This window comes from Mycobacterium sp. RTGN5 (genome assembly GCF_033804465.1).
Lineage (GTDB): Bacteria > Actinomycetota > Actinomycetes > Mycobacteriales > Mycobacteriaceae > Mycobacterium.
On record NZ_JAPZLA010000003.1, the window covers coordinates 505,746 to 677,587 of the forward strand.

The 171,842-nt window shown below is 65.2% G+C and carries 164 protein-coding genes (1 of these 164 only partly in view); 87 read left to right on the forward strand and 77 right to left on the reverse strand.

What is annotated here, in order from left to right; genetic code table 11:
* The 6 genes from SLQ31_RS19440 to SLQ31_RS19465 all read right to left on the reverse strand — a co-directional run.
* Positions 1 to 880 carry the 5' portion of a helix-turn-helix transcriptional regulator gene (locus SLQ31_RS19440; protein ID WP_319435631.1) on the reverse strand. 11 nt of this gene lie to the left of the window's left edge, so only the first 880 of its 891 coding nucleotides appear in the window; the start codon lies at positions 878 to 880; the stop codon falls past the left edge of the window.
* A gap of 264 nt (positions 881 to 1,144) precedes the next feature.
* On the reverse strand, positions 1,145 to 2,038 hold the full coding sequence (locus tag SLQ31_RS19445) for a helix-turn-helix transcriptional regulator (protein ID WP_319435632.1): 894 nt from the start codon (positions 2,036 to 2,038) through the stop codon (positions 1,145 to 1,147).
* Between the two features lie 637 nt (positions 2,039 to 2,675).
* Positions 2,676 to 3,116: a nuclear transport factor 2 family protein gene (locus SLQ31_RS19450; RefSeq protein ID WP_319435633.1), complete on the reverse strand. Its 441-nt coding sequence runs from the start codon at positions 3,114 to 3,116 to the stop codon at positions 2,676 to 2,678.
* 66 nt (positions 3,117 to 3,182) lie between these two features.
* Entirely contained in the window at positions 3,183 to 4,001 is an 819-nt protein-coding gene (locus SLQ31_RS19455; RefSeq protein WP_319435634.1) for an SDR family NAD(P)-dependent oxidoreductase, read from the reverse strand.
* Positions 4,002 to 4,125: 124 nt separating this feature from the next.
* The gene (locus tag SLQ31_RS19460; RefSeq protein ID WP_319435635.1) at positions 4,126 to 4,959 is read right to left on the reverse strand and encodes a mycofactocin-coupled SDR family oxidoreductase; all 834 of its coding nucleotides are present in this window, start codon (positions 4,957 to 4,959) and stop codon (positions 4,126 to 4,128) included.
* A gap of 81 nt (positions 4,960 to 5,040) precedes the next feature.
* Entirely contained in the window at positions 5,041 to 5,820 is a 780-nt protein-coding gene (locus SLQ31_RS19465; protein WP_413642508.1) for a carboxymuconolactone decarboxylase family protein, read from the reverse strand.
* A gap of 76 nt (positions 5,821 to 5,896) precedes the next feature.
* On the opposite strand from SLQ31_RS19465, the gene SLQ31_RS19470 reads away from it, so the two are divergent.
* Positions 5,897 to 6,583, forward strand: a complete 687-nt coding sequence (locus tag SLQ31_RS19470) for a TetR/AcrR family transcriptional regulator (protein ID WP_319435636.1) — start codon at positions 5,897 to 5,899, stop codon at positions 6,581 to 6,583.
* Between the two features lie 88 nt (positions 6,584 to 6,671).
* Here the strand turns inward: SLQ31_RS19470 and SLQ31_RS19475 are convergent, their stop codons facing one another.
* From SLQ31_RS19475 to SLQ31_RS19490, 4 genes are all read right to left on the reverse strand, one after another.
* On the reverse strand, positions 6,672 to 7,154 hold the full coding sequence (locus tag SLQ31_RS19475; protein ID WP_319435637.1) for a nuclear transport factor 2 family protein: 483 nt from the start codon (positions 7,152 to 7,154) through the stop codon (positions 6,672 to 6,674).
* Positions 7,155 to 7,248: 94 nt separating this feature from the next.
* The gene (locus tag SLQ31_RS19480; protein WP_319435638.1) at positions 7,249 to 8,106 is read right to left on the reverse strand and encodes an SDR family oxidoreductase; all 858 of its coding nucleotides are present in this window, start codon (positions 8,104 to 8,106) and stop codon (positions 7,249 to 7,251) included.
* Positions 8,107 to 8,146: 40 nt separating this feature from the next.
* Positions 8,147 to 9,454 carry an amidohydrolase family protein gene (locus SLQ31_RS19485; protein ID WP_319435639.1) on the reverse strand — a complete coding sequence of 436 codons (1,308 nt, stop codon included), beginning with the start codon at positions 9,452 to 9,454 and terminating at the stop codon, positions 8,147 to 8,149.
* 182 nt (positions 9,455 to 9,636) lie between these two features.
* A complete protein-coding gene (locus SLQ31_RS19490; protein WP_319435640.1) occupies positions 9,637 to 10,404 on the reverse strand; it encodes a crotonase/enoyl-CoA hydratase family protein in 768 nt (255 codons plus the stop codon).
* A 328-nt stretch (positions 10,405 to 10,732) separates the two neighbouring features.
* Here SLQ31_RS19490 and SLQ31_RS19495 point away from each other — a divergent pair, with 328 nt between their 5' ends.
* The 5 genes from SLQ31_RS19495 to SLQ31_RS19515 all read left to right on the forward strand — a co-directional run bounded on the left by SLQ31_RS19495 (position 10,733) and on the right by SLQ31_RS19515 (position 16,703).
* Entirely contained in the window at positions 10,733 to 12,181 is a 1,449-nt protein-coding gene (locus SLQ31_RS19495) for an aldehyde dehydrogenase family protein (RefSeq protein WP_319435641.1), read from the forward strand.
* A gap of 57 nt (positions 12,182 to 12,238) precedes the next feature.
* Positions 12,239 to 13,096, forward strand: a complete 858-nt coding sequence (locus tag SLQ31_RS19500; protein ID WP_319435642.1) for a mycofactocin-coupled SDR family oxidoreductase — start codon at positions 12,239 to 12,241, stop codon at positions 13,094 to 13,096.
* A 336-nt stretch (positions 13,097 to 13,432) separates the two neighbouring features.
* Entirely contained in the window at positions 13,433 to 14,269 is an 837-nt protein-coding gene (locus tag SLQ31_RS19505; RefSeq protein WP_319435643.1) for an SDR family oxidoreductase, read from the forward strand.
* Between the two features lie 14 nt (positions 14,270 to 14,283).
* A complete protein-coding gene (locus tag SLQ31_RS19510) occupies positions 14,284 to 15,483 on the forward strand; it encodes a CoA transferase (RefSeq protein WP_319435830.1) in 1,200 nt (399 codons plus the stop codon).
* Positions 15,480 to 16,703 carry a cytochrome P450 gene (locus tag SLQ31_RS19515; protein WP_319435644.1) on the forward strand — a complete coding sequence of 408 codons (1,224 nt, stop codon included), beginning with the start codon at positions 15,480 to 15,482 and terminating at the stop codon, positions 16,701 to 16,703. Before SLQ31_RS19510 ends, SLQ31_RS19515 begins: the two co-directional genes overlap by 4 nt.
* 114 nt (positions 16,704 to 16,817) lie before the next feature.
* Here SLQ31_RS19515 and SLQ31_RS19520 read toward each other — a convergent pair whose 3' ends face one another.
* Positions 16,818 to 17,417 carry a hypothetical protein gene (locus SLQ31_RS19520; RefSeq protein ID WP_319435645.1) on the reverse strand — a complete coding sequence of 200 codons (600 nt, stop codon included), beginning with the start codon at positions 17,415 to 17,417 and terminating at the stop codon, positions 16,818 to 16,820.
* Positions 17,418 to 17,590: 173 nt separating this feature from the next.
* Between SLQ31_RS19520 and SLQ31_RS19525 the strand changes: the two genes are divergently transcribed.
* Entirely contained in the window at positions 17,591 to 18,541 is a 951-nt protein-coding gene (locus tag SLQ31_RS19525; RefSeq protein ID WP_413642513.1) for a TIGR03619 family F420-dependent LLM class oxidoreductase, read from the forward strand.
* Positions 18,542 to 18,595: 54 nt separating this feature from the next.
* Here the strand turns inward: SLQ31_RS19525 and SLQ31_RS19530 are convergent, their stop codons facing one another.
* Positions 18,596 to 20,980, reverse strand: coding sequence for a CoA transferase (locus SLQ31_RS19530; protein WP_319435647.1), 2,385 nt, complete (start codon positions 20,978 to 20,980; stop codon positions 18,596 to 18,598).
* A complete protein-coding gene (locus tag SLQ31_RS19535) occupies positions 20,977 to 22,440 on the reverse strand; it encodes an aldehyde dehydrogenase family protein (RefSeq protein WP_319435648.1) in 1,464 nt (487 codons plus the stop codon). Before SLQ31_RS19535 ends, SLQ31_RS19530 begins: the two co-directional genes overlap by 4 nt.
* Positions 22,441 to 22,679: 239 nt before the next feature.
* Between SLQ31_RS19535 and SLQ31_RS19540 the strand changes: the two genes are divergently transcribed.
* The 10 genes from SLQ31_RS19540 (at position 22,680) to SLQ31_RS19585 (ending at position 31,771) form a co-directional block, all read left to right on the forward strand.
* On the forward strand, positions 22,680 to 23,843 hold the full coding sequence (locus SLQ31_RS19540; RefSeq protein WP_319435831.1) for a cytochrome P450: 1,164 nt from the start codon (positions 22,680 to 22,682) through the stop codon (positions 23,841 to 23,843).
* Between the two features lie 3 nt (positions 23,844 to 23,846).
* Positions 23,847 to 25,058: an acyl-CoA dehydrogenase family protein gene (locus SLQ31_RS19545; RefSeq protein ID WP_319435649.1), complete on the forward strand. Its 1,212-nt coding sequence runs from the start codon at positions 23,847 to 23,849 to the stop codon at positions 25,056 to 25,058.
* Positions 25,055 to 25,603: a MaoC family dehydratase N-terminal domain-containing protein gene (locus tag SLQ31_RS19550; protein ID WP_319435650.1), complete on the forward strand. Its 549-nt coding sequence runs from the start codon at positions 25,055 to 25,057 to the stop codon at positions 25,601 to 25,603. Before SLQ31_RS19545 ends, SLQ31_RS19550 begins: the two co-directional genes overlap by 4 nt.
* Entirely contained in the window at positions 25,603 to 26,001 is a 399-nt protein-coding gene (locus SLQ31_RS19555) for a Zn-ribbon domain-containing OB-fold protein (RefSeq protein ID WP_319435651.1), read from the forward strand. The genes SLQ31_RS19550 and SLQ31_RS19555 overlap by 1 nt, the downstream gene beginning before the upstream one ends.
* 25 nt (positions 26,002 to 26,026) lie before the next feature.
* Entirely contained in the window at positions 26,027 to 27,151 is a 1,125-nt protein-coding gene (locus tag SLQ31_RS19560; RefSeq protein WP_319435652.1) for an acyl-CoA dehydrogenase family protein, read from the forward strand.
* Entirely contained in the window at positions 27,148 to 27,594 is a 447-nt protein-coding gene (locus SLQ31_RS19565; protein ID WP_319435653.1) for a MaoC family dehydratase, read from the forward strand. The genes SLQ31_RS19560 and SLQ31_RS19565 overlap by 4 nt, the downstream gene beginning before the upstream one ends.
* The gene (locus tag SLQ31_RS19570; protein WP_319435654.1) at positions 27,591 to 28,763 is read left to right on the forward strand and encodes a lipid-transfer protein; all 1,173 of its coding nucleotides are present in this window, start codon (positions 27,591 to 27,593) and stop codon (positions 28,761 to 28,763) included. The genes SLQ31_RS19565 and SLQ31_RS19570 overlap by 4 nt, the downstream gene beginning before the upstream one ends.
* A gap of 402 nt (positions 28,764 to 29,165) precedes the next feature.
* Entirely contained in the window at positions 29,166 to 29,801 is a 636-nt protein-coding gene (locus SLQ31_RS19575) for a TetR/AcrR family transcriptional regulator (RefSeq protein WP_319435832.1), read from the forward strand.
* A 278-nt stretch (positions 29,802 to 30,079) separates the two neighbouring features.
* A complete protein-coding gene (locus SLQ31_RS19580) occupies positions 30,080 to 30,898 on the forward strand; it encodes a mycofactocin-coupled SDR family oxidoreductase (RefSeq protein ID WP_319435655.1) in 819 nt (272 codons plus the stop codon).
* Positions 30,899 to 30,991: 93 nt separating this feature from the next.
* Entirely contained in the window at positions 30,992 to 31,771 is a 780-nt protein-coding gene (locus SLQ31_RS19585; protein ID WP_319435656.1) for an SDR family oxidoreductase, read from the forward strand.
* Positions 31,772 to 32,032: 261 nt separating this feature from the next.
* Here SLQ31_RS19585 and SLQ31_RS19590 read toward each other — a convergent pair whose 3' ends face one another.
* Together SLQ31_RS19590 and SLQ31_RS19595 are read right to left on the reverse strand one after the other, a co-directional pair.
* Positions 32,033 to 32,527 (reverse strand): MaoC family dehydratase, encoded by a 495-nt coding sequence (locus SLQ31_RS19590; protein ID WP_319435657.1) that lies wholly within the window; start codon positions 32,525 to 32,527, stop codon positions 32,033 to 32,035.
* A gap of 140 nt (positions 32,528 to 32,667) precedes the next feature.
* Entirely contained in the window at positions 32,668 to 33,864 is a 1,197-nt protein-coding gene (locus SLQ31_RS19595; RefSeq protein WP_319435658.1) for an amidohydrolase family protein, read from the reverse strand.
* A 111-nt stretch (positions 33,865 to 33,975) separates the two neighbouring features.
* Between SLQ31_RS19595 and SLQ31_RS19600 the strand changes: the two genes are divergently transcribed.
* Positions 33,976 to 34,542 carry a nuclear transport factor 2 family protein gene (locus tag SLQ31_RS19600; RefSeq protein WP_319435659.1) on the forward strand — a complete coding sequence of 189 codons (567 nt, stop codon included), beginning with the start codon at positions 33,976 to 33,978 and terminating at the stop codon, positions 34,540 to 34,542.
* Here the strand turns inward: SLQ31_RS19600 and SLQ31_RS19605 are convergent.
* The 6 genes from SLQ31_RS19605 to SLQ31_RS19630 all read right to left on the reverse strand — a co-directional run bounded on the left by SLQ31_RS19605 (position 34,539) and on the right by SLQ31_RS19630 (position 39,705).
* Complete coding sequence (locus tag SLQ31_RS19605; protein ID WP_319435660.1) at positions 34,539 to 35,426, reverse strand: LLM class F420-dependent oxidoreductase; 888 nt, start codon at positions 35,424 to 35,426, stop codon at positions 34,539 to 34,541. The genes SLQ31_RS19600 and SLQ31_RS19605 overlap by 4 nt on opposite strands.
* A 9-nt stretch (positions 35,427 to 35,435) precedes the next feature.
* Positions 35,436 to 36,194: an SDR family NAD(P)-dependent oxidoreductase gene (locus tag SLQ31_RS19610; RefSeq protein WP_319435661.1), complete on the reverse strand. Its 759-nt coding sequence runs from the start codon at positions 36,192 to 36,194 to the stop codon at positions 35,436 to 35,438.
* Positions 36,191 to 36,775 carry an SDR family oxidoreductase gene (locus tag SLQ31_RS19615; protein WP_319435662.1) on the reverse strand — a complete coding sequence of 195 codons (585 nt, stop codon included), beginning with the start codon at positions 36,773 to 36,775 and terminating at the stop codon, positions 36,191 to 36,193. The genes SLQ31_RS19610 and SLQ31_RS19615 overlap by 4 nt, the downstream gene beginning before the upstream one ends.
* Positions 36,776 to 36,857: 82 nt before the next feature.
* The gene (locus SLQ31_RS19620; protein ID WP_319435663.1) at positions 36,858 to 37,877 is read right to left on the reverse strand and encodes a dihydrodipicolinate reductase; all 1,020 of its coding nucleotides are present in this window, start codon (positions 37,875 to 37,877) and stop codon (positions 36,858 to 36,860) included.
* Positions 37,878 to 37,966: 89 nt separating this feature from the next.
* Positions 37,967 to 39,085: a diacylglycerol kinase gene (locus SLQ31_RS19625; RefSeq protein WP_319435833.1), complete on the reverse strand. Its 1,119-nt coding sequence runs from the start codon at positions 39,083 to 39,085 to the stop codon at positions 37,967 to 37,969.
* Positions 39,079 to 39,705: a cysteine hydrolase gene (locus SLQ31_RS19630; RefSeq protein ID WP_319435664.1), complete on the reverse strand. Its 627-nt coding sequence runs from the start codon at positions 39,703 to 39,705 to the stop codon at positions 39,079 to 39,081. Before SLQ31_RS19630 ends, SLQ31_RS19625 begins: the two co-directional genes overlap by 7 nt.
* Positions 39,706 to 39,756: 51 nt before the next feature.
* On the opposite strand from SLQ31_RS19630, the gene SLQ31_RS19635 reads away from it, so the two are divergent.
* Positions 39,757 to 40,200, forward strand: coding sequence for a nuclear transport factor 2 family protein (locus tag SLQ31_RS19635; protein ID WP_319435665.1), 444 nt, complete (start codon positions 39,757 to 39,759; stop codon positions 40,198 to 40,200).
* Here SLQ31_RS19635 and SLQ31_RS19640 read toward each other — a convergent pair.
* From SLQ31_RS19640 to SLQ31_RS19650, 3 genes are all read right to left on the reverse strand, one after another.
* Entirely contained in the window at positions 40,187 to 41,095 is a 909-nt protein-coding gene (locus tag SLQ31_RS19640; protein ID WP_319435666.1) for an LLM class F420-dependent oxidoreductase, read from the reverse strand. The genes SLQ31_RS19635 and SLQ31_RS19640 overlap by 14 nt on opposite strands.
* A 31-nt stretch (positions 41,096 to 41,126) precedes the next feature.
* Positions 41,127 to 42,263, reverse strand: coding sequence for an acyl-CoA dehydrogenase family protein (locus tag SLQ31_RS19645; protein ID WP_319435667.1), 1,137 nt, complete (start codon positions 42,261 to 42,263; stop codon positions 41,127 to 41,129).
* Positions 42,264 to 42,376: 113 nt separating this feature from the next.
* The gene (locus tag SLQ31_RS19650) at positions 42,377 to 44,011 is read right to left on the reverse strand and encodes a class I adenylate-forming enzyme family protein (RefSeq protein WP_319435668.1); all 1,635 of its coding nucleotides are present in this window, start codon (positions 44,009 to 44,011) and stop codon (positions 42,377 to 42,379) included.
* Positions 44,012 to 44,143: 132 nt separating this feature from the next.
* On the opposite strand from SLQ31_RS19650, the gene SLQ31_RS19655 reads away from it, so the two are divergent.
* Genes SLQ31_RS19655 through SLQ31_RS19670 form a run of 4 tightly spaced genes read left to right on the forward strand, consistent with a single transcriptional unit; the run spans position 44,144 to position 49,138 of the window.
* Positions 44,144 to 45,337: an amidohydrolase family protein gene (locus SLQ31_RS19655; RefSeq protein WP_319435669.1), complete on the forward strand. Its 1,194-nt coding sequence runs from the start codon at positions 44,144 to 44,146 to the stop codon at positions 45,335 to 45,337.
* A 7-nt stretch (positions 45,338 to 45,344) separates the two neighbouring features.
* Positions 45,345 to 46,301: an acyl-CoA dehydrogenase family protein gene (locus tag SLQ31_RS19660; RefSeq protein ID WP_319435670.1), complete on the forward strand. Its 957-nt coding sequence runs from the start codon at positions 45,345 to 45,347 to the stop codon at positions 46,299 to 46,301.
* On the forward strand, positions 46,295 to 47,500 hold the full coding sequence (locus SLQ31_RS19665) for an acyl-CoA dehydrogenase family protein (RefSeq protein ID WP_413642524.1): 1,206 nt from the start codon (positions 46,295 to 46,297) through the stop codon (positions 47,498 to 47,500). The genes SLQ31_RS19660 and SLQ31_RS19665 overlap by 7 nt, the downstream gene beginning before the upstream one ends.
* Before the next feature lie 45 nt (positions 47,501 to 47,545).
* Positions 47,546 to 49,138 (forward strand): class I adenylate-forming enzyme family protein, encoded by a 1,593-nt coding sequence (locus SLQ31_RS19670; protein WP_319435671.1) that lies wholly within the window; start codon positions 47,546 to 47,548, stop codon positions 49,136 to 49,138.
* On the opposite strand, the gene SLQ31_RS19675 is transcribed toward SLQ31_RS19670, so the two are convergent.
* Genes SLQ31_RS19675 through SLQ31_RS19700 form a run of 6 tightly spaced genes read right to left on the reverse strand, consistent with a single transcriptional unit; the run spans position 49,135 to position 55,578 of the window.
* Positions 49,135 to 50,637 carry a class I adenylate-forming enzyme family protein gene (locus tag SLQ31_RS19675; protein WP_319435672.1) on the reverse strand — a complete coding sequence of 501 codons (1,503 nt, stop codon included), beginning with the start codon at positions 50,635 to 50,637 and terminating at the stop codon, positions 49,135 to 49,137. The two genes, SLQ31_RS19670 and SLQ31_RS19675, sit on opposite strands and share 4 nt — an antisense overlap.
* Positions 50,634 to 51,452: an enoyl-CoA hydratase/isomerase family protein gene (locus SLQ31_RS19680; protein ID WP_319435673.1), complete on the reverse strand. Its 819-nt coding sequence runs from the start codon at positions 51,450 to 51,452 to the stop codon at positions 50,634 to 50,636. The genes SLQ31_RS19675 and SLQ31_RS19680 overlap by 4 nt, the downstream gene beginning before the upstream one ends.
* Positions 51,449 to 52,270, reverse strand: coding sequence for an enoyl-CoA hydratase/isomerase family protein (locus SLQ31_RS19685; RefSeq protein WP_319435674.1), 822 nt, complete (start codon positions 52,268 to 52,270; stop codon positions 51,449 to 51,451). The genes SLQ31_RS19680 and SLQ31_RS19685 overlap by 4 nt, the downstream gene beginning before the upstream one ends.
* A complete protein-coding gene (locus SLQ31_RS19690) occupies positions 52,267 to 53,514 on the reverse strand; it encodes an acyl-CoA dehydrogenase family protein (RefSeq protein ID WP_319435675.1) in 1,248 nt (415 codons plus the stop codon). Before SLQ31_RS19690 ends, SLQ31_RS19685 begins: the two co-directional genes overlap by 4 nt.
* Positions 53,511 to 54,317, reverse strand: a complete 807-nt coding sequence (locus SLQ31_RS19695) for an enoyl-CoA hydratase/isomerase family protein (RefSeq protein WP_319435835.1) — start codon at positions 54,315 to 54,317, stop codon at positions 53,511 to 53,513. The genes SLQ31_RS19690 and SLQ31_RS19695 overlap by 4 nt, the downstream gene beginning before the upstream one ends.
* Before the next feature lie 10 nt (positions 54,318 to 54,327).
* On the reverse strand, positions 54,328 to 55,578 hold the full coding sequence (locus tag SLQ31_RS19700) for a hypothetical protein (RefSeq protein WP_319435676.1): 1,251 nt from the start codon (positions 55,576 to 55,578) through the stop codon (positions 54,328 to 54,330).
* An 89-nt stretch (positions 55,579 to 55,667) separates the two neighbouring features.
* Between SLQ31_RS19700 and SLQ31_RS19705 the strand changes: the two genes are divergently transcribed.
* Complete coding sequence (locus SLQ31_RS19705; protein ID WP_319435677.1) at positions 55,668 to 56,486, forward strand: enoyl-CoA hydratase/isomerase family protein; 819 nt, start codon at positions 55,668 to 55,670, stop codon at positions 56,484 to 56,486.
* Positions 56,487 to 56,488: 2 nt separating this feature from the next.
* Here the strand turns inward: SLQ31_RS19705 and SLQ31_RS19710 are convergent, their stop codons facing one another.
* The gene (locus tag SLQ31_RS19710; RefSeq protein WP_413642582.1) at positions 56,489 to 57,343 is read right to left on the reverse strand and encodes an SDR family NAD(P)-dependent oxidoreductase; all 855 of its coding nucleotides are present in this window, start codon (positions 57,341 to 57,343) and stop codon (positions 56,489 to 56,491) included.
* 63 nt (positions 57,344 to 57,406) lie between these two features.
* On the opposite strand from SLQ31_RS19710, the gene SLQ31_RS19715 reads away from it, so the two are divergent.
* The gene (locus tag SLQ31_RS19715; RefSeq protein ID WP_319435836.1) at positions 57,407 to 58,975 is read left to right on the forward strand and encodes a class I adenylate-forming enzyme family protein; all 1,569 of its coding nucleotides are present in this window, start codon (positions 57,407 to 57,409) and stop codon (positions 58,973 to 58,975) included.
* A gap of 77 nt (positions 58,976 to 59,052) precedes the next feature.
* Here the strand turns inward: SLQ31_RS19715 and SLQ31_RS19720 are convergent, their stop codons facing one another.
* Positions 59,053 to 59,484, reverse strand: a complete 432-nt coding sequence (locus SLQ31_RS19720) for a Zn-ribbon domain-containing OB-fold protein (RefSeq protein ID WP_319435679.1) — start codon at positions 59,482 to 59,484, stop codon at positions 59,053 to 59,055.
* Entirely contained in the window at positions 59,484 to 60,629 is a 1,146-nt protein-coding gene (locus tag SLQ31_RS19725) for an acetyl-CoA acetyltransferase (RefSeq protein WP_319435680.1), read from the reverse strand. Before SLQ31_RS19725 ends, SLQ31_RS19720 begins: the two co-directional genes overlap by 1 nt.
* A gap of 80 nt (positions 60,630 to 60,709) precedes the next feature.
* Here SLQ31_RS19725 and SLQ31_RS19730 point away from each other — a divergent pair, with 80 nt between their 5' ends.
* From SLQ31_RS19730 to SLQ31_RS19765, 8 genes are all read left to right on the forward strand, one after another.
* Complete coding sequence (locus tag SLQ31_RS19730) at positions 60,710 to 61,501, forward strand: HpcH/HpaI aldolase family protein (RefSeq protein WP_319435681.1); 792 nt, start codon at positions 60,710 to 60,712, stop codon at positions 61,499 to 61,501.
* A 37-nt stretch (positions 61,502 to 61,538) separates the two neighbouring features.
* Positions 61,539 to 62,657 carry a TauD/TfdA family dioxygenase gene (locus tag SLQ31_RS19735; RefSeq protein ID WP_319435682.1) on the forward strand — a complete coding sequence of 373 codons (1,119 nt, stop codon included), beginning with the start codon at positions 61,539 to 61,541 and terminating at the stop codon, positions 62,655 to 62,657.
* Entirely contained in the window at positions 62,654 to 63,721 is a 1,068-nt protein-coding gene (locus tag SLQ31_RS19740; RefSeq protein ID WP_319435683.1) for a hydroxyacid dehydrogenase, read from the forward strand. The genes SLQ31_RS19735 and SLQ31_RS19740 overlap by 4 nt, the downstream gene beginning before the upstream one ends.
* A gap of 131 nt (positions 63,722 to 63,852) precedes the next feature.
* The gene (locus tag SLQ31_RS19745) at positions 63,853 to 64,683 is read left to right on the forward strand and encodes an enoyl-CoA hydratase/isomerase family protein (protein WP_319435684.1); all 831 of its coding nucleotides are present in this window, start codon (positions 63,853 to 63,855) and stop codon (positions 64,681 to 64,683) included.
* A 421-nt stretch (positions 64,684 to 65,104) separates the two neighbouring features.
* Positions 65,105 to 65,776, forward strand: coding sequence for a TetR/AcrR family transcriptional regulator (locus SLQ31_RS19750; RefSeq protein WP_319435685.1), 672 nt, complete (start codon positions 65,105 to 65,107; stop codon positions 65,774 to 65,776).
* A gap of 41 nt (positions 65,777 to 65,817) precedes the next feature.
* Positions 65,818 to 66,573, forward strand: coding sequence for an SDR family oxidoreductase (locus tag SLQ31_RS19755; RefSeq protein ID WP_319435686.1), 756 nt, complete (start codon positions 65,818 to 65,820; stop codon positions 66,571 to 66,573).
* A 259-nt stretch (positions 66,574 to 66,832) separates the two neighbouring features.
* On the forward strand, positions 66,833 to 67,273 hold the full coding sequence (locus SLQ31_RS19760) for a nuclear transport factor 2 family protein (protein WP_319435837.1): 441 nt from the start codon (positions 66,833 to 66,835) through the stop codon (positions 67,271 to 67,273).
* A gap of 37 nt (positions 67,274 to 67,310) precedes the next feature.
* Complete coding sequence (locus SLQ31_RS19765; RefSeq protein ID WP_319435687.1) at positions 67,311 to 68,147, forward strand: SDR family oxidoreductase; 837 nt, start codon at positions 67,311 to 67,313, stop codon at positions 68,145 to 68,147.
* Positions 68,148 to 68,690: 543 nt separating this feature from the next.
* Here the strand turns inward: SLQ31_RS19765 and SLQ31_RS19770 are convergent.
* Positions 68,691 to 69,878: an amidohydrolase family protein gene (locus tag SLQ31_RS19770; protein WP_319435688.1), complete on the reverse strand. Its 1,188-nt coding sequence runs from the start codon at positions 69,876 to 69,878 to the stop codon at positions 68,691 to 68,693.
* A 593-nt stretch (positions 69,879 to 70,471) separates the two neighbouring features.
* Here SLQ31_RS19770 and SLQ31_RS19775 point away from each other — a divergent pair.
* On the forward strand, positions 70,472 to 71,182 hold the full coding sequence (locus SLQ31_RS19775) for a TetR/AcrR family transcriptional regulator (RefSeq protein WP_319435689.1): 711 nt from the start codon (positions 70,472 to 70,474) through the stop codon (positions 71,180 to 71,182).
* On the opposite strand, the gene SLQ31_RS19780 is transcribed toward SLQ31_RS19775, so the two are convergent.
* Positions 71,171 to 72,331, reverse strand: a complete 1,161-nt coding sequence (locus SLQ31_RS19780) for an acyl-CoA dehydrogenase family protein (protein ID WP_319435690.1) — start codon at positions 72,329 to 72,331, stop codon at positions 71,171 to 71,173. The genes SLQ31_RS19775 and SLQ31_RS19780 overlap by 12 nt on opposite strands.
* A 325-nt stretch (positions 72,332 to 72,656) precedes the next feature.
* Between SLQ31_RS19780 and SLQ31_RS19785 the strand changes: the two genes are divergently transcribed.
* A complete protein-coding gene (locus SLQ31_RS19785) occupies positions 72,657 to 73,688 on the forward strand; it encodes an acyl-CoA dehydrogenase (RefSeq protein ID WP_319435691.1) in 1,032 nt (343 codons plus the stop codon).
* A 40-nt stretch (positions 73,689 to 73,728) separates the two neighbouring features.
* On the opposite strand, the gene SLQ31_RS19790 is transcribed toward SLQ31_RS19785, so the two are convergent.
* Entirely contained in the window at positions 73,729 to 74,160 is a 432-nt protein-coding gene (locus tag SLQ31_RS19790; protein WP_319435692.1) for a PaaI family thioesterase, read from the reverse strand.
* Positions 74,161 to 74,238: 78 nt separating this feature from the next.
* Positions 74,239 to 75,147 (reverse strand): enoyl-CoA hydratase, encoded by a 909-nt coding sequence (locus SLQ31_RS19795; protein ID WP_319435693.1) that lies wholly within the window; start codon positions 75,145 to 75,147, stop codon positions 74,239 to 74,241.
* Between the two features lie 255 nt (positions 75,148 to 75,402).
* Here SLQ31_RS19795 and SLQ31_RS19800 point away from each other — a divergent pair, with 255 nt between their 5' ends.
* Both SLQ31_RS19800 and SLQ31_RS19805 read left to right on the forward strand, forming a co-directional pair.
* Positions 75,403 to 76,506 (forward strand): dihydrodipicolinate reductase, encoded by a 1,104-nt coding sequence (locus tag SLQ31_RS19800; protein ID WP_319435694.1) that lies wholly within the window; start codon positions 75,403 to 75,405, stop codon positions 76,504 to 76,506.
* Between the two features lie 46 nt (positions 76,507 to 76,552).
* On the forward strand, positions 76,553 to 77,356 hold the full coding sequence (locus SLQ31_RS19805) for an SDR family NAD(P)-dependent oxidoreductase (RefSeq protein WP_319435838.1): 804 nt from the start codon (positions 76,553 to 76,555) through the stop codon (positions 77,354 to 77,356).
* Positions 77,357 to 77,486: 130 nt separating this feature from the next.
* Here SLQ31_RS19805 and SLQ31_RS19810 read toward each other — a convergent pair whose 3' ends face one another.
* A complete protein-coding gene (locus SLQ31_RS19810; RefSeq protein WP_319435695.1) occupies positions 77,487 to 79,145 on the reverse strand; it encodes a thiolase C-terminal domain-containing protein in 1,659 nt (552 codons plus the stop codon).
* Positions 79,146 to 79,182: 37 nt separating this feature from the next.
* On the reverse strand, positions 79,183 to 79,935 hold the full coding sequence (locus SLQ31_RS19815) for an SDR family oxidoreductase (RefSeq protein ID WP_319435696.1): 753 nt from the start codon (positions 79,933 to 79,935) through the stop codon (positions 79,183 to 79,185).
* A 444-nt stretch (positions 79,936 to 80,379) separates the two neighbouring features.
* On the opposite strand from SLQ31_RS19815, the gene SLQ31_RS19820 reads away from it, so the two are divergent.
* The 10 genes from SLQ31_RS19820 to SLQ31_RS19865 all read left to right on the forward strand — a co-directional run bounded on the left by SLQ31_RS19820 (position 80,380) and on the right by SLQ31_RS19865 (position 92,964).
* The gene (locus tag SLQ31_RS19820; protein WP_319435697.1) at positions 80,380 to 81,375 is read left to right on the forward strand and encodes an NAD-dependent epimerase/dehydratase family protein; all 996 of its coding nucleotides are present in this window, start codon (positions 80,380 to 80,382) and stop codon (positions 81,373 to 81,375) included.
* 527 nt (positions 81,376 to 81,902) lie between these two features.
* Positions 81,903 to 82,646, forward strand: coding sequence for an ABC transporter permease (locus SLQ31_RS19825; RefSeq protein ID WP_319435839.1), 744 nt, complete (start codon positions 81,903 to 81,905; stop codon positions 82,644 to 82,646).
* 19 nt (positions 82,647 to 82,665) lie between these two features.
* A complete protein-coding gene (locus tag SLQ31_RS19830; RefSeq protein ID WP_413642586.1) occupies positions 82,666 to 83,505 on the forward strand; it encodes an MlaE family ABC transporter permease in 840 nt (279 codons plus the stop codon).
* 12 nt (positions 83,506 to 83,517) lie between these two features.
* Positions 83,518 to 84,714, forward strand: coding sequence for an MCE family protein (locus SLQ31_RS19835; RefSeq protein ID WP_319435699.1), 1,197 nt, complete (start codon positions 83,518 to 83,520; stop codon positions 84,712 to 84,714).
* Positions 84,711 to 85,745, forward strand: a complete 1,035-nt coding sequence (locus tag SLQ31_RS19840) for an MCE family protein (RefSeq protein ID WP_319435700.1) — start codon at positions 84,711 to 84,713, stop codon at positions 85,743 to 85,745. The genes SLQ31_RS19835 and SLQ31_RS19840 overlap by 4 nt, the downstream gene beginning before the upstream one ends.
* Positions 85,738 to 86,820, forward strand: a complete 1,083-nt coding sequence (locus SLQ31_RS19845; RefSeq protein ID WP_319435701.1) for an MCE family protein — start codon at positions 85,738 to 85,740, stop codon at positions 86,818 to 86,820. The genes SLQ31_RS19840 and SLQ31_RS19845 overlap by 8 nt, the downstream gene beginning before the upstream one ends.
* The gene (locus SLQ31_RS19850) at positions 86,820 to 88,286 is read left to right on the forward strand and encodes an MCE family protein (RefSeq protein ID WP_319435702.1); all 1,467 of its coding nucleotides are present in this window, start codon (positions 86,820 to 86,822) and stop codon (positions 88,284 to 88,286) included. Before SLQ31_RS19845 ends, SLQ31_RS19850 begins: the two co-directional genes overlap by 1 nt.
* A complete protein-coding gene (locus tag SLQ31_RS19855) occupies positions 88,283 to 89,572 on the forward strand; it encodes an MCE family protein (protein WP_413642535.1) in 1,290 nt (429 codons plus the stop codon). The genes SLQ31_RS19850 and SLQ31_RS19855 overlap by 4 nt, the downstream gene beginning before the upstream one ends.
* Entirely contained in the window at positions 89,573 to 91,153 is a 1,581-nt protein-coding gene (locus tag SLQ31_RS19860; protein WP_319435703.1) for an MlaD family protein, read from the forward strand.
* 911 nt (positions 91,154 to 92,064) lie between these two features.
* Positions 92,065 to 92,964, forward strand: a complete 900-nt coding sequence (locus SLQ31_RS19865; RefSeq protein WP_319435704.1) for an alpha/beta hydrolase — start codon at positions 92,065 to 92,067, stop codon at positions 92,962 to 92,964.
* A gap of 94 nt (positions 92,965 to 93,058) precedes the next feature.
* Here the strand turns inward: SLQ31_RS19865 and SLQ31_RS19870 are convergent, their stop codons facing one another.
* Complete coding sequence (locus SLQ31_RS19870) at positions 93,059 to 93,916, reverse strand: hypothetical protein (protein WP_319435705.1); 858 nt, start codon at positions 93,914 to 93,916, stop codon at positions 93,059 to 93,061.
* Positions 93,917 to 94,657: 741 nt separating this feature from the next.
* Between SLQ31_RS19870 and SLQ31_RS19875 the strand changes: the two genes are divergently transcribed.
* Positions 94,658 to 96,160: a fatty acid--CoA ligase family protein gene (locus SLQ31_RS19875; RefSeq protein ID WP_319435706.1), complete on the forward strand. Its 1,503-nt coding sequence runs from the start codon at positions 94,658 to 94,660 to the stop codon at positions 96,158 to 96,160.
* 10 nt (positions 96,161 to 96,170) lie between these two features.
* Positions 96,171 to 96,470 carry a hypothetical protein gene (locus tag SLQ31_RS19880; protein ID WP_319435841.1) on the forward strand — a complete coding sequence of 100 codons (300 nt, stop codon included), beginning with the start codon at positions 96,171 to 96,173 and terminating at the stop codon, positions 96,468 to 96,470.
* A 215-nt stretch (positions 96,471 to 96,685) separates the two neighbouring features.
* Here the strand turns inward: SLQ31_RS19880 and SLQ31_RS19885 are convergent, their stop codons facing one another.
* From SLQ31_RS19885 to SLQ31_RS19900, 4 genes are all read right to left on the reverse strand, one after another.
* Positions 96,686 to 97,867 carry an MFS transporter gene (locus SLQ31_RS19885; protein ID WP_319435707.1) on the reverse strand — a complete coding sequence of 394 codons (1,182 nt, stop codon included), beginning with the start codon at positions 97,865 to 97,867 and terminating at the stop codon, positions 96,686 to 96,688.
* A gap of 75 nt (positions 97,868 to 97,942) precedes the next feature.
* On the reverse strand, positions 97,943 to 99,571 hold the full coding sequence (locus tag SLQ31_RS19890; protein ID WP_319435708.1) for a cation acetate symporter: 1,629 nt from the start codon (positions 99,569 to 99,571) through the stop codon (positions 97,943 to 97,945).
* The gene (locus tag SLQ31_RS19895; RefSeq protein WP_319435709.1) at positions 99,568 to 99,918 is read right to left on the reverse strand and encodes a DUF485 domain-containing protein; all 351 of its coding nucleotides are present in this window, start codon (positions 99,916 to 99,918) and stop codon (positions 99,568 to 99,570) included. The genes SLQ31_RS19890 and SLQ31_RS19895 overlap by 4 nt, the downstream gene beginning before the upstream one ends.
* A 98-nt stretch (positions 99,919 to 100,016) precedes the next feature.
* Positions 100,017 to 100,313, reverse strand: coding sequence for a DUF732 domain-containing protein (locus tag SLQ31_RS19900; RefSeq protein ID WP_319435710.1), 297 nt, complete (start codon positions 100,311 to 100,313; stop codon positions 100,017 to 100,019).
* 103 nt (positions 100,314 to 100,416) lie between these two features.
* Between SLQ31_RS19900 and SLQ31_RS19905 the strand changes: the two genes are divergently transcribed.
* Positions 100,417 to 100,995, forward strand: coding sequence for an HhH-GPD-type base excision DNA repair protein (locus SLQ31_RS19905; protein ID WP_319435711.1), 579 nt, complete (start codon positions 100,417 to 100,419; stop codon positions 100,993 to 100,995).
* Positions 100,996 to 101,006: 11 nt separating this feature from the next.
* The gene (locus tag SLQ31_RS19910; RefSeq protein WP_319435712.1) at positions 101,007 to 101,153 is read left to right on the forward strand and encodes a DUF1059 domain-containing protein; all 147 of its coding nucleotides are present in this window, start codon (positions 101,007 to 101,009) and stop codon (positions 101,151 to 101,153) included.
* Between the two features lie 86 nt (positions 101,154 to 101,239).
* On the opposite strand, the gene SLQ31_RS19915 is transcribed toward SLQ31_RS19910, so the two are convergent.
* Complete coding sequence (locus SLQ31_RS19915; RefSeq protein WP_319435713.1) at positions 101,240 to 102,316, reverse strand: hypothetical protein; 1,077 nt, start codon at positions 102,314 to 102,316, stop codon at positions 101,240 to 101,242.
* Between the two features lie 14 nt (positions 102,317 to 102,330).
* Entirely contained in the window at positions 102,331 to 102,981 is a 651-nt protein-coding gene (locus SLQ31_RS19920; RefSeq protein WP_319435714.1) for a hypothetical protein, read from the reverse strand.
* A 177-nt stretch (positions 102,982 to 103,158) separates the two neighbouring features.
* Here SLQ31_RS19920 and SLQ31_RS19925 point away from each other — a divergent pair, with 177 nt between their 5' ends.
* Positions 103,159 to 104,358, forward strand: coding sequence for a mannosyltransferase (locus tag SLQ31_RS19925; RefSeq protein WP_319435715.1), 1,200 nt, complete (start codon positions 103,159 to 103,161; stop codon positions 104,356 to 104,358).
* Here SLQ31_RS19925 and SLQ31_RS19930 read toward each other — a convergent pair.
* Entirely contained in the window at positions 104,333 to 104,620 is a 288-nt protein-coding gene (locus SLQ31_RS19930) for a 4a-hydroxytetrahydrobiopterin dehydratase (RefSeq protein WP_319435716.1), read from the reverse strand. The two genes, SLQ31_RS19925 and SLQ31_RS19930, sit on opposite strands and share 26 nt — an antisense overlap.
* Before the next feature lie 27 nt (positions 104,621 to 104,647).
* Between SLQ31_RS19930 and SLQ31_RS19935 the strand changes: the two genes are divergently transcribed.
* Complete coding sequence (locus SLQ31_RS19935; protein WP_319435717.1) at positions 104,648 to 105,037, forward strand: (deoxy)nucleoside triphosphate pyrophosphohydrolase; 390 nt, start codon at positions 104,648 to 104,650, stop codon at positions 105,035 to 105,037.
* A 12-nt stretch (positions 105,038 to 105,049) separates the two neighbouring features.
* Entirely contained in the window at positions 105,050 to 106,276 is a 1,227-nt protein-coding gene (locus SLQ31_RS19940; protein WP_319435718.1) for a cytochrome P450, read from the forward strand.
* Here the strand turns inward: SLQ31_RS19940 and SLQ31_RS19945 are convergent.
* Positions 106,273 to 106,545: a hypothetical protein gene (locus SLQ31_RS19945; protein ID WP_319435719.1), complete on the reverse strand. Its 273-nt coding sequence runs from the start codon at positions 106,543 to 106,545 to the stop codon at positions 106,273 to 106,275. The two genes, SLQ31_RS19940 and SLQ31_RS19945, sit on opposite strands and share 4 nt — an antisense overlap.
* A 125-nt stretch (positions 106,546 to 106,670) precedes the next feature.
* Here SLQ31_RS19945 and SLQ31_RS19950 point away from each other — a divergent pair, with 125 nt between their 5' ends.
* From SLQ31_RS19950 to SLQ31_RS19960, 3 genes are read left to right on the forward strand one after another with little or no spacing between them, the layout of a single operon-like run.
* Positions 106,671 to 107,279, forward strand: coding sequence for a hypothetical protein (locus tag SLQ31_RS19950; protein ID WP_319435842.1), 609 nt, complete (start codon positions 106,671 to 106,673; stop codon positions 107,277 to 107,279).
* Positions 107,276 to 109,174, forward strand: coding sequence for a translational GTPase TypA (gene typA / locus SLQ31_RS19955; RefSeq protein ID WP_319435720.1), 1,899 nt, complete (start codon positions 107,276 to 107,278; stop codon positions 109,172 to 109,174). Before SLQ31_RS19950 ends, typA begins: the two co-directional genes overlap by 4 nt.
* A 47-nt stretch (positions 109,175 to 109,221) precedes the next feature.
* Entirely contained in the window at positions 109,222 to 111,120 is a 1,899-nt protein-coding gene (locus SLQ31_RS19960) for an ABC transporter family substrate-binding protein (protein WP_319435721.1), read from the forward strand.
* An 11-nt stretch (positions 111,121 to 111,131) separates the two neighbouring features.
* Here the strand turns inward: SLQ31_RS19960 and SLQ31_RS19965 are convergent, their stop codons facing one another.
* The 4 genes from SLQ31_RS19965 to SLQ31_RS19980 form a co-directional block, all read right to left on the reverse strand.
* Positions 111,132 to 112,064: a hypothetical protein gene (locus SLQ31_RS19965; RefSeq protein WP_319435722.1), complete on the reverse strand. Its 933-nt coding sequence runs from the start codon at positions 112,062 to 112,064 to the stop codon at positions 111,132 to 111,134.
* Between the two features lie 140 nt (positions 112,065 to 112,204).
* Positions 112,205 to 113,218: a hypothetical protein gene (locus SLQ31_RS19970; protein WP_319435723.1), complete on the reverse strand. Its 1,014-nt coding sequence runs from the start codon at positions 113,216 to 113,218 to the stop codon at positions 112,205 to 112,207.
* A 306-nt stretch (positions 113,219 to 113,524) separates the two neighbouring features.
* Positions 113,525 to 114,568: a class I SAM-dependent methyltransferase gene (locus SLQ31_RS19975; RefSeq protein ID WP_413642543.1), complete on the reverse strand. Its 1,044-nt coding sequence runs from the start codon at positions 114,566 to 114,568 to the stop codon at positions 113,525 to 113,527.
* A gap of 10 nt (positions 114,569 to 114,578) precedes the next feature.
* Positions 114,579 to 115,844 carry a chloride channel protein gene (locus SLQ31_RS19980; RefSeq protein WP_319435725.1) on the reverse strand — a complete coding sequence of 422 codons (1,266 nt, stop codon included), beginning with the start codon at positions 115,842 to 115,844 and terminating at the stop codon, positions 114,579 to 114,581.
* A 40-nt stretch (positions 115,845 to 115,884) separates the two neighbouring features.
* Here SLQ31_RS19980 and mshB point away from each other — a divergent pair, with 40 nt between their 5' ends.
* Positions 115,885 to 116,751, forward strand: a complete 867-nt coding sequence (gene mshB / locus SLQ31_RS19985; protein ID WP_319435726.1) for an N-acetyl-1-D-myo-inositol-2-amino-2-deoxy-alpha-D-glucopyranoside deacetylase — start codon at positions 115,885 to 115,887, stop codon at positions 116,749 to 116,751.
* Positions 116,709 to 117,119: a hypothetical protein gene (locus SLQ31_RS19990; protein ID WP_319435727.1), complete on the forward strand. Its 411-nt coding sequence runs from the start codon at positions 116,709 to 116,711 to the stop codon at positions 117,117 to 117,119. The genes mshB and SLQ31_RS19990 overlap by 43 nt, the downstream gene beginning before the upstream one ends.
* 3 nt (positions 117,120 to 117,122) lie before the next feature.
* Here the strand turns inward: SLQ31_RS19990 and SLQ31_RS19995 are convergent, their stop codons facing one another.
* Positions 117,123 to 118,061, reverse strand: coding sequence for a hypothetical protein (locus SLQ31_RS19995; RefSeq protein ID WP_319435728.1), 939 nt, complete (start codon positions 118,059 to 118,061; stop codon positions 117,123 to 117,125).
* A gap of 218 nt (positions 118,062 to 118,279) precedes the next feature.
* On the opposite strand from SLQ31_RS19995, the gene SLQ31_RS20000 reads away from it, so the two are divergent.
* The 3 genes from SLQ31_RS20000 to dapC all read left to right on the forward strand — a co-directional run bounded on the left by SLQ31_RS20000 (position 118,280) and on the right by dapC (position 122,617).
* Positions 118,280 to 120,859, forward strand: coding sequence for a bifunctional FO biosynthesis protein CofGH (locus SLQ31_RS20000; protein WP_319435843.1), 2,580 nt, complete (start codon positions 118,280 to 118,282; stop codon positions 120,857 to 120,859).
* Between the two features lie 313 nt (positions 120,860 to 121,172).
* Positions 121,173 to 121,496, forward strand: a complete 324-nt coding sequence (gene fdxA / locus SLQ31_RS20005) for a ferredoxin (RefSeq protein WP_108053541.1) — start codon at positions 121,173 to 121,175, stop codon at positions 121,494 to 121,496.
* A 35-nt stretch (positions 121,497 to 121,531) separates the two neighbouring features.
* Positions 121,532 to 122,617, forward strand: a complete 1,086-nt coding sequence (gene dapC, locus SLQ31_RS20010) for a succinyldiaminopimelate transaminase (protein WP_319435844.1) — start codon at positions 121,532 to 121,534, stop codon at positions 122,615 to 122,617.
* 44 nt (positions 122,618 to 122,661) lie between these two features.
* Here dapC and SLQ31_RS20015 read toward each other — a convergent pair whose 3' ends face one another.
* Entirely contained in the window at positions 122,662 to 123,300 is a 639-nt protein-coding gene (locus SLQ31_RS20015; protein WP_319435729.1) for an MspA family porin, read from the reverse strand.
* Between the two features lie 220 nt (positions 123,301 to 123,520).
* Positions 123,521 to 125,083 carry a PucR family transcriptional regulator gene (locus SLQ31_RS20020; protein ID WP_319435730.1) on the reverse strand — a complete coding sequence of 521 codons (1,563 nt, stop codon included), beginning with the start codon at positions 125,081 to 125,083 and terminating at the stop codon, positions 123,521 to 123,523.
* Positions 125,084 to 125,167: 84 nt separating this feature from the next.
* On the opposite strand from SLQ31_RS20020, the gene pruA reads away from it, so the two are divergent.
* Both pruA and SLQ31_RS20030 read left to right on the forward strand, forming a co-directional pair.
* Positions 125,168 to 126,802: an L-glutamate gamma-semialdehyde dehydrogenase gene (gene pruA, locus SLQ31_RS20025; protein WP_319435731.1), complete on the forward strand. Its 1,635-nt coding sequence runs from the start codon at positions 125,168 to 125,170 to the stop codon at positions 126,800 to 126,802.
* Positions 126,799 to 127,761 (forward strand): proline dehydrogenase family protein, encoded by a 963-nt coding sequence (locus SLQ31_RS20030; protein WP_319435732.1) that lies wholly within the window; start codon positions 126,799 to 126,801, stop codon positions 127,759 to 127,761. Before pruA ends, SLQ31_RS20030 begins: the two co-directional genes overlap by 4 nt.
* On the opposite strand, the gene SLQ31_RS20035 is transcribed toward SLQ31_RS20030, so the two are convergent.
* Positions 127,749 to 128,981 (reverse strand): threonine/serine exporter family protein, encoded by a 1,233-nt coding sequence (locus SLQ31_RS20035; protein WP_319435733.1) that lies wholly within the window; start codon positions 128,979 to 128,981, stop codon positions 127,749 to 127,751. The genes SLQ31_RS20030 and SLQ31_RS20035 overlap by 13 nt on opposite strands.
* A gap of 75 nt (positions 128,982 to 129,056) precedes the next feature.
* Here SLQ31_RS20035 and SLQ31_RS20040 point away from each other — a divergent pair, with 75 nt between their 5' ends.
* A complete protein-coding gene (locus SLQ31_RS20040) occupies positions 129,057 to 129,806 on the forward strand; it encodes a sulfite exporter TauE/SafE family protein (RefSeq protein WP_413642590.1) in 750 nt (249 codons plus the stop codon).
* Here the strand turns inward: SLQ31_RS20040 and SLQ31_RS20045 are convergent.
* The 3 genes from SLQ31_RS20045 to SLQ31_RS20055 all read right to left on the reverse strand — a co-directional run bounded on the left by SLQ31_RS20045 (position 129,748) and on the right by SLQ31_RS20055 (position 132,221).
* Complete coding sequence (locus tag SLQ31_RS20045; RefSeq protein WP_319435735.1) at positions 129,748 to 131,076, reverse strand: acyltransferase; 1,329 nt, start codon at positions 131,074 to 131,076, stop codon at positions 129,748 to 129,750. The two genes, SLQ31_RS20040 and SLQ31_RS20045, sit on opposite strands and share 59 nt — an antisense overlap.
* 48 nt (positions 131,077 to 131,124) lie before the next feature.
* A complete protein-coding gene (locus tag SLQ31_RS20050; protein ID WP_319435736.1) occupies positions 131,125 to 131,628 on the reverse strand; it encodes a hypothetical protein in 504 nt (167 codons plus the stop codon).
* A gap of 98 nt (positions 131,629 to 131,726) precedes the next feature.
* Complete coding sequence (locus SLQ31_RS20055; RefSeq protein WP_413642592.1) at positions 131,727 to 132,221, reverse strand: NUDIX domain-containing protein; 495 nt, start codon at positions 132,219 to 132,221, stop codon at positions 131,727 to 131,729.
* An 80-nt stretch (positions 132,222 to 132,301) separates the two neighbouring features.
* Here SLQ31_RS20055 and SLQ31_RS20060 point away from each other — a divergent pair, with 80 nt between their 5' ends.
* Both SLQ31_RS20060 and SLQ31_RS20065 read left to right on the forward strand, forming a co-directional pair.
* Positions 132,302 to 133,702 (forward strand): acyl-CoA synthetase, encoded by a 1,401-nt coding sequence (locus SLQ31_RS20060; RefSeq protein ID WP_319435738.1) that lies wholly within the window; start codon positions 132,302 to 132,304, stop codon positions 133,700 to 133,702.
* Positions 133,699 to 134,046 carry a VOC family protein gene (locus tag SLQ31_RS20065; RefSeq protein ID WP_319435739.1) on the forward strand — a complete coding sequence of 116 codons (348 nt, stop codon included), beginning with the start codon at positions 133,699 to 133,701 and terminating at the stop codon, positions 134,044 to 134,046. The genes SLQ31_RS20060 and SLQ31_RS20065 overlap by 4 nt, the downstream gene beginning before the upstream one ends.
* On the opposite strand, the gene dapD is transcribed toward SLQ31_RS20065, so the two are convergent.
* Entirely contained in the window at positions 134,043 to 135,032 is a 990-nt protein-coding gene (gene dapD / locus SLQ31_RS20070) for a 2,3,4,5-tetrahydropyridine-2,6-dicarboxylate N-succinyltransferase (protein WP_319435845.1), read from the reverse strand. The genes SLQ31_RS20065 and dapD overlap by 4 nt on opposite strands.
* Before the next feature lie 2 nt (positions 135,033 to 135,034).
* On the opposite strand from dapD, the gene dapE reads away from it, so the two are divergent.
* Positions 135,035 to 136,099, forward strand: coding sequence for a succinyl-diaminopimelate desuccinylase (dapE, locus tag SLQ31_RS20075; protein ID WP_319435740.1), 1,065 nt, complete (start codon positions 135,035 to 135,037; stop codon positions 136,097 to 136,099).
* Here the strand turns inward: dapE and SLQ31_RS20080 are convergent.
* Positions 136,084 to 138,147, reverse strand: coding sequence for an ATP-binding protein (locus SLQ31_RS20080; protein WP_319435741.1), 2,064 nt, complete (start codon positions 138,145 to 138,147; stop codon positions 136,084 to 136,086). The genes dapE and SLQ31_RS20080 overlap by 16 nt on opposite strands.
* Before the next feature lie 71 nt (positions 138,148 to 138,218).
* On the opposite strand from SLQ31_RS20080, the gene SLQ31_RS20085 reads away from it, so the two are divergent.
* The 7 genes from SLQ31_RS20085 (at position 138,219) to SLQ31_RS20115 (ending at position 143,851) form a co-directional block, all read left to right on the forward strand.
* Positions 138,219 to 138,788: a TIGR00730 family Rossman fold protein gene (locus SLQ31_RS20085; RefSeq protein WP_319435742.1), complete on the forward strand. Its 570-nt coding sequence runs from the start codon at positions 138,219 to 138,221 to the stop codon at positions 138,786 to 138,788.
* Positions 138,789 to 138,842: 54 nt separating this feature from the next.
* Positions 138,843 to 140,633 (forward strand): long-chain-acyl-CoA synthetase FadD6, encoded by a 1,791-nt coding sequence (fadD6, locus tag SLQ31_RS20090; RefSeq protein ID WP_319435743.1) that lies wholly within the window; start codon positions 138,843 to 138,845, stop codon positions 140,631 to 140,633.
* Positions 140,634 to 140,724: 91 nt separating this feature from the next.
* Positions 140,725 to 141,600 (forward strand): dihydropteroate synthase, encoded by an 876-nt coding sequence (gene folP / locus SLQ31_RS20095; protein WP_413642551.1) that lies wholly within the window; start codon positions 140,725 to 140,727, stop codon positions 141,598 to 141,600.
* Complete coding sequence (locus SLQ31_RS20100; RefSeq protein WP_319435744.1) at positions 141,597 to 142,535, forward strand: glucosyl-3-phosphoglycerate synthase; 939 nt, start codon at positions 141,597 to 141,599, stop codon at positions 142,533 to 142,535. The genes folP and SLQ31_RS20100 overlap by 4 nt, the downstream gene beginning before the upstream one ends.
* Positions 142,536 to 142,590: 55 nt before the next feature.
* Complete coding sequence (locus SLQ31_RS20105; RefSeq protein ID WP_319435745.1) at positions 142,591 to 142,941, forward strand: DivIVA domain-containing protein; 351 nt, start codon at positions 142,591 to 142,593, stop codon at positions 142,939 to 142,941.
* Positions 142,938 to 143,516: a DNA-3-methyladenine glycosylase I gene (locus tag SLQ31_RS20110; RefSeq protein ID WP_319435746.1), complete on the forward strand. Its 579-nt coding sequence runs from the start codon at positions 142,938 to 142,940 to the stop codon at positions 143,514 to 143,516. Before SLQ31_RS20105 ends, SLQ31_RS20110 begins: the two co-directional genes overlap by 4 nt.
* Before the next feature lie 167 nt (positions 143,517 to 143,683).
* On the forward strand, positions 143,684 to 143,851 hold the full coding sequence (locus SLQ31_RS20115; protein ID WP_005059648.1) for a DUF3117 domain-containing protein: 168 nt from the start codon (positions 143,684 to 143,686) through the stop codon (positions 143,849 to 143,851).
* Between the two features lie 68 nt (positions 143,852 to 143,919).
* Here SLQ31_RS20115 and glgA read toward each other — a convergent pair whose 3' ends face one another.
* The gene (glgA, locus tag SLQ31_RS20120) at positions 143,920 to 145,083 is read right to left on the reverse strand and encodes a glycogen synthase (protein WP_319435777.1); all 1,164 of its coding nucleotides are present in this window, start codon (positions 145,081 to 145,083) and stop codon (positions 143,920 to 143,922) included.
* A gap of 268 nt (positions 145,084 to 145,351) precedes the next feature.
* On the opposite strand from glgA, the gene glgC reads away from it, so the two are divergent.
* Positions 145,352 to 146,566 carry a glucose-1-phosphate adenylyltransferase gene (gene glgC, locus SLQ31_RS20125; protein ID WP_319435778.1) on the forward strand — a complete coding sequence of 405 codons (1,215 nt, stop codon included), beginning with the start codon at positions 145,352 to 145,354 and terminating at the stop codon, positions 146,564 to 146,566.
* On the opposite strand, the gene SLQ31_RS20130 is transcribed toward glgC, so the two are convergent.
* From SLQ31_RS20130 to SLQ31_RS20160, 7 genes are all read right to left on the reverse strand, one after another.
* Positions 146,563 to 147,153 (reverse strand): DUF4126 domain-containing protein, encoded by a 591-nt coding sequence (locus tag SLQ31_RS20130; protein ID WP_319435779.1) that lies wholly within the window; start codon positions 147,151 to 147,153, stop codon positions 146,563 to 146,565. The two genes, glgC and SLQ31_RS20130, sit on opposite strands and share 4 nt — an antisense overlap.
* 10 nt (positions 147,154 to 147,163) lie before the next feature.
* Positions 147,164 to 147,838, reverse strand: coding sequence for an isoprenylcysteine carboxylmethyltransferase family protein (locus SLQ31_RS20135; RefSeq protein ID WP_319435780.1), 675 nt, complete (start codon positions 147,836 to 147,838; stop codon positions 147,164 to 147,166).
* A gap of 22 nt (positions 147,839 to 147,860) precedes the next feature.
* Positions 147,861 to 149,456 carry an ABC transporter gene (locus SLQ31_RS20140; protein ID WP_319435781.1) on the reverse strand — a complete coding sequence of 532 codons (1,596 nt, stop codon included), beginning with the start codon at positions 149,454 to 149,456 and terminating at the stop codon, positions 147,861 to 147,863.
* The gene (locus SLQ31_RS20145) at positions 149,453 to 150,376 is read right to left on the reverse strand and encodes an ABC transporter ATP-binding protein (protein ID WP_319435782.1); all 924 of its coding nucleotides are present in this window, start codon (positions 150,374 to 150,376) and stop codon (positions 149,453 to 149,455) included. The genes SLQ31_RS20140 and SLQ31_RS20145 overlap by 4 nt, the downstream gene beginning before the upstream one ends.
* Complete coding sequence (locus SLQ31_RS20150; protein WP_319435783.1) at positions 150,342 to 151,019, reverse strand: TetR/AcrR family transcriptional regulator; 678 nt, start codon at positions 151,017 to 151,019, stop codon at positions 150,342 to 150,344. Before SLQ31_RS20150 ends, SLQ31_RS20145 begins: the two co-directional genes overlap by 35 nt.
* 73 nt (positions 151,020 to 151,092) lie before the next feature.
* Positions 151,093 to 151,524: a hypothetical protein gene (locus tag SLQ31_RS20155; RefSeq protein ID WP_319435784.1), complete on the reverse strand. Its 432-nt coding sequence runs from the start codon at positions 151,522 to 151,524 to the stop codon at positions 151,093 to 151,095.
* Positions 151,525 to 151,963: 439 nt separating this feature from the next.
* Positions 151,964 to 152,632, reverse strand: a complete 669-nt coding sequence (locus SLQ31_RS20160; RefSeq protein ID WP_319435785.1) for an O-methyltransferase — start codon at positions 152,630 to 152,632, stop codon at positions 151,964 to 151,966.
* Between the two features lie 326 nt (positions 152,633 to 152,958).
* Between SLQ31_RS20160 and sigE the strand changes: the two genes are divergently transcribed.
* The 4 genes from sigE (at position 152,959) to tatB (ending at position 156,126) form a co-directional block, all read left to right on the forward strand.
* Complete coding sequence (gene sigE / locus SLQ31_RS20165; protein ID WP_319435786.1) at positions 152,959 to 153,606, forward strand: RNA polymerase sigma factor SigE; 648 nt, start codon at positions 152,959 to 152,961, stop codon at positions 153,604 to 153,606.
* A 121-nt stretch (positions 153,607 to 153,727) separates the two neighbouring features.
* Positions 153,728 to 154,129 (forward strand): anti-sigma E factor RseA, encoded by a 402-nt coding sequence (gene rseA, locus SLQ31_RS20170; RefSeq protein WP_319435787.1) that lies wholly within the window; start codon positions 153,728 to 153,730, stop codon positions 154,127 to 154,129.
* Between the two features lie 79 nt (positions 154,130 to 154,208).
* Positions 154,209 to 155,705 carry a S1C family serine protease gene (locus tag SLQ31_RS20175; RefSeq protein ID WP_319435788.1) on the forward strand — a complete coding sequence of 499 codons (1,497 nt, stop codon included), beginning with the start codon at positions 154,209 to 154,211 and terminating at the stop codon, positions 155,703 to 155,705.
* Between the two features lie 4 nt (positions 155,706 to 155,709).
* Entirely contained in the window at positions 155,710 to 156,126 is a 417-nt protein-coding gene (tatB, locus tag SLQ31_RS20180) for a Sec-independent protein translocase protein TatB (protein ID WP_319435789.1), read from the forward strand.
* 51 nt (positions 156,127 to 156,177) lie between these two features.
* Here tatB and SLQ31_RS20185 read toward each other — a convergent pair whose 3' ends face one another.
* From SLQ31_RS20185 to SLQ31_RS20205, 5 genes are all read right to left on the reverse strand, one after another.
* A complete protein-coding gene (locus tag SLQ31_RS20185) occupies positions 156,178 to 157,323 on the reverse strand; it encodes an Mrp/NBP35 family ATP-binding protein (RefSeq protein ID WP_319435790.1) in 1,146 nt (381 codons plus the stop codon).
* A gap of 11 nt (positions 157,324 to 157,334) precedes the next feature.
* Positions 157,335 to 157,925 (reverse strand): VC0807 family protein, encoded by a 591-nt coding sequence (locus SLQ31_RS20190; protein ID WP_319435791.1) that lies wholly within the window; start codon positions 157,923 to 157,925, stop codon positions 157,335 to 157,337.
* A gap of 94 nt (positions 157,926 to 158,019) precedes the next feature.
* Positions 158,020 to 159,198: a lytic transglycosylase domain-containing protein gene (locus SLQ31_RS20195; protein ID WP_319435847.1), complete on the reverse strand. Its 1,179-nt coding sequence runs from the start codon at positions 159,196 to 159,198 to the stop codon at positions 158,020 to 158,022.
* 122 nt (positions 159,199 to 159,320) lie between these two features.
* Complete coding sequence (locus SLQ31_RS20200) at positions 159,321 to 159,866, reverse strand: DUF1003 domain-containing protein (RefSeq protein ID WP_319435792.1); 546 nt, start codon at positions 159,864 to 159,866, stop codon at positions 159,321 to 159,323.
* A complete protein-coding gene (locus tag SLQ31_RS20205) occupies positions 159,863 to 161,170 on the reverse strand; it encodes a magnesium transporter MgtE N-terminal domain-containing protein (RefSeq protein ID WP_319435793.1) in 1,308 nt (435 codons plus the stop codon). Before SLQ31_RS20205 ends, SLQ31_RS20200 begins: the two co-directional genes overlap by 4 nt.
* Positions 161,171 to 161,194: 24 nt before the next feature.
* On the opposite strand from SLQ31_RS20205, the gene SLQ31_RS20210 reads away from it, so the two are divergent.
* Positions 161,195 to 162,163, forward strand: coding sequence for a CoA ester lyase (locus tag SLQ31_RS20210; RefSeq protein WP_319435794.1), 969 nt, complete (start codon positions 161,195 to 161,197; stop codon positions 162,161 to 162,163).
* Between the two features lie 37 nt (positions 162,164 to 162,200).
* On the opposite strand, the gene SLQ31_RS20215 is transcribed toward SLQ31_RS20210, so the two are convergent.
* Positions 162,201 to 162,662, reverse strand: coding sequence for a DUF4190 domain-containing protein (locus SLQ31_RS20215; RefSeq protein ID WP_319435795.1), 462 nt, complete (start codon positions 162,660 to 162,662; stop codon positions 162,201 to 162,203).
* Between the two features lie 4 nt (positions 162,663 to 162,666).
* The gene (locus SLQ31_RS20220; protein WP_413642561.1) at positions 162,667 to 163,275 is read right to left on the reverse strand and encodes a DUF4190 domain-containing protein; all 609 of its coding nucleotides are present in this window, start codon (positions 163,273 to 163,275) and stop codon (positions 162,667 to 162,669) included.
* A 151-nt stretch (positions 163,276 to 163,426) separates the two neighbouring features.
* On the opposite strand from SLQ31_RS20220, the gene SLQ31_RS20225 reads away from it, so the two are divergent.
* From SLQ31_RS20225 to SLQ31_RS20250, 6 genes are all read left to right on the forward strand, one after another.
* The gene (locus SLQ31_RS20225; protein ID WP_319435797.1) at positions 163,427 to 163,945 is read left to right on the forward strand and encodes a general stress protein; all 519 of its coding nucleotides are present in this window, start codon (positions 163,427 to 163,429) and stop codon (positions 163,943 to 163,945) included.
* A 185-nt stretch (positions 163,946 to 164,130) separates the two neighbouring features.
* Complete coding sequence (locus SLQ31_RS20230; protein WP_319435798.1) at positions 164,131 to 165,543, forward strand: ABC transporter substrate-binding protein; 1,413 nt, start codon at positions 164,131 to 164,133, stop codon at positions 165,541 to 165,543.
* The gene (locus SLQ31_RS20235; RefSeq protein ID WP_319435799.1) at positions 165,540 to 166,445 is read left to right on the forward strand and encodes a sugar ABC transporter permease; all 906 of its coding nucleotides are present in this window, start codon (positions 165,540 to 165,542) and stop codon (positions 166,443 to 166,445) included. The genes SLQ31_RS20230 and SLQ31_RS20235 overlap by 4 nt, the downstream gene beginning before the upstream one ends.
* 2 nt (positions 166,446 to 166,447) lie before the next feature.
* Entirely contained in the window at positions 166,448 to 167,284 is an 837-nt protein-coding gene (locus SLQ31_RS20240; protein WP_319435800.1) for a carbohydrate ABC transporter permease, read from the forward strand.
* Positions 167,285 to 167,295: 11 nt separating this feature from the next.
* Positions 167,296 to 168,468, forward strand: a complete 1,173-nt coding sequence (locus tag SLQ31_RS20245; protein ID WP_319435801.1) for a sn-glycerol-3-phosphate ABC transporter ATP-binding protein UgpC — start codon at positions 167,296 to 167,298, stop codon at positions 168,466 to 168,468.
* Positions 168,469 to 169,065 (forward strand): suppressor of fused domain protein, encoded by a 597-nt coding sequence (locus tag SLQ31_RS20250; protein ID WP_319435802.1) that lies wholly within the window; start codon positions 168,469 to 168,471, stop codon positions 169,063 to 169,065.
* Between the two features lie 17 nt (positions 169,066 to 169,082).
* On the opposite strand, the gene SLQ31_RS20255 is transcribed toward SLQ31_RS20250, so the two are convergent.
* Positions 169,083 to 171,842, reverse strand: a 2,760-nt coding sequence (locus SLQ31_RS20255) for a beta strand repeat-containing protein (RefSeq protein WP_319435803.1), incomplete at its 5' end; no start/stop codon positions are given.

Genomic DNA, 171,842 nt, shown 5'->3' on the forward strand with positions numbered 1-171,842 from the left:
CCGACGCCTGCTCGGTGAGCTGGGTTTCCTGGCTGGCAACCCACGAGGCGAGAAGCTTCAACGCGTCCGCGGTGGGCGAACCTGCCGGTGCGGTATAGACGTTCAGTCGTAGACCAGGCTCCGAGGGTAAATCCATCGCCTCGAAGTCGAGGTCGAGATGACCGACGACCGGGTGGTTGAGACGCTTGCGGCCCGAGCGGTGAAAGCGTACGTCTTGGGAGGCCCAGCGCTGCCGAAAGAGCTCACTGCGGGTCGACAGCTCACCGATCAACTCGATCAGCCCTTCGTCATGCGGGTTTCGGCCCGCCTCGAGGCGAAGCATCGCGGCGGAATCCCGGGCGACCTGGTCATAATCGATGAAGAACTCTTCTGCCGCTTCGGGATTGAGATACACGAAACGGGCGGAGTTCGCGGGTCGTCGAGCGTCAGCGAGCATCGGCGCATAGAGAGCGCGGGCAAGTTGATTCATCGCCAGGACGTCGTGACGGCCATTGCGTATCCACGCAGGGGCGTCGGTGATCGCATCGAGAACCTGCTGCAGCACCGGCCGAACTGTCACAGGCGTCTTACGCTTGCGACGACCGCTGGCACCGGATTTCCTCGCCAGCGCGAACAGATGGTCACTCTCGGCCTCGTCGAGGTGTAGAGCCGTGACAAGCCCGTCGAGTACGCTCTCCGACGCTCCCGCCAGGTTGCCGCGCTCCATCTGCACGTAGTAGTCGACGGACACGCCAGCGAGCATCGCCACTTCTTCGCGGCGCAGTCCCTTCACCCGGCGGTTTCCGCCATATGCCGGCAGGCCGGCCTGCTCGGGCTTGATTCGCGCCCGCCGTGAACTCAGGAACTCACGGATCTCGCTGGTCAGGTCTAACGCGGTCATAGCTCCACGGTAGGCTCGGCGGGCGAACTTTGGGAGATACTGCCGTTACCCTGCACGGCAGCGCGCCACCTTGCTCTCACTAGTGTGTGACGAGCCAGGTATTGACAGAACACCTTTCAGCGCATCTGCCCAACATAACCTCAGCGCATGCGCAACAGGGATAACGTTCGCGAATTCCTTGCGACCCGCCGGTGACCAGACGACCTGAGAATGCCGTGCCGACCTAGTGTCTGGTTCAGACGCGGGGTGAAGACTTCTGAACGGTCATGAAGTTGGCATATCGGTGCCACACAGGTCGGATTTAGGGTGGACGTCATCTTGTGTTGCGGCCCAACTGGCGAGCAGGCGCAGCGCATCCTCGGACGGAGTACGCGGCTCGGCGCTGTAGGCGGTGAGGGTCAATCCGGTCTCAGCCGTTAGTTCCATGACCTCAAAGCTCAGGCTCAGGTCGCCGACCGCCGGGTGGTGAAAGTGCTTGACGCCGGTCCGGTGCAGTAATACATCGTGGACGGCCCAATGCGAGCGGAAAGCGTCACTGCGGGTTGAGAGTTCGCCGACGAGATCAGTCAGGTCACGGTCGAAGGGGTTGCGGCCGGCTTCGGTGCGGAGCAACGCAGCAGTGGCACTGGCCGCGGCGTCCCAATCGGGATAGAACGCGTGCGCCTGGGGATCCAGGATGTTGAAACGGGCCAAGCTCAAGTGCCGGGCCGCGGTGGCGTACACGGGCGCGTAAAGCGCGCGCCCGAGTCGGCTCGTGCCGACGATGTCCAGCCGGCCGTTGAGGACGATCGCCGGCACCTCGGTCATTCCGTCAAGAACGCGTTGCACGCTAGGCCGGAGCTGCTGCGCGGATAGCCGGCGCCGAGCACGCGGGCGGGTGTTGGCTGCCTGAGCCAGGGCGTAAAGGTGCGCGCGTTCGGCTTCGTCGAGGCGCAGCGCACGCCCCAGGGCATCGAGCACGCTGTCGGATACTCCGGTGAGGTTGCCGCGTTCCAGGCGCGCGTAGTAGTCAGTGCTCACGCCAGCCAGCATGGCGACCTCTTCACGGCGCAGGCCGGGGACGCGCCGTCTTCCGTAGGTGGCCAGGCCTGCCTGCTGAGGCGTGACCTTGGCTCGCCGGCTAGCGAGGAACTCGCGGATGTCGTTCCTGTTGTCCATAATGACCAGATTACGTCCGCGTGGTCGGGCGAAAGGCGTTCTGCCATTCCATGGTTAAACAATCCCTGGTACGGGCGGGATATCTCGACTTAGCTGGCAGCACGGATGTAGCGTCGGCCCCCGCAGGGGGTCGCATCGCAGAAATGCAGCTCGCGCGGCTGCCACGCCTAACCGGTCGCGGCGCTCAATCCGATCGTTCCGTGGGGCATGGCTTGGCGGTCATGTCCGACCATATTCACCTCTCGGACAGCGCTGCAGAAGTCGTCGCCGAACTCATCGAAGACTTCGCTAATTCAGCACCTCAGTAGGCACGACGTGACCGCAACGACACGGCGGAATGACGGGCCGACCATGCTCGTTTACCACCCCTACTTTTCGACCTGAAGTATCTGGCGCCAATCGGCCATCGACCGCGATATCCTGCGGGGTGAATGATCGCCCGCAACGAACCGAACTGACGGGTGCTTTCGGTAACCCGTTGCAGCCCTGCGTCATCGATGATGTCGAGCGGGAGCGGTTCTACTGTTGCCCGGTGACCCCGATTGCTGGGCTCCGCGGCGACCGCCGTTTCTTCCCGGTCGACGAGCAGTATGACTCGAAGGACGTCGCCAATCGTTCCGCACCGGCGGGTGGGGTACTAATTTTGGAAGCCATTGAGGTGACAGCTGATATCGCCGACGAGATCGTTGTGGATGATCCGATTTACGAATCGCCAACGGCCCTGGTTGAATTCGAATGTGTCGTGCCATCGGCCTGCCAGGATCGGTTGCAGCACTAGGTTTGGGAGGGCCTGCAGTGCCACGTAATACGACCGGGCAGTGGCCGATCGTTCGCCGTCATCGACCTCGATGATGAGGTTGGTGATCAGGTGTTTGGTGCGCGGGATTCCGTCGTACATCCGGACGGTGTGCTCGATCAGTGACCGCATGGCTTCGGCGCCGTACATCTCGTGATCGGAGCCGGCCGCACGTACGACGGCCCCGTCGAAGAGCGACCCCAACGCAGCAAGATCGCCGGTGTCGAGCAACTCAGCGTACGAGTACACCAGATTCGCGATGGCCTGTGTGTGATCTGTCATCGACGACAGGCCCTCCCCGTGATGTCGGTGTCGATGGCGGTGGGATTGGCGTTCACCGCGGTCACGTCATATCCCCGTCGTGGGGCGGCTGAAACCGTCGGACTGCCGTGCGATGAAGGCGTTCCAGTCGGACGCCCGTTCGACGAGAACATCGCGGACTTGGTCATCGGTGTAGACCATGAACGTGTCGTCGAGAATTGCCGTGGCGACTTGTTCACCGACCACCTGCGGATCGAGGACGGCGAACTGTGCTCCTGGCGGCCGGGTTTCGACGCTGGGCCCGAAGGTGGGTGGCATCGTCGCCATGATGTTGGTCATGACGGGGCCGGGGCACAGCACCGTGACGCCGATCCCCTGGGGGTGCAGGTAGAGGCGCAACCCTTCGGAGATCTGGATGATCGCAGCTTTGGCGGCTGCGTAGGGCAGTCGGTCGTAAGAGTAAGTGAACAATCCGGCGAACGATGCGGTGTTGACGATGTGGCCGTGGCGCTGCGCTATGAGCAACGGCAAGAAGGTCGCATTGCTGCGCACGACGGACATCAGATTGATGTTGATGATCCGTTCCCATTCGTTGATCGGCAGGTGGTCCGGCCGGCCACTGGTGAGGACCCCGACGTTGTTCATGATGACGTCGACCCCGCCGAAGCGGTCGATCGCGAATGTCTTGAGATCGTCGAACGCGGAGTCGGCGCCGACGTCGCAGACCACCGCGGCTGCATGGCCGCCTGCCTGGTTGATCTCTGCGGCGACACCCTCCGATCGGGATGCGTCGATGTCTGCGACGACTACGTTCGCTTCGCGTCGGGCCAGGGAGTGCGCGGTGGCACGGCCGATTCCGCTAGCGCCGCCGGTGACGATGGCGGTGGCTCCTTGCAGAGACTGCATGTTGGCTCCTTGGTTTCGGCTCTGTGAGGTGTAGGGGATTCGATTCACCGCGCACCGCTGCCGCGGTCGTTGTCGTCGCTGGGAGTTCCTCATGTACTGGAGCTGCACTGAATGGTTCTGCGGTTCAGCGCACGGTGAACCCGGCGTCTAGCGGCCACGCAGTGCCGGTGATGAACTTGGCCTCGTCCGAGACCAGGAACGCCACCGCATTGGCGACGTCCTCGGGTTGCAGGATCGGCAACGGTAGGGCGTTCTCCATACCGGAGATCGCGTTTGCGCCGCCGGCTGCTGCCTGTTCCATCAGCGCGCTCATGGCATCGTTCTGGGTCATGCCGCTAGCCACCCCGGTGGGGTGAATGGTGTTCACTCGGATCCATTCGGGTGCAAGATAATTCGCCAAGTTCTGCATGAGCGCGACGAGGCCGCGCTTCGCCGCGGCGTAGGCGTTGCCACTGGCGTTCAACGACGCGGTTCCCTTGAGGCCTGCCGTCGAACTGGTCAGCACGATCGATCCACCCCGCCCGCCCTCGCGCATGACCGGCAGGGCGGCCCGCACCGTCTGATACGCACCCGTCAGGTTGGTGTCGATGACGTCGTGCCAGTCGGCCATGAAGTCCTCGGATTCTCCGGCGAGCCGTACGATTCCAGCGTTGGCGATGATGATGTCGATGCGGCCGAACTGTTCGACGCCTTCGTCGACCGCCCCGACCAGGTCGCGATATCGCCTTACGTCGGCCTTGCGCGCCACCATGCGCCGGCCTTCTTTCTCGACCAGGCGCACCGTCTCGTCGAGGTCTGCCTCGGTCGCGTTCGGGTAGCCCATCGACGCGATGTCCTCGCAGATGTCAACACCGATCACGTCGACGCCCTCGCTCGAAAGCCGGACCGCATGCGCGCGGCCCTGGCCGCGTGCGGCGCCGGTGATGAACGCGACGCGTCCCTCGAGACCTGCTGGCATTTCCGTCACTCCCGTCCTCGACGTCGTACGTTCGAACGTGTTGGTGCATCCGTCCCATTCGGCTCGACCCCGAAGCTGCTGTCAGTGGCTCATGTTGCGCCCAGCCGTGATTCGGTTCCACGACTCCGTGGCGACCTGCTGAAGCACTCGGCCCTTGGCGAACCCGCTGTAGGCGGAGAACTGCAGCACGACTTCGTTCATCTCCTCGAGAGTCAGGTCGCCCGACTCGAGCGCCGATCCGACGTGGGAGTAAATCGGGCCCAGCGCGTCGGACACGCCGACACATGCCACCGTGATGAGCCGACGCTCGCGGCGGCCGAGGTTGGGACGCTGCCACAGGTGGCCGAAGACAAACCCCAGGATGCCGGCCTGGAAGTAGGGCGAATCGCGTGTCGGAGCAGGGAGAAGGTTCACCTCGACGAAGCATCGTTCCCCTGCGCGGAGGCGTTCTTCGTGGTCGGTGGGGCCAAGGGAACGCAGCGGAAGGTCTGGCCGCGGCGCGACGTCCTGGCCGCGTTCGTCCGCTAGTCGCGCGTACTGGCTGCGTGCGGCGACCTCGGCCTGGGAGCCCTTCGGCCAGCCGCAGTACACCGCGAAGTGCAAGACGAATTCCAGCAGCTCCTCGAACGTGATGTCACCGCTGGCCAGCGCGGCATACACGTGATCATCGATCTCACCCACCACATCGGATGCGCAGACGCACGCCAGCGTGACGAATCGGCGGTCGCGCCGGCTCAGGCCGGGCCGCGACCATACCTGCCCGAACACGAAGTCCGCCGACGCGGCTGCCAAGGGTGACGACGTCGACGACGGGTCGGTTCCCATCACGTCCCGAAAAGCATTCGCTGCGGGGGTGTCCATCGAAGCCTTCTTTCGTTCAATCGACTGAATAGTAAGTCGAAGGACTTAATTCGTCCAGTATGGGATTATGGCGCGCATGTCGAAAGCGGTGCCGGTTGTGTCCTCGGCAAAGCAGCAGCTGGTGCTCACAGCCGAGCGGCTGTTCGCCCAGCACGGCTTGGCCGGTGTTCCGCTACGGCAGATCGGCGCCGAGGCAGGCATGGCGAACAAATCGGTCGTGCAGTATCACTTCGGGTCCAAGGAAGGACTCATCGAGGCAATCCTGGTGAATCGGCTCGAACAGCTGCTTCGTCGGCGGCAGCTGTTGGAAGCCCGCACTCCAGCCGAGGATCTGCGGGCTGTGGTTGAGGCTCACCAATTGCCCTTGATAGAACTGGCTGAGGATCAAAGCTGTTACTACCTACCGTTTTTGGAGCAGTTGCTACGCCATCATGGCGATGCGTCAAACCCGCTGGAGCGGTTGCCAACGGCCCACAATGACTCCCAACAGGCCTATATCGATCGGGTGGGGAGTCTCATCGACCACGTACCACAGCCACTGCGGGATCAGCGCATTCATCAGGTATCGGCAATATGTGTTCATACGTGCGCCGACCGTCACCGCGCTCTGGTGCACGGATCGGCTGTCTCGTCCTACGCCTTGCACGTCAGTGCTTTCCTCGACGGCGTCGTGGCACTACTCACCGCACCTGCCTCCGAGCAGACGTTGGCCGCGCTCCAAGGGACGACGCCCGAACGTCCGGCGCTCCAGTCCTTGCCGTGACGGACGGGACGGGCCCGCGTCGCCGTGATGGACAGTTCTGACCCGATCAGGATGCGCCGCTCGGGTAGCCCGACGACCATCGCAAGGCTCAGCGAGTTGGTGCAGTGCCTGAAGCGGTCGGATCCACGAATCGTGTTTCGGTCCAATCAGTCAGTGCGTCACGGTGTTTGATGCACCATTCGCCATCAACCCGCGTGTACTGGTCGCGATACCTCATGAACCAGACATAGTCGGTCCCGCCGTGGTCGTCCCCGGTCGTTAGATGATGGGCCACGCCGTACGCCTCGCCGGAGGCCGCGTCGCCATCAACAGTGAACCTCGCGTTCGCAACCAAGTGAAAACTCTTGGTGCACATCCGGGGAATGATCTTATCGACGATCATGGCGAGCTCCTGGTGGCCCGTCCTTTGCATTGTCGGATTCTCCGACTGCCCAGGCGGATAAGAGCATACGGTCGCATCGGGGTGGAATACGGCAAGAAACGCATTGCAGTCCCTGCGGTCGATGCTACTGGCGTATGCGTACGAGAGATCCAGCAGTGCGTCGTGATCTGTCTGACCGGTTACGGCCATGGTGCCTCCGTGTTGGTTGACCTTCGCCCGTCCATTGGGCGAGTTCGGAACTTTGGTTGTTGAGGCATACGGATTCTGACCGCCCGAGGCCGGGTCAACCCGGCTGTTGAGGGAGGTCCATAGTTCCGGTGCGGATTGCCGCGACAACGCCACCGTCGACGAGTATGTCTGTGCCGGTGATGAACGACGACAAGGGTCCAAGTAACCACTCCGCGGCGGCGGCGATGTCTTCGGGCGTGCCGATCCGGCGCAAGCCGACGTTGTCGATCATCGTCTGGATCAGGCGCCCAGAGCCTCCGGCCAACTCGAGGCGCCCCATATCGGTTGAGATGATGCCGGGGCTGATGGAGTTGACCCGTGCACCACGCAGTCCCCATGAGGCGGCTGCGGCCGCCACGCGGATTTGATTGGCGCGCTTAGCGAATGGATATGCCTGCGCAGCGGTGGAAATGTGCGCAGGAGAGCAGATCTCGAGGTCGAGCAGTTCGTCGGCAGGTGTGTTCGCGAGCTGGAACTCCACGTCGGGATCGAGGGCGGGGTAGACGTGGCCTGCCATGCTTGCGATCACCACTGCTGCGCCACCCGGCTCGATGACGCGTCCGAATTCATCGATGACGAGCGCGGTGCCGAGGAGGTCGACGGCCAAGATTGCCTCTGTCGACGCCTGTTCGGGTGATAGGCCAGCCGTGTGCGCCACCGCGGTTAGTCGTCCGGTTGAGGTCGCCACTTCCACCACGGACGCAATCGAGCTACGGGAGGTGACGTCGACCTTGCGGCTGACGACGTGATGGCCCTCGCGTGCCAAGTTGGCGGCTGCGTCGTCCAAGAGGCCCTGGTTGATGTCGGCGAGCACGATGACGCGGCCGGCCCCGATGCGTCTGGCAATAGCTATGCCCATGCCTCCGGCTCCGATGACAACCAGAACATCCTTGTCAGTTGTCGGTGTTGCCATGATTCTCCATCTATCGATCGGTCCAGTTCTCGGAAAACAGCTATCGCGTTGCAGGATTCGCGGTGTGGGTGGTCGGGTTGCGAAGTTGTGCCACGAAGTCGGTACCGTCGCTGCCGGACTTGTCGTGCTTGCTTAACGCCTGGATGGAGACGTCGTGGCCCTCGGCTGCCTTGCGCAGGGCGCCGACGGTGGCTTGTTCGCGGGTGATGTGGGTGAATGGGTCGAACGAGTACCAGCGCATCGCGTTCTCGAAGGTCATCTTGTTGACCTCGTCGTCAGGCACGTTGTTTTCGGTCAGCACCTCGTCGAGTTGCTCGGGAGCACCAGGCCACATCGAGTCGCTGTGCGGGTAGTCGGCTTCCCAGCAGATGTTGTCGATGCCGATGTCGTTCCGCAGCTTGATGCCGACCGGATCCGAGATGAAGCAGGTCAAGAAATGCTCGCGGAACACCTCGCTGGGCAGCTTGCCGCCAAAGTCCTGCCCGGTCCATGTCGAGTGCATCTCATAGGTGCGGTCGGCGCGCTCCAGGAAGTAGGGAATCCAGCCGGTCCCGCCCTCGGAAAGTCCGATCTTGAGGTCGGGGTATTTCTTGATCGGCTTGGACCACAACAAGTCGGCGGCGGCCTGCACGATGTTCATCGGCTGCAGGGTGATCGTCACGTCCATCGGCGCATCCGGGGCGGTGATCGCCAGCCGGCCCGATGACCCGATATGCACATTCATCACCGTGTCGGTGTCCACCAATGCTTCCCACAACGGCGTCCAGTAATCGTCGTGGAACGACGGATATCCCATGGCGGCGGGGTTTTCGGTGAACGTGAGTGCGTGCACACCTTTCTTTGACACCCGCCGCACTTCTTGGGCGCACAATTCGGCATCCCAGATCACCGGGAGCGCCATCGGAATGAAACGTGCCGGGTAGGCCCCGCACCATTCGTCGATGTGCCAGTCGTTGTAGGCCTGCACCAGCGCCAGCGAGAATTCTGGGTCGTCGGTTGCGAACAAGCGGCCTGCGAACCCCGGGAATGACGGGAAGCAGATCGAGCCCAGAATCCCGCCGGCGTTCATGTCCTTAACCCGCTCATCGACCTTGAAGCAGCCGGGCCGGATCTCGTCGAGGCCCTGGGGCTCAAGTCCGTACTCGTCCTTGGGCCTGCCTGCCACCGCATTCAGTGCGACGTTAGGGATCACTACGTCGCGGAATCGCCAGGTATCCGACCCGTCTGGGTTGTGCACCAGACGTGGCGCGTCACCCTGGTATTTCGTCGGCAGATGGTTCTTGAACATGTCCGGCGGTTCGATGATGTGGTCATCCACGCTGATCAAAATCATGTCGTCTTTGTTCACGATCGGTCCTTTCGACGGTATTCGGCGATCATCGGTAGCCGTCCCCGTTCGGGGCGGGAGATCCAGGCAGTGTGGTGGACAGGCGGGCTGCCCCAGCACAGGGCAAAGGGAGGCACCCAATTCGAGAATCGTTATTTCTTACCTACCGGCAAGCCAAGATCGGCGCCTATCCACGGTGGGCTTCAGCTGCCCGTCCAGCGCGGTGGGCGTTTCTCGGCGAACGCAATTGCGCCCTCTTGGGCATCGTTCGACTTCAATATCGGCTTGAAGATCCTCCATTGCTCTCGGAACATGGCATCGGGCTGCCAACCGCGGGATTGGGAGATGATTTGCTTGGATGCCATCACGGCGAGCGGACTATTCGCGGTGATTTGCTCAGCCAATTCGAGCGCCGCTTTCACGGTGGTACCCGGCTCGACTAAAGCGTTGACCAGACCCAACTCATAGGCCCTCTTCGCGCTAAGGTTGCCGCCGGTCAGCGCGAGCTCCATAGCGATCGCGTACGGAATGCGTTGCGGCAGCCGCAGCAGCCCGCCTCCGCCGGCTATCAGCCCGCGCTTGACTTCCGGGATGCCAAAGGCGGAGTCAGTCGCTGCCACGATGAGATCGGTGGCCAGCACCATCTCCGCGCCGCCCGCCAGCGCGTAGCCTTCGACCGCGGCGATCACCGGCTTTATCGGCGGCCGTTCGGTAAAACCCATGCCGCGACCTCTGACCACGACATCCTCGCCGCGTGCGAACGCCTTGAGATCCATCCCGGAGCTGAACGTTCCCCCTGCTCCCGTTAACACTGCCACCGACAGGCCCGGATCGTTGTCCAAACGGTCCATTGCATCTGCCAGGCCCTGGCTGATGGCGGCATTGACGGCATTCTTCGCGTACGGCCGGTTGATGGTGACGAGAAGTGTCCGATCATGCTGGACCACAATGAGTTCCGAGTCGTCTGTCATTTCTTCCCATGCTGCTTGACGGGGGCTGGCCCGGGCTGGCCGCGGTTCTGGCCGGCCCGCCCGAGAACGATGATACCGCTTGTGAAAATGGGCGCTCTCTTTTCAGAGAGCAGACTTTCGCATACGATGTTGCGATGCTCTCGCCGGACCTGCGCTGCCCCTCGCCCGCTGCTAACTGTGCGTCCGTCGATGAGAATGCGCGAGCTGCGCGCTCAGCAAGTGGACCTGCGTGACCGCGTCGTCATCAGTCGGCCCATCTTCGAGCGCGGGGTCGCTACCGTCGAGTTCCGCGCTCAACGCCCGGGCCGCAGCGCGAGCGGAGACGAGGATGCTGGTCGATGGCTGGCTATGCGAATCGGCGTCGGGTGCCCGATTCGAGAACACCAGCCCGGCCACAGGTCAGCCGCTGGGATGGACCACGGCTGCATCAGCTGATGACATGGATGCGGCGATAGGGGCCGCGCGCAAGGCTTTTGACACCACGGCGTGGTCGACGGATCGACAATTGCGCAAACGTTGCTTATTGCAACTGCAGTCTGCGCTGGAGGGTGAACGCGAGTATCTGCGCGACGAGATCATCGCCGAGGGCGGTGCCCCTTTGATGACAACCACCATGGCCCAACTGGACTGGCCGCTAGCGGATGCGCTGACCGGCCCGGCCAACCTCATCGACACCTTCGACTGGGAACGTAGGCTCGGCCCGGGTTCCATAGTTGGCGACAGCAACCAGCGCGTTGTCGTCAAGGAGCCAATTGGCGTGGTCGCAGCGATCGCACCGTGGAACTTCCCGTTCGAGATTGTGCTGAACAAGTTGGGGCAGGCCTTGGCAACCGGGAATACGGTGGTCGTCAAACCCGATTTCAACACACCTTGGAGCGCAACAAGAATCGGGCGGCTGATCACCGAACACACCGATATCCCACCGGGTGTCGTCAACGTCGTACCGACGCCGGACAACCTGGTGGCCGAGCGGCTTGTCGCCGATCCACGCGTTGACATGGTTTCCTTCACCGGCTCGCCGGAAGTTGGTCGGCTGATTGGTGAGAAGGGTGCGCGAACCTACAAGCGGGTTTTCCTCGAACTTGGCGGCAAGTCGGCGATGGTCGTGTTAGACGACGCCGATCTCGACTCGGTGGTCCCCAAGGCTGCCCAGGTGTGTATGCATGCAGGCCAGGGGTGCGGGGTGAACACCAGGGCGCTTGTGCCCGCTCGCATGTTCGACGAGTACGTAACCAAGGTGACGGCGCTGTTCAACCACATCGCCGCCGGTGACCCGGCGCGAGCCGCCACCCTGCTGGGCCCGGTCATCAACGCCACCCAGCAATCCCGGATCCTCGGATTCATCAACCGCGCCCGAGCTAACGGCGCGGAGGTAACCGTCGGTGGTGCCGTCCCAGCGGACCTCGAACCCGCGCTCGCAGGCGGAACGTATGTCGCCCCCACGCTCGTGGTGGGTGTGGACAATTCCTTTGAAATTGCCCGACGTGAGGTCTTCGGCCCAGTCCTCGTCGCGATGCCGTACGACGATGATGATGAAGCGCTCGCCCTGGCCAACGACAGCGATTACGGCCTGTCGGGGTCGGTGTACTCGCAGTCATCCGAGCGTGCCCTGGCCTTCGCGAAGCGAATGCGTACCGGCTCGGTGAATATCAATAGCGGCCTCTTCTACGGATCTGACGCGCCCTACGGCGGGTACAAGACGAGTGGAATCGGCCGCCAGAACGGCATCGAGGGATTCAGTCAGCACCTGGAAACCAAAGTCATCGGGTACGCCTGAACCAGGCCCCTTTGGAGCTTGCCTGCATCGTATCGAAACCACGAAAGAGGAACGCACATGGGCAGAATGGCCGGCAAGGTGGCAGTGGTCAGTGGAGCGGCTCGCGGCCAGGGCAGATCGCACGCGCGGATGTTGGCAGCAGAAGGCGCCGATATCGTCGCGATCGATCTGTGCGAGGACATCGCCACCAACGAGTACCCGCTGGCCCGTCCGGAGGATCTTGAGGAGACCGCGAGATTGGTGGAGAAGGAGGGCCAAACCGCCATCACGGCGATCGCCGATGTCCGCGACCGGGTCGCGTTGGCTGAGGTGATCGATCGGGCGGTGGCTGAACTCGGTCATCTCGATGTGGTGGTCGCCAACGCCGGTATCGCCCCGTTGAATTCTCCAGAGGCGCAGGCGTGGGTCGATGCGGTCGATGTCGACTTGATCGGCGTCATGAATCTGATTCACGTCAGTCTCAAGCATCTTCAGTCGGGCTCATCGATCATCGCCACCGGATCCTTGGCGGCGTACCTGGCGATGATGCGCAGCGATGGCGGCGGTCCGTCGGGCGGTGCTGGCTATCAGTTTTCGAAGCAGGTCGTCGCCCACTATGTCAATGACCTGGCACTGACGTTGGCGCCGAAGGGGATTCGGGTCAACGCCCTTCACCCCACCAACGTCAACACGGATATGCTGCAGAGTCCGCCAATGTACCGGGCTTTTCGGCCCGACCTGCCTGAGCCCACCAGGGCCGACGCCGAGCTGGCCTTTCCCGTGATGAACGCGATGCCGATCCCGTATATCGAACCCGAGGATGTCAGCGAGCTGGTGCTGTTCTTGGCCTCGGATGCATCTCGCTACGTCACTGGCCAGCAAATCAAGATCGACGCCGGGGGCTTCCTGAAGAAAGTGCCGTGGTCGGGAACGTAATCACCGCGAGTACGTCTCCGTCGGTGGAAAGTTGCACCGTAGGGCGGGGTAAGCAGCGATCACCCGTACGTGTGCTACACCATGGGTTCCGATCGTCGCGGCGGTTCCCGTCGGCGAGACGGCGCGGATCCCTGCGCGGTGTGGTGAACGGCTGGAAGTGACGAATCCAACAGACAGGCCTGAGATGAGCTTTGCATTACCCGTGGGGAACTGGCATTCTCGTATAGTGCCAACGCCATTTACCCATGGGGCATTCATTGCCCGCTCAGTTAGCCGGAGCGCCGTTGCGGCGGTCCGCCGCCGCACCTCACGGTCGGGCCAGGGAGAGCCGCGAGTGTGCGGGCGCTGCCAGCCGATGTGTGCGCCGTGATCGAGGATCGGACGGTCCGGTCCGGCGGTGATGACGGCGGGCGTGTCGTAGTCGTCACGGGCGCCTCGTCGGGGATCGGGCTTGCCACCGCCGAGCACCTGGCGCTGGCCGGCCACCGCGTGGTGCTCGGCGCCCGTCGCGCCGAGGTGTGTGACGAGGTTGCGGCGAAGCTGCGGGTCCGAGGCGCATCCGCCGTTGCAATCGCACTGGACCTGGCAGACGAGTCATCGATAAGTCGGTTCGTGGCGCGCGTCGAAAACCAGTTTGGCCCAGTCGATGTGTTGGTGTCCAATGCGGGCAACTCCTTTCCTGACCCGTCGACCAATACGGACCAGGCGAGGCTGCGGGAGGCTCTCGCGGTCAATTTCATGGGGCCCCAGCACCTGGTGGCGCACGCGTTGCCGGGAATGATCGAGGCCGGGCGCGGTGACCTGATCTTTGTGAGTTCGCAAGTGGTTGGAGGAGTCCCGCGGCGGTGGATGAGCGCGTACTCGGCGTCCAAACATGCCCTTGAAGCCTGGATTGACGTGCTGCAGTCCGAATTGGAGGGCACCGGGGTGCGGTCCTCCATTGTGCGGCCGGGCCCCACTCGCACAGAGCAGGGGACTAACTGGAGTGCCGCGGAGATGAAGTTGATGATGTCGGGTTGGCATGGCCAGGGCGGCGTTCCGCGTACCGAAGCGCTCCAGCCTGAGGACGTGGCGCAGGTGATCGCGTCAGTCGTCGAGCTGCCCGGGCACGTGCACATGCGAATGGTTGAAGTCGTCCCGTCGATACCACGCAGGGTGGAACACGAAGAGTGAGCGTTGATCAAGTGATGGGCGGGGTGCGGGTCTTGGAGGTGGCGGCGTGGACGTTCGTGCCCGCCGCTGGGGCGGTAATGGCCGAGTGGGGTGCGGAGGTCATCAAGGTCGAGCCCCGAGTCGGGGGCGATCCTCAGCGGGGCCTCGTGACGATGGGCCTGGTGGATCCCGGTGGCGAGGTCAACTACATGATCGAGCTGCCCAATCGTGGAAAGAAATCGATCGCGGTGGACCTGACGACCGAGGGTGGCCGGGAGGTCGTGCTCGAGTTGGCGAAGACTTGCGATGTCTTCCTCACCAGCTATCTGCCGAGTCGGCGCAAGCGCTTCGGCATCGACGTTGACGACATCCGCGCGGTGAATCCCAATATCGTCTATGTGCGGGGATCTGGTCACGGGCCACAAGGCGCCGACTCCGATGCGCCTGGCTACGACGGCGTTTCGTTCTGGGCGCGCGGCGGCATCGGTGGTGCGATCACTCCCGAAGGGAGCGAACCCATTCGGCCGCGGGCGGCGTTCGGCGACCTGCTGGGCGGGATGACGATCGCGGGCGGGATCGCGGCGGCCCTCTACAAGCGCAAAGCGACCGGTCAAGGATCGGTTGTTGATGTGTCATTGCTTGGGCTGGCCGCGTGGGCCATCAGCCCGGACGTGTCCATCAGTCAGCTGTACAGTGGTGCGCCCGCGCCGACGTTCGAGCACGCCGACGCGCCCAACCCGCTGGTCGGCAACTATCTGACGAAGGACGGGCGTTACGTCACGCTGATGATGCTGCAGGGTGACCGCTTCTATGCCGAGTTCATGACGATCATCGGCCGTGCTGATTTGATCGACGACGAACGCTTCGCCGAACCCGGGCCGCGGTTCGATAATCGCGTGGCGCTCATCGCCCTGATCGATGAGGTGTTCGCAGCGCGAACACTCAGTGAGTGGCGCCAGGTTCTTGGCCCGCTTTCGGGCGCGTGGGGCGTAATGCAGATGCCCGGTGAACTGCGCGACGATCCAGCGATCGTCGCCAACGGCTACATCGCGACGACCGCCACCATGGGTGGGGTGCAGTACGAACTGCCGGTAAACCCTGTGCAGTTCAACGAATACCACGTGGTCCCGTCCGGCGCTCCGGAGCACGGTCAGCACACCGAGGAGGTGTTGCTCGAAGCCGGACTGGACTGGGACGCGATCGAGCACTACAAGGAGACAGGAGCTATCGGGTGAGTGCAGCAAGCGGAGTAATTTCGGGCGGCCCTTTGGAATTCGACCCGTTTTCTGACGATTTCTTCGACAGCCCGTATGACATCTACCGCCGTCTGCGCGACGAAGCACCGGTCTATTACAACGCCAAGTATGATTTTTGGGCGTTGTCCCGCTACGACGACGTCGCGCCGGCGCTCAAGGACTTTGCGACGTACTCGTCGGCCAAAGGTGCCACCCTGGACATGATCAAGGATCCGGAGCGGTCCATTCAGCGGTCCAAGGCGATCATCATGCTGGACCCGCCCGAGCACGATCTGATGCGCAAGTTGGTGAACAAGGTCTTCACTCCCCGGGCGATGGCGTCCATGGAATCGATGATCAGCCAAAAGATTCGCGAGATCGCGGAGACGCTGGACCCCGCGTCGTTCGATGTCGTCGCGGATTTCTCGGCGTTGTTTCCGGTCGAAATCATCACCACGATGCTGGGCGTGCCGCCTGAACACCGCCAACAAATCCGGTTGTGGCTCGATAAGATCCTGGAGCGCAAGCGCGGTTCGATCCATACCACCCCCGAAGGGATGGAGGCTTCGTACGCCACGGGAATGTTCTACTACAAGCTCATCCAGCAGCGTCGGCAGCATCCGCAAGACGACATGATCAGCCGCCTGATCGAGGTGGAGATCGAGCGCGACGGCGAGGCAGTGAAGCTCGACGATGCCGAAATCGCCTCGTTCGCGACGTTGCTCGGTGGCGCCGGCGCTGAGACGGTTGCCAAGCTCATCGGCAATGCGGCAGTGATCTTCGCCGACAATCCGAGCGAGTGGCAGAAGTTGCGAGCCGACCGCAGCAAGATTCCGGCGGCCATTGAAGAACTTCTTCGCTACGAGGGACCTTCCCAGTACAACGTGCGATATAGCATGCGCGATGTGACATTGCACGGCACCACAATCCCCGCAGGCAGCGCCGTGATGCTCATCAACGGCTCCGCCAATCGTGACGAGCGGATCTTTCCTGACCCAGATCGCTTTGACATCGACCGAGATCGGAAGTTCGGCCTCAATTTGGCTTTCGGTTACGGAATCCACAGCTGTCTTGGCGCGGCGCTAGCGCGGCTGGAGAGTCGGATCGCCCTTGAGACCCTGCTCGACTTGATTCCGGAGTTTCAGGTAGATCGCTCGGGTCTACGTCGCGTCGAGATGTCCAATGTGTGCGGGTGGTCGAATGTGCCGGTAACGTCCTGATAATCGAAGGACCAACAACCTAGCGGGCGCGAACCTGCAATCCGCTCGATGATAGTCGCTGCAAGACAGCCGGTTTCGCGCATATTCCTTCCGCGCGGGATCCATATCCGGACATCATGGCGTCGGTGTCAAGTCCTGGGTTCCTGCCATCGGAATCAGGTTGTGCTCGCAGACGAGGAACGATTCGGCAAGGCCGGGAGAGTCCGGCGCTTCACCGGCAGCGGCCATGGCTTGTGACTTGAATGCCTGCGCCGCAGCGCTGAGATGGTGCTCCATTGGGCGCAGTCGGTACAACTCCGTAGGCCAGTCGCGTCCCCACATTGCTACCTCGGTTTGGCGCCCGGCAATCTGCCTATCAGCGTAGCGGCGCACACGTGCGTCTCGTTCGTACAGTCCGACCGCTACCGCAACGGCGTGGGGTGAATCGGCTAAGGCACTCTTGCTCAATGCTTGGTTGAAATCGATCAGCCGGGATCCCAGGATGCGAATCGGCCGGTCGTCGGGACATTCCGCTATGGCGACGGCAATGTCCCATCCCATTGTTGCCCGGTCGAACAGCCAACCGCCGGCACACGAAACGACGTCGGCCACGCTCGCGCCGAGAACGGTTAGTCGATACTTCTTCGCCGGCCATCCGGAGCGCGTGGTCGCACGATCCAACGCGTAGACGTTGCGCGCAGCTTTGTCAGCGGGATTGAGGGATCGAGCTGTCACGCTGATTCCGTGTCGTTGAGACCGTCGAGGAATTCCCGCTGGCCACTATGCGTCATAGTGAGAGAATACATGTTCTCTCTCTAGAGAGCTGAAATTTGCATCATGTGCAATGCCGATGCGCTGTGCCCAATCCCTTGCTTGCGAACGCGGATTGCCCGCGCCAATTGCTTAGTATGAACACAGTGACTTCGCTTCTCAATCCACAGCGTTCGTACTGGTTGCCGTCCCGGAGTGCCCACGATCCGGGTGGTTGGCGACATCTATGCGACGCAGCGAAAATCGCCGACGAGACCGAGATCGACCGAATCGTGGTCTCTGATCACGTCGTGTTCGGCGAGAACCTCGAGGCCTACGGTGACCCGAAACTCGGCGGATCCGCCGGAGGCAGGCAGCCGACCGGACCCGACGGGCACTGGCTCGATCCGCTGACTGTGCTGACCTACGTGGCCGGCTTCGCCACGTCAGTTCGGCTGGGCACGGCCATTCTGATTGCTGCCTTACGTCGGCCGGCAGTGCTGGGCGAAAGAACTGGCCACCCCGATGTACTTTCCGGTGGCCGTGTCGATCTAGGTGTTGGGGTCGGTTGGCAACGCGAAGAATACGAGGTGGCCGGACTCGATTTCGAGGGACGGGGCCGCCTACTCGATCACACTCTTGAGGTCTGCCAGACACTCTGGCGCCAGGAGCAGGCCAGCTTTGAAGACGACCTGCTCCAGTTCGATGCGATCCACCAGATGCCCAAACCCCTGCAGTCAGGTGGCGTGCCGATCTGGGTCAGCGGAACGTTGAACCGCAACGTTGTGCGGCGGCTCTCGGCATATGGCTCTGGATGGATCCCGTGGGGTCCGGCCGCCGAGAACCTGAAATCGTCGATCCCGCAAATGAAGCAGGCGATGACTGATGCTGGCCGCCCCGACGCGGATGCATTGCAGGTTGTGGGATTCCTTCCGCTGACGTATGACGGCAGTAGCTTGCACCTAGAGGCCACTATCGAGGCGACCAAACCGCTCATCGATGCCGGTGTCACCGGTTTTCGGGTGAGTGTGCGCTTCACTGGCTCGTATGAAACGGACAAGGCGACGGTGCTGGATATCGTGACTTGGTTTGCCAAAGCCTTTCGCTGACAATCAGATTCGATGTCAGCTCCAAAACATGAGCTGTGAGTGCGCCCCTCGCCCTCAGGTGTTCAGCGCACGTTCGCCAATGATGCGCTGGTCGCGCAACTCGGCAATCTCGGTGTCGGAGACTCCCAGGGCGCGCAGGATTTCGTCATTGTGCTGGCCGAGCGTCGGTGGAGGCAACCGATGATGATGGGTCGGCCCGGGAGTGATCCGGAACGGCCAGCCGGGGTAGCGGCGTCGCCCGGTGACCGGGTGCTCGAATTCCTCGTAGAACCCGCGGGCGTCCAACTGAGGCACGTCGTACATCTGGTTCGGTCGCAGCAGCAGCTCGGCCGGGACGTCGCGGGCCCGAAGGGCCTCGACGATCTCGGCTGCGGTCCGAGTCCGGGTCCATTCGGCGACCACCTCGTCGAACGCGTCGTGCGCGCGCTCGCGCTGGTGTTGCGACGAGAAGCGCGGATCATCGAGCAGATCGGGTCGCCCCATCGCCGCGGCGAGCTGCGACCAGTCGGCGTCGTCGCGCACGGTGAGCGCCAGCCACGTGTTGTCCGTGTCGGGGTAGACGCCCTGGACGTAGCCGCGCTGGCGATTGCCTTGGCGCTGTTGCACGGTGCCGTTCATCGAGTATTCGATCACCGGCTCAGCTGCGACACACGCGCCGGCTTCGATTTGGGCCACCTCTATCAGCTGGCCCTCACCGGTGCGTTGCCGGTGATCGAGGGCGGCGAGGAGGGCGACGGCGGCGTGCAGTCCGGCATTCGGATCGGCTGCCCCACCCAGATTGCGGGGCGGACCGTCCGGGTAGCCGGTAACGGCTGACATGCCTGCGGTCTGCTCGATGTTGAGCGCCCATCCGACGTAGTCGCGCCATGGTCCCTTGAGGCCGAACCCGGGCATCCGGAGCTGGATCACATCTGGTTTGAGCGACACTAGCGACTCGTAATCGAGACCGAACTGTTCGATGACTCGGGGGGAGAAGTTCTCGATGACGACATCGGCCTCGGCCGCAAGCCGGCGCACCAGCTCGAGACCGCGCTCCGACGACAGGTCGAGGGTGAGGTCCCGCTTGTTCAGGTTGGCTGCCTGCCACAAAGCTCCGCTCTCGTACCAGTCGACCCCGTCTTCCGCCGACGTGCCTGAGTATCGGAAGCCGTCGAGTCGCTGAATGGATTCGACCTTGACGATGTCAGCACCCAACGCGCCGAGGTAGCACGTGACGTACGCGCCAGCCCAAAAGGTGCTGAAGTCAAGCACTTTCAATCCCGCAAACGGTGAGCTGACGCTTGCTTCGGCGTCGGCTCCCGTGGTTCTGGGCGGAGCGACCTCCGTTTCGACCGCCGCCTGTCCCGTCCGGGGCGAGGGACCGGGCTGGGGGACAGGCGTCTTCGCGAGGCGAAATGGTGCGCCTGCGCGGCGGAACGGCGAGTCCTCGGCTGCGGACTCGACGAAGAAGCCGCGCTGCTCGTATTGGGGGCACTCGGGGGCAGTGGCGCCGTCGCATACAGGCGCTGCCGGAATCCGAAACGCCTGGCTTAGTTCCACGAGGCCGGCTACGGTCTGTTCGTCGAGCCAGGGTTGGGCCTTGGCGAAGAATTCCGCGCGCCGGGGAGCGCCGCGCATGATCTCGAACTGGTATTCGCCGTACTCGGGCAACCCGATCATGTCGCAGACGTCGAGCCAATGTTGCCCGGTGAGGCAGTTAACACCTATCCAGCCGTCGGAGACGCGTACGACGCCAAGCATGGGGCCCGCTGTCGGGCCCGGGGGTGGTCCGGTGCGCTTTCGGAGCGCGGCGATCATCGGATACGGCAACGTCGACATGTGAGCTTCGAACATCGACATGTCGACCTCGACCAATCGGCCGGGTGCCTGGCGGGCGATCCGCAGCGCAGTCAGTGCGCCGAGCGCGCCGTAGCCACCCGCGACGTATTCGAGAATGCGGGCGCCAGCGCCGACGGGTGGACGATCAGCGCCGTTGATGCAGATCCAGCCCGAGGCCGCCTGCATGGTCAGCGGGGTCATCACCCGATCACGCAGGGGCCCTGATTGGCCGAAGTTCGAAATGCGCACCACTGCCAGTCGCGGATTCAGATTGTAGAGGGTATCTGCGTCGAGTCCGTAGTCGCCTAGAACGCCTGGCGGCAGCGCCTCGACGAGCACGTCGGCCGTCGCGATCAGATCGCGGGCCGTCGCGACGCCAGCGGTGCGAGTCAAGTCGAGCGTGACGCTGCGCTTGCCCGCGTTGAGGTACTCGAACATCCCTGAGCGCTCGGGATCGGTAACGCCGCCGGGGAACGGACCCCAGGTGCGCATCGGGTCGCCTGCGGGAGGCTCGATCTTGGTGACCGTGGCGCCTAGATCGACCAGCAGTTTCGTGCTGTACGCACCGGTGATCTCGCCCGCGATCTCCACCACGCGCAGGCCGGCCAATGCTCCGGTCACGCGGGGACGCCGATCGCTTTCGGCTCCATGTACTGGTGAACCCCGGCCATCCCGCCGCCCTCGCGGCCGAACCCGCTCTGCTTGAAACCGCCGAACGGCGAGTCGCCGGGACCGCAACCGTTGATGGTGATTTGGCCGGTGCGGATCCGCCGCGCGACGTCCACGGCACGGTCCACGTCGGTGGCCCACACGCCACCGGACAGTCCGTATTGCGAGTTGTTGGCGATGCGGACGGCTTCGTCGTCGGAGCGATAGCGCAGCACCGTGAGCACGGGTCCGAACACTTCGTCTTGGGCGATGAAGGCATTGGGGTCGACGTCAGTCAGGATGGTGGGTTCGTAGTAGAACCCGGTGTCCAACCCTTTTGGCCGCCTGCCACCGGCAGCGAGCGTGGCGCCCTCGTCGAGCGCTCGATCGACGCACCCCTGTACTCGGTGCAGCTGGTCGCGACTGATCAGCGGACCCATCTGAACCTCTGGGTCGGTGGGGTCTCCAACGCGCACGGTGGCGGCTAGCTCGACTAGCCGGGCTACCACGTCGTCATGGATCGAGTCGGGCAGCAGCAACCTGCTCTGCAGGATGCAGGCCTGCCCAGCATGATTCGTGCAGCTGTCGTTCAGCACTTGTGCCAGCAGCTCGTCGGTCACCTCCACGTCGTCAAGGAAGATTCCAGCCGACTTCCCGCCACACTCAAGCAGGATCCGTTTCATCGTGCCGCCGGCGGCCGCCATGACCTCGCGTCCCACGACCGAGCTTCCCGTGAAGCTCACCATGTCGACGCGCGGGTCGGCGGTCAGCAGCTTGCTGGCATCCAGGCCGGTCGGCGTGACGACATTGACCACCCCTTGGGGGATGTCGGTGTGTTCTTCGATGAGACGCGCCAGTGCCAAGCCCGACAGTGGGGTCAGCGGCGAAGGCTTGAGCACGACGGTATTTCCGGCGGCGAGCGCGCTGCTGAGCTTTAGCGCGTTGAGCATGTGCGGAAAGTTCCACGGAGTCATGATGGTGACGACGCCAAGAGGTTCATGGCGGAGCAGCACCGTTCCGAAAGCTCCGAAGGCGTCGAACGTTTCCTCGATCGGCTCTGCTGCGAGATCGGCGGCGCGCAGAGCCATGAAGGCAGGCCCGTCGATCTGGTTCAGCCGTTCGTTGGCGGTGCAGCCCCACTCGACCGCTGCCAGCGCAGCGAACTCATCCCCGTGCTCTAGTAGCGCGGTCCCCAGCTGGCGTAGGCAGCGTGCCCGTTCCTCGGGCCCGGAACTGGCCCACGTTCCCGAGTCGAATGCGTTGCGCGCAGCGCCGATTGCTGCGCTGACCTGAGAAATACTCGCATCGGGTGCAGTGGCGAGCACTTCCTCGGTCGAGGGACAGATGTCGTCGTAGCGGCCATTCTCCGGATCAACCCAGCGGCCATCGATGTACAACCCGTAGGTATCGACGAGTGCGGGAACAACGGACATCGAGACTCCTCGATTGAATCGGACATATTAGCTCTGTGTGTACACCGATCCCGCTAGGGTCGTCAACTGCATCGACGCCCAAAAGTATTGATAAACAGCCTGTTGACAGCGATAGCCTAGTCCGAGTAGACACATTGATAATCGTGCGATCCGCGATCGAGAACGTGCATATTCAATGATGTGTCCGATAAATTCCAGCAGTCCGGCATGGAGGCCGTCCAGTGCGCACCAAGTTCCCTCTGCATTCGCCTGACTTCTACTCAGGGGATCCCTATCCGGCCTACAAGGAGCTGCGGGCGACGTCTCCGGTGTGCTGGAACGAGGAAGAGAAGTTCTGGGCTCTGCTGAAGTACGAGGACATTCGCAGCACGTCGACCAACACGGCTGACTTCACCTCGACCAAGGGCGTCATGATCCCGGACCCGGCAATCCCGAACGCGGTCCAGGAGGGGAACTTGGTCTTCATCGATCCGCCGCGGCACCGGCAGCTGCGCAAACTCATCAGTGCCGGGTTCACCCGCAGACACGTGAACCAGCTCGAGCAGAAGATCCGCGACATTGTGCGGGGCATCCTCGACGAGGTCGAATCCGGTTCCACGTACGAGTTCGCCGACGAGATCGCCGCCCCACTGCCCACGCGGTTGATCGCGGAGATGCTGGGCGCTCCGGCAAGCGATTGGGAGCAGTTCCGGATCTGGTCGGACGCGGCGACAGGAGGCGCGGACCCCGACATCGAACTCGACCCGATGGTGGCGTCCCTGCAGCTGTACGAGTACTTCATGAACCTCATCGCGGAGCGACGGGCCAAGCCGAAGGACGACATCCTCTCGGTGCTCGTCCACGCGGAGGTCGACGGCGAGCGACTCACCGACATGGACCTCGTCCATTTCTCGTTTCTGCTGCTCGTCGCAGGCAACGAGACCACCCGCAACCTCGTTGCGTTAGGCACGCTCGCGCTAATGGAGCACCCAGCGCAGTACCGGAAGCTCCTCGAAGATCCCTCGTTGATACCGCTGGGCGTCGAAGAGATGTTGCGGTGGACCAGCCCAGTGACGCACATGGCGCGGACCGCGACTGCCGACATCGAAATCCGTGGCCAGCTGATCCAGGAAGGAGAACTGGTCGTCATGCTCTACGGGTCCGCCAACCGCGACGAGGATGTCTTCGGTCCTACTTCGGAGACCTTCGACGTGACCCGCAGTCCGAACCCCCATATCGCTTTCGGCACCGGGGAGCACTCCTGCCTGGGTGCGCAGCTGGCGCGCATAGAAGCGCGGATCATGTTCGAGGAACTCCTGAGTCGCTATCCGAAGCTGGAGCTAGTCGGCGACGTCACCCGGATGCGGGCCACCATGGTGCCCGGTGTCAAACGAATGCCCGTGCGACTGGGAACCGGAGGCTGACCCATGGATTTCGATTACACACCCGAACAGAACCAACTGCGCGCCGAGCTCCGCGAAACGTTGGAACGGGTGATGACCCCCGAGCGCCGCGCTGCGGTAAGCAACCTCATGGAGGGCGGCCCAGCGATCAAGGAATGCGTACGCGCACTGGGCGCCGAGAACCTGCTCGGCCTTGGGTGGCCGAAAGAGTATGGGGGACGCGGATTCTCGGCGATGGAGCAGTTCATTTTCATCGAAGAGGCTCGGCGGGTGAAGGCGCCGTTCCCGATGATCACCCTCAATACGGTTGGTCCGACGCTGATGCGTTTCGGCACCGACGAGCAGAAGCAGCGGTTCCTCCCCGCGATCCTCGAAGGCACCGTGGAGATCGCCATCGGCTACTCCGAGCCTTCCGCCGGCAGTGATCTTGCGGCCCTGCGCACGACGGCCGTGCGCGACGGGGACGAGTACGTCATCAACGGTCAGAAGATGTTCACCAGCGGCGCGGAATTCGCCGACTATGTTTGGCTCGCGGCGCGCACGGATCCCACCGTTAGCAAGCACAAAGGGATCACCCTGTTCATCGTGCCGACGTCCCTGCCCGGCTTCTCCTGGCAACCGTTGCATACCATGCCTGGTGTCTCTACCTACTACACGTTCTATGACAACGTGCGCGTGCCGGCCAGTGCAGTCGTGCTTGGTGAGAACCAAGGGTGGAATCTCATCACTGCCCAGCTGAACCTCGAACGCGCGACGCTGGGAAACCTCGGGGCGCTCGAGCCGCTGTTCGACAAGACGCTTGAGTGGGCTACCACAACGGATCTCGACGGCGGTAGGGTCATCGACCAACCGTGGGTGCAATTGACGTTGGCCCGGGTCGAGGCTCAGGTGGCCGCTTACAAACTCTTGAACCTTCGTGTCAACGCCGCGATGAGCAACGGCGGTGCGCTCAATATGGCCGAGGCGTCCTCGGCAAAGGTCTTTGGCACCGAGCTGACACAGCAAGTGGCGCGTGAGCTACTCGAGGTGCTGAACCGCAACGGTTCTCGGCGGGGCGAGGAGGCACCGCTTCGGGGTCAACTCGAATCTGCCTACCGGCTGGCGGTGATCAATACCTTCGGCGGCGGTGCCAACGAAGTGCAACGAGACATCATCGCCATGGCCGGGTTGGGCATGCCGCGGGCACCTCGCGACCTTCGGCCTACTACGACAACGGCAGGAGCTGGTGCGAAATGACCGACGATCCGAAGGTTGAGTTCAGCGAGAAGCTGAAATCCGTGATCGGGAAGCCGACTGGTAACGGGAAGCCGTCCGTCGCGTCGGATCCAGTCAATGAGGCCATGATTCGGCATTGGGCGTACGCGTTGGAGGACATGAATCCGGTGTACCTGGACCCCGAGTTCGCGGCCAAGTCGCGCTTCGGCGGCATTGTGTCCCCACCGGTCATGCTGCAGACCTGGACGATGCCGCAGCCAAAAATATCCGGAATTCTAGAGCGGCGCGGGATCCCCATCGAAATTACCGCCAACCCTTTGTCATTCATCGACGAAGCAGGCTTCACAGGATCGGTGGCCACGAACTCAGAGTTCGAGATCGAGCGCTACCCGCGGGTTGGCGACGTCATCACCTCGACGACGGTGATCGAGGACATTTCCGATGAGAAGCGGACGGCACTGGGGACTGGCCACTTCGTTACGTGGGTCAGCACCTACGTCGATCAGCACGGAGAAGTCCTCGGGCGGCAGCGGTTCAGGCTCCTACGATTCAGGCCGAACACCTGATGGCCACCAGACCTGCGCCCCCGACCAGTCGGGATACGGAGTTCTTCTGGGCTGGGCTCCAAGAACACAAGCTGCTGATCCAGCGCTGTGCTGGATGCGGCACGCTGCGTAATCCGCCTCGGCCGATGTGCCATGCTTGCACGTCGCTGGACTGGGACACCATCGAATCATCCGGCCGTGGAACGATTTACAGCTTTGTGATGCCTACATATCCTCAGCTCCCGAATTTGGAGTATCCGTACATCGTCGCGCTGGTGGAACTTGCCGAAGGTGTGCGGTTGGTATCCAACCTGTGCGACGTCGCGCCAGGCGATGTCCGCGTCGGAATGCCGGTGGAGGCCTTCTACACCACCTTCGACGACGGACTCGTCCTTCACCAATTCCGCCCCGCCGGCTAACGCTGGTCCCACGAAACCAGGACGCATGGACTTCAACTTCACCGAAGAACAAGAAACGATCGCCAAGGTAGCGCGCCAGCTCTTCGATCACCGAGCCACACCGGAGCGCCTCACCGAACTCGAAGCGGGCGAACACCGCTACGACGCCGAATTGTGGAAGGAATTGGCCGACGCCGACCTACTCGGGATTGCGTTACCCGAATCAGTGGGCGGGAGCGGCTCAAGCTTCATCGAGCTCTGTGTGCTGTTGGCCGAGGTGGGTCGGAGCGTCGCCCCCGTGCCGGCATATGCCACGCTGCTGCTGGGTGCCGACTCTATCGCTCGCTACGGAACGGACGCTCAGCAGCAGCACTATCTGCCGGGCGTCGTGGCAGGAACCCGGATACTGACCGCGGGTCTATTGGAGCCGGGGCGCAGCGACCCAGCCAGACCGACCACGACAGCGCGACGCGACGGCACCGGCTGGAGACTCGACGGGATCAAGGAGTTGGTTCCGGCGGCGCAGCTCGCCGACACGATTCTGATCCCGGCAGCCACGGAAGACGGTGCAGTGGGGCTGTTCCTGCTCGACGCGAGTGCGAACGGGGTCAAGGCGCAGCCTGTCTCGACGACGAACTTCGAGCCCCATGCCGATGTGACCATCGATGGTGCCGTCGTGTCTGCCGACGGCCGGCTCGCAGAAGGTAACGACGCTGCGGACGCGGTTCGTGCGCTGCAGGCCCGTGCCCTGATCGGGTTGTGTGCGATCCAGCTCGGCGTCACCGAACGTGCGTTGGGCATGGCGGCCGAATACACCACGGTGCGTGAGCAATTCGGCCGGCCGATCGGGACGTTCCAGGCTGTTCAGCAACGCTTGGCGGACGCGTTCATCGACGTCGAGTCGATCCGATGGACCACCTGGCACGCGGCGTGGCTGCACGCACAGGGGCGGCCCTTCGCGCGGGAGGCCCGCATCGCGAAGTTTTGGGCGTCCGAGGCCGGGGCCCGTGTTGTCGCATCGGCACAGCAGGTCCACGGGGGAATGGGCATCGACATCACCTATCCGCTCTCGCGGTACTTCCTGTGGTCCAAGCACAACGAGCTCGCGCTTGGTCCGGCGACGGCGCAACTGGCCGAGCTCGGCAGCGACTATCTGGAAGGCGCACGATGACCACCACCAACCGCACCACCCTGGCGTGGAGCGCAATCGACGTGGGTGACGACCTGACCCCGCTGGAGATCCCCGTGACTGCAACCGTGATCGTCGGCGGCGCCATCGCCTCGCGTGATTACATGCCGGTGCACCACGATCGCGACTTCGCTGTCAAACAAGGCTCGCAAGACATCTTCATGAACATCCTGACCACTAATGGGCTGTGCACGCGTTTCCTCACGGACTGGGCCGGACCCGAGGCGATGATCAAGAACCTGTCGATCCGCCTCGGCGTCCCGTCGCACCCCAACGATCCGATGCGCTTCACCGGAACAGTCACCGGCAAGTCCCACGCGGACGGCGAGGGTTTGGTCGATATCACATTCAAGGGCACCAACAGCCTGGGTGACCACGTCGTCGGCACCGCGGTACTGAGCTTTCTCGACGGAGTCGGCGGATGACCCGCTCGCTTGGTGGTATCGCCGCAATCGCGGGCATCGGCCAGACCGAATTCTCCAAGGAGTCGGGCCGTAGCGAGCTGCAGCTAGCGTGCGAGGCGGTGAAGGCTGCCATCGACGACGCTGGGCTCAAGCCGAGCGATGTAGACGGACTAGTCACATTCACCGTCGATGAGAACGAGGAGATTGCGGTCGCGCGCAACCTCGGAATCCCGAATCTCACATTCTTCACGCGGGTGCCCCACGGCGGCGGGGCGGCGGCAGGCACCATCATGCAGGCCGCCATGGCCGTCGCGACGGGCATGGCCGACGTGGTGGTCTGCTACCGCGCGTTCAACGAGCGCTCCGGCTTCCGGTTCGGCGGCGGCTCGGGGCGCACATCGGCAGGTCTCCCGCTGTGGTTGGCGCCGTACGCGCCGTTCGGGCTGAACACACCCGCGGCGTGGGTGGCGCTTCACGCCCAGCGTTACATGTCGACCTACGGCGTCACCAACGCCGACTTCGGGACGATTTCCGTCGTCGACCGCGCGCACGCGGCCCGAAATCCCAACGCCTGGTTCTACGAGCGTCCGATCACCCTCGAGGATCACCAGAACTCCCGTTGGGTCGTCGAGCCGGTGTTGAGGCTCCTCGATTGCTGCCAGGAAAGCGATGGCGGCGTCGCCCTGGTGGTCACCAGTGCCGAGCGGGCCCGCGACCTCAGGCAGCCGCCGGCGGTGATTACCGCCGCAGCGCAGGGCGCTGCATACGACGGCGAGGCGATGACGAGCTATTACCGAGACGACATCACCGGTCTACCGGAGATGGGGGTGGTCGCCCGAAAGCTATGGCGCGACTCTGGACTCAAGCCCGCCGACATCCAGACCGCGTTCCTTTACGACCACTTCACGCCCTTCGTGTTCGCCCAACTTGAGGAACTAGGCTTCTGTGGTCGCGGCGAAGCCAAGCACTTCGCGACGATCGACAATCTGTCGCTCGGCGGAACGCTGCCAATCAATACCAATGGCGGCCTGCTCGGCGAGGCCTACATCCATGGCATGAACGGCATCATCGAAGGTGTCCGCCAGGTGCGCGGCACCTCGTCTAACCAGGTCAGCGATGTCGAACATGTCCTCGTCACGTCCGGAACTGGAGTGCCTACCAGCGCACTGATTCTCGCGCCGTCGGACTGATGTCGTGCCCCAGTGGGACCGAACTGCCCCACGCGACGTCTGCCTGGGGTGACGCGCTCGTGATCGGAGAGGGGGGACCATGAGCGTGAACGTCGGCGCGGTGGCGCGCACGACGCCGGCGTCCGACGATATCGTTGGGGCCATGTTCGCGAAGCGGTTCGACGCGGTGGCCGAGCACTCAACGCGATCGGGACGCGCCAACGACATCGCCCAGTCGCCTGAGATCGCGGTGCTCCAGATTGCGTCGTCCCGCACACGTTTGCGGCCCGCCGTGAGGATCCGTGAACGGTCTCGCTTTCGGTCCTCACGTCGGGCGCCTAAGCCGCCCCGACTTGCTGATGTCACTGCCTCATTCGGATCGCCGTGCGCCGCTTCGCCGCCCACGGTCACCTTCATTTCGTGATGGCCGACGCGACCGTGACTGATACCCACGACGTTATCGTCGAGGCGGCACTCGCCTGCTTCCGTCACCACGGGATGCGCAAGACGACGATCGTCCACATTGCACGGGCGGCTGGAGTGTCGCGGAGTACGTTCTATGAGTATTTCCGCGACAAGGCCGCGATCGTCGAAGCGACTGCGGAACACACGTCCCAACGCTTTTATTCTGAGCTGGCCAAGTCGATGGCCGGCGGAAGTTCACTCGAAGAGAAGTTAAGCCGGGCAGCAGCAACCGTGACTCACGCCCGACAAATCGTTGAGCCCGAGCGGTACTTCGATGCCGATGAGGTCAGCGTGATGCTGACGCGGGATGCCGCGGTCCTCCTTCTCGAATGCACCCAGTTTCTTGCTCCGTACATCGCGGCCGCCAAGTTGACCGGCGAGGTTCGCAAGGATGTTGACGTTCAAGCCGCCGGAGAATGGTGTGCGCGAATATTGATCTCCCTGTTCAATACGCCGTCGTCGAGTCTGGACATGAGCAACCCCAACGTCGCCTCGGAGTTCGTGCGTGCACACCTGGTTCGCGGGCTCGGTGGTGGACATACGCGGCTTCGGCGGACGTTGGCAGATGGCGAACCAACTAGCGGGTCTGCGTAGTCGACAAAATGATTGAGCCACAACGAGTCCCGGCGGTGAAGTGCGGCACCACGGCCAGTGCCGGGTCGCCAAGGTGAGAGTGAAATCTCCGCTCGCAGGTGTGCGCAACCGGAGTTGCACTGCTATTCGGGTGTGAGTGGTAGGGCAACCAGCCGATAATCCTCGATGTTGACTATCGCGGTGTTACCTTCGTAGTTGAGAATATGGAAATCCATTATTGAGAACTGAAAATCTGACACAGGCCTCATGCCGCGTGACAAGTGAAAGGTAAGACAACGATGAGCCAGCAGCGTTCGATGGAGGGCAAGGTTGCCTTTATCACCGGTGTCGCTCGCGGCCAGGGCCGCAGCCACGCGCTGCGCCTCGCTCGTGAAGGCGTGCGAATTTTCGGCATGGATCGATGCCAGGACTTCGACACGCTCACCTACGGGATGGCCACCACAGAAGAGCTCGAGGAGACCAAAAAGCTTGTCGAGCAGGCGGGCTCAGAGTTGGTGGCCACCGTCGGTGACGTCCGCAGCCTCGCCGATGTGGAAGCGTGCGTTGCGGCCGGCCTCGACGCCTTCGGTCGCATCGACATCGTGCTGGCCAACGCGGGCATCTTGAGTGGGGGGCGGACGTGGGAGCTGTCGCCAGAGCAGTGGAGCGACGTCATTGGCGTCTGTCTGACCGGTGTTTGGCATACGGTGCGAGCGGCGATCCCGACGATGATCGCTCAAGGGGACGGCGGGTCCATCGTCCTGACCAGCTCGGTGGGTGGGCTCAAGGGATTGCCGTTCTCCGGGCATTACGTTGCCGCCAAACACGGAGTCGTTGGTTTGTGTCGTACGTTGGCCAATGAGCTTGGTGAGTACGACATCCGCGTCAACACGATTCATCCTCATGGCGTGAACACACCGATGATGACGGCCACCGACGTGATCGAACGAATCATGGCCGTCCCGGAAACGCTCGGCCCGATCTTCATGAACTCGCTGCCGTACTACTTCGTGGAACCCGAAGCCGTCTCTGAGCTCGTTCACTACCTCGTCTCAGAAGCCGGCCGTTTTACGACTGGCTCCCAGCTGCCGATGGACTTGGGCACCATGAACCGCTGACACCAGGCACTAGCTGGAACGCGCCGAAGCAGGCGAGCGGACGTCAGAACGTAACTTTGAGAATTATTGTTCTCATTAACGAGAGGGAATTGAATGGCATTGGCTGCGGAACGGCTGGCTGGAAAGGTCGCGATCGTGACGGGCGCGGGGCGCGGGATCGGGCGGGAGGTCGCTCGGCGCTTGTATGAGGAGGGTGCCAGGGTGGCGCTGCTCTCGCGCTCGGCTGGTCCTCTCGAGGAGGCCCTGGCGTCGATCGCTCCGGGTAGTCCGGACCTGATCGCCGTTCAATGTGACATGAACGATTACGACGCGATACCCGCCGCCATCGCCAAAGTGATCGACGCGTTCGGCACGATCGACATTCTGGTCAACAACGCCCACAACACATCCAGTGCCTCAACCTGTGCGCCGTTCGACAAAACGAGCCTCACCCAGATTGATGACCAGATGTCATCGGGACCGATCAGTTCCGTCATCGCGATGCAGGTCTGCCTGCCCTACCTGAAACAGGCAGGGGGCCGCATCATCAACATGGGGTCCGGGTCCGGCGTGTCAGGCATGGCGAACTACTTGCCATATGCGATGGCCAAGGAGGCCCTGCGCGCGGCTTCACGCGTCGCCGCACGTGAATGGGGGCAGTTTGGCATCACGGTGAATACCGTCTGCCCCGCGGCCATCACCGAAGGGGTGATGGAACATTACGAGGCCGGGACGGTCGACATTAGCCGCATGGGTCCCGCCCCCATTCCCATGGGTCAGCCCTATGCAGACATCGCCCCTATCGTCGCTTTCCTCGCGAGCGAGGACGGGCGCTACTTCACGGGCTATTCCTATATGGCCGACGGCGGGAGCTTCATCGATGCGGCGCGATAAGCACTAGCCGAGGTCGCCTGCGGCGCAGCGTGATCGAATGACTCGAGCGGCTACGCGTGTACGAATCAGCGACGTGCCGCGACGCCAGTTGGACGAAGGTCTCGGGCTCCGTATGGATAGCCGCCGGTCACCGACCGACCCCGATCAAGAGAAAGCCGACCCGGTCTCGACCGGGGCGGCTTTCTCTTGCTGTTGACGAACATTGGCTACGTATCAGCTGGCGGTTACGCTAGGGCCTGGCCCACTCCCTTGGCCGATGCCTCATTCGGGTGGCGGCGGTTCCTCGCCGACCATGAGCGCCACGCTGTCAAGGACGCAGGCTGGTCGGTCGCCGCCCTCAACCTCAACGGTGAACCTCACCGTGGCACGGCCACGGTTGCCCGACACTTCCACGGCAACAAGCTCCGCACCGGCCCGTATTCGCGAGTCAACCGGAACGGGCGCAGGGAAGCGCAATTTGTCCAGGCCGTAGTTGACTCCCATAGACAGCCCGGACACTTGGTAAATCTGCTTGGCCAGCAATGGGACCAGTGACAGCGTCAGATAGCCGTGTGCGATGGTGCGGCCGTACGGACCGCTGGCAGCCTTCTCGGTATCGACGTGGATCCACTGGCGATCGCCAGTGGCCTCGGCGAATTCGTTGATCTGTTGCTGAGTGACTGTGTGCCAGTCGCTGTAGCCGAGGTGATTTCCAAGTGCGGCAGCGAACCCGCCGATGCCGGCGTAAATGGTGGGAGACGCGGTGCTATTGGACATGACTCCCTTTGGGTCGGGGAACTTGGTCTGAAGGACCGCGTGCCTTTTCGCATCCGATCGGCGATCGCATGCGAAAACGGCTTCCATCGAAATGCCGTGGAATCTGCGGCCGGCCTGAGCCGAGAGTCGAGAACACGCCATCAGGCGTTGACATCGACCCCCAGCAAGCCGGCGAGGTTGCCGCCCATGACTTTTGCCTTGTCCTCTTCGGACAGACGGTCCAGGCGGTCGACGTAGCTGATCGGGTCGCCGACGCCTTCCGGATGAGGAAAGTCCGACCCGAACAGCACATGGTCGGGGCCCATGATGTCGATAATTCCGTAAGCGTCGTCCTCCAGGAACGGGTGGACCCAGATATTGCGCTTGAAGACGGCCACTGGATCCTCGTCGAACACTTGCGGCATGACTCCGTAGGCCTTGCCCAGGGTTTCAAGGAGGGGCGCCACCCAGGAGCTGCCATTCTCGACTGTCGCTACCTTCAGGTCGGGGAACCGAGACAGTGCGCCGTGACAGATCATGGCTGCCAGGGTGTCCTCGATCGCACGGTGGCCCATGACCACTTCACGCAACGAGCTCGGCTTGCCGAACGACAGATATTCGTCGCCGCCTTCCCAGGCTTCCAGGTGGGCCTGATACCCGCTGTCGGAGGCGTGAATCGTTACCGGCACTCCCGCGTCGACAACGGCCTGCCAGAACGGGTCGAACTCGGGCAGGCCCATCGATCGCGATCCACCAGCAATGCTGGGGACGGGCGCGGGCCGGATCAGGAAGGTCTTCATGCCCCGCTCAAGGCACCAATGCAGTTCCTGGATGGCATCCTCGACGACGGCCAAGGTGATCACCGGGGTCGCGAAGATGCGGCCCTCATAGTCGAAGGTCCAGTGTTCGTACATCCACTCGTTGAGAGCGTGTATCACCGCGTGGGTCAGATGAACGTCGTCGGTGGTGCGTTCCTCGAGCAAGCTGGCGAGTGTCGGATACATCACGGCGCGGTCGATGCCCTGCTCGTTCATCAAGGCAAGTCGCGGCGCCGGCGACTGATATGCGGGGTCGACATCCATTGCTGGGCCGATGAATTCGCGAAAAGACTTGCCTTCAGGGTTCTTACCCAGAAAGTAGTCTTCGGCACTGCCGGGTCGTGCAACCCGCTCGAAGGTCGGGTTGGGAATCATGTGGCTGATGCGGTCCTTGATGACGAGCTTCGGCCGGCCACCAACTTCCACGTAACCAACTTTGCCTCGGTGTTCCGGTGGCAGGTACTTCGTGAGGGCGTCGCGGGTCTCGTACATGTGGTTGTCGGCATCGAAGACGGGGAAGCCCAGGGAACGCGGCGACATGTCGGTAGGTCCTCTCTCACTTTCTGACTGCGTTGGGGATAGCGAGATCGACTATTCCCCGTTATGAGAATGACGTTATCACTCCGGCTGGCCGGAGGCTAGACTGCGGGTATGGGCAGTCCTGAAACCGCGGCCTTGTCGGCCCGTCTTGAGCGGATCGAATCCCTGCAGGCGATTGGCCAGCTACCGAGCAGATACGCAATGGCACTGGATATCCGGGACGTCGACGCACTGGTCGGACTCTTCGTCGACGACGTCAAAGCGGGCCGCCACGGCCAGGGGCGCGCTGCGCTGCGCGATTGGTATGACCTCGCACTGAGGCGCTTTTACCGGAGCATCCATCTGGTATGTGGGCACCAGATCGACTTCCTCGACGCTGACCACGCCACCGGTTCGGTGTACTGCCGTGCCGAGCACGAGGACGGCCATGGTTGGTACGTCATCACCATGCGCTATGACGATGTCTACGAGCGCCGTGACGGCGCCTGGTATTTCGTGCAGCGGCGCGAACATCCCTGGTATTCGGTCGATATCACCGAGCGGCCTGGGCCCGAGTTTGTGCGCTGGCCGTCGAATGTCGTTCTGCGCGAACTTATGCCGCACCGGATGCCGAGTTGGCAGGCATTCTGGGATAACGGGGACGCAGGACAGCCCGGTCAGCTGTCAGCCAATCCTTAACCGTCGCGGGCCTCGGCGACACGACCGATGTCGGTCAGGGCCTGCGTGGGGTCCGTCGTTGGTAGCAGCACCTGCAGGTGGTCGACACCCGCCTGGCGATAGGTGTCCATGAGGTCGGCCAGCGAGGATCCCGGCTGTGGACGTACGGATGCCACGATGCGTAAGTCGTCGGTGCTGCGGCCTCGGTCCTCGGCGTAGGCGTAGAGCAGCCTGCGCCGCTCAGCGAGGCGCTCGGGCGACATCGGGGCCGCGATCCACCCGTCGCCGATTCGGGCGGCCCGTTTCAGGGCGGCATCGGAGTGGCCACCAATCAGGATCGGTATCGGTCGTTGAACCGGCTGCGGTTGCGGGTCCATCGGCGGAAGGTCGTGATAGCGGCCGCGGAACTCGACAAGAGGCCCCGGCGCGCACCACAGCGTCCGCATCAACGCGATGTGTTCCTCACTGCGCTGGGCACGCTGGTCCCAGGGCATCCCCATCGCCTCGGCTTCCTCGCGCAACCATCCGATACCGATGCCGTAGGTCAGCCGCCCGCCGCAGAGTAGGTCGAGGGTGGCGAGCTGACGCGCATTGGCCACTGCGTTGCGGATAGGGAGCACGGCCACGGAGGTCCCCAAACCAATTGTGTTGGTGTGAGCCGCTATCCAGGCAAGCGTCGTGATCATCTCGTAGTTTGGCGACAAGGTTTCAGACAGCGAACCGTCGCGAACGGGCCCCGGTTTGCGGCCCAGGACGTAGAGCGACTCGGCATGGTGGGGCAGCACTAGATGGTCGACCGCCCACAGCCCGTCGATGCCTGCTGCTTCGGCAGTTTGGGCAAAGTCCCGCACGAAGGACGGCGTTGCTGACGACCCTGTGTGGGGCAGGACCAGGCCGATCTGCATCTCTCCTCCTCAGACGCTCGTGAAATGGCCCCCATCGATCCCGATCGTTTGCCCGGTGATGAAGCGGGCCGCGGGGTCGATGAGCAGTGCCACAGCGGCCCCGACGTCGGTCTCGGGGTCCCCGACCCGACCCATCGGAACCCGCTTGGCCAGGCGGTCTTCCATCGCCGGGTCGGCTTTGATGCCGTTGGTCATCGCCGGTGAGTAGGCCAGCGGGGACACAGCGTTGACCGTGATGCCTGCGGGTGCCCACTCGCGGGCCAGGCTCTTCGCGAACCCGCGCAGCGCGCCCTTCACGGTCGCGTACAGCGGCAACGTCGCACTGCCCTCGATGCCCGCTGGTGAGGTCATGACAACCAGCGTGCCGCCGCCGTCGCTCAGGGCGTCAAACGCCGCATGCGCGCAGTGGTACGCGCCGCGCAGCGAGACCGATACATGGTCCTCCCAGAGCGCCTCGTCGACATCGCAGAGTTGGTGGGGGCTGCTGGACCGGTTGCTCGTGGCGTTGTGAATCACCGCGTCCAACCTCCCTGTGGCGTTGAGCGCCAGGGCGATCGCCTGGGTCACGGAGTCGAGGTCGGTGACATCGCAGCGCGCCCACCAGGCGCGGGCGCCGCGGGCGCGGATCTCGTCGACCACTTGCTGGCCGCTGTCGCCGCGGGCGGCGACGATGACGTCGGCGCCGGCGGTCGCCACCGCCAGGGCAATACCACGCCCCACACCGGCACCGGCGCCGGTGATCAGGACTGTCTGCGCATCGAGGGTCACGGCGCCATCACCGCGCCGCCATCGGCGATTATCGTGATGCCGGTCAGGGTGTCGGCGGCGGAACCGAGTAAGAACTCCGCGGACCGCAACACTGTGTCCAGCAGTGCCGGCCGCTCACCTATCGCTGCCGGGGTGAGATGCGAGTCGAGTCCGGCAAGACCTGGTGCAACGAGCTCGAGCGGCACGGCGAGCAGGTTCACGCTGATGGCCTCCCGCGCCCACTGGCGGGCCGCGGACTTCGCAAGCGCTCGAACTCCTTCGCATGCGGTGGTGTAGGCGACCAGCGTGCTCGCGCCTGTAAGCCCCACGGTGGGGGTTACCACGACGATGCGGCCGCCGTCGGGCAACAACGCCGCGCGGGATCGCTGCAGCGCGATCACTGACTGCCAGATGACATTCGGCGCTGACTCGTTCCAGGCGGCGCCGGTCATCGCAGACAACGGCTCCGGTGCCGGTGCGGGGTCGGAGCCGACCACCAGGACAGCGCCGTGCAGTCCTTGCGGCAATGCAGCGCCGAAACCAAGCGGCTCGGCCCCGAGGCCAGCAGCCAGGAACCCGCCCAGACCGGTGGGCGCTCCCACCACTGCGATCGTCACTGCGGGCGCGGGTTCAGTGCGACGACGCTACCGATGACCGCGTTCCGGCGTGTTCGCGCGGGTTCCATCACCGGTTACTCGACCCGCGTGCATTGCGAGCCCAGTACCGTGGCACGTCGAGAGGCCCCAGAAGGCCAGGCCGCGCGGCGCACACCGCTGGAACGGCGTTGAGCACCGGCATGACGCCTGCCCCGCTGCCCCCCACGTAGCCGACCTCGACGGTGAAACTCGGATCGCCTTCGATTTCGATGCGGTGGCACAGGTCATATGGGCCGAAAGGCGCTTTCCATTGTGTCCCCGCGCCCCGTCCTACCGCGTCGACATGTTCGACGACAGCGATCGGACGTCCATCTGCCATGGCGCGCAGTTCGAACCGAACGACCGCGGCGGTACCGGCATCAACTGTCCCGAAACCGGTTTCGATGTCGTGATCCAGGCAGTCCGTCTCATAGGACGTCTCCCAGCTCTCGATGTCAACGCCGAGTACTTCGGCGATCTGATTCAGCGTTGGCTCCCACATGCTCTGGAGAAAGCCTGCGGTCATCAGGATCGGCTGGAAGCCGGGCGGCTTACCGAATCCGAAGTATTCGCGGCAGACGAACTCCGCGGTGTAATCCCCCCACCACCCGAGTTCGAGCACTCGGACGCAATCCACACGATCGGCGGGGGCCAGCGCGGCGATCGCCAAGTCGGTTGTGGCCCAACCAGGATCGATGCCGGTGAAGTACATCGATGACTGGCCGGCGCGACAGGCTGCTTCGATCGGGTTGCGCAGATTGGGCGGTGCCGTGGCGGGGTGCGCTAACGCGAAGGCGGAGAAGGAGATGACATTCGTGCCGCGCTGCAGGAACGGAATCGCTTCGCGGACTGACTGGTCCTCGCGGCCGATCGAGTCGCCGAAATACAGCAGGCAGTCGGCGTTCAGGTCGAGCAGGTCGTCCCAGTCGTTGGTGGTGATGATCCCGGTGGTCGCCTCGCCACACAGAGTTCCGGAGTCGACACCGACCTTCTCAGGCGACCAGACGTAGTGACCGACGAGCTCGAGGTCTGGATGGCCGATCAACCGACTGAGAGCAATCTTGCCCATATTGCCAGTGCCGCAATGTACAACGCTCAATGTCATTGAGTTGATCTACTCTGTGTTTGCGTCAATTTCCATGCCGTTATCGCACGCCATCAGGCGACCAGCCCGCGACCGACGACCAGCGGCAGATCGATAGCGGTAATAAGGCCGGGCCGAGCGGCACATACCGCAGGCACTGCGTTGACCAATCGCATTGCGGTGAGTGAGAATCCGGCCGTGACTGGGTTGCCGTCCGGGCCGCTCAGTCGCAGATCGAGGTCCAGATCCGGATCGCCGCGCACCTCGACTCGGTAGGACCCTTTCCCAGCCGGCTTGGGCCACTCCGGCGCGAGATCGGGATGCAGGCGGGTGACGTGCTCGAGGCTGAACACCGCCCGACCCTGGATGCGGCCGTCCACGCCGAAACGCATTGCGCCGGTTGTTCCCGCTTCGATGGTGCCCGCCGCTACGTGCAGTTCTTCGGTGGCGATCCGGCGATCGTAGTGTTCGGTCACCTCATCGAGCTCGCTTCCGAGTGCGGCGGCCAACTGTCGGACGGTGACAGCCAGTGCCGTGCTCAGCATTCCCGGCATCGAGATCATCGGGACGTAATCGAGGGGTCGGCCGAAGCCCATCATGTTGAACATCATGTCGTGGTTGGCGTAGGTGGAGTAGTCGAGTAGCTCCAGACAGCGCACGGAGTCGATGCGAGTGCACACCCCGGTTAGCAGCAGCGGCAGAACATCATTGGCGAATCCCGGATCGATCCCGTTAACCCACAGTGAAGCGTTCCCAGCGAGCGCGGCATCCTGCACCTGGGCGATAGCTTCCGCGGGAACAGCACCGTAGGGGTACTGAAGCAGCGTCGGGCCGCTGGCGAGCACGTTGATACCGGCGGCCAGGATGCGACAGAGGTCAGCGAGAGCTTCCATGGGGCGCTCGTCGGCCTGGGCGTTGTACAGGATCGCATCGGGTGCGAGCGCGAACAGCTGGTCGGCATCCTGTGTCGCGGTCACGCCGAGCGCAACGTCCAAGCCGGCGAGGTCACCGGCATCCCGGCCCGCCTTGGCCGGGCTGGACACCCAGACCCCGACGAGATCTAGATCGGGTCGGGCGGCGATGCCCCGCAGCGACGCCGCGCCGACCGGCCCTGTGCCCCATTGCACGACACGCAATCGGCGGTCGGCGGTGTCTGCGCCCACGGGGCGGGCCGCGACGCCGGTGCTCACGATGGGTTCCAAGCGGCGATGATGTCGGCACTGGTGGTGACGGTGGCCAGGAGGGACAAGGTGTTGTCGATCACGGATTCGGCGTAGGCCCGGGGGTAGCCGGCGACGGCGTCGCGGGGCAGCACGAATTGGAAGGAGCGGTTGACTGCATCCATGACGAAGTTCTGGATGGCGACGTTGACTGAGACCCCGACCCCGACGATCGTGGTGATGCCCAGGTTGCGGAGCACGGAGTCGAGGTCGGTGCCGGTCATCGGGCCCAGACCGTGAGTACGGGTCAGCACCAGGTCGCTGGGCTCAGGACCGAACTCGGGGAGCACCGAACCGCCCTCGCTGCCTGGTGAGAGATCGACGCTGAACGACTTGCCGGAGGCGAAAAGCCTAGCGTTGGTATTGGATCCGCGACCATCTGGGCGGCGCTGGATTAAGCAGTGCACCACCGTGACTTCGGCGGCGCGGGCAGCCTGCAGCAGCTTGCCGATATTGGGAATCGCCTCACGGCGGGCCTCGTCAGCCAGCAGTGCCAGGCCGGCGTGAGGGCCGACTACGCCCCCCTGGCATTCCTGGGTGACCAGAGCGGTGGTGGCGGGATTGAGAAGCTCGGCGAGTTTCGGTGCGGGCATGAGAATAGAGGTTATCGTTTTTGGGAACACTTGTGTCAAGGAACGAGGACAATGGATACGTGGGAGATCGCCGTCCGCGAGTCGGTGCGGCAGACGCTGGCCGATTACACAGCAGGAACCGACAGGTTCCGACTTGACGATCTCGCGCAATGTTTCGCGCCGCACGGAGTTCTCGACTTCACCGGTGGTGAGCCGATGGTGGGACCGGCGGCAATCGCCGCCGGCCTCGGCGCGCAGATGGGCGGCTCACCGGCACGCCCAACGCCGCTTACGCATGTGCGGCACCATGTTTCGAGCGTGCTGTTCAGCGCCGTGACCAGCGAACGCGTCGAGGTGAGTAGCTACTTCGTGGTATTCACCGATGTCGGCGTGGATCATTGGGGCCGCTACCGCGACGTACTAGTACCAGTGGAAGGGCGGTGGCTGTTTTCTTCGCGCAGGATCAGTGTGGACGGCTATTCCGCGCTGAGTTTGATGCGGGCTACCCCTGAATGAATTCCTTCGAAAAGGAGCGAATGCCCTCGATCAACGCGGCGCGATCATCGCCGGATCCCACTACGGTGAGCCAGGTTACGCCTGCGTCGACGAGGCGGCGCAGCGTAGCGTGACGCTCGTCGAGGGACTTGTTCTGGTCGAGCAGGGTACCGGCGGAGAAACAGATGTCCAGGGGTGCGGTGCGGCCGATCTCGCTGGCGTACTGGCGCGCCCAGCCGATCGCGGCTTCGAGGTCGTTGACGTCGGAGATCTCGGCGGTACGGGAACTCTTGGCGTAGCCGACCGTGGCGAACGGGGCCCACCCCTGGTATTTCGACACAGCACGACGGACGGCGGCTTTGCTGTTTCCGCCGATCCAGATGGGAGGGTGCGGCCGCGAGACCGGAAGGGGGCGAAGTCGGACACCCCGGGCCGAGAAGTTTGGTCCGTCATATGCCGTGTCTTCGCCGGTCAGCGTCTGGACCAAGACGTCGAGAGCTTGGTCGAGCAGAGCGCCTCGGGTCTCGAAATCGATTCCGAGCGCTGCGAATTCGGGCTTGAGATAGCCCGCTGCGGTGCCCAGGATGAGTCGTCCGCCGGAGAGGATGTCCAGGCTCTGCACCGACTTTGCGCCCAAGAACGGATTGCGGTACGCGGCGACGTAGATGTTGGTGAGCAACTTGAGTGTTGAGGTGGCGGCGGCCGCGAACGAGAGGGCGACAAACGGGTCGAGGGCGTGATGACCGCCGTGGTCAAGCCATTTCGCATCGGGCGCAGGATGGTCGGTGACGTGCACAGCGGCAAACCCGGCCGCCTGCGCCTCTCGGGCGACGTCCGCGACTGCCGCGCCAGTAACGAATTCGTTCGGCTGGTCTACCCGGTGGGTGGGCAATTCGAACGAGAACAGTGGACTCATGGGGTAGCTCCTTCGGTTTGGGACATTGTTTTCAAACGGGGCTGAACGGCCGGCTCCGGCCGTCATCAACGAGTTGCGCGAGGCGCTGTGCGTGCAGATCAGGGCTTCCGAACATAAGCTGACTCGCCTTTGCCCGGCGGACATAGAGGTGGGCGTCGTGCTCCCAGGTGAAACCGATGCCACCATGGATGCGCATGCTGTCAGTAGCGGCGCTCAGAAACGTCTCGGAGCAGTACAGCTTGGCCACGGAGGCCGCAATTGCCAGATCTTCGGTGGTACCGGCGGTGGCCACCTGCGCGGCGTGTAGCGCTGCGGATCGCGCCGACTCAACCCGGACCAACATGTCGGCGCAACGGTGTTTGACGGCCTGAAAACTGCCGATCGGCCGACCGAATTGCACGCGTTGCTTGGCGTAGTCGACTGCCATGTCCAGGCACCGCTGGGCACCCCCGACCTGCTCGGCGCTGAGCGCGAGGATTGCCAAATCTGAGGTCCTTTGTAGCCCTGGTTCGGCACCGCCTTCGGTGCCGATGAGGTCGGCTCTGACACCGTCGAAATGCAGCTCGGCGACCTTGCGAGTGCGGTCGAGGGTGCACTTGCGTCGGCGGTGCAGTCCGGCCGCTGTGCTTCGCACCGCGAACAGCGATATTCCGGCCTGGGTGCGGGCGGCAAGCAGGATTACGTCAGCGGTATAGCCGTCGAGCACCATCGCCGCGCTGCCGTCAATCTCGTAGACCGACCCGCGGCACCTGGCAGTCATGGTGACCCGCGATGCACACCAGGGGGCCAGTTCTCCGTTGAAGATAAGCGTTGCGGTTGTCGATCCGTCGGTGAAAGTCGGCAGCAACTGCGTCATCGCCGCGTCGTCACCGCTGTTCAGCACCGCCTGGATGGCCATAGCCACGGTGGAAAAAAACGGTGCGCACAGCAGTGCTCGTCCCATTTCCTCGTAGACGACGGCGAGTTCGGTCATGCCGGCACCGGCGCCGCCGAACTCCTCGGGCACGGCGATACCGTGCAGTCCCAGCTCACTGGCCAGTTGCTGCCAGACGTCGCGACTGTAGCCGCGGTCCGTCTCCATCGCGGCGCGCACGGCGCTGCTCGGCGACCGCGCCTCCAAGAACGCGCGCACGTTCTCGCGTAGCTCGTGATGCTCCTCACCGGGCATGTGTGACAACAACTGCCCCAGCCAGCAGTCGGCCGTCGGTGCCGAGCTGCAGCTCGGCCAATGCCGGAATCTGCATGCCGGAATCTGCAATGCGCAGGGCCAAGGGGTTCCTTTCAGTGCGTGATCAGTCGGGTCAATTGGTCAGCGAGCGCGGTCTTGTGAATTTTTCCGCTATCGGTGAACGGCAGGTCCTGTTTGTCGGCGACCCAGATGTACTTGGGCACCTTGTAGGCCGCCAGATCCCCGCGTAGCCGTGTCCGCAGGCCCTCGCCGTCCAACACGCTGTCGCGACGGGCCACTACCGCGGCAGCGACGACCGCTCCGTGTTCCCCGTCGGTGGCCCCGACGACGTAGGCCTCAAGGACTCCTTCGTAGGCGGTCAGCGCGGCCTCGACCTCGGTGGGGGTGACGTTGGTGCCGCCGCCGGTCTTGATCATGTCGCCCAGCCGGCCGGTGTAAGTGACCCAGCCGTCGGCGTCGACGACGCCGACATCGCCGGTCCGGTAGTACCCGTCCGGGGTGAAGACGTCTTCGCGCTCCCGCTTGTAAAACCCTTGCATCAGCGAGTAGCCGCGGACCCAGATTTCACCGGCCATACCCGTGGGTTGCTCCAGTCCAGTCTCAGGATCGACGATGCGGTGGGTGAGTCCGTCCAGCGATGGGCCGAACGTGCCGCGACGATGCTCGGGCTGCGCGATGTAGGGGTCGAAACCCAGGTGGTTACCGCAAAGTTCAGTCATACCAAGTGAATCCGACCCTGTTGGTGGGGGTCGTCGGTCAGGGGAGACCATCGCCGGCATACTGGTTCGGCGCACCGAGGACAGATCGCGTTGCCCGAAATCTGGGTGCTCTGACAAGGTTCGGCCCTGCTGCGCCCAACCCAGCGTGATGGTCGCTCCGTAACGCTCGATCAGCTCGAGCGCCTCAGCGGCGTCGAACGCCGGCTGGGTCAGCATGGTGGCGCCGTGGTGGATCACCGCATTCAGCCCGGTGATCAGGCCGCCTACCCAGAAGAACGGCATGGACGTAAAGAGCACGTCTTGCTCGGTCACGACGTAGAGGTAGGTCAGGCTGTAGGTGTGACGGACCAGTGCACCGTGGGTGTGCACGCAGGCCTTCGGGTCGCCGGTGCTGCCTGAAGTGTAGATGATCACGACATCGTCAGCGGGGGTCACGTTTGCTTCCACAGCCTCCAAAAAATCTGCAGCTGAAGCAGATTCACTGTTGTTGGCCGCAGCCGACTGGTCGTCGATGATTGTGGTCGCCCACGCGCGATCGTTGGGTCCCCACACTGCGATGGTCCGGAGATAGGGCGTTTCGGTGAGTCTGAGCGTACCCGGTTGCTCCTGCTCGGCGAGGCCTGGAAGGGCTTCCTCCAGTCTGGCCAGGTAGTCATTCGTACGGAAGTTCGGCCATATCAGCAGGGCCCGAAGGTCGGCGTGCCGCGCGGTCCACGCGAGTTCTTTGGCTTTGTAGAACGTATTCATCGGCACGGCGACGGCACCGATACGGGTGACAGCGAACCACGCGATGGCCCAATCAGCGCTGTTGGGCATCAGGATGCCGACGTGATCGCGCTTTCCGATGCCCTCGGCCAGGAGCGTTGTCGCCAGTCGAGCGGAACGGCGGTCAAGCTCTTGGTAGGTCAGCGTCTGGCCATCCGCGACCAGAAATGCCTTCTCTCCGTGACGCATTGAACTTGAACGCAGCAAAGCCGGGATCGTCGGAATGATCTCAGGGAACGGCATAGCGCTTGCGAACCTCGCGTCCTTCATGGCCATCGTGATGGGTCCGGGATGGTGATTTCCAGCTAAAGGATAGTATCCTTCTTGAAACCGAATATGGTGATTCTCATTCCAGCGAGGGAGCTGCTGAAGCCGATGACGACTCTTGAGTACGGAATATTTGATTGTGATACTCACTGCTACGAGACACGCGACTCCTTCACCCGCTATCTGCCCAAGGAGTTCCTGGACCGGACGATCCTGCCGATCCGCGGAGCCGACGGCCAAGAGGTAATCCTTGCTGGCCACCGCATCGCAACTTTCCAGAGCGAGGGGGGGCTGGGCTTCGACCTCGCCTATCGGCCCGGCTCGCTAAAAGAGATGCTCAAGCAGATGGGATCGGGCAACCCCGACGAAACCTACGAGCCTCAGCCCATGCGCCCCGAGTTCGTCGAGCGCGCCCCGCGCCTCGAACTCATGGCTCAGCAGAACGTGGAACGTGTCGTGCTCTTCCCGTCCATCCTGGCGTTGGCGGCCGAGCACTGGGTCGACGACACCGAGGCGCTGTACGCCAACATCCGGTCGTTCAACCGCTGGTTCGACGAGACGTGGGGCTTCAACTATCAGGACAAACTGTTCGCCACGGCTCTGCTCTCGTTGCGCGACATCGACTCCGCCGTCGCGGAGACCGAGGCGATCATCGAGCAGGGCGCCCGTGTGGTGTTGTTGCCGACCGGCCCTGCTTATGGACGGTCGCCCGGCGACCCCTACTTCGACCCGATATATGCACGATTGCAGGAAGCTGGCTGCGTCCTGGCCTTCCACATCCAGCCGTTTTGGTATTTCGACGCGATCTCACCCGCGTGGGGCCACAACCCGAATCCCGCGTCGTGGCACATGTCGGCGTGGCAGTGGATGAACATCTACGGCCAGCGCCCCATCGAGGACACGTTGTCCGCGCTCATCTTCGACAACCTGTTCGGCCGCTTTCCGGGGTTGAACGTCCTCGTTGCCGAGCACGGCGCGGAATGGATTCCACAATTCGTCCGTCACATGGACAAGAGCCGCGGCATGGGCCGTAACGGACCGTGGATCGGCGGCAAGCTAACCGAACGGCCGTCCGACATTTTCCGCCGCCATGTCCGGGTCGTCCCCTATCCCGAGGATGACATCCCGGCCATCGTCACCAGCCTGGGCTACGACGAGTGCCTGGTCATGGGGTCGGATTTCCCGCACGCCGAGGGTATGGCCGAACCCGCCGACTTCGTCAAGTTGCTGGACCCCCTCGATGAGGCGAGCAAGCGACGGATCATGCGTGGGAACGCTGACCAACTGCTCGTGAGGGGTTAGCCGGCGGATGGGTGCGGACGACGTCGATCTGGACTTTCTGCGGCTCTCGGCGCGGGAGTTCTTGGCCGAGCGTGGCGAGAAGGTCGCTATCGAGGACCTCGCGGCCATGGACTGGATGGGGCTGCTCGTCGGTGAAGAGTTCTCCGGGGCGGGGTGGCGGCCGGTCGAAAGTTGTTTGATCGCAGAGGAACTCGGTAGGGCGCGTGATTGCACGCCGTGGCTGGCCTCGGCTGTCGCTGCCGGCGCACTGGCCAGCGCACCCGATGAGTTGCGCAGCCGCTGGCTTCCAGATCTATTGAAGGGCACCAAGATCGGTGGATTCGCACGAGCAGATCGCACGGTGCGTGTCGTCGGCGGCGACAAGTTGGACATCCTCGTGACAGCGGGTCGTGACGGCCTGCATTTGATCGAGACGCCCCAGGACCTGCCCCGCCGGGTCGACGGCGAGTCACTGGATGTCGAGCGAACGAGCTGGTGCATTGATGTCTCCACAACGACCGGCATCCGGATCGGAGACGCCGCGCGCGCCAACGAGTTGCGGATCGTAGCTCAGCTGTTGGTCAGCGCCGACGCACTTGGGGCGCTGTCGCAGGCCGTGGAGCGGCTGACGGAATACTTGCGGTCGCGGACGGCCTTTGGTGCGCCAATCGCCAGTTTCCAGGCGATCCAGCATCGGTTGGTCGACCTGGTGGTTTTGGAGGCGAAGGCGCGCGCGATCGTCATGAAGGCGGCTCGCAAGTCAGCCGAAGGGCATTGCGCCGACGAGCTCGCCGCGGCCGCCCACGCCTTCGTCGCGGCGAAGGTCACCGACGCCGTCGACGAGTGCATGCAATTGTCTGGGGGTATCGGCTTCACCTGGGAGTACCCGCTGCATCACGAGCTTCGTCGGGCGTCCGTCGACGCCTGGATGTTCGGCACCGCGCGCGCTAGCCGGGCGCTGCTCGCCGAGGTGTCCGGATGGTGAACAGTCAGCGCCCCCGGCCCACCAACCGGGAACTGGAGGCATTCCGAGATCAGGTGTGCACCTTCATCGCGGAAAACGCTCCGCCGATCGTGGCTCGCGAGGGATGTCGTGCCCCGGACGACGCGCATGAAGAGACGCTGCTGCGAACGTGGTTGGGGTCGTTGTACGCCGAAGGTTTCGTCGGTGGCGACTGGCCGGTGGAGCACGGCGGGCGGGCAGACCATCATCCGCTGCATGATCGCATCGTGAGCGAGGAGATCCTGCGTGCCCGCGCGCCCAGGCCGATCGACCAGAGCAACCTGGCAGCGCACGTGCTGCTTCACTTCGGCTCAGAGGCCCAGAAGATCACCTACCTACCGCGCGTCCGGCTCGGAGAGCACGTCTGGTGTCAGTTGCTCAGCGAACCCGATGCCGGCAGCGACATCGCCGGGGTGCGCACTCGCGGCACCGCACACGCCGATGGGACCTGGACTCTGGACGGGCAGAAGATCTGGATCACCGACGGTCACTGGGCCGATATGGGTTTGGCCTTGGTCAGGACCGATCCCGCGTCGGTGCGCCATCACGGTTTGACGATGTTTTTGGTGCCGATGTCGGCTGACGGCGTCGAAGTACGGCCGATCCGGACGTTGGGTGAGTCCATCGAGGTCAACGAAGTCTTTCTCAATGACGTGCAGCTGACTGCTGAGTTGGTGGTCGGCGAGGTTGGACAGGGCTGGTCGATCATCATGGCCGGCTTGGAGTTTGAGCGGTTCAGCATCGGCGGCAATGTCGCGCTGCTGGATCTGCTGGTGGAAGATCTGGTGCTAGTCGCTCGACACCTGAAGATCGACGGGCGTCCCGCGCTCGAACTCGACGACGTGCGCCAACAAATCGCCGAACTGGCCGTCGAGGTGGAGGTGGCAAAGGCGTTCATCGATGATCACGTCGAGCGGATGATCGTCGGCGGCGAGGCCCCGGGAGACGCGGCGATCGCGAAGATCAGTTTCGCCGAGACGTACCACACGGTGGCGGCGTTCGGTGCCGCGCTGGCATCATCGGCGGTCCCGGCGTTGCCCGAGGACGCGGAGGTTGGGAAGGCTCGAGATCGGTTGCGGGAATGTTGGCTATGGTCACGGGCATACACAGTCTCGGGAGGAAGCTCGGAAGTGATGCACAACATCCTGGCTAAGCGTCGGCTGCTGCTGCCGAGCTCATGACGCCCCGGCCGGCCGGCACTCCCGGCGCGTGCGAGAACTGATGGCATGCCGATCGCGCGGTACTCGGCTGCGAGTCCCGAGGTGACGTTCGACCGCTACGGCACGTATTGGCAGCTGGTCGCCGCCGCCGCCGAGCTGCATCCGAGCCGGGTCATCCTGCTAGACCAGCACGGGCGCAGTCTGACGAACCGAGAGCTGCGCGACGCCGCTTGTGCGACCGCCGCGGCGTTCGCAGAAGCCGGCATTGGCCAGGGAAGCGTGGTGTCGTGGCAGCTGCCGACCACCCTGGAAACGATGGTTGTCATGGTGGCGCTCACGCGGTTGGGAGCCGTGCAGAACCCGATCGTGCCGATGCTGCGGGAGAACGAGGTCGATTTCATCACCGGTCAGGTCGCCGCCGAGTTCGTGCTGGTGCCGCAGATCTGGCGCGGATTCGACCATGGTGCCCTCGCTCGTGCTCTCGCGGTGCGCCACGGGTTCGGCGTTATCGTCCTCGACCACGAGACGCCCCCGTCCGTGGGTACGTTGCGGCTGCCCAGCGGTGACCTCAGTGCGTTACCCGATCCGCCCGCGCCGAGCGCCCAGACACGATGGATCTACTACTCATCGGGAACCACGGCCGCCCCCAAGGGAATTCGGCACTCTGACCGGTCGGTGCTGGCAAGCACTGCCGGTGTGGTGGGCATGGTTGGGGCCAACAGCGATGACGTCAACCCGCTAGCCTTCCCGATCTCGCACATCGGTGGCGCGACGATGTTGGCGAGCGGCCTGCTCACCGGTATGCAGTTGGTGCTGTTCGACGCGTTCGATCCGTCGACGACCCCAGCCGCGATCGCTGCACACAACCCGACATTCCTGGGTAGCGCCACTCCGTTCTTCGTGGCGTTCATGGCAGCTCAGGCCGATCATGGCGCGTCCCCGCTGTTCCCGACGCTGCGGGCCTGCCTGGCCGGCGGCGCCCCCATCACACCGGAACTGGGGCGTCAGGTGCGGGAGACGCTCGCAGTGCCCGGCGTCGCCAATGCGTGGGGACTGACCGAATTCCCGGTCGCGACTTCACCGCGACCGGACGCGCGGCCCGAGGTGCTCGACAACACGGTCGGGCCGACGGTTCCAGGGGTGAGCGTGCGCGTTGTCGACGCCAAGGGCGTGGATGTCGCAGTAGGTGAGGAGGGTGAGCTACGACTCAAGGGGCCGCAATGCTTCCTCGGTTACGTCGATGCTGCGCTGGATGCTGATGCGTTCGACCCACAGGGCTGGTTTCGCACAGGTGATGTTGGATTGCTCGACTCCGATGGAAACGTCCGCGTCACCGGTCGTATCAAGGACGCCATCATCCGCAATGCCGAGAACATCTCGGCGTTGGAGGTCGAGGGCCACCTGATCACCCACTCCGGAGTCGCCGACGTCGCCGTGATCGGCGTGCCCGATTTGCTTACGGGAGAGCGGGTTTGCGCGGTCGTGGTGTCGGTGCCGGGCCGCGACGTGTCGTTGGAGTCGCTGGTCGAGCATTGCCGTTCGCGGGGGCTGAGTCGGCACAAATACCCCGAGCGACTGGAACTCGTGGATACGTTGCCGAGAAACCTGGTTGGGAAAGTGCTGAAGAAAGAGCTGCGCAGCACGTTCGCAAGACCCTAGGCTTTTCCCTCGTCCCGTGGCGGTTCCGCCGCCTCCTCTTCTCTGATCTGTTGGGCCAGAGCCACCAAGTCACGCTTGACGACTTTGCCCATCTCGTTGCGCGGAAGTACCTCGATGCCGACGATCCGGGCTGGGATCCGGTATGCGGTCAGCCGCTCCCGGCACCACGCCATCAGGGCCGCGTCATCGCGGCTGGGCCCACTGGAAACGACGAACGCCCATGGCACCTCGCCGAGCCGGTCATCAGGCACCCCGACGACTGCGGCATCGCGGACCGTTGGTGCCGCCAGGAGGACGTCTTCGACCTGCCCAGGGAACACTTTGAGGCCGCCACGGTTGATCATGTCCGAGACCCGCCCGTCGAGCCATAGGAAGCCGTCGTCATCGAACCAGCCGAGGTCACCGGTGTGGAACCAGCCGTCGTCGGTCAGCCGGTCGTGGAACGCCGGATCAACTTTGCGGGCCAGGGTGGTGGGTGTACGAACCATGATCTCGTCGGCCTGCACCTCAACGTCAATGCCCCCCAAGGGCCGGCCAACCGAGCCCAGTTTGCTTTCGCCGAACGCCCGGGCGTCGGCGGTGGTCCACCCGACGACCTCGCCGCCCAACTCGGTCTGGCCGTAGGAGTTGAGGACGATGACCCCGAAGCGGTCCTTGAAGCGGCGTCCCTGGACCGGCGACAGGGGCGCGGTAATGCTCCGCACGATCCGCAGCGGAACCAGATCAGATACGTCGTCGTCTTGCAGAATCATGGTCAAGGCGGCGGGCGGCAGCACCGTTGACTTGATCTGGTATCGAGCCACGAGTGCGGCGAAGGTTTGCGGTGAGAAGCGGTCCATCAGCACCACGCCGGCGCCCGCGCGGAACGCAAACAGAATCTGGTAGATGCCAGCCCACAGTGACAACGAGACCGGTACGACGTTCGGCATCGGGGCCTTGGTGGATGTTCGCGTAGTAGTTCCCCGCAGGGTGGCCAGGAGTCGGTCGATCAGGTCCAGGACAGTCGCGTGCCGCAGCGGCACCGGTTTTGGCCGACCGGTCGTTCCCGAAGTGAATTGCAAGAGGGCGACACCCAGGTCGTAGGACCGGAGTTCGGTGGCTGGCTTCGGCGACGGCCGCACGCTCCAGGCAAGGTCGTCGGCGGTGATGACGTGCAGACCGCACTCGCGGTAAGTGTCGAAGCGGTGCGCGAGCGCCGTCGTGGTGAGCACCACGGCAGGCCGCAATGTCTCAAGCAGGTCTGCCAGCTCGCGATCGACGGTGCGCGGGTTGAGCGGTGTGTAAACGCCTGCGGCGCGCCACGTACCGAACAACGCGGCTACCGTGGTCGGTTCGTTGGGCAGCATGGCGGCGACCACTTGGCCGGGTTGCAGGCCCAACTGCACCAGAGCCTCACACAGCGAGTCCGCGCTGTCGGTCAGCTCACTGCGCCCGACGGTGGCGTCCAGCGTGTGGACGGCTTCGTCGGGTATCGACATCAGCAGGTCGGCGAGTGTCATGACGTGGAGTCCAACGGCAGCCATTGCGGTGCGCGTTTCTCGGCGAACGCGTTGGGTCCCTCGCTTTGATCGGGATGTCCCCACATTGAGGTCAGATGCCCTGCGCCGACTTTGCACGCGTCAGTCAGCCCCCACTCCAGTGCCGCCCACAGCGCGCGTTTGGTCGCCTGCATCGCGGCCGGTGAATTGCGGGCAACCTTTTCGGCGAGTTCCTGGGCAACCTCGCGAAGTTCCGAGGGGTCGACGACCTGGCTGATCATGCCCAGTTCGTAGGCCCGCTGCGCGGTGAGCTTTTCGTGGCTGCCGACCAGCGCCATCCGCAGCACTGCTTCGGCGGGCATCTTGCGCATCAGCGCAATGGTTTCCAGGGCGCTGACATGGCCAATCGAGACGTGCGGGTCGACGAAGGTGGCATCGGAAGCGGCGATGACGATATCGGCGTCGGCGATCCAGTGCAGGCCCCCACCCGCGCAGACACCATTGACAGCGGTGATGACCGGTTTGTCGACCTTCATGTGCCACGCAGTCAGCCCCAGGTCGAGCGTCCGAAGCGTGTCCTCGAATTGCAGAATGGCGTCACCGTCCATATCGGACATATCGGCGCCGGTCTGAAAAGCGCGCCCGTTGCCCGTGTGCACGATGACGATGACCTCTGGGTCCGCGTCGAGTTCGGTCCATGCGCGCCGGAACTCCTGGCGCATCAGATCGTCGTACGCGTTGAGCCGCTCGGGCCGGTTGTTGATGATCCATCCCACCGGCCCGCGCCGCTCGACGATCAACCGCTGGTAGTTGGTATACCGCTCGGGTGTGGTCATAACGCCTCCAATGTCGCGGGGGGAGTGAGCGATTGCCAGCGTGGCTGTCGCTTGTCGATGAAAGCCCGGATGCCCTCGGTCTGGTCGGGATGGCCGGACATGCTTGCGGCGGAGCGCAGACCGGCGCGGCGCGCATCGCTCAGGCCCAACTCCAGGGAAGCCCAGAGCGCTTTTTTAGTGGCCATCATCGCAGTGGGGGAGTTGGTGGCAACTGCGGCGGCCACCTGTTGTGCGGCATTGCGGAGTTGGTCAGGGGCAACCACTTGCCCGACGATGCCCAGCTGGTAGGCGCGTTGCGCGCTGAGTCGTTCCCCCTTGCCGGCCAATGTCATTCGGGTTATCGCCTCCATGGGTGAAGTGCGAATCAGGGTGATCGCCTCGTAGGCGACCGCCTGCCCGACGGAGACGTGCGGATCGAGGAAGGTCGCGGTGTCGGAGGCGAGAACGATGTCGGCGTCAGCCACCAGGTGCAGACCTCCCCCTGCACACACACCGTTGACAGCCGCGATGACGGGCTTCCACACGTCGCACTGCCATGAAGAGATCCGTAATTCGGCGTCACGGGTGCGACGGGAATGGCGTCGCATCGCATCTCGGTCACTCGCGATCTGCCCCAGGTCCATGCCCGTGCAGAAGGCGGACCCTTCGGCGGTGTTGACGATGACCCTGACGGCCGGGTCGGCATCGAGCTCGGCCCAAGCTGCTTCGAGTTCATCGAGCATCAGAGAGTCGAAGGCGTTGCCGGTTTGCGGACGGTTGAGGATCAGCCATCCGATCCCGTCGGCCTTTTCGACGATCAGCCGCTGGTAGTCGGTCATGATCGGGGCACCTCCTTCCATGGTTTCCCTTTCCAGGGATCGGGTTCCTTCGGTAGGCCAAGGACGCGTTCGCCGAGAATGTTCTTGTTGATGTCGGTCGTCCCACCTTCGGTGCCGTTGGCGAGGCTGCGCATCATTCCGCGCACTTCCCCGGGCAGCGCGTCGGCATCGTCGGATGCGTGCCATGCCAGCGCGTCGGTACCAAGAAGATCGACCATCAGATCTTGGATCTGCTGATTCAGCGTCGCCTGGTGGACCTTGCCAATCGACGACGCGGGTCCAGGGGATTGGCCGGCAGCCAGTTCCGAGCGAACGCGTGCGTTGGTCCAGCCGCGAATTTGCTCCTCAGCCCACAGCCTCATGACTTGCTGCCGTACGACGGGGTCGTTCCATCGCCCGTTGTCGCGGGCGACTTCGATGAGTCGGTCAGCGCCTGATCCACCGAGGCGCCCGACGCCACCAGAGCCGGTGCCGGAGACCATCTGGCGCTCACTGGCCAACGTGGAGGCGCTGACGGTCCAGCCGTCGCCGACTTCGCCGATGCGGTGCGCGTCGGGCACGCGCGCCTCAGTGAGAAAGACCTCGTTGAATTCGGACTCGCCCGTGATCTGCCGCAGCGGCCGAACTTCGACGCCAGGTTGACGCATGCTCACGATGAAGTAAGTGATGCCGCGGTGTTTGGGCTGACCGGGGTCGGTGCGAGCCAGCAGGAGGCCGAAATCGGCCACGTCGGCCGCAGTGGTCCAGACCTTCTGCCCGGTCACGACCCAGTCGTTGCCGTCACGCTCCGCGCGAGTCGCCAGCGACGCTAAATCGGAACCGGCGCCGGGCTCGCTGAACAGCTGGCACCAGTGCTCCTCGTTGGTGACAATCGGCGGCAGGAACCGGCGGCGTTGTTCCTCGGTGCCATAGCTGAACAGCGCGGCCGCGGCGTTGTGCAGGCCAAGTTGGTTCATGCGGTAGAGGTTGTAGGGTTCGAGCTCCTTCTCCACGGCACGTGTCGCCGGTTCGCTGAGGCCCAACCCGCCATGCTCAGATGCCCAATTGGGTGCAACGAGACCGGAATAGGCGAAGGTGGGATACCACTGGCGATATTGCCGGGGCGATCGGATGGCGCGAAGTGCGGCCAAGCCCTGGCGGGCGGCCAGCTGCCACGACGTCGGGAGCTCGACCTCGATCCAGGTGCGGACCGCGGCAACGGCTTCGCCGACGCTGCTGTTCTGGTCGATGTGAAGGCGGCTCATCGTCCCTGAAATAACGGCGCACGCTTGTCGCGGAACGCGGATAGACCCTCGCGGAAATCGTCGCTACGGCTCGACAACTCCAGGGCCAGTGCCTCGTTCTGGAGGTGCCGTTCCAGGTCGAGCCCTTGGCCGGTATGCAGAAGCCATTTCGTCAACCCGAGCGCGACCGTCGGTCCGTCGGCCAGCCGGTTGATCAACGAATCGGCTGCAGCACTGAGATCTTCAGTTGGATACGCAGCGTGAATGATTCCCCATTGCGCCGCGTCGGCCCCGCTGAGCTCCTCGCCTAGCATCAGCAGCTGCCGACTTCGGACCAAGCCGATGACTCGTGGCAGTAACCATGCGGCGCCGCTGTCAGGGGTGAAGCCGCGGGCCATGAAGGGCTCCCACAGTCGAGCATCGGTAGCGGCGAGACAGAAGTCCGCAGCCAGCGCAAGATGAAAGCCCAAACCTGCTGTCCATCCCCGGACGACGCAGACGATGGGGGTCTGCACCGAGGCCATCAGCGGAATGAGGCGGTTGGCCTTGCTCGGCAGGCGACGCTGCATGCTGCCCACGCGTGGTTTGCGTTCAGTCTTGACGTTGCGGGCGATGAGATCGGCGCCTGCGCAGAAATCGGGACCGAGGGCGTCGACTCGGATGACGCGAACGTCTTCGTCCTGCCCAGCTGCCTCAACATTTGCGATAAGCGCGTCGAGCATCACGTCGTCGATCGCGTTGCGTTGCGCCGAGCGGTCCAAGGTCAAGTGCAGCACGTTTTCTTCGAGTACTGCGATCAGGCCGGGCACGGTGTTGTAAGTCATGGCGTCGTAACTACTTTTTCGCGAAGTCAGCGGCGACCGCACCGAGAAGTTCTTGGAGATCGCTTGCCGCACCGGGCGGGTCGGGCAGCCTGACCTCTCCGTGCTCGCGGCTCGGCAATAGGATCGTCGCCCGGCCTGGCGCGGTGACCTCATCGCGCTGATTGGTCGCCGACAGCTCGAGGTCCACTGCGGGTCGATCGCCGTCGGCGAGGTACTTACGGACGACGGTGCCGCACACGGTGTGTAGGTCCCCGACGTAGTTGAATAGGCGGAACTCGCAGTCGAGTTTCCACAACCAGGCGTCGTCACCCATCCAGTCGGTGCACAGATGAATCAGCCAGGTTTCGCGCATCCGCCCATAGTCGAAGGTGGTCGGATTACCGGCATTTCGCGCCGCATCTGGATCCCAGTGCACCCTCTGCTGCACATCAGGAACACCCTGTTGGTTGCGACTGTAGAAGCGGGGGATCCGTTGCCGGTTGCGCCAGGCCAACCGAAGTGGCCGGACCCCGTACATGCCCGTACCCATGCCCACGTGCCAACAGACCATGTCGGTCACGGTGAGCGGACCCTTGACCAGGGGGCCGACGGTGTCACCTTCGGAGACGTCCTCCCAGTATCGGGGTCGATCGCCGCGGGGCTCTTCACACGCATACTGCTGATCGACTGCGGCCAGTTCTTCGTCGGTCCACGTCTTCAACTCGACGCCAGAGTTCTTGTCGCGCTCACGCGCCTTCGTTCGCTCTGTGCGAATCATGTTGCGGTACTGGCCTGCCAGGATCGTGCCGTCCTCATCCCGGAAGACTTGCGCGGACCACTCGTGCACGGCTCGTTCCGCGAAACTGCTCTCCTTATCGAGTGCGGCGACCAGTGCGTTGCGACGGAAGACCCGCTTGTCGGGACGTAGCGGCGCCCACCATTCGCGGGAGGACGACGCGTAGAAGGCGTGAACGCCGCGCAGCGGATCACCTTTGGTGATTGCGCGGTCCTCGTCGGAGAGCGAGACCACCTCGTCCTCACCGACCAGGGTATCGCCGCCTATAAGCGCCGGCGGCGCGATGGTGCCCCGCCAGCGAGTCTTGGCGGCGTACTGCGGATCCGACCACAGCGGGTTGGGGTCACCGTAGCTTTCGGCGACATGCCTGAAGGCGTCATCGTTGGGGCGGTAGTAATGCGGTGGCTGGGTATGGGGCACGGCTATACCGATGGTGGCTCGTAACCGGGCGACCGCCTCGTCGGTAATCCGTCCGGTCTCAGCCATCCCAGGTTCTCCTCTTCACATCACAACGTAGCCTAGTGGAAACAACGTACCCGAAAACGAGAATCAACGTTTACAGGAGGCCCGACGTCATGTCCGAAGAGGTGTCCGGAGTCACGGTATCGGTGGACGAGCGTGGCGTCGGGACGGTGCTCATCGACCGCCCGCACGCAGCGAACTCACTGACCCCACAGGCGCGCGATGCCATCACTGCTGCCTTCCGCCAATTCAGTACCTCAGGCGAGGTACGCGCCGTTCTGTTGACATCAACCGGCATGCGGCATTTCTGCACGGGAGCGGCATTGGGCGCGTCATCGGTGCAGCCAGCCGCGGGTGCATCCGAGCGTCGGGTCGGAGATGTCGCGCGGATGCTCCAGCAGGGTTGGCAGGCCCTGGTCGCAGCCATTCTGGACTGCGAGAAGCCGGTGGTAGCGGCGGTGCAAGGTACCGCGGCGGGGGCCGGCGCCAGCCTGGTTCTGGCATGCGACCTGGTCGTGATGTCGGAAACTGCAAGTCTCGTAGAGGTTTTCGTCCGTCGCGGTATCCTTCCCGACGCCGGCGCGGCTCACCTGCTCACCAGGGTGGTCGGTCTTCGACGTGCGACGGAGATTCTGTTGCTTGGCGACGCGATCGATGCCGCAACGTGCGAACGGTTCGGCATTGTTAATCGGGTCGCGGCCCCCGCTGAGGTGACACACGTAGCCGATGACCTCGTCGGTCGGCTCGCGCTGGGGCCAACGGTATCGATGGCCTTAACCAAGCGACTACTGGCCGTGGCCTCCGAGTCGGATCGCAGTCGCGCCTTCGAACAAGAAGCATGGGCACAGGAGATCATCGCGGGCACCGCAGACCACAGGGAAGGCATCGAAGCGTTCATGGAGCGCAGACCGCCACAGTTCCGCGGCCGCTGAGCTCAATTCGCCAGGCCACCCCGGATCGTGAAGGTGTCACTGTTGTCGATCTGATCGATGCTGGCTGCCACCGACTCAGGGGTCAGGCTGGGGTCGTCGATTCCAGCTGTCGTCGCGATGAACACCCGTTTGACCATGCCGCCGCCGACGGAATAGATGTGCGCGGTCCGGTCACAACTTTCGTGCGCGAGGTAAAGCACCACCGGCGTGACGAATTCGGGATCCAGCTTCGCCGCGGCTTCGCCCATGATGGTCTCGGTCATGCGGGTGCGCGCAATGGGCGCGATCGCGTTGATTGCGATCCCACTGCGCGCGCCTTCGATTGCCAGCACGTGCATCATGCCGACAAGACCCATCTTGGCGGCGCCGTAGTTGGCTTGACCGAAGTTGCCGAACAATCCACTGCCAGACGATGTTTGGATGATCCTGCCGTAGTTCTGGTCGCGCATGACCGGCCATACCGCGCGGGTGAGATTGAACGCGCCCTTGAGATGCACCTCCAGCACAGCGTCAACCTGTTCGGCGGTCATGTTCTTGAAGGCGGCGTCACGCAGAATTCCCGCATTGTTGACCAGGATGTCCACTCTGCCAAAGGCGTCCAACGCGGTCTGGATGATCGCCTGCCCGCCTTCGGGGCTGGCTACCGAATCGTGGTTCGCGACGGCGGTGCCGCCGGCCGCGGTGATTTCTTCGACAACCGCGGCGGCGGCCGAGGCCGACCCGCCGGTGCCGTCCACTGAGGCGCCGACATCATTGACTACGACCTGGGCTCCTCGTTTAGCGAGCTCGAGGGCGTGACAACGCCCCAATCCGCCGCCCGCTCCGGTCACGATGGCGACCTTGCCATTGAAAATCATCGTTTCCATGTCCGAGACACTACATTTACAAATGGAAGAATGACACTCACGCAAAGGGGCAGCATGAACGCCGCAGCCAATATCCTGGATCGAGCCGACGAGCGCGCCGACGCGTTGCGAGACGCTTACCGCGCAGGAGGCTTCTGGTCCAGTGACCCACTCGATTTGGTTCGCGCGGCAGCTGCTCGAAACGGTGTTGCGACTGCGGTGATCACTCGCTCAGGCGCGATTAGCTACACCGAACTCGATCAGCTGGTGGACCGAGCGGCATTGGCGTTGAGATCATTTGGGGTCACCCCGGGAACTCCGGTGCTGCTGGCGGTCGGTAATGATCTCGATTCCGTGGTGGCCGTGCACGCGGTGTTACGGGCCGACGCGGTGGCGCTGTTGGTACCACTGAACGCTGGGCGTGCCCACCTGGCCGACATCGTCACCAGCGCTGACGTGCAGCTGGGGATCGGGCCAGCACGGTGGCTCGCCGAGGCCGACCTCGACGACAGGTGCACGTGGATCGACTTGGCGTCGGCCGCCGAGGAGGGTGCTGAGTTTTCGGTGGCGCTGGAACCGCACCGCGCCGCGGATAAGCCGGCGGTGGTGCTCTACACCTCCGGCACCACGTCCAGGCCGAAGGGCGTCATTCACTCGCTGAGCACCCTGGGTAAGGCCGCGGCGAACCATATCGTTGCCGCGGGGCTGGACTCGGATGACAGGTTGTTTGTCGTGAGCCCGTTCGCCTCGGTGACCGGGGCCTTACAGGTGCTGTTTTTGGGTCCGATGCTCACTGCGCCAGTGATCTTGGAAGACAGCTGGAACCCCGCTGCGACGTTCCGGTTGCTCGTTGCGTCCGGGGGCACTTGGTTCGGTGGTCCCGACCGACTGTTGGACCGGCTTTTGGATGAAGCGGTCCGGACCGGCGAGAAGGTTCCGCTGCGCGCGGTCTATCTGGGCGGGACGATGCTCGATCGGCGGGTGGTCGAACGGATCGAACGCGACTTCGGCATCGTGGTGATGCGCGCCTATGGTTCTTCGGAGGTGCCGACCAGCACCTCGGGTCATCGCGGGGATCCCGAGGAGCTTCGCCACGCCTATGACGGTGTGCCTCTTGACGATGTCGAGATCCGGATCGGCTCGGCGCTGGATCCGAACGAGTGCTGTATCCGCGGTCCGCATGCGTTCCTGGGTTACACCGATCCCGAGGACGACAGTCACGCCTTCGACGACGGATGGTTTCGCACCGGCGATGTCGCCGAGGTGAAGGACGATTGGATCCGTATCGTCGGACGCCTTCGGGACATCGTCATTCGCAACGGGCTGAAGATCCCGGTCGCCGAAGTAGAAGAGGCGATCAACCTGTTGGCGGGAGTGCGCCATAGTGCCGGCTACTCGGTGCCCGACCCCACGACTGGGGAACGTCTGGTCGTCGCCGTTGAGGTCGATCCGGAGTCGGACCTCACCCTGGGCGTCGTCATTGAAAGCCTCACACTCGCGGGCCTACCGAAGTACAAGCTGCCCGAGGAGTTGGTGATCTGGGATGAGCCGCTGCCCGTCAACGCCAACGGCAAGGTGGAGCGAACAAAACTCGAGGCCGGATCCCAGGGCCGCCCGCGACAGAGCGCGGCGCGGTTGAGCTGAGTTCCGTCGACTGAAACTTCTTGCCAGCGGCTAAATTCGGGCGTGATTGTCCGATATCGAAATGGGAGAGGGTGCGTTCATCCGCTCAGCGGGGCGTGTAATAGAACCGGACGGAAGTTGGGGAACGTCCATCCGTCTTCGGTGTCGCGGAAGACGACCTGCACGTCCAGGCCATCCCGTAGATCGGCCACGGGGCAGTCTTCAATGGTGGTCATCAGCCTCGGGCCCTCGACGAGGTCGACGATGGCCGCGATGTACGGGACGCGGTCGGCGAAGGGCGGGCCGTTTTGGTGCACGACGCTCCAGGTGTAGAGCCGGGCGCGTCCGCTGGCCTGTTCGAGTTCGATGTCCTCGCTCCAGCAGAATGGGCACACCGAACGCACATAGAGCCAGGGACGTCCGCAGGCCCGGCAGCGCTGGAACGTCAGCTCGTGCTGACGTAGCCGGTCCCACCACGCCACGGTGTCGGTGTCGGGTGTGGGCCGGTCCGGCGCTGCACTCGGTGTCATCATTGTCTGCCTAGGATCATGGTGGCGCTGTGGCTGAAGAAGCCCCCCATGGCGCTCACGCAGGCCAGCTCCGCTCCGGCTACTTGCCTTTCGCCGCATTCGCCGCGAAGTTGACGCACCGCCTCGACCATCAGAAACATCCCACGCATGCCGGGGTGACATGATGCAAGCCCGCCACCATCGGTATTGGTCGGCAGTGAGCCGCCCGGTCTCAGGGCACCCGATGCAATCAGAGGACCACCTTCGCCTTTCGCGCAGAAGCCCAAATCCTCCAGAATCAACAGCACTGTCGCAGTGAACGAGTCATAGAGCTGGCACACGTCGATGTCGGCGGGAGTGACCCCGGCCTTGGCGAATGCTGCAGGACCCGACCGTGCCGCCGCAGACGTCGTGAAGTCACCCCACTGGGACATGCTCACGTGGGACACCGCGCTGTCGGTCCCGAGAATCCAGACGGGCGCTTTGGCGCAGTTCCGCGCGATATCTTCGCTGGCGAGCACCACGGCGCCTCCGCCGTCGGTACGCAGACAGATGTGCTTCGCAGTAAACGGATCAGCGACCATCGGCGCGTTGGCAACGTCATCCGGAGTGAGCCGCTCCCGGTCGAACGCAATGTCGTTCATGGCTCCCCACTCGTGGGCAGCGACTGCGACTTCGGCGAGTTGTTCAGTGGTCGTGCCGAATTCGATCATGTGACGGCGGGCGGCCATCGCATACTTGGCCACTAAGGTGTGACCGTACGGTGCCTCGAACTGCATGGCCCCAGCGGTGGGCATCGCGGCGGTCGAACCTCGGAGTTGACGCTTGACGTCGGAGCGCGCCGTCGAGCCGTAGGTGAGCAGGGCGATGTCGATCTCACCGGTGGCGATGGCCGCTGCCGCATGTTGTGCCATGACCTCCCACGAGGATCCGCCCACGTTCGTCGAGTCGATCCAGCTCGGCCTGAGCCCCAGGTTTTCGGCGACCTCGATCGGCGGTTGCAGCGCACCGTGGGACCCGAATCCCTCAACGGCGTCCTTGGTGAGACCCGCGTCTTCGACGGCGCGGCGGCTGGCCTGCGCCATGAGCCCAACGGCGGTCTTGTCCGGGACCCGGCCGCAATCCGACAGGGCGGCCCCCACGATCGCAACCCTCCTGCTCGTCATGGGTACCATGATTACCACATTTGAGAACGTCTTTTTCGTATCTGTGGAAATGATCGTTCTCGCTCAGCTAGGGTGGGGTCATGGCCGGGTCTTTGAAGGCAGCGCTCACCCAGGACGGGCTCGTTCTGTGCCTGGCGCTGATCAACGCCCGGACTCCGGATGTTCCGGCGATCGCGGCGGCATGCGGCTACGACGCCATCTACGTCGACCTCGAACACACCACCACGTCGGTGGAGACCGCGGGCATGTTGTGCGTCAGCGCCCTGGGTGCGGGCATTTCGGGTTTGGTGCGGGTGCCCTCACAGGAACCGACCTTGATTGCTCGTGTCCTGGACAGCGGTGCCGTCGGAGTTATTGTCCCCCATGTCAACTCGAAGGCCGAAGCGGAGAGCGTGGTGCACGCCGCGCGTTTCCCGCCGCTGGGGCACCGATCGGCCGCCGGACCCAACGCGGTCAGCGGCTACGCGGCATTGTCGCCCACTGATCTGACGGCCGTCCTGGAACGCGAGACGGTGGTCGCTGTGATGATCGAATCGCCGGATGGTGTCGAGGCGTGCGATGCCATCGCCGCCGTCGACGGCGTCGACATGATCATCCTTGGTCCCAGCGACCTCACTTCCGAGATGGGTATTCACGGCGAATACGAACATGAGCGCTTTCTGGAGGCCGTGGGCGCAGTGGCCGCCGCCTGCCGCTCGCGCGGCGTGACCTTCGGCATCGCCGGAATCAAGTCCGTCGCGCAACTTCAGCGCTTTGCCGATCTCGGGCTGAGGTTCGTCAGTGCGGGCACGGATGTCGGAATGTTCACTCAGGCAGCCACGTCCCGTGCTCGCGAACTCCGCGGCCTTACCCCGCACCACGACCCGCATTGAACTGTTGGCAACACCGATCACAGGAGGATCAGCGCAAATGCCCACACCGATCTATCGCGAGACCGTCACCGGACCAATGTCATGGACCGGAGCGGATCTCCCAACCAAGGAGGACGTGGCATTCGATTTGTCGCCACGCAATGTGGCTGCGCTGCAGTCGATTCTGCACGCCACGGCCGGTAAAGACCGTGACGAGATCTCAGCGCAGGACGCTCGGCACCCTGATCTCGACGGCGACCTCGCCCGGCTGTACCAGGAGCTGATGAACGGCCGAGGCGTCTGTGTCGTGCGGGGTTTCCCCGTCGAGCAGCACTCGATCGAAGAGTTGGAGCGCATCTACTGGGCTTTCTGCACGCACTTGGGCTATCTCGTGTCGAATAACTCCCTCGGCGACCGCATGGTGCGGGTCCAGGAAGAGGTGCTCCCGGGTGGCGTTCAGCCGGCGCGGGGCACGAAGTCCAGGGCCGAGCTCGCGATGCACAACGACGCCGCCGACATCTTGTCGTTGCTGTGCGTCTATCCGGCCGCGGAGGGTGGCGCGAGTCAGTTCGCAAGCGGTCCTGCCGCCCATAACACTATTCTCGCTGAGCGTCCGGACCTACTGCCCGTGCTCTACCGGGGCTTCCCCCACCATCGACGCAGCGAGCAGTACGACGATCAACCCGACATCACGCCCTACGAAGTCCCGATCTTCTCTCAGACCGAAGGCCGCGTCTGCATCAACTTCACCTACAGCAGCATTTTGCCGGCGATGCACGAGCTGGGGCGCGAGTTCACTGCGGAGGAGACCGAAGCCGTAGAGCTGCTCAGGGAGGTCCTCATCCGCCAGCAGATCGAGGTCAGGCTGGAGTCCGGCGAGGCTGCGGTCGCGAACAACTTCGCGATGTGCCATTCGCGCTCTGACTTCGTGAGCAGTACCGACCCGAAGCGAACGCGGTGCTTCCTGCGGGCGTGGATGGAAGTACCCCTCGAGGACCGGCGCCTGCCGATCGGTCGTGAGTACTTCCACATGGAGAACAAGGACGCGCGGCTGGGCTACGACACGATCCCTGGCCGCAGTCTGAAGGTCGCCCGCAATGACTACGCCAACGTCGACCCTGCGTTGGCTGAGATGTTCAAGGCTGCCCAAGCGAAGCCCAAAGTCGCCGGAAGATGACCTCGCGCGTGACACCACGGCTGGTTTACGAACGGTGGACTGACCCCGTCGCCGGACAGGCACTGGCTAGCTCTCCGATCGACCTGATCAAGCTGGACTTGGCCGCCGACGCCGCCCAGGGTTGGTTGTCGCTGGAGGCCGCGCACGGATACCAAGTTGCCACCCGCACCGATGTGGCCGGCGTCCCTCAGGGTTCACAGTGGTTGGCCGGAGCTGAGCTGGTCGCCCGCTGCCCGGACTTGCTCGCGGTGTGCTCGGCGGGAGCCGGCTATGACGTGATCGACGTCGACGCGTGCACGCGCGCGGGGATCGCGGTGTGCAACAACTCCGGCCCGGGGGCCGAGGCGGTTGCAGAGCACGCGCTTGGCTTCATGCTCGACCTGGCCAAGAAGATGACCCTGTCCGATCGCGTGCTTCGTCGAGGAGATCTCGGCGATCGGCTAGCGCTGCAGGGCAGTGAGCTGCTGGGTAAGACGGTCGGGATCGTCGGGATGGGCGCAATCGGTCGCCGGCTCGTCGAGCTGTGTGCCCCATTCAAGATGGACGTTCTTGTGTATGACCCGTATCTCGACGATGCGACGGCGACACAATGCGGAGTGGGGCGGGTGGGGCTGACCGAACTGCTTGAGCGCTCCGACTTTGTCCAGCTGAACTGTCCATTGACAGCTGAGACCGAGGGTCTCATCGGCCGAGCCGAGTTCGCCTCGATGAAGCGCACCGCCTTTTTCATAACCACGGCGCGGGGTCGCGTGCATGACGAGGTTGCGCTCTACGACGCGCTTGCGAGCGGTCAGCTCGCAGGCGCGGGAATCGATGTCTTCCATGAGGAGCCACCGAGATCCGACCACCCCCTCCTCACGCTCGACAACGTCGTTGCCAGCCCACACACGGCCGGGATCACCGCCGAGGCGGCTCGCCACATCGCCTTCGCCACCGCCGCGCAATGGCAGGCGATCTTCGAAGGCAAACCGCCACCGCGCCTGATCAACCGGGACGTGTGGCCGCGGTATTGCGACCGCTTCGACGGGTTCTTCGGATTCCGCCCGTCTGCGGATGCGCTGTAGGCATTGGCGCCGATCCGTATGCACTACGCAGAAATGGCACACCCTGAAGGAGATAGCGTGACTGTCGATTGCGCTGAGGGCGCGGTTGTGGAACTGGCCGTTGTGGCTGTACTCGATCCCAGGCGAAGCTGATGCCGCAAACGAGCTATTCCACTATCAAGTTCGAGGTCCGGGGGCACACGGCATGTGTGACCCTGAACCGGCCCGAGGTGCTCAATGCCATCAGCAATGAGATGATCGCCGAGCTCGCCGAGGTCTACGCCACCATCGAGAAGTCAGCTGATATCTGGACAGTGATCATCACGGGTACCGGCCGGGCCCTCTGCGTCGGCGCCGACGTAAACCAAACCGTCGCGCACGACAACGAATTCGCGATGGGCATCGACACCCAAGGTGACCCTCTGCTGAGCTCACTGCGCCAATTCGACGCGCCGCAGGAAGCGACACCGCCGTGGCTGCAGATGACCAAGCCGATCATTTGCGCCGTGAATGGCATTGCCTGTGGCGCAGGTCTTGACCTCGTCACCATTGCCGATATCCCGATTGCCTCGGATCAGGCCACCTTCATGGATCCTCATGTGAGCATCGGCCTCGCATCCGGGCGGGAAGCTGTCCGCCTCGCACGGGTTCTGCCGTTGCCCGTAGCGATGCGGATGGCGTTGATGGGTCGACACGAACGACTGAGTGTGCAGCGCGCGTACGAACTCGGGCTCATCACCGAAGTGGTCCCTCACGAGACGCTCATGGACCGGGCGTGGGAGATAGCTGAAACGCTCAACCGCAATGCCCCCCTTGCTATTCGAGCAACCAGGATGGCCGTTCGCAAGGGTCTTACCCTGCCGATCTATGAGGCCGAGCTACTGTCGGAGAACTACCGAATGAAGGTGGCACTGACCCAAGACGCGGTGGAGGGACCCCGAGCCTTCGTCGAGAAGCGGGAACCGAACTGGAAGTCGGTCTGACTTCATCTTGTTCGGCTCGCCCCCACGTGGTCGGACGATATGCGCGAATGTGAGAACGCGGGCTATACGCGAGATATCGAGCGCACAATGGGTCGACGTGTTGCCGCGGCGCGATAACGCCGTCCAAGAACAGGTCAAGACTGCTGGCGTATCAATCGGCAAGATGACGACCCTGAAGCGGAGAAGCGGCATACCCCAACGAATACCGCAGCAGCCCAGGCTGTTTCACACCTGCCGGGACGGAATTAGTCCCGATCCATCTTGCGGCGAACGCCGAGACGCGTCGACCTGCTATTTGGCTTCGACTTCCGCGATCTTCGCATCCACCGCGCCGGGTTCTACGTCTGCGTTCAATACTTCCTAACAATGTCTGAATAATAAGGCAGTTGACTCTAGGCGTGCATGATGTTGTTATTGGCCTGTGGTCGTCGTTGCCTCGTCGGTGAAGGAGCAGATCATCTGCGCCGCGGAACGGCTCTTCGCCGAGAGGGGTGTCGTTGGGGTGTCGTTGCGGCAGATCGGTGTCGCAGCAGGAAATGGCAATAATTCGGCGGTCCAATATCATTTCGGCTCGAAGGACAAGCTGATCCAGTCGATATTCGAATACCGGCTTGCGCGGTTGCATGCGCGACGTGCAGTGGTGATCGAGGAGCTGCAGCCCACCGATGTCCGCGGTTGGGTCAGCTGCCAGGCCCGGGCGGTGCTCGAGCAGAGCGAACTCGACGGAAGCCACTACATGCGCTTCGTCGCCATGCTCTATCAGTACGGCCACCGGGACGTCTTCGTGCGCATGCCCGCTGAGTTCGTCGACGCCACCAGGGAGTTCCATGCAGCGCTAGCTTCAGTGCTTCCGCATATCGTCGAACCGCTGCGAAGCCATCGGATCGCTCGGGCGATGGCGCTGATCGTCTACGTCGCCGCAGACCGGGAACGTCAACGTGCCAGTGGCTTTCCAGTGCTTCCGTTAGCCCTTGAGTTGGGCGAGCTCGCCGACGGCATGGTCGGGTTTCTCAACGCCGAGGCGTCCCAGGAATCCCTGCGCGCTCTCGTGCGGGCCGAACCGAGCGTTGTCGATCAGCCAATGCTCTTGTAGGACAGGGGGAAAAAACTATGAAATTGACAGACGCAGTAGCCGTGATCACCGGCGCCGGTAGCGGCATCGGGCGAGCAACGGCCCACTCGATGGCCCGCCGAGGGGCCAATGTCGTTGTCACCGACCTCCACCCCGACCGCGCAAAAGCCGTTGCCGATGAGATCGGAAGCCGGGCGGCATACACCGGGTGCGATGTCACCTCCCTCGCTGATCTCGAGCGGGCCCGCCAACTCGCCCTGGACTCCTTCGGGCGGATCGATGTCGTGATGAACAACGTCGGCATCCTCGCGGTCGGCGCGGTCGAGGATATTCCGATTGAAGCGTGGGAGCGTGCCGTCGACGTCAACCTGCTGAGCGTAGTGCGCAGCAATCTGGTCTTCCTACCAGGTCTTCTTGAGCAGGGCTCTGGGCACATCGTCAACACTGCTTCGACCGCGGGCTTGCTGCCATATGGCTTCGACCGCCTGCCTTACACCGCCACCAAACACGCCATCGTGGGACTCTCCGAATCGCTCGCGTTCTACCTGCGGCCCAAGGGCATTGGAGTCTCGTGCCTGTGCCCGGCTGGAGTTGCTACCAATATCATGGAGCAGATCACCTTCTACGGTGAACCTAAGCCGCCTCGCGGCCCGGCGTTCCCAATCCGCGACGCCGACGACGTGGGCGAGCTTGTTGCCGACGCCATCACCGCGGACCGATTTCTCGTCCTGACGGCGCCGGAGGTCGCCGACGAGATGCGCGAGCGTGGAGTCGACGTGGATGGTTACCTGGCGCGAATCATCAAAGAACATCGATGAACGCATTGACCGGCCCGCCGTCGACCGTTCGGTACGTCGCGACCGACAATGGCGGGCGCATCCGTTGCCGTCTCGGCGAGCGCAATTCAACACTCCGTCACAAGGACGAGCCGCGGTCGTTCGATTCCTCCCGGGACATCACTCGCTACGTGTCGGGGAACTCGGCGAACTGCCACAACACCGCGGGTGCCCGGGAGTTGTTGCGGCATCGGCTTGCCGGCCGGGTTCGGTCTCTTGTCGCCGATCGGTGGCACATGTGATGGCCAACGGCAGTCAAGACATTTCGAATCTGGTGTACTCGTACGCCGAGTTGCTCGATATTGGCGATCTCGAAGGGTTAGCAGCGCTTTTCGAACACGCTGTGGTGCGCCCGGCCGGCTCTGATCACGAGTTCCGCGGCGCGGTGGCGGTGCGGTCGCTGATTGAACGCACTGTCCAGTTCTACGACGGCATCCCGCGCACTAAGCACCTGGTCACCAACCTGATCATCGAAATCAGCGACGACGGCAACTCCGCGATCGCCCGCTCGTACTACACAGCGCTGCAAGCCCAACCGCATCTATCGATGCAACCGATTCTGGCTGGCCGGTGGCACGATGCGTTCGAAAAGGTGCAGGGGCGTTGGCGATTTGCCCGCCGGCTAATCTACACCGACCTCATCGGCGACATCAGTTGCCACCTCAAAGGATTCGCGCAGTAGCACATCTGTGTGCGAGAGCGGGCGACAGGAGCGATGAATGGCACTGGTAGGAATCGTCACTGGTGCGGGTCGCGGTATGGGCGCCGCGTGCGCGGCGCGATTGGTCAACTCCGTCGACGTGTTGATGCTCGTCGACCGTGACGAGGCAGCGGTAGTATCGGGCGCGGCAGCGCTGTCGACGGCCGATGGCGCGACGCTCGAGCCGTTCCCGCTTGACGTTGCTGATGAGTCTGGGCTGCAACGGCTTTCGGCACGGGTCGGTGAGCTCGGCCAGCTACGCGCCGTCGCACATGCTGCGGGCATTTCGCCGACGATGGCCGACTGGCGGCGAGTCCTCGAGATCGACCTCGTCGCCACCGCCCGCCTCGTCGAGGCCCTGCTGCCGACGGTGACGGATGGTACGGCTATGGTGTGCTTCTCGTCCATCGCAGCGCTGCTGCTCCCCGGCGATCCGGACCCAGGTGTCGACGCCGCCCTCGACGACCCGCTCGCCCCCGGTCTGCTCGACCGGCTGAGCGCGCTGCTCGGCCCGTCCGTTGAGGACCCGGGAATGGCATATGTCTGGGCCAAGCGCGGAGTTCAGCGGCTCGTTCAAAGGGAAGCGGTTCGCTTTGGCCGCATCGGTGCCCGCATCTGTTCGGTCTCCCCTGGAATCATCAACACCCCGATGGGCCGGCAGGAGGCGGCGGCCCGGCCGGTGAACCAACGTTTGGTGCAGCAGACGCCTCTCGGCCGCGAAGGTCAACCCGATGAAATCGCCTCAGTCGTGGCGTTCCTGCTGTGCGAGGGTGCCAGCTTCGTCAATGGGGTCGACGTTCCGGTCGACGGTGGAGTAACTGCCGCTATCCGCAGTGGGTCGATCCCGGCAGAGTAGAAGGTCCCCACAGCCCGTGTGGTGTCACCGATTCCGGATGATTGCTGTCCGCATGTTCATCTGTTGGCCCGCCTTGGCGAGCCGTTTACGTTCCTGGAGTCACCTTCGTACCTCTGCTGGGCACCCAAAGCGCGGAAGGTTGTCTGTCTCGTTACTGCCGGCCATCGGCAAGGATGCCCAATATGAGATCAGCAGTCAGAGCCGCGATGGCGGCTGTACCGCTGGATTGGGCTCAACCCCGGCCGAGATCGCCTGACAACTCAACCGTGTCGTGCGGGAATGGTTGCAGCACTCCGGAGTGCTTACCGTTCCACGCGGCATCCGTTCCTGTCGCGCATCAACGCCTACGTGGTGCTTTGGATCCGCAATAGGTAGAAAATGCTGCGCCCAAACACGAATGCCATAGCCGGCTGCCAGCGAATCCCTCCGGCTCCCCGACACTTCCGAACGTCCCAACAGGTAGCTGCGGAGTATGACTAGGCAGTCGAGATTCCAGTGGACGCGCTGCGCCATTCGCGACGCAACGCACTGGGGAAACGACTGCTACACGAGACCGAAGAACGTCTTCGCGTTGGTGGACAGCACCTTGCGCTTGGTTTCCTCGTCTAGGCCTTCCGTCGCCTTGTTGGCGACCTCTGTGCTCCTCGGCCAGTTGGTGTCGTTGTGGGGGTAGTCGGTTTCGAACATGAGTTGGTCCGGCCCGACCAGGTCGAGCAACCGGAACCCGACCGGGTCGCCAAAGGTGGAGAACCAGATGCGGCCGGGCACCTGGCTACTCGGCGGTTCAGTGAGCAGAGGATGAATACCGCCCCAAGCCCGACGGTCGAACCAGACTTCGTCGACTCGTTGCAGGTAGTAGGGGATCCAGCCCGCTTGCGCCTCGGCGAACGCGATCTTGAGCTTGGGGAACTGAATCAGCTTGGCGGAGAACAGCCAGTCGACGAGGGCGATGGTGCAATTGACCGCCATCAGCGCGCTGGTCACGACGTGTGGCGAGTCGGGCGAGGACTTGGTGAGGGTGGAACTCGACCCGATGTGCAGCATGATGCCCACCTGGTTGCGTTCGCAGGCGGCGAAGAAAGGGTCCCAATAGCCGCTATGAATGGACGGTAGGTCGAGGCGGGCGGGGAGCTCGGAGAAACATATGGCGCGCATGCCCTTCGCGGCCACCCTGTCAACCTCTTTGGCAGCGAGTTCGACATCCCACAGGGGGATGATGCCGAGTGGGATCAGTCGACCTCCGGAGCTGCCGCCCCACTCGTCGATCTGAAAATCGTTGTACGCCTGAACGCAGAGAAGTGCGAGATCCTTGTCCTTGCCGTGCAGGAAGCGTTGGCCGCAGAAGCGGACGAGGGTATTGGGGAAGCAGGCGGAGGCCTCGATGCCGGCGATGTCCATGTCGGCGAGCCGGTCCGCCGGACGGAAACAACCAGGGCGCATCTCGTCGTAGGTAATTGGGTCGGTGGCCATCTCGTCAATTTCGTAGCCTGCGGCAGCGCTGATGAGAGGGATCGGGATGATGGCATCTTCGTAGTGCCAGATGTCCGCGTCGCGACCTTCGGGGTCCTCGATGAACACGACGTCGCTCGTCACGGTGGGATCCATGCGCCCCCGGGTGCGAATGATCCGCGGCCCGATGTCCCGGTACCGCTCAGGCAGCCGGCTGGTCCACAGATCGGCCGGCTCCACCAAATGGTCGTCCGGCGAGACGATGGGGATGTCTACGCTCAACGCTCTTCTCCTTCAACATGGGCCTGTCGGCGTACGTATGCGACGCAGCCATTTCCGCAAGCGAGAATGATCGTTTCCAGGCTACATCACTAACTAGCCGTCTGTGAGCATCGAGTTCGTTTCGCGTCCGGATGAATTCTCGGAGGGCGGGGGTGCCGGCCTTTAGGCATCACTTGGGCCGATTGAGAACGCGTGCGCTTGACCGGGGGACATTCAGCGCGACTCCCGGTTCGGAGTTTTCCGCGGTTCGTAAGGCCGCGTTGGGCGCGCTCACTGCCAAACCGGATCCGCGTCTCCCGGCCTCCTCGCCGCGGTGACGCCCGTGCTCCATCGGCAATGTGAACTCTGCTGGACGTCGGCAGGGCCCTTAGCGGCGCTCCTGACACAAAGGTAATGACCGCAACCGGCCAAGGCACCGGTATGCTGGAACGGGCAATACCAGATCAGATAATGATGGTACTCAAAATAGGGAGGCGGCGACCCGCGTGTCTGAGAATGCAGTCGAGCAGACAGAAGCCACACCGGAGTCGCCCGACACGACGTGGCAGGAGCGCACCGTCGAACGCAGGCTGAGCACGGCGAGAGCGCGGGCCTTGGCCCATAGTTCCCGATTTCTAGCCGCTGCTCTGGAACTCGTTCAGGAGACCGGTCGTGTCGACTTCACCGTCCAGAATCTCGTTGACCGCTCCAAGCTGAGCCTCCGGTCGTTCTACCAGCATTTCGATGGCAAAGATGAGCTACTGCTTGCGCTTTATGAGAATCTGACGGCGCAGTTCATTGCCGACATTCGCCACGAAGTGGGCGAGGCCGAGGACCCGTTGGGCCAGCTGGAGGCGTTTTGTCGCGGATTCCTCGGGCGTGCCACGGAGTCTAAGTTCGCCGGCGGCCGCGTGGTGACGATTTACCACCTCGGTTTGGAGATCGACCGGCCAGCCGAGTTTGACAAGTTCTGGCAGCCGCAGATGAAGTTGTTGACCCAGATCTTGAACGCCTGCATCAAGGCACGCGTCGTCCGCAACGATCTGACTGCTGCGCAGTTGACGATGCTGCTCAATTCGACGCTCCAGTCGTTGTCGCAGATTGGCGTCGTACATACCAGCATCGATGGTGGCGAACTCAATGAAGACGAGATGTGGTCCTGGTGCCTGCATGCAGTGAGTCGGTACGGGGCAGCCCCCGATCTACCGAGCCGCCGACGGGCACCGGCACGGCGCAGCGTCAAGGCGGTCGCGCCGATCAAAGCGGTCAAGTCCACGCCGCCGCGCGCGAAGGCTGGCGCACCCCGAAAGAAGTCAGCGCGATAACCCGAGCCCGCGCTCGGCGATGATGGATCGTTGAATCTCACTAGTGCCCGCGTAGATGGTTGTCCCCAACGAGAACCGCAGAAGTTGCTCAAACCGTCCGTGCTGGGGAGCTGACGGGTCGAAGTAGCTTCGAAGTGCGTCCGCTCCGACGAGTTCATTGATATCTTGCGCGGCGCGTTCGAGTGCTTCTGTGCTGAAGAGCTTGGACATCGGGCCCTCGGCGGTCGCGCTGATTCCATTCTCTCCCATCCAAACACCGCGCCGCTCGAGTAGAACCGATACCTCGAGATCCATTGCGGCCCTGGCTAACCGCCGGCGCACGTCGGGGTCGTCGATGCGCGGTATTCCGGTCGCGTCGTGCGGCTCGTGGGCCCACTGTTGCGCATGGTCCAGGAGTCGGGCCAGGTGCTGGCCCCAGCCCGACGCGTGCTCGTGCTCGAGCGACAACAGCAACACCTGCCATCCGCCGTCGATGTCGCCAATCCGCCATTCATCGCTGACGCGAACGTCAGAATAGAACGTGATGTTGGTGCGCTCACCGGAAAGCGTCCAAACGCCCTGAGCCTCCACGCCCTCGTGGCTCAGCGGCACTAGAAACATCGTCAAGCCTCGGTGCTTGGCAACGGTGGGATCCGTTCGTGCCAACAAGAACACGTAGTCCGCGACGTGGCCGTTGGTGGTGAACATCTTGGATCCGTTGATGATCCATTCGTGACCGTCTCGCACAGCACGGGTCGACGCGGCGGCGACGTCAGATCCGCACTCGGGCTCGGTGAAGCCCAATGCGATCGTGGTTTCGCCGCGAAAAGCGCTCGCAAGAATTCGCTGCTGCTGCAGCGGAGTACCGACGTCGCGGATGATCGCGGCGACCATCTTCGTCGTCTCCAACAGATAGGTGGGAGCCTCCACCCGCATGAGTTCTTCATGGAGCGCCTGTAGCTCCATCGCGCTGCGCCCCTGGCTACCTAATCCGTTGGAGTACTCGGGCGCAAGCCAGCCCTTGGCGACCAGGCCCTGGGTGAAATCCAGGTCGTGAGATACACCCGTGCGGTAGACCTTCTCCTCCAGCTCTTGAGTCATCACGCTGTCGAGGTGGGCACGCACCTCGGCGCGGAACTCCTCTGCCGCGGTACCGAGTCGGAAATCCATCTCAACACCCCTTCGGAAAGGCCGCCGTCACCGGAAGCCGATATGTACTGGGAGCAATGGGTTCACAGAGCCGGCCTTTCGCGAACCGTTGTCGTGGCTGATGGTGAGAGTATCTATTCTCATCAATGAGAGTGTACTTTCACCAGAGCGAGTCTCGACGAGGAGGGTCATGTCACATTCCCCGGAGCGCGCCCCCGGTTCACGGGCGGCGAACGTTCAACACCTACGGCGGCCAAATTCGGTGCAGCTGGCGCTGGGACACGCGGCTTTGGCTGAAATGAGCTTAGGTACCAGGTACTTGACCGCCCGATTGGCCGGGTAGCGCGTGGATCTTCGGTTGTCCGATGAGCAGCAACAGCTGGTCGAGGCGTTCCGGGCGCTATACGCCCGGGATTCCTCGACCGAACGGGTGCGCGCGGCCGAGCCCGTCGGATTCGATGTGGGCTTGTGGCAAGCACTGCTCGCTACAGGCGTCCTGGAGATGGCCATCGATGAGGCCTGTGGCGGCTGGGCTGCGTCCGACCTCGATCTCGTCCTGGTTGCCGAGCAACACGGCCGAGCGGCTGCTGCGGCACCGTTGATAGAGGCACAGGTCGCGGCCAGGTTGCTAGCGCGGTGCGCCGGCGCCGGAAACCTGCCCGCGATCGAGGCGCTGGCAGCCGCTCTGGCCGGGGAGAAGTTGATCACGTTTGCGCCCAGGGCATCCCAGGGCGGCCGCCTGGAGATGCTGCCCGCCGGGGCGGTAGCCGATGCTGCGGTCGCAATGATGGATGACCGCGTAGTGCTGGTCGAGCTAGCCGAGAATCGGTCGACCGTCGAGAACCTAGGCTCGATGCCTTTGGCCGACATCGACGTGCGCTCCGGCGCTGTCGTAATTGCCGAGGGGGCGAACGCTTCTCAGCTGTTCTGCGAGTCGGTGGATCATTGGCTGCTGCTGACCGGCGCAGCATTGGTAGGCATCGCTGCCCGCGCGCTCGAGATGGGCGTTTCCTATGCCCAGCAACGCCACGCCTTCGGAAAACCCATCGGGTCCTTCCAGGCGGTGTCCCACCGGCTGGCCGACAGCGCAACAGCAATTGACGGTGCTCGGCTGCTGAGTTATCAAGCTGGCTGCGCCGGATCAGATATGCCGCAGCGCGCAAGCGAGCTCGCAGCCATGTCCTTTGTTTTCGCCTACGAGACGGCGCGCGATGCCACGCACCGTAGCCTGCACATTCACGGTGGCTATGGCTTTGTTATGGAGCAGGACATCCAGCTGTACTACCGGCGGGCACGCGGCTGGGCCAACGTATTCGCTGAACCAGGAGCCGTACTCGAGCGAGTAGCAGATCGACGGTACGGCGCCGTCGCGCACTGACCAAATCGCAGCGTGTGGCGCGTGCCGCCGTCCTCTGAAGTCAGCGGGGGTCGAGTACGGCGAAACTCAGTGTCGCGCGTGCGGCGCGTCGTTCACCACCGACATCGGTGACGTCTACGGCTACAACGATCAGGCGCTTACCTTTGCGCACGACGGTCGCACTGGCCCGTGCGGGGCCCTGGCGGATCGGGGCGAGGTAGTGCACCGTCATATCGGAGGTTGCGACTGCCTGTCCGGTTCCGGTGTTGGCCAGGGCCAGGCGGCCGGCCGCAACGTCGATCAACGTGGCCACGAGTCCACCCTGCAACGCCCCGTGGCTGTTGCTCAGCGCCGGTGCGTTGTCCAAGTCGACCACAAACAGGCTGTCGGAGATCGTCACGTCGCGGAACGGGAGACTGTCGAACAGATGGGGTTCGTCGGGACCGAGCCCAGGCGGGCGTTTAGATGTTTCCGAGAACGCCGCCTCGGTCATGTCATCACCGCGGAAGACACGTCAAAATCCAAGAGCCAATGGTGCATTCGCACAGTGGCCCACAGTCGGTGTGCGTATTCACGCGTCCGAACGCACCTTGTCCTTGACTGAGGCGACGATCGGAGGAGCATCACGCCAGTCGGGGACACCGTGTGCCTCATCGCCGCGCGGCTGGCCGTCCTCGCGGACCTCAGCCCAGTGTGAGTGGTTGAGCTGGTGCAGGGAGAAGCACGCCTGAAGAGAGTTGTAGAAGCCCATATTGTCGACTGTTTGATTGACGGACTCCTTAATCAGGAGCGCCGCCATCGTCGGGACCTTCGCGATGCGCCGAGCCATCTCCAGCGTTCGGTCGGCAAGCTCGTCGAGGGCGAAGACCTTGCTCACCATGCCCAGCTGATGAGCCTCGTGGATGTCGATCGAGTCGCTGGTCAACATCAGTTCCTTGGTGCGCCGCGGACCAAACTCCCAGGGGTGCCCGAAATACTCCATTCCGCACATCCCGAGCCGGGTGCCCACCACGTCGGCGAAGCGCACCTCTTCGCTGCCGACGATTAGATCGCAGGCCCACATCAACATGAGGCCCGCCGAGTACACGTCTCCATGCACCTGGGCGATGGTGATCTTGCGGAGGTTGCGCCAACGCATGGTGTTCTGGAAGAAGTAATGCCACTCCTGCAGCATGCGACTCTCGGCGCCCTCGCGTGTGCCGCCGTTGATGAGCCTCGTCGGATGCTGTTGCGGGCCCGGGCCGTACTCGGCCAACGCCTGTTTGGAGCCGATGTCATGTCCCGACGAGAACATCAAGCCTTCGCCGGCGAGAATGACCACCCTGACTTCGTCGTCGGCCTCGGCACGCAGGAATGCATCGTCGAGTTCCACGAGCATTCCACGACTTTGGGCGTTGCGCTGGTCGGGTCGGTTGAGCAGGATCCGAACGATCGCGCCGTCGTCGTGTGACTCGTACTTCACGAATTTGTAGTCGCTCACTGCACTCCTTCAGGCGTGTCTGCCCGCTCGTAGATATGACGTGATCCGCGGCAACAGCGGACTCCGCTGTCCCGGCATCGGTATCCGCAGGTTCAGAACCTCCGTTTGTGCTCACGGGGTCGCGTGTAACACGGAAACTGACGCAATGCGAATATCGAATGCCAGATATGAGAGTAGCCTTTACCAAAGACGGAAACCAATATTTACGGAGGCCTTGATGACGCAACCGTTGCCCGCTGTGACGCGAGGGTGTCCATGACGAGTGAGTCGCGGCCGCGTGTCATTCTTTGGGGTCCGGGCCATGTGGGTGTTACAGCGCTTCGTGCGCTCATTGAGCATCCCGGCCTCGAACTCGTTGGTGTGGTCGTATACAGCGAGGACAAGCGCGGACGTGACGCGGGCGACCTGTGCGGGCTGCCTACTACCGGGGTGATCGCCACCAGTGACGTCGATGCCGCGCTGGCAGTCGATGCCGACGCGGTCGCGTACTTCGCGTCCGGCGACTTCCGCTACCACGACGCAGCCCAGGACATCGCCCGATGCCTGCGCGCGGGCAAGAACGTAGTGACTACCGCACTCGTCCCAATGTGCTACCCGCCTGCCGCGGATGAGGAAACCGTTCTGCTGCTCCAACAGGCTTGCGCCGACGGCGGCACCAGCGTGTACAACAGCGGCATCGACCCCGGGTGGAGCAACGACGTCGTCCCGCTGACCATCGCAGGTCTGAGCAGCCGGGTCGACACGATCACCATGCTGGAAGTCCTTGACTACCAAGAGGTCAACCAGCCTGAGGTCATGTTTGACCTAATGGGCTTTGCCCGCCCGCCCGACAGCAAGCTCCCCATGGATGAGGCCCGACTCGAACGGTCTTGGGGGCCGGTTCTGCGCCTTCTCGCCGCCGGATTGGGTTTGTCGCTGGACAGTATCGAGACGTGTATCGAGCGGTGGGTCACCCCGGAGCGCTACGAGGTCGCGGCGGGATGGATCGAGGCGGGCACGACCGGTGGGATCCGTTTCGAGCTAGCCGGCATGGTCAACGGGGAGAAGCGGATCGTCGTCGAGCACATCACCCGGATGGGCGAGCACTCCGCCCCCGAATGGCCACGACACCCCTCTCCGCGGGGCGGTTACCGCATCATCGTTGAGGGGCTGCCGACGTACACCGTCGACCTCGCGATCGAGGCAGGAGGCGACACCTTGTTCGGTCTGACCTACGGCTCGGTCAGCCGACAACTCAACGCCATTCCCGCGGTGATCGCTGCCCCGACGGGTGTCCTCAGCTCACTCGATCTACCCCTCATCACCGGACCGGTCCGAGGAGGCAGCTGGCATGGTGTCCTCCCGAAGGGCGCCAGCTGATGGGAAGGGTCTATCGCGCGACCACCATCGACGACAGCAGATGTCCGTGGAACTAGGTCTACTGGGGGCGAAAGCCGTTGTTACGGGCGGAAGCAAAGGCATGGGTCTTGCGATCGCCCAATGCTTTGCGGCCGAAGGCGCCTCCGTAGCGATCATGGCGCGGGGTCGGGACGCTTTGGAAGCTGCAGTGGAACAGCTTCGGCAGGCAGGCGCGCCGGACGTGCTGCCCATTGGCGTGGACATGGCCAGCGCCGAATCGATCGAGGCCGGGTTCGCAACCGTCGCCGACCGGTGGGGCGAACTGAACGCGCTTGTCCACACGATCGGACCATCCGCCGCCTACTTCGACGATCTCGACGATGCGGGGTGGCAGAAGGCATTCGAACTCGGGACGATGTCGGCAGTTCGCTCTGTGCGGGAATCGTTGCCATTGCTGCGGCGGGCCCAATGGGCGCGCATCGTGACGCTGTCGGCTCACTCGATCCAGCGACAGAGCCCGCGGCTGGTCGCGTACACCGCGTCGAAGGCCGCGATGAGCAGCCTCACCAAGAACCTGGCCAAAAGCCTTGGTCCCGAAGGCATCCTGGTGAACAGCATCTGCCCCGGGACCATCGTGACCGCAAGCTTCACCGAAACCCTGAAAGACGTCCTGGCTGCCGATGGCTTGGACTCGGACAATCCCCGCGACGTCATGCGGTGGGTCGAGGACACCTTCCACCACGGCTGCGATATGGGCCGAGCAGGCCTGCCGGAGGAGATCGCATCGGTGACTTGCTATCTGGCATCACGGCGCAACGGCTACGTCACCGGCGCCACTGTCAACGTAGACGGCGGATCAGACTTCGTGTGACCCGAGCTCGCGCACGCCTCACATGGTTTGCCGCCGAAGGTCGCACCGCTCGACGCGAATACGGCACCTTGACGGTTATGAAATCTCGATCTGAGCGAAAGTCGGCTTGCAACTAGTTCGCGCAATGTTGTCAAGCGTCGTTTCGAAGGAGTAATACCCCGCTCGGGGTCAGCCCGCCGCTGCTGGCGACGGCGACTCGGGCGCCCCTGATCTGGCGGTCGCCGCCCTCGCCGCGCAATTGGCTGACTGCTTCGTGGATCAGCGCCATACCGTGGGTGCGGCCATGAGAAAGCTGGCCGCCATGGGTGTTGAGTGGAAGGACGCCGTCGCGGGAGATGTTCACCCCACCATCGAGGAACGATTCCGCCTCGCCGATACCGCAGAAGCCCAACGCCTCTATCCATGAGAGGCAGTTGAAGGTAAACCCGTCATAGAGTTCGGCGACGTCGACGTCGGACGGCCGCAGTTCGGTGCGCGACCACATATGGGCTGATTGGCCCAGCACCTGTGGTTCGTGCGTCAGAGTGCTTTGATCCCAATCGATCCGTTCGATGATCTGCGTGCCGACCGCCTCGACTCGGATGGGCGCCTTGGCCAAATCGGGTGCCGTTTCTGCGGCCGAGACGATCACGGCGACTGCACCATCGCAAGGCACATCGCAGTCATAGAGCCCGAAAGGACTGGTGATCGGCCTGGCGTTGAGGTAGTCGTCCATCGTCATGGGGTCCCGATAGATCGCGGAAGGGTTCAACGCGGCGTTGGCCCGCTGATTCAGTGCAATCCAGCCGAGGGTCTCGCGGGTGGTGCCGTACCGGTGGAAATGCCGTTGCGCATTCTGGGCCAGAATGTGGGCCGCAGACGTAGCCCCGAATGGCGCGAGCCAACCACCCAATCCGCCGGCGGGCGGCCGAATCTTGCCACTCTTGACCATCTCGGCGTAGGTCGATTCCCACAAGGTGCGGAAACACAGCACGTGGCGGGCCAGCCCGCTGGCAACCGCCAGCATGGCGGCGATCACCGAACCACCTGGCCCGAAAGTATCCGGGCCGCCGTTGTGCCAAGTCGGCCTGACGCCTAAGGCCGCCTCGAACTGAGTCACCCCGCCCTCGCCGAAACCTCCGAACGAGCCGCCGCCGGGATAGGTTGACAGCCCATCGATGTCGGCTACCGTCAAACCGGCGTCGGCGATCGCGGCGTCGCAGGCCTGTGTGGTCAGCGAAAGCGGATTGATCATCAGACGGCGCCCGATATCAGACATGCCGATGCCGGTGATCGCCACTTTGTCCTCGAACTTGTCCCGGGTGATCATTGGGCGGACATACGCGCCGAATCGCTCGGGAGCGATCTCGTCGACCGGCTGAGGGATGGTTCCGGTCTGATCGGCTGACGGCCGAAACAGTGGCAACCAGACCGCACCCTCGTGGGCGAAGACGACTTCCATCCGCATCCCGAGCTTGAGATCGGCCGGATCGCATTCGACGGCATTAGTGGTTAGCCGGACCCTTGTGTCCTCGGCGATCGCTACTTGGGCCACGACGTAGGGAGCGGGCAAGCCGGGCAAGCTGAATCGCTGATTCAGAGTGAAGCCGATGAGGGTGGCTACGCCAGAAACGGCGCGCACACCGATGTCATAGGAACGGCAGTATCGGCAGACCGGCGCGGGTGGGTGGATGAGCGCGCTGCAGCTCCGGCACTCCTGAATTCGCAATCTGCCGTCGGCACCGGAGGTCCAGAAGAATTCGTTTTCGACGGTGAGGTCTGGGAGGGGACGTCCCGATGGTGGTAGCACCCGACTCCTCGGTGGCTGTGGGGTCCTCGACACCGCGCTACTTTTTGGTCACTCGGGTAGCGAGCCGTACACTCTCCGCGACCACCGTCGGACTGGTGCGTGCCGCCGCGATCAACGACACCATGGTATTGGCTACGTCTGCGGCAGTGGACATTTCGGCCGGAACCTGGCCGCTTCGGTCCCACTCCTCGTAGAGCTCAGCAAGTAGATCCCGGTCCGCACCGCGCAGGATCTCGGTGTCCACGGTAGGTCCGATGCCGACCCGAATGACCGGCAGATCGGGGTGCTCACACCGCCACGAACGCAGGATCTCGTCGAGGGCAGCCTTGCTCGCGCTGTGTGCGGCGACGCCGGCGCGCGGTCGGCCAACGTCATGGCTTGACGCGATCAGAATCACCGCCTCGTCGGACAGGTAGGGCAGTGCCGCAGCCATCACCAGGGCGGGGCCGATCGTGTTCACTGCGAAGGTTTGTGTCCATGTCGCGACGGTGATGTGCTCTACACGGACAAAGGGGACTACGGCGCTGGTGAACACGATGGCGTCGATGCCGCCGAGTTGGCGGGCGGTCTCGCTGACGACTGCTTGTATTGCGTGAGGATCGCTTACATCGAGCTCAACAGCCGATCCTCCTAACTGCGCCGCTAACTCCGTCAGCAGGTCCATTCGTCGCGCCGCAACAGTGACGTGTGCACCATGGGCGGAGGCGGCGATCGCGAACGCATGGCCGATTCCCGACGATGCCCCGACGACCAAGGTGCGCATGCCCGCCAACAATGGCTGATCAGCCATGGTGCGCTCCGTCGACGTCAGTTGCGGCGGCGAAGGAGGCTATGCCGCCGTGCGCCTGCGTTCGCGGTGTCATAGTTCCCCGGCTCAGGGCTGAACGCCGCCCATGAAGATGCTGGGCGACGAGGCGGTTCCGAAGACTGCCGCCGGACGCGGGACGATACCTGATTGTGAGCACCCGATAAGCGTATGCGAATTAGCACTCTCACAACAGAGAGGCCCCATTTTCGACGAGCTGAAGCGTAGATGGCCGAGACCGATTCTAGCCACGGGCCGCAACTCAGGCAGTGGCCGCCGCAGGCGGTGACTTGTGGGGAGGCGCGACACCTCCAGCAGGGAAACTGCCAGGGCACTGATGGTCTCGTTGCAGAGTGGCTTTGACGTGTGAGTCGTCCGGCTCGCGACGGCGATCTTGAATTCGCGGAGGCGCTGATGCAGGCTATGCGGATGGCGGGCCAGAAGAAACTAGTCATCGGCGCGAGTGGGTTTGTCGGGTCGCACGTCACTCGCCAACTCGTCGAACGGGGCGATGACGTCCGGGTGATGATCCGCACGACAAGTTCGACGAAGGCCTTCGATGACCTCGCGGTCGAGCGCGTGTACGGGGAAATCTTCGACGGCGAGGCGCTGCGGGACGCGATGACTGACTGCGACGTCGTCTTCTACTGCGTGGTAGACGCCCGCGCCATGCTGCGCGACCCGGCGCCGTTGTTCCGAACCAACGTTGAGGGTCTGCGCCACGTGCTCGACGCGGCAGTGAACGCGGATCTGAAGCGGTTCGTCTTCACTAGCACGATCGGCACCCTCGCGATGCGCGACGGTCCGCCGGTTACCGAAGACGAGGCCTTCAACTGGCACGACAAGAGCGGCGCATACATTCAATCTCGGGTGCAGGCTGAGGATTTGGTGCTGCAGTATGCCCGTACCAAGGGCCTGCCCGCCGTTGCGCTGTGCATTTCGAATACCTTCGGACCCCGCGACTGGGGGCCTACCCCGCACGGTTCGTTGCTGGCCGCGGTGGCCGCCGGCAAGGTCCCGTTCTATGTCCGAGGTGCGGCGATAGAAGTCGTGGGTATCGAGGACGCCGCGAGGGCCATGTTGCTTGCCGCGGAGAGGGGCGAAGCCGGCGAGCGCTATATCGTCTCTGATTGCTTCGTCAGTGTGCGGGACCTGTTCGGCATCGCGGCAGCTGCGGGCGGAGTCGAGCCGCCCCGCATTGGTATACCGCTGTCAGTGATGTACGCGATGGGCTACGGCGGAGACGTTTTAGGGAAACTTCTTCGCCGGGATATGAACCTGACTAGCCTGTCGGTGCGGCTGATGCACGCGATGTCGCGACTTGACCACAGCAAGGCCGAGCGTGAACTCGGCTGGCGGCCAGCACCGGTGAGGGATTCCATCCGGAAGGCCGTCGCGTTCTATTCTGAGCTGGGCAGTCAGTAGGGGGCTTCGGCGCAGCGTATCGAGCGCCAACGGCTTCACCGGCGACTGCGGTTCGTTCAAACAGTCATCGGATGGGCGGGAGTCATCCTCATCAGAACTTCCGGGTCTGGGGCGCTGGCCGATCGCTCAGCGCCGCGGCGTTATCGGTTTCCCCCATGGCATCTCGGGGCAATTCATGGGTGAGATCAGCGCGTTCCGCATCGGCACCCCGGACACGCCCGACGGCACGAGCGGCGTTCCTGGACTATCTGGATGCGTGGGTTCCGGAATCGGGCATGTCAGATCCGAGAATTGTGATTTGCTCTCCCTGTCCAGAATTAGAGGTATGGTTTCCAGATCCGAGAACTAGGGTTCTCGATCGACAGGAGGGCAAGTGGCGCGAAGGCCAATCTCCTCGGATCAGTGTCTCTGCTCAACCAGGGTGAACAGTGTCGCCTGCGTGAAAGCGACAGCCGAGCATGGGATCTAGGAATGTGATCAGCGGTGGCTCGCATCCGGTGGCGTTCCTGAGCAAGGCCGCTGGGCCGATGGAGGCAGTCGGGGGATTGTTCGCGACCTCAGCTGATGCGGTGAGGTTCGCTTTCCGGAGGCCGTTCCAGGGTGCTGAGTTCCTCGAGCAATCCTGGTTCATCGCCCGCGTCTCGCTGGCTCCCACACTGCTGGTGGCGATTCCCTTCACCGTACTGGTCAGCTTCACCCTCAACATCCTCCTGCGGGACCTAGGTGCCGCCGATCTTTCCGGGGCGGGCGCAGCGTTCGGCGCGGTCACCCAGGTCGGCCCACTGGTGACGGTGTTAATCGTCGCTGGCGCGGGAGCGACAGCGATGTGTGCCGATCTTGGCTCACGCACGATCCGCGAAGAGATCGATGCGATGGAGGTACTCGGCATCAACCCGATCCAGAGATTGGTAACACCGCGCATGCTGGCCTCGGGACTGGTCGCACTGCTGCTCAACAGTCTGGTCTGCATTATCGGCATCCTCGGCGGTTATTTTTTCTCAGTGTTCGTCCAGGATGTCAATCCTGGCGCTTTCGCCGGCGGTATCACGCTACTCACTGGGGTGCCTGAACTCATCATCTCCTCGGTGAAGGCCGCGCTGTTCGGGCTGATCGCCGGTCTGGTCGCCTGCTACCGCGGGCTAAACATCACCGGGGGCGGTGCAAAGGCCGTGGGCAACGCAGTCAACGAGACCGTGGTGTACGCGTTCATGGCGCTGTTCGTCATCAACGTTCTGGTCACCGCGATCGGCATCCGAATGACGGCGAAATGACGAGAGGCGCGCTGTGACAGTGCGATCCGCGTACCCTCGGCTGCTACGCGAATTCGGACGACCCGTGTCGGTTCTGGACCGCATCGGCGACCACACCATGTTCTACGCCAAAGCGCTGGCCGGAGTTCCGTTCTCAATAAGCCGATACGGACGTGAGATCGTTCGGCTGATCGCCGAGATCAGCATGGGTGCCGGCACTTTGGCGATGATCGGCGGGACCGTGGTGATCGTCGGCTTCTTAACTTTGGCCGCGGGCGGCACTTTGGCGGTGCAGGGGTACAGCTCGCTCGGCAACATCGGCATCGAGGCTTTGACGGGCTTCTTAGCCGCGTTTATCAATGTGCGCATCTCGGCACCAGTTGTGGCAGGCATAGGACTGGCAGCCACTTTTGGCGCCGGCGTGACCGCACAACTCGGTGCCATGCGGATCAATGAAGAGATCGATGCTCTGGATTCGATGGGCATCCGGCCGATTTCATACCTCGTCAGCAGCCGCATCGTCGCGGGGATGATCGCGATCGCCCCGCTGTACTCGATCGCGGTGATTCTGTCGTTCGTCGCCAGCCAGTTCACCACGGTCGTCTTGTTCGGGCAGTCAGGCGGCCTGTACGACCACTACTTCGAGACTTTCCTGAACCCGATCGATCTGCTCTGGTCGTTCCTCCAAGCCGTTCTCATGGCGCTGGCCATCCTGCTGATCCACACATACCACGGCTATTTCGCTGCCGGTGGACCGTCCGGTGTCGGGGTCGCGGTGGGCAACGCCGTGCGAACGTCACTCATCGTCGTAGTGTCGGTCACCCTGCTGGTGTCCTTGGCCGTATACGGCTCCAACGGCAACTTCAATCTGTCGGGCTAGGGGAGGAGATCGATGAAGCGAAGCGCCCTACGTCCACTGACTGGCCTGATAACGCTGTTGGTGTTCGTCGCCATCGTCTCCCTAGCGGTGACGCTATTCCGCCGCGGTCTCACGGAAAGCGTTCCTGTGACCGTACTTTCACCCCGTGCCGGTCTGGTGATGAACCCCGACGCCAAGGTTAAACTGCATGGCGTCCAGGTCGGCAGGGTCACCTCGATCGACCTACGTTCGGACGGCCAGGCCGCCATCCATCTGGCGATAGATCCGAAACAGTTACATCTCATCCCTGCCAATGCTCAAGTCGATGTCGCTTCGACGACAGTCTTCGGCGCCAAGTCCGTGGAAATGGTTTCCCCCGCGGACCCGTCAGCTCAGCCCCTCCGCGCCGGACAGATCCTTGAAGCCACACATGTCACGGTCGAAATCAACACGGTGTTCGAGCAACTCACCTCAGTTCTGGGATCGATCCAACCCGAGAAACTCAATGCGACCCTCAGCGCACTCGCACAGGCCTTCAACGGCCGCGGGACGCAACTCGGACAGACGCTGGCAGACTTCGATTCGTTCCTGGTGTCGATCGAACCGAGCCTGCCGAGTCTCAGCCACGACCTCGAGGCCGCCCCAGCGGTGTTGAACGCCTACGCCGATTCGGCGCCCGATCTGATCAAAACTGCGGACAATGCAACGCGGGTGAGCCAGACCATCATCGATGAACAGCACAATCTCGACGCCTTCCTGCTGAGCGCCATCGGTCTGGCCGATATCGGAAACGACGTTATAGGCGGAAACAGGCAGGCAGTGACCGACGTACTACAGCTGCTTGTTCCCACCACCGACGTGCTCAATGAATATCACGACAACCTCAACTGCGGACTGGCCGGCATGGTGCCGTTGTTGCGGACGCCGCCGTTCCCCAACCCCGGCGCGATGGTGTCGATCAGTTTCACGTTGGGCATCGAACGCTACCGCTACCCGAAGAACCTGCCGAAAGTCGCTGCGGCAGGGGGACATCAGCAGTGTGCGTCGCAGAAGCTTCCCAAGGTCCCGATGGGCAGTCCGCCGCCGTACTTGGTCGCCGACGTCGGCACCAATCCCTGGGAATACGGAAATCAGGGCATCTTGCTCAACTCCGATGCGCTCAAACAGTTCTTGTTTGGGCCGATCGACGGCCCACCGCGTAACTCCGCACAGTTCGGACAACCCGGATGAGTAAATCGGTGCGCCCGACCGCCATAAAGTTCACCGCATTCGCGGTGGTGATGGTGGTGTTGACCGGGTTCCTCTATTTGATCTTTGCCCAGTACCGCTCCGGCTCAACGACCGGGTATTCAGCAGTCTTTACCAACGCGTCCCAACTCAAGGCGGGCGACACTGTAAGGGTCGCTGGAGTCCGAGTCGGCACTGTGGACAACGTGTCGTTCCTGCCGGGCCGTAAGGTCCTGGTCAAGTTCGACGCCGACCCAAACGTGGTCTTGACCACCGGAACTCACGCCGCCGTGCGCTATCTCAACCTGGTGGGGGATCGCTATCTGGCGCTCATCGACCGACCCGGCTCGGCCCAGATTCTGCCGGCCGGATCGCGGATTCCCATCGACCGGACGGAGCCGGCGCTGGACCTCGACCTGCTCCTAGGTGGACTGAAACCCGTTGTTCAGGGCCTTAATCCACGAGATGTAAATGCGTTCACGTCGTCGCTGATTCAAGTGCTGCAAGGGCAGGGAGGAACGTTGCAGGACTTGATGTCGAAGACGTCGTCGTTCTCGACGGCGTTGGCAGACAACAACCAAGTGGTCGAGCAACTGATCGACAGTCTCGACACGACCTTGGCCACGATCTCCAAGGACGGAGATAAGTTTTCAGGAACGGTGGATCGGCTTCAGCGTCTGGTGACCGAGTTATCTTCAGACCGCGACCCGATCGGTGCGGCGATCGACTCGCTGAGCAACGGAACTGCCTCTCTTGCCCAACTTTTGGGAGGCATTCGATCTCCGCTCAAAGACACGGTGGACCAGCTCAACCGTCTTGCGCCGCTGCTAGATCAGGACAAGGAGCTCATCGACGTCGCGCTCCAGAAGGCCCCGGCCAACTATCGAAAGGTCGTGCGCCCCGGGGCGTACGGTGCCTTCCTCAACTATTACATCTGCGGAATCCGGATCCGGACTTCTGACCTCCAGGGCAGGACCGCTGTCTTCCCCTGGATCCAGCAAAGCACCGGCAGATGTGCGGAGCCCAATGCTTAAATATCGCGGATCCAAACTCATTCGCCCGGGTCTGATTGGCGTAGTGCTGATCCTTCTGGTTATCGCCGTCGGACTTCAACCCGAGAAACTGTGGTCGTGGGCGACGGCACTGCGATATCAGGCGTTGTTCGCTGACTCGGGCGGGATCGCCGTGGGCAATGACGTGATCATGTCAGGCATCAAGGTCGGCTCGGTATCGAATGTCGGCTTGCGACAGGGTAAAGCGATTGTGTCCTTTACCGTCGCGGGGACAGAGCCGCTGGGCTCGGACAGTACCGCCCACATCCGGACCGGCTCGCTGCTCGGCCAGCGCGTCGTCGAACTGGAATCCCAAGGAGGCGGCGTATTGCGGCCGACCAACGTCATTCCGGTTTCGCGAACATCCTCGCCCTACTCCCTGACCGATGCGGTCAGCGACTTGACCACGAACACGGCTGGCACTGACACCGATCAGCTGAACCACTCTCTGGACACCTTGTCGGAGACCCTTGACCAGATCGCACCGGAATTGGGACCGACTTTTGACAGCATGACCCGGTTATCGCAATCGCTCAACAGTCGGAACGGAACGTTGAGCGATCTGCTGAAGAGCGCCGGCAACGTCACCGGGGTCCTCTCCGAGCGCAGCCAACAGGTCGACACATTGATCCTGAACGCTAACGACTTATTGGGAGTGCTCAACGATCGCCGCCATGAGATCGTCGATCTGCTCGCGTACACCGCTGCGGTGGCCAAGCAGCTGAAAGGCATGGTAGCCGACAACGAGCGGCAACTGGCGCCCGCTTTGGAGAGGCTCAACTCGGTTACAGCGATGCTCGAGAAGAACCGCGACAACATCGCCAAGGCGCTGCCGGGCCTAGTGAAATACCAAGTCACTCAAGGAGAGACGGTGGCCAACGGCTACTACTACAACGCCTTCGCCTCCAACCTCACGCCCGGACAGTTCTTGCAGCCCTTCCTCGACTACGCTGTGGGCTTCCGGAGGGGAACCGACGCCGGGCAACCGCCCGACAATGCCGGGCCGCGGGCCGAGTTACCGTTGCCCTTCAACGGAATTCCGGGGGGCTCGCGGTGATGCGACGACGATCCTCGCGCACCCTTGTCGCGGTACTGGCCATCCTGATCGCGGCTGCCGCGCTGGTATTGGTTCGACAGACTGTCATGGCCCCGACGACCATCACAGCACTGTTCTCTAGCGTCACAGCGCTCTATCCAGGCGACGACGTCCGAGTTGCAGGTGTGCGGGTAGGGACCGTCGACAGCATCGAAGCACAAGGTACGCAAGCGAAGTTGACGATGAAGGTGGATCGGGACGTACCCATCCCAGCCGATGCGAAAGCGGTCATCGTCGCACAGAACTTAATCTCTGCACGTTACGTCCAGCTCACGCCCGCCTACGAATCAACGGGTCCCACAATGGGTGACGGCGGCATCATCCCGCTCGAACGGACCGCGATACCCGTCGAGTGGGACGAGGTCAAGAAACAATTGACCAGGCTGGCCACCGATCTCGGCCCGAAGAACGGCGTCTCGACCACCTCGATGGGACGGTTCATCAACAGCGCAGCCGATGCGATGGGCGACAACGGCGCCAAGCTGCGCCAGACCCTTTCGCAGTTGTCCGGGGTAGGGCGCATCCTCGCCGACGGCAGCGGCAACATCGTTGACATCATCAAGAATCTGCAGACCTTCATCACGGCGCTTCGCGACAGCAACCAACAGATCGTCGCATTTCAGAACCGGCTGGCCAGCTTGACCAGCGTACTTGACGGCAGCAAGTCTGACTTGGATGCGGCGCTGACCAATCTGTCGTCCGCCATCGGTGACGTCCAGCGCTTCGTTGCCGGTAGCCGTAACCAGACCTCAGAGCAGGTTCAGCGGTTGGCGAACGTCACTCAGAACCTCGTCGACCACAAGGTGGATCTGCAAAACATCCTGCACTCCGCACCGAACTCATTCGCCAACGCTTACAACCTCTACGACCCCGATACCTCCGACCTTCGCGGAGCGTTCGTGCTGAACAATCTCTCGAGCCCGGCTGCGCTCGTCTGTGGTGCGATCGGAGCGGTCGAGAACACCACTGCACCCGAAACGGCGAAACTCTGCGGGCAGTATCTCGGCCCGATGTTGCGCCTTCTGAATTTCAACTATCTCCCGATTCCCCTGAATCCGTATCTGGCGAAATCAGCGGATCCGAGCAGCATCCTGTACTCCGACCCCGCACTGGCACCCGGCGGAGCAGGCGTCCCCCCGGGTCCACCCGAGATACCGCCTGCGGTATCCGCCTATACCGGAGCATCGGAAAATCCGTTCCCAGCACCGGCGCAGGTTCCGCCGCCTTTCCCACCCGGCCCGTCCGCACCCGATCATGGCCCCGCCGCTCCATCTCCCGCGTTGTACCCGGGAGCACCGGTGCCCACGGCGCCAGGCCCGGCAGCGCCGACACTGCGCGACATGCTGCTTCCAGCAGAAGCAGCACCACCAGACACCAATCCGCAAACGGGCGTACCGCTTCCATCTGAGGGGAGACCAATATCGTGAGCGGACGGGGAATGGTGTGGCGACTACTCGTTAGTGGCGGCTGCGTGGGCCTGTTCGCGACGGGATGCGCATTCGACGGATTGAACTCGATCGCACTACCGGGTGCGGTCGGTCGCGGACCTGGCGCGAACATCTATCACGTCGAGATCGAGAATGTCGCTGCGCTGGAATCGAACTCGCCGGTCATGATCGATGACGTCGTTGTCGGCAGCGTCGGCAAGATGTCGGTCAACGGGTGGCATGCCGACGTCGAGGTCTCCGTCAAGCCCGACGTCGTCGTTCCGGCGAATGTGGTGGCCAGCATCGGACAAACCAGCCTGCTGGGATCAATGCACCTGCAGCTCAATCCGCCGATCGGCGAACCGCCGCGAGGACGCCTCACTCCGGGTGCCACCGTCGCATTGAACCGTTCGTCGACCTACCCGACGACGGAGCAGACCCTCGCTTCGTTGTCCGTTGTCGCCAACGGCGGTGGCTTGGGTCAAATCGGGGACATCATTCACAACTTCAACGCGGCGCTGTCCGGGCATGAGGACCAAGCCCGTGATCTCATCACCCGCCTCGACACGTTCGTCGGCACCCTTGACGCGCAGCGCGAGAGAATTGTCGGATCCATCCAGGCATTGAACCGGTTTGCCGTTTCGGTGGCTGGACAACACGACGTGATCACGCGGGCCCTCGACAAGTTACCGTCCGCGCTGGATATCGTGATCAAGCAGCGGCCACAAATTACGGCCGCGCTAGAAAAGCTCGGCGATCTAAGTGACACCGCTACGCGGCTAACCAACGACTCCCAGGCCGACCTGGTGAAAAATCTGCAAAACCTGGGACCGACAATCAAGGCGCTTGCTGACCTTGGCCCCGATCTCGACGCCATCCTCGGCTACGCGACGACGTTCCCGTACACCCAGGACTACATCGACCGGGCGATCCGCGGGGACTACGTCAACATGTTTCTCGACCTCGACCTTACTGTCCCCCGACTCAAGCGAACCTTGTTCCTGGGGACGCGATGGGGCCAACTCAACGCAGGGTTGATGCCGGCCCCGGGGGACCCGTTTTACTTGAACCACACCTACGACCCCCTGGGCGCGCCCCTCGCTCCACCGCCAGACGACGTGCCCCCCCTCGCGCCCGCCGAGGGCCAGCCCGCTGAGTCTGGCGCTGTGCCGCCGCGGGCATCAGGTGGACCCTCCGCCTCCGACTCCCAGGGCACGCAGGGTGAGGGTGCTCCGCCGCCGTCAGCTTCCCCGCCTGTGATTCCGCCAACGAGCGGGGGAGGGTAGATGCTCACGCGTTTCGTTCGAATCCAGCTGATCATCTTCACGATTGCGTCGGTCATCGGCGCAGGGGCGATGATTTTCACCTACATGCAGGTGCCCACTCTGCTGGGCATCGGCCGAATCACCGTCACATTGGAGCTGCCGGCGTCTGGCGGCCTGTACCGGTTCGGCAATGTGACCTACCGAGGCATCCAAGTCGGGAGGGTCACCGCCGTGACACCTACTGTCGCGGGTGCGGAGGCGACGCTGTCCCTGGACACGTCACCGAAGATTCCGGCGGACCTGCGGGCAGAGGTGCGCAGTGTCTCGGCAGTCGGTGAACAGTACGTTGACCTGTATCCACGTACCGACTCACCGCCGTACCTTCAGGACGGATCGGTGATCGCCGCACGTGACGCGACGATCCCGCAGCCTGTCGGTCCGATGTTGGACCAACTGAGCGCACTAGTCGGCAGCATTCCCAAGGACAAACTCAGCGGGCTGCTCAACGAGTCGTATAACGGTCTTAACGGCGCTGGCTTCGACCTTGGTTCGTTGTTCGACTCGGCATCCCGGCTCTCCGGTGACCTGAAAGGGGTTGCAGGACAGACGCGCACCCTGATCGAGGACACTCGGCCACTTCTCGATTCGCAGGTCGAGACCACCGATGCGATTCGACAGTGGTCGCGCAGTCTCGCCGGTTTCACCGGACAGATCGTCACAAACGACCCTCAGGTTCGCAATATTCTGCAAACCGCGCCGGGCGCACTCGATGAGGCTTCCCGTCTCCTCGAGCAAGTCAAGCCCACGCTGCCGGTCCTGCTAGCCAACCTCACCAGTATCGGACAGATCGGCGTCACATATCACGACTCGATCCGCCAACTGCTCGTTCTGCTTCCGCCATATGTGGCCAGCCTGCAGGCAGGCGGGCCCATGAACAACGAATTGGGCATGGCGTTAGGCGAATTCGGTCTCAGCATTGGCGACCCTCCAGCGTGCACGACGGGATTTCTACCGCCATCGCAGTGGCGATCCCCGGCCGACCTCAGTGACATTGACACCCCGGACGGCCTCTACTGCAAGCTACCGCAGGACTCGCCGATCGCCGTTCGAGGCGCTCGCAACTTCCCCTGCATGGACCGGCCCGGCAAGCGCGCACCGACTGTTCAAATATGTGACAGCGACCAGCCATTCGAACCGTTAGCCCAGCATCAGCACGTGCTCGGCCCCTATCCACTCGATCCGAATCTGATCTCGCAAGGCATCCCTCCCGATAGCCGGGTTAACCCCGACGCGAACATCTTTGGTCCACTCGAGGGAACACCGCGTCCGCCCGATGCGCCAGCGGTAGCTGGATCTGCCGCGCCGGGAAGTCCCGCGTTGCCGCCGGATGCCCCCATGCCGCCGCCGGCTGCCGCGGGAGAGCCATCCGTTGCTCCGAGCTCGTTTGGCACCAATGGATCTGGTGCTGCGCCCGCGGTATCCGCGGCTACCTACAATCCGAGCACCGGCGAATATGCGCTGCCAAACGGCGAGGTGTTTCGACAGCCAGACCTCGCTGATCCGGGTGCTCACAAGACCTGGAAGGACTTGTTTCGGCAGTAAATCGAATCAGCCTCAGCGCTTAGGTCGCCCCCGCGGTCAAGGCGCAATGACAGGCGGCCACCGGGCCACGGTGTGCGTGCTGACGAGAGATATCTGTCGATAACACCGAGACGCCGACTATCCGATTCCTCGGTCCGCCAGCCGTGGGAAGCAGGTTAGGAGAGCTTCTCCAGCTTGAAAGGCATTCTGATTACAAGCGGTAGATTCCTACCGCAGGCGCCGCTAGGTCCGGTTGTAATGTCTTCGCCCGCATACGTTGTCGAATCGGGTTTCGTCGTACCGTCGCTATCAACCCCATAGAAGCGGAACATCTGGGTAGCATCGGCCGACGTACCGTCCCGGCAAGGCTCCCAGTTGTCAACGGTGCGTTTCAGGTACCAAAGGCCAGTCTTTGTGTAAACGTTTGCGCTCCAACCCAGGTCGCTCGTCACCGTACCGGTGCACTGGACCGGACTGACACACGTCGTGGATATCGTCCAGATACTTCTGATTGTGGCTTCGTCCTGGTATCGCTCGTTGGTCTTCGCCCAGTCTCCGAGCGAGGTGGCGGCATATGAGCCGTTGAGCCCCCAGTTACCTTCTGATGCAAGGGCGGGCGCTGACCCATCGAGGCCTGCCACGAAAGCGATCGCCGTGATCGCCGCGGCCGCTAAGCCTCCATTCACCGGCATACCCTCCTCGCCCCTCGCACGCTGATTGGTTGAGTCCGTTTGCCTGTCAGGCTGTGGGTGCGATTAAACGCCGGACGGACGTGAGAATAGCACTTCATCTATCACGGAATGATAGATTCTCTGAGATGATAACCACCGATCTCACTGGATCACGCATGAGTCGCACCGTTGCGCGCGATGTCCGGGTAGAGGAGCGCTGTGGCGTACGCATTTGATCCTGAGCTCGCCGCCATCGCGGCATTGATTCCGGTCGTCGAGACCAGCGACATCCAAGTGATCCGTGCCCTGGCAGCCGAGATGGTCTCCTCGGCGTCCCGCGTAGATGACCGTGCAGGGGTTGGCGTCCGTGATGTAAGCGTCGCTGGTGCTGCCGGCGAGCCAAACGTACGGTTGCGCATCTACACACCCGACGAGGTGGTAGCGCCGGCCGCGTTATATTACGTTCACGGCGGTGGCTTCATTGTCGGCTCGATCGACATGGTTGACGGCGAGACTGCCAGTTTGGCAAGAGATCTCGGGATCATCGTAGTAAGTGTCGAATACCGACTGGCACCTGAGCATCCTTATCCGGCCGCGATCGAGGACTGTTACGCCGGCCTGGTGTGGCTAGCCGAGAACTGCGACACGCTGGGCATCGACGCCAGCCGGATCGCGATCCACGGATCAAGTGCTGGCGGCGGTCTGTGTGCTGGGTTGGCGCTGCTCGCCCGCGATAGAGGGGGCCCAGCGATCGCGTTTCAATGTTTGGGTGTCCCACAGCTCGATGATCGCCTCGAGACGGCAAGCATGCGGGAATTCGATGACACTCCGATGTGGTCCAGTCCCCAGGCCGTTGCCAGCTGGGATGCCTATCTCGGTCAAGGAATGTGCCCCAGGTCGCCCGTTCCGGTTTACGCGGCACCGGCTCGCGCCACAGACCTAGCAGGCCTTCCCTCCGCTTACGTCTCGGTCATGGAGTTCGACCCGTTACGCGATGAGGGCATCGCCTACGCCCAGGCACTGATGCAGGCCGGCGTATCAGTCGAGCTACACGCATTTCCCGGCACCTTTCACGGGTCGGGAATGGTTCAGCAAGCCAGTGTCAGTCGCCGCGAAGCGGATGAACTTCGTGCCGTCCTTCGGCGCGCTCTGGCGCTCTAGCGGGTAGCGCGCCGCACCGGTAACGGCGGGCGCTGCTGGGGATGACACTGGCTGGCACCGACAGCACATGGCCGCCCAGTATCTGCGACCCCACCTAGTCAGTCGCGACCCTGCGAAACACATAGGAGCCCGCCGTGATCAACTTGTCTTCTGCTCCCTCATCGTGAATGTAGAGACGCGCCGCGACTGTTTCGTCTGCTCCCACGAACGCATGTCCTTCGACACGGAACGGTCCTTCTTTGCCTCGTGCAACGAACATGACGTGAGACGAGACGCCTTGGAGCGCATCGGTACCCGTTGCACGTGACGCGACGTCCAACCCTGCCGTCTCGAGGATCACGAACTGCGGCCCGATGTGCAGCGCCGCGTCCGGCGAGGCGACTTCCATCGATAGTTGAGGCAGCCCCCAGCAGCCGTCGTTCCTGCGGCGGCCGCCGTACGCCTGCCAAAGCGGTGGAAGGGTAGGAGAGTCGGCTACTTCCATGATTTCTACATTCATCTTCTCCAGCCCCTTCGGCGGAACTCCGATGCTGATTCCTTGCCCCTGGGTGAGGGCCAGCACCCGATCGGGTTTATCGGCGTCGACTATCCGCGATCGGCTGTAGGCCATCTGGCGGCCGTGCTTGACTGTCTCGGAGATGATTTCGATCCGAGCTACGTCGCGGCCGGCGTCGAGTACTTGACAGCTGTGAATGACAGGATTAGGAACGGCCTCTAGATCAGTGATGTTGCCGCCTTCGGGTGACGCGATGCTGAGAACGGCCAGCAGAAGTCCGCCTGACGGATTCCGCATGTCTCGGCGGATCGTGACCGTCTCCTCCACGGGGCCATCGTCAATCACTCCGAAGCGACGGCCAATGTAGCGATAGCTCATCAGGCCTCCCCAACGCCGGTTCAACTCGGCGGCGTACGCCTCGGGCTGGCCAACTAGCTCTCGGATATCTCGCATCATGCGGACCCTCCATCCTGGTGTGGACTCGTCGGAGCTACGGGCTTAGTCGAGAAGTGCCGAACGGCTGTCCTCGTCGGTGTCCGCTGGCCACCGAATTGAGCGAATGTGACCGGTGACTATGAGAATGTGTATTCTTAATAACGAGAAGCATACTAACCTCAACGCCGACGAGCCGTGTCATCACATCGCCGGTGGAGGTGCAGGGGTTCCGATGGCTGTCGCGTCCGAACTACCAAGGAGGTGATACATGGCCAACAGCGATGCGGTCGTTTGCCTTGGCGACAGACTTCCAAGTGCCAGCCGCCACGACATCTGGGCGATCATCCCAAAGTGATCAACAAGCTGCTGGCGTCGGCCGGCGATGGAGCTAGGCCCATGAGACGAGATGAGGAATGGTGGACAATTTCACGGTAGCTGCGTTGGTGACTGCTGCAGTGTCACTCGGCATCGGCTCGTCTCTTTGGTATGCGAAACGGCTCTACCGCGGCCGCGCGAAACCCTTGTTCAAATCCGGCTTTGTCGAACGTGAGGGGTCCACCCGTGTCTCCTCTCCAGAGATGACCCGTAATGTGCGCCAGTAGTGGCGATGAATAGACAGGAGCCTGTTTTGCTGCGCCAAATTCGCACGCGGGCGTCCGATGTTGGTCGGGGGTCTTCTCCGGCCGAGCAGACCGGCGGACGAAGAATATTCCCGCAGTTGCCATTCTCGGGATTCGCTGTGTGCGTTCACATGCGGGCGCGATGAGTATCTCGCTGCTGCTGGAGATGGCGCTGTCAGGTGATCCTGACCGGGTTGCTGTCGTCTCCGGTGACCTTCGCCTGACCACACAGGAGCTCAGCGACCTGGCCGACGGCGGCGCAGGCGTCATCGTCGAATCCGGGTGCGAGCACGTCGCGTACGTGGGTGCCGGTGGCGTCATGTTGCCGCTGCTGCTGTTCGCCTCGGCGCGCGCCGGACGCACCTTCACCTCGATCAACTACCGACTGTCGGCCGACGGCGTCCGGGCCCTCATCGAACGCCTGCCCGCCGCACTGGTGGTCGTCGATCCCCGCTACCGCGACATGATCGGCACGGCTGGCAAGCAGGTGACGGACTCGGACGATTTCCTGGCGGCGGCCCGCACTGCCGAACCCGCCGCCGAATTCGCTGACCCTGACGACGTCGGCGTTGTGCTCTTCACCTCGGGCACCACGTCCAAGCCGAAAGCCGTTGAGCTCACTCACAACAATTTGACCACCTACATCACCGGCACGGTTGAGTTTGCGTCGGCGGAGGAATCTGACGCCGCGCTGATCTGCGTACCCCCGTACCACATCGCTGGTGTCAGCGCGGCCCTGTCCAATCTCTATGCGGGCCGAAAGATGGTGTACCTGCCGAACTTCGACGCCGGTGAGTGGATCAGGCTGATTCAGGACGAGGGCGTCACCAATGCCACCGTCGTTCCGACGATGCTCGACCGCATCGTGACGGTGCTGGAGTCCGGTGAGCATGCGCTGCCGACCCTACGCAACCTCGCCTACGGCGGGTCAAAGGTCGGACTTCCATTGGTACGCAAGGCGCTTGAGCTGCTGCCACACGCCGGCTTCGTCAATGCCTACGGGTTGACCGAGACCAGCTCGACCATCGCGGTGCTCACTCCTGATGACCATCGGACCGCCCACGCCGCCGTCAACGGTGGCACCGACCAGGCGGCGGCGAAGCGGCTGGGCTCGGTGGGGCAACCGGTGCCCGGTATCGAACTGCAGATCCGCGGCGAGGACGGCACCGTGCTCGGGCCGGGGGAGACCGGCGAGCTCTACGTCCGGGGTGAGCAGGTTTCGGGCAAGTACACCGGGATTGGCTCGGTGCTCGACGAACACGGCTGGTTCCCCACCAAGGACATCGCCATGCTCGACGACGAGGGCTACCTGTTCATCGGCGGCCGCTCCGACGACACGATCATCCGCGGCGGCGAGAACATCGCACCCGCAGAACTCGAGGATGTACTGGTCGAACACCCGCATGTGCACGAGGTCGCCGTGGTTGGCGCCGATGATCCGCAGTGGGGTCACGCGATCGTCGCGGTGGTGGTTCCCGTTGCCGGAATCATCCCTGACCCAGAGGAACTGCGCGAATATGTGCGCAAGAGTCTTCGCGGTTCACGCACCCCCGACCGGGTGGTGTTCCGCGACGAATTACCGACCAACGCGACCGGCAAGATTCTGCGACGCGAGATCGTCGCGAGCCTGAATGCAGAGAAGTGAGGACGAACGCATGGTGAAGAACGGCACGCGCCTCCGGAGCAGGGTCGACGACACCCAGGTGATCGTGGTCAAGACTGCCGACAGCCTCGATGACCTGCGTTGCGGCGGGACGGTGATGATCCCGATCGGCGGTGCGAAGTCCGCCGCCGAGATCGACCCGAAGTTCGCCGACGGCACCGCGATGGGCAAGCGCTACGTCGATGCGAGTGGCGCCGAGGTACTGGTCACCAAGGCCGGAAGCGGCACGTTGACAGTCGGCGAAGAGCGGCTGACGTTGAAGGAAGCGAAGCCGCTGCCGGCTAGCGATTAGCCGCGGGCAGACCGTTTCGCTGTACGAATTCTTTTGCCTTGGCGAGAAATTCAGCCCTAGATTGCTGCTTTTCAGGGGGTTCGATCCCAGAAGACGGGCCGAAAGGCCTGGCGTAGCGCTTCATCAGCCACCGCCCCCAGCGCGTGTCGGCTCGCTACGACACCCAACTGGCCACGGCGCCGGCGAAGAAGCTCAGCGCTTCGACGTAGGTAGATCTATCTGATTTTCTCCCGGGATTCCTGCCAGAGGATGGCCGCCAGGCAGGCCAGCGCCAGCACCCCGACCGCGGTGGCGAACACGGTGCCACCGGTGCGCAGGCCCCAGGCCTGGGCGGCGAAGCCCTCGCCGATCACCGGGATCGAAATCGCGACGTAGGCCACCACGAAATAGGTGGAGCTGACTTCGGCCCGGCGCTGTGCAGGGGTGCGCTCGGCGACGGCGGCCAGCCCGCGGCTGAAGCTGATGCCCTGGCCGATGCCGGACACCACCGCCGCGGCGATCAAGCCGGCCAGCGACGAATAGTGCAGCGCGACAACCAGAACACCCATGCCGACGGCCAGGATGGCGCAGCCGAGTGCGACGGCGCGCTGCGGTGCGATGCGTGAACCGGCGATCTGGGCGATCGCCGAGGCGCCGAAGATGGATCCGGCCATCAGACCGGCCAGCGCATGATTACCGATCCCGATGATGTTGGTGAGCATCGACGGCGCCACCGAGGTGAACAAGCCGGTGACGGCGAACCCGGCGAACGCGGCGAGTGCGGCGACGATGAACACCGGTCGAACCTCGGGTGGCACCGAAAGCCGCTGCAGCCCCAGCTTTCCGGTCCGGCTGGCGGTTTCGGGAACCAGGAAGACCGCGATCGCGACCAGCGCGACAAGCGCGATGTGCACGATGAAGGTGAGCTGCAGCGGGTCTGGCGCGTACTGGGCCAGGATGCCGGCCAGTACAGGCCCTGCGCCCAGCCCGCCGATATTGGCGATGGTGGCCATCGCTGGTGCGCGGTCCCGCCAGCTCGGCGGCGCGGCTTCGATGACCGCCGCGGTGGCGGTCCCGGTGAACAGGCCCGCTGACAACCCCGACAGCACTCGGCCGACCAGCAGCAGCGGTACCGAATCCGCGATCAGGAACACCACGGCACTGGCCAGTGCGCACACCGCGCCGGCCAGCAGCACGGGACGCCGGCCGATGACGTCCGACCAACTGCCGAACACCAGCAGCGCGAACAACACCCCGCCGGCGTAGGTGGCGTAGATGATCGTCGTCGTCAACACAGCGAAATGCATGCGGTCCGAGTACAGCGCGTACAGCGGGGTGGGCAGCGTTGTGCCGACCATGATCGCGGCGAAGGAATACGCGAGCAGGGCGAAGGCGAAGTTTCGCCGGGTCAGGGCCATAAGGGCATCAACGTGGTCGGCACCCCCACACCATTCCCGGACCCGACGAGATTTTCACCTCATTACGTTGGCGGCTTAGTGCGACACCGCCTTCTCGGCACCCACGCCGGTCAGTGACCGGACTTCCATTTCGGCGTTGATCTCCGGGTCGCCGGTGTCGGATGACGTCAGCGTCCCGACGATGCCGAGCAGAAACGCCAGCGGAATCGACACGATGCCGGGGTTGGCCAGTGGGAACCAGTCGAAGTCGGCACTGGGGATCATCGCGGTCTTGTTGCCCGAGACGGCGGGCGAGAACACGATCAGCAGCAGGCAGCTGATCAGGCCGCCGTACATGCTCCACAGTGCGCCGCGGGTGTTGAATCGCTTCCAGTACAGCGAGTACACGATCGTCGGCAGGTTGGCCGAAGCCGCCACCGCGAACGCCAGCGCCACCAGGAACGCGACATTCTGGCCATTGGCCAGGATGCCCAACCCGATTGCGGCGATACCGAGCACCACCGCGGTGATCCGGGAGACCCGCACCTGCTCCTCTTCAGTCACCTTGTGGCTTTTGAGCACACTGGCGTACACGTCGTGGGCGAAGGACGCCGACGCTGTGATCGTCAGGCCCGCGACCACAGCCAGGATGGTGGCAAACGCCACCGCCGAGATGATGCCGAGCAAGACCACCCCACCGAGCTGGAACGCCAGCAGCGGCGCGGCCGAGTTCTGCCCGCCGGGTGCGGCCAGGATTTTGTCCGGGCCGACGATCGCCGCCGCGCCGTAGCCGAGGGCAAGGGTGAACAGGTAGAACGCGCCGATCAGCCCGATCGCCCAAACCACTGACCGCCGAGCCTCTTTCGCGGTCGGCACCGTGTAGAAGCGCATCAGCACATGCGGCAGGCCCGCGGTTCCCAGCACCAGCGCCAGGCCCAGCGACAGCAGGTTGATCTTCGAGGTGGTGTTGGCGCCGTACTGGGCGCCGGGGGCCAGCACGTCACGGCTGGACACGCCCTTGGTGGTGGCCTCGTGCACCATGTGCTGCGCCGAACCGAGGATGTCGGAGATGTTGAACCCGAACTTCACCAGCACCATAACGGTCATGACCGCCGCACCGACGATCAGCAGCACGGCCTTGATGATCTGCACCCAGGTGGTGCCCTTCATGCCGCCGACCAGGACGTAGACGATCATCAGCACACCGACCACCGCGATCACGATGGACTGGGCGGTGCGGCCCTGGACGTCGAGCAACAGCGCGACCAGGCCACCGGCGCCGGCCATCTGCGCCAGCAGGTAGAACAGCGACACCGTCATCGTCGAGGTGGCCGCGGCCACCCGCACCGGCCGCTGCTTGAGCCGGAAGCTCAGCACGTCGGCCATCGTGAATTTGCCTGTGTTGCGCAGCAATTCGGCTACCAGCAGCAAGGCGACCAGCCACGCCACCAGGAAGCCGATGGAGTAGAGGAAGCCATCGTAGCCATACACCGCGATCGCGCCTGCGATGCCGAGAAAACTTGCCGCGGAAAGGTAGTCACCGGCGATGGCGATTCCGTTCTGCGGTCCGGAGAACGCACGGCCGCCGGTGAAGAACTCGGTGGCGTTGGTGTTAGAGCGGCCGGCGCGGATCACGATGAACAGCGTGATGAGCACGAAGGCCACAAAAATGCTGATGTTGACGGTCGGGTTGCCGATCCGGCTGGCTTCGGCGAGAACGGTCACTTCGCGGTGCCTTCCATCTCGGCGCGGATGGCTTCGGCGCGCGGGTCGAGTTCCCGGTTGGCGAATCGCACATACAGACCGGTGATCAGGAACGTCGTCACGAACTGGCCCAACCCGATGAGCAGGCCGACGTTGATGTTGCCCCACACTTTGATGGCCATGAAGTCGTGGGCGAAGGCGCCAAGCACGACGTAGGTGGCGTACCAGATCAGGAAGAACGCCGTGGTCGGGAAGACGAAGCGGCGCAGGGCGTGCCGCAGCTCCTGGAATTCGGGACTGGCCTGTACGGCCAGGTATTCGGCGCCGCTCGGGTGGGTCTCCCGTGACGGCTGGTCGGTTGTCGGCACCGCGTGCTCCTCAGCTCAGTGGTCGTGAACTCCGAACGTTCACAGCCTATTGAGAGGGGAGCCACAGCTAGGGGGCATCGCCCGAAATGCGTCGTGGCTTACTGAACCGGGCAGGCGTACTTCCGGGCCACGTCGAAAACGCGCTCCTGCGCACCGGGGCCGATGACCCCTTGGGCGGCCAGTTCCAGACCGATATATCCCGGGATGCCGCCGATGCACGCCTGATGAGCAACGCGCCACGCAGTGTCCGGATTGAGGTTGTAGCCATTGCGTTGCAGGCCTTGCATGTACACGTCGAACTCCGGCGTGCCCTGGTCTGGTATCGCGTGAGCCGTGCCGGCCAAGGCGATTGCCGCGACGACCGCCGCAACAGCAGGTGCGATCACCCGTCTCATGTCCGTCTCCTAGGGGTGTATCCACGGCGGAATCGCTCCACGATTGCACACCTGAGCGGCACAGATGCCCGAACCGGCCCGATCGTCGTCCTAGACTGTCGCCATGGCGAGACTGCAGCTCACCCAGGATCCCGCGTCCGACGTTCTGTTGAGTGAGGATCCGTTCGCGTTGCTGACCGGAATGATGCTGGATCAGCAGATTCCCATGGAAGTTGCGTTCGCCGGGCCGCGCAAGATCGTCGAACGCATCGGCGGGATCGATCCTCGGCTGGTCGCCGATTACGATCCGGAGCAATTCACCGAGAAGTTTTCGAAAACCCCTGCCGTGCACCGTTTTCCGGGATCGATGGCCAAGCGGGTGCAGGATCTGGCCCGCGAGATCGTCGACCGCTACGACGGCGACGCCGCCCAACTGTGGCTCGACGGCAACCCCGACGGCGCCGAGGTGTTGCGCCGGCTGAAGGCCCTGCCCGGTTTCGGTGAGCAGAAAGCCAAGATCTTCCTGGCTCTGCTGGGCAAGCAGTACGGCGTCACGCCCACGGGCTGGCGTGAGGCGGCCGGTGACTACGGCAGGGCAGGCACCCACATGTCGATCGCCGATGTGGTCGACAAGGGGTCGCTGGATGAGGTCAGGGCGTACAAGAAGAAGATGAAAGCAGCAGCGAAGGCGAAAGCCGGATAACGGGAGGCACCATGAAGACGCACATCAACTGTCCGTGTGGCGAGGCGATCAGCGCCAAGGACGAGGACGAGCTGGTCGAACTCACCCAGGCGCACCTGGCGGCGTCGCACCCCGGCATGGATTACGGCCGGGACGAAATCCTTTTCATGGCCTACTGAGCCCCAACGCCGAGATCGACGTTACGCAGGGAGTTACTTGCACTTCTCCTGCGTAACGTCGGTTCGGCGTTCGAGTTTTCGAGCCGTTAAGGCACGACGGTCGAACCGATCGTCGGCATGAAGGTGCACTGCTTGTCCATAGTGGTCACCTGGCCGAAGATCGTCGACATGATGCTGCCCGAGCCGGTGTCGGCGATGGCCATCAGCGTGGTCGGGCCCGCAGAGTTCATGTCGGGGTTGGGCTTCAGCGTGGCGCTGCCGGACTTGCCGGTAGTCAGGTTGACCCAGGTGACGTTCAGCGGCAGCTTCTGCTCCGCGGCCGGCGCCGGGGTGCCGACTGCGGTGAACACGTAGGCGGTCTGGCCGGCGGCCGGCCCGGGCGTGGGGATCTTCGCCGGCCCGGCGACCGAGATGGCGGTCGCGATCACGTTGCCGCCGTCCTTCTGGCAGCCGTTGCTGATCGACGGGTACATGAAGTCCTGCGTGGGCGGGGTGGCCGGGTCGTAATTCGGGGCTGCCGCGGGCGCGGGTGTCGGTGCCGCGACATTGATCGAGTTACCGACCGGCGTCGCGCCCGGTGTCGCGGACGGGGTCACCACGGTCACCGGCGTGGGCACTTCGGGCATTGCGTCGGGCACCGGGCCGACGGCGTGCATCGGGTCGATACCGGTCGGGATGTGGGCGTCGGCGCCAGCAGCCGCAACGGGTGCGGTGAGGTGTTCAGGCAGGGGGATGGGACCGTTGCCGGGGCCGGGCGTCAGCAGCGGCGTCGTGCCGTGTGTGACGCCGCTGAGACCCTGGGCGGCGGGGGTTGCCGCCGAAGGCATCGCGGCCGACGGGCCGGCGGCCCCACCCTCCTGCACGAACTTGGTGACCTGCTGGGCCAGCGCCGCCGAGCCGGCCGGCGTGGTGGCATTACCAGCGAGCTGCGAAGCCGCCGCGAGTAGCAGCGACTGCGCCGATGTGGGGTTCCCCGCGGCCTGCTGGACCACCGGGCCAAGAAGCTGCATGGCGTCCATGCCGGGCAGCTGGCCGGGATCCAGCGGGATGGTCGGGTCCGCGGCCGCGACCGGGCTGAACGCCAGGTTGGTCGCGGCCACGAGCACGGCGGTGGTCAGCCCGATAGCCAATTTGGCGATCTGCGGCACGGTGAACTCCCTCATCGGGTCGTGGTTGGTCAGGGCAGAGCGGACAGCAGCGGCAGCGCGCCGAGGCCAGCGCCACCCGTGGTCGGCGCAATCGCCGGGCTGGTGGCCGCAGGCACCCCGGCCGGTCCGGCGACCTCGGTGGACACCGGGGCTACCGGCGCAGGCGCGCCGACGGCCAGGTTGTCGCCGACCTTGACCGGGAACGGCATGTTCGACGGCGTCAGGCTGGCCAGGTCACCGGGCACGCCGAGCTGGTTCAGCAGCGGAATGAGCGGCGCGGTGATGCTGCCGCCGGGAATGGCGTTGGCCGCCGGCGCCGCAACGGGAGCGGTGGCCGGCACGCCGCCGATCGGGGAGACCGGCATGGTGGCCGGCACGCCGCCGATCGGGGAGACCGGCATGGTGGCCGGCACGCCGCCGATCGGGGAGACCGGCATGGTTGACGGTGCGCCGGTCAATGCCGACGCGCCGCCGAGTGCGGTCGCGGCGGTCTGCAGCAGTGCCGCCGCGCCGGCCGGATTTGTGGCGAGTTGCTGCAGCATGGCGAGGCCGGGCATGCCGGGAACGGCGGGCGAAACGCCGGGATCGGCGGCGGCGGACGGGCTCAGTGCGAGTGCGACCGAGCACAGTCCGGCAGCCGCAATTGTATTGGCAGCGAACAGCTTTGAAATGCGTGACATGGTTATCCCAATCCCTCGAGTACAGGTCTGAACCCGAAGGTAGTCCGTTACTAGAGTTACTCAAGTGACACGTGTGGTGTTTATGGAACCGTTACGGCAGTGATGGCCGATGGTGATGCGCGGCGCCCGCGAGCGCGCCCAAGTCGCCGCCGCAGCATCCGTCGCTACAGTCGCACGGTGGACACGACGGTCTCAGCGGCCTCGGCGGCCTCGGCGGCGCGGCCAGCCTGGCTGGCACCGGTGGTCCTGATTGTCAGTGTGGCGGCCCGGCTGGCGTGGACCTACCTCGTGCCCAACGGCGCGAACTTCGTCGATCTGCATGTCTATCTCGGCGGCGCGGGCGCGCTCGATCACCCCGGCACGCTGTATTCCTACGTCTACGCCGACCAGACCCCCGACTTCCCGCTGCCATTCACCTACCCGCCGTTCGCGGCGCTGGTGTTCTACCCGCTGCACTTGCTGCCGTTCGGGCTGGTCGCCTTCGGCTGGCAGCTCGGCATCATCGCCACGCTCTACGGGGTGGTCAGGGTCAGCCAGCGGCTACTCGGCGTGCCGGCCCGGCAAGGCCACCGCGTCGCGATGCTGTGGACCGCCGTCGGGATCTGGATCGAACCGCTGCGCAGCAACTTCGACTACGGCCAGATCAACGTCATCCTGGTGCTGGCCGTCCTGTGCGCCGCCTACAGCAGCCGGTGGTGGCTGTCCGGTCTGCTGGTCGGCGTGGCGGCCGGCATCAAGCTGACCCCGGCCATCACCGGGCTGTACTTCCTCGGTGCGCGCCGCTGGGGAGCTGCGGCTTTCTCCGCGATCGTCTTCTTCGCGACCGTCGGACTGTCCGTCGCAGTGATCGGTCAGCAAGCCCGCTTCTACTTCACCGACCTGCTCGGTGACGCCGGCCGCGTCGGCCCGATCGGAACCTCGTTCAATCAGTCCTGGCGTGGCGCCATCTCGCGCATCCTCGGCCACGAGGCCGGTTATGGACCGATCGTGTTGGCGGGCATCGCGGTGACGGCGGTGCTGGCGCTGCTGGCCTGGCGCGCGCTGGACGGCGAACGGCTGGGTTCGCTGCTGGTGGTGCAGCTGTTCGGGCTGCTGATCTCCCCGATCTCCTGGACCCACCACTGGGTGTGGTTGCTGCCGTTGATGATCTGGCTCATCCACGGGCCGTTGCGGACCCGGGCGGGCGCGCGGTTGCTGGGCTGGGGGTGGTTGGTGCTCACGCTGATCGGGGTGCCGTGGCTACTGAGCTTCGCCCAGCCGACGATCTGGCAGATCAGCCGGCCGTGGTATCTGGCCTGGCCCGGTCTGATCTATATCGTGGCGACGCTGGCGACGCTGGCCTGGATCGCGGCTAGCGGTCGCCGACAATCTCGTTGATATCGGACGCCATCTGCACATCCTTGTCGGTGATGCCACCCTCGGAATGGGTTACTAGGGCGAAAGTGACTGTCCGCCAGCGAATGTCAATGTCGGGGTGATGGTCCTTACTCTCAGCGTGTTCGCCGACCCGGCGCACGGCGTCGATGCCGTCGAGAAAGGTCGGGAACTTCACCGAGCGGCGCAGGGCGCCGTCGGCGCGCTCCCAGCCGTCGAGATTCTTGATGGCGGAATCGACTTGTTCTTCGGTTAATACGGCCATGCTTCGACGGTAGTACCGTCAGACGCGATGTCCACCCAGATCGTCGTCGCCGGAGCCCTGATCTCCGGCCCGGCGCTTCTGGTGGCCCAGCGGCAGCGGCCGCCGGAGCTCGCCGGGCTCTGGGAGTTGCCCGGGGGCAAGGTGGCCGCGGGGGAGACCGAGGCCGCCGCACTGGTGCGGGAACTACGCGAGGAACTAGGGGTCGACGTCGTCGTCGGGGAGCGGCTCGGCGCCGACGTCGCCGTCGGGGAGTCGCTGGTCCTGCGTGCCTATCTCGTCACCCAATCCGGCGGCGCCCTGCACCCGCACGACCACCGCGAACTGCGCTGGGTGAACGCGAACGAGCTGGCATCGCTCGACTGGGTTCCCGCGGACCGCGCCTGGCTGCCGGAGCTCTCGAAACGCCTTGGGGCGTGAGCCCGTCGCCCTATGATCTGGGGCGTGCTCACGGACGTCACCGCCGCCGTCGATCTGATGGACGGCCGGTTCTACGCCAGCGGTGAGGCGCGGGATGCCTACCGCTGGATGCGCGAACACCAGCCGGTCTTCCGAGACCGCAACGGCCTGGCGGCCGCCGCCAGCTACCGGGCGGTGATCGACGCCGAGCGTCAGCCCGAACTGTTCTCCAATGCCGGCGGGATCCGCCCGACCACGCCGGCGCTGCCGCACATGATCGACATGGACGATCCCGCGCACCTGTTGCGGCGCAAACTGGTCAACTCCGGCTTCACCCGCAAGCGGGTTCAAGCCAAGGCGAATTCCATTGAAGGACTGTGCGATACGCTGATCGACGCGATCTGTGAGCGCGGCGAGTGCGACTTCGTCCGCGACCTCGCCGCGCCGCTGCCGATGGCTGTCATCGGCGACATGCTCGGTGTGGCACCCGAAGACCATGCCACCTTGCTGGCGTGGTCCGACGACATGGTGGTGGCGCTGAGCTCGGTGGCCACGGTGGAATCGATGACCACGGCCGCCAACGCGCTGGTCGCCTACAACGCGTTCATGGGCGACTTCCTCGCGGCGCGCCGCCGGGAACCGGCCGACGACCTGGTCAGTGTCCTGATCGCCGCGGAGGTCGACGGCCAGCAGCTCACCGACGAGCAGATCCTCGCCGAGACACTGCTGATCCTCATCGGCGGCGATGAGACCACCCGCCACACGCTCTCCGGCGGAACCGCCGAACTGAGCCGGCACCCGGAGCAGTGGCAGGCCGTGCGCGATGATCCCGAGTTGCTCCCCGGTGCGGTGGAGGAGATGCTGCGCTGGACCTCACCGATCAAGAACATGTGCCGAATCCTGACCGCTGACACTGACTTTCACGGCACCGAGCTGCACGCCGGCGAAAAGATTCTGCTGCTGTTCGAGTCGGCCAACTTCGACGAGACCGTCTTCGGCGATCCCGACGTGTTCCGCATCGACCGTGCGCCCAACAACCACGTCAGCTTCGGCTTCGGCACCCACTTCTGTCTGGGCAACCAGCTGGCTCGCCTCGAGCTGACCGCCATGACCCGGCGGGTGCTGGCTCGGCTGCCGGATCTACGACTGGCTGACGGCGCCGAGCTGCCGCTGCGGCCGGCCAACTTCGTCAGCGGGCTGGAAGCGATGCCCGTTGAATTCACTCCGACCGCACCGCTTTCCAGCCGCTCGGGGTCCTAGTACTTCAGCGAGTCCCTCGCGACCCGCACGTCGGCGAATTCTCGAGGGTGATGTGCCGCATGCACCGGGTGCATGAGCACGGGGTGGCGGCAGTGCGCACACGACTGCGGCTGCTGGCGATCCGACGAGACCGTCAGGTGCCGACAGGTGGCACATCGCACGATGTACGCCGCGCCGATCCAGTTGAGCAGGCCGAGATAGATGCCCGCGGTTGCGGCGGTGCCAAGGACGACGATGATCGCGATGGTCAGAACTTCGTAAACCGTCATGTCAGACCTCCAATTGACGGTGGTAGTTCAGGCTAACTCCGAACGGTTTGCGTCCGGTGTGCGTTGCCTGCTGAAATGCCCAGAGTGGGGACAATGCCCAGTGTGGGGACCCGAGCGCGGTGACACTGTCGACGCTGTCGCGGCAGTGCTGGCTCTTCGCCATCGGCTCGTCCTTCTTCGCGCTGGCCACCCTGCCCGGGGTCTCCGTCGTTGCCGGTGCGGGCGCCACCAACTGGCTGTGCTTCATCGGATCCTGGTTTTTCACCTCCGCCGCCTGGATGCAACTGGTGCTCTCCGGTCCGCCGCTGAAGCTGGAATGGCTTTCGGCGGCAATCCAATTCGCGGGAACCGTGCTGTTCAACATCAGCACTGGCAGCGCGGTGTGGGCGCATGCGACGGGAGTGCGGCGCCACTATGTATGGGCCCCGGATGCCCTGGGTTCCATTGCCTTCCTGGTCAGTGCGGCGCTGGGGGTGGTCGCAGCCTCGATCGCGATCGGCCTGATCGCGTTGGGCTCGCGGGACTGGCAGGCCGAGTGGATCAACATGATCGGGTCGATCGCCTTCGGCGCCTCCGCGGTTGGCGCGTTTGTGCGGCGCACCGGGATCACCGAGGACGAGCTATTGGCGAACCTCGGCACCTTCCTCGGGGCCCTGTGTTTCCTTGGTGCGGCCCTGCTTGTGCTGCCTCGTTTTCGCAAAAGGGCACCTGCGCTGCGAGAATCAGGCACGTGAACAACCAAGACTTCCGCAATGTGGCCATTGTGGCGCACGTCGACCATGGCAAGACGACGCTGGTAGACGCCATGTTGCGGCAGTCCGGTGCCCTGACGCACCGCGGTGACGACACGATCGAACGCCTGATGGACTCCGGTGACCTGGAGAAGGAAAAGGGCATCACGATCCTGGCAAAAAACACCGCCGTGCACCGCCATCACCCCGACGGTTCCATGACCGTGATCAACGTCATAGACACACCCGGCCACGCCGACTTCGGCGGTGAGGTGGAGCGCGGCCTGTCCATGGTGGACGGGGTGTTGCTGCTGGTCGACGCCTCGGAAGGACCGCTGCCGCAGACCCGGTTCGTGCTGCGCAAGGCGCTGACCGCGCACCTGCCGGTGATCCTGTGCGTCAACAAGACCGACCGCCCCGATGCCCGCATCGCCGAGGTGGTCTCCGAAAGCCACGACCTGCTGCTCGATGTGGCCTCAGATCTCGATGAGGAAGCGCAGAAGGCGGCAGAATTCGCGCTCGGATTGCCGACGCTCTACGCATCAGGGCGGGCGGGCATCGCCAGCACCACCGAACCCGCCAACGGCGAGAACCCCGACGGGGAGAACCTCGACGTGCTCTTCGATGTGCTGCTCGAGCACATCCCGCCGCCGCAGGGCGACCCGGAGGCGCCATTGCAGGCGCTGGTGACCAACCTCGACGCCTCGGCGTTCCTCGGCCGCCTGGCCCTGATCCGCATCTACAAGGGCCGCATCAAGAAGGGCCAGCAGGTCGCCTGGATGCGTGAGGTGGACGGCCACCCCGTCATCACCAACGCCAAGATCACCGAACTCCTTGCCACCGAGGGCGTCGAACGCTCCAGCACGGACGAGGCCATCGCCGGGGACATCGTGGCCGTCGCCGGCATGCCCGAAATCATGATCGGCGACACCCTGGCCGACGTGGACCATGCGCACGCGCTGCCGCGTATCACCGTCGACGAGCCCGCGATCTCGGTCACCATCGGCACCAACACCTCGCCGTTGGCCGGGAAGGTCTCGGGGCACAAGCTGACCGCGCGAATGGTCAAGTCCCGCTTGGATTCCGAACTCGTCGGCAACGTGTCGATCAAGGTCGTCGACATCGACCGTCCGGACGCCTGGGAGGTGCAGGGCCGTGGCGAGTTGGCGCTGGCCATCCTCGTCGAGCAGATGCGGCGCGAAGGTTTCGAGCTGACCGTCGGTAAGCCGCAGGTGGTCACCCGGACCGTCGACGGCAAGCTGCACGAGCCGTTCGAAGCGATGACCATCGACTGTCCCGACGAGTTCGTCGGCGCGGTCACGCAGTTGATGGCCGCCCGCAAGGGCCGCATGGAGGAGATGGCCAACCACGCTGCCGGCTGGGTGCGGATGGACTTCATCGTGCCGAGCCGTGGCTTGATCGGTTTCCGCACCGACTTCCTGACGCTGACTCGCGGCACCGGCATCGCCAATGCTGTGTTTGAGGGCTACCGCCCCTGGGCTGGCGAGATCCGGGCCCGTCACACGGGTTCGCTGGTCTCCGACCGGACCGGCAAGATCACGCCGTTCGCGATGACTCAGCTGTCCGACCGCGGCCAGTTCTTCGTCGAGCCGGGCGACGACACCTACGAGGGTCAGGTCGTGGGCATCAACCCGCGCGCCGAGGACCTCGACATCAACGCGACGCGCGAGAAGAAGCTGACCAACATGCGCTCCTCGACGGCCGACGTCTTCGAGACGCTGGCCCGCCCGCTGGAAATGGGCCTCGAGCTGGCCATGGAGTTCTGTGCCGAGGATGAATGCGTGGAGGTGACCCCGGAGGTCGTCCGGGTGCGCAAGGTCGAACTCGACGCCACCAGCCGGGCGCGGGCCAAGTCCAGAGCCAAGACCAGAGGCTGACGCTCGTCTCGGCTCCGACAGCCGTGGGGCGACGTGTCGCTACTCTGATGGGCGTGCCGACCCGACAACGCAGCCTGCAAGCCCTGGCTGTGTTCGTGTCCGTGCTGGTCACGGCCGCATGTACGGTCAGCCCGCCGCCCGCACCGCAGAGCACTGAGACGACGGATGCGCCGGCCCCGCCCCCGCAAAGGGCGACCCAGATCATCATGGGCATCGACTCGATCGGTGCCGGTTTCAACCCGCATCTGCTCTCCGATCAGTCCCCGGTCAACGCGGCCATCAGCGCGCTGGTGCTGCCCAGTTCGTTCCGGCCGGTGCCCGATCCGGCCACCTCGACCGGATCCCGCTGGGAGATGGACCCGACGCTGCTCGTCTCGGCGGAGGTGACCAACCAGAACCCGTTCACCGTCACCTACAAGATCCGCCCCGAGGCGTCATGGACCGACAACGCACCGATCGCCGCCGACGACTTCTGGTATCTGTGGCGCCAGATGGTCAGCCAGCCCGGTGTGGTCGACCCGGCGGGCTATGACCTGATCACCGGCGTCCAGTCGATCGAGGGTGGCAAGACCGCGGTGGTCACGTTCGCCCAGCCGTACCCGGCATGGCGGGAGCTGTTCAACGATCTGCTGCCGGCTCACATCGTCAAGGACGTTCCTGGCGGTTTCCCGGCCGGCTTGGCCCGTACGCTGCCGGTGACCGCAGGCCAGTTCCGGGTGGACAACATCGACCCCCAGCGCGACGAGATCCTGCTGGCGCGCAACGACCGGTTCTGGGGACCGCCCGCCCACCCCGATCAGATTCTGTTCCGCCGCGCCGGCGCGCCCGCTGCGTTGGCCGACTCGATCCGCAACGGTGACACCCAGGTGGCCCAGGTACACGGCGGCTCGTCGGCGTTCGCGCAGCTGTCCGCCATCCCTGATGTGCGTACCGGGCGGATCGTCACCCCCCGGCTGATGCAGATGACGCTGCGGGCCGCGGAGCCCAAGCTGTCGGATCCGGCTGTGCGCAAGGCGATGCTGGGTCTGCTCGACGTGGATCTGCTCGCCGCGGTGGGGGCAGGCAGCGACAACACCGTCACTCTGGCTCAAGCGCAGGTCCGTGCGCCCAGCGATCCGGGCTACGTGCCCACCGCGCCGCCGGCGTTGGGTCGGCAGCGGTCGCTCGAACTTCTCGAGCAGGCCGGTTTCCAGATTGACCGCACACCGACCGAATCGCCGGTGCAGCCGCCGCCGTCAGCGGGGTCTCGCACGGCCACCCCGGCGCCGGGCCCGCCGGAGATCACCCGCGGCCGGATCAGCAAGGACGGCGAGACGCTGTCGCTGGTGATCGGCGTGGCCGCCAACGACCCGACGGCGGTGGCGGTCGCCAACACCGCGGCCGATCAGCTGCGCAGCGTGGGCATCGCCGCGACCGTGCTGGCGCTGGATCCGCCGGTGCTCTACGGGGATGCGCTGGCGAACAACCGCGTCGACGCGATCGTCGGCTGGCGTGCCGCGGGTGGCGACCTGGCCACGTTGCTCGCGTCCCGTTATGGGTGCCCGGCCTTGCAGGCGACGGCCGTCCCCGCCCCGCCGGCCCCGGCCAGCACGTCGCCGACCCCGTCATCGAGTCCGTCGCCGAGCGTGACCACCACGACGCCGACCGCCCTGCCGCCGCCCGCCCCGGAGTCCGGTGAACTGGTGCAGGCGCCGTCGAACCTCACAGGCATCTGTGATCGCAGCATCCAGCCCAATATCGATGCCGCCCTTGATGGTTCGGCCAGGATCGACGATGTCATCAATCTGGTCGAACCGCGGCTGTGGAACCTGTCGACGGTGTTGCCGATCCTGCAGGACACCACGATCGTCGCGGTGGGCCCGAGCGTGCAGAACGTGAGCCTGACCGGAGCGGTGCCGGTCGGCATCGTCGGTGACGCCGGCCGGTGGGCCAAGGCCGCGCAGTAGGCCTATCCGGCCTATCCGGCAGCTGCCTTGTGCGCGCGCTTCGACCCGGCGGCGGCGCCCTTCTTGGCGGCAGTGGGTTTGCTACTGGCACCGGGCGTCGACTTCGCCGAAGTGACTGACTTGCTCACCCGTGCGGCCGCCGTCGGCGGCGGGACCGTGGGGATCGGCATGGTTGTCGGCCCGGGTCCTGCGGTGAGGTCGGCGTAGATGGTCGAGCGTCCTTCGTTGATCTCGTTGACGAGGTCGGTTGCGGCGGTTCGGACCGAGGACTGGATCGGCACGCGACCGGCGGCGAACGCGGTGGCGAAACTACCGGTCTGGGCCAGCGTTCCCGCGAACACTGTCGCACCCTCGACGGCGCCGCCCAGGACCGTCAGCGGTCCGGTGACCAGCGCCTGCGCGGTGATGTTGACCGCGTAGTCGACGGCGTGCTTGGAGGCGGCGAACACCCGGTCCAGGGTCGGTCGCAGTTCGAAACCACCGTCGGGCATGCGCGGCGCGACCAGCAGGCTGAACGTGTTCGCGATCGGAACCTGGATGGCGAGCAGTGCCACGCCGAGCGCCTGCGCGACATTCCGGCCGGCCTGCAGTGCGGCGATGAACGCGAGCGGGCTCGAGATCAGACCCTTGCCCAGTCCGACCAGCCCCCAGCCGGTGAACGGGGCGTAGTTCGGATCGGGTGCCGGAGTGTTCGGCCCGAGGCAGTAGGTCGCGCACTGCTGCGTGCTGCCGAGCAGGATAGGTGCCGCGGCGATGATGTCGCCAAGGACGTTGATGCCGATTTGGTAGGGGATGGCCCCGAACGCGGGAACCGTCAGATCCGTGAGCTGGATCTGCGGCAGGTGCACGGTCGCGATCCGCGCCTCTTGGCTGGGGACCAATGGGCTGACGGCGATGACGCCCGCCCCCGCGAGCGCGATGCTGGTCTTGAAGAGCGAACTCATTGCGGCAGACATATCAGGGCCCCTTCCCCGTGTTGACCTACCAGCGAAAGCTACCTCAGCAAAGTCTTGGAGGACGGCGAATTGCCGATCGAGCTAAGCGAATTGTTTGAGTCTGCAGACCCGAGTCGGCCCGCCCGGCGTCACTCGGAGGACGAGTTGGAGCCCGCGGTGGACTTCGTATCCCGGCCCGACGGAGTCTTGGACCGCGTCGGCGCCGCCGCCTTGCCGGTGCCGTGGGTACGGGCGGCGGTCGGGGTCTGCGCGGTGTCGTCGGCCGCAGGCGTCGGTTGGTCCTCGGTTGACGTCGGCGTCGTGGTGGTGCGACGGGTGGTGCCGGCCGACGGCGCGCCGGAACGCTTGCGGTTCGAGTTGCCTTTCCCGTCCCGGTTCGGGCTCGCCGGCGTGTTGTCGGTGGTGGCCTGTTCGGTGTCGGTCGCGTTTTCCTGCAGCTTGGTGGGCGTGGTCGCCGCGGTCGATGGTGCCTTGACCACCTCTCGGCCGAAGAGCACGTTCCTGATCCCGTCGAGGAGGATCACCACGGGGCCCAGGACCGCCTTGATGGCCGAGCGGACGGTGTCCAGTGCGCCCGCGATGTCGCCGTTGAGCAGATCAATGACGGCGGTGAAGACGAACTGTGGCGCCCTGATGATGACGTCCACCACGGCATACGCTGCCTCGACGACTGTCCCGCCCAGGTAGGAGGTGTCCGCGACCAGGCCGTTGAGCACTTGCTGCACGTCGGTTGCGACGGGCGTGGCAAAGCTCGTCGGGATGTCCGGTGTTGCGTTGGCCGATGCGGCGAATGCGCCGGGAAGCGGCTCGGACCGGTAGCCGGTTTGCTCGGGCACCGCAGCCGCGGCCAGCAAATCAGGGCTCACCTCGGAGGTGACCTCGCGGCTGATGCGGTCGGCGTCGGCGGCCAGCGCGGCCAGGATCTGCGCGAGCGCCGGGGCAATACTTTCTGCCGAAAGCGCCGGCGAGAGCGCACTGAGCAGCGATTTATCGGAGGGGCTGAGTAGGTCGGGGCTGGTCGACAACTGCGTGGTCGAGATCTGCATGTCCCTCGACGGCGGCGCAACGGGGTTGGCAACGACCACAGTGGCCGCCACCAATGCCACTCCTGTGGTCAGGAATGGCCCCAAAGCCCTTCGCATGCCGTCTCCCTCCGCTGTTTGCGGCACAGCTAAGGAAGAACGATACCTGAGAGGAGGCTGATAAGGCTAAAGACTCTTCCTGAGAATTTTTGCCATGCCGTCAGCGGCGGTCGGCGGCGGCTCGGGAGAAATTCCTTGCGGGCCAATCCAATCCGGCGGGAGCGACGCCTTAAGCGCAGCTGAGGGTCTTGGCGCTGGCAAATACCCGCGAACGACTCTCGGTGGCATGGGCGCTATTCGGGGCTGTGATGGGGGTCACCGGATGGGTACATGGCCTGGTACGACGCCAGCAAATTAGACCCGGCGTCAGCCGAGCTCGGGCCGGCCGGCCACGTTGGGCTTCTCGTAAACCAGCCACCGCATCTCGATCGGGCGATCTGAGCGAGGAACGTCGAACACGTCCATGCCGCTGACCCAATCGGCGTACCAGCTGGTCGGAGGCCATGATTCCGCGGGTAGGTGGGCCTGCTCGTAGTCGTACACCGACTCGTCGGACACCAGCGCCAGCGGGAATCCCGCCAGCGCATCGGTCATCTGCGCCTGAGTGAAGATCGTCGTGTAGCACTGTTGGCCCAGCTGAAGGGCACTTTCGTCGGGCGTGTAGGAGCGGTGCGCGACGAACGCGTTGAACACCAGCCGGCCGCCGGGAGCCAGGCAGTGCGACGCCATGTTGAACACGCCGCGCAGCTGGTCCGGTGAGCGGAAGTCGGACACCACCTCGGACAACAGGATCAGCTGGTAGTCGCGGCGCAGATCGGCCAGCGTCGCGAAGATGTCGCGCTGCAGCACCCGGACGGGCAGCGAGTCCCGCTGTGCCGCGACGAGGATGGACTCGGCGAACGACGGTGTCATCTCCACCGCATCGACGGGATGGCCACGCCGGGCCAGTGCCAGGGCATTGCGTCCGGTGCCCGCACCCAGATCGAGGATCGGGTAGTTGCGGGGATCGACCGCCTCGCCGGCCAGGTCCCACACGCGTGCGTCGGGCTCGGAACCGAACAGCGGAGGTTCGCGCGTGGCGATCCAGTTCTCGTAGGCGCCCTCGACCGACCACCACCGGCACTTGACGTGGTAGTTCACCAGCATTCCGACCGGCGCCTCGTAGCTGATCACGATCTCCGAGCGCGGTGACGCGGCGAAGGCTTCGTTCAGCTGGTCGCGCAGGATGTCACGGAGGTTGTCGAGCTGCTCGTCGGTGAACCCCCGGCCCAGGCTCCCGAAGAGACCGGCACACATGGCCACATACTCTTCGAGCATGCCGGGCACGGCGGGCACGCTGATCTCACCGTTGGCGATCGCACGTCGGTGCAGTCGGCGGGACATTGCACTCTGAAGCGGCGAGTTCTCCACGAGAGTCCTTCTACCCGATGTGGCGGCCGTTGTCAGTGCTCGGGTGCGCATGAAGCGCGGTCCGCTGCTTGAGCAGACTGTCGAGCAGGTGGGCGGCGAACGCCGCGGCGGCGAAGACGATCAGCAGCCACAACGGCGGTCGGGCCAGCTCCCACACGAACAGTGCGGCCCAGGCGGGTGCGCCCTGGGTGATGGCCAGCACGCCCGCCGCGCAGGCCAGTGACACCGCGGGCACGTTGACCGTCAACGGTGTCCAGGTGTTTACCGCGATCGCCACCACCGAGCCCATCGCCGCACCGGTCGCCAGCGCGGGGGTGAGCATCCCGCCGACCGCGCCGGTGCGCAGGAAAAACGCGGTCAGCAGTGGCTTGAGCAGCAGGATGATTCCGGCCGAGGTGAGGGTCAGGCCGTCGGCGACGCTGACGGTCAGCACGCTCTTGCCGTTGCCCGGCAGCTCGGGCCACCAGTGGGAGAGCACACCGATGACCAGTCCGGCGGTCGCGATCGCCGGGATCAGGAGCCACGAGTCGCCGACTCGATGAGCTCGGGCGTAGTCCATCAGTCGGTTGAATCCTCTGCCGACGGCGAGCGCCAGCGGGGCGAGCAGGATCGCGAACCCGGTCAGCAGATAGGACAAGTCGGGATTGGGCCAGTGCAACGGCACGTCGAGGTGGGTCACCGGGGCGGCCACCGCCACCGCGATGCTCGAGGTGATCAACGCCGTCCCGACGGTACGCAGACTCCAGCTACGCAGCACGATCTGGATGGCGAACAGGGCGCCGCCCATCGGCACGCTGTAGACCGCCGCCAGACCCGCACCCGCGGCACAGCCGAGCAGGGTTCGACGGTCGTCGGCGTCCAGGGTCCACCGCGAGGTGCCCAGATCGCCCAGCGCGGCGGCGAACTGGCGCGGCGCGCCCTCCCGGCCCAGTGACGCGCCCGCGCCGACCAGCAGGACCTGAAGCCCGGCGTCGATCGTCAGCGCCAGCCGCTGCATCGGCCCGGGTGCGTTGATGGCGTCGGTCAGCGACGGCACCCGCGTCCGTCGCCGAAGCAGCCACCAGCCCAGGCCCGCCAGGGCGCCGCCGATCATCGGGCCCACCGCGCGCCGCACCGGGCTCGAACCGGTGACGCCGTCCAGCAGGGTTCCGAAGCTGTAGTGATAGGTGAGGTGCTCGACGCCGTGCAGCACCACGGTCGTCGCGGCGCCGGCGAGCCCTGCCAGCAGACCGATCGCTATGACCGCGCAGCCGAACTCCAGGTGGCGTCGGTTCACGGGCCGAATCTATGTCACCGGCCCCGGTAGGGTGACGCTCGTGGCTTCGCAGGAGACTCCGCGCTTGTTGTTCGTGCACGCCCACCCCGACGACGAGACGATGAACAACGGCGTCACCATCGCGCGCTACGTCCAGCGGGGCGCCGAGGTCACCGTCGTGACCTGCACCCTCGGCGAAGAGGGCGAGATCATCGACGACCGATGGCTGCGCCTTGGGGTCGACGAAGCCGACCAGCTCGGTGGCTACCGGATCGCCGAACTGACGACAGCGCTGCAGAAGTTGGGCCTGCCGGGGCCACGGTTCCTCGGTGGTGCCGGCCGGTGGCGCGACTCGGGCATGGCCGGCACGCCTGCGCGCAGTCACACCAAGTTCGTCGACGCCGATTTCGACGAGGCCGTCGGCCTGCTCGCCGCTGTCATCGACGAGTTGCGACCCCATGTCGTCGCCACCTACGACCCCGACGGCGGCTACGGGCACCCCGACCACATCCAGACCCACCGGATCACGACGGCCGCCCTCGCCGCCACGACGTGGAAAGTGCCGAAGTTCTACTGGGGTGTCATCGGGGCCAGTGCTTTTCGGGATGGCGTCAACGCGCTGCGGGATGAGGACGTGTTGGCGGACTGGATCCTGCCGCCCGCCGACGTCGAATTCGGTTTCGCCGACGAGAAGATCACCGCCGTCGTCGAGGCGCCCGAACATGTGGCCGCCAAGGTGGACGCCTACGCCGCGCACGCCACCCAGATGCTGGTCGGTCCGACCGGGCGGGCTTTCACTCTGTCCAACAAGCTCGTCCTGCCCGTGCTGGCCGCCGAACACTATGTGCTCGTCGAGGGCACCGCGGGTCCGACCGACGAACGTGGTTGGGAGACGGACCTTCTGGCCGGTCTCGACTTCGGGCAGTAGGCCCGGCCATCCGCACTGTGGTGCTCGCTCTGCTTGCCGTCGACGGTGTCATCTCCGCGTTGACCGGCGCCCTGTTTCTGCCGCTCTATCTCGGCGCGGTGCCGTTCCCGATCAGCGCATTGGCCAGTGGGCTGGTGAATCTCGCCCTGGTGTGGGCGGCCGTGCACTGGACGGATTCCGCCCGCCTTGCCGCGCTGCCATTGCTGACGTGGCTGGTCACCGTCGCCGCCCTGACCCTCGGCGGGCCCGGCGGCGACATCGTCTTCGGTGGCCCCGGCGTGATGGCCTACTCGGTGTTGGTGTTCCTGGCGCTGGGAGCCGCGCCGCCGGCGTTGTTCCTGTGGCGGCACAACAACCGTCCTGGCTGAGACTTACTTGGCGGCCTTGCCCGCCTTCGCGCCGTGGCTGCGTGCGGAGCCGGCCGTGGACGACTTCTTCGCGGCGCCGCTGCCCGCCTTGGCCGAGCCACTCGTGCCGGACGTCGCATCTGCGGCGTTGGCGTTGACGGTCTTCGATGCGGTAGCGGTGGTGTCGGTGTCGGTGTCGGTCGCGGCGGTGAGTGTGTCTGCCGAGGGGGCGTCCGTCGATGGGTCGGCCGCCTGGGGGCGGGCCGCACGGCTGGTGGCCGACCTGACGGTCGACTTGGGCGTCGGCGCAGCCTCGGTAGCTTCGGCAGCACTCGCCGCGGCGGCGGGCACCCTGGATGCGGCGAACGGCAGCGGCGGAAGCGGTGGCAGTGGGAACGGGAACCACTGCAGGCTCCAGAAGTAGGCGACCTCTTGCTGGACCACGGTGCTCAGCCCCACGCGGGTGGTGTTGGCGATGGCGGTCAGCCCGTCGCGCCACACGGTCGGGTTCCAGAAGTCGTTGACCACTGGGTCGAGGAAGTCGTAGACGAAGCTGTCAGCCAGCGGCACCGTGAAGTTCGGGTACCAGATGTAGATCTGGTCGCTGATGAGATAGCCGAACGGGATCCATCCCAGTAAATACGGCCCCAGGTCCAGGGCGAGGTAGTCCGCCCAGTACATGATCACCCCGTACGCCGCGTCGATGGCGTCCGAGACGTTGTTGTTGGCCTGTGCTGTTTTCTGCGCCTGGGGTTGCTGCGCCGCCGCTGCCGGGGAGGTCTGGCCCAGCCCCGCTGCGGCGCTGTTGACCTGGTTGACCAGGGGCTGTACCGCCGCGGACAGCCGTACGGTGTCCGCCGTGATCGAGGCCGGTGCCGGTGGCTGCACGGGGGAGATCGCCATGGCCCCGACGACCATCGCCGCCACCCCTGCCGTCAGATAGGAACGGGCGGACACGATCATGGCAAACCCCCTGCTTGGAATACAGCTAATAACGACAATTTACGTTGCTGGCGGCGCGGTGTTACAGAATTCTTTGCCGTGTCTGGATCTTTGTGAGCCGTTGAGACACCGGGTCGCGCTGTTAACTGCGCGGACTACTGTGTGGACCATGTCTGTCACCCGAGTTTCAGATCGTGAGACGCGCGGATGATTTCCCAGCTCTGGACGGTTACCCGGGAGTGGCCCTGAACTCGCAGCCAAGTAGTCCGCTGCCCATCCCGGTGGTTCCGCCGCGGACCGAAGCTCCCTCGCCTGCCGCGATGAGACGCGTTCTGCGTCGAGCCCGCGACGGTGTCGCCCTCAACGTCGACGAGGCGACGATCGCACTGACCGCCCGGGGCGAGGATCTCGCGGATCTGTGCGCCAGTGCCGCCCGAGTGCGTGACGCCGGCCTGGAATCGGGCGGCCGCCGCGGTGCGACGGGCCGGCTGCCGGTCAGTTATTCACGCAAGGTGTTCATCCCCGTCACCCACCTGTGCCGCGACACCTGCCATTACTGCACGTTCGTCACGGTGCCCGGCAAGCTGCGCGCCGAGGGCCGCGGGATGTTCATGGAGCCCGACGAGATACTCGACGTTGCGCGACGCGGCGCCGAATTGGGTTGCAAAGAAGCCTTGTTCACCCTCGGTGACCGTCCGGAAGCGCGCTGGGACGAGGCTCGTCAGTGGCTCGATGAGCGGGGCTACGACTCCACGCTGGACTACGTACGGGCGATGGCGATCCGGGTGCTCGAGGAGACCGGTCTCCTGCCGCATCTGAATCCCGGCGTCATGTCGTGGGCGGAACTGTCCCGGCTGAAGCCAGTGGCGCCGTCGATGGGCATGATGCTCGAGACGACGTCGCGCCGGCTCTTCGAGACCAAGGGGGAGGCGCATTACGGCAGCCCCGACAAGGATCCCGAGGTGCGGTTGCGCACCCTGACCGACGCCGGTCGGCTGTCGATCCCGTTCACCACCGGCCTGCTGGTCGGCATCGGCGAGAACCTGACCGAGCGCGCCGAGACCATTCACGCGATTCGCAAGTCGCACAAAGAGTTCGGGCACATCCAGGAAGTCATCGTGCAGAACTTCCGGGCCAAGGACCACACCGCGATGGCCGCGACGCCCGATGCCGGCATCGACGACTTCCTGGCCACCATCGCGGTGTCGCGGCTGGTGCTCGGCCCGGGGATGCGCATCCAGGCGCCACCGAACCTGGTGTCGCGCGCCGAGTGCCTTGCGCTGATCGGGGCCGGCATCGACGACTGGGGTGGCGTCTCGCCGCTGACCCCGGACCACGTCAACCCCGAACGGCCGTGGCCCGCGCTCGACGAATTGGCCGCAGTCACTGCCGAGGCCGGCTACGACCTGGTGCAGCGGCTGACGGCGCAACCCAAATATGTTCAGGCCGGCTCGGCCTGGATCGATCCCCGAGTCCGCGCACACGTCAACGCGCTGGCCGATCCGGAGACCGGCTGGGCCCGCGACGTGAATCCGGTCGGACTGCCGTGGCAGGAACCGGACGAGGCGACGGAATCGCTGGGGCGCACCGATCTGCACGAGTCCATCGACACCGAGGGCCGCCGCACCGAAACCCGATCCGATCTGGACAGCGCGTTCGGCGACTGGGAGTCCATCCGCGAGAAGGTGCACGAGCTGGCTGCCCGCGCACCCGAGCGCGTCGACACCGATGTGCTTGCCGCGCTCCGCTCGGCCGAACGCGACCCGGCCGGTTGCAGCGACGACGAATATCTGGCGCTGGCCACCGCAGAGGGTCCGGCGTTGGAAGCCGTTACCGCACTGGCGAATTCACTGCGGCGCGACGTGGTGGGCGATGACGTGACCTTCGTGGTGAACCGGAATATCAACTTCACCAACATCTGCTACACCGGCTGCCGGTTCTGCGCGTTCGCGCAACGCAAGGGCGATGCGGATGCGTTCTCGCTGTCCACCGGCGAGGTCGCCGACCGGGCGTGGGAAGCACACGTGGCCGGTGCCACCGAGGTGTGCATGCAGGGCGGTATCGACCCCGAGCTACCGGTCACCGGTTACGCCGATCTGGTGCGCGCGGTCAAGGCGCGGGTGCCTTCCATGCACGTGCATGCCTTCTCGCCCATGGAGATCTCCAACGGCGTCACCCGCAGCGGACTCTCGCTGCGGGAGTGGCTGACCAGCCTGTTCGAGGCCGGCCTCGGCAGCATCCCCGGTACTGCCGCGGAGATCCTCGACGACGAGGTGCGCTGGGTGCTGACCAAGGGCAAGCTGCCGACCTCGGAGTGGATCGACGTCGTCACCACCGCCCACGAAGTGGGGCTGCGCTCCAGTTCGACGATGATGTACGGCCACGTCGACACCCCGAAACACTGGGTCGGTCATCTCAACGTGCTGCGCGGAATCCAGGACCGCACAGGCGGTTTCACCGAATTCGTGCCGCTGCCGTTCGTGCACCAGTCCTCGCCGCTGTACCTCGCCGGAGCCGCTCGCCCCGGCCCGACGCATCGCGACAACCGCGCGGTGCATGCGCTGGCGCGAATCATGCTGCACGGCAGGATCGACAACATCCAGACCAGCTGGGTGAAGCTCGGTGTCGAACGCACCCAGGTGATGCTCCAAGGTGGTGCCAACGATCTCGGTGGCACCCTGATGGAGGAGACCATCTCCCGGATGGCTGGTTCGGAGAACGGATCGGCGAAGTCGGTCGAGGAACTGGTCGCCATCGCCGAGGGCATCGGCCGCCCGGCCCGCCAACGCACCACCACGTACGCCGAGCGCGCGGCCTGACCGGACGCGTTCGCGACATCCTGCGCGTTCAGGAGCTGACGTAGGGAGCAGGTTGCTATGCGGATGTTGACGCGCTGACGGTGTCGTCGCTGCATCTGCGGCTGTGGCTAGTTAATATACGAAACGTCTAGTATCAGTTACCGCGCGGAACACCTCAGTGAACTGGTACTGGGTACCCGACAAGTTAGGGCACACTGGGTCGGCTATCCGGCGACCGGCATCGGATACTGGGCGTTCCCAGCGCCCGCGCTAGACACACAGCCACACCGAATAACAGCCACCCCGACGAGTAGACAGACCGAGGAGAACCTCAGTGACGTACACGATTGCCGAACCCTGCGTCGACATCAAGGACAAGGCATGCATTGAGGAATGCCCGGTCGACTGCATCTACGAGGGTGCGCGCATGTTGTTCATCCACCCCGATGAGTGCGTGGACTGTGGCGCGTGTGAGCCGGTCTGCCCCGTCGAGGCGATCTACTACGAGGACGACGTCCCGGATCAGTGGTCGGCGTACACCCAGATCAATGCCGACTTCTTCGCCGAGCTCGGTTCGCCGGGCGGGGCCTCGAAGGTCGGGCAGACCGACAACGATCCGCAAGTTGTCAAGGATCTGCCGCCCAAGGAAGAGGACTGACGCCTCCCATCCCGTTGCGTGTGCGGCGCCGCCCTGTGTCTGGTGCGCTGCCGGTCTTTCCGTGGGACACCCTCGCCGAGGTGACGGCCACCGCGCGGGCGCACCCCGGCGGCATCGTCGACCTGTCGGTGGGCACCCCCGTGGACGAGGTGGCCCCGGTGATCCGGGAGGCACTCGCCGCGGCCAGTAGCGCACCGGGCTATCCGACGACCGCAGGCACGCCGGCGCTGCGCGCCTCAGCGGTGGCCGCGCTGCACCGGCGCTACGGGATCACCGGGCTGGCCGAGCAGGCAGTGTTGCCGGTCATCGGCACCAAGGAACTGATCGCATGGCTGCCGACCCTGCTTGGCGTGGGTGCCGATGACGTGGTCGTGGTGCCAGAACTGGCCTATCCGACGTATGACGTGGGTGCGCGGCTGGCGGGTGCACGGGTGATCCCGGCCGATTCGGTGACCCAGCTCGGACCCGAATCGCCCGCGGTGATGTTCATCAACTCCCCGAGCAACCCGACGGGCAAGGTGCTGGGCCGCGACCATCTGCGCAAGGTCGTCGAATGGGCGCGCGAGCGCGGCACGCTGGTGGTGTCCGACGAGTGCTATCTGGGTCTGGCGTGGGAGGCGGAGCCGACCTCGGTGCTGCATCCCTCGGTCAGCGGCGGTGACCACTCCGGGTTGCTGGCGGTGCACTCGCTGTCGAAGAGCTCGTCACTGGCGGGGTATCGCGCCGGGTTCGTTGCCGGCGACCCTGATGTGGTCGCCGAGCTGTTGGCGGTGCGTAAACACGCCGGGATGATGGTGCCGACGCCGGTCCAGGCCGCGATGGTGGCCGCACTCGACGACGACGCGCATGAACTCGAGCAGCGGCAGCGCTATGCGCGCCGCCGCGATGTCCTGCTCGCCGCGATGCGGTCAGCGGATTTCACCGTCGACGATTCCGAGGCGGGACTGTATCTGTGGGCTACTCGCGGTGAGCCCTGCCGGACGACACTGTCCTGCCTGGCCGAGCGTGGCATTCTGGTCGCCCCCGGGGAGTTCTACGGAGCCCGGGGTGCGCAGCACGTTCGGGTGGCTCTGACCGCGACGGACGAACGAATCGCCGCCGCGGTGGAGCGGCTGGGCTAGTCAGCCCAACCGCCCCACCCTAAGCGGGGGTCAGACGCGGTCGATCAGTTCATGTTCCAGGGTTCGCCGTAGGTGGTGACGCTGTCACCGGCCTTGGAGATGAGGCGGGCGAAGGGGCGCAGCAGCACGCCGCCGGCGGCACCGGTGACGGTGCCGTGGGCGTTGGCCACGGCGACCGAGCCGTTGGGGCCCGAGACGTCCACCGAGAAGGTGGCGACTTCCTGGATGCCGGGGCCGTTGCCCAGGTCGGCGCTGATCGACACACCCGGGAACAGGTTCGGGGTGATGACCGAGCCCAGCGGGTTGAAACCCGTCGGGGAGATGTTGGCGTCGTCGAGCAGGATGTTGGGGGTGGTGTAGCTGAAGTTGATGCCCACGCCCAGCGACCACGGGAAGCCGACCTGGTAGCCCAGCTCCAAGGTGCCCGCGAACTCATCGGCACCCGGGCCGACGACGCTGTAGACGGCCTTGCCGGAGTGGAACCACTCACGAGTCAGCCGGTTGCGGTCCAGGGGAAACACACCGTTGAGGTAGGTGTCCCACTGCTGAACGGTCATCGTGCGGCCACCGCCGTCAACCAGACTGAGTTCGTTGTCCAAACCTGCGTGTGAAGTGCCTGTCCCGACGAACAACGCCGCGATGGCGGCGATCATCGCCACCAGCACTCGACCCAAATGTTTCATGCTGACCCCTTGGTGCTTAGTGGTTCGACGGCGATCGGGGGGCCCCGACCACCGAGGGTTTCTTGCGCCAAGACCGGCTGTGGACTCTGGAGTGGATACGCCAGTGACACAGTTCACAGCCAGTGATGACAAAAGCCTCATCGGCAACAGATGCAACATTGTTACCAGGTTGATCAAAAAATTTCTCGGTGAACGCGGCGCGGCTACTTGACGACGCTGATCAGGTGGTTGCCCGCAGGCTTAGTGACAGTAATAGCCGGACGTCAGGATCGCCGAGTGAGGTGGAAAGTACCTGCTCAAGGCGTCGAACTCGGTAGCGGACGGTGTTGGGGTGCACGTGCAGCGCCGCCGCGGCCGCCGTGACATCGCCGAAGCTGTCCAGGTAGACCCGCAAGGTTTCGGCCAGTGCGGGGTCGGTTTCTCGTAGCCGGCGCACCCGGGGATCGACCAGCCGTGCCTCGGCGGCCACCAAGGTGACGATCTCGTCGAGCAACACCGTCGTTCGGGCCTCAGCCAGGGTCGTCACCTGGCCAAACACTGGATGGCGTGCCGCGCTGTCGAAGACGCGGTCGATGTCGCGGCGCGCGCCGGCGACGTCGGCCAGCCCGGCGACCGGGGACGCGATCACCGCGCGCAAGTCCAGGCCGAGTTCGGTGCGCAGCGCGCCGATCGTGCCCCGGATCCACGAGACCACGGCGGCTGTGCGGCCGGAGTCCGGCAACACCACATAAACCCGCTGACCGTTGGCGGCCACCTGTGCGTCGGGGCGAAAAGCGCTGGCGGTCAGCGCCAGGACGTCGGCCATCCGGGGGTGGGCGTCGTCGGCGACGAAGCCGATCACCGCTGCGCGCCCGTCCAACGGCACACCGAGTTCGCGCGCCACCGTGGCCAGGTCGGTTCCGTCTGCGTCGGCGAGCCCGAGCACCTGCTGGACGGCCAGCAGGTGCGCCGACGGCCGCGCCGCCAGCCGGGCCATGATCCGGGCGGCCAGCACCGCCGCGCCGCGCAGCACCTCCTCGGCGTCGTCAGCCAGCGGCCGCGAGCCCTGTTGCACCCAGATGGTGCCGGAGAACGAACTCGGCGCGTCCTGGCGGTGGATGCCGATGGCCAGCCGCGGCCGCAGCCCCAGTTCGGGCCGCTCGTCGACCGTGACCACATCGGCACCGGCGCGGAGCCGGTCGAAGATTCCCCACTGGGCGATCCAGCGCAGATGCTCCGGCGGTCCCGCCCGCCCCAGGATCGACAGCCGCCGCAGCTCGTCGGCCTCGTCGTTGGATGCCGAATACGCCAGCACATGCGACTGCGCGTCCTCGATGCTGACCATGCCGTGGATGCGGTCGGCGATCGACTGCGCCAGGGCGAACAGATCGGTGCCCGAGTCCGTGACCGAGTCGGTCCGCCGATGCTCGAAGACGTGGTTGACCAGGCGATAGACCCGCTCCCAACGGGCATTGGGCTCGACGGCGACGACGGCCGTCCCCGCGGCGACGGCCCGGGCGACGACGGCGTCGGAGGGTTCTTTGGCGAAGATCGCGGCCGGGGGTCCGTGCGCGGCGATCTGCCGGTCCAGCCACCCGATGGCATCGGTGTCGGAAATCCCGAGCAGGAAGAACACATCCGCCGAGCCGGCGCTGACGGACAGGCCCAGCCGCACATCGTCGGCGTCGATCAGGGCGGCCGACCGCACGGGGCGGTCCAGACCCCGTGGCGCCTCGACGAGCCGGACCAGCGTCGCATCCAGGGCCAACACCAGCTGGCCCAGCCCGACACCGGCCTCGCTCATGTTGTCCAATTCTACTAGGGTCGCCGATCACTCTTGTCGGATCTGCCAACAGTTTGGTGCGCGCCGCGCGCGATCCTGAACTGCATGGACGCCCGCACCGAAGTTCCCGTGCCCACCAACGAGCCGGTACACGATTTCGCACCTCACTCCGCCGAGCGGGCCCGCCTCACTGCGGCTCTGCACGATCTGTCCGCGCAGCCCATCGACCTTCCACACGTCATCGGCGGCCGCCACCACCTGGGCGACGGCGAGCGCATCGACGTCGTTCAGCCGCACCGGCACAGCGCCCGGCTCGGCACCCTGTCCAACGCGACCACCGCCGACGCCATGGCCGCCGTCAGCGCGGCGATGGCCGCCAAACGTGAGTGGGCAGCCACCCCGTTCGACGAACGCGCCGCGGTATTCCTGCGCGCCGCGGACCTGCTGGCCGGCCCCTGGCGGGAAAAGATCGCCGCGGCCACCATGCTGGGCCAGTCCAAGACCGCCTACCAGGCCGAGATCGACGCCCCCTGCGAACTGGTCGACTTCTGGCGCTTCAACGTCGCCTTCGCCCGCCAGATCCTGGCTCAGCAGCCGATCAGCGGCCCCGGCGTGTGGAACCGCACCGACTACCGCCCGCTGGACGGCTTCGTCTATGCCGTGACGCCCTTCAACTTCACCGCGATCGCCGGCAACCTGCCGACCGCGCCGGCCCTGATGGGCAACACGGTGGTGTGGAAGCCGTCGATCACCCAGACCTTCGCCGCCTACCTGACGATGCAGCTACTGGAGGCCGCCGGTCTGCCGCCCGGGGTGATCAACCTCGTCACCGGCGACGGCTATGCGGTCTCCGACGTGGTGCTCGCCGACCGGCGGCTGTCGGGCATCCACTTCACCGGATCCACCGCCACGTTCCAGCATCTGTGGCGCGAGGTCGGCACCCGCATCGCCGACTACGACAGCTACCCGCGGCTGGTCGGGGAGACCGGCGGCAAGGACTTCGTCGTAGCCCACAGCTCGGCGAATCCGGATGTGTTGCGGACAGCGCTGATTCGCGGCGCGTTCGACTATCAAGGCCAGAAGTGCTCGGCCGCATCGCGGGCCTTCATTCCGCGCTCGCTGTGGCAGGCGATGGGTGACGACTTCCTGGCCGCCACCGAGGCGCTGACCTACGGCGATGTCACCGACCTGTCGAACTATGGCGGGGCGGTCATCGATGCCCGGGCGTACGCCAAGAACTCCCGTGCGATCGAGCGGGCCAAGAGCGCCCCGGGTGTCACCATCGCCGTGGGTGGCGAATGTGACGACAGCGAAGGCTATTTCGTGCGGCCGACCGTCCTGCTGTCCGATGATCCGACCGACGAGGCGTTCGAATGCGAGTACTTCGGGCCGATCCTGGCGGTGCACGTCTATCCCGACAACGAGTTCGACGACGTCCTCGATGTCGTCGACAACGGCTCCCGCTACGCGCTGACCGGCGCGGTGATTGCCGACGATCGGGCCGCCGTCGCCGCGGCGGCCGATCGGCTGCGCTTCGCCGCGGGCAACTTCTACGTCAACGACAAGCCTGCCGGGGCCGTCGTCGGGCAGCAGCCATTCGGGGGATCACGGGCGTCGGGCACCAACGACAAGGCCGGCTCGCCACTGAACCTGCTGCGGTGGACGTCGGCGCGGTCCATCAAGGAGACCTTCGTCCCACCCACCGATCACACGTACCCGCACATGGGGGTGGAGTCGTGAGTGCGTTCAGCCGCATCGCACGACCGGCGATCCTGGCGGCCAGCCGGTCAGATCGGTTGCGCCACAGCGCCGAACGCCTGCCGATCGCCCGCGATGTCGTGGGCCGGTTCGTCCCCGGCGAAACCGTCGATGATGCACTGGCCGCGGTCACCGCGCTGCGCGACTCCGACCGGCTGGTCAGCATCGACTACCTGGGCGAGGACGTCACCGACATCGACGCCGCCGAGGCCACCGTCAAGGCCTACCTGCAATTGCTCGACGCGCTGGGTGCCCGCGGCGAGAACCGGGCGGCGGCGGTGCGTCCGTTGGAGGTGTCGCTGAAACTGTCCGCGCTCGGCCAGTCGCTGCCCACCGATGGCGACAAGATCGCCTTCGAGAACGCCCACGCCATCTGCCAACGGGCCCAGCAGGTCGGCGCCTGGGTCACCATCGACGCCGAGGACCACACCACCACCGACTCCACGCTGTCGCTCGTGCGGGAGCTGCGCACCGAGTTCGCCTTCGTGGGAACGGTTCTGCAGGCGTACCTGAAACGCACGGAGGCCGACTGCGCGGAGTTCGCGGCGGCCGGCGCTCGCATCCGGTTGTGCAAGGGCGCCTACGACGAACCGGCGTCAGTGGCCTACCGGGACGCGGGCGAGGTCACCGACTCCTACCTGCGCTGCCTGCGCACGTTGATGGCCGGCACGGGCTACCCGATGGTCGCCTCGCATGATCCCGTCGCCATCGCCGCGGCCCGCGAGCTGGCCCGCGAATTCGGTCGTGGTACAGACAGATTCGAATACCAGATGCTCTACGGCATCCGCGACGGCGAGCAGCGCCGGCTGGCGGCCGAGGGCAACCACGTGCGGGTGTACGTCCCCTTCGGCAGCCAGTGGTACGGCTATTTCGTCCGCCGGCTTGCCGAACGCCCGGCCAACCTGATGTTCTTCCTGCGGGCGATGACTCACCGGGCCTGACGCCTGAGCAGGGCGTCGCGAATGTGGATCGGGATCACCAGGCCGAGCGCCATCGCGGTCACGACGAGTGCGGCCGTCGCCGCGTTGGACATCGTCGCGGCGACCAGCTCCGGGTTCGCGGATGCCGGTAGCTGTGCGAGCCCGCTCAGCGTCCGGAACACGAACACTCCTGGCACCAGTGACACAACTGCCGCGAAACCTATAGCTGCGAACGGGATTCGAAGCTTGTGGGAGATGGGCGTGAGCGCGGTTCCGACGAGCAGGCAGGCCAGGAACGCCGAACTGGCCAGGCTCAGATGCCAGACCGTGCTCGCCCACCAGTGCAGGGCATGGCCCGCCATCCCGGCCGCGATAGGCCAACCGATCATCCGGTAGGGCATGGAAAAGTAGACCGGATAGCAGGCGGCGGCGACGCCGGCTGCGAGCACGTCAGCGGCCAGCGGCACGGCCGCCGCCGCACCGGTCACCGGCAGAGTGTTTCCGCCCAATCGCAGGCCGAGGATCAGTCCGGCGGCGATCGCGGCGAGGACCAACGCGGCATAGCCAAGCCGGGCGATGCCCAGGGTTATCCGCAGCCCCAGTAAGTCCATCGCACCGTTGAGGACATGAGGTCCTGGCACGAGCACCATGGCCGGGCAGACCGTGACCAGAGCCGCGGCACCGATGTTGAGGTGCATCGCCAGCGCACCCACGGCACCGGCGGCCATGGCCGCGGCGAATGCCTGCGCCAGCGGGCCAGCGGAGAATCGGCCCAACACACGACGCAGTACGCCGCCGACAGCGGCGCTGGCGGCGGCCAGCAGGATGGCGCGCACCTCGTCGATGCCGAACACCACCGCGAGCGCTGCTGCGCCTGCGGCGCAGGCGGTGACGAAGGCCACTGTGCCGGAGAATGTTTCGCTGGCGGCGATGGTCAACTCACGGTCGAGGCCGGCGCGGTCGAGGGGGCCGTCCTCGGCGCGATCGATGGCCCGCATGGCCGTGGCGACGCGACGCATGTTCACCCCGACGGGGCTGACCGGGGCCACCCGCACCGGCGTGGCAGTGTCATCGGGCACGGCCAGCAGCGAGGCCCAGGAGGGGACGACCGTCGTTCGGCTGCCCAGCCCCTGGTTGATACGGTCGACGGCGACCAGCACCATCTGCGTCGACTGGCCGTTGTCGTAGAGCAGCGTGGCTGCCCGCAGTGCGAGGTCGCGGTCTAGTGAAACGTCGGACACGCACTGATTCTCTCTTGCCACCGCATGGCGCATCATGGGAGTGCCCGATCGGGTCACGTGAAGAAAGGCTCCCCGCTGAGCGCACTGGACGTCATCACTCTGCTGATCGCCGGGGTGCTCGGCGGATTGACCGGCAGCATCGCCGGATTCGCGTCCGTGACAACCTATCCGGCTCTGCTCGCCATCGGGCTCCCGCCGGTGGCGGCGAACGTCACCAACACGGTGGCGCTGGTGTTCAACGGAATCGGCTCGGCGTGGGGTTCGCGACCCGAACTCGCCGGGCAGGGCCGATTTCTCATCCGCAGTGCACCATTGACCGTTGCCGGCGGCGCTGTCGGTGCGGTGCTGTTGCTGACGACCCCGGCGGGCGCCTTCGAGAAGGTGGTCCCGGTGCTGCTCGCCGTGGCCGCGGTGGCGATCGTCGTGCCGTCCGGCACCCCGCACCCGGGCCGGCGCCGGCGGGCGGTGGTGGTGGGCGAGATGGTCGCGATGTTCGGGATCGCTATCTACGGCGGCTATTTCGGCGCTGCGGCCGGTGTGTTGTTCCTGGCGTTGCTGCTCAACGCCGGTGCGGGCAGCCTGGCCCACGCCAACGCCGCCAAGAACATCCTGCTCGGGGTGGCCAACACCGTGGCCGCGGTGCTATTCGCCGTGCTGGCGCCGGTGCACTGGATGGCGGTCATCCCGCTGGGCGCGGGCTGCCTGATCGGATCGCGGCTTGGCCCCATCGTGGTGCGGCATGCCCCGGCGACCCCGCTGCGCATCCTCATCGGTGTCGGGGGGCTGGCGCTGGCCGCCAAACTCGGTTTCGACGCCTATCGGTAGGCGCCAGCGCTACCAGGACCACGCCGACGGCGAACCCGACACTCGCCGCGATAGGGAAGCGCCCGTCGGGTGCGAAGCCGAGTGCGGCGAACACCGACATCGTGACCGCGATCGCGACAGTGCCGGCGAACAGCAGCACTTCGCCCAGCCGGGACGGTATCGGGACCGCGACGGTCGGCAGTGGCGCGGAGAACAGTTTGCGCCCCCACCACAACAGCACCAGCTCGACGACGGTCACCACGGCCAGGATGGCCACCCACTCCAGCCGGAACCACCACCAGGCCGCCGTGCCGAGCGTCGGTTGGGGCAGCAGCCCGGTCGGATACCCGGCCAGCGCCACGATCACCACCGGAACCATGTGCCATAGGTAAAGCGCCATCACATTGTCGTTGGCGATCACCAGAATACGTTGGGCGCGAGCCGATTTCAGCATCCGATTCACCGCAGGGGCGGCGGCAAGTGCCAGCCCGGCCTCAACGCCGCCGAGCGCAAGGAGCGCCAGGTTCGGCGGCCCGGTGTTGTCCACCACCGCGCCGGGAACGCCGATCATGCTGACCGGGTAGGGACCGACGGTGACCAGCAGCGCCAACACGATCGCCGAACAGACCGCGAGTGCGATCGCCGCGCGCCGGCACAGTGTGCCGTCGTGAAAGGCGATCCCGAGCTGGTAGAGCATGCCCCACACCAGCAGATAGTTCAGCCACCCGACGTACGGCAGGTGGGCTCCGATGGTGGCCACGTCCAGCACCGCGACGGCGACCGTCATGGCGAACGGCACCCACTTACCCCAGCGCCGATGCGCGGCCACCGCCACCGGCGTCAGCGCGACCACCAGCACGTAGATGCCCAGGAACCAGAGGTGCATGGCCACTGCCCAGGCGCCGAAGTCCAGTTCCGAGCCCGCCACGCCGACGCCGAAGAGCACCGCCACGACCAGCAACGCGAACACGACGTAGACCGCGGTCGGTCCCACGGGGCGGACCAGCCGGCGACGCAGCCACGCCTGCCTGGATTCCTCGGCGCTGCGGTGGGCCCACGACACGGCGCTGGCGTAGCCGGCGACCACGAAGAACACCGGCACCACCTGGAAAATCCAGGTCAGCCACTGCGTCCAGGGCAGGTCGACCAGCGGGTTGTCCCGCCAGAACGCCCCATCGGAAAAGGTCAGCGACGCCGCCATCCAATGCCCCATGACGACGAACAGCAGGGCGCACACCCGATAGAGGTCCATCGAGTGGTTGCGCACCGTCGTCGTCGCAGTGTCCGTCATCGATCTCCCCGTCATCGATCTCCATTGTGCGGAATCGGCGCGGACACCTCAGGCCGGGACGGCGCTGACCGGCATGACGACGGTGCCGCGGCAGGGTCCCTGCGCGATGTCGGTGTGCCAGGTGCCGCGCAGGGATCCGTCGGGCTGCGGCGCGTAGAACGCCCACGACGTGGCGGGGCTCCATTGCTTCTGGTAGCCGTCGCCCAGGAAGCAGTCCCATACCCAGTCGTAGGTGGTGGCCCACTCGGACCCGTTCCAGGTGTAGCGGGTCGGCTGGGGGATGGTCGGGTTACCGGGCGCCGGGCCGTCGACGACGGTGGCGACGCAGGCGCCGCCCGCGCAGGCGGTCGACAGCGTGAAGACAGCGCCGAAGTCGTTTTCCCTCTGGCGGGTCGCCGGGCTGGTGCCCGCCTTCTGCGAGGCATAGGTCACCATCTGAAAGGGCCCGTTCCAGGCCAAGGGCTGACCGTGCGCCGAGGCGGGGGATAGCAGTCCCGCGGCGCAGATCGTCGCCGTTGCTAGCAGCGTGGCACCCCAACGGTGGCGGCTCATGACTCCTCGGAACGTCGTTGCGAGTAATCAGCGTAGCCGTCAGAAAACCTCATCTGTCACATCTGCCCCACGGCGAGCCGGTCACGATTCGGCCACCCTCAGGCTTCGAGACGCTCCCTGAGCAGCAATTGCGTGTACGCCGCGAGCGACTGAGAGTCGGTGACCTCCCCGGAGGAGATCATCTCCTCGAACCGGCTGCGCTCGAACCACTCGAAGTGCATGTCCTGCTCCTCGTGCTCCCGCTCGGGTTCGCCCTCGGTGATGTCGGTGGCCAGGAATACCCAGCCGCGCTGGCTCATGATGCCGGGAGCGACGTCGAGATGGCCGATCAAAACCAGCGAGGCTGCTGTCAGGCCGGTCTCCTCGCGTAGCTCTCGCGCCGCCAGATCGCTCGGTTCGATGTCAGCCTGATCCGGCACGGTTCCCATCGGAAACTCCCAGCGGCGCGCACCCATCGGATAGCGGTACTGCTCCACCAGAGCCACCCGATCTCCGTCGACGGCGATGATGAGCGCGTAGTCCGGCCTGTCGACGACGCCATGGATGCCGGGGGAGCCGTCCGGTCGTTCAACGATGTCCTCCCGCACGGTCATCCATTTGTTGCGGTACACCTCGCGCGACGAGATCTGGATGATGGGCTTCACCACGCCAGTATCCCGGTAGCGTCGACGGCGTGCTGCTGGCCTCCCTGAATCCCGCCGCTGTCGCCGCCGGAGCCGATATCGGCGACGCCGTGCGCATCGACGGCGCCGTGCTCTCGCGTAGTGATCTTGTGGGCGCGGCCACCTCGGTCGCCGAGCGAGTCGGCGGCGCCGGCCGGGTGGCCGTGCTGGCCACCCCCACCGCGACGACGGTGCTCGCTGTCACCGGCTGCCTGATCGCCGGCGTGCCCTTCGTGCCGGTGCCCGCCGACGTCGGGGTCGCCGAACGCGCGCACATCCTGACCGACTCGGGCGCTCAGGCCTGGCTGGGGGAGCAGCCCGCCGATCTCGGTGGCCTGCCGCACATCCCGGTCCGGCTGCACGCCCGGTCCTGGCATCGGTATGCCGAGCCGCCACCGCACGCCACCGCGATGGTGATGTACACCTCCGGCACGACCGGCCTGCCCAAGGGTGTGCTGATCAGCCGGGGCGCGATCGCTGCCGACATCGACGCCCTGGCTCAGGCCTGGCAGTGGAGTCCCGACGACACCCTCGTGCACGGGCTGCCGCTGTTCCACGTGCACGGCCTTATTCTCGGGTTGCTCGGCTCGCTACGGGTGGGAAACCGCTTCGTGCACACCGGAAAACCCACCCCGGCCAGTTATGCCGCCGCCGGTGGCAGCCTGTATTTCGCGGTCCCCACGGTGTGGTCGCGGGTGGTGGCCGACACCGCCGCCGCCACCGCGCTGGCCTCGGCGCGGCTGCTGGTGTCGGGCAGTGCCGCGCTGCCGGTTCCGGTGTTCAGCCGCCTCACCGAACTGACTGGCCACCCGCCCGTCGAGCGGTACGGCAGCACCGAGTCGTTGATCACCCTGAGCACCAGGGCCGATGGCGAACGTCGCCCCGGCTGGGTCGGCCTGCCCCTGACCGGGGTGCAGACCCGGCTGGTGAGCGAGGATGGTTCGGTCGTCGAACACGACGGGGAAACCATTGGCAGCCTTCACCTTAAGACACCCACACTGTTCGATGGCTACCTGAACCGGCCCGACGCCACGGCCGAGTCGTTCGACCCCGACGGGTGGTATCGCACCGGAGATGCCGCGGTGATCGACGACGGCGGCATGCACCGCATCGTCGGGCGCGAGTCGGTGGACCTGATCAAATCCGGCGGCTTCCGGGTCGGTGCGGGTGAGGTCGAGACGGTGTTGCTTGGCCATCCCGGGGTCGAGGAGGTCGCCGTGGTGGGGCTGCCCGACGCCGATCTCGGTCAGCGCATCGTCGCGTTCGTGGTCGGCAACGCCAACCCGGACGAGCTGATTGCTTTTGTGGCCGAACAGCTTTCGATCCACAAGCGGCCGCGGGAAGTGCGGCTGGTGGATTCGCTGCCGCGCAACGCGATGGGCAAGGTCGTCAAGAAGGAGCTGATGAAGTGACGCTGCGGTTCACCGAGATCTGCATCGACGCCCACGACATCAATGCGCTGTCCTCGTTCTGGTCGACGGTACTGGGGTGGCCCACCGAACCGACCGAGGACGGCGACGTCCTGTTGCGCGCGCCGTCCGGCGACGGGCCGGACTGGTTGTTCGTGCCGGTGCCCGACGACAAAATCGTCAAGAACCGCATCCACTTCGACTTCACCCCCGACGATCAGCAGGCCGAGGTCGAGCGGGTGCTGGCACTGGGCGCGCGCCACGTCGACATCGGTCAGGGCGACGAGACCTGGGTGGTGCTGGCCGACCCGGAGGGCAACGAGTTCTGCATCCTGTCCGCCGACTAATTGGCGTGCAGCGCCTCATTAAGCGCGATGCCCTTGCCGTCACGGCTGACCACCTCGACCGCTCCGGTCACCGAATTGCGCCGGAACAGAAGGTTATTCGCGCCGGAAAAGTCCCGCGCCTTCACCGTCTTGCCGTCCGGGGTGGTGACCTTGGTGCCCGCGGTCACGTACAGGCCGGCCTCGATGATGCAGTCGTCACCCAGTGAGATCCCCAGGCCCGCATTGGCGCCCAGCAGGCAGCGCTTGCCGACCGAGATCACCTGGGTGCCGCCGCCGGACAGCGTGCCCATGATCGAGGCGCCGCCACCGACGTCGGAGCCGTCGTCGACAACCACGCCTGCCGAGATGCGGCCCTCCACCATTGAGGCGCCCAGCGTGCCGGCGTTGTAGTTCACGAAACCCTCGTGCATGACGGTGGTGCCCGGCGCCAGGTGCGCACCGAGGCGGACCCGGTCGGCGTCGGCGATCCGCACGCCGGTCGGCAGCACGTAGTCGACCATCCGCGGGAACTTGTCCACGCCGTAGACCGTCACGTGGCCGCGGCCGCGCAGCCGCAGTCGCACCTGCTCGAAGCCCTCGATCTGGCACGGCCCGAAGTTGGTCCACACCACGTTGGTCAGCACGCCGAAGATGCCGTCGAGGTTGAGCCCGCGCGGTTCGACCAGCCGATGCGACAGCAGGTGCAGCCGCAGGTAGGCGTCATAGGTGTCGGCCGGCTTGTCGTTGAGGTCGGCGATCACCGTGCGTACGACGATGGTCTCGACGCCGCGCGCCGCGTCGGGTCCGGCCAGTGCGGCCAGGTCTTCGGGGGCGTCGTCGGCTGAGAGTCGGGTGCTGCCCGACGGGCTGTAGGCGCCGAGATCAGGGTCCGGGAACCAGGTGTCGAGGACGGTGCCGTCCCCGGTGATGGTGGCCAATCCGAAGCCTGCAGCAGATGTCACGGTGCTCCACCGTAATACATGGGCGCGGCCCGCTAGCCTGGTCAGTTGTGTTGGACCTACAGGCTGACCCGATCGCGCTGACCGCCGCGCTCGTCGACATCCCGAGCGTGTCGCGCGACGAGGCCAGGATCGCCGACGAGGTGGAAGCCGCGCTGCGTGCGCAAACCTCCGGCTACGAGATCGTTCGCAACGGCGACGCGGTGCTGGCGCGCACGAACTTCGGCCTGCCCTCGCGGGTGGTGCTGGCCGGTCACCTGGACACGGTGCCGATCGCTGACAATGTGCCGTCCCGCTTCGAGGGCGACCAGCTGTTCGGTTGCGGCACATCGGACATGAAATCCGGTGACGCGGTGTTCCTGCACCTGGCCGCCACCATCGCCGAACCGTCGCACGACATCACGCTGATCTTCTACGACTGCGAGGAGATCGAGGCCTCGGCCAACGGCCTCAACCGGATCGAGCGCGAGCTTCCAGACTGGCTGCGGGCCGACGTCGCGATCCTGGGCGAACCGTCCGGCGGCTACATCGAGGCCGGCTGCCAGGGCACCCTGCGGGTGGTCATCTCGGCTGCCGGTACGCGCGCGCACTCGGCACGATCATGGTTGGGCGACAACGCGATTCACAAACTCGGGGCGGTGCTTGACCGGCTCTCGAGCTACGACGCCCGCATCGTCGACATCGACGGCTGCACCTACCGGGAGGGTCTCTCGGCAGTGCGGATCGAGGGTGGGGTGGCCGGCAACGTCATCCCCGACGCCGCCGCGCTGACCGTCAACTTCCGGTTCGCGCCGGACCGGTCACCGGAGGCCGCGCTGGCCCACGTGCGGCAGGTGTTCGACGGGCTCGACGTACACCTGGAGCAGACCGACGTGGCCGCCGGTGCGCTGCCCGGGCTGCACCACCCCGCGGCGGCGGCGCTGGTGGCGGCCGCTGACGGGCTGGTGCGCGCCAAGTACGGCTGGACCGACGTCGCCCGGTTCGCCGCACTCGGCATTCCCGCGGTGAACTACGGCCCCGGCGATCCGAATCTGGCGCACAAGCGCGACGAGCGGGTGGCGGTCGCGCAGATCAGTGCCGTCGCCGACACGCTGCGGCGCTACCTGACGGACTGAACCCCGGCCTCGGCCAATTTCGCCAGCGCACCCGCGGCGTGCGTATCGCCCAGCCGTGCGGCCTGGTCCCAGGCCCACACCGCCACTCCCAGCTGACCGCCGCGTTCGGCGCCACGGGCGGCTTCGCGCACCGCCTCGATCGCGCCGTCGCCGTCGTCCATCGCCGCCAGCTGCCAGGCCCGCGCCACCCCCAGCTCGGGGGCGAACAAGGCCGACTTGGTGCCGTGCCGCGCATCAGCGCGGCTCAGCACTTTGGCCGACTCGGCGACGTCGCCCTGCTGAGCCAGCGCGGTGGCCAGATACGTCAACGACAGCGGTCCCCAGGAATAGCCGGTTCGTTCCAGCGTCGCCGCGGCCGGACGCAGCAACCGCGCCGCGGCCGCCGGGTCACCCTTGGCGATCAGCACCTGGGCCATCAGCACCTCACCGATCGACCGGCCGGGCTGGGCCAGCTCGGCGAAATCGGTGAACTCACTCGCGGTGTCGTGTGCCGCGTCGGGCCGGCCGGCCATCAGCAATGTCGTCGTCTGTGCCAGGCCAACGGTGAACCGCAGCAGCCCGGGATGTTCGGCGCCCAGGGCCCGCTCCACCAGCGCGTCCACCTCATCGAACCGGCCCATCCGTGCCGCACACAACGCGGCCGCGCTGCCGGCCCACGCCACCGCCATGTCCTCGGCCTCCGGGTCGGCCAGCACGTCGCCGGCGATCTCGACGGCCCTGAAGAGGTTGCCTGCATTCATCGCGAAGGTCGCCGACAACGCGTCCAGGGTCAGGCGGTCGGCCGTCGTGCTGATCCGTTTGCGGATGTTCTGCAGGAACGCGGTGGCGCGCTCGGGTTCCGAGAGCATCCAGAACTGGTTGGCCGCGCGCGGCAATGCCCACGCCATCACCTCGGCTTCGGACAGCGCTTCGGCGTCGACGGCGGCCAGCACGGAATCCGCTTCGCGGCCGCGCCCCTGCCAGGCCAGCGCATAGCTCAGTGCGAGCCGCGCATCGAAGCGTTCGGAGCGTTGCAGCGCCGCACTGGCAAGCCGTTCGCTCACGCTCAGATCACCCAGCCGCAGCGCTTGCTGCGCGGACGCCACCACGTCGTCGACGGACTCGGGCGCGTCGCTGTCGAGGGCCAGCACCGCCCGGCCCAAGCGGTCGGCGAGGTCGCGGCAGGGCCGGGTGGCCAGCTGGGTCACGATCTCGGTGCGCAGCCGGCGGGCGTCGGCCGGGTCGGCCGACCGCGCCACCCGCTCGAGGAACAGTGGGTGGCCGGCATAGGCCATCGAGCCGAATATCGTTGCTGCCCCGGCTGTTTCGGCCTGCTCGATGCCCTCCTCGCTGGACAGCGCGGCCAGGTCGGAACGTGAGAGCGGCTCGTGCACGGCCAGGTAGGCCAGCGCCGTGCGCGCCGACGCGGGCAGCCCGGCCAGATACGCGTCGATCAGGGCGTCCAGCGAGGTCGCGACCGAGTGCGTCTGAGTCAGCATCCGCAATTCCAGCGGGTTGCCGCCGGTCCGCCGGTAGGCGTCTTCGCGCGGCTCGTCCAATGCCGCCAGCACGGCCTCGGTTTCGGCCTCGTCGAGCGGGCCGACGTCGAGGCGGGCCAGCAGGCCGTCGTCCCACAGCGCAGTTACCGCAGACGGCAGCGTGCCGCCGGCCCGTACCGTCACGATCAGCCGACCCTTGGCGTGGCGGGCCAACTGATAGACCAGGGTGGCCGAGAGCGGATCGAGCAGATGCGCGTCGTCCACGACGATCAACGTGCTGTCGGCTTGGGCCAGTAGGGAATCCAGCGCCGAGCGGATCAGCGCCGCCGGCTTGCCGACCTCGGTGACCTCGATCAGCGGCCCGAACGCCCCGAACGGCACGGCGGCCTGCGTCGCGGTGGCGATCACCCGGACCGGGTTCTTCTCGCCACGCCGCTCGGCGACCTGCTCGGCAAGCGTTGTCTTGCCGGTCCCGTCAGGGCCCACCAGAGCCACCCCGCCGTGGCTTTCCAGGAGTTCGATCGCACTGTCCACGGACTGGCGCGGCGCGAGAGGCCACCGAATCGGCATAGCCGGACTTTATTTGCCGGCCGGCCACCGGCAGGGCAATAGCCGTAAATCGGCTGCGTTAGGTTTGCCCCGTGCATCCCGGATCCGAGAACCGTGACGACGAGTGGGCGGTGTGTGTGTACTGCGCGTCCGGCCCGCGCCACCCCGAACTGCTCGACCTGGCCCGTCGGGTGGGTGAGGCGATTGCCGAGCGCGGGTGGACGCTGGTCTCCGGCGGCGGCAACGTCTCGGCGATGGGGGCGGTGGCCTCCGGCGCCCGGTCCCGCGGCGGGCGCACCGTCGGCGTGATCCCGAAGGCGCTGGTGCACCGCGAGCTGGCCGACGTCGATGCCGACGAGCTGGTCGTCACCGAGACCATGCGCCAGCGCAAACAAGTCATGGAAGACCGCAGTGACGCCTTCCTGACGCTGCCCGGCGGGATCGGCACCCTGGAAGAACTTTTCGAAACGTGGACCGCTGGGTACCTGGGTATGCATGCAAAACCGGTGGTGCTCCTCGATCCCGCCGGACACTATGACGGACTGCGGACCTGGCTGGCATCGCTGGTCGAGCCCGGCTACGTCTCCCAGGCCGCATTAGACCGGTTGGTGGTCGTCGACGATGTCGCGTCGGCGATCGAGGTCTGCGCGGCCGGGCTGTAGCGGGACGGGGTTACGCTGACCCGCGGGACGGGCGAGATACGGGAGGTGGCGCCGATGGCCGATAACGAGTCTGGTGCGCGGAAGTCGGTGGGACTGCTTGACCTTGCGACGCGGCTGCCGTCGGTGCTGATGGATGCGCCGGTGATCCTGCGTGGTGCGGTGACCGGCTTCCTGGCATTGCCGACCTCGAAGACCTCTATTGGCAAGGTGTTCCAGGACCGCGCCGCTCGCTCCGCTGACCACGTGTTCCTCCGCTTCGGTGACGAGAAGCTCACCTACCGGGAAGCCAACGAGACGGCAAATCGTTTCGCGGCGGTGTTGGCCGACAAGGGAGTTGGGCGCGGCGACGTCGTCGGCATCATGTTGCGCAACTCGCCCAACGCGGTGCTGATGATGCTGGCCGCGGTCAAATGCGGCGCGGTGGCCGGCATGCTGAACTACCACCAGCGCTCAGATGTGTTGTCGCACAGCATCGGTCTACTCAAAGCCACCGTGGTGGTCGCCGAGTCCGACCTGATCGACCCGATCAAGGAGAGCGGCGCGGAGCCGGGCGAGCTGATGACGATCGAGGACGTCGTCGAGCAGTCCGCAGGCAAGCCCACGGACAACCCCGCGGCAGCGTCGCAGGTTCAGGCCCGCGACACCGCGTTCTACATCTTCACCTCAGGCACCACCGGGCATCCCAAGGCCAGCGTGATGACCCACCACCGGTGGCTGCGCGCCCTTGCCGCATTCGGCGGGCTGGGTCTTCGGCTCAAGAGCGACGACACCCTTTACTGCCCGCTGCCGCTCTATCACAACAATGCGCTCACGGTCGCGCTGTCATCGGTGATCAACGCGGGCGGCACACTGGCACTGGGCAAGTCGTTCTCGGCGTCGCGGTTCTGGGACGAAGTCATCGGTATGCAGGCCACCGCGTTCATCTACATCGGTGAGGTGTGCCGCTACCTGCTCAACCAGCCGGCCAAGGACACCGACCGCGCCCACAAGGTCCGGGTCATCGCAGGCAACGGGCTGCGCCCGGAGATCTGGGACGAGTTCACCCGCCGGTTCGGCATCGGCCGGGTCGCCGAGTTCTACGCCGCCAGCGAGGGCAACACCGCGTTCATCAACATCTTCAACATCCCCAAGAGCACCGGGATCAGTCCGACGCCGCTGGCCTACGTGGAGTACGACGCGGAGACCGGCGAGCCGGCGCGCGACGAGAACGGCCGAGTCCGCAAGGTGCCGCCGGGCCAACCCGGCCTGCTGATCAGCCCGGTGAACAAGCTGTCGCCCTTCGACGGCTACACCGACAAGGAAGCCAGCGAAAAGAAGTTGGTGCGCAACGCTTTCAAAGAGGGCGATGTGTGGTTCAACACCGGTGACGTGATGAACCCGCAGGGCATGGGGCACGCCGCGTTCGCCGACCGGCTTGGCGACACCTTCCGGTGGAAGGGCGAGAACGTGGCCACCACGCAGGTTGAAGCCGCTCTCAGCGAGGACAAGAACATCGAGGAAGCCACGGTGTTCGGCGTCGAGGTACCCGATACCGGCGGGCGGGCCGGCATGGCCGCGGTCAAGCTGCGCGACGGCGTGGATTTCGACGGCAAGGCGCTGGCCGCGACGGTCTACGGCAAGCTGCCCAGCTTCGCGATGCCGCTGTTCATCCGGATCGTGGAGTCACTGGAGACCACGTCGACGTTCAAGAGCCGCAAGGTCGACCTGCGCAAGCAGGCCTACGGCAGCGACGGCGAAGAGATCGAGGACCCGCTGTACGTGCTGGCCGGTAAGGAGGACGGCTACGTGCCGTTCTACCCGGAGTACCCCGAGGAAGTCGCCTCCGGCGGCAGGCCCAAGGGCTGATCCCCTTACGCCCAAAGCGACGTTTGGCCGAAGAACTGCGAGTAGAACCCAGCATTTCGTCGATCTCGGCCCCACCAGGCACCATGGAGGGGTGAAGTCGACGTTCTGCGGACGGCCGGTGGCCGGTGACCGGGCGCTGATCATGGCGATCGTCAATCGCACGCCCGACTCGTTCTACGACCGCGGCGCGACCTTCACCGACGAAGCAGCAAAAGACGCCGCCCACCGCGTCGTGGCCGACGGCGCCGATGTGGTCGACGTCGGGGGAGTGAAAGCGGGACCGGGAACCCTCGTCGACGCCGACGAGGAGATCGCCCGCGTGGTGCCGTTCATCGAATGGCTGCGCGCCGAATACCCCGACCAGCTGATCAGCGTCGACACCTGGCGCTCCTCGGTGGCCAAACAGGCCTGCGCGGCCGGCGCGGACCTGATCAACGACACCTGGGCCGGCGCCGACCCGGCATTACCCGAGGTCGCCGCCGAATTCGGGGCGGGACTGGTGTGCTCACACACCGGCGGCGCCGAGCCGCGGACCCGGCCCTTTCGCGTCAACTACGGGACCACCGTGACCGGTGTGGTCGACGACGTCATCGCCGAGGTCACTGCCGCCGCCGAGCGGGCCGTCGCGATCGGGGTCGCCCGGGACGCGATTTTGATCGATCCGACGCACGATTTCGGCAAAAATACTTATCACGGCCTTACTTTGTTGCGCCACGTAAACGATCTTGTTAAGACCGGATGGCCCGTCCTGATGGCACTGAGCAACAAAGATTTCGTCGGGGAGACTTTGGGTGTGGAGCTCACTCAACGCCTCGAGGGCACGCTGGCAGCGACCGCACTGGCCGCCGCCGACGGAGCCCGGATGTTCCGGGTGCACGAAGTGGGACCCACTCGGCGCGTACTCGAAATGGTCGCGTCGATCCGTGGGGAGCGTCCGCCGGCGCGGACGGTGAGGGGCCTGGCATGACCGATCTCGTCGCCAACGACACACTTCCCGGTGACACCTGGCTGTCCGACCACAGCTGGGGCCGGCCGACGTGGACCATCGAGGAACTGGTGGCCGCCAAGCGCGGCCGCACCATTTCCGTCGTCCTGCCCGCGCTCAACGAGCAGGAGACCGTCGGTTCGGTGGTGGAGACCCTCCGCCCGCTGCTCGGTGGCCTGGTCGACGAGCTGATCGTGCTGGATTCCGGCTCCACCGACGACACCGAGATCGAAGCCATCGCCGCAGGCGCCCGGGTGGTCACCCGCGAGCAGGCCGTGCCCGAGGTCGAGCCTCAGCCGGGCAAGGGTGAGGTGCTGTGGCGCTCGTTGGCCGCGACCAGCGGCGACATCATCGTGTTCGTCGACTCTGATCTCATCGATCCCGATCCGATGTTCGTGCCCCGGCTGGTCGGCCCGCTGCTGACCGCCGACGGGGTCCACCTGGTCAAGGGTTTCTACCGGCGGCCGCTGAAGGTCGGCAAGGGCGAGGACGCCAACGGCGGTGGCCGGGTCACCGAGTTGGTCGCCCGCCCGCTGCTGGCCGCCCTGCGCCCCGAGCTGGGCTGCGTGCTGCAGCCGTTGGGCGGCGAGTACGCCGGCACCCGCGAGCTACTGACCTCGGTGCCGTTCGCGCCTGGCTACGGCGTGGAGATCGGCCTGCTGATCGACACCTACGACCGGCTCGGCCTGGATGCGATCGCCCAGGTCAACCTCGGTGTGCGCAGCCACCGCAACCGACCGCTGATCGAGCTGGGGGCGATGAGCCGCCAGGTCATCGCGACCCTGCTGTCGCGCTGCGGCATCGCCGACTCCGGTATCGGGCTGACCCAGTTCCTGCCCGACGGGCACGACGGCTACCTGCCGCGGACCACGTCGGTGTCGCTGGCTGACCGCCCGCCGATGAACACCCTGCGCTGAAACCTTGCGCGCTCCGGCGCGGACGATGTCGGCCGGTTAGGGCAATATCGGTGGCGTGACATTGATCCTGCTGTACCTGGTGGTACTGATTTTGATCGGCGTCGTCCTGTTCGGGGTGGCCAGCCTGATCTTCGGGCGCGGCGAGGAGCTGCCGCCGCTGCCCCGTGCGACGACGGCGACCGTGCTGCCGGCCTCAGGGGTCACCGGCGAGGACGTCGACGCGGTGAAGTTCACCCAGGTGTTGCGCGGCTACAAGACCAGCGAGGTGGACTGGGTTCTGGACCGCCTCGGCGCCGAGCTTGATCAGCTGCGCGGTGAGCTCACCGCGGTGCGCGCCGCTGCGGGGCTCGACGAGCCGGTGGCCACGCACCACGCCGCGGCCTCAGCCGACGAGGAGCTGGCGTGAGCGAGGTCGCCACCGACGACGGGCGCGTCCGCTGCGACTGGGCTCAGACACAGTCGGTGCTCTACCGCGACTACCACGACCAGGAATGGGGCCGGGTGCTACGCGGCCAGGCGGCGATGTTCGAGCGGATGAGCCTCGAGGCCTTCCAGAGCGGCCTGTCCTGGCTGATCATCCTGCGTAAGCGGGACAACTTCCGGAAGGCGTTCGACGGGTTCAACATCAAGAAGGTCGCCGGGTACACCGATCGCGACGTCGCCCGGCTGATGGCTGACGAGGGGATCGTGCGCAACCGCGCCAAGATCGAGGCGACGATCGCCAACGCCAGAGCGGTCGCCGATCAGGATGTCGACCTGTCCGACCTGCTGTGGTCCTACGCCCCGTCGGCGCGTCCACGACCCAAGACCCTGGCCGACGTGCCGTCGATCACCCCGGAGTCTCAGGCCATGGCCAAGGACCTCAAGAAGCGCGGATTCCGCTTCGTCGGCCCCACCACCGCCTACGCGTTGATGCAGGCCACCGGGATGGTCGACGACCACCTCGCAACGTGCTGGGTTCCCCCTGCCGTGGCGGTCTGAGGGCACAAATCAGTTGCGCTCAATCGGGTCTTTCACACTGATGCCCGCCGATAAGGAACAATAGAATCGAAAACAAGCAGTTCAGTGCCGGACGCACCAGCCATGTACCCGGCATCCGCGCGGGTCCGTGAAGGCGGGCGCCGGCTCGAATCTGGAGGGAGCACTCGATGGCGGCGATGAAGCCCCGGACTGGTGACGGTCCGCTGGAAGCAACCAAGGAGGGGCGCGGCATCGTGATGCGAGTTCCGCTAGAAGGCGGTGGACGACTGGTCGTCGAGTTGACGCCCGATGAAGCCGCCGCCCTAGGTGACGAACTCAAGAACGTCACCAGCTAACTGATCCACCATTGAAACCCCGCGTGGGCGCGCGGGGTTTCGGTTTGCCGGTCGGCCCTTTGGCCGGCTTAAGGCGACACCTTGCGGTAAATCTCCAACGTCTGCTCGGCGATGTGCGCCCACGAGAACTCGTCGATACAGCGTTGCCGTCCGGCTGTCCCAAAGCGACGGGCCTTCTCCGGATCACCCACCAGTGCATTGACCGCCTCGGCCAGACGGGCCTCGAAGCCCGCCGGGTCCGTCGCCTCGTAGTGCACCAGCGTTCCCGTCACACCCTCGGCGACCACCTCGGGGATGCCACCGACATCGGAGGCGACGACCGCCGTACCGCACGCCATTGCTTCCAGGTTCACGATCCCCAGCGGTTCATACACTGATGGGCAGATGAAAGCTGTTGCTGCCGAGAGGATTTCACGAATCTTGGCGATCGGCAGAAATTCTTGTACCCAGAACACGCCCCTGCGCGCGCTGGCCAGCTCCTGCACGGCCGAGCTGACCTCGGCCGCGATCTCCGGGGTGTCCGGCGCACCGGCACACAGCACCAGCTGAATATCCGGGTCGAAGCGGTGCGCAGCGGCGATCAGGTGCGGCACGCCTTTTTGCCGGGTGATCCGGCCGACGAACGCCACCATGGGCCGCGACGGGTCGACGCCGAGTTCGGCGATCACCGATTCGCCGGGCTCCGGGGGAGCCGGGTACCAGGCGCTGGTGTCGATTCCGTTCTTCACGACGTGAACGCGATTGGGGTCCAATGCCGGATAGACCGACAACACGTCCTCGCGCATGCCCGAACTGACGGCGATCACCGCGTCGGCGGCTTCGATCGCGGTGCGCTCCACCCACAGCGACACCCGGTAGCCGCCGCCGAGCTGCTCGGCCTTCCACGGCCGCAACGGTTCGAGGGAGTGGGCGGTCAGCACGTGCGGCACGTCGTACAGCAGCGCGGCCAGGTGACCGGCCATCCCGGTGTACCACGTGTGCGAGTGCACCACCGTCGCCTCGGCGGCCGCGTTGGCCATCACCAGATCCGCCGACAGTGTCGACAGCGCCGGGTTGGCGCCTTTGAGCGCCGGGTCGGGTTCGTGGACGAATGCCCCCGCGCGCGGCGCACCCATGCAGTGCACGTCGACCTCGCAGAGGTGCCGCAGCTGTGCGACGAGTTCCGTCACGTGCACGCCCGCCCCGCCGTAAACCTCGGGCGGATACTCCCGAGTCATCATCGCCACCCGCATACGCCCGACGGTAGTAGCACCGGCCCGGCGGCGCATCCGCTTTCCCGTCGCTTCGCTCGCCCCGGCCTTCTTCCCGTCGCTTCGCTCGCCCCGGCCTCTTTCCCGTCGCTTCGCTCGCCCCGACCTTGTGGGTCAACGTCGTTGCGCGGTAGCGCCAAAGTCGTTGCTGCCGCGACACAGACCCCAAATTCGTCGCCTCCGCGACACAGCGACCTGCAATAGTCGCGATGGCCTAGCCGTCTGTTGCGCGTGCCATTAGGTTTGCAGCATGAGGGAATTGCCACACGTGCTGGGCATTGTCCTGGCCGGCGGAGAGGGCAAGCGACTGTATCCGCTGACCGCGGACCGGGCGAAGCCTGCGGTTCCCTTCGGCGGCGCCTACCGGCTGATCGATTTCGTGTTGTCGAATTTGGTCAACGCGCGGTATCTGCGGATCTGTGTGCTCACCCAGTACAAGTCGCATTCCCTCGACCGGCACATCTCGCAGAACTGGCGACTGAGCGGCTTGGCCGGCGAATACATCACGCCCGTCCCCGCCCAGCAGCGCCTCGGGCCGCGCTGGTACACCGGTTCCGCCGATGCGATCTACCAGTCGCTGAACCTCATCTACGACGAGGATCCGGACTACATCGTGGTTTTCGGCGCCGACCACGTGTACCGGATGGACCCCGAGCAGATGGTCAAGTTCCACATCGAAAGCGGCGCCGGCGCCACGGTGGCGGGCATCCGCGTGCCGCGCGGCGAGGCCACCGCGTTCGGCTGCATCGACGCCGACGAGTCCGGTCGCATCCGTGAGTTTGTGGAGAAGCCTGCCGACCCGCCGGGCACACCCGACGACCCGACGCAGACGTTCGTGTCGATGGGCAATTACATCTTCACCACCAAAGTGCTCATCGACGCCATCCGCGCCGACGCCGACGACGACAACTCCGATCACGACATGGGCGGCGACATCATCCCGCGTCTGGTCTCCGACGGCATGGCCGCGGTCTACGACTTCAGTAACAACGAAGTGCCCGGCGCGACCGAACGCGACCACGGCTACTGGCGTGACGTCGGGACGCTCGACGCCTTCTACGACGCCCACATGGATCTGGTGTCCGTTCACCCGGTGTTCAACCTGTACAACAAGCGCTGGCCGATCCGCGGTGAGTCGGACAACCTGGCCCCGGCCAAGTTCGTCAACGGTGGCTCCGCGCAGGAGTCGGTGGTCGGTGCCGGCAGCATCATCTCCGCGGCGTCGGTACGCAATTCGGTGTTGTCGAGCAATGTCGCCATCGAGGATGGCGCGATCGTCGAAGGCAGCGTGCTGATGCCAGGCGTGCGGGTGGGCCGCGGTGCGGTGGTCCGGCACGCGATCCTGGACAAGAACGTCGTCGTGGGCCCCGGCGAGATGGTCGGCGTCGACCTGGAGAAGGACCGCGACCGGTTCGCGATCAGCGCCGGTGGTGTGGTGGCCGTCGGCAAGGGTGTCTGGATCTAACCCGGGCTCGGGGTTTTGCGGCGCCGCCGTCGGCGCCACAGCACGACCGCGGCCCACACCAACGCGATCAGCACCAGAAGCACCAGCACGGGAATCAGGATCGCGATAAAGACCAACGCGACACTGGTGATGTCCTCGATCGTGCTCAGCACCGGCGCCGCGAACCCGGCGGTGGCCACATTGGCCGCGGGCCGCACCGTCGTCTTCGTCAGGTGGACGACCAATGCCGTGACGACACCGATCGCGATCGGCACCCACTGACCGGTCCGCGCGAACTCGCCGGGGTCGGTGACCGCGGAGGTCTGCGCGGCGGTGCCCGAGCCGAACACGATCCCGCCGGCGGTCGGTCGGACGAACGTCTGCACCACGTCGTTGACGGAGTCCAGCGCGGGGATCTTGTCGGCGACGATCTCGACCACCAGCAGAATCGCGACAATGGCGATCACCCAGCCGTTTTCGAGCCACGACCACCCGTGCGGGAGGGCGATGAGATCGGTGAATCGGCTCAGCAGACCCATCGCCAGCAGCGGGATGTAGGCGTTGAGGCCGGCGGCGGTGGCCAGGCCGAAACCCGTCATCAGCTCCATGCGGGCCTCCTCACCAGATCAATGGCACCAGACGGTAGCGCACCTTCTGCGTGTATTGCCGGTAACCGTCCAGCTCGGCAGTGAGCATCTTCTCCTCGTCGAGGATCCGCACGGCCATCAGGAGCGTCCCGACGGGGACGAGCAGCAGCGCCCAATAGGAGCCAAGAGCCAGCGCCATCCCGACCGTCAGGATCACGTTCCCGAAGTACATCGGGTGACGCACTATGCCGTACAGCCCGGTACTCACCAGCGGCTGACCGTCCTCGACGGTGATATTGGCTGCGGCATAACGATTTTGGTAGACCACCAACATCGTCAGGCCCAGCCCGGTGGCCACCATCACGTCGCCCACTATTGACAGCCACGCGGGAACCTGCGACCAGCCGAACCGGTAATCGAGGGCAGGCACGACCAGGATCGCGGCGAACACGAGGAACGTCCCGGCGATCACGACTTTCTGCACGGGCCGGGTTTCGGCCTTCACGCCGGCCTGCATGCGCCGCTCCAACGTGGCCGGGTCGAGCCGGGCCAGGTAGAGGGTCGGCCCGAAGCTCGCCGCACTGAACACGGCGAGGAACGCCCAACCCTGCCAGTAGTTCACGGTGCCTGCCGGTACGAAGAGCAGCACGGCGAAGGCGGCGATGCCGACGACGGACGAGATCACGATGCGAAGCGAAGTGTTCATTGTTCTCCCAGAAGACGTTCGCCTAGACGACGTCGCGGCGGCGGTAGATGAACCCGGCGGTCAGCGTGACGGCGATGGCGATCATGACCAGCACGGCAAGTGTCACCACGGACACTGACGACGGTGCGGTGGTACGTGCCACCGGCGATGCATCGATGAGCCAACGTGGCAACCGCAGCAGCGCACCGAGATACAACGCGGCGACCACGAATATCACTGCGAACCAACCGATGCCGGGATGCCGCAGCGCCACGGCGAGCGCGGCGACACTGGCGGCGACGGCCATGGCCGGCAGGAACGCCAGTGCGGCCAGGGTCAGTCGCACGATGAGCTGCGGTTCGCCCAGCGTCAGGCCCGCGCCGAGGCCGTTGCCCAGGCCCGCGCACGTCAGCAGCACCGCCGCACCGGTCAGCGCCGCACCGACCGCCGACAACAGCCACGTCCACCGCGATACCGAACCGGCCAGCACGGCTTCACCGATCCCGGACTCCTCGTCACGGTGCAGGCGCACCACCACGGTGACGACGTACGCTGTCGTCGCCGCCGCCAGGAACTGCGTCATCGTGGTGTACACGCCGTCGGTGCCCTGCGTCGAAAGTACCCGTGCCAGTAGCGCGTTACCGCTCGCGGCGTCCAGCAGTGACTTGGTCATCGATCCGAAGGCGGCCCCGGCGATCAGCAGTCCGATCGCCCAACCCGCGGTCAGGCCGCGCTGGAGGACCAGCTGCAATCCGAACACCCCGCCCACGGGGCGGGCATTGGCGTGCTCGCCCGACGACGCCAACACGCCGTCGTCGTACTGCCGTCTGCTCTCGAGCACGAACGTGGCCCCAACGAGTCCGATGGCCAGCACCACCAGCAGGCCCAGCGGCCACCACCGCAGTGCCACGAACGGCCGCATCTGCTGCGCCCAGGCGATGGGGGAGAACCAGCTCAGCACGCTGCCGGAGTTGTCGATCACATCGCCCGCCCCGCGCACCAGTACCGCGGCGGCCAGCGCCGCCAGCGATGCGCCGGTGGCGGTTCTGGCCTGCCGCCACAGTTGTGCGCTCAGCGCCGCGGTTGCGCCGAAGACGGTGGCCACCGTTGTGATACCCAAGCACATCGCCGCGGTGTCGACGACGGCAAAACCGCTGGCCGCCATGGCGATTGTCATCGTCACCGCCAGCACGGCATTCACCAGCACGACGACGATCAGCGCGGCGGAAGTGCGGGCATGCCGGCCGACAATCGAGGACAGCACCAATTCGGCCGCGCCGCTTTCCTCTTCGGCGCGGGTGTGACGAATGACGGTCTGGATCGCCAGGATCGCGGCCGCGATGATCAGCGTCAGCGTCAGCTCGTTGGCCATCATGACGCCCAGATCGGTCTCGTTACCGCCGAACATGGGCCCGCCCAGCATGATTCCGGCTGGTGTCTTCAACAGGTTGACGCGCGCCTCCCGCTGCGCTTCTTCGGGATAGGCGAGTTTGATCGCGTTGGGGGCGTAGACCATCAGCATGGTCAACACCGACATCCACACCGCCAACCGAATCCGGTCCCTGCGCAATGTGAAGCGCACCAGTGTGATGGTTCCGGTCAGCGAGGACGGCGCTGCCGTGGTTGCGGTCGCGATCATTGCGCCGGCGTCCGGTATTCGCGCAGGAACAGGTCCTCAAGCGAGGCCGGTGTCACCGTCAGATCCGCGATGCCCAGCTGGGTCAGGTGCACCATCGTGGGGTCCAGCACGTCACGGCCGACAGTGAACCTGATCTGCCCGTCGCGAATGTCGACGTCATGCACGCCCGGCCATCGGCTCACCACGGTGGGATCGCGGCGCGTGCGGGCTGTCACCGTGGTCCGCATCAGGTGCTGCAGTTGGGCCAGCGAACCTGATTGCACCGTGCGTCCCGCCCGGACGATTGTGACTGTGTCGCAGACCTTTTCGACTTCGTCGAGAACGTGACTGGACAGCAGCACCGCCGCGCCACGTCGGGCCACCTCCTGCACGCAGTCCTGGAACACGTTCTCCATCAGCGGATCGAGACCCGAGGTGGGTTCGTCGAGAATGTAGATATCGGCGTTCGTCGCAAACGCGGCGACCAGCGCCACCTTCTGGCGATTGCCCTTGGAGTAGGTCCGGGATTTCTTGTGCGGGTCGAGTTCGAAACGCTCGATCAACCAGTCCCGGCGGCGCGGGTCGGCCCCGCCACGCAGGCCGCAGAGGAAGTCGATGACCTGCCCGCCGGTCAGGTTGGGCCACAGGGTCACATCACCCGGCACGTAGGCGATTCGACGGTGCAGCGCCACCGCGTCGCGCCACGGATCACCACCGAGTAGGCGCACGGTCCCGCCGTCGGCGCGCAAGAGGCCCAGCAAGACGCGGATGGTGGTGGACTTGCCCGCGCCGTTGGGTCCGAGGAAGCCGGCGACTGAGCCGGCCCTGACGGTGAGGTCCATTCCGTCCAACGCTCGGGTCCGGCCGAAAGTCTTGACCAATCCCCGGATTTCGACCGCGGCGGTGTCAGTGCGCGTCGTCGGTGCTGGTGCGGTCGTCATCTGTTTCTCCCTCGATCGTGGTATCGATTTCACCGTGGGCTGCGAAGCTGTCGAACATCGTCGAGTCGGAGAGCAGGCCCTCGGTGTACAGCTCGAGGGCCGGCAGCATCATCTCGTTGGCGTAGTCATGCAGCACCGCACGCAAATCCGTCGGGGTGTCGTGCAGTTGCAGGTAGAGCAAGAATGCGCCGCCACCGGCCATCCCCAGATATCTCGCCCGGGCGGCCGGATCACGGCTCGGCTTGACCGTGCCGGCCTCGACGCCCTCGGCGAGATAACTCTCGACATTGGCGAACATCGTGCGCCACAGATTTCGGGCGAGCTCGCCGCCGGACTGCATGCTGCGCACCAGGTAGGCCATCATCGGCGCGAACGATTCGATCTCCGCAGCCGCGGCCAGCCAGGTGGCGGGGTCGGTGGAGCGGATGGTTTCAGACTTTTCGCTGCGGACCTCTTCGGCGATGTAGTCGTCGCACGCCAAGCGCAGGCCGTCCTTGGAGCCGAAGTGGTGGATGACCAGCCCGGGGCTCACCCCGGCGGCCTCCGCGATCGCGCGTACCCCGACGCTGAAGCCGTGCGCACCGAATTGCTCGATCGCGGCGTCGCGGATCCGAGCCGCCGTCGTCAAGTCCGTTGAACGCATGTTTAGGATGCTAAACACTCGTTCAATCAAACGTCAAGCATCGACCCGGGAGAGCAGCTGAGAGAAAATTCGGTCAGGCGGCCCAGCGCAGCGCGCGCACCTGCGCGGCGGGGGCGAGTGGCGCTGGGGTGGCCCGGTTGAACAGGATCTCGAACATCCGAGCGCCGGTCATCGAACCGTAGGAGTACGGCTGGCTGCGCTGCACCGACATCCCGTCGGCGCCGGCGACGGTGATGTGGATCAGATGGGCGCCCGGACCATCGGTGGGCGAGCCCGTCTCCGTGACGCGGACCGTAAGGCCGGCCAGCGGAATTCTCTCAGCGTTTCGTTGGTAGCCCACGATGAGAACGCTGTTGGTGATACGCAGTTCGCCCCAGCTTGCTGCGACGCGCTCTTTGCGATCGCGTCGACTTTGCGACAGATCGAGAGCGACGGCGCCAATTCCGAACAGGATGACGGGCACGATCAATATCGCCACCATAACGGGGCTGAGTCGTGGATCCATGCGTCCCCCCTTCGCACACCCCGGTAACCGCATTCGGCCGGTTCGAAACATGTACGCAATGCCATTGCCACACACCGCCTTTGGGGTGGTGCCGACCATGTAAGCAGCGAGGTTATGCCATGTCCAGAGATAATTTCCGATAACCGTCATTCTTGGTTGCGATGACATCTCGGTTTTAGAGAACGTTTATGCAATAACGCAATGGTGTGCCGTCTGAATAGTTTGCTGGAATTCCATTACTGCGACATGTGGCAAAGGATCGGCAGCTGAGAGTTTCCTCTGATGAGTTCCGCGAAGAAAACTTCGCCAGCGCGAACAAGCCAGCATTGGCGCTGGTGGGACGAATTTCTCTCGAGCGGCCCAGCGGGCGACCGTCATGCAATGTGCACTGGCTTTGAGACTCAGCAAACTTGAGCGCGAACCCTAGGAGTGGTCGGGCCTAGAAGTCGCGGGCCGCGACCAGAATGCCGTCACCCAGCGGGATCAGCACCGGGGTGAGGCGCTCGTCCTCGGCGATCAGCCGGGCCGCTTCCCGCACCGCCGTCACCTCGGGGTCGTTGGCCGCCGGGTCGCCGGCCCGGCCGCCCAGCGCTGACCGATGAACGACGATCACGCCACCGGGACGAAGAAGCCGCACTCCCTCGATCACGAAGTCGGCTTGATCAGCCGGTGCGGCGTCGAGGAACACCAGGTCGTAGGACTCGTCGGCGAGGCGGGTGAGGACATCCTGGGCTCGTCCGGCGATCAGCCGGGTGCGCGAAGGTCCGATTCCTGCCTCGTTGAACGCTTGTTTGGCGATGCGCTGATGCTCGGGCTCGATATCGATGGTCGTCAGGACGCCGTCGTCGCGCATGCCGGATAACAGCCACAGCCCGCTGACGCCGGCGCCGGTGCCGACCTCGGCGACGGCTTTGCCGCCTGACAGACGCGCCAATACGCTGAGCAGCGCGCCTACCGCCGGTGTGACCGCTCCGGCGCCCGCGTCGACGGCCCGCTCCCGGGCGGCCGTGACGATGACATCCTCGGAGATCGAACCCTCTGCGTGGGCGAGGATCCGGTCGGCGCGACTGGGCTCCGGTTGGCCTGATTGGTCCTCGGTAGTGGCCATTCTCAGCAGCGTAGGGCCAACGGGTTCGACGGGTAGGCAGGCGCGCCAGGTATGTCGGCCGCGTGGACGTCGCCCGTCAAGTTCGACGCGCCAGGGGAGAGGCGTCAGATCAGGGCACGAATTGATAACGAATGTATTTCTTAGTCAAACCTTAGTTAGCTCATATCGCCCCCACACCGGTTTGGGGAACGGTAGCGGGCATGGAACAAGGGCAACGCTGGTCGGGGAATATGCCAGAAGGCGCTCGTGTTGTCTCGCTTGATGCGATCGACGGGATTGAACCGTCTACGCAAATCAATCAGGAGGATCCGACGACCACCACACTGATGGCTCCGGCGCACATGTCGCATCCCGAGCAGCCCGGGGATGCGGAGTGGGTTGAACCGTCCGAGGAACTGCAGGGCACCGCGGTGTTCGATGCGACCGGTGACCGGACGGCCATGCCGTCGTGGGACGAGCTGGTTCGTCAGCATGCCGACCGGGTGTATCGGCTGGCCTATCGACTGTCGGGTAGCCAGCAGGACGCCGAGGACCTCACCCAGGAGACCTTCATCAGGGTGTTCCGCTCCGTGCAGAACTATCAGCCCGGCACGTTCGAGGGTTGGTTGCACCGCATCACCACGAACTTGTTCCTCGATATGGTCCGTCGTCGCGGCCGCATCCGCATGGAGGCGCTGCCCGAGGACTACGACCGGGTGCCGGCCGACGAGCCCAACCCCGAGCAGATCTACCACGATTCGCGGCTCGGCCCGGATTTGCAGGCCGCGCTCGATTCGCTGGCACCGGAATTCCGTGCCGCGGTGGTTCTGTGCGATATCGAAGGTCTGTCCTACGAGGAGATCGGCGCGACGCTCGGCGTCAAGCTGGGGACCGTGCGTAGCCGTATCCACCGTGGTCGGCAGGCGCTGCGCGAATATCTCGCGGCCCACTCCGGCAAACGGGAAATGGCGGACTTCACCGCCGAATCGGTCTAAGCCGACCTGGCCGGTTACCGGTCAAAGTGGCTGTCATGTCCTGTCGCATCGGGTTGCGCGCGCTACATTCGATCTAGCGAGAATTTCTGGCGTTGCCGACGCGATCGAGAGGGGCGCAGTGATGGTCGACCGTGGACACATGTTCCGTCGAGCATTCTCCTGGTTGCCCTCTCAGTTCGCTTCCCAAAGCGATGCGCCCGTGGGCGCACCGCGCCAGTTTCGCTCGACCGAGCACCTGTCCACCGAGGCGATCGCCGCCTTCGTCGACGGCGAGCTGCGGATGAATGCCCATCTGCGTGCGGCGCATCATTTGTCGCTGTGCGCGGAGTGCGCGTCCGAGGTCGACGGTCAGACCCAGGCCCGCACTGCGCTGCGTGACTCGCTGCCGATCAGCATGCCGAGCAGCCTGTTGGGTCTGTTGTCGCAGATCCCGCAGTCGGCGCCGGACGAGCAGGTGGGGCAGACCGGACTCGCCGATCAGTTAGCTGAAGGCACAGACCGTGACCGGCGAAAGCGCCGGTAGGGTGGATGTGAAGTCGAGCAGCGTCGTGCTCGGTCCCATCGCGCGCGCTCGCGGCTGAGCGCTTGGATAGAGGTTGAACTTGAGCCCCAATCAGGACAACTCCGGCAGCAGCCCCCGCCTGGCTCCTCGTCCGGTTTCGCGACCCGCGGTCGACCCGGCCGCCACCCGGGCTTTTGGACGCCCCAATGGTGTCGACGGCTCGTTCGTCGCCGAGGAGCTGCGCCCCGCCAAGTTCCGCGGTGAAGTCGAATTCCAGCCCAAGGACCATCCGTCCGACCCGGTGCTCGGTGAGGCGTTCGGGCGGCCGCCGGGTACCGGTGACTCCCTGCAGCGCCACCCCGCCGATGCCGGGGCGCTCGGCGTCAAACCCGACGAGGCCGACGAGCCCGACGATCCCTGGCGGGATCCGGCGGCCGCCGCGGGACTGGGTACACCGGCGCTGCAGCAGGTCGCACCCGTCACGGCGGCCGGGCCCACCGGCAAGCTCGGCGTGCGCGAAGTGCTGTTCGGCGGCCGGGTGTCCTATGTCTCGCTGGCGATTCTGGGCATCGTCGCGCTGCTCATCGGTTTCGCCGGCGGTTGGGTGGGGCGCAAGACGGCCGAGGTCGTCGAAGCCTTCACCACCTCCAAGGTCTCACTGGCCACCAATAGCACCGGCGAGGTTCCGCCCGGCCGGTTCGCCAAGGTTGCGGCCTCGGTGGCGGACTCCGTCGTCACCATCGAGGCCGTCAGTGACGATGAGGGTGCGCAGGGTTCCGGCGTCGTCGTCGACGGCCGCGGCTACATCGTCACCAACAACCACGTCATCTCCGACGCCGCGAACAACCCGAGCAAGTTCAAGATCTCGGTGGTGTTCAACGACGGCAAGTCGGTGCCGGCCAACCTCGTCGGCCGTGACCCGAAGACCGACCTCGCCGTGCTCAAGGTGGACAACGTCAACAACTTGACGGTGGCCCGGTTCGGTGATTCCGACAAGATTCACGTCGGCGACGAGGTGATCGCGGCCGGCGCCCCGCTGGGTCTGCGCAGCACCGTCACCCACGGCATCATCAGCGCGCTGCACCGGCCCGTCCCGCTGTCGGGTGAGGGGTCGGACACCGACACCGTCATCGATGCCATTCAAACCGACGCCTCGATCAACCACGGTAACTCCGGTGGCCCGCTGATCAACATGGAATCCGAAGTGATCGGCATCAACACCGCCGGAAAGTCGTTGTCCGACAGCGCAAGTGGGCTCGGTTTCGCGATTCCGGTCAACGAGGTCAAAGAGACCGTCGAGGCGTTGATCAAGGATGGCAAGGTCTCGCACCCGACGCTTGGTCTGTCGGCGCGCTCGGTGAGCAACGACCTCGCCCAGGGCGCGCAGGTGGCCAATGTGAAGGCAGGCAGTCCGGCTGAGAAGGCGGGCATCCTCGAGAACGACATCGTCGTCAAGGTCGGCAACCGCACGGTGGCCGACGCCGACGAATTCGCGGTCGCGATACGCCAGCTCAAGATCGGGCAGGACGCCCCCATCGAGGTCATCCGCGACGGCCGCAAGGTCACGCTGACGGTGAACCCCGCGCCGGACAACTGACGCAATGTTCGCCAACGTCGGGTGGGGCGAAATGCTCCTGCTGGTGGTCGTGGGGCTGGTCATCCTCGGCCCGGAACGACTGCCGGGCGCCATCCGGTGGACCTCCAACACGATGCGGCAGGCCCGTGACTACGTCACCGGTGCGACCAGTCAACTCCGCGAGGATCTGGGACCTGAGTTCGAGGACTTTCGCCAGCCGCTGAGCGAACTGCAGAAGCTGCGGGGCATGACGCCACGGGCCGCGCTTACCAAACACCTGCTCGACGGCGACGACTCGTGGATCGGCGACGCGTTCCAGTCGCCGGCGACATCGGGTAACGCCGAGAAGCCGCATAGCGCTCCGCCGCCGCACGCGGTATCGCCTAAATCGGAGCCGTTGGCTCCCGGCACTCCCGCACCGTTCGACGCCGACGCCACCTAGCGATTTCGGCGCGTTTTCGTTCGCCTAGCGGCGGTTTTCGCGCCGAAATCGTTACAGGTGGCGGGTGGTGTCCAGACCCAGCGACATCCCGGCCAGCCCGCGGCGCCGCGCTGCCAGCTTGTCGGCGATGCCGCGCAGTTCCTTACCGGCCACCGAATCGGGCGCCGACAGCACCAGCGGCACCCCGGAATCGCCCGCCGCCACCAGCGCCGGGTCCAGCGGAACCTGCCCCAGCAGCGGCACGTCGGCGCCGACGACCCGGCTGAGGCTCTCGGCGACCTTGCGTCCGCCGCCCTCGCCGAAGATCTGCATGGTCGTGCCATCGGGCATCAGCAGCCCGGACATGTTCTCCACCACGCCGACGATGCGCTGCCGCGTCTGCAGCGCGATCGCGCCGGCACGTTCGGCCACCTCGGCGGCCGCGAGCTGCGGGGTCGTCACCACCAGGATCTCCGCGCCGGGAACCAGCTGAGCGACGGAGATCGCGACGTCGCCAGTGCCTGGTGGCAGATCCAGCAGAAGCACATCGAGATCGCCCCAGTACACGTCGGCCAGGAACTGCTGCAGTGCGCGGTGCAGCATCGGCCCGCGCCACACCACCGGAGCGTTGCCCTGGGTGAACTGGGCGATCGAGATCACCTTCACGTCGTGGGCCACCGGCGGCAGGATCATCGACTCGACCTGGGTGGGCCGCTCGTCGGTGCCCATCATCCGCGGCACTGAGTGGCCATAGATGTCGGCGTCGAGCACCCCGACGGACAGGCCGCGGGCCGCGAGCGCGGCGGCAAGGTTGACCGTCACGCTGGACTTGCCGACCCCGCCCTTGCCGGAAGCGACGGCGTACACCCGGGTCAGCGATCCGGGCTGGGCGAACGGGATCACCGGTTCGGCCGCATCGCCGCGCAGCTGCTTGCGCAACTCGGTGCGTTGCTCGTCGTTCATCACGTCCAAGACCACGGTCACCGCGGCGGTGCCGGGCACGTCGCTGACGGCCTGGGTCACCCGCTCGCTGATCTCGGTCTTCTTCGGGCACGCGGACGTGGTCAGGTAGATCTCGACATGTACGGCGCCGTCGTCGCCGGCGTCGATGCTCTTCACCATGTTGAGCTCGGTGATGGGCTTGCGCAGCTCAGGATCGATCACCTTGGCCAGCGCCGCACGCACCTTGGACTGCAGCTCGGAATTGTTTTCGGACATCAGCGCCGAGTCTAGGTCGTGGGACCGGCCGTCCGTTTTCGGCGTCCGACGATGACGGTCGCCAGCACCAGAAGGCCGATCACGACGAGGGTGATCACCGAATTGATCCCGTTGGCGGTATCAACGGAGACGGTGTGGATGACCGCCAGGCGAATAGCGACCTCGAGCAGCAGACCGATGCCCCACATCGCCGAGAGTTGGACGTGGATCCGCAGACGGTCGCTGGCTTCTGCGGCGTTCGGGTCGTCTCCGGCAGCCTGGAATCGGTCCCCGACGACCTGCGTCAACGGGGTGCCGACCACGCAGCTGGCCAGGAAAATCAGGCCGCCGAGGCCGTTGACGAAGGTGTTGCCGATGAGAACGAGCTTGGGATCGGTGGTGGCCAGTCCCACCACCAAGCTCAGCCCGAAGGTCAGCAGCAGGTAGGCGGCGAACGGGTCCACGCGCCGGGCTCTGACCACGCCGTAGAGCACTCGTAGTCCCGAGAGCACCGTGGCAGACAGCAGTGCGATGTATTCGGACACCCCGACCGCGCGCAGGCCGTAGTACGCCACCAACGGAGGTGCAACGTCGATCAGGATGGTCTGGAACAGGGGTCGCATCGACCGATGCTGCACTGGGCCAGGCTGGGTCACGACGACTTACGCTATGGCCGTCGCCTGTCCGGATGCTGTGCACGCCGGTTGGTTCGGAAAGCTAGGCGCCCGGTCCGGGCAACGCGCCGTGAACGGCTGGCAGTGAGGCAACGGGTACCTCCGGGGCGGCGGGCTCAGGAGCCGGCGGCGGGGGCGGCAACGCCCATGGCGGCTGCCACGGCGGCGGAGCCTCGGGCACGGCCTCGGCTGTCACCGGCGGCGGAGCCTGGGTGCCGAGGCAGATCACCTGGCAGGGCAGCCCCGGTAGGGCACTCGCCGGTCCGGGCAGCGGGCCAAGCGCCAGCGATCCGGCCGTCTCGCTGTTCCCGAAGTTGATCAGCGGCAACTGGGTCAGCGGATCGGTGGACGGCAGGCCGATCGCGTTGAGCGGCAGGCCGGGACCCAATCCCTCCGGGTTGTCCAGATGGGCGTCACCGATGGCCGGCACCGGCCCGACGATCGCCGGCAGATTCACCGGTTCGACGCCGGTGGCGTAGGCGGCGGCCCAGCCCAGCACGTTCTGGGCGTAGGCCATCGAGTTGTTGTACCGCAGGATCGCGGTCAGCACCTGGGACTGGTTGCGCAGGTTCAAGCCGCCACTGCACAGGTAGCGGGCCGCGGCCAGCGCCGCGTCGTAGACGTTCTGCGGGTCGGCCTTGCCGTCACCGTCGCCGTCAGCGGCGTACCGCGACCAGGTGCCCGGCAGGAACTGCATGGGTCCCATCGCCCGCGCGAAGACGGGTCGCCCGGCCTGGACGGTCTGCACGATGACCTCGTTACCGGACAGGCTGCCGTCCAACGTCGGTCCGTAGATCGGGTTGATCGCGGTGCCCCGCGCGTCGGTGGCACCGCCGTTCGCGTGCCCGGACTCGATGCGGCCGATGCCCGCCAGCAGGTTCCAGCTCAGTCCGCAGCCCGGCGCGGACGAACCCATCGCCTGCTCGGCATTGCGGTAGGCCGCCAGCGCCACCGACGGGATCCGCATGGATCCCGGGGAACTGACCACGATGGCCGGTGGCGGGACCGACGGTGCCGCCGCGGCGAAGTGAAAGTTGGTCGGCTGCTTGGCAAGCGCGACGACGGTGGCACCCGAAGTGTCGGACTGCGGGGAGACCGCGGCCAGCGGGGTGACTTCGGTTCCGACGACCAGGGGGTGGTGAAGATCGGGGGCCGCGCCGACGGCGCCGGCAAGCACGACAGGGGTGAGTACAGCAATTCCGAACGCAGGTTTCCGCACCATCTGGGTGAAGCGGTTTCCTATGCCCACTCGTCCGTCCTCAATCAACAAAGAAAGCATGCCCCTGTGAACCAAGTCACCATACATACCTTTGAGACCTCAGTGGTATCCAATGGTCACCTTGGTCACGAGCTGGGTTCGTCGATTGCCGCTCGGGATTTTTTGGGTTTGTCCTTTTTGACCCGGGTCCCGTTGTCGGAGTGCAGCGATTCCAGCAACTCGCGTATCTCTTCGAGCTCACGGCGCAGGTAGTCGCGGGTGGCCACTTCGCCGACCGCCAACCGCAGCGACGCCAGCTCGCGGGCCAGAAACTCGGTGTCCGCTTTCGTCTGCTCGGAGCGCCTGCGGTCTTCTTCCAGCGAGACCCGGTCCCGATTCTCCTGGCGGTTCTGGGCCAGCAGGATCAGGGGCGCGGCGTAGGCGGCCTGGGTGGAGAACGCCAGGTTCAGCAGGATGAACGGGTAGGGGTCCCACCGCCAGCGCACGGCGGACAGGTTCAGGGCGATCCAGACGATGACGAGCGCCGTTTGCCAGGCCAGGTAGCGCCCGGTGCCCAGGAATCGGGCGATCGACTCACCGAACCGGCCGACCGCTTCGGGGTCGAGGTTGAAAACCGGGCGCCGCGACGTGCGCGGGGTGTCGATCCGCTGACGCGCATGCGGGCTGGTCATATCGTCCCCTCTGCGCTGGTCACCCCATTGGACACGTGCGGCTCCTCGAAGCTGTCCCGCCAATCGTCGGGCAGCAGATGGTCGAGCACGTCGTCGACGGACACCGCGCCCAGCAGGTGGCTCTGGTCGTCGACGACCGGACCGCAGACCAGATTGTAGGCGGCGAAGTACCGGGTCACCCCGGTCAACGAGGTGCCAGGGGCCAGGCTGGGTAGATCGGTGTCGACCATGCCGCTCACCAGGTTGGCCGGCGGTTCGCGCAGCAGTGCCTGCAGGTGCACACAGCCCAGGTACCTGCCGGTGGGGGTGGCTGTCGGCGGGCGCACCACAAACACCAGTGACGCCAGCGCCGGGGTCAGATCGGGATCGCGCACCCGCGCCAGCGCCTCGGCGACCGTGGTGTCGGGGGCCAGCACCACCGGATCGGAGGTCATCAGGCCGCCGGCGGTGTCGGGTGAGTGACTCAACAGACGGCGGACCGGTTCGGAGTCCTCGGGGTCCATCCGGCGCAGCAGCACCTCGGCCTCGGTCGGATTCAGCACACCGAGCAAGTCCGCCGCGTCGTCGGGTTCCATGGCCTCGAGCACGTCGGCCGCGCGCTCGGTGTCCAGCTGGAACAGCAGCATGCTCTGGTAGTCCTCGGGCAGCTCTTGGAGGATGTCGGCCAGCCGCTCGTCGTCGAGCGCGTTGATCACCTCGGTGCGGCGCTTGTCCGGCAGATCGCGGATCGCGTCGGCCACCTCGATCGGGCGTCGGCCCTCGAACTGGTGCAGCAGCTGGGCCACGCCCTGGCCGGGCATCGCCAATGCGGACGGGGTCAGGCCCTGCACGTTGTCCCAGTCCACCACCTGGACCGTCGAACGCCGGCCCAGTCGGCGAAGGCTGCGCACCGCCACTCGGGTGACCACCCAGTCGCGGACGCGGCTCTGTTCGATGCCCAGGTCGACAACGATCACGTCCACGCCGGCTATCTGCGGCAACTCCGGGTCGTCGACCCGGACCCTGCTGTCCAGAACCTGGCCGAGGACCAGGACCTCGCCGGGGCGCTGCGAGAAACGGCGTAGCGACACATTGCCGGTGGTGAGCGTCACCGCGTTCGGCTCGATGGCGGTGACGCGCAGGATAGGAACGAAAATCCTTCGGCGGGTGAGCAATTCGACCACCAAGCCGAGAACGCGCGGCTGGGTGCGCACGATGCTCATACTGACCACGATGTCCCGAACCCGGCCGAGGGATTCGCCGTCCGGCCCGAGCACGACCAGCCCGGCCAGCCGTGCCGCGTACACCCTGTTCACCGACACCATGATTGAAAGGGTAGGAGTGTAAGCGTGGACAACGCCTACCGACCCCGTCGAACGTGCCTTTCAGTTCCGGGCAGCAATCTCAAGATGATCGAGAAGGCCAAGGGTTTACCCGCCGACGAAGTGTTCCTCGACCTCGAGGACGCGGTCGCACCAGATGCCAAGGCGCAGGCCCGCAAACAGGTTGGCGCAGCCCTGGCGAGCCCGGGCTGGGCGGGTCAGTTACGCGGTGTGCGCGTCAACGACTGGACCACACCGTGGACGCACACCGATGTGATCGACGTGGTGTCGGAGGTCGCGTCCGCGCGCGACGGCCACCTTGACGTGATCGTGTTGCCGAAGGTGACCGACGCCAGCCACGTCCAGGCGCTGGACCTGTTGCTGACCCAGCTCGAGCTGACGCACGGTCTGCCGGTCGGGCGGATCGGGATCGATGCCCAGATCGAAGATGCCAAGGGGCTGACCAACATCGACGCGATCGCCGCTGTCCCGCGGGTTCAGGCGTTGGTGCTCGGTCCGGCCGATCTGATGGCCAGCCTCAACATGCGCACCCTGGTGGTCGGCGAGCAGCCCGAGGGCTACGACGTCGGCGACGCCTATCACCACGTGCTGATGACCATCCTGGTCGCGGCACGCGCGCACGGGATCGCGGCGGTCGACGGGCCGTATCTGAAGGTGCGTGACGTGCCCGCGTTCAGGCGGGTGGCCGGGCGCGCGGCGGCGCTGGGGTACGACGGCAAATGGGTCCTGCACCCGGACCAGATCGCGGCGGGCAACGAGATCTTCAGTCCCCGCCAAGACGAATACGACCGTGCCGAACTGATTCTCGAGGCGTACGAATGGCACACCTCGAAGGCCGGTGGCGCCCGCGGAGCGGTGATGCTCGGTGACGAGATGATCGACGAAGCCAGCCGCAAGATGGCGCTGGTGATCGCGGGCAAGGGCCGGGCGGCCGGGATGGCGCGCGAAGCCGAGCGGTTTGTGCCGCCCGCCTAGCCCGGGTCCGGCGGGCAGGAGCGCAGCGACTCGGGGATTAGGTCGGGTAGTCGGGGGACGACGCGATGCCGACGCTGATCATGATCAGGAAATAGGCAAGGTATCCGACGATGACCAAGGCGCCGACCACTACTCCGGCGATCGCGAGTCCGTTGCCGTCCTGGCCGGTGCGCTTGGTTTCACGCATCGCGATGATGCCAAGGATGAGCCCGGCGATCGCGGGCAAACCGCAGCACAAGAGACCGGCGACCGAGGTCACCAACGACGCGATGGCCTTGCCGTTGGTACCCGGCGGTTTGATGGGCCGGTACGGATCGTAGGGATCGACGGGGTAGCCGGGCGGGGGATAGCCGGGGGGCGGGTATCCGTAACCCGTCGGCGGCGGATAGGGCGACGGGTACACCGGCGGCGGTAGCTGCGGGTAATGGGCCGGATAGTCGACGGGGGTGTACGGGTCGGTGGGCGGCGTTGTCCCGTCGGGCAGTGGAGGATTGGTCACCGAGTCAGCTCCACGCGTAGATGGCCCAAATGATGTTGATGACCATTGTCACGCCACCCACGACGATCCCAGCGACGGCCAGGCCGTGGCCACCCTGACGGGATTGCTTGATCTGGTTGAGGGCAATGATGCCGAGAACGATTCCGATGATTGCGCCGATGCCGCACAACAAGCCGACGACCGAGGCCACCAGCGACGAGATCGCCAAGGTGTTGGTTCCCGCCGGCGGGGTGGGGTAGCCGTATCCGCCCGGAGCGGGCGTCGCGCCGTATTGCGGCGGCGGATAGGCCGCTGGGCCTTGCGGACCCGGGTAATACGGCGGCGGCTCGGAATAGCCTGGCGCCCCGTAACCGCCGGGGGCCGGCGGCGGGTAGCCCTGTTGCGGTGCGTAGCCCGGAGGCGGATAGCTCGGCGGCGGATAGCCCGACGGCGGTGGGAAGCCGCCAGGAGCTTCGTAAGCCGGCGGGGACGGCTCGTAACCGGATGGGGCGGCCTCGTAGCCGGGAGGCGGTGAACTCTGCTCGATCGGCGGCGCCTCGTAGGTGCCTTCCGAGGGGCCTTGATCGCCCGCGTTCTGTGCCTTTTCGCCGGAGTCGCCACCGGAAGCTGTCATGCTGATCAACCTAGCGTATGTGCAGGTGGCCCGGGACTGGCTTGTTGTGGGGCACCATCGCTTGCGATGGCACGTTGAGCAGGCATAGTGCCGCCATCCGCGGGCGGACACGACGCGACAAACGTCGCGCACGACAGGAGAATGTGCAGATATGACCAGCCCCTTCCCACCCGGCCAGAACCCTGGCGGAGCGTCCGCCGGGTCCCGTCGCGGGCCCGTGGGCCTGCCCACCCCTCCCAAGGGCTGGCCGATCGGTTCCTATCCCACCTACGCCGAGGCGCAAAAGGCCGTCGACTTTTTGTCCGACGAGCAGTTCCCGGTGCAGCAGGTGACCATCGTCGGCGTGGATTTGATGCAGGTCGAGCGGGTCACGGGCCGGCTGTCCTGGCCCAAAGTGATCGGCGGCGGGGTGATTACCGGCGCCTGGCTGGGCATCTTCATCGGCCTGGTGTTGGGGTTCTTCAGCCCCAGCCCGTGGGCATCGCTGATCACCGGTGTCGTGGCAGGCGTGATCTTCGGACTGATCACGTCGGCTGTCCCGTATGCGATGGCCCGTGGCACAAGGGATTTCAGCTCGACCATGCAGTTGGTGGCGGGACGCTACGACGTGCTGTGTGATCCGCAGAGCGCCGAAAAGGCGCGGGACATGCTGGCGCGCTTGACGATTTAAGGCCGCCAATCGCGACCTTCACCGTCCCCGGGGGTCACGATTGTGCTGCATGCGGCGTGGAGGTGTTGCACATCACGCCGCAAGGGTTCTACGGTTTGGCCGCGGGGGTAATGCCCTGCCGTGATGCAACGTGCCCCGAAGCGCGGGCCGATGCGCCACGAGTCGAGAAGACGGGAGGCGGTTGCGTGGCAAGCCCAGGCGCACGCGCTCGGCGGGTGGGTGCGGTCGCGATCGCCGCTCTGGTAGGCGTTTCGACGGTGTCGTCGTGCGGCTCCGGTGAACACGGCGTCGTCGTCAGCTTCTACACACCGGCCAGCGAGACCGCGACTTTCACCGCCGTCGCCAAGCGATGCAACGACGAACTCGGCGGGCGGTTTCGCATCGAACAGCGCAGCCTGCCCAAGGCTGCCGACGACCAGCGGCTGCAGCTGGCGCGCAGACTGACCGGAAATGACCGCACGCTCGATCTGATGGCGCTGGACGTGGTGTGGACCGCGGAGTTCGCCGAGGCCGGCTGGGCGTTGCCGTTGTCCGACGATCCTGCCGGACAGGCCGAGGCGGACGCGACGGACAACACGCTGCCCGGGCCGCTGGAAACCGCCAAATGGCAGGACAAAATCTTCGCCGCCCCGGTCACGACCAACACTCAATTACTGTGGTACCGAGCAGATTTGGTTGCCCCGCCGCCGGACACCTGGGACGGCATGGTGGCCGAAGCCACCCGCCTGCACGCCGAGGGCAAGCCCAGCTGGATCGCGGTGCAGGCCAAGCAGTACGAGGGCCTGGTCGTATGGTTCAACACTTTGCTGGAAAGCGCTGGGGGACAGGTGCTTTCCGATGACGGTAAACGGGTCACCTTGACTGACACCGCTAAGCACCGGGCAGCGACGATCAAGGCCCTGAGCATCATCAAGGCGGTGGCCACCGCGCCGGGAGCCGATCCGTCGGTTACCCAGACCGACGAGGGCACCGCGCGACTGGCCCTCGAGCAGGGCAAGGCGGCGCTGGAGGTCAACTGGCCGTTCGTGTTCGCCTCGATGCTGGAGAACGCCGTCAAGGGTGGCGTCCCGTTCCTGCCGCTGAACCAGAAGCCGGAACTGGCGGGCAGCATCAACGATGCCGGCACCTTCTCGCCGACCGACGACCAATTCACCGTCGCCTTCGACGCCTCCAAGGAGGTGTTCGGGTTCGCGCCGTACCCGGGCGTGATCCCGGGTCAGCCCACCCGGGTCACGCTGGGCGGCCTCAATATCGCGGTGGCAAAGACCACCCGTCATCCGGCTGAGGCGTTCGAAGCCGTCCGTTGCATCCGGAATCTGGAGAACCAGAAGTACACCTCGATCGAAGGCGGGCTGCCCGCGGTGCGGACGTCGCTGTACTCCGATCCCGAGTTCCAGAAGAAATATCCGCAGTACGAGATCATCCGCGACCAGCTGACCACCGCGGCGGTACGCCCGGCGACGCCGAACTATCAGGCGGTGTCGACGCGTATCTCGGCCACGCTCGCCCCGATCACCCAGATCGACCCGGAGAAGACCGCGGATGAGCTCACGGTGCAGGTGCAGAAGGCGATCGACGGCAAGGGGCTGATCCCATGACCGCCACGACGGCAGCGGCCCGCAGCGACGATCGCCGGTCCCAGCGCAAGCTGGCCTATCTGCTGATCACGCCCGCCGTCGTGCTGATGCTCGCGGTGACCGCATACCCGATCGTGTACGCCCTTTGGCTCAGCCTGCAGCGCTACAACCTCGCCAGCCCGGCCGACACGAAGTTCATCTGGTTCGAGAACTACCAGACCATCTTGAGCGACAAGTACTGGTGGACGGCGTTCGTCGTCACCGCAGTCATCACGGTGATCTCGGTGGCCATCGAGTTCGTACTCGGCATGGCGCTGGCACTTGTCATGCACCGCACCATCTTCGGCAAAGGGCTGGTGCGGACCGCGATCCTCATCCCGTACGGCATCGTCACCGTCGCCGCCTCGTACAGCTGGTACTACGCATGGACGCCGGGCACCGGTTATCTTGCCAACCTGTTGCCTGACGGCAGTGCGCCACTGACGCAACAGATTCCGTCGCTCGCGATCATCATCCTCGCCGAAGTCTGGAAGACCACGCCGTTCATGGCGCTGCTGTTGCTCGCCGGTTTGGCGCTGGTGCCCGAGGATCTGCTCAAGGCCGCCGAGGTGGACGGGGCCGGCCCCTGGACACGGCTGACCAAGGTGACGCTGCCGTTGATCAAACCGGCGATCCTGGTGGCCCTGGTGTTCCGCACGCTCGACGCGTTCCGCATCTTCGACAACATCTATGTGCTCACCGGCGGGGCCAACGACACCGCATCGGTGTCGATCCTGGGCTACGACAACCTGTTCAAGGCCTTCAACATCGGGCTGGGCTCGGCGATCAGTGTGCTGGTGTTCCTGACGGTGGCCGTCATCGCGTTCATCTACATCAAGCTGTTCGGTGCGTCGGCGCCGGGCACCGACACCGAGGTGCGCTGACTATGACCGAGCGGGTTGGCGCCAGACGGGCGGTGAGCTGGGTCGTCATCGATGCGCTGGTGGTGATCTACGCGCTCTTCCCGGTGCTGTGGATCCTGAGCCTGTCGCTCAAGCCCACGTCAACGGTCAAGGACGGCAAGCTGATTCCGTCACAGATCACCTTCGACAACTACAAGGGCATCTTCAGCGGCGACGCATTCAGTTCCGCGCTGATCAACTCGATCGGTATCGGGCTCATCACCACAGTGATCGCGGTGGTCATCGGCGGAATGGCAGCCTACGCCGTGGCCCGCCTGGAGTTCAGGGGGAAGAAGGCGCTGATCGGCGCGGCACTCCTGATCGCGATGTTCCCCCAGATCTCGCTGGTGACACCGCTGTTCAACATCGAGCGCCGGCTCGGATTGTTCGACACCTGGCCGGGGTTGATCATCCCCTACATCACATTCGCGCTGCCGCTGGCGATTTACACCCTGTCCGCGTTCTTCCGGGAGATCCCCTGGGATCTGGAGAAGGCCGCCAAGATGGACGGCGCGACACCGGCTCAGGCGTTTCGCCGGGTGATTGCGCCGCTGGCGGCGCCGGGCATCGTGACGGCGGCCATCCTGGTGTTCATCTTCGCCTGGAACGACCTGCTGCTCGCGCTGTCGCTGACGGCCACCAATGCCGCGATCACCGCGCCGGTGGCTATCGCGAACTTCACCGGCAGTTCGCAATTCGAGGAGCCGACCGGTTCGATTGCCGCGGGCGCAATGGTGATCACGGTTCCGATCATCGTGTTCGTTCTCATCTTCCAACGACGGATCGTGGCCGGACTGACCTCCGGCGCGGTGAAGGGGTAGCGAGGATTTCGATGGCCGAGATAGTTCTGGACCACGTCACCAAGAATTACCCGGACGGTGCGGTCGCCGTGAACGACCTGAGTCTGACGATTGCCGACGGTGAGTTCGTCATCCTCGTCGGCCCGTCCGGCTGCGGTAAGTCGACCACCCTCAACATGATCGCCGGGCTGGAGGACATCAGCTCCGGGGAGTTGCGCATCGGCGGTAGCCGGGTCAACGAGAAGGCACCCCGCGACCGCGATATCGCGATGGTCTTCCAGTCCTACGCGTTGTACCCGCACATGACGGTTCGGCAGAACATCGCGTTCCCGCTGACGCTGGCCAAGCTGAGCAAGGCCGAGATCGCCCAGAAGGTCGAGGAGACAGCGAAAATCCTTGACCTGTCCGAACTTCTGGACCGCAAGCCCTCGCAGTTGTCCGGCGGTCAGCGCCAGCGCGTGGCGATGGGCCGCGCGATCGTCCGCCAGCCCAAGGCGTTCCTGATGGACGAGCCGCTGAGCAACCTCGACGCCAAGTTGCGCGTCCAGATGCGCGGCGAGATCGCGCGGCTGCAGAACCGGCTGGGCACCACCACCGTGTACGTCACGCACGACCAGACCGAGGCGATGACCCTCGGCGACCGGGTCGTGGTGCTGCGCGCCGGCGAGGCACAGCAGATCGGTACCCCGGAGGACCTCTACGAACGGCCGGCGAACCTGTTTGTCGCCGGGTTCATCGGCTCACCGGCAATGAACTTCTTCCCGGCATCGCTCACCGATATGGGGCTGCAACTGCCGTTCGGCGAAGTGACGCTGAGTCAGGAGATCCAGGATGTGGTCGGCCAGCATCCCAAGGCCACCAACGTCATTGTCGGGGTGCGCCCCGAACACTTCGAGGATGCCGGGCTGCTCGACGCGTATGAGCGCATCCGCGCGCTGACCTTCGAGGTGAAAGTCGACCTTGTCGAGTCGCTGGGGGCCGACAAGTACGTGTATTTCGCGACCTCGGGCGACGGCGCGAAGTCGGCTCAACTGGCGGAGTTGGCCGCGGAGTCCGGCGCCGCTGAGAATGAGTTCGTGGCAAGGCTTTCCGCGGAGTCCAAGGTCGCGATCGGGCAGACCGTCGAGTTGGCGTTCGACACCACCAAGCTGCATATCTTCGACGCCGACAGCGGTGTGAACCTGACGATCCCGCCGCCGGCCTAAGTGAGTCAGCCCCTGGATCCGGTCCGCGCCCACGTGCGCGGCCACTTCACCGAGGCCGGATTCGATGCCGAACCGGCTTCGGCGAGTGTGACATTCCTGGGACTCGAACGCCTCGAAGTGTTGCGATTCGGGCCGGACCCCCACGGCGTGGCCCACTATGTGACGCTTGGCTGTTCACGGCACCCGATGGCCGAGCCGACAGCAGGCGTGGCCGACCCGCTGCTGGGCCCGCGGGCCGAGGTCGTGCTGAGCCTGCGCACCGCCACACCCACGCCGGGTCTGGCCCGCAGCCTGGCCGTGGTGGCGGCGACGCCTGCGGTGGAAGGTGTGGTGCTGGTCGCCGATGCGCTGATCGACCTGTCCGCGCCGCTATGGGATGGCGCCGCGTTCACCGCTGTGTTGCTTGGTGATTCGGCCATTGCCGACCTGCCGCTGGAAGCGCCCCGGGACCCGGTTCACTTCCTGGCGGCAATACCGGTCACCCAGACGGAGGCGGCGTGGGTGCGACTCAAGGGCGCCGAGGCCATGCGGCAGGCCTGGCTCGACGACGGTGTCGACGTGCACGATCCGAATAGGCGCGCGGCGCAGCCGAGTTAGGCCCGGGCCGCGCGGGATCACACGACGGCGGGCCCCGTGTACGCAAGCCGGATCTCAGCGACCTGGACGGGAACTGCCCCGGCGCGAAGCGTTGGGAAGACCAACCGGTAGTAGCGGTAAGCCGTGTCGTTGACAAATGAGACGTCGGGGTATGCCGCCTGTCGGGTGGCCGGCGGCGCGAGCACTCCTGATGAGATCAGGGTGAAGGTCGTTCCATCAGACGAGCCGCCGTACAGTGCGTAGGAGGCCGGATCGCGCTCGGGTGCGTCAACCGCGGTGGTGAGGCCGAGGCCGTTCACCGCCCGGTCGTTGCCTGCCCCGAGGTCGATCGCGACTCCTGATCCCGCACCGGCGAAGTTGAGATATTTCGTCGCGGCCGAACCGTCAAAAGCTTTGTCGACAGTTTCGCTGCTCGGGCTGTTGGTCGCCCCGGACGTGGCAATGGGGGTGAAGGCCGAGGGCGGCAGGCCATTGGTTACGTCGGCGGTAGCCCCAATAGCGGACACGGTGAAGGTGGTGGGGGTCGTTCTCGTGGCGCCGAGGCTGTCGGTGGCGGTGAAGGTGATGGTTTCCGGACCGCCGGCGTACGCGGTGTCGGGGGCGTAGGTGTAAGTCCCGTCACCGTTATTGGTCAGAGTGCCGTGGTTGGGGCCGGCGGTGAGGACGGCTGTCGCCGAGTCGTTGTCAACGTCGGCGACGGACACCGTGATCAAGCGCGCGCGGGTTCCGGAGTTGGCCGGGCCGATGGTGATGCCCATCGTCGGCGCGTGATTGATCGCCGCCACGGTGAGGCCCACCTGGCTGACGACGTCGGGGCCGTAGCCGTCGGCGATGGCGAATGTCACCGAGTCCGTGCCGCCGCCGGTGTGGGCGTAGGCCGCGTCGGGGGTGTAGCGGTAGCCCGCGGCGGTACTCGCGAGCCCGAGCATGGTCCGCTCGGCGGCGGTCAATGCCGTGAGCGTGCCGTGATTGGGGCCGCCGGTGACCGTCGCAGACACCGGATCACCATCGGGGTCCGCGAGGTTCAGGATGATCCATCGGGCGCCGTCGACCGGGTTGGGGGGCCCGACATTGACGGTTATGGTCGGGGCGCGGTTGCTCGGTGCCACGGTGATCGCGCGGGTGATGTCGGTGGTGGCACCGTAGCTGTCGGTGGCGGTGACCGTCACGATGTCGGTGCCACCGGTGTGGGCGAAGTCGGCGTCGGGGGTGTAGCGGTAGGCCGCGGCGTTGGTGGGGAGGCCGACTGCGGCTTTCTCGGCGGCGGTCAGAACGGTCAGGGTGCCGTGGTCAGGGGCGTTGGTGACCGCGACGGACACCGGGTCGCCGTCGGGGTCGGCGAGGTTCAGCACCATCAGCCGCACGCCGGTGCCCGGGTTGGCCGCCACGACATTGAGGGCGCCGGTCGGAGCGTGGTTGATCGGCGCGACGGTGACTGTGACGTCGCTGGTGGTGGTGGCGCCGAGGCTGTCGGTGGCGCCGAAGCTGATGGTGTCGGTGCCGCCGGTGTGGGCGAAGGCGGCGTCGGGGGTGTAGCGGTAGGCCGCGGCGGTGGGATCGATGCCCAGCGCAAGCTTGTCCGCGGCGGTCAGGACGGTGAGATTGCCGTTGCTGGGGGAGGTGGCCACGGCGACGGTGACCGGGTCCCCGTCGGGGTCGCTGGCCGCGGCGATGAAGAGTCGGCTGCCTGTTGCCGGGTTTACCGGGCCGCTGGCGACGGTCACCGTGGGCGGGTGGTTGATCGGCGCGACCGTGAAGGTTGCGGGCGTCTGGGCGGTGGCGCCGTAGCTGTCGGTGGCGAGGAAGGTGATCGTGCCCGCGCCGCCGGTGTGAGCGAGGGCGGCGTCAGGGGTCACCTGGTAGGCCGCGGCGTTGGCCGCGATGCCGAACGCAGCCTTTTGGGCTGCGGTCAAGGCAGTCACGGTTACCTGACTGAGGGAGGCGGTGGCTGTCACGGTGACGGGGTCGCCGTCGGGGTCGCTCGGCGTCACCACGAACACCCGGGCGCCGGTGTTCGGGTCCACCGTAATGCTGGTGGCGTTCAACGTTATTGAGGGAGCGTGGTTGATCGCGGCGACGGTGACCGTGACGTCGCTGGTGGTGCCCGTGCCGTAACTGTCGGTGGCGCCGAAGGTGATGGTGTCGGTGCCGCCGGTGTGGGCGAAGGCGGCGTCGGGGGTGTAGCGGTAGGCCGCGGCGGTGGGATCGATGCCCAGCGCAAGCTTGTCCGCGGCGGTCAGGACGGTGAGATTGCCGTTGCTGGGGGAGGTGGCCACGGCGACGGTGACGGGGTCGCCGTCAGGGTCGCTGCTCGCGACGGTGAGGATGCGAACACCGTTGGCGGCGTTCGTGTTTCCTGTTGTGACTGTCACGGTCGGAGCGTGGTTGATGGGTGCGGTGGCGACGGTGACGGGGGTCTGGGTGGTGGCGCCGTAGCTGTCGGTGGCGGTGAAGGTGATGGTTTCGGTGCCGCCGGTGTGGGCGAATGCTGTTGTGGGCGTGTAGGTGTAGGTGCCGTCGTTGTTGTTGACCAGGGTGCCGTGTGCGGCTGTCGATGTGGTGATGGTGACGGGATCGCCGTCGGGGTCAGCGGCCGTGACGGTGATCTTGCGTGTGCCGGTGGCGACGTCGGCGGTCCCGAGGTTGGTGGTCAGGCCGGGTCCAGCGTTGATGGGTGCGGTGGCGACGGTGACGGGGGTCTGGGTGGTGGCGCCGTAGCTGTCGGTGGCGGTGAAGGTGATGGTTTCGGTGCCGCCGGTGTGGGCGAATGCTGTTGT

Excerpts from the sequence above, each read along its gene's own strand:
- SLQ31_RS19445 (WP_319435632.1), bottom strand. The coding sequence starts at position 2,038 with ATGGACAACAGGAACGACATCCGCGAGTTCCTCGCTAGCCGGCGAGCC.
- SLQ31_RS19450 (WP_319435633.1), bottom strand. The coding sequence starts at position 3,116 with ATGACAGATCACACACAGGCCATCGCGAATCTGGTGTACTCGTACGCT.
- SLQ31_RS19455 (WP_319435634.1), bottom strand. The coding sequence starts at position 4,001 with ATGCAGTCTCTGCAAGGAGCCACCGCCATCGTCACCGGCGGCGCTAGC.
- SLQ31_RS19460 (WP_319435635.1), bottom strand. The coding sequence starts at position 4,959 with ATGCCAGCAGGTCTCGAGGGACGCGTCGCGTTCATCACCGGCGCCGCA.
- SLQ31_RS19465 (WP_413642508.1), bottom strand. The coding sequence starts at position 5,820 with ATGGACACCCCCGCAGCGAATGCTTTTCGGGACGTGATGGGAACCGAC.
- SLQ31_RS19470 (WP_319435636.1), top strand. The coding sequence starts at position 5,897 with ATGTCGAAAGCGGTGCCGGTTGTGTCCTCGGCAAAGCAGCAGCTGGTG.
- SLQ31_RS19475 (WP_319435637.1), bottom strand. The coding sequence starts at position 7,154 with ATGGCCGTAACCGGTCAGACAGATCACGACGCACTGCTGGATCTCTCG.
- SLQ31_RS19480 (WP_319435638.1), bottom strand. The coding sequence starts at position 8,106 with ATGGCAACACCGACAACTGACAAGGATGTTCTGGTTGTCATCGGAGCC.
- SLQ31_RS19490 (WP_319435640.1), bottom strand. The coding sequence starts at position 10,404 with ATGACAGACGACTCGGAACTCATTGTGGTCCAGCATGATCGGACACTT.
- SLQ31_RS19495 (WP_319435641.1), top strand. The coding sequence starts at position 10,733 with ATGCTGGTCGATGGCTGGCTATGCGAATCGGCGTCGGGTGCCCGATTC.
- SLQ31_RS19500 (WP_319435642.1), top strand. The coding sequence starts at position 12,239 with ATGGGCAGAATGGCCGGCAAGGTGGCAGTGGTCAGTGGAGCGGCTCGC.
- SLQ31_RS19510 (WP_319435830.1), top strand. The coding sequence starts at position 14,284 with ATGGGCGGGGTGCGGGTCTTGGAGGTGGCGGCGTGGACGTTCGTGCCC.
- SLQ31_RS19525 (WP_413642513.1), top strand. The coding sequence starts at position 17,591 with ATGAACACAGTGACTTCGCTTCTCAATCCACAGCGTTCGTACTGGTTG.
- SLQ31_RS19535 (WP_319435648.1), bottom strand. The coding sequence starts at position 22,440 with ATGTCCGTTGTTCCCGCACTCGTCGATACCTACGGGTTGTACATCGAT.
- SLQ31_RS19545 (WP_319435649.1), top strand. The coding sequence starts at position 23,847 with ATGGATTTCGATTACACACCCGAACAGAACCAACTGCGCGCCGAGCTC.
- SLQ31_RS19550 (WP_319435650.1), top strand. The coding sequence starts at position 25,055 with ATGACCGACGATCCGAAGGTTGAGTTCAGCGAGAAGCTGAAATCCGTG.
- SLQ31_RS19555 (WP_319435651.1), top strand. The coding sequence starts at position 25,603 with ATGGCCACCAGACCTGCGCCCCCGACCAGTCGGGATACGGAGTTCTTC.
- SLQ31_RS19560 (WP_319435652.1), top strand. The coding sequence starts at position 26,027 with ATGGACTTCAACTTCACCGAAGAACAAGAAACGATCGCCAAGGTAGCG.
- SLQ31_RS19565 (WP_319435653.1), top strand. The coding sequence starts at position 27,148 with ATGACCACCACCAACCGCACCACCCTGGCGTGGAGCGCAATCGACGTG.
- SLQ31_RS19570 (WP_319435654.1), top strand. The coding sequence starts at position 27,591 with ATGACCCGCTCGCTTGGTGGTATCGCCGCAATCGCGGGCATCGGCCAG.
- SLQ31_RS19575 (WP_319435832.1), top strand. The coding sequence starts at position 29,166 with ATGGCCGACGCGACCGTGACTGATACCCACGACGTTATCGTCGAGGCG.
- SLQ31_RS19580 (WP_319435655.1), top strand. The coding sequence starts at position 30,080 with ATGAGCCAGCAGCGTTCGATGGAGGGCAAGGTTGCCTTTATCACCGGT.
- SLQ31_RS19585 (WP_319435656.1), top strand. The coding sequence starts at position 30,992 with ATGGCATTGGCTGCGGAACGGCTGGCTGGAAAGGTCGCGATCGTGACG.
- SLQ31_RS19590 (WP_319435657.1), bottom strand. The coding sequence starts at position 32,527 with ATGTCCAATAGCACCGCGTCTCCCACCATTTACGCCGGCATCGGCGGG.
- SLQ31_RS19595 (WP_319435658.1), bottom strand. The coding sequence starts at position 33,864 with ATGTCGCCGCGTTCCCTGGGCTTCCCCGTCTTCGATGCCGACAACCAC.
- SLQ31_RS19600 (WP_319435659.1), top strand. The coding sequence starts at position 33,976 with ATGGGCAGTCCTGAAACCGCGGCCTTGTCGGCCCGTCTTGAGCGGATC.
- SLQ31_RS19605 (WP_319435660.1), bottom strand. The coding sequence starts at position 35,426 with ATGCAGATCGGCCTGGTCCTGCCCCACACAGGGTCGTCAGCAACGCCG.
- SLQ31_RS19620 (WP_319435663.1), bottom strand. The coding sequence starts at position 37,877 with ATGGGCAAGATTGCTCTCAGTCGGTTGATCGGCCATCCAGACCTCGAG.
- SLQ31_RS19630 (WP_319435664.1), bottom strand. The coding sequence starts at position 39,705 with ATGCCCGCACCGAAACTCGCCGAGCTTCTCAATCCCGCCACCACCGCT.
- SLQ31_RS19635 (WP_319435665.1), top strand. The coding sequence starts at position 39,757 with ATGGATACGTGGGAGATCGCCGTCCGCGAGTCGGTGCGGCAGACGCTG.
- SLQ31_RS19640 (WP_319435666.1), bottom strand. The coding sequence starts at position 41,095 with ATGAGTCCACTGTTCTCGTTCGAATTGCCCACCCACCGGGTAGACCAG.
- SLQ31_RS19645 (WP_319435667.1), bottom strand. The coding sequence starts at position 42,263 with ATGCCCGGTGAGGAGCATCACGAGCTACGCGAGAACGTGCGCGCGTTC.
- SLQ31_RS19650 (WP_319435668.1), bottom strand. The coding sequence starts at position 44,011 with ATGCCGTTCCCTGAGATCATTCCGACGATCCCGGCTTTGCTGCGTTCA.
- SLQ31_RS19655 (WP_319435669.1), top strand. The coding sequence starts at position 44,144 with ATGACGACTCTTGAGTACGGAATATTTGATTGTGATACTCACTGCTAC.
- SLQ31_RS19660 (WP_319435670.1), top strand. The coding sequence starts at position 45,345 with ATGGGTGCGGACGACGTCGATCTGGACTTTCTGCGGCTCTCGGCGCGG.
- SLQ31_RS19665 (WP_413642524.1), top strand. The coding sequence starts at position 46,295 with ATGGTGAACAGTCAGCGCCCCCGGCCCACCAACCGGGAACTGGAGGCA.
- SLQ31_RS19670 (WP_319435671.1), top strand. The coding sequence starts at position 47,546 with ATGCCGATCGCGCGGTACTCGGCTGCGAGTCCCGAGGTGACGTTCGAC.
- SLQ31_RS19675 (WP_319435672.1), bottom strand. The coding sequence starts at position 50,637 with ATGACACTCGCCGACCTGCTGATGTCGATACCCGACGAAGCCGTCCAC.
- SLQ31_RS19680 (WP_319435673.1), bottom strand. The coding sequence starts at position 51,452 with ATGACCACACCCGAGCGGTATACCAACTACCAGCGGTTGATCGTCGAG.
- SLQ31_RS19685 (WP_319435674.1), bottom strand. The coding sequence starts at position 52,270 with ATGACCGACTACCAGCGGCTGATCGTCGAAAAGGCCGACGGGATCGGA.
- SLQ31_RS19690 (WP_319435675.1), bottom strand. The coding sequence starts at position 53,514 with ATGAGCCGCCTTCACATCGACCAGAACAGCAGCGTCGGCGAAGCCGTT.
- SLQ31_RS19695 (WP_319435835.1), bottom strand. The coding sequence starts at position 54,317 with ATGACTTACAACACCGTGCCCGGCCTGATCGCAGTACTCGAAGAAAAC.
- SLQ31_RS19700 (WP_319435676.1), bottom strand. The coding sequence starts at position 55,578 with ATGGCTGAGACCGGACGGATTACCGACGAGGCGGTCGCCCGGTTACGA.
- SLQ31_RS19705 (WP_319435677.1), top strand. The coding sequence starts at position 55,668 with ATGTCCGAAGAGGTGTCCGGAGTCACGGTATCGGTGGACGAGCGTGGC.
- SLQ31_RS19710 (WP_413642582.1), bottom strand. The coding sequence starts at position 57,343 with ATGATTTTCAATGGCAAGGTCGCCATCGTGACCGGAGCGGGCGGCGGA.
- SLQ31_RS19715 (WP_319435836.1), top strand. The coding sequence starts at position 57,407 with ATGAACGCCGCAGCCAATATCCTGGATCGAGCCGACGAGCGCGCCGAC.
- SLQ31_RS19720 (WP_319435679.1), bottom strand. The coding sequence starts at position 59,484 with ATGACACCGAGTGCAGCGCCGGACCGGCCCACACCCGACACCGACACC.
- SLQ31_RS19725 (WP_319435680.1), bottom strand. The coding sequence starts at position 60,629 with ATGACGAGCAGGAGGGTTGCGATCGTGGGGGCCGCCCTGTCGGATTGC.
- SLQ31_RS19730 (WP_319435681.1), top strand. The coding sequence starts at position 60,710 with ATGGCCGGGTCTTTGAAGGCAGCGCTCACCCAGGACGGGCTCGTTCTG.
- SLQ31_RS19735 (WP_319435682.1), top strand. The coding sequence starts at position 61,539 with ATGCCCACACCGATCTATCGCGAGACCGTCACCGGACCAATGTCATGG.
- SLQ31_RS19740 (WP_319435683.1), top strand. The coding sequence starts at position 62,654 with ATGACCTCGCGCGTGACACCACGGCTGGTTTACGAACGGTGGACTGAC.
- SLQ31_RS19745 (WP_319435684.1), top strand. The coding sequence starts at position 63,853 with ATGCCGCAAACGAGCTATTCCACTATCAAGTTCGAGGTCCGGGGGCAC.
- SLQ31_RS19760 (WP_319435837.1), top strand. The coding sequence starts at position 66,833 with ATGGCCAACGGCAGTCAAGACATTTCGAATCTGGTGTACTCGTACGCC.
- SLQ31_RS19765 (WP_319435687.1), top strand. The coding sequence starts at position 67,311 with ATGGCACTGGTAGGAATCGTCACTGGTGCGGGTCGCGGTATGGGCGCC.
- SLQ31_RS19780 (WP_319435690.1), bottom strand. The coding sequence starts at position 72,331 with ATGGATTTCCGACTCGGTACCGCGGCAGAGGAGTTCCGCGCCGAGGTG.
- SLQ31_RS19790 (WP_319435692.1), bottom strand. The coding sequence starts at position 74,160 with ATGACCGAGGCGGCGTTCTCGGAAACATCTAAACGCCCGCCTGGGCTC.
- SLQ31_RS19800 (WP_319435694.1), top strand. The coding sequence starts at position 75,403 with ATGACGAGTGAGTCGCGGCCGCGTGTCATTCTTTGGGGTCCGGGCCAT.
- SLQ31_RS19815 (WP_319435696.1), bottom strand. The coding sequence starts at position 79,935 with ATGGCTGATCAGCCATTGTTGGCGGGCATGCGCACCTTGGTCGTCGGG.
- SLQ31_RS19820 (WP_319435697.1), top strand. The coding sequence starts at position 80,380 with ATGGCGGGCCAGAAGAAACTAGTCATCGGCGCGAGTGGGTTTGTCGGG.
- SLQ31_RS19825 (WP_319435839.1), top strand. The coding sequence starts at position 81,903 with ATGGAGGCAGTCGGGGGATTGTTCGCGACCTCAGCTGATGCGGTGAGG.
- SLQ31_RS19835 (WP_319435699.1), top strand. The coding sequence starts at position 83,518 with ATGAAGCGAAGCGCCCTACGTCCACTGACTGGCCTGATAACGCTGTTG.
- SLQ31_RS19840 (WP_319435700.1), top strand. The coding sequence starts at position 84,711 with ATGAGTAAATCGGTGCGCCCGACCGCCATAAAGTTCACCGCATTCGCG.
- SLQ31_RS19845 (WP_319435701.1), top strand. The coding sequence starts at position 85,738 with ATGCTTAAATATCGCGGATCCAAACTCATTCGCCCGGGTCTGATTGGC.
- SLQ31_RS19850 (WP_319435702.1), top strand. The coding sequence starts at position 86,820 with ATGCGACGACGATCCTCGCGCACCCTTGTCGCGGTACTGGCCATCCTG.
- SLQ31_RS19860 (WP_319435703.1), top strand. The coding sequence starts at position 89,573 with ATGCTCACGCGTTTCGTTCGAATCCAGCTGATCATCTTCACGATTGCG.
- SLQ31_RS19870 (WP_319435705.1), bottom strand. The coding sequence starts at position 93,916 with ATGATGCGAGATATCCGAGAGCTAGTTGGCCAGCCCGAGGCGTACGCC.
- SLQ31_RS19875 (WP_319435706.1), top strand. The coding sequence starts at position 94,658 with ATGAGTATCTCGCTGCTGCTGGAGATGGCGCTGTCAGGTGATCCTGAC.
- SLQ31_RS19880 (WP_319435841.1), top strand. The coding sequence starts at position 96,171 with ATGGTGAAGAACGGCACGCGCCTCCGGAGCAGGGTCGACGACACCCAG.
- SLQ31_RS19885 (WP_319435707.1), bottom strand. The coding sequence starts at position 97,867 with ATGGCCCTGACCCGGCGAAACTTCGCCTTCGCCCTGCTCGCGTATTCC.
- SLQ31_RS19900 (WP_319435710.1), bottom strand. The coding sequence starts at position 100,313 with ATGAGACGGGTGATCGCACCTGCTGTTGCGGCGGTCGTCGCGGCAATC.
- SLQ31_RS19905 (WP_319435711.1), top strand. The coding sequence starts at position 100,417 with ATGGCGAGACTGCAGCTCACCCAGGATCCCGCGTCCGACGTTCTGTTG.
- SLQ31_RS19910 (WP_319435712.1), top strand. The coding sequence starts at position 101,007 with ATGAAGACGCACATCAACTGTCCGTGTGGCGAGGCGATCAGCGCCAAG.
- SLQ31_RS19915 (WP_319435713.1), bottom strand. The coding sequence starts at position 102,316 with ATGAGGGAGTTCACCGTGCCGCAGATCGCCAAATTGGCTATCGGGCTG.
- SLQ31_RS19920 (WP_319435714.1), bottom strand. The coding sequence starts at position 102,981 with ATGTCACGCATTTCAAAGCTGTTCGCTGCCAATACAATTGCGGCTGCC.
- SLQ31_RS19930 (WP_319435716.1), bottom strand. The coding sequence starts at position 104,620 with ATGGCCGTATTAACCGAAGAACAAGTCGATTCCGCCATCAAGAATCTC.
- SLQ31_RS19935 (WP_319435717.1), top strand. The coding sequence starts at position 104,648 with ATGTCCACCCAGATCGTCGTCGCCGGAGCCCTGATCTCCGGCCCGGCG.
- SLQ31_RS19940 (WP_319435718.1), top strand. The coding sequence starts at position 105,050 with ATGATCTGGGGCGTGCTCACGGACGTCACCGCCGCCGTCGATCTGATG.
- SLQ31_RS19945 (WP_319435719.1), bottom strand. The coding sequence starts at position 106,545 with ATGACGGTTTACGAAGTTCTGACCATCGCGATCATCGTCGTCCTTGGC.
- SLQ31_RS19960 (WP_319435721.1), top strand. The coding sequence starts at position 109,222 with ATGGGCGTGCCGACCCGACAACGCAGCCTGCAAGCCCTGGCTGTGTTC.
- SLQ31_RS19965 (WP_319435722.1), bottom strand. The coding sequence starts at position 112,064 with ATGAGTTCGCTCTTCAAGACCAGCATCGCGCTCGCGGGGGCGGGCGTC.
- SLQ31_RS19970 (WP_319435723.1), bottom strand. The coding sequence starts at position 113,218 with ATGCGAAGGGCTTTGGGGCCATTCCTGACCACAGGAGTGGCATTGGTG.
- SLQ31_RS19995 (WP_319435728.1), bottom strand. The coding sequence starts at position 118,061 with ATGATCGTGTCCGCCCGTTCCTATCTGACGGCAGGGGTGGCGGCGATG.
- SLQ31_RS20015 (WP_319435729.1), bottom strand. The coding sequence starts at position 123,300 with ATGAAACATTTGGGTCGAGTGCTGGTGGCGATGATCGCCGCCATCGCG.
- SLQ31_RS20020 (WP_319435730.1), bottom strand. The coding sequence starts at position 125,083 with ATGAGCGAGGCCGGTGTCGGGCTGGGCCAGCTGGTGTTGGCCCTGGAT.
- pruA (WP_319435731.1), top strand. The coding sequence starts at position 125,168 with ATGGACGCCCGCACCGAAGTTCCCGTGCCCACCAACGAGCCGGTACAC.
- SLQ31_RS20045 (WP_319435735.1), bottom strand. The coding sequence starts at position 131,076 with ATGACGGACACTGCGACGACGACGGTGCGCAACCACTCGATGGACCTC.
- SLQ31_RS20050 (WP_319435736.1), bottom strand. The coding sequence starts at position 131,628 with ATGAGCCGCCACCGTTGGGGTGCCACGCTGCTAGCAACGGCGACGATC.
- SLQ31_RS20055 (WP_413642592.1), bottom strand. The coding sequence starts at position 132,221 with ATGACCGTGCGGGAGGACATCGTTGAACGACCGGACGGCTCCCCCGGC.
- SLQ31_RS20080 (WP_319435741.1), bottom strand. The coding sequence starts at position 138,147 with ATGCCGATTCGGTGGCCTCTCGCGCCGCGCCAGTCCGTGGACAGTGCG.
- fadD6 (WP_319435743.1), top strand. The coding sequence starts at position 138,843 with ATGGCCGATAACGAGTCTGGTGCGCGGAAGTCGGTGGGACTGCTTGAC.
- SLQ31_RS20100 (WP_319435744.1), top strand. The coding sequence starts at position 141,597 with ATGACCGATCTCGTCGCCAACGACACACTTCCCGGTGACACCTGGCTG.
- SLQ31_RS20115 (WP_005059648.1), top strand. The coding sequence starts at position 143,684 with ATGGCGGCGATGAAGCCCCGGACTGGTGACGGTCCGCTGGAAGCAACC.
- glgA (WP_319435777.1), bottom strand. The coding sequence starts at position 145,083 with ATGCGGGTGGCGATGATGACTCGGGAGTATCCGCCCGAGGTTTACGGC.
- glgC (WP_319435778.1), top strand. The coding sequence starts at position 145,352 with ATGAGGGAATTGCCACACGTGCTGGGCATTGTCCTGGCCGGCGGAGAG.
- SLQ31_RS20130 (WP_319435779.1), bottom strand. The coding sequence starts at position 147,153 with ATGGAGCTGATGACGGGTTTCGGCCTGGCCACCGCCGCCGGCCTCAAC.
- SLQ31_RS20135 (WP_319435780.1), bottom strand. The coding sequence starts at position 147,838 with ATGAACACTTCGCTTCGCATCGTGATCTCGTCCGTCGTCGGCATCGCC.
- SLQ31_RS20140 (WP_319435781.1), bottom strand. The coding sequence starts at position 149,456 with ATGATCGCGACCGCAACCACGGCAGCGCCGTCCTCGCTGACCGGAACC.
- SLQ31_RS20145 (WP_319435782.1), bottom strand. The coding sequence starts at position 150,376 with ATGACGACCGCACCAGCACCGACGACGCGCACTGACACCGCCGCGGTC.
- SLQ31_RS20150 (WP_319435783.1), bottom strand. The coding sequence starts at position 151,019 with ATGCGTTCAACGGACTTGACGACGGCGGCTCGGATCCGCGACGCCGCG.
- SLQ31_RS20155 (WP_319435784.1), bottom strand. The coding sequence starts at position 151,524 with ATGGATCCACGACTCAGCCCCGTTATGGTGGCGATATTGATCGTGCCC.
- SLQ31_RS20160 (WP_319435785.1), bottom strand. The coding sequence starts at position 152,632 with ATGGCCACTACCGAGGACCAATCAGGCCAACCGGAGCCCAGTCGCGCC.
- sigE (WP_319435786.1), top strand. The coding sequence starts at position 152,959 with ATGGCTCCGGCGCACATGTCGCATCCCGAGCAGCCCGGGGATGCGGAG.
- rseA (WP_319435787.1), top strand. The coding sequence starts at position 153,728 with ATGGTCGACCGTGGACACATGTTCCGTCGAGCATTCTCCTGGTTGCCC.
- tatB (WP_319435789.1), top strand. The coding sequence starts at position 155,710 with ATGTTCGCCAACGTCGGGTGGGGCGAAATGCTCCTGCTGGTGGTCGTG.
- SLQ31_RS20185 (WP_319435790.1), bottom strand. The coding sequence starts at position 157,323 with ATGTCCGAAAACAATTCCGAGCTGCAGTCCAAGGTGCGTGCGGCGCTG.
- SLQ31_RS20190 (WP_319435791.1), bottom strand. The coding sequence starts at position 157,925 with ATGCGACCCCTGTTCCAGACCATCCTGATCGACGTTGCACCTCCGTTG.
- SLQ31_RS20195 (WP_319435847.1), bottom strand. The coding sequence starts at position 159,198 with ATGGTGCGGAAACCTGCGTTCGGAATTGCTGTACTCACCCCTGTCGTG.
- SLQ31_RS20200 (WP_319435792.1), bottom strand. The coding sequence starts at position 159,866 with ATGACCAGCCCGCATGCGCGTCAGCGGATCGACACCCCGCGCACGTCG.
- SLQ31_RS20205 (WP_319435793.1), bottom strand. The coding sequence starts at position 161,170 with ATGGTGTCGGTGAACAGGGTGTACGCGGCACGGCTGGCCGGGCTGGTC.
- SLQ31_RS20220 (WP_413642561.1), bottom strand. The coding sequence starts at position 163,275 with ATGACAGCTTCCGGTGGCGACTCCGGCGAAAAGGCACAGAACGCGGGC.
- SLQ31_RS20225 (WP_319435797.1), top strand. The coding sequence starts at position 163,427 with ATGACCAGCCCCTTCCCACCCGGCCAGAACCCTGGCGGAGCGTCCGCC.
- SLQ31_RS20235 (WP_319435799.1), top strand. The coding sequence starts at position 165,540 with ATGACCGCCACGACGGCAGCGGCCCGCAGCGACGATCGCCGGTCCCAG.
- SLQ31_RS20240 (WP_319435800.1), top strand. The coding sequence starts at position 166,448 with ATGACCGAGCGGGTTGGCGCCAGACGGGCGGTGAGCTGGGTCGTCATC.
- SLQ31_RS20245 (WP_319435801.1), top strand. The coding sequence starts at position 167,296 with ATGGCCGAGATAGTTCTGGACCACGTCACCAAGAATTACCCGGACGGT.